Raw genomic sequence first — 230686 nt, 5'->3', positions numbered from 1 at the left:
GCACGAACAGGGCGTCGCACTGCTCCCAGTCCTCCAGGTCGGCGGTGCCCTTGCCGGTCGCGATCGAGGCCGTGAGCGCACGCCCGGACGCCTCATGGCACATGTTCGAGCAGTCCGGCAGGTTGTTCGTGCCGTACTCGCGCACCATGAGCTGGTAGAGGAAGGACGCCTCGTTGCTGAGCCGTCCTGAGGTGTAGAACGTCGCCTGGTCGGGGCTCTCGAGCGCCCGCAGCTCCGCGCCGATCAGAGCGAACGCCTCGTGCCACCGGATCGGCACGTAGCGGTCGGTCTCGGCGTCGTAGACCATGGGCTCGGTGAGACGGCCCTGGTCCTCGAGGGCGAAGTCGGTCCACTCCGCGAGCTCGGTCACCGTGTGCGCGGCGAAGAACTTGCGATCCACGCGCTTGCGCGTCATCTCCCATGTGACGTGCTTGATTCCGTTCTCGCAGATGTCCAGTCGTACGCCCTTGTCGTCCGGCCAGGCGCAGCCCGGGCAGTCGAAACCGCGGGTGGGGTGGTTCATGATGAACATCGCCCTCGTGCCCAGCACCGGCTGCTGCTGTCGCACCAGCACCTCGCCCACCGAGAGCGCGGCCCCCCAGCCCGCGGCCGGATGCCGATACGGCGAGCTCGACCAGGACCGGTCGGTGGCGGGGCCGAAGCCGCCCTGTCGCGGTCGATCGGGCATCAGTCCGAGCGCGGTGCCGCTGCTCTGCTCGCCGCCGCCAGGGGCTCCCGGTGCCGTGTCCGTCATCATCGCCGTCCTTCCGTCACGCTCGACCCTACGCCCGGTTCGGCGTCGCACCCAGGGCCGCACCGAGGTCGTGACGGAGTGGCACACTGTGGAGGGGACGAGGAGGCGCGATGACGGTGAAGGTGCAGGTGCGGCGGATCTACGACGACCCGGAACCCACGGACGGCAAGCGGGTGCTGGTCGATCGGCTCTGGCCCCGCGGGATCAGCAAGGAGCGCGCAGAGCTCGACGACTGGTGCAAGGACGTCGCGCCTTCGACCGAGCTGCGCAAATGGTACGCGCACGATCCTGCGAAGTTCGAGGAGTTCGCGAGGCGCTACCGCACCGAGCTCGACGACCCGGAGCACGCGGAGGCGCTGGCATCGCTGCGCGCGCTCGCCGCGGAGGGGACGCTCACACTGCTGACGGCCTCGAAGCGTGACGACATCAGTGAGGCGACCGTGCTGCAGCAGGTGCTCGACGGGGCCGAGGCATGAGCGGCGGACCTCAGCAGATCGATGCACCGCTGAGCAGGGCGACGGTGTTCCTCGTGCTCACCGTGACGGACGGCGACGGTGCGATGGACACCGTCCGCGACGCCGTCACGGGCATCGACGATCTGCTCAAGACCGTCGGTTTCCGCGATCCCTCGGCGCTGCTGTCCTGCACGGTCGGGATCGGCAGTGACATCTGGGCGCAGTTGACCGGTCGGCCGCATCCGGCGGAATTGCATCCGTTCCGCGAGATCAGGGGCGAGAAGCACACCGCCGTCGCCACGCCGGGCGATCTGCTGTTCCACATCCGCGCCGACCGCGCCGACCTGTGCGTCGAGTTCGAGCGCCTGCTGCTCGACCAGCTGGGCGACGCGGTCCGCGCCGTCGACGAGGTGTCCGGCTTCCGCTACTTCGACGCCCGCGATCTGCTCGGCTTCATCGACGGCACCGCCAATCCGGTCGGTCCCGGCCTGCCGGAGTCGACGCTGATCGGCGACGAGGATCCGGCGTACCGCGGTGGCAGTTATGTGGTCGTGCAGAAGTACACGCATCCGCTGTCGCTCTGGCAGGCGCTGAGCACCGAGCAGCAGGAGGCGATCATGGGTCGGCGCAAGGCCGACAACGTCGAGCTGCCGGATGCCGCGGCCGACGCCCAGAAGGCGCACAAGACCCTCGCCACGATCGAGGACGAGGACGGAGAGCACGACATCCTGCGGGACAACATGCCGTTCGCGCGCCCGGCGCACGGCGAGTACGGCACTTACTTCATCGGGTACACCCGCCGGCTGTGGGTGCTGGAGCGGATGCTGGAGCGCATGTTCATCGGCGATCCGCCCGGGCTGCACGACAGACTGCTCGATTTCTCGACCCCGCTCACCGGAACGACGTTCTTCGCGCCGTCGGCGGAGCTGCTCGCCGCTCTGGGCGACGATCCGGCGCAGGGGTAGCCTCGGACGATGGGACGGATCACCACGAGACGCTCGGTGCTGAGGGTCGCGCTGGACACGGGGACGCGGCGTCGTGCCGACACGCTCGCCGTCGAGGAGCCGCTCGAGATCCGCGTCGCCGGTGCACCACTCGCCGTCACCATGCGCACCCCTGGGCACGATGTGGAGCTCGCCGCGGGGTTCCTCGTGTCGGAGGGGATCATCGCCCAAGGCTCCGAGTTCCGCTCGGCGATCCACTGCGGCGGGCCGGGCACCGGCGGTGCGGAGAACACCTACAACGTGCTCGACGTCGCGCTGGCGCCCTGGATCACCCCGCCGTCGGGGGAACAGGCCCGCGCGTTCTACACGACGAGCTCCTGCGGGGTGTGCGGCAAGGCCAGCATCGATCAGATCGCGACGATGTCGCGCTACGACGTGGCATCCGACGACGCGGCCGTAGACGCCGAGACGCTCGCCGCCCTCCCCGATCTGCTGCGCGCGCAGCAGGAGGCATTCGACAAGACCGGCGGGCTGCACGCCGCCGCGCTCTTCGACGCCGCGACCGGTGAGATGCTGGTGCTCCGCGAGGACGTCGGGCGGCACAACGCCGTCGACAAGGTGATCGGCTGGGCGGTGCTGAACGACCGGCTGCCGCTGAGCGGCACGGTGCTGCAGGTCTCCGGCCGGGCGAGCTTCGAGCTCGCGCAGAAGGCCGTGATGGCCGGCATCCCGATCCTCGCCGCCGTGTCGGCACCGTCCTCGCTCGCCGCGGAGCTCGCCGAGGAGCGCGGTCTGACCCTGGTCGGGTTCCTGCGCGAGCGGACGATGAACGTGTACTCGCATCCGGCACGCGTGCGGGTGGACGAGCCTCACACCACCAGCACGACGACCGCCAGCACGAGGTAGATCCCCGCGGTCACGAACGCGAGCCGGTTCCGGATGCTGGCGGAGCCGCGCAGACGCACGGTCAGTCGTCCGGCGAGCACCGCATAGGTGCTGTAACACGTCACGGCGATGAGCATGTACAGCAGTCCCAGCACTCCCAGCTGCAGCGCGGAGGGCCCGCGCTCGGGGCGGACGAACTGCGGCAGGAAGGCGATGAAGAACAGCGCCGTCTTCGGGTTGAGGACATCGACCAGGAGCCCGTCCAGGAACAGGCGCCCGCGCTGCGGGACCGCGATCGTGCCGTCGTCATGCTGCTCGGCGCTTCGTGCCCGGAGCGTGTGCACGGCGAGCCAGGCAAGGTATCCGGCCCCGGCCCAGCCGACGATCTCCAGCCCCATGGGCACGAGCGCGATCAGCGCCGCGACCCCCGCCGCGGCCATCCCGGTGTGCACGACCACGCCCGTGCCCAGCCCCATCATCGAGAACAGTCCGGCCGCCGTACCGTGCTGCGCGCTGCGCGCGACGACATAGGCGACGGACGGTCCTGGGACCCCGGCGATCAGCAATGACGTGCCGGCGAACGCCAGCAGCATCTCCACACTCGGCATACGACCCATCCCCCCGGTACCGGTGGTGCATCCCCCGATGCCGACCTATGATGATGGCTTCCGGTTTCACGGCACTTTCCGTCCCCTTGCAGCGGGATGTGCCGGGAGACCTGCTTTCGGGGGGAAGCGTGAGATTCGAGACCCTCGGTCCATTGCGCGTCGACTGCGACGGGGCCGATGTCACACCACCGGGACGGGTACAGCGACTCGTGCTGGCGACGCTCCTGCTGCGCGTGAACAGGTCCGTTCCTGTCGATGCGCTCGCCGACGGCGTGTGGCCGGACAGTCCCGCGGGGCGGGCGCAGTCGCGCCTGCAGCTGGCCGTGCACCGCATTCGCGGACGTCTCGACGACCCGGCGCGGCTCACTCTGGAACCGGGCGGCTATCGGCTGCAGGTCGCGGAGGACGAGTCGGATGTCGCCGCGTTCGATCGGCTCACCGCGCGCCTGCGCGGCGAGCGGATGCCGCCGGACGAGGTCGTGCAGGTCACCTCACAGGCGCTCGGGCTGTGGCGGGGCGAACCGCTGGAGGATGTCGCTGAACTCGGCGACGCCGCGGAGGTGCTGCGCTGGAGCGACCGTCGGCGTTGGGTCATCCAGCTCTGGTGCGAGGCGCAACTGCTGTGCGGGCGGAACGCCGAGGTGATCGATCGCGCGGCGACGGATCTCGACCGTGAGCCGCTGCACGAGCCGTTCGCCGCCCTGCTCATGCGCGCGCTGTACGCGGCCGGCCGCCCTGCGGACGCGCTCGCCGTCTACGAGCGCACCCGCGTGGCACTGCGCGACGAGCTGGGTCTGGACCCGGGTCCCGCGCTCCGGAAGGCGCAGGCGCAGGCGCTCGGAGATGGGCCGGTGGACGTCGTACTGGCCGCACCCGCCGAACTGCCGCCACAGGTGCCGCTCGTCGGGCGACAGGAGCTGATCGGCCTGATCGGGGAGCCCGGCCCGTCGGCGCCACGCGTGGTCACGGGGATGGCGGGTGTCGGCAAGACCGCGCTGGCGATCGCGTGGGCCCACCGGCACTGCGCGGCGTTCCCTGACGGTCAGCTCTTCATCGACCTGCGCGGGTACAGCGACGACGCACCGGTGGCAGCGGAGGACGCGCTGGCATCCCTTCTGGCCTCCCTCGGCTACCTGCCGGAGCGGATACCCTCCGATCTCCACGCCCGCGCTGCACTCTGGCGCAGCCTCGCCGCCGCCCGACGGATGCTGGTGCTGCTCGACAACGCCCGCGAGACCGAGCAGGTGCGACCGCTGCTCGTCGGCAGCGGCGCGAGCACCGTCATCATCACCAGCAGGAACGCGCTGCCCGGTCTGGTGGCGCGCGACGGCGCGCGTGTGGTTCCCGTGCCGCCGCTGACACCGACGGACGCCGTCTCGCTGCTCCGAGAGCTGATCGGCCCGATCCCCGTCGAGGACGGCGATGCGGTGCGCGAGCTGGCACGGGTGTGCGGCGAGCTGCCACTGGCGCTGCGGATCGCCGCTCAGCGGATCGCCGAGCAGGACGGACGGGGCCCGGCGGAACTTCTCGCCGAGCTGTGCGACGAGCGCGACCGTCTCGACCTGCTCGACGCCGACGACGGCCCCACGACCGACATCCGTGCGGAGCTCTCCTGGTCGTACGCCGCGCTGAAGCCCGAGGCCGCCCAGGTCTTCCGGATGCTGGGACTGCTGCCCCGCACCGAGATCGACCTCTCTGCGCTCGCCGCGCTCTGCGATCTGCCGGAGCGCGTGGTGCGCCGCCACGCGGAGGCGCTCGTCAGGCTGCACCTCGCGCATCGCTCCGAGGCGGGGCTGTACTCGCAGGACGACCTGCTGCGGGCCTACGCGGCGGAGTGCGCGGCCGAGCACGACGGGCCGGGCGCATCCGCCGCTGCGCGGGCGCGCCTGCTGTCGTTCCACGCCCTCGGCCGGGCCGGGGCGAGGGCGGACATCGCGTGGGGAGCGCGCGGCGGGACCCTGCTCTGACGGGCCTGTGGCACGGACGCACGGAACCGCCGCCTCCGCGAAGGGGGCGGCGGTTCCGGTGATACGTTCAGGCCGGCTGCGGCAGGAGGGTGAAGGACACCGCTCCCTGCTCGTCGACCCCGGCATCGAGCACCTTGTCGGTGAGTGCCTCGGAGGCCTCGTGCTCGAGGAACACGCGGGTACCCTCCGAGTCGACGATGTCGTCGCCGGGTTCCGGCGCCGGCGCGACCGACACCATGAAACGGGGCTCCTCGGTCGTGCCGGATTCTGTGGGGTGGATGCGCAGACCGGCTCCGGGATCGGTGGTCTGGCGGGTGACGAGGGTCGTCACGATCGTGCTGGCGTTCTCGGTCAGGGTGAGCATGGCGCTCTCCTTCCGGTTGGCGTCACCGCACCGTCCGGCGCGGTGTCCCGGCCACGTTTCCGCACTCGGCCCGCATCCTCAACCGCACAGCGCGGACTCTGACGAGATTCACACCGGAGGGCGGAGGCAGCGCGTACGATGCCCGCGATCCGCCCGTTCCGCACCGACGTCTGTCGGCCGTCGGAACCGGATGGCAGGATGGGCCGCATGCCCGAATCCCCCGAGGTGCAGGCCCTGGCAGAACAGCTCGACGAGCGGATGGCCGGCCACGCGATCGCGTCGGTCGACGCCGTCGAACGACGGATCGTGAAGACCAGGGATCGGCCGCCTTCATCCGTCGTCGGTGCGCGCATCGACGGCGTGCGGCGCTTCGGCAAGTACCTCGGGTTCGACCTGGGCGGGCAGTGGCTGGTGCTGAGTTTCGGTCGGAACGGCTGGATCCGCTGGCGACCAGGTGGTACGCCGGATCCGGATGCCGCCGGTTACGCCGTCGCCGCGGTCAGGCTCGACGACGGCGCGCTGATGGAGATCGCGGAGACCGGGGACTTCCTCGCCGTCGCGGTCTGGGTGGTGGACGCACCGGAGGATGTCGCGGGGATCGCCGACCTCGGCCCCGACCCGATCTCCCCGGACTTCGCGCCGGCCGATCTCGAACGCGCGATGGGGACCAGGAGGAAGCAGATCAAGGCGCTGCTGCAGGAGCAGCGCTCTGTCGCCGGCATCGGCAACGCGTACTCGGACGAGATCCTGCACCGGGCTCGGCTGTCGCCGACGGTGCATGCCGTGGCGCTCACGGTGGAGGAGAGAGTGCGGCTGTACCAGGCGACCGTCGACATCATGCGCGGCGCGGTCGCCGACCGCCGGGGAGTGCCCGCCGACAGCCTCAAGCGCACCAAGGTCGCCGCGATGGCCGTGCATGGCAGAGCGGGGGAGTCCTGCCCGGTGTGCGGCGACACCATCGTCGATCACACGTTCGGCGGCGCCTCGGCACAGCTCTGCCCGACGTGTCAGCCGTCGCGGGCGTCCTGATTCGGAGGGTCGCCCTTCAGCTTCATCGGCAGCGCGACCCAGAGGACGAGCACGACGATCACGCCGATGATCGCCGCCACGACCGCGACGGTCCGGTTCAGCGTGACATCGAGGATCAGCGCCGTCACTCCGACGGTGACCGCGCCGATGACGACGAGGTCGGCCTTGACCAGGCGGTTGGCGACCCGCACGAGCTCCGGCTTCCGGTGCTTCTGGAAGAGCAGTCGGTGCAGGCCCACCGGCGCCAGGGCCAGCACGGTCGCCGTCGCCGCGCCCACGACGAGGGCGACGTACAGCGTGCGCTGCACCTCGTCGAGTTCGGAGAACCGCGGCTGGAAGGCGACGGCGAGCAGGAACCCGGTCAGGATCTGCGTACCGGTCTGCATAACGCGAAGCTCCTGCATGAGCTCGTCCCAGTTGCGATCGGCGCGATGCTCCGGGGTCTCGTCGCGGCCGGGAGCGGGGCCGCCCGCCGTCATCGCGCGGCTCGCAGCGCCGTTGCGATCGCCGGGTCGAGTCCCGGCACCTCGTCGGTCGGCACGGCCAGGGCGAGCAGGGCCCGGCTGAAGTAGTTCCGCGCTGCGGCCGCCAGAGTGATGTCGACGATCTGGCGATCGATGAAGCCGGCATCGCGCAGAGCCTGCGTGTCGGCATCCGTCATCGACGCGGGGTCGGTCGAAAGTCGTTCGGCGTACCGGATCACGGCCTGCTCCGCCTCGGAGAACCCGCTGTCGTCGCCGTGGGCGAAGTCGGTGAGGCCGGACTCGTCCACCACCCCGGCGCGCAGCGCCTTGCGACCGTGAGCGAGCAGGCAGTGCGGCGAGCCGATCGCCCGGGCTGCGCCGAGCGTCGCCGCCTCGTAGACGCCGATGCCGATCGAGGGCACGACGGCGCGGATCAGCGCCTCGAAGGCCGTGTACGCCTCGGGGTTCGTGGCCATCGCCGCGGTGTGCCCGAAGACGAAGCCGTCGGAGTCGATGTCGCCCGCATACATCTCGGCCACTTTGCCGGTTGCGCCCTCGGCGGCGGGAGGAGTGATGATCATGCCCGGCACGGTACTCGTGGTGGGCGGCGAACGGAAGGGTCTGGACGGGCGACTCACCAGCGGTTGTGGACGTCCTCCGCCCAGCCCGTGATCCCGGCGACCGGGATCCATTCGCCGGCGTCGGTGCGCACCCGCCCTTCGTAGTGCCCGAAGCACTGATGGGTCACCGAACCGACCAGCACCAGTTGCGTCCTGGCAGCACGTACGTGGAACGACGTGAACCTCAGCTCCATGCGGTCGCCTGTGACCCGCCACGGTGCGGACCAGTCCTCGGGATCGAAGTCCCACTCCAGCGCTCCCGCCACCTTGTGCACCCGGCCGTCGAGGGTGAACGCGTTCTGCGAGACGCCGTGCCGCACCGCGAGCGGACCGCCGCCGCCCAGCTGCAGGCCGATGCGCCGCCCGTCGGTCATCCCTGCGCCGGCGCCCCAGTTCCAGTGAGTGCGATAGGGCAGGCGGCCGCGCAGGTGGTCGAGCACCGCCCAGGACGCCCCGGCCGGGACCTCGTGCACGATCCCGTCCACGGTGATCGTGCCGTGGGCCGGCCGGTCGACGTCTTTGACGGTGAACTCCGCCAGGAAGGGACTGAACGGCGCGGCGGTGCCCATCGCCTCGTGCTCGGGTGGGCGGGTCGCGACGATGTCGACCTGCACGCGCGGGGAGCGGGCCACCAGGAGCGTGCCGTCGGCGTCGTCCGCGAACTCCAGCGATACCCGGCGCCCGTTCGATGTCGCCGAGCCGCGCCCGATCGTGCCCGGCAGCTGCACGCCGCGCGACAGCGCGCCGATCTCGAAGACGTCGATCTCCTCTTTCGTGGCCCTGTCGAGCAGCCACACCTGGCGCACGTTCGCATAGTCCAGCGCGCCGATCGTCATCGCGATGATGTGCGTCGGCGTCGTGACCGCCCAGTACTCCCAGCGCTTGGTGCGTCCCCATCCCCGCGGGCTCCTGCCCACGGCATCCGTGTCGATCAGCGGAGTGCGCGTCCAGCCGATCGCATCCGGGTTCTGCAGCCCCTGCGCAGTGAGCAGCGCGACCGGCGCGACGATCTCTCGGTCGACGGCGGTCATCGCACACTCCGGATGGGGATCACGGTGAGGGCGCCGAGCACGGCGAAGACCATGCCGGCGACGAACACTGCCGTGTACCCGCCGCTGAGCAGGATCAGCACGCCCACCAGCGCCGGCGTGAAAGCCTGCGGCAGCGCGGTCGCGATGTTCAGGATGCCGAGGTCCTTCGCCGCCTGGTCGGCCGCCGGGAGCACCTCGTTCATCAGCGCGGTGTCGACGCTCATGTAGATGCCGTAGCCGACGCCGAACACGGCGGCCAGGGCGAACATGCCGCCGACCGACGGCGCGAGCAGGGGGATCACGAGAGAGACGGCCATGATGACGGACGCCAGGAGGACGAATGCCTTCCGTCGCCCCGTGCGATCCGAGAGCCTGCCGACGAAGTAGGTCGTCAGCAGGGCTCCGACGAGCATCACCGCGGTGATCGGCGTGCTCATCGCCGTGGATTCGGAGTTCGAGAGCCCGACGTAGTCGCGCAGGATGTACAACAGGTATGACTGCACGCTCTGGTAGGCGAGGATCAGGAAGAACCGGCCGGCGAACGCCCACCAGAAGTCGGGGAACCGCTTCGGGTCGACCCAGAAACTCGCGAGGAACGATCGCCAGGAGAAGGGCTCGCGCTCCAGGTCGCGTGAGGAGAAGTCGCGGTTGAACACGACGAACAGCAGGCACACGATCATGAATCCCACGCCGAACGCGGCGTAGCCGATCCCGATGCTGTTCACCGCGATGCCGGCCAGCGCCACGCCTGCGCCCATCCCCACGAAGATGCCGAGCGCCACCACGGCGCTCGCGACGCCGAGGCGCTCCTTCACGAAGTGGTCGGGGACGACGGCCGAGCCGACGGTGGCCACCGAGTTCACGCACAGCATCATCAGCACCCAGTACAGGCAGAGCACCCAGATGCTGGTGGCCCCGGCGAGCAGCACGGTGAACAGCGCGCCCGTGGCGCCGCCCACGATGATCCACGGTGCGCGTCGTCCGAGTCTGCTACGGGTGCGATCGGAGAGTGCGCCGATCAGCGGATGGATGATGATGGTCGCGATCGACGACGCCGTCATCACGATCGCGAGATTCGCGACTTTGTTCTCCTCATCGATCGCCGCGACCTGGTCGGGCACCAGGATGACGATGAATCCGGCATAGACCGTCAGGATCGCGGCGTTCAGCAGGAACAGCCACGTCAGCAGCCGGGTCTGCCGGACGACGCGGATTCCGGGAGCAACGGTGCTCACGGGACTCCTTTCGAGGCGCGCCATCGCGCCGGGACGGATGCCGCGCAAGGGCGTTCCGCGGCGGGTTCGGGTCATCTCACTGTATTGCGTGACGTGCCGTTGCGGAACGGCTTTCGGAGCCCCTATCCGCGGGCAGGCGTACCATCGAGGGATGACCACGCACGGCAGCACCACGGAATCCGCGCACGAGCAGCAGTCGCCGCTCGCGCCGCTGACGCTCATCGGCGCCGCGGATCCCTCCGCGGGCCTGTGCGTCGACGGCTACTGCGTCCTCCCCGGCGCGAAGCGCGAAGAGGACGCAGAGTAGCCGTCAGCGTCTGATCAGTGCCCGCCGTGAGCGGGTGCGTCGGTGCCGTCGTCCTCCGGCTTGCGGATCAGGAACGCACCGATGATCGTGACCGTCGCGATGACCGCGGCGATCGTGAACGCCACCCGTGATCCGGCCGCGACGGCCGCAGGCTCGGCGGGACCGCCGTTCACCGCGGCGACGGCGGTGAAGATGGCCATCATCACCGCGATGCCCGCCGCTCCCGCGACCTGCTGCACGGTGCCGATCACCGCGCTGCCGTAGGAGTAGAACTTCGGCGACAGCGAGGCGAGCGACGCCGTGAACAGCGGAGTGAACGACAGCGCGAGGCCGATCGAGAGCAGCGTCTGCGCGATGGCCACCACCCACACCGAGGTGCCGGTGCCGAGGGTCGTGTAGAACCACAGCATTGCGGAGGCGAGGATCGACCCGGGGATCAGCAGGATGCGGGTGCCGTGCGCGTCGTAGATGCGCCCGATCACCGGACCGAGCAGACCCATCGCGAGAGCGCCGGGAAGCATCACCAGACCGGCATCCGTCGGTGCGATCTCGAGGCCGTCCTGCAGGAACAGCGGGATGACCGTGATCGCGCCGAAGAACGCGAGCGAGAGCAGGAACATCTGCGCCATCGACAGCGAGAAGCCGCGGGAGGTGAAGATGCGCAGGTCGAGCAGGGCGTCGTCCTCGCGCTGCAGCACGACCTGACGGCGCAGGAACAGCCCGAGTCCGACCACGCCGACAGCCAGCGAGATCGCCAACGGCGCCCAGCTGACGCCAGAGCCGAGTCCGCCGATCTGGCTGAGGCCGAACACGAGGCCGCCGAAGCCGAACGCCGAGAGCACGACGGAGAGGACGTCGATCGGCGCGTGGGTGGTCTCGCCGACGTTCGTCAGCCAGCGCCAACCGATGAAGAGGGCGACCAGTGCGATCGGCAGCACGACGACGAAGATCGAGCGCCACGAGAAGTGGTCCAGCAGGAAGCCGGACAGCGTCGGCCCGATCGCCGGAGCCAGCGACATCACGACGCTCACCCGACCCATCATCCGGCCGCGGGAGGCGGCCGGGACCAGGTTCATCAGGGTCGTCATCAGCAGCGGCATCATGATCGCGGTGCCGGACGCCTGCACGATGCGCGCGCCCAGCAGCATCGGGAAGCCGATGGCGAGTGCGGCCAGCAGCGTGCCGATCGAGAACAGCGTCAGCGCCCCGATGAACATCTGCCGCGTGGTGAAACGGCGCAGCAGGAAGCCCGTGGTCGGGATGATGACGGCCATCGTCAGCATGAACGCGCTGGTGACCCACTGCGCGGCCAGCGGTGAGATGCGCAGATCCGTGATGAGGTGCGGGATCGCCATGTTCATCGTGGTCTCGTTGAGGATCGCGACGAAGGCGGCGGTGAGCAGCACCCAGATGACCGCCATGTCCTTGCGCGGGATCACCTCGTTCGAGGCGGTGGGCACGGAGCCGGTGTCGACAGCAGACATGAGGTTCCTCCGTGAAGGCGCAAAGAGATGGATGCGGAAAGCTGAACACCTCCGCGAGAGTTGTTCAGCGTAACGGATGCCGGCGACATTCCATTCCCTTCACGGCGACATCCGCCTGAACCGGTTCCCCGTCGCGGCCGGCAGTACGCTGATCCGATGAGCATGCGCGGTGGTGGTGGAGGCGGTCGCGGTGGCGGATTCCGCGGTGTCGACGTCGAGGCGCAACGCCGGCTGAACGCCGAGGCGCCGAAGATCGAAGGCCTCGGCAGGCGCGTCGTCACGCTGTTCGCGCCCTATCGCTGGCGCATCCTGATCACCGGCATCCTCGTCGTGCTGCTCGCCGCGATCGGTGTGATCCCGCCGCTGCTCGTGCAGCGCATCTTCGACGACGCGCTGTTCCCCGCAGACGCCGGCGGACCGGTGATCCCGCTGCTCACCTGGCTGGTGGCGGCGATGATCGGCCTGTACCTGCTGTCTGCCGCGCTCGGCGTGGTGCAGACCTGGCTGACATCGACCGTGGGGAACGCCGTGACCGGCGACCTGCGCGTGCGCCTCTTCGACCACCTGCAGGCGATGGAACTCGGCTTCTTCACGCGCACCAAGACCGGCGTCATCCAGTCGCGACTGCAGAACGACGTCGGCGGCGTGGCCGGCGTGCTGACGAACACCGTCAGCAGCATCCTGGGCAACACCGTCACCGTGGTCGCCTCGCTGGTCGCGATGCTGATCATCGATGTGCGTCTGACGATCATCGCGATCATCGTGATGCCGATCCTCGTCATCATCCAGCGCCGGGTCGGGCAGGTGCGGGCGCGGATCGCCGGGCAGACCCAGGAGTCGCTGTCCGAGCTCACCAGCATCACGCAGGAGACGCTCAGCGTGTCCGGCATCCTGCTGTCGAAGTCGTTCAATCGGCAGCGCACCGAGTCGGAGCGCTACCAGGACGAGAACCGCAACCAGGTGCGGCTGCAGGTGCGCCAGGCGATGAGCGGCCAGCGGTTCTTCGCCGTCGTGCAGGTGCTGATGTCGTCGATCCCCGCGGTGATCTACCTCGTGGCGGGGCTCTTCGTCGCCGGCGGCAGCGGCGACATCACGGCCGGCGCGATCGTCGCGTTCACCACGGTGCAGGCCCGGCTGCTGATGCCGCTGATGGGCCTGATGCGCGTGGCGCTGGACGTGCAGACGTCGAAGGCGCTTTTCGCCCGCATCTTCGAGTACCTCGACATGGTGCCGCAGATCCAGGATGCTCCGGACGCGATCGACGCGGCGGACGCGCCCGGCCCGCGCGGACGGATCGTGTTCGACGACGTCGTGTTCCGCTACCCGGATGCCTCGGCCGAGGCGCGGCCCACGCTCGACGGCGTCTCGTTCACCGCCGAGCCCGGCACCCACGTCGCGTTCGTCGGGCCGAGCGGCGCGGGCAAGACGACGATCCTCTACCTCGCGCCGAGACTGTACGAGGTCTCCGGCGGAGCCGTGCGCTTCGCGGGGGAGGACGTACGCCGGCTGCGCCAGGAGTCGATCATCGACGACATCGGCATCGTGTCTCAGGAGACCTACCTGTTCCACGCGACGATCCGCGAGAACCTCAGCTACGCCAAGCCCGGCGCCACGGACGCCGAGATCGAGGCGGCCTGCCGCGCCGCGAACATCCACCACGTCATCAGTGGCTTCGAGCACGGCTACGACACGGTCGTGGGGGAGCGCGGCTACCGGCTCTCCGGTGGCGAGAAGCAGCGCATCGCGATCGCGCGCGTGCTGCTGAAGGACCCGCCCGTGCTGCTGCTCGACGAGGCGACCTCCGCGCTCGACACGGTGTCGGAGCGCGTCGTGCAGGAGGCACTGGACGCCGCGGCCCGGGGGCGCACCACTCTGACCATCGCGCATCGGCTCTCGACCGTGGTCGGCGCCGACGTCATCCACGTGGTCGAGGCGGGGCGGATCGTCGAGTCCGGCACGCACGCGGAACTGCTCGCCCGCGGCGGGCTCTACGCCTCCCTGGCGGCGGAGCAGCTCTCGACCGCGACCCGAGGGCTCGAAGAGGCCTGAGCGCCGCCGCGGGCATCGTCGGCGCCACGCACAGATCGACCCCCGGTATGCCCGGAGCGGATCGGACGGGGGAAGAGCGGGGGACGGACGCTGCGCCCTCGATCCGGTCAGTGCACCGAAAGTCCGCCGTCGACGAACAGGTGCTGTCCGGTGACGTAACCGGAGGACGACGATGCCAGGAACACGGCGGCACCGGCGAAGTCCTCCGGCAGGCCGTTGCGGCCGATCACCGTGCGGGCGGCGAGTTCGGCGACCTTCGCCGGATCCTGCTGCAGCCGCGCATTCAGCGGGGTGAGCACGAACCCGGGGACAAGCGCGTTGCTGGTCACTCCGGTGCCGCCCCAGGCCTCGGCTTCGGAGCGCACGAGCGACTCCACGGCCCCCTTCGAGACGCCGTACACGCCGCTCTGCACGAAAGCGCGATGCGCCTGCTGTGAGCTGATGTGGATGAGCCGGCCGAAGCCGCGCTCGGCCATGCCCGGGGCGAAGCGCTGGCCGAGCAGGAACGGCGCGAGCGCGTTCACGGTCATCGTGACGTCCCAGTCGTCCTGGGTGATCTCGGCGAAGGGCGGGCGGATGTTGATGCCCGCCGAGTGCACGACGATGTCGGGCTGGCCGAAAGGACCGGAGGCGGCGTCGGCGACGGCGCTGATTCCCTCGCGGGTGCTCAGATCGCCGGGAAGGCCTGCAGCGCGGCATCCGCTCTCGGTGAGCTCGCGAACAGTCTCAGCGACCCGCTCCTCGCCGCGCGCCACGATCACGACGGCTGCGCCGGCACGCGCGAGCGCGGTCGCGATGCCGCGGCCGATGCCGGACGAGCCGCCGGTGACGAGCGCGGTGCGTCCGGCGAGCGAGAAGAGGTCGGCGAGGTAGGAGTTCACCCGATCACGGTATCGGCTGTTCGCCCGTGCCCGGCTTCGGATGTCGCGGGCGACACTCTGCGCGATCCGTCAGCGTCGCCGGCGTGCCCTCCGCAGTGCGGGGTCACCAGTGCAGCGCCTCGGACAGCCCGGGGTCGGGGGAGGCCTGCGCGAACTCCGGCAGGGTGCGCAGCGTCGCGACGAACGCGTCGAGCTCGGCCCGGTAGCCCGGGTCGGGATGCGTGGCCGCTATGTGCGTCAGCGGAGGGACGTCCATGGCCAGGATGAGGTCGAGGCGGGCGACGACCGCGGCGGATGCCTCTGCGTCCTGCAGCACCCGGATGCCGCCGAGCAGAGCCGCGAGGTAGTCGCGCAGCACCGGCAGGCGATCCTTGCCCTGCGTGATCGAGGTGCCGTCCGCCCGCAGCCGCCAGTGCACGAGCACGTCGGGGACGACGTCGAAGGCGCGCGCCTCGACGTGCATCTGCTGGGCGACGATCTGGTCCTCGTAGGCGACCCCGACAGGGAAGCGGCGGTCGTCCCAGAAGCCGGTGCGGCTCACCTTCGACCAGGCGACGATGTTCGCGGATGCCGCGGGGTGGGCGTGGATCGTGGTGGACAGCCGCTCCGGATCGGTGGCGGCCGTTGTCCAGGGCTGCACGCGTCCGGGGCGGTAGTGGCCGTCTGCGAGGCGGAAGCGCACGTAGGCGCCGGCGGCGAAGTCGCTGCCCGTCTCGGTGAGCGTCGCGGTCATCCGCGCCAGTGCGCCGGGGGTGAGCTCGTCGTCGCCGTCGAGGAAGCCGAGGAAGGGCGTGTCGACGAGGTCGAGGCCGGCGTTGCGCGCGGCGCCGAGACCGCGGGTCGCGTCGTGCCGGACGAGCGTGAAGCGCGGATCGGATGCCGCGGCGGCGGCGAACACGTCGCCCGTGGCATCGACCGACCCGTCGTCGACGAGGATCGCGCGCCAGCGCGGCTCCGTCTGCGCACGGAGCGACTCGAGCGCCGCCGGCGCGTACGCCGCGATGTCTCGACCGGGCACGATCATGGTCACGAGCGCTTCGGGCACCCGCCGATTCTATCCGCGGGCCGCAGGTCCCCGGCGGGGTTCCGGATGTCGGCGGCGCGGCGTAGCCTGCCGCACATGTCTTCACTGACGAAGGAAAAGATCGATTGGCTGCTCGATTCCGACCCGTCGCTGCGATGGCAGGTCGAGCGTGATCTGCTCGGCGTCGGCGAGGACGTCTGGCAACGCACCAGGGCCAGGATCGCCACCGAGGGGTACGGCGCGACGATCCTCGCGCACCAGGATCCTGACGGGCAGTGGGCCGGCGGGGCGTACTTCCCGTCGAGGGAGCGCGACTACACAGGCCAGGGCATCGTCGAGCGCGACGAGGAGGGCCAGCCGTGGATCGCGACCACGTGGGCCCTGAAAGACCTGCGCGATCTGGGCCTGGACGCCGCCGTGCTCGAGGGCACCGCGCAGAAGCTCGCGGCGAACAGCACCTGGGAGTACGAGGACCTGCCCTACTGGCACGGCGAGGTCGATGTCTGCATCAACGGCTTCACGCTCGCCAGCGGTGCCTGGCTCGGAGCCGATGTCTCGCGCCTGGTCGCCTGGTTCCCCGAGCACCGGCTCGAGGACGGCGGCTGGAACTGCGAGGCGGAGGAGGGCGACTCGGTGCGTTCGTCATTCCATTCGACGCTCAATGCGCTCGTCGAGATGCTCAACTATCAGCGCATCACCGGCGATCTCGCGCTGCAGCAGACGCGTCGGGCGGGGGAGGAGTACCTGCTCGAACGCGGGCTGATGCGGCGATTGACCACCGGCGAAGTCGTCGGGCCGTGGGTCACGGACTTCATCGCACCGAGCCGATGGCAGTACAGCGCCCTCGCCGCGCTCGACCACTTCCGCGCGGCATCCGTGCTGGAGGGCACGGCTCCCGATCCGAGACTCGCCGAGGCCGTCGAGGTCGTGCGCGCCGCGCGGCAGCCCGACGGCACCTGGGTGCAGGGCGGGGTGCCGGGTGGAGCGATCTGGGTGGACGTCGACGTGCCGCAGGGCGAGCCCTCGAAATGGCTCACCCTGATCGGCTCCCGCGTGCTCGACTGGTGGGATGAGTCACGCCCCGGTCGCGGATCCTGAGCGAGGAGCGCAGCGACGAGACGAAGGGCGCTCAACGACCGGATGCAGCTGCGGCCGACTCCGCGACGAGGGCCGCGAGTGCGTCCGGCTGCTCCAGCGGCACCCTTCCGAACGTGAACCGCACTGACGTCTGAGCGACGACAGGGTCGATGCCGCAGGCAAGCAGCACGTGCGATGGCTCGTCGCTGCCGGCGGCGCAGGCGGATCCGCTCGACGAGACAACGCCCCGGCGCTCCAGCTCGAGCAGCACCGATTCGCCGCTGACGCCGGCGAAGGTGAAGCTCGCCACTCCGGGCAGACGGTGAATGGGATCCCCGGTGAGAGCCGCCTGCGGCACGAGCCGCAGCACCGCGGTGATGAACATCGCCGTCCGCTCGCGAACGACATCGGCGGCGTCCCCGCGCTCCGCCTCCGCGAGTTCCAGCGCCGTCGCGAGTCCGACTGCCGCGGCGACGTTCTCGGTGCCGGAGCGCCGTCCTCGCTCCTGGCCGCCGCCGTGCAGCAGCGGTTCCAACGGCACCCGCCCGCGCACGGCGAGCGCCCCGATGCCTTTCGGCGCTCCGAGCTTGTGCCCCGCGATCGAGATCGCGTCGGCGCCGAGACCGGCGAGCTCCAGCCATCCCGCGGACTGCACGGCATCAACGTGCAGAGGCACGCGCCTTTCAGATGGCGGACGATCCTGCACTCGGCGGTCGGTGTCGCCGCGGGGCGCCCGCCGTCCGCCATCCGCTCCGCCACCTGCAAGCAGCGCCGCGATCTCCGCGACATCCTGCACCGTCCCGATCTCGTTATTGGCGTGCCCGATCGACACCAGTGCGGTGTCCGGCCGCAGCGCCGCGGCTACAGCATCCGGCTCGACACGGCCGCTCGCCGAGACGGGCAGGAACGTGACCTCGACACCGTGGAAACGCTGCAGGTAGCCGGCGGACTCCAGGATCGACTCGTGCTCGATCGGTGTCGTGATCAGGTGGCGCCGGCCGGAGGCCAGCACGATCCCCTTCACCGCGAGGTTGTTCGCCTCGGTGCCGCCCGAGGTGAAGACGACGTCGCCGGGGCGCATGCCGAGTACGGCGGCCACCCGTCTCCTCGCGTCCTCCAGGGCGAGGGACGCGGCCTCACCGACGGTGTGGTGGCTGGACGGGTTGCCGAACACCCCGCCGAGATACGGCGCCATCGCCTCGAGCACTTCGCGGCGCACCGGCGAGGTCGCGGCATGATCGGCGTAGAACACGTCAGGAGATCCTGATGTCGAGTCCCAGATCCACCGCGCGCGCGGAGTGCGTGAGCGCGCCGACCGAGATCACCTGCACGCCCGATTCCGCGATCGCGCGGACCGTGTCGAGGTTCACCCCTCCGGATGCCTCTGCGACAGCACGTCCGCCGATCAGCGCGACGGCCTCGCGCAGCTGCGCCGGGGTTAAGTTGTCCAGCAGCACGGTGTCGGCGCCTCCGTCGAGCACGGCCTCGATCTGATCGATGCGGTCCACCTCGACCACGACGTGCGTGGTGTGCGGCAGTCGCTCACGCGCAGCCCGAAGGCCTGACACCAGATCACCGCCGTCGCGGGTGAGCAGGGCGAGGTGGTTGTCCTTGGCCATCACGGCGTCCGAGAGGGAGTGCCGGTGGTTGTGTCCGCCGCCGCTGACCACGGCGTGGCGCTCGAACGCGCGCAGGCCGGGGGTGGTCTTGCGGGTGTCTGCGATGCGCGCGCCGGTGCCGGCGACCTCGTCGACGTACGCGGCCGTGAGCGTGGCGACACCGCTCAACCGCTGCGTGAAGTTCAGCGCGACGCGCTCCGCGGTGAGGATTCCGCGGGCCGGGCCGGTCACCGTCGCCAGGACGTCCCCGGCCTCGAAGCGATCGCCGTCGGCGACGTGCAGATCCACCGTGATCGCCGGGTCGGTGAGGGCGAACGCCGTGGCGAACACCGCGCCGCCGGCGAGGACGCCGGGCTCGCGGGCGACGAGGTCGGCGACAGCTGCGGCATCCGCCGGGATCAGCGACGTGCTGGTGAGATCGCCCCACGGGGCGTCCTCCTCGAGGGCGGCGGAGACGACGCGCGTGAGGGTGGCGGGGGTGATCATCGGGCTCCGATCAGGGCGGGTTCGAGGAAGTGCGCGCCCACGGAGACGGGGCGTGCGAGCGCTGCGGCCGCCGTGGCCTCGGCGACGAGAAGCAGGTTCGCGTCCTCGTGCTCGGCGACGGTGATCGGCGGATGCTGCCGCTCCCGCCAGGCGCGGACGGTGCCGAGCGCGTGGGCGAGGCCCTCGGTCGTGCGCAGCAGCCCGACCTCGTCCCACATCAGCCGCTGCAGTGCGGCGCGGGTGAAGGGCTCCTCCGCGTCGCAGAACTCGTCGCTCTGCACGGTCGGGGACGACGGAATCTGCGTCCCGGAGGTCCATGGGCGACCCAGCGCCTCCACCGCCCGCGCGGCGAACACCGCGCCCTCGAGCAGCGAGTTGGACGCCAGGCGGTTCGCTCCGTGCACGCCGGTGCGCGCGACCTCGCCCACCGCGAACAGGCCGGGGACTGATGTGCGCCCGTCGACGTCGGTGGCGATGCCGCCCATCAGGTAGTGCTCCGCGGGCGTCACCGGGATCGGCTCGTGCGCCCAGTCCAGGCCGCGCTCGCGGACGACCCTGTCGATCGTCGGGAAGCGCTCCGCCAGCCGTGCGGCGCCCAGCGCGGTGGCGTCCAGTCGCACCGGTGCACCATCGGCGGCCTGCTGCCGCGCGATCGCCCTCGCGACGACGTCGCGCGGCGCGAGCTCGCCGTCGGGGTGCGCGTCGAACGCGAAGCGCCGGCCTGCCGCATCCCGCAGCACGGCCCCCTCGCCGCGCACGGCCTCCGAGATGAGGAACGGGGCGCCGACGGCGAGCATCGTCGGGTGGAACTGCACGAACTCCAGATCGGCGACCGCGGCACCGGCGCGCAGTGCCGCCGCGATCCCGTCGCCGGTCGCACCGGCCGGGTTGGTCGTGTGCGCGTACAGCTGCCCGGCTGCGCCGGTCGCCAGGATCACGGCATCCGCCCGCAGTACACGTGGCACCTGGCGGACCGTTCTGCGAGCGGCGGCGGATTGCGCGGCGTGTCGTCCGCCATCCGCGAGATCGTCCGCCACCTGCGGACCGACCAGGATTCGGATGCCGCGGCAGGCGCCGTCCTCGACCACGAGGTCCGTCAGGAACGCGTGCTCGACGATCTCGATCCCACGTTGCACTTGGCGGACCGTTCTGCGTGCGGCGGCGGATTGCGCGGCGTGTCGTCCGCCATCCGCAAGGTCGTCCGCCGTCCGCGAGGTCGCCTGACGCACCTGCGCGACCAGAGCAGCGGAGATCGCGGCGCCCGTGGCGTCGCCGCCGGCGTGCGCGATGCGCGGATGCGAGTGCACGGCCTCCTGCCCTCGTGCCAGCGCTCCGTCCGGTGTGCGGTCGAAGACGACGCCGCGCGCGGCGAGCTCGGCGATGCGCACGGCGGCATCGGCGACCAGCACGTCCACGGCGACCGGATCGGAGAGGCCGGCGCCCGCGGTGTGGGTGTCCGCCGCGTGCTCGGCCGCCGAGTCGCCCGGACCGTACACGCCGGCGATGCCGCCCTGCGCGAGCGGAGTGCTGCCGCCGCCGAGCGCGTCCTTCACGACCAGAGTCACCGCGTGCCCGGCTTCGTGCGCGTGCAGCGCCGCGGTCAGACCCGCGATGCCGCTGCCCACGACCACGACGTTCATGCGCTCGCCGCCTCCGGCTTCGCCGCGAGCATCCGCTCCAGGGCGACCCGTGCGGGCTCGGCGACATCGGCCGCCACCGAGATGCGGTTCACGGTGCGTCCGGCGACGAGCTCCTCGAGCACCCAGGCGAGGTAGCCGGGATGGATGCGGTACATCGTCGAGCACGGGCAGACGACGGGATCGAGGCAGAAGATCTCGTGCTGCGGATGCTGCGCGGCGAGGCGCCGCACCAGGTTGATCTCGGTGCCGATCGCGAAGGTCGTGGGCTCGGTCGCCTCCTCGATCGCCCGGCGGATGTACGCAGTGGAGCCGGCCTCGTCCGCGGCGTCGACGACCTCCATCGGGCACTCCGGGTGCACGATCACGCGCACGCCGGGGTGCTCGATCCGGGCCTGCTCGATCTGTGCGGTCGTGAAGCGGCGGTGCACGGAGCAGAACCCGTGCCACAGCAGCACCCGGGCGTCCTCCAGCTCCGCGGGCGTCGATCCGCCGAGTGCCTTCCGCGGGTTCCAGAGCGGCATCCGCTCCAGCGGCACGCCCATCGCCTTCGCGGTGTTGCGGCCCAGATGCTGATCGGGGAAGAACAGCACTCGGCGCCCGCGGGCGAACGCCCACTCCAGCACCGTCTTCGCGTTCGACGACGTGCATACGATGCCGCCGTGTCTGCCCACGAAGCCCTTGATCGCAGCGGAGGAGTTCATGTACGTCACGGGCACGACGGGGACGAGTCCGTCGGCGTCCTGCTCGTCGAGCGGACCGTAGATGTCGGCGAGCTGCTCCCAGCAGTCCTCGACCTGGTCGATGTCGGCCATGTCGGCCATCGAGCAGCCGGCGGCGAGGTTCGGCAGGATGACGGCCTGATCGGGGCTGGAGAGCAGATCGGCGGTCTCGGCCATGAAGTGCACGCCGCAGAACACGATCGCCTCGGCCTCGGGGCGGTCGAGCGCCGCCTGCGCGAGCTGGAACGAGTCGCCCACGTAGTCGGCGTGACGCACCACCTCCTCGCGCTGATAGAAGTGACCCAGCACGACCACGCGGTCGCCGAGTGTCTGCTTCGCGGCGCGGATGCGGTCCTCGAGCTCATCCTCTGACGCGTCGCGGTACGCCGCCGGCAGTGCGCCCTGGTGCGGAGCCCCTGTGGGGATGACGTCGCCCATCGACGAGCCGGGTCCGTACCCCGGGCGGGTGTCGAAGTCCCAGGGCCCTGCGGCGAGGTCGGTCGTGCAGGTCTCCTCGGTGGAGACGCCGGTGACGATCAGCTGCAGCGCGTGGTCGACGGAGGGGTCGAGAAGGGGGAGCGATGACATGAGAACCTTCTGGTCGCTGTGACACTTACTGTGCGAGAACAGATTATGTCGGTCTGACCAGAAGTGCAATCGGTGTGACGCCAGCGAACCGGCGACCGGGGCGTATCCGGTGTCAGGCGTCGGGGTTGCGGCGGAACAGGCGCGCGGGGCGGTGCTTGCCGGTGCGGAACGACTCCGTGGGCACGAGTTCGTCCGTTCCCTCCAGCAGGCGGCGGAAGTTGGAGGGGTCGAGGCGGCGCCCCAGCACCGCCTCGTAGACCTCTCGCAGCTCGGACAGCGTGAACTCGTCCGGCAGCAGGCCCGCAGCGATCCGGCTGTAGCCGACCTTGTTGCGCAGTCGCCACAGGGCGTATTCGGCGATGCGGTTGTGGTCGAACGCGAGGGTCGGCAGGTCGTCGACGTCGAACCACTCGACGTTCTCGGGGGCGTCGGCCGACGAGCGCTGGGCATCGACGAGGTCCGAGCGCAGCAGTGCCCAGTACACGATCGAGACGACACGGGACGGCGAGCGGTCGACCTCGCCGAACGTGTACAGCTGTTCGAGGTAGCTCGGCATCAGCGCGGTCGTCTCCGCCAGGGTCCGGGAGGCGGCGGTGTCGAGGTCCTCGGCGGGGTCGAGCCACCCTCCGGGGAGTGCCCACATGCCCAGATACGGGTCGCGCGTGCGGCGCACCAGCGGGAGCATCAGGCGATCGCCGTCCGGTGCCGAGCGCAGCGAGAAGATCACGGTGGAGACGGCGACGCGGATGGCGTCGTCCTCGGTGCTTCTGGGGCTCACGCCTCGAGCCTATGCGGTGCGCGCACGCGGCCCGTGAGCCTTCCGAATCCGAAACGTTATCTCTCACGGCCGATCTGCCTTTGACACGCCGTCGGAGTTTGTTAGGTTACTGTCCTAACAAAACCTCCACCCATCTCTGCAGTGCAGCACCGAGAGGAAACACAGGAATGATCCGAAACGGCAAGCGCAGCCTCGCGCTCACCGCGCTCGCGGGGGCCTCGGTCCTCGCGATCGCCCTGACCGGCTGCTCGACCAACGGCGACAGCAGCGCCGGAGCCGCGGCCAGCGGCTTCGACACGAAGGGCGCGAAGAACCAGGACATCACCTTCTGGGTCATGGGTGGAGACACCCCCCAGGAGGCCCGCGACTACCTGGTCAAGGAGTACAAGGCGGCCACCGGCGGCGAGCTGACCATCCAGCAGCAGGACTGGACCGACGCGCTCACCAAGCTGACCAACCAGCTGCCCGACGCGAAGAACACCCCCGACGTCACCGAGATCGGCAACACCTGGTCGCCGACCTTCACCACCGCCGGCGCCTTCGCCGACCTGAGCGGCATCTACCAGGACCTCGGCGGTGACGACCTGCTGAAGTCGTTCGTCGACGTCGGCACGGTCGACGGCAAGCAGTACGCGCTGCCCTACTACTTCGGCTCGCGGTACATCACCTACCGCAAGGACATCTGGGAGGCCGCGGGCCTCGAGGTCCCCTCCACCCTGGACGAGTTCAACGCCGACGTCGCCAAGCTGAAGACGGCCGGTCAGTCCGGCTTCTACATCGGCGGCCAGGACTGGCGCAACGGTGTCTCCTGGGTCTTCGCGAACGGCGGAGAGCTGGCGGAGAAGGACGGCGACAAGTGGGTCTCCACGCTGTCCAGCGAGAAGACGCAGGTCGGTCTGAAGCAGTTCCAGGAGCTGTTCAAGAACGCGTCGAACGCTCCGGCCACCGAGGACGACTCCACCCCGTGGGTGAACATCAACAACGACAAGGACGGCGCCGCCCCCACCGCGGCGACGATCATCGCGCCGGGCTGGGCGCACTGGTCGGTCGGCGATTACAAGGGTGACGACGACAAGGGCAACGAGAAGCGCGAGTGGAACGACGCCACCTTCGGCGTGTTCCCGCTTCCGGGCGTCGAGGCCGGCACCGTGGCGCCGGTCTTCGCGGGTGGCTCGAACATCGCCATCTCCGCGAAGAGCACCAAGCAAGCCGGTGCCAAGGAGCTGATGCGGATCATCTTCTCCGAGGACTACCAGACGCTGCTCGCCAAGAACGGCCTCGGCCCGGCGAACACCAAGTACGTCGCGCAGCTGGGCACCGACCAGTTCGCCAAGGCGCTGGTCGACTCGGCGCTGGGCTCCAAGCTGACCCCGGCCGCTCCGGGCTGGGCCGCGGTCGAGGGCCAGAAGATCCTCGAGGAGTTCTTCGGCAAGATCGCCGAGGGCGGCGACACCGCCTCCCTGGCAAAGGAATACGACAGCAAGATCAACGGCATCATCAACGGCTGATGCCTCTCGCGGGGGTCGGGCAGTGTCCGGCCCCCGCACCGTCGTCATCTCCCCTTCCAGAGACGGGTTTCGCGATTCCATGACATCCACTGCAGTCCCCACGCAGGCGCCCCCGAAGCAGGCGCCCCCGGCGCCTGAGCGCCGCAAGAACTGGGCGCCCTATGCACTCATCACCGGCGCAGTGCTCGTGCTCCTGCTCGGCATGGGGTATCCGGTCGGGTGGCAGATCGTCACCTCGTTCCAGAAGTACGGCGCCCTGCAGCAGCTCGGCGGCAAGGCTCCCGACTTCGTCTGGTTCGACAACTACATCGCCATCGCGCAGAACCCCACGTTCTGGGAGGTCACCTTCCGGTCGGTGCTGTTCTGCCTGGTCACCGCCTTCATCACCGTCGTGGTCGGCGTGCTGATGGCGCTGCTGATGACCAAGGTCCCCGCCGCGTTCCGGTTCATCCTGCAGATCGCCCTGCTGCTGGCGTGGGCCATGCCCGTCATCGCCGCCATGACCGTGTGGATCTGGCTCTTCGATCGACGCAAGGGCGTGATCAACTACCTGATCAACCTCATCCCCGGCGTCGACATCGGAAACTTCAACTGGATCGGCACGACGCCGCTGCTGTTCTTCATCGTCGCGTCGATCATCATCACCTGGATGTCGGTCCCCTTCGTGGCGTTCTCCGCCTACGCCGGCCTCACCCAGGTCTCCGGCGAGGTCCTCGAGGCCGCGCAGCTCGACGGCGCCGGAGCCTTCCAGCGGTTCCGGCACATCATGTACCCGGTGCTCAAACCCGTGATCGCGATCGTGCTGCTGCTGAACCTCATCTGGGATCTGCGCGTGTTCGCGCAGATCACCCTGCTGCAGGACGCCGGCCCCAAGTCGACCGACTACGACCTGCTCGGCACCTACATCTACAAGACCGGCGTGGCCGGCATGGACTTCGGCGGGGGAGCGGCCATGTCGATCTTCGTCCTCGCCATCACGATCGCGCTGAGCTGGTTCTACGTGCGCAGCCTCATCAAGGAGGAGACCCAGTGACCACCGCAGCAGACACCGCTGTCGTCGCCGAACGACTCGAGAGCGCCTACCCCGCCGAAGACGCCGCACCCGCGGACCGCATCCCGCGCAAGCGCCGTCGGTTCCGGGCATCCACCTGGCTGCTCAGCGCGCTCGCGCTGGTGCTCGCCGTCGCGTGGGCCTTCCCCGTGTACTGGATGATCAACTCGTCCATGCTCTCGGCGGCGACCCTGGAGTCGAGGACCCCGACGTTCCTCCCGATAGGAGGCACGTTCAACAATTTCCAGAACGTGCTGACCCCGGCGTTCTTCTCGGCCCTGGGGGTGAGCGTCTCGGTCACGCTGCTCTCCGTGGCGGTCTGCCTGGTCTTCGCGTTCCTGGCGGCCATCGCGATCAGCCGGTTCAAGTTCAAAGGTCGCGTCACGTTCATCGTGACGATCCTCCTCATCCAGATGCTGCCTGCCGAGGGCCTGTTCATCGCGCAGTACAAGATGATGTCCAGCCTCGGTCTGCTCAGCAATGTGCTGGGGCTCAGCATCCTGTATGTCGCGGCCGTCGTGCCGTTCACGATCTGGATGCTGCGCGGCTTCGTCGCCGGGGTGCCGGCAGAGCTCGAGGAAGCCGCGATGATCGACGGCCTGAGCCGCACACAGGCGTTCATCCGCATCACCTTCCCGCTGCTCGCTCCGGGGCTGGTGGCGACCGGCGTGTTCGCCTTCCTGCAGTGCTGGAACGAGTTCACCGTCGCGTTGGTGATCATGGAGAACAACCGCACCCTGCCGCTCTGGCTGCGTGGCTTCGTGCAACAGAGCCAGACCGAGGCGATCAACTGGGGGCAGGTGATGGCGGCGTCCGCCATCGTCGCGATCCCCGTGATCATCTTCTTCGTGATCGTCCAGGGCCGCATGACGAGCGGCCTCGTGGCGGGTGCCGTCAAGGGCTGACGCCCGTCTCAGAGTCCTCGTCGTGCCCTGGCGGGTTCCACCGGGGTTCTGGGGCCGAGTCCGAAACGTTATCGAACCCCCTCGGGGAGCCCTTGTTCCGACCCGGACGAGTTTGTTAGGTTGCTGTCCTAACAAACCCATTCGGGCTTGTCCTCCATGACGGAGGTCACCCCTCCTGCAAAGCAGCACCGAGAGGAAAAGAGAATGAGTCGTAATGTCGCGCGTCTTGCGCTGACCGGAATCGCGGGGGCCTCGGCGCTCGCACTTGCGCTGACCGGCTGCACGCCGGCCGGCGGCAACGATGGTTCGAGCGGGTCGAGCGACCGCGCTCTGCGGGTCTGGGCGGGCAGCACCACCCCGATCAAGCCCAACTACAACCCGTTCGCGCCGACCGTGCTCCACGGCGCGCTCGGTCCGATCTACGAGCCGCTGTTCTTCTACAACAAGACGGCCGACGAGAAGCCGGTCGGCCTGCTCGGCGACTCGTTCGAGTACAACGAGGACGGCACCCAGATCACCGTCAAGCTCAAGAGCGGACTGAAGTGGTCCGACGGCAAGCCGCTGACCGCCGAGGACGTCGCGTTCACGTTCAACTACTCGGCGAACAACCCCGAGGGCAACGGCCTGGTCTCGGCTGAGGCGACCGACGACACGACCGTCGTCCTCACCTACGGCGTCGCGCAGTACACCACCGAGTTCCAGCGCATGGGCTCGACGTACATCCTGCCGAAGCACATCTGGGAGTCGATCACCGACTTCGCGAACTTCGCGAACGAGGAGCCGGTCGGATCGGGCCCCTACGTCGTCTCCAAGACGACGAGCGAGTCGTACACGCTGGTCGCCAACAAGGAGTTCCGCGGCGCCGACGACCTCGCCGTGAGGAAGGTGCAGTACATCGCGGTCGACAACAACCAGACCGCACAGGACCTTCTCGCCGCAGGCAAGCTCGACTGGACCGGCATGTTCATCCCCAACCCGGGCGATGTCACCAAGAACGGCAAGATCGAGTGGCTGAACACGCCGCAGGACCCGACGGTGCTCTACACCTGCTCCAACGCCGACCTCGGCTGCACGGGTGCGCAGACCGACGTCGCCGTGCGTCAGGCTCTGAACGTCGCGGTCAACCGCGGCGTCATCAAGGAGAAGGCGTTCGTCGGCATGACCGGCGACATCTCGCCCACGTTCGCGCTGATGCCGCGTGACGAGAAGTGGGTGGCCGACCCGGCGAACAAGGTCAGCCCGCAGGAGGCGGCTCCGGAGGAGGCCGGCGAGATCCTCGAGGCGGCCGGTTACACCAAGGGCTCGGACGGCTTCTACACCAAGGACGGAAAGGTCCTCGAGATGAACCTCATCTCCGTGGACGGCTGGACCGACTACAACGACGCGGCGAAGCTGATCGCCGAGCAGGCCAAGACCGCGGGCATCAAGCTCAACGTCTCGACCGTGCAGTGGCAGGAGTTCTCGGACGCGCGTCAGAGCGGTTCGTACAACCTGATCGTCGGCGGCGTCGTCGGCACCTCCGTCGCCGACCCGTTCCAGATCTACCGTGACTGGTTCGGCGGCACCGCCGTCGGCTCGACCGCCAAGGTGGGCGAGGAAGTCCCGGCAGGCCGCTGGAACTTCAGCCGGTACAGCAACCCGAAGGTGGACGCCGCCATTCAGCAGGCCATCCCGACGAACGACGAGGCGACGCGCAAGCAGCTGTACGCCACGATCCAGACCGAGATCGTGCGCGACCTGCCGTACATCCCGCTGGTGATCAACGCGACGCAGACCTTCTACAACTCCAAGGAGTACACGGGCTGGGCGACCGAGGACGACCTCTACGCCTTCCCGCCGTCCTGGGGTGCCGTCGCCGCGGGCTACATCCTGCAGCACCTGAAGCCGGTCGAGTGATCCGGAGGACGTGAGGCAGTGAAGGGGAAGCAGGAAGTCAAGGTGTCCGTGAGATGAAGTTCTACGCACGAAGGATCGGGTTCTACGCATTCACACTGTGGGCCGCGATCTCCCTCAACTTCCTGCTTCCCCGGCTCATGCCGGGGAACCCGGCGGACATCATGATCGCCAAGATGCAGCGCGCCGGCGGTGACGTCTCCGCCACCACCATCCGCAACATCAAGATGCTGCTCGGTGGTGACGACGCACCGCTGTGGCAGCAGTACTTCCAGTACTGGGGCCAGATGCTCCGCGGCGATCTGGGCGTGTCCGTCACCAAGTTCCCGACTCCGGTCTCGGAGCTGATCGCCGAGGCGCTGCCCTGGACGCTGGTCCTCATCGGCACCGCCACGGTGATCTCATTCGTCCTCGGCATCGTCCTCGGCGCCTGGACGGGCTGGAAGCGCGGCACCTGGGTCGACCACCTGATCCCCGCCTCCACGGTCCTGCAGTCGATCCCGTATTTCTGGATGGCGCTGATCCTGGTGTTCGTCTTCGCGGTGACGCTGGGCTGGTTCCCGATCTTCGGCGGCTACGACGTCTTCGAGTTCCCCGACGGTCCCGAGGCGTCATGGGCGTTCTTCAGCGACGCCGTGGCCCACGCGATCCTCCCGGCGATCACGATCGTGATCAGCTCGGTGGGCGGGTGGATGTTCGGTATGCGCAACATGATGGTCTCCACCCTCGCCGAGGACTACGTCATCACGGCCGAGGCGAAGGGACTCCGGCCCCGGCGCATCATGACCACCTACGCCGCCCGGAACGCGGCGATCCCCTCGATCGCGGGGTTCTCGATCTCGCTCGGGTTCGTCGTCGCCGGCTCGATCGTCATGGAGCAGGTGTTCACCTACCCGGGCATCGGCAAGCTGATGTTCCAGGCCGTGACCAACAACGACTACGCGCTGATGCAGGGCCTGTTCCTCGTCATCACCATCGCCGTGCTCGGCGCCAACTTCTTCATGGACCTGTTGTACGGGTTCATCGACCCGAGGGCCCGTCAGAATGTCTGAGATCGAGACCGAACCGCTGACCCAGCCGCAGTCCGACCGCGTGCTCGGCAGCGACCTGCCGAAGCTGCCGCCGGAGGACACCGTCACGCTGGCCACCCAGACGAAGCGCAGGCGCCGCGGGCTGGGGTCGATGCGGTCGCCCAAGTTCATCGTCGGTGTCGTCATCGTCCTCGGCATCGTGCTCTTCGCGATCGTCGTGCCGTTCTTCACGCAGGACCCGACGAGCACGGACAACCCGTCACTCTCGCCGCCGTCGGCCGAGCATCTGCTGGGCACGACGAAGCTCGGCAACGACATGTTCGCGCAGCTCGCCATCGGCGCCAGGGGATCGCTGCTGGTCGGCGTCGTCGCGGGCGGCATCGCGATCGTGCTGTCCCTGTTCTTCGGCGTGCTCGCCGGGTATCTGGCCGGATGGAAGGAGGACGTGCTCGCGCTCCTGACCAACGTCATGATCGTCATCCCGGGTCTTCCGCTGGTCATGGTCATCGCCGCATTCGTGTCTCAGCGCAGCTGGCAGCTCGTCGCCGTGATCCTCGGCATCACGTCGTGGGCCGGCGCCGCGTACGTGCTGCGCCTGCAGGCCCGCTCATTGCGCAGCCGGGACTACGTCTATGCGGCGAGGGTCGCGGGCGAGAAGCCGTGGCGCACGATCCTCGTCGAGCTCATGCCCAACCTGCTGCCGCTGCTGACCGCGCAGTTCCTCTTCGCGATCATCTCGGCGATCCTCGCCGAAGCGGGGCTGTCCTACCTCGGCCTCGGCCCGAACTCGTCGATCACCTGGGGCACGATCCTCAACGACGCGCAGTCCGGCCAGGCCCTCGGCCGCGGCGCCTGGTGGTGGTTCGTCCCGCCGGGTCTCATGATCGCCGCGCTCGGCGCCGGCCTGGCCCTCATCAACTTCGCCATCGACGAGGTCATCAACCCCAAGCTGCGCAGTGCGCCGGATGCGGCTCGCCGCGTGCGCCTCGCCAAGAAGAAGGGAATCGGCGCGTGACCGAGAACAGCGCACCCAAGCCGGTGCTCACCGCGCGCAACGTCTCGATCGAGTACGAGGTCGACCCGCCGGTCAAGGCCGTGCGCGACGTCTCGCTGACGCTCAACCGCGGAGAGATCCTGGGACTGGCCGGCGAATCGGGGTGCGGGAAGACGACCCTGGCCTACGGGCTCAACCGCCTGCTCAAGCCGCCGGCGCTGATGACAGCCGGTGAGATCACGCTTCATGATCGTTCGGGTGAGGACATCGACATCGTCGCGCTCGGCACCGAGCAGCTGCGGGCCTTCCGCTGGGACAAGGTGTCGATGGTGTTCCAGGGCGCGATGAACTCGCTCAACCCCGTGATCAGCGTGAAGGCGCAGATCTTCGACATCTTCGACACGCATCGCCCTGGCATGAGCAGGGCGGCGAAGACCGAACGGGCGAAGGAGCTGCTCACCCTGGTGGGTGTCGACACGAACCGTCTCACCAGCTTCCCGCACGAGCTCTCGGGCGGCATGCGGCAGCGGATGATGATCGCGATGGCGCTCGCCCTGGACCCGCAGGTGATGATCATGGACGAGCCGACCACCGCCCTGGACGTGGTCGTGCAGCGCGGGATCATCCGCGAGATCATGCGCCTGCGCGAGAAGCTCGGCTTCGCCGTGATCTTCATCACGCACGACCTCCCGATGCTCCTCGAGATCTCCGACCGCATCGCGGTGATGCTGCAGGGCGAGATCGTCGAGCAGGGCACCGCCGAGGAGGTCTACCGCAACCCGCAGCACGACTACACCAAGCGACTGCTGTCGAGCTTCCCCAGCCTGACCGGTGAACGCGGAGACTTCGTCCGCACCGGTCTCCAGCAGAGTCAGGAGCAGGTCCGATGAACGGCACGACGACCACGCTCGAGGCCCGCGGCCTCGTCAAGGACTTCACCCTGCGCTCCGGTTTCAAGACGTCGACGCTGCACGCGGTCAAGGACGTCTCGTTCACGCTCGAGGCGGGGAAGACCATCGCCCTGGTGGGCGAGTCCGGCAGCGGCAAGTCGACGATCGCCCGGATGCTCATGAAGCTGGAGACCCCGACCTCGGGGCAGATCCTGCTGAACGGCGCGCCCACGACGATGGCGGGCAGGGAGATCGCCCGCTACCGCTCGCAGGTGCAGATGATCTTCCAGGACCCCTTCGCCTCGCTGAACCCGTATCACTCGATCGCGCACCACCTGGAGCGACCGCTGCGGCTGCACCACCCCGAGCTGAGGGGCCGCCAGGTCCGCGCTCGCGTGCTGGAGCTGCTCGATCGGGTGAAGCTCACGCCGTCAGAGAGCTTCGCGGACCGCCGCCCGCACGAGCTCTCCGGCGGGCAGCGCCAGCGCGTCGCGATCGCGCGGGCGCTCGCACCCGGCGCGCGCTTCATCGTCGCGGACGAGCCGGTGTCGATGCTCGACGTTTCGATCCGTCTCGGCGTACTGAACCTGCTCGCCGACCTGCAGCGCGAGGGCGATCTCGGCGTGCTGTACATCACGCACGATCTGGCCACCGCGCGGCACTTCAGCGACGAGATCATGGTGCTCTACCACGGCGATGTCGTCGAACGCGGCCCGAGCGACGAGGTGATCCTCAATCCGCAGCACGACTACACGAAGACCCTCCTCGGCGCGGCGCCGGACCCCGAGAACATGGGGCAGCTGCGCGACGAGGTGCGCAGGGAGCTCGCCGGCGCCTGAGGCGCGCTCCCGCCCGCAGACCCCCGCCCGCGCACCGGCCCCTTGATGTGCGCGGGCGGGCACTGTTTCACGCATCCGAGCCGGTATGCTTGACAGCAGTAGTGCCCAACAACAGAACACAGGCCGTACGACGCGTGCGGGAGAGCCCGGTGCACACAGCCGGGCACCGAAGGAGCAAGCCTCCCCGCCAATCTCTCAGGTACCCCCACCGCCCGCGTCCGGCCGCTCTGAAAAGCGATGCGCACGCATCCGCCGACGGTGAAAGCCCCGCGCTGCTGATACAGCGAAGGGGGCGAAGCTCTCAGGCCCATGACAGAGGGGGAGTTCGCAGGACACGGTGATCCGCCGTGCCGCCCGACAACGGGAGAACTCATGACCGACGCCCGCTACACCCCGCTCCGCTCGCGCCACGAGGCGCTCGGGGCGTCCTTCACCGACTTCGGCGGCTGGCAGATGCCGGTGCGCTACACGTCCGATCTCGCCGAACACCACGCCGTGCGCCAGGCCGCCGGTGTCTTCGACATCTCGCACATGGCCGAGTTCACGGTCGAGGGCGCTCAGGCGGGGGAGTACCTCGACTACGCGCTCGCCGGCCGGCTCTCCGCGCTCGCGGTCGGCAAGGCGAAGTACTCGCTGCTGCTCGCCGAGGACGGCGGCATCATCGACGACGTCATCGTCTACCGCCTGCAGGACGACGACTACCTGATCATCTCGAACGCGGGCAACCGCGAGTTCGTCAGCGAGGCGCTGTCCGCCCGCGTCGACGGATTCGACGTGAAGGTCGCCGACGTCTCAGACGACTACGCGCTGATCGCCGTGCAGGGCCCGCGGGCCGAGGCGATCGTCTCCGCGATCGCCGGTCTCGACGACGTCAGCGTCGCCTGGGAGGAGCAGAAGTACTACGCCTGGGCGAGCGCGACCTTCGCCGGCAAGCCCGTGCTGGTCGCCCGCACCGGCTACACCGGTGAGGACGGCTTCGAGCTGATGGTCGCCGCCGCCGACGCCGAGGCGCTGTGGGACGCCGTGCTCGTCGCCGGTGAGCCCCTCGGTCTCGTCCCCGCCGGCCTCGCCGCGCGCGACACGCTTCGCCTCGAGGCGGGCATGCCGCTGTACGGCCACGAGCTGAACCGCCAGACCAAGCCCGCGCAGGCCGGTCTCGGCCGCGTCGTCGTCACCTCGAAGGAGCGCTTCGTCGGCAAGGACGTCGTCGAGCCGGCGGCGGATGCCGCGGTGCTGATCGGCCTCGCCGCAGAGGGCCGTCGCGCCGGCCGCGCCGGCTATGCGATCGTGCTCGAGGACGGCACCGCCGTCGGCGAGATCACCAGCGGAGCCCTGAGCCCGACACTCGGGCATCCGATCGCCATGGCTTTCGTGGCGCCCACTTATGCAGCGGGCGAAACCCCGCTATTCCTGGATGTGCGCGGGACGAAGATCCCCGCGACCGTGACCGCACTGCCTTTCTACCGGAGGACGAAATGACCGATCTGACCACCCTCAAGTACAGCGAAGAGCACGAGTGGGTCGCCCTCGAGGGCGCCGTCGCGACCGTCGGCATCACCGACTTCGCCGCTGACGCCCTCGGCGACATCGTCTTCGTCGAGCTGCCCGCCGTGGGCACCGAGCTGAGCCGCGGCGACGTCTTCGGCGAGGCCGAATCGACCAAGTCGGTCTCCGAGCTCTACGCGCCGGTCGCAGGCACTGTCACCGAGATCAACGACGCCGTCGTCGATGACCCGGCTCTGCTGAACTCCGAGCCCTTCGAGGGCGCCTGGCTGATCAAGGTCGAGGTGGCGGACGGCGCCACCGAGGGCCTGCTCGACCGCGACGGCTACGTCGCGATCACGGGGGCCTGATGGTCTCGTTCGCCGATCGCCACATCGGGCCGGACGCCGGTGACCGGGGGCGCATGCTCGATGCCCTGGGTGTTACCGGGGACGACCCGATAGACGTCCTGATGCGCCAGGCAGTGCCGGGCACCATCTTCACGGATCCGGCCGCCGAGTCGGTCATCCCCGTCGCCGCGTCCGAGGCCGAGGCTCTCGCCGAGCTGCGCGCCCTCGCGAGCCGCAACACCGTCAACCGCGCCATGATCGGGCTCGGCTACTACGGCACCATCACCCCGAGCGTCATCCAGCGCAACGTGCTGGAGAACCCGTCCTGGTACACCGCCTACACGCCGTACCAGCCGGAGATCTCGCAGGGGCGCCTGGAGGTGCTGATCAACTTCCAGACCATGGTGTCCGACCTCACCGGGCTGTCGACCGCCAACGCGTCGATGCTCGACGAGTCCACCGCGGTCGCCGAGGGCATGCTGCTGGCCCGTCGCGCCTCCAAGTCGAAGTCCCCGGTCTTCGTCGTAGACGCCGACGCGCTGCCGCAGACCAAGTCGCTGCTGCACACGCGCGCCGACGCCGTCGGCATCGAGCTCGTCGAGCGCGACTTCGCTGCAGGCGAGGAGCTGCCCGAGGAGCTGTTCGGCGTCTTCGTGCAGTACCCCGGGGCATCCGGACGGGTCGCCGACCCGAGCGCCGTGATCGACGCCGCGCATGTCGCAGGCGGCCTCGCGGTCGTCGCCGCAGACCTGCTCGCGCTGACCCTGCTGCGCTCGCCCGGCTCGCTCGGCGCCGACGTGGCGGTGGGCACGACCCAGCGCTTCGGCGTGCCAATGGCCTTCGGCGGACCGCACGCCGGCTACATGGCCGTGCGCGCAGGACTCGAGCGTCAGCTGCCCGGTCGCCTCGTCGGCGTCTCGCAGGACGCCTCGGGCTACCCGGCGTACCGCCTGGCGCTGCAGACCCGCGAACAGCACATCCGCCGTGAGAAGGCGACCTCGAACATCTGCACCGCCCAGGTGCTGCTGGCCGTGATCGCCTCGATGTACGCCGTCTACCACGGCCCCGACGGGCTGAAGGCGATCGCCGGCGAGGTCGCGGCCAAGGCCGCGCTGCTGCGCGACCGCCTGGTCGCCGCGGGTGCCAAGATCGTGCACGACGCGTTCTTCGACACGGTGCTGGTGCGGACGACGGATGCCGCGGCAGTCGTCGCGCGCGGACACGAGGCCGGCATCCTGCTGCACCTCGCCGGCCCCGACGCCGTCGGCGTCTCGGTGGATGAGACCACGACCTCCGAGGATCTCGATCTCGTGATCCGGTCGTTCGCGGGCAAGAGCGCCGACGAGCCGAAGAGCATCGTCTTCACCGGAGCGAACGCCCTCCCGGGCGCTCTGCGTCGCACCGACGACTACCTCACGCACCCGGTCTTCCACGCGCACCGCTCCGAGACCGCCATGATGCGCTACCTCAAGCAGCTCGCCGATCGCGACTATGCGCTCGACCGCGGCATGATCCCGCTGGGATCGTGCACGATGAAGCTCAACGCGGCGACCGAGATGGCGGCCATCACCTGGCCCGAGTTCGCACAGCTGCACCCCTTCGCCCCGCGCGAGGACGTCGAGGGCTCGCTCGAGATGATCGACCAGCTCGAGGCATGGCTTGCCGAGGTCACCGGGTACGACGCGGTCTCGCTGCAGCCGAACGCCGGCTCGCAGGGCGAGCTCGCCGGCCTGCTGGCGATCCGCGGCTACCACCACGCGAACGGCGACGAGCACCGCACCGTATGCCTCATCCCGTCGTCCGCGCACGGCACGAACGCGGCATCCGCCGTGCTCGCGGGCATGAAGGTGGTCGTCGTCGCCACGGACGAGCTGGGCAACGTCGACCTGGACGACCTGCGCGCCAAGATCGAGGCGAACTCCGCCGAGCTCGCCGCGCTGATGATCACCTACCCGTCCACGCACGGCGTGTACGAGGAGCAGGTCACCGACATCACCGCTGCCGTGCACGCGGCCGGCGGTCAGGTGTACGTCGACGGCGCGAACCTCAACGCCCTGCTCGGCTACGCGCGCTTCGGCGACCTGGGCGGCGACGTCTCGCACCTCAACCTGCACAAGACGTTCGCGATTCCGCACGGCGGCGGCGGCCCGGGCATCGGCCCGGTGGCGGCCAAGGCGCACCTCGCACCGCACCTGCCGGGGCATCCGCAGGCGCAGAAGACCGAGCACGCGGGCGGATACGTCTTCGACGGCGGTCCCGTCTCAGGCGCTCCGTACGGCTCGGCCGGCGTGCTGCCGATCTCGTGGGCGTACGTGCGGATGATGGGCGCGGCCGGCCTGCGCGAGGCGACCGCTGCGGCGGTGCTCTCCGCGAACTACATCGCCGCACGACTGGCCGACCACTTCCCGGTGCTGTACACCGGCGAGAACGGCCGCGTCGCGCACGAGTGCATCCTGGATCTGCGTCCGCTCAAGGAGGCCACCGGCATCACGGTCGACGACGTCGCCAAGCGGCTCATCGACTACGGCTTCCACGCGCCCACCATGTCGTTCCCGGTTGCCGGCACGCTGATGGTCGAGCCGACCGAGTCGGAGGACCTGGGCGAGCTGGAGCGGTTCATCGAGGCCATGATCATGATCAAGGCCGAGGCGGATGCAGTGGCGGCGGGCACCTGGCCCCAAGGCGACAACCCGCTGGTGAATGCGCCGCACACCGCCGCCTCGCTGATCGCGGGGGAGTGGACGCACGCGTACACCCGTGAGCAGGCCGCCTACCCGGTGCACGCGCAGATCGCGACCAAGTACTGGCCGCCGGTGCGCCGCATCGACAACGCCTGGGGCGACCGCAACCTCGTGTGCGCGTGCCCGCCGATCGAGGCCTTCGCCTGATCAACGGCATCCGCCCCGGAATTCCGCCCCCTCGCCTCGCGTCGGGGCGGAATTCGGTTAAGGCTCGATAACAGTTGTCCTCCAAACGGCGGACAGGACCGTAGAATCGATCAATGCCGTGCTCGAGGCTGAGCACGGACCGCTCTACGTCCATAGGAGGACACAAGTGAAGCGCAAGAAGATCGCACTTGCGAGTGCGGCACTGCTGGCGACGAGTGTGATCGCACTCGCCGGATGCACCTCAGGTTCGAACCCGGAACCGAGCAAGGGCGGATCCGACGCCAACGTCGATGCGTCCGCCATCATCAAGGTCAACGGCGGCGAGCCCGAGAACCCGCTGATCCCGACCAACACCAACGAGGTCGGTGGCGGCAAGATCCTCGACTCGATCTTCGCCGGTCTCGCCTTCTACGACGGCGACGGCAAGCTGGTCAACGACATGGCCGACGAGATCAAGGTCGACGGCCCCGACTCGCTGACGATCACGCTCAAGAAGGGCCAGAAGTTCACCGACGGCACCGATGTGACGTCCGACAGCTTCATCAAGGCCTGGAACTGGGGTGCGCAGCTGTCCAACGCGCAGCTGAACCAGTCCTGGTTCGCCGACATCGAGGGCTATTCGGCAGACGCCGACTCCGAGCTCACCGGGCTGAAGAAGGTCGACGAACAGACCTTCACCATCAAGCTGACCTCGCCTGTGGCGAACGACTTCGCCACCCGCCTCGGCTACTCTGCCTACTACCCGCTGCCCGAGGTCGCCTTCGAGGACATGGCCGCCTTCGGTGAGAACCCGATCGGCAACGGCCCGTACAAGCTGGCCGGCGACGGTGCGTGGCAGCACGACGTCCAGATCGACCTGGTCAAGAACGACGACTACAAGGGCAAGCGCAAGGTCGAGAACGGCGGTCTGACGATCACGTTCTACGCCTCGTTCGATGCCGCGTACGCCGACCTGCAGGGCGGCAACCTCGACGTGATCGACCAGATCCCCGAGTCGGCGATCGCCACCTACCAGGACGAGCTCGGCGACCGCGCGGTCAACCAGCCCGCAGCGATCTTCCAGTCGTTCACGATCGGCGAGCAGGTCAAGCACTTCTCCGGTGACGAGGGCGCGCTGCGCCGTGCGGCGCTGTCGATGGCCATCGACCGCGATGAGATCACCGACAAGGTGTTCAACGGCACCCGCACTCCGGCTGTCGACTTCACCTCCCCGGTGATCGATGGCGGCGGCGAGAAGCTCGACGGCGGCGATGTGCTGAAGTACGACCCCGACGAGGCGAAGAAGCTGTGGGCCGAGGCCGACAAGATCTCGCCGTGGGACGGCAAGTTCGAGATCGCGTACAACTCCGATGGCCCCCACCAGGTGTGGGTCGACGCGGTGACCAACTCGATCAAGAACACCCTCGGCATCGAGGCCGGCGGCAAGGCGTACGTCGACTTCGCCACGCTGCGCGCGGCGGTCAACGCCCGTGACGCCGACGGCAAGCGCACCATCCAGACCGCGAACCGCTCCGGATGGCAGGCCGACTACCCGTCGCTGTACAACTTCCTCTACCCGCTGTACGCGACCGGCGCCTCGTCCAACGACGGCGACTACTCCAACGCCGACGTCGACAAGGACCTCGCCTCCGGTGCGGCCGCGACCGATGAGAAGGCGGCGCTGGCCGACTACACCAAGGCTCAGGACCAGCTCCTCAAGGACCTGCCGGCCATCCCGCTCTGGTACCAGAACGTGAACGGCGGCTTCGGCGAGGACGTGCAGAACGTCAAGTTCGGCTGGAACTCCGTGCCGCTCTACTACGAGATCACGAAGTCGAAGAAGTAAGCATTCGGTAAGGCACGTCATGAGGCGGCGACTCGCAACGGTCGTCGCCTCATGACGTGCCCCGAGTGACTTCACCTCCAAGAAAGGAGAGTGGATGTTTTCCTATATCCTTCGGCGCATCCTGCAGCTGATCCCGGTGTTCTTCGGGTCGACTCTGCTGATCTACGCGATGGTGTTCGCGATGCCGGGTGACCCGATCGCCGCACTGTTCGGAGACAAGCCGCCGAGCCCCGCACTTCTCGAGACGATCAGAGCCCAGTACCACCTGGACCAGCCGTTCTTCGTGCAGTACTTCTACTACATGAAGGGCCTGCTGACCGGTGACATGGGCACCACGTTCTCGGGTCAGTCCGTCAACGAGGTCCTCGCCCGCACCCTGCCTGTGACTGCTCGCCTGGCCGTCATGGCGATCGGGATCGAGTTCGTGCTCTCGATCATCATCGGCACGGTCTCCGCACTGCGGAAGGGCAAGATCACTGACAACGTGAACCTGGTCATCTCGCTGATCTTCCTGGCGATGCCCATCTTCGTGATGTGCTTCCTGGCACAGTACTTCCTGGCGATCAAGCTCGGCTGGTTCCGACCCACCGTCGGCGGTCAGAACGACTGGGGCGACCTGTGGCTGCCCGCCATCGTGCTGGGGCTCAGCCTGTACGCCACCAGCATGCGCCTCATGCGCGGTTCGGTGCTCGAGACGCTGAACCAGGATTGGGTCCGCACGGCCTACAGCAAGGGACTGCCCGGCTACCGCGTGCTGCCCGTGCATGTGCTGCGCAACTCTCTGATCCCGATGATCACCAACTCGGCGACGAACTTCGGCGTGCTCCTCGTGGGCGCCACCGTGACCGAGTACATCTTCAACATCCCAGGCGTCGGCAACGTCCTGTTCAAGGCGACTCTCCAGCACGAGGGACCGACGATCGTGTCGTTCGTCACGATCTTCGTCATCATCTACGTGCTCGTGAACCTCTTCGTGGACCTGTTGTACGGCCTGCTCGACCCGAGGATCCGCTATGTCTGACTCGAATTCCTCGCGCTACGTCGCTCCGGTCTCCGAGGCCCAGCCCGCCACCGACGCCGTCCGGGTGAAGGGGAAGCCCTCCAATCTGTGGCGCGACGCCTGGTTCGACCTGCGTCGTCGCCCGATGTTCTGGATCTCCATCACGATCGTCGCGGTCGTGCTGCTGATGGCGATCTGGCCCACCCTGTTCACGCAGACTCCGCCGAACGACCAGTGCCTTCTGGCGAATTCGAACGGCGGACCGGAGGCCGGTCACCCGCTCGGCTTCACGTTCCAGGGCTGCGACATCTTCGCCCGTATCGTCTGGGGCGCGCGAACCTCGTTGACCGTCGGACTGCTCTCGGCCCTCATCGGGGCGACCATCGGCCTGATCATGGGCGCGTTCGCCGGCTACTACGGCGGATGGCTCGACTCGCTGCTCTCGCGCATCGGCGACATCTTCTTCTCGATCCCCTACATCCTCGCGGCTGTCGTCGTGATGACCGTGCTCGCCGAGTACCGCAACGTCTTCACGCTGTCCCTCGCCATCGGCGGCTTCGCCTGGGCGGCCACGGCGCGTGTCGTGCGCGCGGAGGTGCTGAGGATCAGGCAGTCGGAGTTCATCACGGCGTCGCGGGCGCTGGGGCGCGGGAGGTTCTCCACGCTGCTGTACCACGTGCTCCCGAACTCGATCGCGCCGCTGCTGGTGCTGGCCACGCTGTCCATGGCGGCCGGTATCGTCGCCGAGGCGACGCTGACCTTCCTGGGCGTCGGCCTGCCGGACGACGTCATGTCGTGGGGTCGTGACATCAGCCTCGCCCAGCGTTCTCTGCGCATCGCGCCGGAGTCGCTGATCTACCCGTCGATCGCGCTCACCATCACGGTGCTCGCGTTCATCATGCTCGGCGAGCTCGTCCGAGACGCCATGGATCCGAGGGCGAGGGCCACCCGATGAGCTTCACCGCGAACACGGACGACGCTCCGCTGCTCAGCATCCGCGACCTCAAGGTCGCGTTCCGCGGCCAGGACGGTGAGCGCGAGGTGCTGCACGGCGTCAGCTTCGACATCTTCCCCGGTGAGACCGTGGCGATCGTGGGGGAGTCCGGCTCGGGCAAGTCCACGACCGCGGCCGCGATCGTCGATCTGCTCCCCGGCACCGGCAAGGTGACCGGCGGGTCTATCACGATGGACGGACGGGAGCTGACGAATCTCGGGCGCCGCGCCATGGAGGAGCTCCGCGGACGCGACATCGGCTTCGTTCCGCAGGACCCGATGTCGAACCTCAACCCGGTGTGGAGCATCGGCTTCCAGGTGAAGGAGGCGATCCGCGCCAACGGGCTGTCCCGCAACAGGGCGGACACCAAGGCGCGCACGATCGAGGTGCTCAAGCAGGCCGGTCTCGCCGACGCCGAGCGCCGTCTGCACCAGTACCCGCACCAGTTCTCCGGCGGCATGCGTCAGCGTGCACTGATCGGCATCGGCCTCGCGGCCGACCCGAAACTGCTCATCGCCGACGAGCCGACCTCTGCTCTGGATGTCACGGTGCAGCGCGTGATCCTCGATCACATGGCGTCGCTGACCCGCGACCGCGGCACTTCAGTGCTGCTCATCACGCATGACCTGGGGCTCGCCGCAGAGCGCGCCTCGAAGATCATCGTGATGAACCAGGGAGAGATCGTCGAGGCCGGTCCCAGCCGTGAGATCCTCGAGGATCCGCAGCATCCGTACACCAAGCGGCTGGTCGCCGCGGCGCCGAGCGTGGCGTCGCAGCGCATCCAGGCCGAGGTCGAGGACCGCGGGGTGGCACACGTCGACGAGCTGACCGGCGCGACCATGGTCAAGGTGGAAGGACTCACGAAGGACTTCAAGATCCGCCAGGGCAACTTCCGCAGTGAGCTGTTCCGTGCGGTCGACGACATCAGCTTCGAGATCCCGCGGGGCAAGACTCTCGCACTGGTCGGCGAGTCCGGCTCGGGCAAGACGACTGTCGCGCGCATGGTGCTCCAGCTGGAGTCTCCGACGTCGGGGCGGATCGAGGTCGGCGGCGAGGACGTCTCACACCTGTCCAACGCTCAGGCGTTCCGGCTGCGGCGGCGTATGCAGCCGGTCTTCCAGGATCCGTACGGATCGATGGATCCGCTGCGGAACATCGGCAACACGATCGCCGAGCCGCTGCACATCCACAGCGTCGGAGACCAGGCGTCGCGGCGTGATCGGGTGCTGGAGCTTCTCGACCAGGTGGCGCTGCCGCCCGAGCTGGCGACGCGCTATCCGAACGAGCTCTCCGGTGGACAGCGGCAGCGTGTGGCGATCGCCCGCGCGTTGGCGCTCAAACCCGAGGTCGTCGTGCTCGACGAGGCGGTCTCCGCTCTCGACGTGCTGGTGCAGGCTCAGATCCTGCGACTGCTCACCGAGCTGCAGACCGAGCTCGGCCTGACCTACCTTTTCATCACGCACGACCTCGCGGTGGTGCGCGTCTCCAGCGACCTGGTGTGCGTGATGGAGAAGGGCAAGCTGGTCGAGCAGGGCACGGTCGACGAGATCTTCGCCAACCCGCAGCAGGAGTACACCGATCGTCTGCTGCAGGCGATCCCCGGGGCCTCGATCCCGCTCGGCGGTGCCGGGGCGTGACGGATTCCGATTCGCCGGTCGGCGTGCGCACGTTCCGCACGCCGACCGGCATCGTCGCGTTCTGCATCGCGGCGGTGCTCGTGCTGTTCCTGCTCGGCGACGCCGTGATCCGCGGCAGCTGGACGCTCATGCTGTTGATCGCCCCGTGGCCGCTGCTCGGCCTGTGGGTGATCTACGAGGGATCCGCGTCGTCGTTCGTCCGCGTGGACGAGCGCGGCGTCCTGGTGCAGAACATGCTGCGTCGCACCACGTTCGGCTGGGAGCGGCTGCGTAAGGCCGACTTCCGCTGGCAGCTGGAGTTCTTCCTGGACGACGACTCCAAGCTCACCGCGATGGGCGGTCCCGCGCACGCCCGCGCCCGGCGTCAGACCGAGCGCGAGCGCGAGGTCGAGGGCGTCAAGGTTCCGGCCGGCGTGCGTGCGCTCGCCGAGATCCAGGACAGGCGGGCGCAGGCGGATGCCACGGCGGATGCTCCGATCCGGCGCTCCTGGGACTGGCCGGCGGTGATCGCGCTCGCCGTGATCGCCGTCTGGGCCGTGATCGCCGTCCTGTTCACCCGCTGACCTGGAGCGGGCTCATAGCTTCGGCTGGTCGACTGAGGACATGCAGTGTCCCACAGACGGTACGACCCTGGTGATGAGCGAGCGCAGCGGCATCGAGATCGACTACTGCCCGCAGTGCAGGGGTGTGTGGCTCGACCGCGGCGAGCTCGACAAGATCATCGAACGGTCGATGGCAGCGCCTCAGCCGGCGGCATATCAGCCGGAGCCGCCTCGGCACGAGGCGCCGCAGTACGGCCAGTCCTATGCTCAGCCGCGGTACGAGGACGAGCGTCGTCGTCCACGCAAACGCGAGAGCTGGCTGAGCGACCTGTTCGACTGAGCGCTCAGCTCGGCAGACCGAAAAGGGCGGGCCAGGTGGCGGCCGCCCACGGGTAGCCGACGAAGGCCGTCGCGTCGATGAGAAAGTGCGCGACGAGGAACGGCAGCAGCCGTCCGGAGCGCGAGAAGAGCCAGCCGAACAGCAGGCCCATCGCGAGATTGCCGACGAATGCGCCGGGGCCCTGATACAGGTGGTAGCTGGCACGCAAGATGCTCGTGGCGAGGATGATCGACCAGGTGCCCCAGCCCAGCTGCCGCAGCCGGGCGAAGAGATAGCCGAGCACGACGAACTCCTCCTGGATCGAGGCGCGTGCGGCGGAGAGCAGCAGGATCGGCACGGTCCACCAATGCGCGCCCAGTCCACCCGGATCGACGGCGACGAACAGTCCGAGTGCACGCCCGGCGAGGTAGAGACCGACGCCGGGGACGCCGATCGCCAGCACCAGCAGGATGCCGCGGCCGGCGTCCCGCGCCACGTGCGCTCCGTCCAGACCCAGCCTGCCGAGATGCGGACGGCGGTCCTGCCAGAGCAGGAAGCAGACCAGCAGCACCGGCACGATCGCGAAGCCGAGGCCCAGCACCTGGTAGATGAAGTCGAACACCTCGCGGTCGCTGCGCGAAGGATTCAGGGTCGCCGTCTGATCGGCCAGCGGTGTGGAATCGGTCAGACGATAGGCCAGCTGCACGATCGAGTAGACGGCCGACTGCCCGAGCCCGAGCGCCAGCACGATCGAGATCTCCCACCACAGCCGGGTGCGCCCTTCGTCTCGCTTCGCTCGCTCAGGGGCCGTGGGGGCGGTGATCACGCCCCGATGGTACGCGTTCGGGCTGTGCTCAGGGGGGTTTGCTATCCTGGAACGTCGGTTTCCCGGCGCTTCTCCCACCTGTTTAGGACACCTTCATGGCGCATGCCCTTCGCCCGGACCTCCGTAACGTCGCAATCGTCGCTCACGTCGACCACGGCAAGACCACGCTCGTCGACGCGATGCTCCGTCAGACCGGCTCGTTCGGCGAGCACGCGCACGTCGAAGAGCGCGCGATGGACTCGAACGATCTCGAGCGTGAGAAGGGCATCACGATCCTCGCCAAGAACACGGCGATCACCTACAACGGCGCGCACACCGATGTGCCCGTGACGATCAACGTCGTCGACACCCCCGGCCACGCCGACTTCGGCGGCGAGGTCGAGCGCGCGCTGTCGATGGTCGACGGCGTGGTGCTGCTGGTCGACGCCAGCGAGGGCCCGCTGCCCCAGACCCGCTTCGTGCTGCGCAAGGCGCTCGAGGCGAAGCTGCCCGTGATCCTGCTGGTGAACAAGACCGACCGCCCCGACGCCCGCATCGCGGAGGTCGAGGAGGAGGCCCACGACCTGCTGCTGGGCCTGGCGTCGGACCTCGTCGACGACGTGCCCGACCTCGACGTCGACGCACTGCTCGACGTGCCGGTGGTGTACGCGTCCGGCCGCGCCGGCGCCGCATCCGCCAACCGCCCCGCGAACGGCACGCTGCCCGACAACGACGACCTCGAGCCGCTGTTCGCCGCGATCCTCGAGCACGTCCCGGCGCCGACCTACGACGACGAAGCGCCGCTGCAGGCCTGGGTCACGAACCTCGACTCCAGCCCGTTCCTCGGCCGTCTGGCGCTGCTGCGCATCTTCAACGGCACCCTCAAGAAGGGTCAGACCGTCGCCTGGGTTCGCCACGACGGATCGCACGCGAACGCGCGCGTCACCGAGCTGCTGATGACGAAGGCACTCGACCGGTACCCGGCCGAGTCCGCCGGCCCCGGTGACATCGTCGCCATCGCCGGTTTCGACGACATCACGATCGGCGAGACGATCGCGGACCCGGAGGACGTGCGTCCGCTGCCCGCGATCCACGTCGACGACCCGGCGATCTCGATGACCATCGGCACCAACACCTCGCCCCTGGTCGGCAAGGTCAAGGGGCACAAGCTCACCGCGCGCATGGTGAAGGACCGCCTCGACCGCGAGCTGATCGGAAACGTGTCGCTCAAGGTCGTCGACGTGGGCCGCCCCGACGCTTGGGAGGTGCAGGGCCGCGGTGAGCTGGCGCTGGCCATCCTGGTCGAGAACATGCGTCGCGAGGGCTTCGAGCTCACCGTCGGCAAGCCCCAGGTGGTCACCCGTCGCAACGAGCACGGCAAGGTCACCGAGCCCTTCGAGCACCTCACGATCGACGCTCCTGAGGAGTACCTCGGCGCGATCACGCAGCTGCTGGCCGCACGCAAGGGCCGCATGGAGGGCATGAGCAACCACGGCACCGGCTGGGTGCGCATGGAGTTCGTCGTGCCCTCGCGCGGTCTGATCGGCTTCCGCACCGAGTTCATGTCCGTCACCCGCGGCACCGGCATCGCCAACGCGATCTCGCACGGCTACGACGAGTGGGCCGGTCAGATCGTGGCCCGGGCATCCGGTTCGATCGTCGCCGACCGTGCCGGCGTCGTGACGCCGTTCGCGATGATGGCGCTGCAGGAGCGCATGAGCTTCTTCGTCAACCCGACCGAAGAGGTCTACGAGGGCATGGTCGTCGGCGAGAACACCCGCGCCGACGACATGGATGTGAACATCACCAAGGAGAAGAAGCTCACCAACATGCGCTCCTCCACCGCCGATGAGCTGGAGCGGCTGACGCCGCCCCGTCAGCTGTCGCTCGAGGAGAGCCTGGAGTTCGCCCGTGACGACGAATGCGTCGAGGTGACGCCCGAGAAGGTGCGCATCCGCAAGGTGATCCTGGACCAGACGATCCGCGCTCGCGAGACCGCACGCCTGAAGCGTCAGGACTCCAACGCCTGACCCCGTTTCGCACAGACAGCCCCGGTCGGAAGGCCGGGGCTGTCTGTGTATCCGGGGAGAATCGGGCGCTGTCGAGGGCGTCTGAGGGTGATAAATCACGATCTCATAACACACTTTCCCGAGAGCTTGACGCGGTGATTCACCGGATTCAGCCAAGGAATGTCCAGGTGGGCATACCAAAGTCGATACCCGTGCCCGGGATACCGCTCCCGATGAGCAGCCCTGTGCGGGGTCCGGGCCGACGACGACCCGAAAGTCGAAACCCCTCATGCTTCATGCCCCTACCACCCGTGCGTCCCGACGCGCCGCTGCGATGGCGCGCGCACACGCCGATGTGACGACGCGGCAGCCGATCATCCTCGGCGTCGCCGCCGCGGCCGTCCTGACCGTCGCGATCACGGCCGGCACCGCCACGGCGGCCGCTGCCGCAGAGGCCGGCGACGCGCTCCCCACGACGATCGCGACGTTCGCGGCCGCCGCTCCGGATGCCACGGCGTCGGCCGGCACGTCGGTCTCCTCCGTCAAGACCGAGGCCATCGACACGCTCCGCGACGCACAGGCGGCACTGCAGGACGCGCAGGCCGCGACCCTGGAGGTCGCGACCGTCGGCCTGCCGCTGGACCCGGCCGGGACCACCGCCGTCGACACCAGCGAGCTCGCGGCCGGCATCACCACGCTGGCGACCACGCGCGGTGACTCGGGCATGCGCATCGTGCTCGGCACCAAGGGCGTCGCAGAGGAGACGGCGGAGACGGTGGCGCAGACCGCCGAACTGCGCACGTCGCTCGAGACCGCCAAGCAGAAGAAGGCGGAGGCGGATGCCGCTGCCAAGAAGGCCGCGGAGGAGAAGGCCGCCGCAGAGGCGGCTGCCGCGGCGCTGGCGCGCAACAACACGCCCGAGGGTGCGAAGGCGACCGCTCGCGCCATGATGTCCAGCCGCTACGGCTGGGGCGGTGACCAGTTCTCCTGCCTCTCGTCGCTGTGGACCAAGGAGTCCGGCTGGAACTACCAGGCGTACAACCGCAACGGCGGCGCGACCGGCATCCCGCAGGCGCTCCCGGGCAGCAAGATGGCGTCGGCCGGCGGCGACTGGCGCACCAACGCGGCCACGCAGATCTCGTGGGGCCTGGACTACATCAAGCGCGCCTACGGCACGCCATGCAGCGCCTGGGGGCACTCCCAGGCCGTGAACTGGTACTGAACCAGCTGTCCACTGCGGTCCTGCTCAGCGAAGCTCGCTGAGCAGGACCGCGCTGGTTCCGGGCTCGAGCGCCTCGAAGACGTGGGCGGCGTCACCCGGATAGGAGAGGTAGTCTCCCGGATGCAGCAGCTCAGCGGCATCCGCTGGTCCGAGCCGGGCCGACCCGCTCAGCAGCACGACGTGCTCTGTGGTCCCCTGGTGATGGGGGAGCGAGCGCCGGGGCTCGCCGGGCTCTGCCTGGATGATGTAGATGTCGCGGCGCGCGCCGGGCGGGCAGGCCGAGAGCAGGGTTGCGACGTAGGGCGCGGCGGCGGAGGGGACCCCGGCGTGCTCGTCGGCGCGCACCAGCCGGGGTGCGGTGGTCCGCTCCTCGACGAGCGTCGCGAACGGGATGCCCAGCGCGTCGCCGAGCGCCCACAGGGTCTCGACGCTCGGGTTGCCGGCGCCGCTCTCCAACTGCGACACGGTCGCCTTCGAGATTCCGGCGCGGCGCGCCAGTTCGGAGACCGAGATTCCGGATGCCTCGCGCTCGCGGCGCAGCGCCCGGGCGATGCGTTCGCGCAGATCGTCCATGTGTTCAGTATCGCAAACGATCGTTCGACTTGACGATCGATCCGCGGGTGTTCAGAATGTTGTTCATGCGTTCGACAGATCGAACACTCGCGCGTGAGGGGTCCGCCGTGGTGTGGCGGGAGGCCCTCGGCGTCGCCATCGCGACGAGTGCCTACGGCATCTCCTTCGGCGCGCTCGCCGTCGCCGCCGGCCTGGACGTGTGGCAGGCCTGCGTCCTGAGCCTGGTGATGTTCACCGGCGGATCGCAGTTCGCCTTCATCGGCGTCTTCGCCTCTGGGGGAGTGGCCGCGCTGCCGGCGGCGATCGCCTCGGCGGGTCTGCTGGGGGTGCGCAACGTGGCGTACGGCATGAGGATGTCGCCGATCATCGGGGCCGGACTCCGTCGCAGGGCCGCCGCCGCGCAGTTCACGATCGACGAGTCGACCGCGGTGGCGATCTCGCAGGACGACCCGCGGCTGGCGAGGCTCGGCTTCTGGGTGACAGGGCTGGGCATCTACCTCGGGTGGAACGTGACGACCCTCGTGGGCGCGCTGCTCGGTGACGTGCTCGGCGACCCCAGGGCGTGGGGACTCGATGCCGCGGCGGCTGCCGCGTTCCTCGCGCTGCTCTGGCCGCGTCTCAAGCAGCGCCAGGCCGTCGTCGTCGGTGTGGCCGCCGCCGTGGTCGCCGCTGCGCTCACGCCGGTGCTGATGCCCGGTCTGCCGGTGCTCGTGGCCGCGGTCGTGGCGATCGTCGTCGGCTGGTTCAACTGGCTGGGTCGAGACGCGAAGCCGGCCGGGGAGGTCGTCTCGTGAGCGTGTGGAGCGCGGTCCTGCTCGCGGCGTGCATCTGCGTGGCGCTGAAGGCGTTCGGCTACCTGATCCCTGCGAAGGTGATGGAGGCGCCGCGCCCCGCGCGGATCTCGGATCTGCTGACGGTCGCCCTGCTGGCCGCGCTGGTCGCGGTGCAGACGCTGGGCGCAGGTCAGGAGGTCGTCGTGGATGCGCGCGTGCCGGCGGTGCTCGTCGCCGCAGGGCTGCTGTGGCTGCGCCAATCCTTCCTCGTCGTCGTGGTCGCCGCCGCGCTCGTCGCCGCGGTGCTGCGGATGCTGGGCTGGGCCGCATAGGGCGACGGTCTAGGCTTCTCCCGTGCCCCACTGGATCTCCCGCGGCCTGTCCTGGCTCGCCGCCGCCGTCGTCGGCGCGGTGTACGGCGTCGCCGCGACCATCGCACACAGCTACACCTGGGGGCCGATCCCCGTCGGCATGATCCTCGGTGCGATCGCCTGTGCGGCGCTGCTGATCGCGCTGCGGGCACTCACCAACGACCGGTGGGCGGCTCTGGCCGGCGGTATCGGGATGCTCGCCCTGATCTTCGTGATCTCGCAGCGCGGCCCCGGCGGATCCGTGATCGTGCCGAACACCCCGCTGGGGCAGATCTGGACCTTCCTGGTCGGGGCGATCGTGCTGCTGGTGGTCGCCTTCCCCGATCTCTCGAAACTCAAGCCGGTGCCGGGGCGACCCGGGGCGGTCCCTGAGCGGCCTGAGGCGGAGCCGGATCGGTCGTAGACTGGGCGGGTGACGTATGTGATCGCCCTGCCCTGTGTCGACGTGAAGGATCGTGCCTGCGTCGACGAATGCCCCGTCGATTGCATCTACGAGGGTGAGCGCTCGCTGTACATCCATCCCGACGAGTGCGTGGACTGCGGTGCCTGCGAGCCGGTCTGCCCGGTCGAGGCGATCTACTACGAGGACGACCTCCCCGAGGAATGGGCCGACTACTACAAGGCCAACGTCGAGTTCTTCGACGAGATCGGCTCCCCGGGTGGCGCGGCGAAGGTCGGCGTCATCCATCACGACCACCCCGTCATCGCGGTGCTCCCGCCGCAGGGCGAGTAGTGAGCGTCCGCGACCTCGCCGACTACCCGTGGGATGCGGTGGTCCCGTACCGTGAGCGCGCAGCGCTGCATCCGGACGGCATCGTCGACCTGTCGATCGGCTCGCCCGTCGACCCCACGCCCGAGGTGGTGCGGCGCGCGCTCGCCGAGGCGACCGACGCGCACGCCTACCCGCAGACCGTCGGCACCCCTGCCCTCCGCGAGGCGATCGTGGACTGGTACGCGCGGCGCCGCGGGGTGCCGGGGCTCACGGTCGACAACGTGCTGCCCACGATCGGGTCCAAGGAGTTCGTGGCGCTGCTGCCGACGCTGCTCGGGCTCGGCGAGGGCGACATCGTCGTGCATCCGCGTGTCGCCTACCCGACCTACGACGTCGGGGCCCGTGTCGCCGGTGCGATGCCGTTGCCCTCGGACGACCCCGCCGAGTGGCCCGAGGGCACCAGGCTGATCTGGATCAACACGCCGGGCAACCCCGACGGCCGCACCTGGACGACCGACGAGCTCGCCGTGGCGGTCGCCCGCGCGCGCGAACTGGGCGCGGTCCTGGCGAGCGACGAGTGCTACGCCGAGCTCGGCTGGGACGGCCCCTGGGCATCCGAGCCGGTGCCCTCGGTGCTCGACCCGCGAGTCACCGGCGGCAACCGCTCCGGCCTGCTGAGCGTCTACTCGCTCAGCAAGCAGTCCAACCTCGCCGGGTACCGCGCCGCGTTCGTCGCCGGATGCCGCACGGTGATCGCCGATCTTCTCACCGCGCGCAAGCACCTGGGGCTGATGCCGCCTCAGCCGGTGCAGCACGCGATGGCCGTCGCCCTCCGCGACGACGAGCACGTCGCCGCACAGAAGGACCTCTACCGGGCACGGCGCAGCGAGCTGCTCCCCGCCCTGCAGCAGGCGGGGTTCCGCATCGACGGTTCGGAGGCGGGGCTCTACCTCTGGGCGACCGAGGGAAAGGATGCCTGGGAGTCGATGGGCCGTCTGGCCGATCTCGGCATCCTGGCAGGTCCCGGGCCGTTCTACGGCGGATTCTCGGGGGAGCACGTGCGGCTCTCGCTGACCGCGTCGCTGGAGCGGGTCCAGGCGGGCGCTGCGCGCCTGCGCGCGGCGGCACTGTAGGTTCTGTCAGTCATAATCCGCTGTACCTTGGTGGATGTCACAGTTGGCTCATCGCCGGACTAGGCTGTAAAAGCCATCCGGTCGCCCCCGGCCAGTGGCGCCGCGCCTGTCAGGCGCATCAAGACTTTTCGTCCGCACGCGACTTCGATTCAGCAGGAGGTTTGGCGTGAGCACAGCTCTGCCGGAGAAGGCGACACTCACCGTCGGCGACAGGATCGCCGAGTTCCCCGTCCTTCAGCCCACTTCGGGTGTGGGGAGCATCGACTTCTCGACCCTGACCCGTCAGACCGGCTACACCGGCCTGGACTACGGCTTCGTGAACACCGCATCCGCGAAGTCCTCGATCACGTACATCGACGGCGACAAGGGAATCCTGCGCTACCGCGGGTACCCGATCGAGCAGATCGCGAAGAACTGCAGTTACCTCGAGGTGGCGTGGCTGCTGATCTACGGAGAGCTGCCGACTGCCGACGAATTGGCGGGCTTCGACGAGCAGATCCGCAAGCACACGCTGCTGCATGAGGATCTCAAGCACTTCTTCTCGGCCCTGCCCGACAACGCGCACCCGATGGCCGTGCTGTCGTCGGCCGTGGCGGCGCTGTCGACCTACTACCAGGACGCGTCCGACCCCAGCAACCCCGAGCACGTGGAGCTGAACCAGATCCGCATGCTCGCCAAGCTGCCGGTCATCGCCGCCTACGCGCACAAGAAGAGCGTCGGGCAGGCGTTCCTCTACCCCGACAACTCGCTCAGCTTCGTGGACAACTTCCTGAAGCTGAACTTCGGCGTGATGAGCGAGGACTACGAGGTCAACCCCGTCATGTCCAAGGCGCTCGAACTGCTGCTGATCCTGCACGAGGACCACGAGCAGAACGCGTCCACCTCCACGGTGCGCCTCGTCGGCTCGACCGGTGCCAACCAGTTCGCCTCGGTCTCCGCCGGGATCCAGGCGCTGTCCGGCCCGCTGCACGGCGGCGCGAACGAGGCCGTGCTGACGATGCTCGGTCAGATCCGCGAGTCGGGCCAGAGCGTGCAGCGGTTCGTCGAGCGGGTCAAGAACAAGGAGCAGGGCGTGAAGCTGATGGGCTTCGGGCACCGCGTCTACAAGAACTACGACCCGCGCGCCAAGCTCGTGAAGTCGGCCGCCGACGAGGTGCTCGCCTCGCTCGGCGTCAGCGACCCGCTGCTCGATCTGGCGAAGGAGCTCGAGGAGATCGCCCTCGCCGACGAGTACTTCCAGGAGCGCCGTCTGTACCCGAACGTCGACTTCTACACCGGCGTGATCTACAAGGCCATGGGCTTCCCGACCCGGATGTTCACCGTGCTGTTCGCGATCGGCCGCCTGCCCGGCTGGCTCGCGCAGTGGCGCGAGCTGCAGCTCGACCCGCAGACCAAGATCGGCCGCCCGCAGCAGCTGTACGTCGGCGCCCCGGAGCGGTCGTACCCCGGCGTCTGAACCGCACGGCAACGGCCCCGGCATCCTCTCGGATGCCGGGGCCGTTGTGCGTTCGCGTCAGGCGGCGTCCGCCAGCACCGGCTGTGTACCGGTGGGGAGCTGCACCGGGGTGGTCGTGCGGCGGGTCGTCGGGACGATCGCGACGATCACTGCGGCTACGACGGCGACCACGGCGATGGCGATCCACGCGGTGTCGTAGCCGCGCTCGAGCGGCTGACCGGTGGCATCGAGCGAGCTGAACACGATCGCTGTCATCAGTGCGGAGCCGATCGCGGAGCCGATCGAGCGGAGGTTGGCGTTGACGCCGGTGGCGACGCCGACGCTCGTGGCGGGGACGCCCTCGACGATGATGCTGGCCATGGCGGCGTAGGCGGTGCCCACTCCGATGCCGAACAGGCCTCCGGCGATGGCGAGCTGCCACACGGCGGAGTGGAACAGCACCGCGCCGATCACGGTGGCGCCCATCATCAGTCCGCCGAGCACGAGCTGAGTGCGCAGCGACAGCACACGGGTGAGCGCACCGGTCGCGAAGCCGGCGACCGACATGCCGATCAGCAGCGGCACCAGCACGAGACCGGCGGTCTGCACGGTCAGTCCGAGCGCCCAGCCCGTGTCGGCGGGAACCTCGAGGAACAGCGGCAGGTAGCCCCAGAAGCCGAACACGGCCACACCGATGAGCAGGCCGGCGGCGTTCACCGGCCAGATCGCGCGGTGCGCGAGCATCCGGATGTCGACCAGCGGGTCGGCGGATCGCAGCTCGGAGACCACCCAGGCCGCCAGCAGCACGGCGGCCAGCGCGAACAGTCCGAGCGTCGGGAGGCTCGTCCAGCCCCAGCGCGCGCCGGAGGCGAGCGGCAGCAGCAGGGCCACCAGCCAGCCCGACAGCAGCACGCCGGACAGGGTGTTGAGGCGTCCCGTGGCGCGCAGGTCAGAACGGGGGATCCAAGCGACCGTGAGCAGGGCGCCGATCGCACCGGCCACGAGCGCGACTTCGAACAGCCCGCGCCAGCCGATCGCCGCGGACAGCGGGCCTGCGAGCACGCTGCCCGCGGCCCCGCCGATGCCGATCAGCGCGCTCACGGAGCCGATCGCCGCGGTGAGGCGCTCTGGCGGCATGAACTCGCGCAGCAGCGCGAAGGCGAGGGGGAAGACGGCCCCGCCCGCGCCCTGGAGGACGCGGCCGAGGATGAGGACTCCGAGGTTCGGGGCGAGGGCGGCGACGAGGTCGCCGAGCATCACGACGCCGAGCACGGCGAGAAGGGTGGCGCGACGGCCGCGCAGGTCGCCGACCCGGCCGAGCAGGGGAGTGGCGACGGCGGCGGCGATGAGCCAGGCCGTCATGGTCCAGGTGGCGGCGTCGGAGCCGACCCGGAGGTCGGATTCGAGCATCGGGATCACCGGGATCACGAGGTTCTGAAGGAGCGCGATCGAGGCGACGCTCACGGCGACGGCTGCGTAGGCGCGGGTGGTGGTCGAGCGGATGGTCATGGATCCTTCCGATCTTGCGATGAGGAGAGGTAGAATCGGAGAGTGGCTCCGAACGGAGGATGCCTCCGTTTAGAACGTAGCGGAGGGACCCTCCGGTTCGCAACCGCATTCGTGAACTTTTTCAGATCGCTTTTTCCGAGACCCAGGAGGTCAGCGTGACGACGGTGGCACCGGCATCCGCTCTTCTCGAGGAGCGCCGCCCGAAACGTGCCGACGCGGCCCGCAACTTCGACGCCCTGGTGGCGGCGGGGCGGGCGGCCTTCGCCGAGGACGGCTCGGACGCCTCACTCGAGGACATCGCCCGGCGTGCCGGGGTGGGCATCGGAACGCTGTACCGGAACTTCCCCACCCGCGACGACCTGATCGAGACGCTGTACCTCGGCGAGGTCGATGCGCTCGCCGCCTCCGCGCGCGAGGTCTCGTCGCTCGAGCCGTGGGAGGCGCTGCGCGCCTGGCTCGACAGGTTCATCACCTATGTCGGCACCAAGCACGCGCTGCTCGACGGCCTGAACCGAGAGTCGTCGGTGCTGACCCAGTGCCGTTACATCATGCTCGAGGCGGGGGAGCCGCTGCTCGCGCGCGCACAGCAGGCCGGCGAGGCCGACCCCGGCATCTCCATCAGCGACGTCGTGAAACTGGTCTCCGGCGTCGCCGCGGTCGCCTCGTTCGAGGACGAAGCGCAGCGCGAGCGGGTCATCAACCTCGCGATCAACGCGATCCGGCGCTGACCACGATCCAGCGCTCTGTCGCTCAGGTCGCAATCCGGCCCGGTATTCCACGACGTTGGCGTGACCAACTGCGACCTGAGGTGAAGAGGCGCGCGGATACCGTGACGACGTGTGACCTGGATGAGGCCTGCCGGAGTTGCCCACCGATCGTCGACGTGGCGACCGGTGGGTCGAGGCGGAACCTCAGCGCGTGCGCGGTGCGCCCGTGGGTCGCTGCGCACGGCGGTGCTGAGGAGCACGGCGTGCGCCCTCGGATGCCGGGGCGCTCGACTGGGTCGTGTAGCGGGTCTGACTGCCCTGTCCGCGCGAGTGCGACCGCCCGGCGGCATCCTGACGCTGGCCGCCCTGCCGCTGGCCACTCTGACGCTGTCCGCCCTCGCGGGGCTGGCGCTCACCTGCGCCCTGCGCGGATCCTGCGCCGCGACCGCCGGAACGACGGCGACCGCCGCCGTTGCCCTGCGGCTGGCCGCCCTGCCCGGCAGGCTTGGCCTTCTTCTGCCCGCCGCCCTGCGGCTGCTTCACGACCGGCGCGGGCTTGACCTTCGCGGCGCGCTCGCCGACCAGCTCGTCGACGATCGCCGCGGTGACCGGCTCGAAGTCGGCGGTGATCTGCGCCTTGCGCAGCAGATCCTTGGTGTCGCGCCGTTGCTCGGGCAGCACCACGGTCACGACGGTGCCCGCGGCACCCGCACGAGCGGTGCGGCCGGAGCGGTGCAGGTACGCCTTGTGCTCCATCGGCGGGTCGACGTGCACGACCAGCTCGACGTTGTCCACGTGCACGCCGCGTGCGGCGACGTCCGTTGCGACCAGCACGCGCACGCCGCCCTCGGCGGGATCGGCGGAAAAGGCGGCCAGGTTGCGCTCGCGCGCGTTCTGACCGAGGTTGCCGTGCAGATCGACCGAGGGGATGCCGGCCGCGGTGAGCACCTTTGCGAGCTTCTTGGCCTGGTGCTTGGTGCGGGTGAACAGGATGCGACGGCCGGTGCCGGACGCGAGGTCCTGGACGAGCTGCTTCTTGGCCTCGGCATCGGCCGAGAGAAGCACGCGGTGCGTCATCTCGCCGACGGGCACGCTGGCCTCGTCGACCTCGTGGCTGACGGCGTTGTGCAGGAAGCGCTTGGCGAGCACGTCGATGCCGCGATCCAGCGTCGCGCTGAAGAGCAGACGCTGGCCGTCGGCCGGGGTCGCCGCCAGGATGCGGGTGACGCCGGGCAGGAAGCCGAGGTCGGCCATGTGGTCGGCCTCGTCGAGCACGGCGACCTCGACGGCGTCGAGCTTGACGACGCCCTGCTTCATGAGGTCCTCGAGGCGGCCGGGGCAGGCCACGACGATGTCGGCGCCGGCGCGCAGCGCCTGCTCCTGCGGGCGCTGGCTGACGCCGCCGAAGATCGTGGTGACCTTCAGCCCGGCGGCCTTCGCCAGAGGGGTGACGGTCGCGGCGATCTGCGTCGCGAGCTCACGGGTCGGCGCGAGCACCAGGCCACGCGGGTGGCCGGGGCGGCTGCGCCGCGCAGCATCCGTCAGCCGGGCGACCAGCGGCAGCGCGAACGCGATGGTCTTGCCGCTGCCGGTGCGACCGCGGCCGAGCAGATCACGGCCGGCGAGGGAGTCGGGAAGCGTGTCGCGCTGGATGGCGAACGCCTCGGTCTTGCCGTCGGCGGCGAGCACGGCGGCGAGCGGCGCGGGCACGCCGAGGTCGAGGAAGGAAGGCATAGGGGTATCTCCGTGAAAAGGGCGCAATTCGTTGCGCAGGGTGGGCGACGGCGCGGGATCGCGCATCGGTTCGCCGTTCGAGATGCCGCCGCCGGTGAGGCGCGGAAGGATGTCGACGACGCAGACGACTCGCATCAGCGAGGGGCGTCAGGAAGATTCTAGCAGTGGCACGCTCGGCGCCTGCTGAGGAGCGTCAGGCGTGCAGCGCCTCGTTGAGCGTCACGCCGACACCGGCACGCTGCTTGGCCTCGATCGCACCGGTCACGGAGTTGCGCCAGAACAGGAGCCCGTCGCGTCCGGAGAGCTCGGCGGCCTTGACCGTGCGCTTTCCGCCGTCGGCGGTGTTCGGCCCGTCGGCGAGGACGACCTTCGAACCGGCGGTGACGTACAGGCCGGCCTCGACGATGCAGTCGTCGCCGAGCGCGATGCCGATGCCGGCGTTGGCACCGAGCAGCGAGCGCTCGCCGATCGAGACGCGCACGGTGCCGCCGCCGGAGAGCGTGCCCATGATCGAGGCGCCGGCGCCGATGTCGCTGTTCGCCCCGACGACGACGCCCTGCGAGATGCGTCCCTCGACCATCACAGGGCCGAGCGTGCCGGCGTTGAAGTTCACGAAGCCCTCGTGCATGACGGTGGTGCCGGGGGAGAGGTGCGCGCCGAGACGCACCCGGGAGGCGTCGGCGATGCGCACGCCTTCCGGCAGCACGTAGTCGGTCAGGCGGGGGAACTTGTCCAGACCCTGCACCTGCAGGCCGTGGCGCTGCAGCAGCGGGCGGAGGCGCTCGGCCTCGGCCGGCAGCATCGGCCCCGCCGTGGTCCAGGCGTTGTTCGGCAGATGGCCGAAGATCCCGTCGAGGTTCAGCTCGTTCGGGCGCACCAGCAGCCGCGACAGCGCCTGGAGGCGCAGGTAGGCGTCGGCGGTCGAGGCGACGGCGGCGTCCAGGTCGACAGAGGTCTGCACGAGCTCGGTCCGCACGGCGCGGCGCTCGTCGACGTCGGCGAGGGCACCCCAGGTCGCGGCGGCGGCCGCCGCGTCTCCGGCATCCGGCTCGCCGAAGCCGAGCTCGGGGTACCAGGCGTCCAGCACGGTGCCGTCCGCGGCGATGGTCGACAGGCCGATGCCCCAGACAGTGCGCTCAGTGCTCATCCCTCAACGGTAAAGCATCCGAACGCCCGAACTAAGCTGAGAGTCATGGCGCTCGATCCGTCCGTATCCTCCGTTGAACTCACTCGCGCGATCTGCGACTTCCACAGTGTCTCGGGCGACGAGGCCGCGCTCGCCGACGCGATCGAGGAGGTCGTGGGCAGGTGCGCGCACCTCGAGATGACCCGGCACGGGAACACGATCGTCGCCCGCACCGATCTGGGCCGCGCGCAGCGCGTGGTGATCGCCGGGCACATCGACACCGTCCCGATCAACGAGAACCTGCCCACGCGGGACATCGAGATCGACGGCGAGGCGTACCTGTGGGGGCGCGGCACCGTCGACATGAAGTCCGGCGTCGCCGTGCAGCTGAAACTCGCCGTGGAGCTCACCGAGCCCTCGGTCGACGTCACGTGGATGTGGTACGACAACGAAGAGGTCGAGGCCACCAAGAACGGCCTCGGGCTGCTCGCCGCAGTGCGGCCCGACCTGTTCCAGGCCGACTTCGCAATCCTCGGCGAGCCGTCGAACGGCGAGGTCGAGGGCGGATGCAACGGCACGCTGCGCGTCGTCGTGCGCACGCACGGTGTGCGCGCACACAGCGCCCGTTCCTGGATCGGCGAGAACGCCATCCACGGTGCGGCGCCGATCCTCGCCCGGCTCTCCGAGTACCGCGCTCGCGAGGTGCCGGTGGAGGGGCTCGTGTACCGCGAGGGACTGAACGCCGTGAAGATCAGCGGCGGCGTCGCGGGCAACGTCATCCCCGACCTGTGCGAGGTCGAGGTGAACTACCGCTTCGCCCCGAGCAAGGACGCCGCCGAGGCAGAAGCACACGTCCGCAGCGTCTTCGCCGGCTTCGAGGTCGAGGTGACGGACGCCTCGGATGGCGCCCGTCCCGGTCTGGACGCGCCGATCGCGAAGGACTTCCTCGCAGCCGTCGGCGGAGAGGCCAGGCCGAAGTACGGCTGGACCGACGTGGCGCGCTTCTCGGCGCTCGGCGTCCCCGCAGTGAACTACGGCCCCGGCGACCCGCATCTCGCTCATCATGACGAGGAGCGCGTTCCGGTCGCGCAGATCGATGCCGTCGAGCGCGGACTGCGCGCGTGGCTGACGGCGTCCTGACCCCGGCGATCCGCCGGTGGGTGAGCCTGCCGGTCGCGCTGCGCATCGCCGCCGTCTACGTCGCTGCACGCGTGGTCACCACGCTCTTCCTGATGGCGGCGGCGGGGGAGTCGACCTCGCTGTCGCGGTTCGGCGCCAGTCCGGGGCTCGACGACTTCGTGCTGGGCTGGGACGCGCAGTGGTACTGGTTCGTCGCGGAGAACGGCTATCCGACCGAACTGCCGGTGACCGAGTCCGGTGAGGTCGCCGAGAACGGCTGGGCGTTCATGCCGGTGTTCGCATATGCGGCGAAGGTGCTCGGACTCGCTTTCGGATCGTGGGGTGCAGGCGCCCTCGCGATCTCTCTGGTGGCGGGGTACCTCGCCTGCCTCGCCCTGCACCGGCTGCTGCGCGACCGCATCGGCGGATCCGCCGCGATGTGGGCGGTGGTCTTCTTCGCCGCAGGTCCCCTCTCGGCCATGTTCCAGGTCGGGTACGCCGAGTCCCTGTTCGTGCTGCTGCTGCTCGTGTCGCTCGACCTGGTCGCGAGGCGCCGCTACGGATGGCTGTACCTGCTCATCCCGGTGATGGGCTTCACCAGGCCGGGCGTCCTCGCGTTCGCCCTGTATCTCGGGCTGATCGGGATCATGCGCTGGCTGCACCGCCGGAAGGATCCGCTGCCGCCGCGGGAGATCGCGCACATCGTGGCGCTCGGAGCGCTGGCGACGGTGGTCGGCTTCTCCTGGCAGGTGCTGGCGGCGATCGCGACGGGCGAGCCCAACGCGTACCTCGCCACCGAGCTCGCCTGGCGGCGCAACTGGGGCGTGGGCACGTCCTCGTTCCTGCCCTTCGACGGCTTCGTGCAGGCGGCCCAGTTCTGGTTCATGAAGTGGGGGATGCCCGGCTGGGTGGGGCTGATCGCGCTCGTGCTGCTCGTGGTCGCCATCGCGTATGCGCTGCTGCACGCGCGCGCCGTGCGGGCCATCGGCACCGACCTGCGGCTGTGGAGCGCGAGCTACCTGCTCTACCTGCTCGCGGTGTTCTTCCCGCAGTCCAGCACCTTCCGGCTGCTGATGCCGCTCACGCCGCTGTGGGGCGCGGTCGCCGTGCCGCGCTCGCGCTGGTACCGGCTGACCGTGCTCGGCCTGTGCCTGCTGGCTCAGTGGGTCTGGATCCACTTCATGTACGGGCTCGGTCAGACCTATTGGCAGGTGCCGTGATGACGTCGTGTGCACAGTCGCGCGTCGCATCCTGAGAGTGCTCTATAGACTTGTCGTATACCACCGAGGAAAGGAAGCCACGATGGCAGCGATGAAGCCGAGGACAGGCGACGGGCCGATGGAGGCCGTGAAGGAGGGCCGCCTCATCATCGTGCGGGTTCCGCTCGAGGGCGGGGGGCGACTCGTCGTCTCCGTCAACGACGCTGAAGCGAAGGAGCTCCACGACGTGCTCGGCGCCGTCGTGAGCACCGCAGCCTGACCTGACACGTGAAGAGGGGCGACGGAATGATCCGTCGCCCCTCTTCTGCGTCTTCGCGCTAGCCGGAGACGCGGGACAGCTGCAGCAGCCCCTCGCCGGCGGAGTTGATCGCGGCGAGCACAGCCGCCGACTCCTGCGTCTCCTGCAGCAGCGAGCGGTAGGCGGTCGTCACGGCGTCGCGCTGCACGGGGTCGGCCGCCTTGCCGCCGGCGAGAACGCGGGGCACGAGGACGAGACCGCCTGGCCGCACCAGGCGCAGGCCGTGCTCGACGTACTCGATGACGTTCTCGGGGTCGGCGTCGATGAGCACGATGTCGTACGAGCCCTCGTTCATGCGGGGCAGCACGTCAGAAGCGCGACCCGTGATGAAACGGGCCCTGGCCGCGGGGATCTTCGCGTCGGCGAAGGACTGCCGCGCGGCGCCGAGGTGCTCTGGCTCGTTGTCGATGGTGGTCAGGACGGCCTGCGGTGCACCGCGCAGCAGCCAGAGGCCGGAGACACCGGCGCCGGTGCCGACCTCGATGATCGACTTGGCCGCGACGGATGCCGCGAGTACGGCGCACTGTGCGCCGATCACAGGGCTCAGCGGGGCGGCGCCGAGCTCGATCGCGTGGGCACGTGCCCGGGCGATGGGGGCGGGTTCGACGACGGTCTCGCGGACGAATCGGGCGTTCGCATCGTTGTCGCTCATGACAGTCTCCAGAGGGGGCGGGGGATTCCCCCAGAATATGCGTCGATTCCGGTTCGAAAGGTCAGGCGCGGCGGGTAGCCTGGGGAGATGGATTTCGGGCTCACCTTCGAGAAGCTGCTGCTGATCGGCGTGGTCGCTGTGCTGATCGTCGGACCGGAGCGCCTGCCCGCGCTCGCCGAGAAGTTCGCCAAGTTCGTGCGGCGGGCCGGTGAGTACGTCCGCGACACCAAGGGGCGGATGCGTGACGAGATGGGCCCCGAGATCGACGACATCGACTGGCGCAAGCTCGACCCGCGTCAGTACGACCCTCGACGCATCATCCGCGAGGCGCTGCTCGAGGAGCCGACGCCCTCCGCGCCAGCCGCAGCGGCGGCTGCTGCCGGCTCGACGGCCGCCGTCGCCGCGACCGCGGCGGCACCGGTGCTCACGCGCCCCAGCTTCGACAGCGCGACCCCGCCGCCCTTCGACGACGAGGCCACCTGACCTTCGGGGCGAGACTCATCGCGGCGCGAACGGCAGTGATCGGCCGGCCAGACCGCGGCCCTGACCGGCGACGACATCCGCGAGGGCGGAGATCGCCTGCGCGGACACGTCCTCGGGATCGCTGAGGACCACCGGCATCCCGGCGTCACCTCCGACGCGCAGCGCGGGACTGAGCGGGATCGATGCCAGCAGCGGCACGTCCAGCGCCTCCGCCACCTCCGTGCCGCCTCCCGAGCCGAACAGGTCGAGCGTCGTACCGTCCGGCAGAGCCAGCGCAGCCATGTTCTCGACAACGCCGATGACCTTCTGACCGGTGCGACGGGCTACCAGGCCGCTGCGGATCGCGACCTCGGCCGCGGCGGGCTGGGGGGTGGTCACGACGAGCACTTCGGCGTGCGGCAGGATCTGCCCGATCGAGATGGCGATGTCGCCGGTTCCGGGAGGCATGTCCACCAGCAGCACGTCCAGGTCGCCGAAGAACACGTCGGTGAGGAACTGCTGCACGGTTCGGTGCAGCATCGGTCCGCGCCAGGCGACCACCTGTTCTCCGTCGCGCAGGAACATGCCGATCGAGATCGTCTTCACGTCGTGCGCCACCGGCGGCAGCATCAGGTCGTCGATGCGGGTGGGCTGGGTGCCCGGCTCGATGCCGAGCAGCCCCGGGATCGAGAAGCCGTGCACATCGGCGTCGATCAATCCGACGCGCAGGCCGCGCGCGGCGAGGGCGACGGCGAGGTTCGCCGTGACCGTGGACTTGCCGACACCGCCCTTGCCGCTGGAGACGAGGATGACACGGGTCAGTGAATCCGGGCCGAACGGCATCTGCCGGGCGGGCCGTCCGTCGCGCAGCTTCTCGGTGAGGGCTCTGCGCTCCTCCGGCGTCATCACGCCGACGTCGACCTGCACCTCTTCGATGCCGGCAACGGACGCCGCGGCATCCCGGACGTCCTTCTCGATGCGCTGCGCGGCGGGGCATCCGACGATGGTGAGCACGATCGAGACCTGCGCGGTCGTGCCGTCGACGGAGATCTCGCGCACCATGTCGAGATCGCCGATCGGACGGCGCAGCTCGGGATCGGTGACCGCGGAGACCGCGCGGCGGACGCTGTCGGAAGAAGTCACCGTGTGCGCTCCTGATCACCGTCGTCGTGCGAGGACTCGAGCTCGGCGAGCAGCAGCTTCAGCTCCTGCCTGAGCACGTCCCGGGTGACGGTCTGCGCGCTGCGCTCCTCGAGGGCGATGCGCAGCGCCACGACCTCGCGGGCGAGGTACTCGGTGTCGGCCATGTTGCGCTCGGCCCGCTGGCGGTCCTGCTCGATCTGCACACGGTCGCGGTCGTCCTGCCGGTTCTGTGCGAGCAGGATGAGAGGCGCGGCGTAGGAGGCCTGCAGCGACAGCATGAGGGTCAGCGCCGTGAAGCCGAGAGCGGCGTCGTCGAAGCGCAGGTTCTCGGGCATCATCGTGTTCCAGGCGATCCATGCGGCGCAGAACAGCGTCAGGATCAGCAGGAAGGTCGGGGTGCCCATCGCCCGGGCCACCCACTCGGTGAATCGGCCGAACCGGTCGCGCGAGGACGCGGAGGGACGGGCGGCGACGCCGCGGTCCAGCGGCTTGTCGAGGCGTGGTGCCCTGGCCATCATCGTGCGCCTCCTGTCGCCGTCTCGTCGGCGTCATGAGTGCGCCAGTCGTCGGGCAGCAGGTAGTCGAGCACGTCGTCGACGCTCACCGCTCCCACGAGGCGGTGCGCGGTGTCGACGACAGGCAGCGAGACCAGGTCGTAGCTCGCGAGCATGCGCGCGACCTCGGCGGCGGAGGCCGTGGCGGGTACCGGCTCGAGGCTGTCGTCGACGATCGCGCCGAGGCGCTCGTGCGGCGGGTAGCGCAGCATCCGCTGGAAGTGCACCAGGCCGAGTAGACGTCCGGTCGGCGTCTCGTAGGGTGGCAGCGTGACGAACACCGCGGCCGCGAGGGCCGGATGCAGCTCGTGCCGCCGGATCAGCGCAAGCGCCTCGGCGACGGTCGCGTCGGCGGAGAGGATGATCGGCTCGGGAGTCATGAGGCCGCCGGCGGTGTCGGGGCCGTAGCGGAGCAGCATCCGCACGTCCTCGGCCTCTTCCGGCTCCATCAGCGCGAGCAGCTGCTCGAGGCGCTCCGGCGGGAGCTGGGCGAGCAGGTCCGCGGCGTCGTCCGGTTCCATCTCATCGAGCACGTCGGCTGCGCGCTCGTCGCCGAGACGATCGAGGATGCCCACCTGATCGTCCTCGGGCATCTCCTCCAGGGCATCCGCCAGCCGCTCGTCCGGCAGCTCCTCGGCGACCTCGATCAGGCGCTGCTCCGGCAGATCGAGGAGGGTGGTGGCGAGGTCGGCGGCGTGCAGTTCGGAGTAGCTGGCGACCAGCTGTTCGGCGGACTGCGCCTCACCGGGGGTGCGCTGCTCCCTCACCTCGTTCCACGAGGCGAAGGTGGTCGGGCCCTTGGCGAACGGGGAGGCGCTGGTCTTGGGCTTGCGCAGGAACAGCTGGGCGATGGCCCACTCGCCGTGCCGGTCCTGCTCGATCGCGACGTCCTCGACGACGGCGGTGCCGCTGCCGTCGGCGAACGCGACCTGCCGGCCGAGGTACTCGGCGAGCACGCGTACCTCGCCGGGGCGCGGCTGGAACCGGCGCACGTTGATCAGCCCCGTCGAGATGACCTGACCGGCGCGGATGGAGGTGACCCTTCCGATCGACAGGAACACCTGACGGCGCCCGGGGATCTCCACGACCAGGCCGATCACGCGGGGCGCGGCCGAACTTCGGTACACGATGACGACATCCCGGACCTTGCCGAGCCGGTCGCCCACGGGGTCGAAGACGGCGCAGCCGGCCAGGCGCGCGACGAATACCCGTTGTGTGCTCACGGATCCAGAGTAGTGCGCGGGCGGTTGCGCCCTCAGCGGAAGCATCGGCGGCGCTCGGGTGCCGCAGAACGCGACGTGGAACAATGGCCGCATGAGCATGCTGAACCGACCGTCGAACGGCGCAGACGTGGGCGAGTTGGTCTCGTCGGTGCCGGACTACGAGAACGCCCAGAAGACGGTCTCGAAGCTGATCGCAGGTGAGGTCCCCGCGCGCGACATCGCGATCGTCGGCATGGGCGTGCGCACCATCGAGCGTGTGACCGGTCGGCTCGGGTACGCCATGGCGGCGCGGTCGGGTGCCGTCAACGGCGTGCTCATCGGACTCTTCCTCTCGGCGATCATGCTGTTCGGCAACCCGGATGCGCCGATCACGCTGTTCCTCGGGTTCATCTTCATCGGTGTCGCGCTCGGCATGATCATGAGCCTGATCACGTTCACGATCGTGCGTCGTCGCCGTGACTTCGCGAGCGTGACGCAGCTCGCTGCTGACCACTACGAGGTGCGCGTCCAGCCCGCTTCGCTCGCGAAGGCCCGGCAGATCGTGGGGGCGGCGACACGCCCCGAGCCGGTCCGCCCCGTCGTGAACCTGGACGAGCCGCCGAAGTACGGCGAGCGGATCGATCCGGATGCCGCAGAGCAGGGCGCTCCGCCCGTTGCGGGCGGCCCGGAGATGGTGATTCCTCCACGGCCCGCTGCTCCGCCGCTGCCGCCCACGCCGGCGCCGCCCGCGTACGGCGAACGTGTGGATGCCTCTCCCGAATCCTCGCCGGCGGATGCTGCTCCTGAGCCTGCCTCCGCGGAGGCTCCGCAGGGGGAGCAGGGCGAAGAGGGTGCTCCCGAGCACGGCGAGTCGGGCTCGCCGGAGGATCCCCGCCAGGGCTCGTGATCGGCTCATGAAGATCCCCGTGGCGCTGCCGGCCGGATCCGTGTCCGCGATCTGGGAGCCGGTGGACGGAGGTGACGTCGTGCCGATCGCGCACGGCGCGGGCACCGGCATGGAGCATCCGTTCCTGGCGGGCTTCGCCGAGGCACTGCGCGCCGAGGGGTTCTCGACGCTGCGCTTCAACTTCCCGTACGTGGATGGCGGGCGCCGCATGCCAGGGCCGGCGGCGCAGTCGATCACGACCTGGCGCGGTGTCGTGGCGTGGGCGCGCGAGCAGGCGCCGGATGCCCGGATCTTCGCCTCCGGCAGATCGTACGGCGGGCGCATGGCGTCGATGGCGGTCGCCGAGGGGCTCGAGGTGGACGCGCTGGTGTACCTCGGATATCCGCTGCATCCGCCAGGGAAGCCGGAGAAGCCGCGCGTCGAACACCTGCCGGCAGTGGTGCCGCCGCAGCTGTTCCTGTCGGGCACGAACGACCCGTTCATCCAGCCCGTGTCGCAGCTGGAGGAGGCCGTGGCGTCCTGCCAGGACGCCCGGATCGAGTGGATCGACGGGGGAGGGCACTCCTTCGAGGTGAAGGGGCGCAAGCGCCCGGCATCCGAGGTCGGGGCGTCGGTGGCGCCGATCGTGGCGGAGTTCCTGACCTCCGTCGCGTGACACGATGGGCGGGTGGATCGCATCGCCCTCATCTCCGACGTGCACGGCAATCTCGGCGCCCTCGAGGCGGTGCTCGACGACATCCACGCCCGCGGGATCGCCCAGGTGATCAACCTCGGCGACACGGCGGGCAAGGGGCCGCGCGGCGAGGCGGCCGTGCAGCGCTGCCGCGAGGCGTGCGCGGTGAACGTGCGCGGCAACTGGGACGACTTCCTGCCCGGTATCGCCGACGACGATGCCTCGGAGGGACTGGTGTGGTGGCGCGATGAACTGTCCGCCGAGAGCCGCGCCTGGCTGAAGGAGCTGCCGCTCAGCCACGATCTGCTGATGAGCGGAAGGCGGATCCGGCTGTTCCACGCGTCGGCCGAGAGCCCGCACGTGCGCGTGCACTTCCACCACACCCCTGAGCAGTACGCGGCGATGTTCGAGAACACGGTGATGACCGGTGACGGGCCGGTGCCGGATGTGGTCGGGTACGCCGACATCCACGACGCCTACATCGAGTCGTTCGAGGGACGGACGCTGTTCAACGTCGGAAGCGTGGGCAATCCGCTGGATGAGCCGACACCGTCCTACGTGATCCTCGAGGGCGTCGTCGATGCGGAGGATGCCGCGCCCTTCGGCATCCAGTTCGTGCGGGTGCCGTATGACGTCGAGGCCGAGATCGCCGTCGCCGAGCAGGTGCGGATGCCCGAACGCGAGGCCTGGATCGTCGAGCTGCGCACGGCGCGGTACCGCGGGCTGCAGTGATGGCGGGGTTCCATCATGTCGAGCTGTGGGTGGCGGATGCCAGGGAATCCGGCGCCTGGGCGTGGCTGCTGGAGCGACTCGGGTTCGCTCTCGTCCAGGAGTGGCCGGAGGGCGCGTCCTGGTCTGCCGGCGACGCGTATCTCACGCTGACGACGTCGCCGAATCTGTCTGCGGCGCAACACGACCGGCGTCGCGCCGGAGTGAACCATCTGGCGTTCCACGGCGGTTCGCAGCACGCGGTGGACGTGCTGATGGCGGATGCGCCGGAGAACGGCTGGCGGCCGCTGTATGCGGATCGGTATCCGCACGCAGGCGGCGCGGACCACTACGCCGGATGGCTGGAGAACGCAGCGGGTTTCAAGGTCGAGGTCGTCGCGGGCGGCTGATCCGCTCAGCCCCAGCGCTCGGCGAGCCAGGACTCCGTCGCAGCGAGGGAACGCAGACGGCGGGGGTCAGCACCGCCGCTTCGCCCTTGTCCGTCATGTCGTGAGCGTAGCCCGTTCGGTGTCCCGGGACCGGTGAGGCAGGATGGACGGATGATCACGACCGTGCTCTTCGACCTGGACGGCGTGATCCGTCACTTCGATCCTGAGGTCACGGCGGAGATCGAGCGGCGGCATGGGATCGAGTCCGGCACGCTCATGGAGACGGCCTTCGCAGGGACCGCGGCCGAGGAGCTCACGATCGGACGGCTGCGTCGCGACGAGTGGATCGCCGGTATCGGCGCCTCGCTGGGCTGTCCTGCCGCGGCCGAGGAGTGGGGCGCGCAGCGCGCCCACCTCGACGAGGACGTGCTCGCGCTCGCCGCGGAGCTGCGCGGGCGGGGCATCCGTGCGGCGATCCTGACGAACGGAACCGACGGCATCCCGGCCGAGATCGACGCACTCGGCCTGGCGGACTCCTTCGACCCGATCTTCAACTCCGCTGAGATCGGTCATGCGAAGCCGGACGCGCGGGTGTTTGCACACGTCGTCCACGCACTCGGATGCACGCCGGAGGAGATCCTCTTCACCGACGACACCGCGACGAACGTCGCCGGTGCGATCGCGGCGGGCATGCGTGCGCATCACTTCACGGATGCTGCGGGGCTGCGTCGGGCGCTGCGCACGCACGCCATCGCTGTCGCATAACGCTCGTTCACAGAAAGCGCGCTCTTTCTCCGGTGGACGACAGGCGCTGTGACAGCTCGCCGTGGACTCACCGGAGCAACGCGACGGCCTCCGCTGCGACGAGCTCTGGTTCGCTGACCGGGATCAGATGGCCGGAACGCCTGGCGAGAACGTACCTCGCATCGACTGTGCGAGCCGTCTCCCTGTGTGCAGCGACGATCCGGGCGCGCATCCGCCGGTCGGCGAACGAGCTCCGCCCGCCGGAGAGAACCGTGACAGGCATGTCGCGAAGATCCGGTGGCGCGTCGCGCAACTGCTGGATGCCGCCCGCGACGTGACTCAGCTCGGCTGCTGCAGTGCGCGCGGCGGCAACGGTGGAGGAGGCGTCTGCAGCCGCGGTGCGCCACGGCTCCGGAAGCCCGGTGAGCGTGGAGCGCATCAGCGGCCGGAGAAGCCGCATCCGCGCGAGCGGCGGCATCAGCTTCGCCTGGGCGGTGGAAGACCAGCGCATCAGCGCGGAGATGTAGAGGTCGGCGGCATGCTCATCGCTCTGGTCCACGAGCACGACGCCCGCCGGCGGCGCCCCTGCGGCCGAGAGCCGCGCGGCCAGCATCCGCACGATCGGGCCGCCCCAGCTGTGCCCGACGAGCACGAGCCGCCGGCATGCCTGACTCTCGACGACCGCCTGCAGGTCATCCGTCAGGCCTGGGAGGTCGCGATACGGCGCAGGACTCGGCGTGCTGGCGCCATACCCCGCGCGCTCGTAGCCGACCACTCGAGCCGATCGTGCGACGTGCTGCTGCACTGCTCCCCAGTACTGTCCGCTGATGCCGAGGCCGGCCTCGAGCACGACCACGTCGTCGCCCGCACCGGCGCTCATCGTGCGCAGCAGACGCCCGCCCGCGGTCTCCACGAAGCGATCGGTTCCGGTGGGCGTCACGCTGCCGAGCCTATCCGGCCGGCGCGACGCCAGGCCGCGGTCAGCGCAGAGCGTCCCGCCACACCGCTTCGTGCGCGCGCACGTACTCGGACACCGCGCGCCAGTGTGCACCGTGACCCTCGACGTACATCGACGCCCACGGCTCCTCGCCGCGGCCGTGCGCCCGCTGCAGCATCCGGAGCATCGCCTGCGTGCGCTGAGCCATCGCCGCGGGGAGAAGAGCACGCATGCGCCCCTCCGCGCCATAACCCGCGACGAACGCGGTCAGCCGGGCAGCGGCCTCCTCGGGCTCCTGCGCCGGCTCGTTCAGCGTGAACGCCGACGCCGAGTAGGCCAGGTCCCACAGCCGCGTGCTCGGTCCGGCGCCGTCCCAGTCGATGAACACCCAGCGGTCGCCTACGACGAGGTTCCACGGAGTCAGGTCGCCGTGACAGATCAGCTCCGGTGCCTCCGGTGCCGGGAGCAGCACGTCCGAGGCATCCGTCGTGCGGAACGGGAACGTGGCCGCCGCGTCATGGATGCCGCGAACGATGCGCCCGACCCGGTGCAGGTCCTCGGAGGAGAGCACTTCCGGCTCGCTTCCCGGCACGAACTCCAGGATCTGCCTGCCCTGCTCGTCGCGTCCGAGCACAGCAGGCGCGTCCACACCGCCGCCGCGGACGTGCTGCACGAACGCATGCACGAGCGGCGTCTTCGGGGTCCAGGGCTTCCGCACCGTCGTGCCGATCCGCACGACGGTGTCCGTCGCGTTGCCGCCGGTCAGCGGGTGCTCGGTGTCCACGAGACACAGCGTAGGGGAGCTGAGGCGCGTGCCAGGATGAGGGTGATGCCTGAAGCACCCGAGACTCTGATCAACCGCTACGCGGCTCCCGCCGAGTGGCACGCCGTCGACGAGTACTTCGCCGGTGAACTCGTGCACGAGGACGACGCTCTCGTCGCTGCGCGGGAGTCCGGTGCCGAGACGACGATGCCGAACGCGGAGGTCGCCGCGAACCAGGGTGCGCTGCTCGGCATGCTCGTCCAGCTCGTCGGAGCCCGGCGCGTGCTCGAGTTCGGCACGCTCGCCGGCTACTCCACCATCTGGTTCGCGCGGGCCGTCGGCGCCGAAGGCCGAGTGGTCACCCTCGAACTCGAACAGCAGAATGCGGATGTCGCACGGCAGAACTTCGCGCGGGCCGGGGTGGCAGACCGGATCGAGACGCTTCTCGGCCCGGCGGGAGACTCCGCCGAACGCTTGATCGCGGACGGCACCGAGCCCTTCGACTTCGTCTTCATCGACGCCGACAAGCCCAGCAACCCGCGCTATCTCGCAGCCGCCCTGAGGCTGACACACCCCGGCGCGCTCATCGTGATCGACAACGTCGTGCGTGACGGCGCCGTCATCGATCCCGACAGCGACGACCCGCGCGTGGCCGGCGTGCGTCAGGTGGTGCGCGACATCGCCGAGAATCCCGAGCTGGATGCCACGGCGCTGCAGACCGTGGGAGTGAAGGGCTGGGACGGCATCATCGTCGCCCGCCGCCGCTGACCGCGCGGAACGAGATCGCCGCAAGCCCCCGGCTGCTGCGTGAGATCGGTGTTCCGCACAGGAATCTCGCGCGGAACTCGGGGTCTCGCCCGAATCTCGCCGACCTGCTGACAACCGACCGGCGGCAGCGGTCGGTCAGCCGCGCAGCTCCTCCGCCGCCAGCAGCCGCCCCATCGTGCGCAGACCGAGCCGCGCCATCGCCGGGTTCGTGCGCTCGTAGTACCAGCCGAGGCCCATCGCCTGCTGCAGCGCCCAGGCGGCGCCGCGCCGCCACTCCGCGTCATCCGAACCGACTCCGGACCTCAGCACAGCGCGATCTTCGGCATCGAGCAGATGCCACGCCGCGACGAGGTCGAGCGACGGGTCGACAGGACCGAACGAACCGGTGTCGAGCACGCCCGTCAGCCGTCCCTCGCGCGACACGATGAGATTCGGGGGCGTCAGGTCGCGATGCGACATCGTCTCGACCCCCGGATGCGGGATGCTGCGCAGCCGCGCCCACATCGCACGCCCCGCGTCGACGTCGAGCAAGTGCCCGCTGCGGTCGAAGCACTCTTCGACCCAGTCGTCGTGGTCGGTCAGTTCTCCGCCTCGGCCGGTCCCGTCGAATGCGCGGCCGCGCAGCGGCTCTGACCGCAGTGCGACGATGAGGCGCGCGAGGTCGCCGGCGAGCAGTGGATACCGGGCATCCGAGAGCCCCTCCGCCGTCTCGCCGTCGACCCATGAGGCGACCATCCACGCCGAGGGGTACTCCGCCGAGGCCTCGAGCACGCGCACCGGGCGGGGCGCGGGCACCGGGGAGATCTCGGCGAACTCGGTCATCCGCTCGGCCTCGGCACGCACCTCCGCGAGATCCGTCGAGACCAGCGGGAAGCGCGCGACCAGACCGTCGCCGATGCGGAACAGCGCGTTCACCGTCCCCGGCGAGGGGAGTCTGCGCACCGGCATCCCGTCCGCCTCCGGTACGGAGGCCGAGATCAACGCGACGGCCAGCCGGTCCTCCAGGACCAGCTGGCCGTCGTGCATGCGTGACTCGCCCGTCACGGCGCGTCTGGCGCCTGCGGCGGCGCCGCCGGGCCCTGCGCCGGGCCGGCCGGCGGATACGGAGCCGCCGTCGTGCCCGCCGGCTTGCCGGCATCCACCCAGCGCGTGTGCGCCTTCAGCGCGTGCAGCACGGCGAAGCGCACCGCGAAGTAGACGACCAGGCCGACGACCGCCGCGATGATCGCCCAGATGAACGGCATGATCAGCAGCATGTGCCAGCCGGTGAGGCCGGCCATCATGCCTGCGCCCGTGCCATCCAGGCCTCGACCTCGTCGGCCGTGCGCGGGATGTCGGCCGAGAGGTTCACGGGGCCGTCCTCGGTCATCAGGATGTCGTCCTCGATGCGCACGCCGATCCCGCGGAGCTCCTCCGGCACGGTCACGTCGTCGATCTGGAAGTACAGGCCAGGCTCGATCGTGAACACCATGCCGGCCTTGAGCTCGCCGTCGTAGTACATCTCGCGGCGGGCCTGCGCGCAGTCGTGCACGTCGATGCCCAGGTGATGCGACGTGCCGTGCACCATGTACCGGCGCTGCTGACCGCCCTTGTCGGCGTCCAGAGCCTCCTCGGCGCTCACCGGCAGCACGCCCCACTCGGCGGTGCGCTCGGCGATGACCTTCATGGCGGCCTCGTGCACGGCACGGAACTTCACACCGGGACGGGCGGCGGCGAATGCGGCATCCGCCGCCTCGCGCACCGTCTCGTAGACGCGGCGCTGCACCTCGGTGAACGTGCCGGACACCGGCAGGGTGCGGGTGATGTCGGCGGTGTAGAGGCTGTCGGCCTCGACGCCCGCGTCGATGAGGATCAGGTCGCCGGGGATGACGGCGCCGTCGTTGCGGGTCCAGTGCAGGTAGCAGGCGTGCGGGCCGGATGCCGCGATCGTGTCGTAGCCCTCCCAGTTGCCGTCGCTGCGGGCGCGCTGATGGAAGACGCCCTCGACGATGCGCTCGCCGCGGGGGTGCGCGATCGCCCGGGGCAGGTCGCGGATCACGTCGTCGAAGCCGGATGCCGTGACGGCGACCGCGTGCTTCATCTCGGCGATCTCGTATTCGTCCTTGATCAGCCGCAGCTCGGAGACGAACCGGGTGAGCTCGTCGTCGTCGTCGACCACCAGGTCGTCGGAGCCTGCGGCGAAGTCGTCCAGGTGCGCGGTGGCCACGCCGAGGTCGGCGGCCACACCGGCCAGCGACGGACGGGGGCCGATCCAGAACTCGCCGATCGTGGCATCCGAGTAGAACTCCGCGGTGGTGCGGTCGGCGCGCTCGCGGAAGTACAGCGTGACGTCGTGTCCGCCCGCCGTCGGCTCGAACACCAGCAGCGAGTCCGGCTCGGAGTCGGCCGCCCAGCCGGTCAGGTGGGTGAAGGCGGAGTGCGCGCGGAACGGGTAGTCGGTGTCGTTGCTGCGCTGCTTCAGCGAACCGGCCGGCACCACCAGGCGCTTGCCGGCGAACGCCTTCGAGACGGTGTCGCGGCGGGCAGCGGCATAAGGAGCCTGCGCGCGTGCTGCGGGCAGCGACTCGGTGCGCTCGGCCCAGCCGGTCGAGATCGTGTCCAGGAAGCCCTGGGGGAACGGCTGACGCCGGTTGGTCTTCTCCTCGACGACGGCGGCGTCGGAGGTCTCGGCGATCGTGTCGCCGTCTGCGGGGGTGCTCATGCCTCCATCCTCTCACTCCTCACATGACAGGACCCGGGCGGTTTTGATGTCCCACCCGGGTCCTGCGCTACGGCGATGTCAGATCACTGCACGGCCTTCAGCGCATTGACGATGCCGGTGCCGTAATAGCTGTTCAGCGCGTCCGTGCCCACGCAGGCCGGACCCTCGTCGTACTGCGGTGCCGAGCACGCCGTCGGCGTCGCATCCGCGCGCAGCTTCTCGACCATCTGCGCCGGCGTCAGATCGGGGTGCGCCGACTTCATCAGAGCGAGCACACCCGCGACGTGCGGCGAGGCCATCGACGTGCCGCTCATGTACGCCCAGCCGCCGCCGGGGACCGTCGACGCGATGCGCGAACCGGGGGCGGCGACATCGATCTGTCCGAGGCCTCGGTTCGAGAAGTACGACAACTGGCCGGACTCGGTGAGCGACGAGACCGTCACGACGCCCGGGAGCTGCGTGGGGATGTCCAGGCAGCCCTCGTTGATCGTGCGGGTCACCGGCTCGGGCGCATCGTTCGGGCTGCCCTCGTCGACCGTGTTGGTCGTGAGGTCGAGACCCGAGTTGCCTGCAGCGGCGGCGCTGACGACGCCCTTGTCCTCGGACCACTTGACGGCGCGCGTGACCGCTTCCTTCACAGCGGCCTGGTCGGGCTGGTCACCGCACCAGAACTCGAACGGGTCGATGTAGTAGCTGTTGTTCGTGACGTCCATCCCGCGCTGACCGGCCCACATGAAGCCGCAGATCGCATACTCCGGGTAGATGAACCCGTCGTCGTTGACGACCTTCACCGAAGCCACGCGCACGTTCGGCGCGACACCGACGATGCCGACGCCGTTGCGCGCCGCGGCGATCGTCCCCGCGACGTGCGTGCCGTGCGAGGAGGTCGTCGGGTACCAGCCGCCCTCGGACTGGTCGGGCCGGCCTCCCGCCGTGCAGTTGACGGAGTCTGCGACGTCGATGTTGGCGGCGAGGTCCGGATGCGTCGGATCGATGCCCGAGTCGAGCACGCCGACCAGCACGTTGCGGCTGCCGTCCGTGAACAGGTTGGCCTCATCGGAGTGGATTATCCTCATGTCCCACTGCAGCGACGTGTACTGCTCGGTGCCCGAACCGGGGATCGGTGCGGACGGCTCATCGCCGTTGACCGGCTTGTTCTTGCCCTGATTCCAGCCCGACGAGCCGGGACCCCACGGAACGCCCGGGCCGGTGACCTTGTCCTTGACCTCTGCGGTGCGGGTGGCGCCGACCGAGGTGATGACGTTCTTGCCGGTGACCTTGACGCTGTCGCGGAACGCGGCGCGGTCGGACTGTGCGACGATCACGCCGATCTCGGGCCAGCTCTGCACCACGACGCCTCCGGCATCGGTGACGGCCTTCTCGGCCTTGCGGGTCTGGCCGGGGTTCGCCTGGCCGGTGTTGACCACGTAGCTCATCACGGTGCCGTCCGGCGGATTCACCGGTACGGGCGTCGAGGTGTCGGACGTGCCGGCCGTGGCACTGAGCCCGCCCGTGAGGACGAGCCCGAGGGCGGCGGCGGTGCCGACGATGCTGCGCAGCGTTCGGCGTCGGGATTGGGAAGTCATGACGGCCTTTCATCTTTGGAAGACCGGCTTCTGCCGGAAGGGCGAGTGGCCCTCGCTAGCCTTTCTAGCGTGTGGGTTCGAGCTGCGCCACCAGCGCGCGGTGGTCGGAGCCGGCGGCGTCGTCGATCACAAGCGACCCGGTGGGAGTCCAGTTCGCGCTCGCCATGATGTGGTCGATCGGGGCGGAGAGCAGTGCGGGGATGCTGCTGGGCCAGGTGCCCCACATCCCGGTTCCGGTGCGGGTCGCGACGTCCTGGCAGCGGCCCATGTCGCCGCCGTCGACGCCCAGCCTGGCCATGTGGTCGACGGTGGCATTGAAGTCGCCGGCGAGGATGAAGTCGCCCTTCGGGCACTGGTCGGCGATCCACTGCAGGTCGGTGCGCCACTTGTCCATCGCGTCCTGACGCGGCGCGACGGCGTGCACCGCCACGACGGTCGGGCCATGTCCGTCGACGGGCATCGCGACGACGCTCGGCACCGATTTCGTGTTGCTCGATCCGTCGGCCGACGACTGGATCACGGAGTAGTCGCCGAGGGCGGGGGAGATCAGCACCGTGGTCTGCCACGCCTGCGGCCCGTTCTGCACGTCGGGCCGGATGTTCACGTTGTGCACCCACATCGGGCGTCCGCTCTCGCGCATCAGCACGGCGATGCGCTCGCCGACGCCGTCCGCCGTCTCGGGCAGGGTGACGATGTCGGCCTGCTGTTCGACGGCCGCACGCGCGATCGTGTCGGCGGACGCCGCCTCGCCGCGCGTGTTCCAGGTCATCACGCGCACGCTGTCGTCGGTCTTCTCCGGAAGGGCGCCCTCGGACAGTCCGCGGAAGCTCCCGATCACCCCGACCGCTCCGCAGGCGACGATCGACACGACCAGCAGGGATGCCGCGAAGCCGCGCAGGGGCCGCGCGATCATCAACAGCAGCGAGAGCACGCCGACCACTGCGAAGGCGATCAGCAGCACGCCACGGGACGCCACCAGCTGGGCGAACGGGAACGTCTGCTCCAGCCGGAAGAACTGCGGCCACACGAGGACGGCCGCGGTGATCGCGTAGAGCACGGTCAGCAGCAGACCCAGAAGTCGGAACATCCCCTCGAGCCTACGGGTTCGCGCTGTGACGCCCCTGATCGCGCCGGGTGAGTACGCTCGAAGGATGACCACCGGCGCCCCGCTGATCGCAGGTCCTGGCGACCTGCATCTGCACTCGAACCACTCCGACGGGACCCAGGCGCCGGCCGAGGTGGTGCGCCAGGCGCACGCGCATGGGTTGCGCACGGTCGCACTGACCGATCATGACCGGACCACGGGGTGGGACGAGGCCGGCGACGAGGCCGTCGCGCTGGGCATGACCTTCATCCCCGGCATGGAGATGTCCGCGAAGCACGAGTGGCGCAGCGTGCACGTGCTGGGCTATCTGTTCGATCCGACGGACGCCGCACTGCTCGCCGAGACGAACCGCATCCGGGATGACCGCATCGGTCGCGCGGAGCGCATCGTCCGCAACATCTCACGGGACTACGACCTCACCTGGGACGACGTGATCGGTCAGACCACAGGCGATGCGACGATCGGACGGCCGCACATCGCCGACGCGCTGATCGCGCGCGGCATCGTGGTCGACCGCGGGGAGGCGTTCGACGGCATCCTGCATCCGCGCACCGGCTACTACGAGCCGCACTACGCGCCGGATCCGCTCACCGCGGTGCGCCTGATCACGGATGCCGGGGGAGTGGCGATCATCGCCCACCCGGCCACGGCGGGCCGCGACCGCATGATGCCCGTTCCGTTCATCGAGCGGCTCATCGATGCGGGGCTGGCCGGCTTCGAGATCGAGCACCGTGAGAACACCGAGCAGGGCAAGCGGATGCTGCGCGAGATCGCTTCGCGGCACGACCTGATCATCACCGGCTCGAGCGACTACCACGGCGCCGGCAAGCCCAATGTGCCCGGGGAGAACAGCACCGGCGCGGACATGCTCGCACGCCTGGTCGCCCGCGGCACAGGCTCGGCGCCGCGGTACCCGGACTGATCCAGGATTCCTTCATCCGCCGTCAGTAGCCTCACTCCATGCAGCGGGGCACCTCTCTCGAACGCCGGATCGACGTCGTCGCGAGGCGCGTGCTGCAGGGCGCTCCGCGCCACGGCATCCGCGCCGGACTGATCGAGTTCGCGGTCTTCCTGCTCAAGCAGGCGTGGGCGTGTATCTTCGGCGCCTCCCTGCTCATCCTCATCATCGCGGCCCGGCTCTGGTACCCCGATGACGCGCTGCTCGCCCGCAACGACGCGCTGACGATCGCTGCGGTGCTGATCCAGGTCGTGATGATCGGGTTCCGGCTCGAGACCGGCCGCGAGCTGTGGGTGATCGTGATCTTCCACGTCACCGGCACCGTGATGGAGCTCTTCAAGACGGATGTCGGATCATGGGAGTACGCGGCGGGCGGCTTCCTGCACCTCGGCGCGGTGCCCCTGTTCAGCGGGTTCATGTACGGCGCGGTCGGTTCGTACATGGTGCGTGTGCACCGGCTGTTCGACCTCGGGTTCACCTGCTATCCGCGGCGCTGGCTCACCGTCGTGCTCGCCGCGGCGATCTACGCGAACTTCTTCGCGCACCATTTCTGGATCGACCTGCGCTGGGTGCTGATCGCCGCCGTGGTGGTGCTGTGGTTCCCGACGACGATGTACGCACGGTCGTGGCGGGTGACCCTGCGGCTGCCGCTGCTGGCAGTGTTCGGCGGGGTCGCGGTGTTCATCTACGCCGCCGAGAACATCGGCACCTGGGCGGGTGCCTGGTCGTATCCCAATCAGGCCGGCGGCTGGGAGCTCGTCTCACCGAGCAAGATCACCTCGTGGTTCCTGCTGATGATCATCTCGGTGGTGCTGGTCACCCTGGTGTATCCGCCGCGAGTGCCCGAGCGTCCGGTCGTGCGGCAGGCACGGCATGAGGAGACGCCCTCAGCGGTCTGAAGGCGTTCTCTCGCGCGGCACCTCTCGACCGTGCCGGATGTTCGCGCTGCACCTTCTCGCTCGTACGGCGCGTATTCGCGTAGCGCCTGCCGATTCTCACAGCGCGAACCCGAGCAACGGAAACGCCCTCGGCCATGAGCCGAGGGCGTTTCGTCGAGAACGATCAGGCGCCGCTGGGGGCTGCACCGCCGGAACGGCGGCGACGGCGGCGACGCTGCGGAGCGGGCTTGCCGTCGTGATGCTCCGTCGTGGTGTCGCCGTCGTGCGTACCGGCGCCCTCGGCGTCGCGTGCGGCGGCATCCGCGGGGGCGGGCGCCGCTTCCGCGGCATCCGTGCCCTCGGCGAACGTCGAGCCGACCGGCTCGGTGGCCCGGCGGCGACGGCGGCGGCGCTTCGTGGTGCCCTCGCTGGTGCCCTCCGCCGCAGCATCCGCAGCCTTCTGCGGCTGACGCTGGCGGCGCTCGCCGGCCGGCTTCTCGGCCTTCGGCGCGGTGACGAGGCGACCCTTCGTGCCCTCGGGGATGTCCAGGTCGGTATACAGGTGCGGGCTCGACGAGTAGGTCTCGACGGGCTCGGGCTGACCGAACTCGAGCGCGCGGTTGATGAGGGCCCACTTGTGCAGGTCCTCCCAGTCGACGAAGGTGACGGCGATACCGGTCTTGCCGGCGCGGCCGGTGCGGCCGGCGCGGTGCAGGTACGTCTTCTCCTCGTCGGGGATGGTGTGGTTGATGACGTGCGTGACGTCGTTCACGTCGATCCCTCGGGCGGCCACGTCGGTGGCGACCATGACGTCCTTCTTGCCGGCCTTGAAGGCGGCCATGGAGCGCTCGCGCTGGTCCTGCCCCATGTCGCCGTGCACGCCGCCGACGTTGAAGCCGCGGTCGCTCAGCTCGTCGACCAGCTTCTGAGCCGCGCGCTTGGTGCGGGTGAAGATCACGGTCTTGCCGCGGCCCTCGGCCTGCAGGATGCGGGCGATGACCTCGTCCTTGTCCAGCGCGTGCGCGCGGTAGACCAGGTGCTTGATGTTCGCCTGCGTGAGGCCCTCGTCGGGGTCGTTCGCGCGGATGTGGATCGGGTTGGTCATGAACCGGCGCGCGAGGGCGACGATCGGGCCGGGCATCGTGGCCGAGAACAGCTGCGTGTGCCGGGTCGCGGGAACCTTCTGGAAGATCTTCTCGATGTCGGCGAGGAAGCCGAGGTCGAGCATCTTGTCGGCCTCGTCGAGCACGACCTCGGTGGCGTTCGACAGGTCGAGCAGGCGCTGACCGGCCAGGTCGATCAGGCGACCCGGGGTACCGACGACGATCTGCGCGCCCGCCTTGAGCTGCTCGATCTGGCCCTCGTAGGCCTTGCCGCCGTAGATGGCGACGACGCTGGTGCCCCGCTTCGAGGTCAGCAGATCCATGTCCTCGTAGACCTGCACCGCCAGCTCACGGGTCGGCACGACGATGAGCGCCTTGACGCCGGGCCCGGGGTTCGCGCCGAGGCGCTGCACCACGGGGATGCCGAAGCCGAAGGTCTTGCCGGTGCCGGTCTTGGCCTGGCCGATGATGTCCTGGCCGGGGAGGCCGAGGGGGATGGTCTGCTCCTGGATCGGGAACGCGTCGACGATGCCCTTGGCGGCGAGTGCGTCGACGATGTCCTGGTCGATGCCGAGGTCGGCGAAAGAAGTCACAGTATGTTGCCTGTCCGGCGATCGCGCTGTGCGTCGTCGCACCACGGGAGTCGCCTCGTAAACGGATCCACGCCGTCTCTGATCTCAGGCGCGGGGCCCTGCTCCACCGGCAGGACGGGAACCAGCCTACCGGAGGGGGTCCCGCACGACGAGCCTGGCGCATCGCGTTGCTCCCCGCCCCGGTAATCTGGGCGGGTGGTCAACTGGTTCTGGAAGAAGCGCCGCCAGCCCCGCCGCACCCTCGCGGTGCGCAGCCGGGGCGACCTGGGCGATGCGACGCGCGTCGACTTCGCCGAGCTCGCGCCCGAGCTGAACCGCTTCCTCGGTCAGGCCGCGTACCTGCAGCTCGGATACTTCGAGACCCTGACCCGCGGCATCCGTGCCACGCCCGAGCTGGCGCGCAAGGAGGCGCTGTCGCGCGCCGCCGGTGCGGCCCTGGACAAGCACCGCGGGATCGTGCGCGTGATCACCGAGCGCGGTGAGGACCCGACAGAGCTGATGCTGCCGTTCCGTGAGAACCTCGACGCGTTCCGCCGCATGACCATCGGCGCACGCCAGGAGGAGACCCTGCTCGCGGTCTACCTGACCGCCGGCATGCTGGACGACTTCTACCTCGCGCTGGCCTCGAGTTACGGCGAGACGGGGGAGCGGGTCGCCGAGATCCTCCGTGAGGACGACGCCGGAGGCGAGATCGTCGCGATCATCCAGGAGACGATCGAGAGCGACGAGGAATGGCGCTCGCTGCTCTCGATGTGGGGGCGCCGCCTGGTCGGCGACACCCTGCTGGTGTGCCGCGGTGCGATGCGCCCGGAGCGACTCGCCCACGACGAGCAGCGCATCGAGCCGGTCTACACCGAGCTGATGGGCGCGCACGCCCGCCGCATGGACGCGATGGGACTCGCCTCCTAGCGGGCGTTCGCGTCAGACTCCGATCGCCTGCTGCGCCTTCTGGTCGGAGGCGTGCCGCGTGACGGCGATGAGGTACGTCGCGAGCGCGGAGATCAGCAGACCGCCGCCGATGCTCGCCAGCCACAGCCAGCCGTTGCCCTCGGAGACACCCGCCCACTGCATCGCCGTGTAGATCACGCCGGACGCCGCGGTGGCGATCGCCGGAGTGACCGCGACGCCGCGCAGGTGGCGGTACGGCAACAGGAAGTGCAGGCCGATTCCCAGCGCGCAGGACGCGATCAGGGCCAGCAGGATGTACATGTCAGGCGACGAAGCCGACGCGGCGGGACTCCTCGGTGCCCAGCTCGATGTAGGCGAGGTTCGCGGTCGGCACGATGTAGTCGTTGCCCTTCACATCGGTGAGGGTGAAGTGTGTCGTGCCCTGCTCGAGTGCGGCGGAGATGGTGCTGCGCACCTCGTCGGCCGCGGTGCTGGTCTCGAAGGTCAGTTCACGGCCGGTGTTGACGATGCCGATGCGGATTTCCACGCGTGCTCCTCTGACTTGCTTGGGTGCTGGCAACTCTACCGTGACGGCTCGGCCCCGGTCCCGGCGGGCGGCCCGGTTTCGCCCAGGGCGCACACGTACTGCCGTCCGCGGCCGCGGCATCGATGTCGCCGCCCGCCGATAGTGTCGAAGACATGACAGAGGATGCTGCGCAGCGGGCCGTCGTGACCGCCGACCCCACCGCATCCGGAGTCATCGTCGGTGCGCCGGGCACCGGCAAGACCACCGCGCTCATCGACCGCGTCGTGCATCTGCTCGACGGCGGGCTCGAGCCGGAGCAGGCGCTGGTGCTCACCCCCAGCCGCCAGGCGGCCACCGGGCTGCGTGACCGCATCGGCGTGCGCATCGGCCAGGCCACACCCGGCCCGCTGGCGCGCTCGGTCGGCTCCTTCGCGTTCCAGCTGGTGCGCGGCGCGATGGTGCGGGCCGGCGACGACCCGCCCGCACTGCTGACCGGCGCCGATCAGGACCGCATCATCGCCGAGCTCCTCGCCGGCGACCTCGAAGACGGCGGAGTGCGGTGGCCCGAGGCCCTCGGTCCGTCGGTGCGCGCGTCGAAGGGCTTCCGCTCCGAGCTGCGCGCGTTCCTCGCCGAGTGCACCGAGCTCGGAGTGCGACCCGGTGAACTGAGCGCTTCGGGCGACGAGGTCTGGGCTGCGGCCGGTGCCTTCCTCGACGACTACCACCGGGTGATGGCGCAGCTGCGCTCCGCCCACCGCGACGCCGCCGACCTGCTCAGCGAGGCCACCGGCATCCTGCACACGGCGGATGCCGCAACGCTGGGGCCGCTGGCTCCGCTGCGCATCGTGCTGATCGACGACGCGCAGGAGCTCACCCGCGGCGGCATCGAACTGGTGCGCGCGCTGCGCGCGCGCGGCATCGCGGTGCTGGCCTTCGGTGACCCGGACATCTCGTCCGGCGCGTTCCGCGGCGCGAGCCCCGAGCTGTTCGCCAGGCTCGCGGTGGAGCTCGGCGACGTGCAGGTGCTCGACGGCCCGCACCGGCAGGTGCCGGCTCTGACCGCGCTCACCCGCACGGTAACTCAGGCGATCGGCGCCGCGGGGCGCGTCGACCACCGCCGCGCACCCGTCGCAGTCGACGACGCGGATGCCGCAGTCACGACCTTCGTCGCTCCCTCGCCCTTCGAGGAGGTCGATCGCATCGCCGGTGTCATGCGGGACTGGCACCTCTCCGGCGGTGTCCGGTGGGACCGGATGGCGGTGATCGCGCACGACACCCGTCAGGTCGCGCAGCTGGAGACCGAGCTGGCGGCCCGCGAGATCCCGACCCGCGCGGCGGGCGTGCAGCGCCCGCTCGGCGACGAGTCGGTGGTGCGGGACATCGTCGGTCTGGTGCGACTGGCTCTGCTGCCCGTCGAGGAGCGCACCCCGCAGGAACTCGAAGAGGCGCTGCGCTCTCCGTTCGGCGGCATGGATGCGATCGGACTGCGACGCCTGCGCGCGCGCCTGCGACACCTCGAGCTGGAGCAGGAGGGCAACACCCCCGCTCGCGAACTGCTGCGCCAGGCGATGGCCACGCCGGCCCACCTCACCCTGATCGATGCGGCCGAGGCGCGGGCCGCAGCACGTTTCGCCGACACGCTGGCGGAGATGACCGCTGCTGCCGCGGCGGGAGAGACCATTCACGACCTGCTCTGGCGGGCCTGGGACGGTGCCCGCTCGGTCGACGGACGCAAGCTGCAGTACGCCTGGCGCGAGAGCGCGATGCAGGCCACCGGCGGCGAGACCGCCCGCGCACTGGACGCCCTGGTCGCGCTGTTCGACGCCGCCAAGCGATTCGTCGAGCGCACGCCGAACGAGAGGCCGGCGAAGTTCGTCGACGACATCCTCGGCAGCGAGGTGCCTGAGGACACGCTGTCGTCGCCCGAGCGCCCGGGGCGCGTCACGCTGCTGACCCCGGCCACGGCGCTGGGCGCCGAGTTCGACGCGGTCGTCATCGCCGGCGTGCAGGACGGCGTGTGGCCGAACGTGCGGCTGCGCGGCGGGATGCTGCAGACCTGGCGCCTTGCCGATGCGATCACCTCGGCCCGCACCGGCGTCGAGGCCGAGGTCCCCGGTGTCCTCGACAGGCGACGCAGCGCCCTGCACGACGAGCTGCGACTGTTCGTGCGGGCGGTCTCCCGCGCACGCAGCCGGCTGCTGATCACGGCGGTCGACGACGACGATGCGACGCCCAGCCCGTTCTTCGGCTTCCTGCCACAGCCAGATCCGCCGGAGCGGCATCCTTCGGCCGAGCATCCGCTCACGCTGCGCGGCCTGGTCGCCCGGCACCGCCGCACGCTCACGACGACCACCTCGCTCGCGGCACGCCGTGAGGCGGCCGGGCAGCTGGCCGTGCTCGCCCGCGAGGGCGTCCCCGGTGCGGAGCCGGCGGACTGGTACGGCGTGACGCCGTCGTCGACGGACGCGCCGCTGCACGACCTCGCGGTCGAGGCCGCACGCGTGTCGCCCTCGCGCATGGAGTCGTTCGAGGAGTGCGGCCTGAACTGGGCCGTGTCCGCACTCGGAGGAGACACCGTGATGCCGCCGTCGGCCGGCATCGGCACGATCGTGCACGCCGCCATGGAGACCGCCCCCGACGGCGATCTCGAGCGGATGCGGGAGGTCGTCGCCGCCCGATGGCCCGAGCTCGACTTCGAGACCGAGTGGATCGGGCGCAAGGAGCGCCGCCGCGCGGAGCAGTACGTCGACCGGCTGCACTCCTACCTCGACACCGTGACCAGGGACGGGGGTCGGGTGCTCGCCAGCGAGGTGGAGTTCCGGTTCGCGGTGGACGTGCCGGAGCGAGACGAAGGACGCCCCGCGGTGCACCCCGTGGGCGAGGACACCGCGCATCAGGCGATCATCCACGGGTACATCGACCGCGTCGAGGCGTATCCGATGGGGGCGGGGGAGCACTCCGCCGCACGCGGCCGGGGCTGGCAGGCGATGCCCGGCGCAGCCGAGAGAGTGGTCGTGGTCGATCTCAAGACCGGCAAGTACGAGCCGGAGAGCGACGAGAAGGTCATCGAGCACGCGCAGCTCTCCGCCTATCAGCTCGCCGTCCAGCAGGGGCTGATCGAGGGCGCCGAGGCGGATTCGCTCGCCGGCGCCCGTCTGGTGCTCGTCGCGAAGACGCTGTCGAAGTGCGACTACCGCGTCGCCCACCAGCACACGCTCGACGGCGAAGCGCGCGAAGAGTTCCTGCGCAGGGTCGCGGAGGCCGCTCGAGGGATGTCGGCGAGCAGCTTCACCGCACAGGTCGAGGCGCACTGCGCAGACACCCAGTGGCGCGTGCAGCCCTGCCGCATCCACACCGTCCCGGCGGTGAGCGCATGAGCACGTGGACCGGATCGCTGAGCATCTCTGCGACCGACGTCGCCGCCGCCCTCGGGCTGCCGTCGCCGACGGCGGCACAGCAGCGCGTGATCGAGGCGCCACCGACCCCGGCGCTGGTCGTCGCGGGCGCCGGCAGCGGGAAGACCGAGACCATGTCGGGCCGCGTCGTCTGGCTGGTCGCGAACGGGCACGTCCGCCGCGACGAGATCCTCGGGCTCACCTTCACCCGCAAGGCCGCCGGAGAGCTGTCCGAGCGCATCGCCGCGCGTCTCGCGATGATCGACGAGTACGGCCGCCGCGGCCTGCTGCCGTACGTTCCCGAGATCGTCGCCTCGGGCGCACTCCGCCGCGTCGACGAGGCCGCACCGGGCCGGCAGCGCGACCTCGTCCGATCGCACGTCCTCGATGAGCTCGCCGAGCGCTTCGGCACCGAAGCGGCCCCCGCTGCGGCCGAGGACCTGATGATCCGCCCCCGGGTGTCGACCTACAACGCCTTCGCGGACGGCATCGTCCGCGAGCACGCCGCTCGCATCGGGCGCGACCCCGACGTGGCGATGCTCAGCCAGGCGGCATCCTGGATCCTCGCCCGCGACGTGGTGCTGCGCTCCGACCTGCCCGGTCTGGAGCTGATCGACCGCTCGCTCACCGGGGTGGTCGACGCGGTGCAGAGCCTCGCCGGGGACGCACTCGACCACCGTGTCGACCTCGATCGCGCCGTGCGCATCGCCACGGATCAGGCTGCGGCCTTCGCTCCGTATCGCAGCAACGACGCCGTGGAGAAGGCCGCCGCCAACCTCGAGGCGATGCCGGTGCTCGCCGCTCTGGTGCGTGACTACATCTCCGAGAAGGAGCGCCGCGGCGTGCTCGACTTCGCCGACCAGGTCTCCGGGGCCTACGACATCATCGAGTCCGCACCCGATGTGCGCAGCGAGCTGCGCGAGCAGCACCGCGTCGTGCTGCTCGACGAGTATCAGGACACCTCGGTCATCCAGACCCGGTTCCTCGCCGAGCTGTTCCGCGACTCCGCCGTGATGGCCGTGGGCGATCCGCACCAGTCGATCTACGGGTGGCGCGGCGCCAGCGCCGACAACCTGTACGCGTTCTCCGGGTCGTTCGCGGCAGAGCAGCCGGCGCAGAACTACAGCCTGATGACCAGCTGGCGCAACGACGCGAGCATCCTCGACGTCGCGAACCGCGTGCTCGAGCCGCTTCAGCGCGACGGTCTCGACGTGCCGCCGCTGGAGCCCCGCCCAGGAGCCGGCACAGGCACCGTCGAGACCCGCTTCCCGTTCACCGTCGACGACGAGGCCCGTGAGATCGCGGAGTGGTTCGCCGACCGACGTGCGGAGCACCGGGGCAGCAGCCCGCACACCGGCGCGATCCTGTTCCGCTCCAAGCGGCACATGCAGACCTTCGCCGCGGCGCTCGCCGCGGCCGGCATCCCCCACCGGATCCTCGGCCTGGGCGGCCTGCTGAACACCCCCGAGGTGGTCGACGTGGTCTCCACGCTCCGCGTCATCCACGATCCCACCGCCGGGTCCGCGCTCATCCGGCTGCTCACCGGCCCCCGATTCGGCGTCGGGGTCGCCGATATGGCGGGTCTCTACGACCTGGCATCCGAGATCGCCAAGCGCGACAGCGCGCTCATGCCGCTGCCCGACGAGGTGAAGGCTCGCCTGCGTGCATCGAGCGGGGCCGACGAGGCGGTGTCGATCGTCGACGCCGTCGATGTGGTGCGCGGCATGCGCGACGACTACCGGCTGATCGAGGGGATCACGCCCGACGGGCGCGCGCGCATCCGCGCCGCGGGCGAGATGCTGGAGCGGCTGCGGCGGGCGGTCGCCCAGCCGCTTCCCGAGCTGATCCGACTGATCGAGTTCGAACTGCGGCTCGACATCGAGCTCGCCGTCAACGAGACCCGCGGCCCGGCACGCGTCGCCACGACGCAGCTGCGCGCCTTCGCCGACGAGGTGCGCGCGTTCCTCGCCGCCGACGAGCGCGGCACGATCGGCAGCCTGCTCGCCTGGCTCGACAAGGCCGAGATCACCGACGAGCTGATGCCGCGGCCTGAACCGCCGGAGCCCGGGGTCGTGCAACTGCTCACCATCCACGGTTCGAAGGGCCTGGAATGGGATGCCGTGGCCGTGGTGCGCCTGGTCGAGGACGAGCTTCCGTCGCGTGCGACAGACACCGCGGGCTGGTTCGGCTTCGGAGCGGTGCCCTTCCCCCTGCGCGGGGACGCCACAGCGCTGCCGCGGTTCGAGTGGGACCCGCAGTCGGCGATGGATGCCGTGGGTGACGACCCCGTGAAACGGCAGAAGGCCGGCCAGGCGTCGCTGTCAGGCGGGGTGACCAGGGCCAATCCGCAGGGCGGTGCGCTCACCCGGTTCAAGAAGTCCTACTCGGACTATCAGAAACAGGAGGAGCGCCGCCTCGCGTACGTCGCGGTGACCCGGGCCCGCAGCGACCTGATGCTGTCCGGCGCCCACTGGGCGGGCCAGAAGAGTCCGCGCAAACCCAGCCCGTATCTGCTCGAGGCGCTCGACGTGCTCGGGCTCGACGGGCCGGAAGCCGTCGACCCGGACGAGAACCCGTACGACGGACCAGGCATGACGGCGAGCTGGCCGCTCGATCCGCTGGGCGCCCGCCGCGCCGGGGTCGAGCGCGCGGCGGACGAGGTGCGCGCCGCGCAGGCGGAGACGCTCCCGGAGGCCACACCCGAGCTGGTCCGGCTGCTGGCGGAGCGCGAGGCGCGGCAGCGCGGCACCGATGCGGCGGTGCCGACCCGCGTACCGGCCTCTCGGTTCAAGGACTACGTCACCGACTTCGAGGGCACGCTCGGATCGATCGTGCGTCCGATGCCGGAGCGGCCGTACCGGCAGACCAGGCTCGGGACGCTGTTCCACGCCTGGGTCGAGCGACGCTCCGAACTCGTCGGCGTGGGCACCGGCATCGACGACGGACTCTGGGAGATCGACGACGACGGACCGGACGCGGAGAGCGTCTCCGACGCGGATGCCGCCGACCTCGGGCGCCTGCAGGAGACCTTCGAGCGCAGCGAGTGGGGCGGCCTGCAGCCGATCGCCGTCGAGATCGAGATCGACTTCGCCCTCGGCGGCTCGCCGGAGGACGACGGCGACGGCCACATCGTCATCTGCAAGTTGGACGCGGTCTACCGTCGCGCCGACCGCGGCGGACGCATCGAGATCGTGGACTGGAAGACGGGCAAGGCGCCGCGCACGGAGGCCGAGCGCGAGGACCGGATGCTGCAGCTCGCACTGTACCGCCTGGCCTACCACCGCCGGTTCGGCGTGGCGCTCGACGAGATCGATGTCGCGCTCTATTACGTGGCGGACGATCTCATCATCCGCGGCGACCGGGTCTACTCGGAGGCCGAGCTGGTCCAGCGCTGGAGCGCCGCCCGCGCTGCGCGCTGAGCCTCTTCGGCCGAGTCCAGAGCGTCGTCGTCGTGTGCGACCAGCGGGCGGCCCGTGGCGCTCGGGCCCTTGGCCGTGCCGTGATCGCCGGACGATCCGCGCACACCGGTGATCCCGGCCGCCTCGGCCCGCTCATCGAGGTCACCCAGATCCTGGGTCTCGTCCTCGGTGGCGCCGGCGGTCGTCGCGTCCGGCCCGCTCTGCTCCTCCTGCTCGGAGGGGGCGTCCGCGGAATCGTCCTCCGCCTGCCACAGGTCCTCGGGACGATAGGCGTCCGTCTGCATCGAGGTGTCCACGGCCACCGGCGGCGCCTGCGGAACACGTCCCGCGGCATCCAGAGCCGAGTCCACATCGGTCGCACCGGCCGACACGCGCAGATCGTCGTGCACGCCCTCCGCGAGCGATTCCAGCAGGGTGGCCGCGTCGTCGATGATGTCGCTGCGGCGCAGCGCCTCACCGTGCACCAGCCAGCGCGCGAACTCGAGTTCGGCGAGCAGCCGTGCCCGCACGCGGAGCGCGGAGTCGACCGCATGTGCGGAGGCACCGGCGTACGCGCCGTGCACGTCGTCGGCGGCGTCCTTCGCGCCCGAGAGCCAGGCCAGGTCCACGGCGGGGTCACCGAGCGACAGGCCGTGCCAGCCGACCAGACCGACGACCTTCGGGCCGAGATCCGGATCGTCCTCGAACAGGAACGAGTCGGCCTGCACACCGCCGAGGGTCACGGTCGCCTCGAAGCGCCACAGATCGTCGTCGTCGACCGCCAGGCGCCAGCGCGCGCTGAGGCGGGCGGGCACGCGTCCGGTGGCGGTGGCGCGCTCGATCAGCCGGCGCACCTCCTCGCGCACCTCCGCGGCGTCGCGTGCGGTCAGCCCTCCGCCGCGCACGACGGATGCCGGCAGCGCGTGGGTCGCAGCGATGGCCTCGCCGATCGACCAGGCCGCACCGCGACCAGCCGGCACCTGCGACGCCTCGATCTGGAACCCGGGCAGCAGCCCGGTGACGAGGCCACGACCGTCGCCGATGCGCGTCTCGCCGATGTACTCGGGGGCCAGGAACGGCAGCATCTCGCGGGCTCCGGCGGTCAGAGCGCGCAGCGCGATCGCCTCGGAGGCCAGTTCCCGCGCACCGTCCTCGTCATCCGCGACGCGGATGGTGAGCTCTCGGCCGTCAGCCAGGGTGGCAACGGCCGAGTCGAACCGGCCGTCTCCGCCGGCGGTGAGGGGACGGGCGCCGGTGACCTCCGCCCCGGGCAGTGCGGCTGTGACCGCCGCCACTAGAGTGAAAGGAGAGCGTGCCATGCCCTCCAGGGTAGGTCGGCATCCGGGGCCTGACGCCCACGCCACGCCCGATCGGGCACAGGCCGCTGCACCGGCCGGCCGTCGCCGCCGTGGACAATCCGTGGTTGAGAGGGAGCACATGATCGTCGAACCGGGCCTCCTCGACCGAGCCGGAGAACTGCGCGACGCGCCAGGCATCGTCGACGGTCTGCGGGCGGAGCCGTCCACCCGGGTTATCGTCGTGCACGACCGTCGTGCCCGTGTGGCAGATGCCGCGCTGCTGCGCGTCTCGCCGGCGGACGTCGTCGGCGCCCGGGACTGGGCACTGCTCGGCCGGGACCCGGACGGTACCCCGGTGCTGCTCGCCGTCGTCGAGGATGCTCCGGTGGACACGGTGGCGATCGACGCCGTGCCCGCTGACCCGGCCCCTGTCGACGCGGCGCGCTGGTCGGCTGTGCGCGACGCCGGCGGCGTGCTCGCGGGCGTCGAGGCGGAGCTGCTCATCGAGGCCGTCGCCGTCGCCGACTGGCTGACCGGATTCCGGTTCTGCCCTGCATGTGGCGCGGAGACCGAACTGCGGCAGGCCGGCTGGTCGCGGCACTGTCCGTCCTGCGGGCGCGAGCACTTTCCGCGCACCGACCCGGCGGTGATCGTCGCCATCGAGAGCGCCGACGGCGAACGTCTGCTGCTCGGCGCGAATGCGAACTGGCAGGGCCGGATGTACTCCACCTTCGCCGGCTTCCTCGAGGCGGGGGAATCGCTGGAGACCACCGTGCACCGCGAGATCTTCGAAGAGGCCGGCGTCCGTCTGCAGAATGTGCGCTATGTGTCGTCCCAGCCGTGGCCGTACCCCCGGTCGCTCATGCTGGGCTTCCGCGCCACCGCGGTCGAAGAGGACGCCGTCGCGGACGGTGCGGAGATCATCGACGTCCGCTGGCTCACTCGCGCCGAGATCGCCACGGCGCTGCAGGGGGAGGGCCCGGTCGGGCTTCCGGGGCCGTCCTCCATCGCGCGGGCACTCATCGTGGACTGGTACGAGGAGGGCGCGTGCGCCGTACTGAGCGAGCGCCGTCCTGAGCAAGCGCAGCGAGACGAAGGGACGAAGTGAGCGCACTCGACGCTCTCGACGAAAGGCAGCGGGAGGCGGCATCCGTGCTGCGCGGACCGGTGGCGGTGCTCGCCGGAGCCGGCACCGGCAAGACCCGCGTGATCACGCACCGCATCGCGCACGGCGTCGACACCGGTGCCTACTCGCCGTCGCGCGTGATGGCGGTGACCTTCACTGCGAAGGCCGCCGGCGAGCTGCGCGGACGTCTGCGCGCCCTCGGCATCGAGGGGGTCGCCGCGCGCACCTTCCACGCCGCTGCCCTCGCGCAGCTCAACTTCTTCTGGCCGACCCTCGCCGGTGACAACGCCCCGTCGATCGTGAACAACAAGGTGCGGATGCTCGGGCAGGCGGCCGACGAGCTGCGATTCCGTCCCAGCACCGCCACCCTGCGCGACATCGCCTCCGAGATCGAATGGCGCAAGGTCTCGATGATCTCGGTCGACCGCTATGCCGAGCTCGGACGCACGGTCACCGGCATCGACGCCGACAGGCTCGCCGCGCTGATGCACGCGTACGAGCGGATCAAGGACGAGCGTCGGCAGCTCGACTTCGAGGACGTGCTGCTGGCGTGCGCGGGCATGATCGAGGCCGAGCCGCGCGTCGCCGCGGCGGTGCACGAGCAGTACCGGCACTTCACCGTCGACGAGTACCAGGACGTCTCGCCGCTGCAGAACCGGCTCCTCGAGCTCTGGCTGGGGGACCGGCACGACATCTGCGTGGTCGGCGACGCCAGCCAGACGATCTACTCCTTCGCCGGCGCGCAGCAGCGGTACCTGCTCGAGTTCGAGCGCCGCCATCCGGATGCCACCGTCGTGCGGCTGGAGACCAACTACCGTTCGCAGGCGCCGATCCTCGACGTCGCCAACGCGCTCATGAAGGGGCGGCCCGGAGCACTCGCCCTCGTGCCGGCCAGGGAGACGTTCAACGCAGAGCCCCCGACGGTCACCGCGTTCGACACCGAGACCGACGAGGCCGAGGGCGTCGCCGCAGCGATCGCCGCCCGCATCCAGGGCGGCTCCTCACCCGCCGACATCGCTGTGCTGTACCGCGCGCACGCGCAGTCCGCACCGCTGCAGCAGGCGCTCGCCGCGCAGGGCATCCCCACCACGGTGCTCGGTGGCACCCGCTTCTTCGACATGCCGGAGGTGCGCCAGGCCGTGCTCGCGCTGCGCGCCGCAGCCGTCGCCCCGGCGCTCGCCGGATTCCTGCCCACGGTGCGCGACGTGCTGCGCAACCTCGGCCTCTCCGAGGAGCCGCCGCAGGCCGGCGGCGCGCAGCGCGACGCCTGGGAGGCCCGGCGTGCGATCCTGCGGCTCGCCGAGGAGGCGCCGGCGGATGCCACCATCCGCAGCTTCGCCGAGACCCTGACCGCGAGGGCGAAGGACCAGCACGAGCCGGAGCTGCGCACGGTCACGCTGTCGACCCTGCACGCCGCCAAGGGCCTGGAGTGGCCGCACGTGCACCTTGCCGGCTGGAACGAGGGAGCACTGCCGATCTCGTACGCCACGACCTTCGAGCAGGTCGACGAGGAGCGCCGCCTCGCCTACGTCGGCCTCACGCGGGCCGCGCGTACCCTGTCGCTGTCGTGGGCTCGGACCGCAGGACGAGGGGAACGGGCGCCGTCCCGGTTCCTGGCAGAGATCGGGACGACAGGTCGCGGCACAGGCATCCTCCGTGAAATCTCACCGAGCGCCATGCGATCCGTCCGTCGGGGCTGACCCGGGCGAGCAGTCCCGCACCCTCCACGGGTGTGCGCAGGATGCGCGCCGCCAGCACCGCGGCCTGCGCGAGCCGTGCCGACGCGATCGCGCCGGTCGGACGGCCGATCAGCTGCGTGTGCAGGCGCGGCCAGGCAGGGTCGCGCAGAGCCTCGTGCTCGTCGCGACAGGAGAGGCAGGGCGTTTCACCAGGGCGCACCAGAGGACCGATCGTCATCGCCGCGGCCTCGAACGCCACCGGCAGGTGCGCCACATCGTCGCGCAGGTACGAGGCGAACTGCAGCGCCGATGCCGCGCCCTCGACGACGATCACCCCGACATCGGCCGGATCGTCGCGGATGCCGCGGACCAGCCCCTCCTCGAGAAGGCAGGCCGCCATCCGCGGCAGCGCGCGGTCGTCCGTGACGTTCACACCCTCCACCCAGAACGCCGGTGCGGGCGGGGGATCGTCGCGGAGCACGGGGCGGAGCAGGGCGAGGAGGTCGCGCGCAGGCTGGCGAGGGGCGCCGACGCCGTGCGCGACGACGTCGAAGGTCGAGAGACGGATGCCGGAGGAGAGGCGCGCGAGCAGCGGCTCGACCCAGGGCGCGGTGGCGTCGACGCGGACGATGCCTTCGATGCCGAACTGAACGGTGTCGGAGTCGCGCCAGAGCAACGGGTAGCGGGGATCCAGGCGTGTCTTCGTGGTCGGACTGAGCGGGCTCATGGCTTGATCATGGCCGGGTCGGTCGACGTCTGGGTCAGCGAATGCCGGGGCTGTGGAGAAGTTCTCCGGTTCGAGGGTCGCGGGAGGAGATGTTCCCTGCACTCGCAGAGTGGAGCCTTCCCGCTGGGCGGAGCGGGCAAGCCCGCTCCGCCCAGCGGGCCCCTTCCAATGCTCGTTCCGGGAACATCTCCTCCCGCTCTGCTTCTGTGGAGGGTTCGCGTGCTCGGGGAGGGGAGGTAGGGGGATGAAGTTCCTGGAGGCGTGGGTTTCAGCCCCGGCGGTCGTTGAGCGAGCGACGGAGGAGCGAGACGAAACGCCTTCAGTGCGGTGGGTGTCTACACCGGGCGGGGGTCGTCGGGATGGTCCTCGTCGGGGGACTGGTCCTTGGCGTCGCCCTCGGAGGGGGAGCCGCCGAAGTCGTCGCCGTCGAGGAGGCGGGCGAGCGCCTCGTCGAACTCGTCCGCAGCGGGGGCCTCGCCGCGCTCGCCGGCCTGCAGACGCGCGATCAGCGCAGCCGGGTCGTCGATGTCCGAGGCTTGCGGCATCAGATCGGGGTAGTCCCACAGCGCGTCACGAGCCTTGACACCCACGGCGTCCGTCACCGCGCGCCACATGGCGGACGCCTCACGAAGGCGGCGCGGACGCAGTTTGAGGCCGACCAGAGCGCCGAGCGCGTCCTCGGCCGGGCCACCCACGGCGCGGCGGCGGCGAGCCGCCTCCGCCAGTCGCGCCCCGTCGGGGAGCCGCGAGATCGCCTCCGTCGTCACGACATCCACCCAGCCGTCGATCGTCGCGATGACGTTCTCCAGTCGGGTGAGCGCCTCGCGCTGGGCATCGGACTGCGCCGGGAGCAGCGCGCCGCCCTCGATCGCGGCCCGCAGCTCCTCCGGGTTAGACGGGTCGAGCCGCTCCGCGACATCCTGCAGCGCATCCACGTCGACCTCGACCCCGCGCGCGAACTCGGTGATCTGCGACATCAGGTGAAGGTGAAGCCACTTGGCGTGCCGGTACAGCCGTGCGTAGGCGAGCTCGCGCACAGCGAGGTACAGCGCGATCTGGTCCTCCGGGACCTCCAGCCCCTCGCCGAAGGCGGCGATGTTCTGCGGAATTACCGCGGCCGTGCCCGCGGGAAGCACCGGAATGCCGACGTCGCCGCCTGAGACCACTTCGAGGGAGAGGTCGCCGAGGACCTTGCCGAACTGCATGGCGAACACCGACGCGCCGAGCCCTCGCATCAACTGCCCCGCGCCCTGCACGACTCCGCGCATCTCGTCGGGCGCCTGCGAGCCGAGCGCCTGGGTGAGCGCGTCGGCGATGCTCGTCGACACCGGACCGGCGATCTCCTTCCACACCGGAAGGGTCTGCTCGACCCACTCACCGCGGGTCATCGCTCGCGGCGGCGCGGAGAGCTCCGACAGTGTGGTCGCCTCGCTCAGCCACAGGTCGGCCAGACCGAACGCATCTGTCAGCGAACTGCGCGAGCCGTCGGTGATGCCCTGCCCGTCCTGGTTGGCGATGTGCAGCGCCTGACGCTTCGTGCTCTCCCAGGGGTCGCCGCCGAAGGCACCCTGCATCTGCGAGAAGAAGGCCTGCATCTGCGCGGGGTCGATCTGGAAGCCGTCCATGCCGCTCATGGCATCGCGCAGCGCCTCCGGGTCGATCCCCTCGCCGGACATCATCCGGCGCAGGAACTCCTCGAAGTCGGACGGGTCGGGTCGGTCGTCGCTCATGTCGCCCTCTCAGCACGCGGAAAGCCTGTGACCTCTACGCTAGTCACAGGTTTCTGCGCAGGTCCCGGACGAACGCGGATCCCTGTACGCCGCTCGCGAACGTCGGAGGTCGCCCGTGTCCCCAACCCGGTCCCGACGAATCGGCGTAGGCGTGTGGGCGCTGGTCGTCGCGCTGGTCGCACTGGTGGCGCTCACCTTCATTCCGACGCCGTACGTGATCCAGCGACCCGGCCCGGTGTTCGACACACTCGGCACGGCGAAGGGGACCGACGGTGAGCAGGTGCCGCTGATCGAGGTCGACGGTGCCGACACCTACCCGACCGGCGGAACGCTGGACCTGACCACGGTGCAGGTGGTCGGCAACAGGCAGCGCACGCCGAGCTGGGCCGAGCTCGCGGTGGCCTGGGTCGACCCGGCCCGCGCGGTCGTTCCCATCGACGTCGTGTTCCCCGAAGGGGTCACGTCCGAGCAGCGCGACAAGCAGAACGCCGAGCTGATGGTCAACTCGCAGCACGAGGCGACGGCCGCCGCGCTCACCGAGCTGGGCTACGACGTCGGTGCGAAGGTCGAGGTCGTCGACGCCATCGAGGGCACGCCCGCCGACGGCGTGCTCGAGGCCGGCGACGTCATCGTCGCGATCGACGGGCAGGAGGTCTCCTCGGCCAAGGTGCTCCGTGAAGAGGTGCAGAAGTCCGAGGGCGAGCCCGTAGAACTGACCGTGGACCGCGACGGCACCGAGCAGCAGGTCTCGCTCACGCCGGAGAAGCAGGAGGCGGGTGGGAAGACCACCTGGCTGATCGGCATCTCGCTGACCACCGCATACGACTTCCCGATCGACGTCACGATCCAGCTCGACAACGTCGGCGGCCCGAGCGCCGGCATGATGTTCGCACTCGGCATCATCGACACTCTCACCCCCGGCAAGCTCAACGGCGGCGAGAACGTGGCGGGCACCGGCACGATCGAGGCGGACGGCACGGTCGGCCCGATCGGCGGCATCCGGCAGAAGCTGTACGGCGCGCGGGATGCGGGGGCGACGATCTTCCTCGCCCCGGAATCCAACTGCGACGAGGTCGTCGGGCACATCCCCGACGGACTCGACGTGTACAGCACCGCGACGCTCGAGGACTCGCTGCACATCCTCGAGGTGATCGCCGACGACGGCGACACCTCGAAGCTGCCCACCTGCAAGGCCTCCTGAGCCTGTCGGCGGGCCCGAGACCATTCCGTTACGAAGCCCGTGCACAGACGTCCTGCCTAGGATGGACGCGTGACCTCGAACCCTGCGCCGACTGCGGCCACGCCCCGGACTTCACGAAGAATCCTCACGATCTCGCTGATCATCATCGCAGCGCTGATCGCGGGCTTCTTCGTGTTCGCCTCGCTGTACACGGAGTTCCTCTGGTTCGATCAGCTCGGGTTCGAAACCGTGCTGACGACCCAGTGGCTGGCGACGGCGGTGATGTTCGTCGTCGGATTCCTCGGCATGGCGGTGCCGCTGTTCGTGTGCATCCAGCTCGCCTACCGGCTCCGCCCGGTGTACGTGCGCCTGAGCTCGCAGCTGGACCGCTATCAGGAGGTCGTCGAGCCGCTGCGTCGCCTCGCGATGTGGGGCATGCCGATCTTCTTCGGCGTCTTCGCCGGCTTCGCCTCCGCGGGCAACTGGCGGATCGTCTGGCTCTGGGCGAACGGCGTCACCACCAACGTCAAGGACCCGGAGTTCGGCGTCGACACCGGGTTCTACATGTTCGCGATGCCCTTCTACCACATGCTGCTCGCGTTCGTTTCGGCCGTGCTGCTGCTGTGCCTGGTGATCACCGCCCTGGTGTCCTACCTGTACGGCTCCGTGCGGATCGGCCAGCGCGAGCTGCGCATCTCCAAGCCGGCCCGCATCCAGCTCGCCGTGCTCGCCGGACTCTACCTCGTGGTGCAGGCGGTCAGCCTGTGGCTTGACCGCTACCTGACCCTGACCCAGGCCGAGGACCGCATCACCGGTCCGGCATACACCGGGGTGTACGCGACGATCCCGGGTCTTGCGATCCTGTCGATCATCGCCGCCGTCGTCGCGATCCTGTTCTTCGTCACCGCCGTGATCGGCCGCTGGCGCTTCCCCCTGGCGGCGACCGCGCTGCTGGTCGTGGCATCCCTGGTCGTCGGCGTCGGCTACCCCTGGGTCGTCACCACCTTCCAGGTGAAGCCGAACCAGAACCAGCTGCAGGCGGAGTTCTACGACCGCAACATCGACAGCACGAAGACGGCCTACGGCGTCGACGACATGACGGTCACGCCGATCAAGGCCAAGACGGACACCGAGAAGGGGCAGCTCCGCGAGGACGCTCAGACCACGGCATCCGTCCGCATCATGGATCCGAACATCATCAGCCCGACGGTCGCGCAGCTGCAGCAGTACCGCTCGTACTACCAGTTCGGCAAGGACCTCGACGTCGACCGCTACGAGATCGACGGCAAGATGCAGGACACCGTGGTCGCGGTCCGCGAGCTCGACATGACCAAGCTCGGTGGCGGTGACAGCTGGAACAACCGCGCCGCGGTCTACACCCACGGCTATGGTCTCGTCGCGATGGCGGGCAACCAGCGCACCGTCGACGGCGAGCCGGTGTTCCTCGAGCAGGGCATCCCGTCATCCGGATTCCTCACCGACACCGAGAAGTACGAGCCGCGCGTGTACTTCGGCGAGCACTCGCCGGAGTACTCGATCGTCGGCGCGCCGGAGGGAACGAAGCCGGTAGAGATCGACTACCCGCGCGGCGGTGAGGACGGCGCGTCCGACACCAAGACGACGTTCAAGGGCGACGGCGGCCCGCGCATCGGCAACACCTTCACGAAGCTGCTGTATGCGCTGAAGTTCCAGTCCGAGCAGATCCTGTTCTCGAACCTGGTCAACTCCGAGTCGCAGATCCTGTACGACAGGGACCCGCGAGTGCGTGTGCAGAAGGTCGCCCCGTACCTGACGCTGGACAGCGACCCGTATCCCAGCGTCGTCGACGGCCGCATCGTGTGGATCATCGACGGGTTCACCACCAGCGCGACCTACCCCTACTCCTCGAAGGTCAGCCTGCGCGACGCGATCGCCGATTCGACCAACCCGGCCTCGGCCGTGACGTTCGACGAGATCAACTACATCCGCAACTCGGTCAAGGCCACCGTGGACGCCTACGACGGCTCGGTCAAGCTGTACGCGTGGGACGACGAGGATCCGGTGCTGAAGACCTGGCAGAAGATCTTCCCGACCACGCTGGAGCCGATCAGCGAGATGTCGGGCGACCTGCTGAGCCACGTCCGGTACCCGACCGACCTGTTCAAGGTGCAGCGGAACATGCTCGGCGTCTACCACATCAAGGACGCGAGCTCCTTCGCGCAGGAGGACAACCGCTGGCAGACCCCCGACGACCCGCGGGTGAAGGACCAGTCGCAGCCGCCGTACTACCTGTCGATGCGGATGCCGGGGGAGGACGAGTCGCGGTTCTCGATGTACTCGACGTTCATCCCCGCGGCGCAGGGGCAGAGCACCCGAGAGGTGCTGATGGGCTACCTGTCCGTCGACTCGGATGCCGGGTCGACGAAGGGCAAGAAGGCCGAGAACTACGGCAAACTGCAGCTGCTCGAGGTGGACACGGACACGACTGTGCCGGGCCCCGGTCAGGTGCAGAACACGTTCAACTCGAACACCACCGTCACGCCGCAGATCAACCTGATGCAGCAGGGCGAGTCCCAGGTGCTCTACGGCAACCTGCTGACGCTCCCCGTCGGCGGCGGGCTGATGTACGTGCAGCCCGTGTACGTGCAGCAGTCGAAGGGCACCCAGCTGCCGAACCTGCGGAAGATCCTCGTGGTCTTCGGTGATCAGGTGGCGTTCGAGGACACCCTGACCGAGGCGCTCGACGCACTGTTCGGCGGCGACGCCGGTGCGGCCGGCGGTGATGAGGACGTGCCGCCGACGGAGGGCGAGACGCCGCCGACGGATGGCGAGGAGACGCCGGCCGAGCCGGGTGCGGCGGAGAAGCAGGCGCTGGCGGATGCCTCGGCGGCGATGCAGGCCCGCGACGCCGCGCTGAAGGCCGGCGACCTGGAGGCGTTCGCCGCCGCGGACAAGCAGCTGACGGAGGCCGTGCAGAAGCTGCTCGAGCTGTCGACGTCGTCGGAGACGGCGAAGTAGCAGTCGCGGCTCAGCCGCTCGGAGACCCCCTCCTGCCGATGCGCAGGAGGGGGTCTCCGCATCTTCCCCTGGCGAAGGCCGTGCCGCAGGCGGATGATGGGGGCATCGGCTCGGCGAGGAGGTGGAACGAATGGAACTCGTGGCGGGATCCCGCATCGTGATCCATGGCGCGAAGGTGGGTGACACCGAGCGCCACGGCGAGGTCATCGAGGTGCGCGGCGACAGCGGCGGACCACCGTATTTCGTCCGCTTCGACGACGGTCACGAGTCGCTCGTGTTCCCCGGTCCGGACTGCGAGATCGAGCACCGGGAATGAACGCAGAGGTCTGACTTCCTCATGCCGCAGCGCGACGTCTTCGCGACGGGACGCGTCTACATGACGAGAAGGCCCGGTCCTTGCGGACCGGGCCTTCATCTTTGTTGCGGGGACAGGATTTGAACCTGCGACCTCCGGGTTATGAGCCCGGCGAGCTACCGAACTGCTCCACCCCGCGGCACGTAGAACAGCCTACCGGGGGAGGGCCGCTCGCTCAAAAGCAGACGAACGGCGGGCGTGTTCGTCTGGCGCAGCGCGGAGAGAAAAAGGCCCCCGATCCGGATTTCTCCTGATCAGGGGCCTTTCTTTGTTGCGGGGGCAGGATTTGAACCTACGACCTCCGGGTTATGAGCCCGGCGAGCTACCGAACTGCTCCACCCCGCGGCACAAGAAGTCAGCCTAGCACGGATTCCACCACCCCGCGAATCGAACCGGCTCGGGTTCGCGTCGCGGACCCGAGCAGCGGGCCGCTTCCTGAGGCAGGATGGGGTCATGTCCGGATCCGCCCCGCTCGTCGCCGTCTGTCAGTTCGCACCGACGGCGGATCGCGCCGCGAATCGCGAGAGCGTCGCGGATTTCGTCGGGCGCGGGGCGGCCCACGGCGCACGGCTGATCGTCTTCCCGGAGTACTCGAGCTACTTCGTGAATCCGATGGATGCCTCGCTCGCCGCGAACGCAGAGCCGCTGGACGGGCCGTTCGTCCAGACGCTGCGCGAGGTTGCGGCCCAACACGGCGTCGTGATCGTCGCGGGGCTCGTGGAGACGGCGGACGCGGGTCGCGTGCACAACACCGTCGTGGCGGTCTCCGTCGACGGCGTGCGGGCCGTGTACCGCAAACAGCACCTGTACGACGCGTTCGGGCAGACCGAATCGGACTGGATCGCGCCGGGGGAGCTGAGCACCGCGGTGTTCGAGCTGGACGGCATCCGGTACGGCCTGATGACCTGTTACGACCTGCGCTTCCCCGAGGTCGCGCGCACGCTCGCGGATGCCGGTGCCGACGCGCTCGTCGTGCCGGCGGAGTGGGTGCGCGGCCCGCTCAAGGAGCACCACTGGACGACGCTTCTCGCCGCCCGCGCGATCGAGAGCACCGCCTACGTGATCTCGGCCGACCACCCCGCCCCGATCGGAGTCGGGCACTCGCAGATCGTCGATCCGCAGGGGGTCGTCGTCGCGGGCGTCGGCAGCGACGAGGGCATCGCGATCGCCGCGGTCGACCCGGCGCTGATCGCGCGCACGCGGGAGGTCAATCCGGTGCTGAGGCTGCGCCGCTATGCGGTGGTGCCGAACCCCGGTCGTTGAGCGACGAGCGCCGTGCTGAGCGAGCGCAGCGAGCCGAAGTGACGAAACGCTCTCAGATGATCGCAGCGCGTTTCGTCTCGCTCCGCGGATCCTGAGCGAGGAGCGCAGCGACGAGACGAAGGGCGCTCAACGACCGGAGAGAGTGAGCGCCGCGAGGCGGCGTGCCGCCTCCTCGAGCACCTCGATGCGCTTGCACGCGGCGAAACGCACCAGGCCGGCATAGGCCGGCTGCCTGCCCGCCGAGACGAAGGCGCTGAGCGGGATCGCGACGACGCCGGCGCGCTCCGGCAGGGCGCGGCAGAATGCTGCGGAATCCGCACCGCCCAGCGCCGTGGCGCCCGCCACCGTGAAGTACCCGCCCCGAGGACGGTGCACCTCGAAACCGGCGGCGCGCAGCGCCCCGCCGAGCAGCTCGTGCTTGCGCAGCAGCAGAGCTGCCGCGTCCGCGAAGTACGAGTCGGGAAGGCGCAGCCCGAGCGCGACCGCCGGCTGGAACGGCGCGCCGTTCACGTAGGTGAGGAACTGCTTCACGGTGAGCACGGCGGTGATCAGCGCCGCCGGTCCATGCGCCCAGCCGATCTTCCATCCGGTCGTGGAGAAGGTCTTGCCCGCTGACGAGATCGTCAGGGTCCGCTCCGCCGCGCCCGGAAGCGTCGCGATGGGCACGTGCCGCGCGTCGAAGGCGAGGTGCTCGTACACCTCGTCGGTGACGATCACCGCGTCATGCAGGTTCGCGAGGCGGACCACCTCGGCCAGCACTTCGGGGCCGAACACGGCACCGGTCGGGTTGTGCGGATCGTTCACGAGGATGATGCGGGTGCGATCGTTCACCGTGTCCGCGAGCTCGTCGAGGTCGGGCTGGAAGTCGGGGAGGCGCAGGGGAACGGTCCGGAGCCGCGCGCCGGCGAGGGCGACCGCCGCCGCATACGAGTCGTAATAGGGCTCGAAGACGACGACCTCGTCGTCGGGGGAGTCGATCAGGGCGAGAAGGGTGGCCGTCAGCGCCTCCGTGGCGCCGGCGGTGACGATGACCTCGGTGCCCGGATCCACGTCCAGGCCGTAGAAGCGCTTCTGGTGCTCGCTGATCGCCGCCAGCAGGTCGGGGGCGCCGCGCCCAGGCGGGTACTGATTGACGCCGGCGGCAATCGCCTCGCGTGCAGCCTCGAGCACTTCGGCTGGGCCGTCCTCGTCCGGGAAACCCTGACCGAGGTTGATCGACCCGGTGCGCACCGCGGCGGCGGACATCTCCGCGAAGATGGTGGGTGCGACCTGACCGTCGGACGAGAGAAGTCCGGCTCCGGCTGCGGTGCGGCGCCACGCGCCGGGAATGACATCCATGCAGAACAGGCTAAGACCATAGAAGAATTCCATCGTCGCCATACGAAACGCACAGCATCGCCCGTCACGCTGTAAGAGCGTTGTAAGGAGCAGATCATGAACGAGAACAACCAGGGCGAACCGATCGCCCCCCAGCCGTCCCAGAATTCGGATGCTGCAGCCGCGGGCGCACCCGCCGGCCACCAGCTTCCCGCGAACTTCTCCTCGGACTCGCAGACCCCGGCATCCGCGCCGGCCGCTGCGGCGCCGCAGGAGCCCGTGACCCCGCAGGTCCCCTCGGCCACGCAGGCGCCCGCCGCGCAGACCCCGGCGTTCCCGGCCCCGCACACGCCGGCACCGCAGGGCACGGTCCCGCAGCCGCAGGCACCCGCCGGCCAGGGCTACGCCGCCCCGGGAACGGCTTCGCAGCAGCCCGGTGCCGCCTACGCGACCGGCGCCGCCTTCGGCCTTCCCCCGCAGGGCGCTGACGCTCCCACCCAGCCGGTCCAGCCGCTGCAGGGCGCGCAGACCGCAGCCCCCGCGAAGCGTTCGGGCGGCAAGATCGCCGCGTTCGTTCTCGCGGCCGCCCTTGTCGGCGGTGTCGCCGGCTTCGGCGGCGGTGCCCTGTGGAGCTCCGCCGTTCCCGAGAGCCAGGGGTCCGCGGAATCCGGACCGCAGACCGTCACGGTCAACAACCCCGGTTCGGTCAACGAGACCACGGCCATCGCCACCAAGGTGCTGCCGTCGGTCGTCACCATCGACGTCTCCGGTGGGAACGAGGGCGGCAGCGGTTCCGGTGTCGTGCTCACCAAGGACGGCTACGTCCTGACCAACACGCACGTGGTCACACTGGGCGGAGCGGTCTCGGACCCGACGATCCGCGTCACCACCTCGGACGGCAAGATCTACGACGCCACCGTCGTGGGGACCGACCCGATCTACGACCTGGCCGTCATCAAGCTCAAGGACGCCTCGGGGCTGAAGCCGATCGACTTCGCCGACTCGTCCAAGCTGAACGTCGGCGACACGGCTGTGGCCGTCGGCGCGCCGCTCGGACTGTCGAACTCGGTCACCACCGGCATCGTGAGCGCGCTGAACCGCAGCATCCAGATCGCCTCCTCGGCCGCTCCTGAGACGGGAGACCAGAACCAGGGCCAGCAGGACCAGAACGGCGACGGTCAGGGCGGCAGCCCGTTCCAGTTCGACATCCCCGGTCAGGGACAGCAGCAGGCGAGCGAGTCGATCTCGATCGCGGTCATCCAGACCGACGCGGCGATCAACCCCGGCAACTCCGGTGGTGCGCTGGTCGACAGCAAGGGCGACCTGATCGGCATCAACGTGGCGATCGCCACCGCCGGCGGCTCGTCCTCGGGCGGGAGCGAGTCCGGTTCGATCGGCCTCGGCTTCTCGATCCCGTCCGATGTGGCGCAGCGCGTCGCGAAGCAGATCATGGATGAGGGCTCGGCCACGCACGGTCTGCTCGGTGCCTCTGTCCGCGACGCGGCATCCGTCGAAGGCTCGACCGTCGCCGGTGCGTACATCGTCGAGACCACGCCCGGCGGGGCGGCCGCGAAGGCCGGCCTGCAGAAGGGCGACGTCGTCACCGAGTTCAACGGCATTCCGATCACCAACTCCACCGACCTCACCGCGCAGGTCCGCGCGGTCGCCGGCGGCAGCGACGCGAAGCTGTCGTATGTCCGCGACGGCAAGTCGTACGACGCCGAGGTCACCCTGGGGACGCTGAAGCCGTAGTTCCCGGTCTTCTCCTGCTCCGCAGAAAGGGACGTCACCACCGCGATAGGCTCGCGGGGTGGCGTCCTTCTCTTTCGGTTCCGGGAATGCGGCCAAGCTGCTGCGGCTCCCGTTGTATGCCGCCGGGCGCATAGGCGCTCTGATCGTGCCCAGAGGACGCACCTGGGTGTTCGGTTGCGGCGCCGGGATCGGCGACGGTGCGCTGGCGATGTGGCGGGTCGCCACTGCAGAGGGTCATCGTGCCGTCTGGCTCACGCGCAACGCGCGCGAGAAGGCGGATGCCGCGGAACTCGGCATCCGGACGGTTCCTCGCGACGGCATCCGCGGCTGGTGGGCGACGGCGCGTGCGGGCGTGGTCGTCGTGACCCACGGCCTGGGCGATGTGAACCGGTACGCGTCCTCTGACGCTTTCGTCGTGCAGCTCTGGCACGGCATCCCGCTCAAACGCATCGGGCTGGACTCTCCGGCCACCACCCAGGTGCCGTCGGTGCCCGGGGCGTCGGTCCTGCGACGACTGGTCGGCCTCGCGTATCGCAGCGCAGCGCAGCGCATCCGTGTGCTGCCGGCCGCCTCCCATCGCTCCCGCGGGCGTCTGGAGTCGGCCTTCGGCCTCGGCGACGACCGCGTGGTCGTCACGGGCGAGCCGCGCGTCGATGTGCTCTCCGCCGGCACGATGGACGAGCGGCGCGCGGCGGCGACATCCGTGCTCACGCGGACCGGCCCCCTGCTGCGCAGGCAGCGCGCAATCCTCTACGCGCCCACGTGGCGCGACGGCGAAGCCGATCCTGCGGTGCCGGATGCCGCGCAGTGGGTGCGCATCGTCGCTCTGCTCGAGAAGCACGACGCGATCCTGTTCGTCCGCTCCCACCCGCTGGGCGAGGGGGCGTACGCACCGCCGTGGTCGAGCGGCCGGGTGCGGATGCTGGGCTCCGAGCTGCTTCCGGACGTGACGCCGGGGCTCCCGCGCATCGATGTGCTGATCACCGACTACTCGTCGCTCGCCTACGACGTGGGACTGCTCGCCATGCCGGTGCTGTTCCTGGCGCCGGATGCGGCCGAGTACGCCCGCGTCCGCGGGTTCTACGGCCGGTATGAGGACGTCGCGCCGGATGCCGCGACCGGCTGGGACGGGCTGCTGCACGATCTCGACCGGACACTCGGCGACCAGGGCACGTACGAGAAGCGGTCCCTCCGGTCGGCTACGCTCAGCGCAGAGATGCACGAGTTTCGCGACGGCGGGAACGCCGCACGCGTCTACCGGGCCATCCGCGCACGCGGGATCCCGGCACCGAAGGGAACACGATGACGACTGCCCGGATCGATGAGGATCGCGAGACCCTGGTGATCAGCGGCAGCGGCCCGCGCCCCTCGGCAGGGTCGCTCTCGGGTGCCCGTGCCGGCGTGACGGCGACGATCACCGGCGGCGGCAAGACCTGGAAGGCGACCCTCCCGCTGCGCACCTCGCGCTGGGGCGGTGCGGAACTGCCGCTGCCGGCGGGAGAGTACCGCCTCGAGATCGAGGGCGCCGACCTGAGCGGCGTCGCCCTCGCCGACACGATGCTGCCGATCCTCCGCGTCACCGTCGACGGCGGCGCCGTGACGATCGCGCCGCCGATCGACCCGGTCTACGAGACGGGCGAGGGGCAGTCGACGCTCGAGGAGCGCTACGCGGCTGAGGGTGGCGGCACCGAGAACGCCGTGTTCTTCGAGAGCTTCTACGGCCAGGTCGCCGGCTGCAACCCCCGCGCGATCGACCGCGTGCTGGCACAGAGGGCGCCGGCAGTGACCAGGTACTGGGCTGTCAGCGACCTGTCGGTCGAGGTGCCTGAGGGGGCAGTGCCCGTGGTCGAAGGCAGTCCGGAATGGTGGCGTGCCCGCGGGGCGTCTCGGATGCTGATCGTGAACGACTGGCTGCGCCGCCGCTTCTCCCGCAAACCGGGGCAGCGGGTGCTGCAGACCTGGCACGGCACGCCGCTGAAGCGACTCGCGCTGCACCGTCCCGGTTTCGATCCCCGGCGCATGGCCGCGGTCATCAAGGAGTCCCGTCGCTGGGACGTGCTGCTCGCACAGAACCTCTACGCCGAGCGGGTGCTCCGGAAGGCCTACGCCTTCTTCGGCAAGCCGATCTGGGTCGAGGGCTACCCGCGCAACGATGTGCTCGTCGGCGGCGACGAGGCCGCTGTACGCGCCGCGCTCGGCATCGGCGAGGACGAGCGCGTGCTGCTGTACGCGCCGACGTGGCGCGACGACCGCACAGAGATGGTCGACTTCGTGGACGCCGAGCTCCTGGCGCGGCAGACGGATTCCGTGGTGCTGGTGCGCGGGCACTCCCGCACACTCAAGCCCGGTCAGGACCGCACCGGCGCACGGGTGATCGACGTCACCGGGTATCCGGAGACCGCGCGTCTGCTGCTTGTCGCCGATGCCCTGATCACCGACTACTCCTCGGTGATGTTCGACTTCAGCGTCACCGGCAAGCCGATGTACTTCCTGGTGCCCGACCTCGAGCACTATCGCGGAGAGCTGCGCGGCTTCTACTTCGACCTCGCGGAGCGCGCACCGGGGCCGCTGCTGAGCACGCAGGATGAGCTGGTCGCCGCGCTCGCCGCGGACACCGTGGCGGAATACGCGGACCGCTACGAGGCCTGGCGCGCGCAGTTCAATCGGCGTGACGACGGCCACGCCGCAGAGCGTGTCGTCTCCCGCATCCTCGACCAGGGGTGGCTGACGCCGTAATCCGGCCCTCGGCTTCCCTCGAGCGGTCAGGGGAGCGGGGTGTTGCGGCCGCCGAGGCGTGAGGCGTCGACGGTGTCGTGCGCGCCGTGGAACAGCCCGGCCACGAAACCCAGCCCCCAAGCGATGTGCATCGTGGGGAGCACCGCCAGCGTCCAGAGCCGTTCGCGCAACCCGCGCCGGCCCGGTGCGAAGGCCACCGCGATCACCAGCAGCGCGTAGGCGATCAGAGGCAGGTACACGATCGACGCGAGCAGCGAACCGGTGCCGGACAGGACACCGGTGAGCTGCAGGATGCCGATCACGAGTGCGACGGCGATCAGGACAACCAGAGCCGGCGGCGCGAAGAAGCGCAGCCCGTTGCGGCGTCCGTACCGGCGCACGAGCTCACCGCGCCAGGCGCCCGTCGCCCGGAACTGCCGGGCCAGTCGCCACCAGCTCTCGCGCGGCCAGTAGGTCACTGCGAGCTGCGGATCGAACCACACGAGGTGACCCGCCTGCCGGATGCGCAGGTTGAGCTCCCAGTCCTCGCCCCGCCGGATGCTCTCGTCGAACCCGCCCACCTCATCGAGCACCGAACGGCGCATGACGCCGAGGTAGGCCGACTCGGCCTCGCCCTCGTGCGTGCTGCCGTGGTAGGCGCCACCGCCGAGGCCGACGGGGGAGTTGTAGAGGCGTGCGACCGCCTTCTGGAAGGGCGTGCGTCCCTCGGCGCGCATCACGCCGCCGACGTTGGCCGCGCCGGTGCGCTCCAGCGTCTGCATCGCTCGATGCGCGTAGCCGGGCGAGAGCTCGGAGTGCGCGTCGACGCGGATGATCGTGGGGTAGCGGCTCGCCCGGATGGCCAGATTGAGCCCGACGGGGATGTCGGCCGCGGGGTTGTCCACCACGCGGATGCGGTCATCGGATGCCGCGAGGCGATGCGCGAGCTCGGTCGTGCCGTCGCCGGAGGGGCCGAGCGCCAGCACGAGCTCAGTGGGGCCGTCCACGTCCTGCGACAGCACCGAGGCGACAGCGTGCTCGAGGTAGGCGCGCTCGTTGAGTACGGGCATCACGAAGGAGACCCCGGCCGTCGTGATCGCGTCATCCTGCACATCCCGATCCTTTCATGACAGATGCTCTTAGTACTCTGGATGCGTGAGTGTTGTGTCCGATGCGAAGAAGGCCTATTCCCTGCTGCGGAAGGCCCTCAACTCGCGCAGGGCCGTGCAGAGCGTGCGTCGCACGATCGCTGAGCAGCCGCCGCTGCCGGAGCATCACTTCCAGGTCGCCGTGTACTTCGCCGACGGCGCGGTGAACATGTATCAGATGCGGCAGTGGTACCGGCCGCTCGCGGGTCTCGCAGAGCGATGGCCCGTCGTCGTGCTGTCGCGCACCGCGACCGGCGCCGAGAAGCTGATCGCCGAGGACGCGCCGCCGGTGGCATTCGTGCCGACCGTGCGCGACCTGGAGCGGTTCATCGCCAAGCAGGACATCCGGGTGGTGCTGTACGTCAACCAGAACACCCGCAACTTCCAGATGTTCCGGTACGGGCGCCGCTGGCACGTGTTCATCAACCACGGCGAGTCCGACAAGATGTACATGACCACCAACCAGTACAAGGCGTACGACTACGCGCTGGTTGCGGGGCAGGCCGCGCGTGACCGGCTCAGCCGCACGCTGTGGGACTACGACATCGACCGCCGCACCATCGAGATCGGCCGCCCGCAGGCCGACCACTACTCCGGCACGCTGCCGTACACACCCGACGAGCGCACGGTGGTTCTCTACGCGCCGACCTGGGAGGGCGACCGTCCTTCGGCCCACTACGGCTCCATCGCCACGCATGGCGAGACGCTGGTGAAGGGACTGCTCGCGACGGGCAGGCACCGCGTGGTCTACCGTCCGCACCCGCGCAGCGGAGTGGTGGACGCCGAGTACGGGGCCGCGCATCGCCGGATCCTCGCCGCGATCGCCGAGGCGAACAGTGCAGATCCCGCCGCGAAGCACTTCTTCGACGACGGGCCCGAGCTGGGCTGGCAGCTGGCCGCGGCGGATGTCGCGATCGTCGACATCTCGGCCATGGTCTACGACCGGCTGGCCGCAGGCAAGCCTCTGCTGATCACGCGGCCCGCCGACGAACGGGCCTCCATCGACACCAAGGGCTACCTCTCGGACTGCGAGTGGCTCACGGTCGAGGGCGCGGCCGACATCGTCGGCGAGGTCGAGCGCGTCCGCGCGGACGATGACGCCATCAAGAAGCTGCGGATGTGGGTGCAGCACTACTTCGGCGACACCACCGAGGGCGTCGCCACCGAGAAGTTCCACGCCGCGATCGAGCAGCTCATGCAGAAGTGGGACGAGTGGCACGCCGCCGAGATCGGCACGGGCGGGTCCGAAGAGGACGACGACGACGAAGAGACGAAGGACGAGGAGGAGGACTGATGGGGCTGTTCCGCCGCGCAGAGAGGGTCTCGCAGCCGAATCCTGCGGCCACCGGCCCGTTCCGGTTCGAGATCGACGACGTCTTCGTGATCACGTTCCGCGGCCCGGTGTTCACCGGTCGCGTGGCATCGGGATCCATCGCGCAGGGCAGTGCCGTCGTGCTGGAGCGCGAGCAGGGAAGCCTCTCCGGCGTCGTCAAGGAGATCAACGTGCGCCGTCGGAAGCGCGACTCGACGACCGCGGGCGACGAGGCAGGGCTGATGATCGACGGGATCGGAGTCGATGACCTGCCGCTGCGCCCGACCGGTGACGGCCACGTGATCGATTCCGCCGCCCTGCGCGGCGCCGTCATCACGGCGGCGTGAACATGGACCTCCCTCGCACCGCCGCCGTCGCGGCCAGGCTCGACGTCGTCGACCAGTCGCCCTCGACGAACGCTCAGCTGCGGGCTTCCGCCGACGGTGCGCCGCATCTGACTGTGCTGCTGACGGATCACCAGACCGCCGGCCGAGGGCGCCTCGACCGCACCTGGGTGACGCCGCCGGGCAGCGCCCTCGCGATCTCGGTGCTGCTGCGGGAACTCCCCGCCGCCCCCGCGTCACGCGGCTGGATCCCGCTGGTGGCGGGGCTGGCGATGGCGGACGCCGTCGCCGCACAGCTGCCGGAGCACGAGGTGGGGGTCAAATGGCCGAACGACGTGCTGGTCGACGGCCGCAAGATCTGCGGCATCCTCGCCGAGGCGACGCCGGATGCCGTGATCGTGGGCTCGGGCGTGAACACCGCGATGACGACGGCGCAGCTGCCGGTGGAAACGGCGACGTCGTTCGCCGCGCTGGGCGCTGTCGCGGACGCCGACCGGCTGGTCGCGGACTACGTCACGGGCCTGGATGCCTGGATCGCGGCGCTCGCCGCGGAGCCGGCGTCCGCCCGCGTGCATGACGCGGTCGCCGCGCGCTGCCTGACGATCGGGCAGCAGGTGCGTGTCGAGCTGCCCGCAGGAGGCGAGCTGCGCGGCGTCGCGACCCGCCTCGATGCGGACGGACGCCTCGTGGTCGAGGCGGACGGTGCGGAGCATCCGGTCTCCGCCGGCGACGTGGTGCACGTCCGTCCGATCTGACACGCCGGGGCGCGCAGGAGGATGTCAGCATCCCCTGGGCACAATGGAGCCATGTCCCAGCCCGTCACGCTCGGCGGCCGGCCCACGATGCCGCCGCCCGGTGTCCCCGTCGAGGAGCTGCTGATCGCGCGATTCCACGGGCACGCGCGTCGACTGTTCTGGTCGGCGCTGGTGCTGATCGGGGTGTTCGGGGCGACGGCGTACTTCTACGGCAACCTGCCCGCGCCGTTCCAGGACTGGATGCTGCTGGCTGCGGCTGCGGCGCTGATCCTGATCGCGGTCGTCGTCCCGTATCTGACGTGGCGCTCGCGCAGCTACACGATCACCAACCGACGCGTGATCGTGCGCGAGGGAGTCGGGTCGCGCCGTCGCCGGGAGGTCTCCCACGCCCGGGGCTACACGATCGGCGTGCACCGTGGAATGATCCAGCGGATGTGGGGAGCGGGGACGATCACGCTCAGCAACGGCGTCGACGCGCCGCTGCGCCTGGTGAACGTGCCCAGCGTGAACCTCGTGCACGAGACGCTGGCCGACCAGATCGAGGTCAGCCAGATCCTCGCGCACCGCGACGCGCAGTCCGGTCTCGGGGCGCCGCCGCCCGCGGGGCCGCCACTGGCTCCCTGATACGGGAGAATGGACGCGACGTAAGGAGTCGCGGATGGCAGTGCGTGTTGGCGTGATCGGTGGAGGGCAGCTGGCCCGGATGATGATCGCGCCCGCGGTCGAGCTCGGACTCGATCTGCGGGTGCTGGCCGAGGACGAGGGGATGTCGGCGCAGCTGGCGGCCACCGGCGTCGGCGACTACCGCGACCTCGAGACCGTGCGGGCGTTCGCGAAGGACGTCGACGTGATCACCTTCGACCACGAGCACGTGCCGCAGGAGGTGCTGCGCGCGCTCGTCGCCGACGGTGTGGCGGTGCACCCTGGCCCCGACGCCCTGCAGTACGCGCAGGACAAGCTCGTGATGCGCGCGAAGCTCGCCGAGCTCGGCGTGCCGCAGCCGGACTGGGCCGCCGTGCACGACACCGCGGAGCTGCAGGCGTTCCTGGACGACCACGGCGGCCGCGCCGTCGTGAAGACCCCGCGCGGTGGATACGACGGCAAGGGCGTGATGGTCGTGTCGGATGCCGCCGACGCCGCGGGCTGGTTCGGCGACTTCGACGCGCTCCTGGTCGAGGAGCTGGTCTCATTCAGCCGCGAACTCGCGCAGCAGGTGGCCCGGCGCCCCAGTGGCGAGGTCGTGCCCTACCCCGTGGTGGAGACCGTGCAGCGCGACGGCGTGTGCGCCGAGGTGATCGCCCCGGCGCCGGAGGCATCAGACCGGCTGGTGCAGGTCGCGGAGGGCATCGGCCGGCAGATCGCCGACGGCCTCGGAGTCACCGGGATGCTGGCGGTCGAGCTGTTCCAGACGACGGACGAGCGGCTGCTGGTGAACGAGCTGGCGATGCGCCCGCACAACAGCGGGCACTGGAGCCAGGACGGCGCGGTGACCGGGCAGTTCGAGCAGCACCTGCGTGCGGTCGCGGACCTGCCGCTGGGTGATGCCGCCCCGCGTGCCCCGTGGTCGGTGATGGTGAACATCCTCGGCGGGCCCGCCGACGTCACGATCGACGAGCGCTTCCCCGCAGCGATGGCCGCCCACCCGGATGCGAAGATCCACACCTACGGGAAGGCATCCCGTCCTGGGCGCAAGGTGGGCCACGTCAACGTCGCAGGCGACGACCTGGACGACGTGGTCTACGACGCCCGCGCGGCGGCCGCGTACTTCGCCTGACACGGTTCCTGGGCGAGCGAAGCGAGACGAAGGGCGTAGGCGTGCCGTTGCGCCGTTCTCACAGGCGCGAACCGTAGCCTTGAACGGTGACTGAGCCACTGCACTCCTCGAGCCGCCCCGTCGTCGGCGTCGTCATGGGATCCGACTCCGACTGGCGCGTGATGAGCGACGCGTCCCAGGCGCTCAGCGACTTCGGCATCCCGCACGAGGTCGAGGTGGTCTCAGCGCACCGCACGGTGGACAAGCTGGTCTCCTACGGGCGGGACGCCCGTGGACGCGGCATCCGGGTGATCATCGCCGGGGCCGGGGGAGCGGCGCACCTGCCCGGCATGCTCGCCTCGGTCACCGCAGTGCCCGTGATCGGCGTTCCGGTGCCGCTGGCGTACCTCGACGGCATGGATTCGCTGCTCTCGATCGTGCAGATGCCCGCCGGCATCCCGGTCGCGACGGTCTCGATCGGCGGCGCGAAGAATGCGGGACTCCTCGCCGCGCGCATCCTCGGAACATCTGATGACTCGCTCGCCGACCAGGTGGAGAAGTACGCCCGCGACCTGGAATCGCAGGTCGAGGAGAAGAACCGGCGGCTGAAGGACTCCCTGTGACCCTCGCCCCGCCCCGTCAGCGCAGCGTGGCGGGACGTCCGCTCATCGAGACGCTGCCGCTGCGCAATCCCGAGTCCGCCGATCCGGCGTTCATGGGACGACGGGCGTGGTGGCTCGTGGCGATGAACGTGCTGGTGCCGGGCTCCGCGCAGGTCCTCGCGGGCAACCGGCGTCTGGGCCGGTTCGGCCTGGGCGCGACGCTGGTGGGCTGGGTGCTGGTCGTGCTCACGATCGGCCTCGCGCTGTTCTGGCACGATGCGGCGATCACGCTCGGGGGCAACTGGTTCGTGCTCACGATCGCGCAGGTGGTGGTGATCGGCTACGCCGTGCTCTGGGCGGTCCTGACGATCGACACGATCCGTCTGCTGCGAGTGGTCAAGCTGCCGCCGTTCACGCGCTTCGCCGCTCCGGTCGCGGCGCTGCTGGTGCTCTGCCTCGCGGCCTGGGGGGCTCTGTACGCCTCCTCCGCCGTGGCGTCCAGCCGCGGGGCGTTCACCGCGATCTTCGGCAACAGCGGACCGAGCCTGCCGCCGAGCGACGGCTACTACAACATCCTGCTGCTCGGCGCCGACAGCGGAACCGGACGCGACTCGATGCGGTACGACAGCATCTCGGTGGTCTCGATGAACGCCGAGACCGGGGCGGTCACGATCTTCGGCATCCCCCGCGACATGCCCAACGTGCCGTTCGCCGAGGACAGCCCGATGCGGGATCCGAAGCTCGTCGGGTACGACTATCGCAACTACTTCGAGGGTCACGACGATCCGGAGTGCGGCTGGGGACCCGGCATCAACCAGCTCACCAACGCGGTCCAGGTGTGCCGCAAGGACAAGGGCGAGAGCCTGTATCCGGACGCCGTGGCGCATGGCTCCGACCCGGGGATCGAAGCTACAAAGGACGCCGCCGAGGGCGTGCTCGGCATCAAGATCCCGTACTACGTCTTCGTCGACATGAACGGCTTCGCCGATCTCATCGACGCGCTCGGCGGCGTGCACATCAAGGTGGAGAAGCGGCTGCCGGAGGGCGGCGGGCCCGCGTATCGCAACCAACCCGCCGAGGACTGGGCGACAGGCTGGATCGAGCCGGGTGAGCAGACCATGGATGGTGACACCGCGCAGTGGTACGCGCGTTCCCGGTACACCACGAGCGACTTCGACCGCATGAAGCGCCAGAGGCAGCTGCAGGAGGCGATCCTGGCGCAGTTCACCCCGCAGAACGTGCTCACGAACTTCAGCTCGATCGTGGACGCCGGGGCCGCGCTCGCACACACCGATCTGCCGCAGGACAAGCTGCCGGAGTTCTTCGACCTGGTGATGAAGGCGAAGAAGCAGAAGGTGACGACGGTGGAGCTGACGCCGGACGGCGGGGTCAGTGAACGGGAGCCCGACTTCGACGCCATCCACGAGATGGTGCAGCGGACGCTGCATCCGCCGACGGAGACGCCGACGCCGTAGGTTTCTGGATCCCGTCCAACCGAGTTCCCAGGTGCACCCGATTAGCCTTGGCACATGAGTGTGCTGCTGCGTGTCGTCCTGGACCAGCTGGTGACGGTCGTGGACCCGGATCAGGCGGCGGCTTCGCTCGATCTCACGGCGGGGCTCGTGACGACCGCACCGCGCGGCTGCGCGGTGGCGGCGATCGCGCCGGCGGGCGCGGAGGTGCCCATCGCGGGCGTCGAGGAGGTGCGCACTCTGGCCGTCGGACGGCGCGAGCTCGCCGCATCCTGGCCGCTGGGCTTCGCCCCGGGGGTCGGCGGCGGCCTCGTGCATGCGCCGACGCTGATGGCGCCCCTGGTGCGCCATGACCGGGTGCACGACGGCGATCAGACCATCGTCACGTTGTGGGATCTGGGCGCGTGGGATGCTCCGGAGCAGTACTCGAAGACCTCGGTCGCGTGGCAGCGGGGGATGCTGCGCAGAGCTGTCAAGCACGCGGACGCCGTGGTCGTGCCCTCGCACGCGATGGCACGGCGGCTCGCCGAGCTCGGCTCGTTCGGCGATCGCATCCGGGTGATCGCAGGCGCCGCGCCGGAGGACTTCGCAGAGCCGGCGGATGCTGCCGCGCGGCGCACGGCGCTGCTGCTGCCAGAGCGCTACGCGGTCATCGTCGGAGGCGTCGATTCTCTGGCCGCAGGCTTCACCGCGGCGATCGCTGCGGGACTGGACGTGGTCGTCCTCGACGCCGCGGACGGGGCGGAGCCGGCGATCGTCGAGATCGCCTCCGCTGCGGGGCTGCCGGAACGCCGGGTGCACGTGCGCGGCGCGCTCGCGGTCGAAGACCGCGCGGCTGTGCTCGCGGGGGCATCTGTGGTGCTGGCGGTCAGCGCACTGGACGCCTGGCCGTGGCGCGTCATCGAGGCGATGCTGCTCGGCGTTCCCGTGGTCGCCGTCGACAGCGGGGTGCACCGTGACGTGATCGCCGACGGCGGTCTGGTGGTGTCACTGGAGGACTTTGCGGACGCGGCGGTGGCGGCTGCCGGAACCGAGGCGGCGAAGCTGCGGGTGCTCGGAGGAGACCGTGCGAAGGCGTTCTCCTGGGTGAGCTCAGCGGAGCGGGTCTGGGCGCTGCACGCGGAGTTGTGAGGGAATCCCCCCGAATCCTACTCCCGCGGAATCAGGAGGCAGTCGCGCCACACTGGTGACTTCTGTCACACTGTTCACATGTACCGACGTTCCCGGCGTCTGCAGAAATCGCCCCGCATCAGCCGAATCCTCACCGCAGTGCTCGCTGCGACCGCGTTGTCGTTGAGTGTGCTCGTGCCGGCGACGACCGCCTCCGCGACACCGGTGAACGGCCCTGCCAAAGCCTCGCTGGTCGGTTTCTCGGCCGGGAACATCATCAGCGACGCGGTCTTCACCTCCGAGAGCACGATGACGGAGGCGCAGATCCAGTCGTTCTTCAATTCCAAGGTCAAGACCTGTCAGAGCGGGTACACCTGTCTGAAGGATTTCCGCATCACTTCCGTCAGTCGTCCTGCTGACACGTACTGCAAGGGTTACACCGGCGCGGCGAACGAGAGCGCCGCACGCATCATCTACCGCGTCTCGCAGTCGTGCAACATCAACCCGCAGGTGCTGATCGTCATGCTTCAGAAGGAGCAGGGACTGGTCACGCACACCTGGCCGAGCCAGTGGCGTTATGACAAGGCACTGGGGCAGGCATGCCCGGACACGGCGCCGTGCGACCCGAAGTTCGTGGGCTTCTTCCACCAGGTCTATGGTGCGGCGCGCCAGATGCAGATCTACATGGAGGGGCGCTACTTCACGTGGTACGCACCGGGGAAGACCTGGAACATTCTCTACAACCCGAACACGGCGTGCGGCTCGTCGCCGGTCTACATCGCCAACAAGGCCACGGCGGCGCTGTACTACTACACGCCGTATCAGCCCAACGCCGCAGCGCTGCGCGCAGGCTACGGCACCGGAGACTCCTGCTCGGCATACGGGAACAGGAATTTCTACAACTACTTCACGGACTGGTTCGGGTCGACGCAGACGCCGGCAGGGGCGGCGAGAGGACTCGTCAAGGTGGGGGCCGACGTCTGGTTGCTCTCGGGAGCCAACCGCTACCACGTGACGGCCGCGGCCTACCCGGAGTACAAGCGGGTGTTCGGTACGCCGGTGACATCCGATTCGAGCACGCTGGCGCGATTCGCTGAGGGTGCTCTCGGCGGTCTCTACGTGAAGAACGCGGCGACCGGTGAAGTCGCCATGCTGCAGGATGGGCAGACGCACAGGTTCGTGTCGTGCGGTCTCGTTGGCGTCTGGGGCGGGGCGTGCGGTGCGGCCCTCGTGGTCCTGACCGGACAAGACTTCGACAAGTTCGCGACAGGCGCCGAGATGTCCTTGTTCGGGCGGCTGTCCGCAGGAGGGCGCGTCCATCAGATCGATGGCACTCGCATCATTCCGCTGTACGACGCAGAAGTCGCCAAGCAACGGAACGGCGGCGCTGCACCCTACGCCGCGGTGCTGCCCGCGGCAGCGATGGTCGGAAAATCCATCGACCCGAGTGTGCGCTTCCTCCCCGCGACCTTCGTGAAGTCGTCCACTGCTTCTGAGGTGTGGTTGCCCGACGAGGACGGCGCTCTGCATCATCTGCCGTCATGGCCGTTGGCCGCAGAGGTCGGCCTTCCCGGCCAGGTGGGCACGGTTGCTCCAGCCGCCGACCTGACGGGATACAAGAAGTCCACACCCCTCGCTGCCTTCGTGCGGTGCGGGGGCATCGACTACGCGGCAGCCGGCGGCAAACTGAGCAGGATGAGCAGTCCGGTTCCCACCGGATTCGTGGCGACGGCTCTCACTGACACGACCTGCGCCCATCTCGACCTCTCCGGGCCGGCCATCCAGGGCAAGGCGGTCTTCGTGCAGTTCGCGGGGACGCCGGAGATCTACGTTCTGAGCGGCGGCCAGTACCGGCCGGTTCCCTCTGCGGCGCAGCGCACGGAGCTGAACGGCGGAACGGCTCCGACCGTCCTCGTCGCGGGTACCGCGTACAAATCACGTGTCGTGATCGGCTCGCTGTACCCGGCCTCGGCGACTTTCATCCGGGTGAACGGGACGCCCGAAGTCTGGCTGGTGGACGGCAGTAGTCTCATCCATCTGCCCAGTTGGGCGATGGCCGCCGAGTACGGGCTTCCGACGAAGGAGGTGGTCGTCGACTCCTCGGCCGTCTCGGGTATGACCAAGAAGCCTTCACTGACGCAGTTCGCCGCCTGCAGCGGGTCGACTTACGTGGCTGCCGGAGGCAAGCTTCGCGCGGTCTCCGCCGGCCGGACGGGGGGCGCCCCCGTCACGTCGCTGAGCGCGGCTGTGTGCGCGGGGCGGACCACGGGAACCGCCGTCGATGCGCCGGTCTTCGTCGGCGACGGAGTGCGCACTTCTGTCGCTGTCGGGAAGGGGTGGGTCGCGCTTCCTGACGCGGCCGCCGTCAACCGAGCGGCTGCGGGGGCTCCCGTTGTCGTCCACCGGGTCTCCACCGCGTACCTCCCGACGCTTCCTGCGGGCAGTGTGCCGGGTGAAGGTGCATTGGTCCGTTCGTCCCGAGAGTCCGCGGTGACGATGATCAATGGCAGTGTCAGGATGCACCTTCCGAACTGGGGAGTTGCGGCGGACCTTGGCGTCCAGGCGAGGTACCAGGTGGTGGCACCGGAAGCCATCGCCTCCCGCCCGATCGGAGGACCGGCTGTGAGCATCTTCGTCACCTGCGGAGCGACGACGTATGTGGGCTCCGGGGGTCAGCTGGTGCCGATCTCGTCGACGGCACTCGGCGGATTCGCGCCGGTGAAGCTGACGGATGCCGCGTGCAAGACTCTCTCGTTTCGAGCCGGCGCGCCACTCGCTTCGGTGCGGTTCAGCGCTCCGACGGGTGAGGTGTACAGTCCCTCGGGAGGAAAGTTGGTGCGCGTCCAGCCGGATCCGGCGAAGCCGGCCCTCCCGCTCGACGCCCGCACGATCGCGAGCCTCCCGAAAGCCTGACCTCCCCAAGGCCTGACCTCCCGTCGTTCCCAGACTGCGCGGAGGGCATTGGATATACTTTCCGAGGCGCAATCGCGGGTCCCGAATACCGCGCGCCTGAACGGAAGGGCGAATGAGTTGACGTTTGGTACGCCCATCGACCTCACTGATTTCGAGGTCCCCGGCCGAGGCAGAGGCGTACTCGACGTCTTCACGCGCGGTTACCTGCTGCAGCTTCTGGTGCGCAAGGGCACCGCGACCCGCTACCGAAACTCTGTCCTGGGGTGGGTCTGGTCGTACGTCAAGCCGGCGGCGCAGTTCATCATCTACTACTTCGTGATGGGCGTCATCATGAACCAGAACAAGGGGATCGACAACTTCCCGATCTACCTGTTCGCAGGGGTGGTGGCCGTCAACCTGTTCAACGAAGCCTTCGGGAACGCCACGACATCGATCGTCGACAACCGCGCACTCGTCAAGAAGATCTATCTTCCGCGCGAGCTCTTCCCGATCGCGGCGATCATCATCGCGTTCATCCACTTCCTGCCCCAGATGGCGATTCTGATCCTCGTGTGTCTGCTCGTCGGATGGCAGCCCACGTTGATCGGTCTCGCCGGCGTGGTCCTGGGCCTCGTCATCATCATGATCTTCTCGCTCGGACTGGGCTTGTTCTTCGGGGCGATGAACGTCCGGTTCCGCGATGCGCAGAACTTCGTCGAGCTCATTCGGATGTTCTCGACCTGGACGTCGCCGGTGCTGTATCCGTGGATCCTCGTGCAGCACGCACTGCCCAACAATGAGGGGCTGTTCACGCTGTACACCTGGAACCCGCTGACGGTCGCCGTCGAGTTGTTCCACCAGGGTTTCTGGTCCACGACGGCCGGGCAGACAGCCGGCGACGCCAGCATCATGCCAGGATTCGGCACGGCACTGCTCGCCGCAGCGGTCATCTGTGCAGCAATGCTCGTGATCGGCCAGATAACCTTCCGTCGGTTCGAACGATCGTTTGCGCAGGACCTGTGATGTCGCGTTCCATTCCCCAAGAAGTCGCCCACCCGCGGATCGTCGTCGACCATGTGTCCAAGCGCTTCCTCAAGCGCAACACCCACTCCTTCAAGGAGGCCTTCGTCGGCTGGATCCGTGGCAAGAAGGTGCGCGCAGACAAGTTCAGCGCCCTCGATGATGTGAGCTTCCAGATCGGGCAGGGCGAGGCCGTCGCTGTCATGGGGCTGAACGGGTCGGGGAAGTCCACGACCCTCAAGCTCATCTCCGGCGTGCTCGAGCCCGATGACGGAAGCGTCTTCACCAGGGGGAGGGTCGCCGGGCTGATCGAGGTCGGCGCCGGCTTCCACCCGGATCTCTCCGGGCGCGAGAACGTCTATCTCAACGCAGCGATCCTCGGTATGTCCAAGGACGAGATCGACGCGCGCTTCGATGAGATCGTGGCCTTCTCCGAGATCGGCGAGTTCATCGATCAGGAAGTCAAGCACTACTCCTCCGGCATGTTCATGCGTCTAGCGTTCTCCGTGGCCATCCATGTCGAACTCGACATCCTGCTGGTGGACGAGGTCCTCTCGGTGGGAGACGCCCCGTTCCGCGCGAAGTGCACTGCGAAGATCAAGGAACTCTCGGCGAAGGGCGTGACGATGCTGGTGGTCAGCCACAGCACGAGTATGGTCAAGGAGATGTGCGAGCGCGGTATCGTCCTGAAGAGGGGCAAGAAGATCTTTGACGGCTCAATCGACGAGGCCGTGGAGCTGCTGGGCGTCTGATGCAGGTCGACAGGAAACGCATCGTTCTGGACCCGTTCACGATCGAGGACGCCGACGTCGTGGACATCCGCATGGACGGCCATCGGGTGTGGTCTGCGCGGGTTCCCTACGCAGAGAACGGCGCGATCGTCCTGGAATGGCCTGAAGCACTGCGTGTGCGGTTGTCCGGAGTCACCACGCTCACGCTCACGGATTCTGCTTCCGGCCGCGAACTCGATGCACTCGATGTGCGTTTCGGGCGGTCCACCGACCGTCTGGAACTCGTCGACGCGCGCGGTCACTGGCTGGCGATGACGAAGTGGGACCGCCTCGGCCCCGTGCTCGAAGGGCGCGAGGATGAGATCGGCAGGGTGCTGCTCGAGAACGCGCGACTCCTCGTCGACGACCTGCAGGCCGACGGTCACGACGTATACATCGTCGGGGGCACATTGCTCGGAATCGTCCGCGACGGCGCGCTCATGCCGCACGACGATGACGTCGACCTGGCCTTCCTCTGTCGCTCCGAGAGTCCGGTGGACGTGGGGCTGGCGTCGTACGAAATGGAACGAGCGCTGCTGAAGCGCGGTTACACCGTGGTGCGCCACAGCCTCGCCCACCTCGAGATCGAGTTCTTCAACGATGACGGTGAGCCCGACCACTACGTCGACATCTTCACCGGGTTCTTCCACAAGGGCCTCTACTGCCAGCCGTTCGCACTCCGCGGCCCCGAGGTCGTCCCGTCCGACCTGGTTCCAGTGCAGTCCTACGAGGTGGACGGCGTGGAACTTCCTGGTCCGCCGAACCCCGAGGCGTGGCTGAGCTATGCCTACGGCAGCGGCTGGCGCGTTCCTGATCCGACCTTCAAGTTCATCACTCCTCGAGAGACGCGGATGCGATTCGAGGGATGGTTCGGGGTGTTCAACCGCGGCAGGGTGTTCTGGGACAAGTCTTATCTTGAGCGCGAGGAGTCCAGCGGTTTCGCTGATGCCCGCGGCTCGATCGACGCGTTCCTGAAGGGGCTGCCGAAGGGCGCGCGGATACTCGACCTCGGCTGTGGTGACGGGCGCTGGTCGGCGGAGATCGCGCGGCGCGGTTACCGGGTCACTGCGGTCGACTACAGCCACGAGGCGCTTCGTCTCGCGCGTAAGAACGATACCGCCGGCCTCGTCGACTTCCACTATCTCAATGTGAACGACATGGCCTCATTGCTCGCGTTCGGAGCACGGATGCTGGGGACCGGAGATGAGTGGTTCATCTTCGCCCATCACAGCGTCCAAGCGCTGCCGAAGACCGGTCGTCGTAACCTCTACCGGTTCTTCGACCTGGTGCTGCGTGGCCAGGGGTATGCCGAGCTCGTCAACGACACGACGTTCTCGAAGCGGTATCAACATTCGATGCCGTCCACCTGGCACCTTCCGACCGAGTGGGTGGAAGAGGAAGCCGAGGAATACGGGTTCGACTTGTCCGTTACGCGGCGCCGGTGGCGCCTTGACTCCAGGCAGCTCCGACGCGTCGAGACCGTGCGTGTCCGACGTGGCGGCGACGATCCGCGGTCCGCATGACGCGGGAGAGGAAGACAGCATGAGGGAATACCTGCGCCGATTCGCCCAGAAGGTCGCTCCCGGCGCCTATTCGGCACTGGTGAAGGTCAACAGTCTCGACTTGGATGCGATCGAGGCCGGTTCTTCGGCCGATCTCGTCATCAAGATCGCTGAGCTGGAGAAACAGCTGCAGGAGATGCGCGAGGAGAACCGCAGGGTGGGCGAGCTCTACGACCTCGTGTTCGCGCGTCTGCAGGAGGACAACCCCCTTCGGGCCTGATCGGTTCAGCCGAGAATCCGATCCGCGATCCGCGAGGAGCGGCGCAGCCGGCTACCGCGCAGCACCAACTCGGAGTCGTTACCGGGCACGCGCTCGCCGATCCGGATCCCGAGGACCTGATCCGGCTCCGACCGGAACTCGAGGAACGCGCGTCCTGCTTCGACCACGATCGTTGCATCCAGCGGTCGCCAGGGGCGGGGCGTCCCGGCCTTCTGGCGCAGGACGCGCTGCGCCAGCCGGCGCGGAATCCGCGCGGCGCGGGTGAGCAGGCTCCGCGGGTCCACGTCGAGATGCGTGGAGATGGTCGCGTCATGACCGGTCGGCAGCCCGAACACTTCCACTCGGCACAGGTTTCCGGTGCGAGTCATCGTGGTCGCAGCGCGCACCAGGTGAGTAAGCGGCCGCGCCTTCTGGTCCTGATCCAGGACCACGACCCCGTCCGGCTTTGCGTACACGGCGCTCGGACGCCCGTTTGCGGCGATGTGGATCGCAGGCTCGAGGGACTGCGCACGAGTGAGGCGATGCTGGGTCGAGCCGGGCATCGTGCAACGAGCGCCGATCTCCCAGACCCCGCCAGACAAGGGGGCACCGAGTGCCGCGATAGACGGGTCGACGAGGGCTGTGCCGCGAACGCCCCACGATGTGGATCCCGGACGGATCCACGTCTCGCTCGTGGACGGCACAGTCCATGCGATCTTGGTGTCGACAGAGCGCACGAGCAGCTGGAGGCGCGCTGCGCGGATCTCGTCGGTCATGTCGAGGAGTTCTGCGTCGACAACCTCTAGGTAGCGCGGGTCCAGGTCCTTGAGCAGTCGGTCGCCCTGACGGATCAGCCGATGCTGCCGGCCGTCGTTGTCCGCCCAGTCACATCCTGCGGTCAGTGAGAGGACACCCGCATCCCAGCGTGCCTGGGTGATCACAGGGCGACCGGGAATGTTCGGATCGTCCTGAGTCATCCGCTCAAGAAGGTGCGGGAGCCCTTTGCGGAGCAGCTGTGCGCGAAGGCGAGCACTGTTGTTCAGCGATGCGTCGTACGACTCAGGGAAGCGCTCGGTCTGGAGCTTCCTGGCGCGCTCGAAGATCATGCGCTTCTCATCAGGCGGCCTGACTGCGTACCGGTTGTTGAAGGTGTCGATGAGACGCGAGCGGTACTGATGCGTCATGAGGTTCCGGTGCTGTGCCTCGAGGCCGTCTGCGCTCAACTCGTCGTCGATCGAGGTGACCATCTCGTCGAGCCAGTGCCACCACTCGGGGTTCGAGCGCAGGAACGACGTCGAGCCGCTGCCGGCAGTCGTGCACCAGTGGTAGTACGGGGTGCGCGCGAGGGTGGAGATGACCTTGGCGTGCTTTCCGGCGAGGACGTTGAAGAACACGTCCTCCCAGAGCACGCGGCCTCCCTCTCGGAAGCGGATGTCATGCTCGAGGAGGAACTCGCGCCGATAGAGCTTGTGCGGGTTGGTGGGGGACAGCGGGTATGCATCGGTGCGGTCCAGGACCTGCGGCAGGTCCTCCTGGTATACGTCGATCGCCCAGCCGATGTCGGAGGTGCGCGCCTCCTTGCCATTGAGCACATCGGCGCCGTTGGCCTTCGCGAAGGCGTAGGCATCGCGCAGCGCGTCGGGGTACAGCTCATCGTCATGGTCCATGAAAGCGATGTACTCGCCGGCCGCCAGATCGATTCCCACGTTCCTCGGCCGGCTGGGCCATCCCGAGTTCTCGATGCGTTCGAGGCGCACGTGGGGGCGGGTCGAACGGATGCTCTGGAGACGTTCCCAGGTGTCGTCCGGAGAACCGTCGTCCACGAAGATCACCTCCCATTCATCTGAAGGCAGTGATTGCGCGTCCAGGGAGGCGACGAGCCGTTCCAGGCCGTCGCCGGAACGGTAGGTCGCGACGACGACGCTGACCTTGAGAGCCGAGGACGCGCTCATGCGCGATCCGTCTCCTCGATGAGATGATCTGCGATCAGCCGTGCTGTGCCGAGATCCTGTGGGGTGGTGATCTTGATGTTGTTGACGTGGCCGGGCAGGATGCGGGCCGGGGTTCCGGTGTATTCGTGCACGAGGTCTGCATCGTCGCTCACACGCTGATAGACGTCACGCACGGCTGCCTCATATGCCGTCTGCAGCAGCTCGCGGCGGAAACCCTGCGGTGTCTGTCCCAACCAGGAGTGGGCTCGATCGAGAGAGCCCTCGATGAAGCCCTCGTCGCTGACGAGCTTGACCTGGACGGTGCTCGGCGTGCCGATCATTGCCGCCCCGTGATCGATCGCGGCGTCCAGAACGCTCATGATGAGGTCCTCCGTGACGAAGGGGCGTACCCCGTCGTGCACCAGGACGATGTCACCCTTGGTGGCATCCAAGCCGTTCATCGCGCTCAGATGACGTTCCTCGCCGCCGAGGACGAGACGCACGGGCAGGCCGGCGTCGTCGATGAGGATCCTGCGGTACGTCTCCTCGTTCTCGGCACTGATCGTCACGATCAGCTCGTCGATGGCGGGAACCAGCATGGCACGCACGGTGCGCTCGAGGATCGTCATGCCGTCGAGGTCGACGAGCAGCTTGTTGCTGCCGAACCTCGTGCCCTTGCCCGAGCAGGTGACGATGGCGGACACGATGTGATCGCGGTGCATCAGCGATTCCCTTCGTTCTGTCGCAGATCGCGCACGAAGGCGCGCAGCTGTTCGATCTCGGACCTCCTGGAGCACAGGTAGTCGCCCTCGGCGCCGAAGACAGCGGCGTGCTCAGTGGTCATGTTCCGTGTGTACAGCTGAGCGAAGGGTGACTCGGGCTCTCTGGGGATCTGCGCAGCGATGTCCCGGTCGAACACCTCCTGCGCCAGCTCCGTGTTCGATACCGGAGGAGTCGCGACGTTGAGCGCCGGTAACCCGGCCTCGAGCGCTGTGGAGATGTCCTGCCACAGGCGGCGCACGTCGTAGTGCTGGTAGCTCGTCTGCGGACGGATGTACTCGACGCGGTAGTCGTTCGCCAGGTCGTAGACGACGCCCTTCCGGAGCCGCGACCCGTAGAGCTGGGGGAGTCGGATGACCGTGGTGTCCACGGCATGCTGGAAGCGGCGCTCCTGATGGAGCCGGTTCGCGCCATACGGGGTCAGTCCGGCCTCGCTCAGGGCGGTGGACTCATCGGGGGCGCCACCCGCGGGATAGACGCAGACCGTGGAGATGAGCACGAGTCTGCGGATCTTCGCGGTCAGGACGGTGTCGACGAGCGCGTCGATCTCGGCGCGATCGTCCGCGCCGTGTGTGTTGATTCGGAAGGAGTCCGCCCTGTTCGCCGTGGTGACGACGAGGTCGTACTCCTTTCCTGCGATGTCCGCGATGTTCGAAGTGTTGTACAGGTCGTCGAATGCATGGGCGTCGAGTAGATTCGACCCGACGAACCCGGTGTAGCCGAGAAGCGCGGTGGTCATGTCAGCCTGCGTTCCGGAATTCGTAGACGTGCACGGTGACATCCTTCCAGGGGAGCGTTTCTATCTCCTCCAAGCAGGGCAGATCGAGCTGCTGCTTGGAGAGGAGAGTGGTCAATTCGGGGTAGGCCTCATGAAGGCTGCAGGGGTTCGCGTCGATGGTGACCACGTTGTAGCCGTTGCTCGTGATGTCGATCCCCGGCTCGGTGCGCCAGGTCGCCCGAATGCGGCTGCCGCCACGGTTCCATGCCTCCTCTGCCTTCCCGGAGGGGTCGAGACGCAGCCACTCCGACCGCACCGGACCGGACAGCTGCTGTCCGGTCAGTGAAGGCACGCCGTTCGCGAGCATCATGGCGTCCATCGCCCGGAAGTCGCTGGCCCAGACCTGGCCGTCCGCACGCACGCCGGGCGCCGCGGCTGCGATGTAGTCCGCGGGAGCGGATCCACGGTACGCCCCGACGCCGACTGAGATGACACCGGCTCCGGCCACCTGCACGAAAGCCAGGAGCGCGACCACCGCGATCGCCCAGACGCGCTGTGACCACCGTAGGACGATGTATGCGACGGCGGCGGTGCCCACGCCCGCAGCCCAGACCCACAGCGTGGACATGTCGGGAACGGCGAACCGCTGCAGCAGCGAGGCCGCGTACAGGGACACGGTTCCGGAGACAACGGCGGTCAACATCAGCTGCCGCTGCGGGAAACGGATCTCAGCGACCATCAGACAGACGGCCAGAACGCCGAGGATACCGACCACCTGTGCGGCTCGGAGCGAGGGGACCTGCGAGAACACCGGCAGATGAGCACTGAAGTCGCCGAACGACAGGGTCGCCCAGGCCAGCCAGATCGCGCCCCAGGCGATGAGGAGGCTGACCGGCAGCCACTTCCGCCATGCTGTGCGAGTGAGCTGGGGCCAGATACGCACGAGGATCAGCGCGAGCACGACGAAGGAGATCGTCCACGACATGGCGAGCTCGCTGTGGTTTCCGATGGCGGCGACGTCGGCCCATGGCTTCGCGATCGCGGCATTGGTCGCGGCGTGTGAGGCGGGAGCGCCGAACAGCGCTTCAAAGGGGGTCGGACTCGCTGCGGCTCGCCGGTCTCCAGGATAGACCGTGCCCGACATCGCGGTCAGGCCCGCCCGCACATCCGCGAGGGCGCCGAGCGCCAGTGCCAGAGTTCCCGCTCCCACTGTGAGCAGATACGCCCACCTTCTGCGCGGCGACGCATCCTGATCCAGGAGAATCCGCACCGCGCTCATGACAAGGAGCGGTAGGCCCAGAATGAGCGCCCAGATCAGGTAGGCCGAGGGCATGCTCGCCAGCAGGATCGCAGCGAACACACCGAAGGGAACCGCACTGAGGAAGCGGCCGTCGGCGACGCGCCGGAACCCGGCCAACAGGAGCGCGCAGCCCGCGACCGCGAACCCCAGGATGTTGACGGGCTGCTGGGACCACCATGCCACGGATGGGGACGCCGTGATCAGAAGTGCGGCGAGCCAGCCGGAGCGGCTGCTGAATCCGAGCTGACGGAACCAGATCGGCATCGACCACAGTAAGAGGAGCGTGGGAAGCCACCAGTGCAGGCTGAACAGGATCTGCTCGGGCACGACGCCGGCAAGACGCAGCAGAGTCCCGTCGAAGAACACGATCGAGCCGAAGATGCCGCCCTCGCTGTAGCGCATCGCCAGCCCGGCCTGCTCGGCCAGCGGCGAGAGCGACGGAAGCCCGTGGGTCGCCATGATCGAGAGATACAGAGGGCTTCCCGAGAGGTACTCGTCCCAGCGGATCTCCTGCGGGGTGCCGAAGAGGATCCCGTCTCGTCCGCCGACCGCGTGCTGGAGATAGTCCTGCGTGATGTTCGCCGTCGTCGTCCCTGTCAGGATCAGCGTCGCGAAGACGAGCACCAACAGCACATGGGCCCACCGATCATTCGTGCGGAGCCAGTGCAGTACGCGCGTCGTGCGAGCAGTCCCTGCAGAGCTCATGCGATGTCCCCCGCACGGCGGTGGAGAAGCGAAGTCATCATGCGATCCTAGGCGTTGAAGAGTGCGGGTCAGTGGAGCGGGAGGCCGAATCCCGGGAGACGAGCGCGACGAATCCGATTCCGGCCGCAATCGTGAGCAGCAGCCACGGCAACGCGCCCGCGGGCGGAGCCCACGCGGGAGCGAACAGAGACCGGGCGAGAGCAGCTTCGGCTCCGTCGCTGAATCGAGTCTGCGCGGTCAGGAACGCATAGGAGTGCGCGAACGTGACGAGCGAGCCCAGGATGACGGTCAGGCGCACGGTTCGCGGCAGTCGAACATCCCGGCGAGCAGCGTCGGCGCTGACCGCGGAGATCACCACGACCATCGCGTAGAGGATGAGCGAGTAGCGCCCCTGCCAGATCATTCCCGCGGCAGGGGCAACCGCGAGCTGGATCGCAGCGGGAGTGGCGAGCCAGATGATCACTGACAGGAGAGTGATGAGGATCATTCGGCCGCTGGCCAGCCAGAATGAGGCGATCATGCAGAAGATGCCCAGCCCGCCGATCAGCACCACGGAGATCAGCGGCGCTGGGGCGTCGGTCCATCCGAAGTGCCCGACGTAGGCGTGTTCGAACACGGTCCGGCGAAGCATGAAGTCGACGATCCGCATGGTCGACCAGGCCTTGCCCGTGTACTCCCCGTGGAGCGCGTAAGAGCCGACGACGACGGTCCAGAAGACGGCGAGCAGCATGCCGGCAGCGGCGAAGCCGATGGCGAGCCACATCCCCGGACGGCGCGTGAGACGGGTCAGCCGGGGACCCGCGATGCCGATCAGTGCGAGACCGCCCAGTAGCGCGACCCAGAGCGGCGACACGCTCCGCAGGTTCGAGACGAGGGCTCCTGTGACAGCGACGGTCAGCAGAGCAGGAGCAGCAGATCTCGACGGCTCGGGTCCGAAGCCCAGGGAGAGGGCGGCTGTGAGGAGGGCGATACCGCCGGTGATCTCCCAGGAGTTGGGATTCACCGCCGCATTCAGGAAGAAGACCATCGGCGTCGCGATCGCCGCCGTCACGAATGCGGCCCGCCTGACACCCATGATGATCGTGAGGAAGTGATAGGCGAGCGCCAGCAGAGCGCTGCTCACGAGTGCGGAGAGCAGCCGCATCGAATAGACGATCACGTGGGGATCATCTGTCAGCTGTGAGGGCCAGCCCACCACTGCGTAATAGAGGGGGTTGTAGTTCCAGGCTGTGGAGCTCGCCACTCCGGTTCCTGTCTTCGGCACGAGCCCGCTCTGGCACACCGCTGAGATCTCCGGCTCGTGTGCGAAGCAGTCATCCCAGCTCTGCGCGTCGGCGAGAGCCGACGGCACGGTGAAACGGCCGTTGCCGTCGGCGTCGTAGTCGTCGGGCATGATCTGCCCGTGAGCCACGGCGGCAGCGCGGATGATGTGCGAGGACTCGTCCGGAGAACCGGCCAGAGGCGTTGTCATCGCCCATGCGGCCGAAGCCGCGAAGAACAGGAGGAACGGGATCCAGAACGTTCGCAGGGCGGAGGCCCTCATGAACGATCCCCGGCCAGCGCTTCGGCCAGCACGGAGTCGGTGAGGGGCGGGGGAGCGAAGCCGGCTGCGCGGATCTTCGACAGATCGAGCACACTGTTGTGCGGTCGCGGCGAAACAGGAGCTGCGGCTGCGGCGAAGTACTCGGCTGTAGAGACCCCGGTCACCCGCCCCGGATCGTTGCCGGTGAGCCGGTACACCTCGCGTGCGATGTCGGCCCAGGTCATCGCCTCGCCGCCTCCGGTGAGGTTGTAGGTACCGTAGGGTGCCTCCGCATCGAGGAGGTGCCGGATGCCGCGGGCGATGTCCGACGTGAACGTGAGGCGCCCGACCTGATCGTCGACGACGTTCGGATCGATGCCGCGTTCCGCCAGTGACGCCATGGTGCGCACGAAGTTCCCGCCGTCACCGATCACCCAGCTGGTGCGCACGATATAATGCCGCGGTGCCGTCTGGACGGCGAGGTCTCCTGCTGCCTTGGACTGTCCGTAGACGCCGAGGGGGCTGAACGGATCGTCTTCACCGTACGGACGCTCCGAGGCGCCGTCGAAGACGTAGTCGCTCGAGACGTGTACGAGCACGATCCCGTGCTCGGTGGCGATGCGGGCGAGCGCAGCGGGTGCGGCAGCATTCGCGGCCCAGGCGGCCGGCCGGCCGTCGCCGGTCTCTGCCTGATCGACGGCGGTGTACGCAGCGGCGTTGATGATCACGCCGTAGTCCCGCCATCGTCGGGCCGTTCCCAGAGCCGGCGCGGTGAGGTCGAGTTCGGCGCGGCCGGCGTACTCGACATGTGCGGCGTCGCCGAACTCGGCCCGAAGCGCTCGCCCGAGCTGGCCGTTGGCGCCGAGCACGAGGACCTTCCGCGGCGGGATGGGTGCGACGGCAGCGAGTCGCGGGTGGTTGCGATCCTTCTCCGAGACCTCTACCCGGTCGAGCGGGATGGGCCACTCGATGCCGGCTGTCTCATCGGCGAGGTTGAGGAAGGCGTACTCGGTGTTCTCCGCCGACCAGTGATCGTTGACGAGGTACACGTACGCCGTGTCGGGCTCGAGCGTCTGGTAAGCGTTCCCCACACCGCGCGGCACGAAGATCGCGCGTGACGGATCGAGCTCGGTGGTGAAGACGGCGCCGAACGTCGGCCCCTCGCGCAGGTCGACCCAGGCGCCGAAGATGCGACCGGTCGCTACGGAGATGAACTTGTCCCAGGGTTCCGCGTGGATACCTCGAGTGGTGCCGACGGCGTCGTTGAACGAGATGTTGTTCTGTACGGGGCCGAAATCCGGTAAGCCGGCCGCGACCATCTTCTCGCGCTGCCAGTTCTCCTTGAACCAGCCGCGACTGTCGCCGTGCACCGGGAGGTCGAACACGACCAGACCGGGAATCGACGTCTCGGTCGCCGTCAGAGCCTTGCCGAATTCGATACTCACTGGCCCTTCTCCGCGTAGAAGGCTTCGGTCGCGTCCTTGGCGGGCGCCCACCACGCCTCGTTCTCGCGGTACCAGTCGATGGTCGCCGCCATTCCGGCGTCGAAGTCGCCGTACTGCGGCATCCAGCCGAGCTCGGTGCGCAGTTTGGTCGAGTCGATCGCGTACCGCAGATCGTGCCCGGCGCGGTCGGTGACGTGGTCGTACGCGTCGGCCGGCTGCCCCATCTGGGTCAAGATCAACTCGACGACGGTCTTGTTGTCCTTCTCGCCGTCTGCGCCGATCAGGTACGTTTCGCCGATTCGCCCCTTCTCGAGGATCGTGAGCACAGCGGAGGAGTGGTCATCGGCGTGGATCCAGTCGCGCACGTTCAACCCGGCCCCGTACAGCTTGGGGCGGATGCCGCGGATCACGTTCGTGATCTGGCGAGGGATGAACTTCTCCACGTGCTGATACGGGCCGTAGTTGTTGGAGCAGTTCGAGATGGTCGCCCGCACTCCGAAGGACCGCACCCACGCGCGCACGAGCAGGTCGGAGCCCGCCTTGGTGGACGAATACGGCGAGGACGGATTGTACGGGGTCTGCTCGGTGAACCGCTCCGGGTCGTCGAGCTCCAGGTCGCCGTAGACCTCGTCGGTGGAGATGTGATGGAATCGCACGTCGTGTCGGCGTACCGCCTCGAGCAGCGTGTAGGTGCCGATGATGTTCGTGTCCAGGAACGGCCGCGGATCGTGCAGGCTGTTGTCGTTGTGCGATTCTGCCGCGTAGTGCACGACCGCGTCGGCGTCCGCAACCAGGGAGTCGACGAGTGGGGCATCGGCGATGTCGCCCTGCACGAACATGACCCGCTCGGCCGGCAGGCCGACCAGGGACTCGCGGTTGCCCGCATAGGTGAGTTTGTCCAGCACTGTCACGTGGTGGTCGGTGTGCTCCACGACATGGTGCACGAAGTTCGAACCGATGAATCCGGCTCCTCCGGTGACCAGCAGCTTCATCGATCGCCCCTCTCCAGCAGCTCCAGCAGGTACGCGCCGTAGCCGGATTTCGCCAGTGCGCCCGCGCGCTCGCGCAGTTCGTCGTCGGAGAGGAAGCCCTGCCGCCAGGCGACCTCCTCCGGCGCTCCGATCTTCATACCGGTGCGACGCTCCATGGTGCGCACGTAATCGGCAGCATCCGTCATCTGGTCGAACGTGCCGGTGTCCAGCCAGGCGGTTCCGCGCGGCAGTACTTCGACCTGCAGCTTTCCGCGGTCCAGATACGCGCGGTTCACATCGGTGATCTCGTATTCGCCGCGCGCGCTCGGCTTCAGCCCGCGGGCGATCTCGACGACGTCATTGTCGTAGAAGTAGAGCCCGGGCACGGCGTAGTTGCTCTTCGGCTCTGCGGGCTTCTCTTCGAGCGACACCGCCGCACCGGACTCGTCGAACTCGACCACGCCGTAAGCGGAGGGCTCCGCGACCCAGTACGCGAACACCGCTCCGCCGTCGATGTCCTCGTAGCGCTTGAGTTGTGTACCGAGCCCCGGACCATAGAGCAGGTTGTCACCGAGCACCAGGGCGACACTGTCGTCGCCGATGAAGTCGGCGCCGATCGTGAACGCCTGCGCGAGTCCGTCCGGGGACGGCTGCTGCGCGAAGGTGAGAGAGATGCCGAACTGCGATCCGTCGCCCAGCAGCCGCTCGAAGTGAGCGGCATCATGAGGAGTCGTGATCACCAGGATGTCGCGGATCCCGGCCAGGATCAACGTCGACAGCGGATAGTAGATCATCGGCTTGTCGTACACGGGTACGAGCTGCTTCGAGACGCCCAGCGTGATCGGATGAAGACGAGTTCCGGAGCCGCCGGCGAGAATGATGCCCTTCACTCGTCTATCGTGGCACATCGTCCCGCTGGAAGCTGGGAGGGGACGTGCAGGATGCCGGCAGACTCTGCAAGTAGGATGCTGCAGTACTGACAGCACCCTCGAACGGAGTCCACGCCCGTGCTCGAACTTGTGCTGTGCTCCTTCGCTGCGGTCGCGGTGCTTGCCGTCGTCGGCATCCCTCTCGGCCTGGCTATGGGGCTGCGCGGTCTCCGGCTCTGGGCGGCATCGGCTCCGTTCGCCCTGACGATCGTCGGCGTCAGCGCCGTGCTCGCCTCCTGGCTGACCGTGACGTGGTCGATCCTCCCGGTCTTGGCTGTCGCCGCACTGGTCGGTCTCGCGATCCTGCTTCTGCGCCGGCGTCTCCTGGCACCTGCGACCCGGTCCTGGGGGCGCGGCGGATGGTGGGTCGTCGGCGCCCTGACCGCCGCAGCCATCGTGATGGCGGTGCGCGTGATGACGGTGCTCGGCGCCGCGGACGCGCTTTCGCAGACGTTCGACAACATCTTCCACTTGAACGGCATCCGTTACATCCTGACGACCGGATCCGCATCGTCGCTGACGCTGGGTGGGATGACGAGTGGCGATGGATCGCTTCCCTTCTATCCGGCCGTCTGGCATGCATGGGTGTCGCTGGTCGTGCAGCTGACCGGCACGTCGATCCCGCTCGCGGTCAACGCCGTGGTGCTGGCGACCTGCGCCATCATCTGGCCGGCCGGCCTCGTCCTGCTGGTTCGCACCCTGCTCGGCTCTTCGCCGGTCGTCGCCGCTGTCGGCGCCGCGATCTCGACGGCGGTGCCGGCGTTCCCCCTGCTGCTCATGCAGTACGGCGTGCTGTACCCGTACCAACTGGGGCTGGCACTGGTCCCCGTGGGCATCACAGCGGTCGCGCGCCTGTGCGGCATCACTGCAGATCGTGATGAGGGTGACGCCTTGACCTGGGTGCTGGTGCTGGTCGGCGTCATCCCCGGGGTGTCGCTGGCACACCCTGGGGCGTTTGTCGCCCTGCTCGCGCTCACCACCCCGTTCGTGGCGCTGTTCGTGATCCGGATGTGGCGGACGAAGACCGGGCTGAGGGCGCGGACAGCGCTCGTGGCAGGATGCGTCGGTTACCTCGTCGCGGGCGTGCTCGCGCTGAAGATCCTTCGGCCGCCGCTGGAGGCCCGGCTCTGGCCGCCGCAACTCGGTTTCCGCGAGGCCCTGACGCAGGTTATGACCGTGTCGATGTGGTACGGGGTGCCAGCAGTCCTTCTCGCTGTGGCGCTCGCTGCCGGGATCGTGTGGGCGCTGGTCGATCGTGACAGCGTCTCCTGGGCGCTGCTCGGCATGTTCGCGGTCGGCGCGGTGCTGTTCGTCGCGGTCGCGGCGCTGCCTGTGGGCGACCTGCGAGATGCGCTCACCGGATCCTGGTACAACAACTTCCCCCGCCTCGCGGCGATCCTCGCCATCGCCATGATGCCTCTGGCGGTCTACGGGGTGTGGCGCACGCTGCTGGCGGTGGGCCGACTGCCGATGTCGCGTCGTGTTGTCGCACGAGCCCCGCGCATGGCGGGCGCGCTCGCCATCGTCGCCGTCGTCGGGCTCTTCGGCGTGCTCGTCGCCGGCCCACAGATGGACCAGGCTGTGTCCAGTGCTGCGGGCACCTATGCGCTGACCGAGCGCTCCCGGCTGCTGAGTACCGATGAGGCGCGGCTGCTGTCGCGACTGGACGAGCACGTCCCCGCGGGCGTGACCGTGGCGGGCAGCGCCTGGACGGGGGCCTCGCTGGCCTCGGCGATCGCCGATCGCCCGGTGCTTCAGCCGCACACCCTGATGCACATCGATGAGGACACCGCACTCGTCGACGACTCGCTGGATGAGGCCGTCCCGGGGAGCCCGGTGTGCGCGGCGGTGCACCGGCTCGGCGTCGGATACGTCCTCGACTTCGGGGACCGCGAGGTGCACGGGGAGCACCATCCGATGCCCGGGTTCGACCATCTCGCAGAGAGCGACAGCGTCCGACTCGTGGACCAGGAAGGGGCGGCACGGCTCTACGAGGTGATCGGATGCCGATGAACACGGCGCGCTGTCGGCCGCGGCTAGAGTTGATGACATGACGAACGTGACCGACCCGGTGCTGGTCATCATGCCGGCGTGGAACGAATCGGCCAACGTCGGCAACACCGTTCGCGAGGTTCTGGCCGCGGACGGCGAGTACCACGTCGCCGTCGTGGACGACGGTTCCACCGACGACACTGCAGAGGTCGCGAGGGCTGCCGGAGCGATCGTTCTGACGCTGCCTTACAATCTCGGCGTCGGCGGCGCGATGCGCGCCGGTTTCACGTACGCACAGCGGAAGGGCTACCGACGCGCCATCCAGGTGGACGCCGACGGGCAGCATGATCCTGCCGACATCAGCCGTGTACTTGCGGGTCTCGAGCAGGCCGACATCTCGATCGGAGCGCGGTTCGCCGATGTCGGCGACTACTCCGTCCGCGGACCGCGGCGGTGGGCGATGATCGTGCTCGCCAAGGTGGTCGGAGGTATCGCCGGAACGCGGCTGACCGACGTGACGAGTGGTTTCCGCGCGGCAAATGAACGCGCGATCGCGCAGTACGTCTCCTACTATCCCGCCGAGTACCTCGGGGACACGCTCGATTCGCTTGTCGCCTCTGTCCACGCGGGGCTCACGGTGACTCAGGTGCCGGTCGCGATGAGGCCGAGAGCACACGGGCAGCCGAGTCAGGGCCCGATCGGATCCGCGGTCTATCTGGGCCGGTCGGTGTTCGCCCTCACGCTCGCACTGCTGCGCCGACCACGTGCGACACGCAAGGAGGAGACCGCATGATCACCTGGATCGGCCTCGGAGTGGCGATCCTCGGGCTCCTCATCGTGATGTGGATGCTCCTCACCCGTCGGCTGCGTGAGAAGTACGCCATCATCTGGATCCTCGTCGCCATCGTGATGATCCTGCTCGGCGCGTTTCCCGCGATCCTCACCTCACTCACGCACGCGCTGGGTGTCGAACTGCCAGCCAACCTGATCTTCGCCCTGGCGATCGGCCTGCTTCTCGTCGTGGCCCTGCATCTGTCCTGGGAACTCTCCCAGCTCGAGGAGGAGACCCGCCGCTCGGCGGAGGAGATCGCGATCCTCCGTGCAGACGTCGACGCCCTCGGGCGCCGGCTCGCCGTGCAGGAACACGAGGGGGAGGGCTCCGGCTTCCGCGGCGACGACGAAGCCGATGGCTGACGGGACGCGCCGTTCGGCGCTCTACGTCGGGGGTGGCGCAGGTGTGGCCGCGCTTTCCGGCGTTCTTGTGCTGGTGATCTCGGCCCGGACGCTCAGCACCGAGCAGAACTCCGGATTTCTCACCTACTGGGCGGCCCTGTTCGCCGTGTTCGCGGTGCTCTCCGGCCTGCAGAATGAAGTGACCAGGGCGGTGCGTGCGGACCTGACCACGACCGTGAGCTCTGCGCGACGCACCTCGCCACTGGGCATGGGGCTGCTCGTCGGCGTCGGCGCCGCCGTGATCGTGCTTCTGCTGTTCCCTATGTGGTGGAACGCGTTCGCCGCGCTGCCCGACATCACCCTGCCGGTACTCCTGATCGCCTGCGCAGCTCTGCTCTACTCGGGCCACGTCGCCTCCGTCGGGACGCTCGCCGGGCTCGCACGGTGGCGGGCCTTCGCCGGGCTGACCGCCGGCGAGTCGATCGCGAGGTTCGTGTTCACTGCTGGGGCAGCGCTGCTGGGCTGGGGGATCGCCGGTTTCGAGATCGCCGCAGCAGGAGGGACGCTGACCTGGCTCGCCGCCGGCGCATTCCTGCCCGGCTTCCGCGGGCTGTGGTCGGTGCGCATTGCACTCGGGCGTGGGGCGCTTATCCGCAGGATGATCAATGCGATGGCGGCATCCGGTGCGAACGCACTGCTCGTCACGGGTTTCCCGCTCTTGATGAGCCTGACCACTGATCCCGTCGCATACGCGGGAGCGGCACCGCTCGTCGTCGCCGTCTCGATGACCCGTGCCCCGCTGCTGATGCCGATCACCGCGTTCCAATCGATGGTGATCGCCGCCTTCGTCGAGCACCCGGAGCGCGCACGCTCCTCGCTGTTCCGGCTGATCGGCATGGTCCTGCTCGTCGCCGTCGTCGGTGGGCTCCTCGCGGCGCTGATCGGCCCGTGGGCGATGAGTCTCGTTTTCGGCCCGGATTATGGCAACTCACCGCTCGTGCTCGGCATGCTGGTCGTAGGTGCGTCCTTCCTCGCCCTTCTCGTGCTGGGTGGCTCGATCGCGCTGGCCCTCGACGCTCACACCGTCAACACCGTCGGCTGGTACACCGCACTTTTCGTCTCGACCGCGATCATGCTGACTCCGCTCGGGCTGGAGACCCGCACGATCCTCGCGCTTGTGCTGGGTCCCCTCGTCGGTTCGGCGATACATCTGGGCTACGTCCTGCGAGCGTTGAGCCGGACGGCAGCGGAGGGGGCATCATGACCAGGACGAGCGTGATCGTGCCGTGCTACAACGCGGAGTCGACCGCTGCAAGGGCGATCGGATCCGTGCTCGCGCAGACGGATCCCGACCTGGAGATCATCGCCGTCGACGACGGCTCCTCCGACGGGACCTCTGCGGTGCTCGAGGGCCTCAGCGATCCACGGCTTCGGGTGGTCGCCCACGAGCAGAACCGGGGCATCTCCGAGGCGCGCAACACCGGCCTGCGTGCGGCATCCGGCGATTTCATCGCCTTCCTGGACGCCGACGACGAGTGGGAGCCGCACTTCCTCGCGCGGATGCATGAGGTCCGCGGAGACGCGGGCGGCGCGATCTGCGGTCGCACGGTCCTCCTGCCGGACGGCACCGAGCGGACCGCGCATTCGCGGCGCCTGGGCGTGCTCAGCGGCAGCGAAGCGGCGACTGACATGATGACCGGCGCTGTGACGCCGTTCCCGTGGGACAAGATCATCATCCGGGCAGCGTTCGCCGGTGTCGCATACCCGGCAGACATCCACCGCTTCGAGGACCAGGCCGTCGGGATGGTCGTGCTGTCCCGTGTGGAGCAGGTCGTATCCGTGCCGGACGCGCTCGTGCGGTACCACGTGGCTGCCGGCTCACTCACCTGGGGTCGCGTCCCTGATGTGGCCGAGGCGGAGAAGGCACTCGCCTTCGCCGAGACCGAACTCGGGGACTGGCTCGACCGTGCGGACCGCCGGTCTGCGTTCGACACCTGTCGGACCCTGTTCCTGATGCTGACCGCGCAGTCGGCGATGCGCTCGACCGACTCGGCGGCTCGTGCGGCCGTGCTGCGGGAGTGCCGCGTGCGCATCACTGCGGGCATGCTCGCCGCATCGCTGCGCAGATCACCCGTGGTCGGCGCCGGGGCGCTGCTGCTGAAGCTGGCACCAGGCGTCTATCGCCGGCTTTTCACCGTCTACGTCAGGCGCCAGTACGCGCTGGGGTGACCTGCTTCTGCAGCGAGGTCAACGCGCTTCGGCGCGGATGTCGCCGAACGCGCGCGCCTTTCCCCGCGACCACCTGATCGTCGGACGCTCCACGAGGAACCACGAGATCGCCGCCATGATCGATGTGAGGATGACCAGGAGGGTGAGGATCACCGGCAATGGCGCACCGGCGAGTCCGAACAGGCAGAGCATCTGAGTGAGGGGGAAGCCCCAGACGTACACGCCGTACGAGAAGTCGTGCACCTGGAACACCTTCGGCGATGGCAGTACCGCGCCGATCCAGATCAGGATGTACGTGAGGAACGGAGCAGTCAACTGCGCGCCGAACCGAGGGAACAGCAGGACAAGTCCGACCGTCGCCACGGCGCTGACCACAAGACCCCAGGTGCTGAGCCTGAAACGATCGCCGAACCGCTCCTTGAGAATGAAGACCAGCGCGCCGCCGAAGAAGAACGGAAGCAGGCGCCCGAACTGCACGACGTCCGCAGCGAGGCCGCTGACGTACACGGCCACCGCTTCGTTCCAGATCTTGAGGGCACACGTCGCCAGGAAGGCGATCAGCATCGGCCAGATGCTCTTGCGCACGATCGGGAGCACGCAGAAGAAGCCGACCAGCAGATAGGCGCAGAACTCGTAGTAGAGGCTCCACAGTGAGCCGTTCCACACGCCGGGATAGGGCACGTTCGCCAGCGTCCCCGCGACGGTGTAGTTCTCCATCCGCAGCCAGGCGTTGGCCAGGATGTAGCTGAACGGGGTGTTCGGAGTGGAGAGGAAGCCGTCCAGCGTGCCGCGCTGCATCACATACGAGATCGGCGCCAGCACGAAGGCCGTGATGATGTTCACGAAGAAGAAGGCGGGGAACAGACGGGCGATCCTGTTGATGAGGTACCGTCCGCCGTCGCTGCGGAACCGGGCGCCGGTGATCAGATAGCCCGAGATCATGAAGAAGCCGAAGACTGCCCACCCGCCGACGGACTCGCCGGGTGTGAGCTCGATTCCCTCCCCGCGCCCTGTGACCGGGAAGACGTGGTGTACGAGCACCATCGCCGCCATGACGAGGCGCAGCAGATTCAGCGAATTGTTGCGCGGATCGAGCCAGGTGGGTGCGGCTGCCCTCACTTGAGCAGCTTCCGGTCCGCCATCTCCTTGAGGGAGCGCTCGTAGCCGTCGGCCTCGACAGGCTCGGTGAGGACCCACTCGGCGAAGCGGCGCACGCCCTCGTCGAACGGCACCGCGGGAGCGAAGCCGAGCACCTCGCGCAGTGCAGTCGTATCGGCGACGTTGTGCCGGATGTCGCCGAGGCGGTAGTTCCCGGAGATATGCGTGGGCACCTCGGTGCCGTAGGCGTCGAAGAGAGCCGACACGACGTCCTTCACGGTCGTGGCGACGCCTGAACCGACATTGAAGGTCTTCCCGGCTGCGGCCGGAGCGGTGGCGGCGAGGAACGTGGCCTCCACGACATCGTCGATGTAGACGAAGTCCCGGCTCTCCTCGCCGTCCTCGAAGATGTTGATGTCCTTGCCCTGTCGGATCAGCGTCGAGAAGATCGAGAGGATGCCGGTGTAGGGGTTCTTCAGGGACTGACCGGGACCGTACACGTTCTGGTAGCGCACGGACACACCCTCGATGCCGATCGTCGGAGCGACCGTCATGATCATCGATTCCTGCATCTGCTTGGTGATCCCGTAGACCGACGACGGGTGCAGCTTCGCGGTCTCGTCCGTCGGGATCAGTCGCAGCGGGCCTTCGCCGGGGATATGGACGTCGAAGTCCCCCGCGGCCATGTCGGCGTCGGCGCGGTGGCCGGGATAGACGCGACGGCCGTCCTCGGTCTCGTAGGCGCCCTCACCGTAGATCGACCGCGACGAGGCGATGACCACCCGGCTGACCGCATTGTCCTCGTTGGCGAGGATGTCGAGCAGCTTCGCCGTGCCGCCGACGTTTGCGTCCACATAACGGTCGATCTCGTACATCGACTGGCCGGTACCGGTCTCGGCCGCCAGATGGATGACCACGGTCGCCCCCTCGAGGGCGCGGCGGAGGTCGTCCTTCGAAGTCACGGTGCCGTGGATCACGTCGGCGACGCCGTCCAGCGAGCGCAGCAGCGGGGAGGTGGTCGCCGGGTCGTCGCCGTGCACCTGCGGGATGAGTGAGTCCAGAACGGTGACTCGGTGTCCGTCAGCGACGAAGCGGGCGGCGAGACGTGTTCCGATGAACCCGGCCCCTCCGGTGATCAGGACGTGTTCGGACATCGATGCTCTCCTCGGTGGTCGGGCGGTCCTCGGTGGTGTTCGACGCGTCTGGCTGCGCCTCAGTTCGCGACGATGTGCGCCAGCGTCGATTTTAGCGCAGTGCCGTTCCCATGCCTGATGACGCCCGGAAGTTCGGTGACCGCATGCAGGCGCGACATCAGGCGCACTGTCGCGACTCTGACCGTGCGCTTCCAGCCCTTGGAGTGTGCGAGCTCTCGGGCCAACCGGTAGTACGTCCGCTCGTCTCGAAAGCGACGCCCGTCCATGAGCGTCTTCTGGGAGGCGCTCGACCCGTGCCGTCGGTAGGAGAACGCGATCTCCGGGGTGAACGCGAGCGATCCGCCGTCGAAGGCGATGTCCATCAGCAGTGCGAGGTCCTGGATGATCGGCAGACCGTCCCGGAAGTCGATGCGCTTCATCGTCTCGGTTCGGAAGGTGAGCGACGGCCAGTACAGCCAGTCGCCGCGGATGAGGCTCGTCGCCATCTCCTCGCCGCGTAGGACCACGGTCTCGTCCTTCGAGCGCGGCGCGAGCAGTCGCTGCTTCACACGGTCCACGAGCGGACGCACGGTCGCGCCGTGCTCGTCGATCACGATCACGCCGGGCTGGATGACGTCGACCGAGGGCGCCGAGTCGATCACACGGCTCATCACCTCGAGGTAGTTCGGATGCATCAGGTCATCGCAGCCCAGGATGGTGATGTACGCGCTCTCCGCGCGCCGGATCGCCTCGCGGTAGTTCTCCGTGATCCCGAGGTTGGTCTCGTTTCTGGTGTAGATGATCCGCGGGTCGGACTCGTCGGCGAAACGCGCGGCCACGGACTCGTCGGGGTACTGGTCGTCGATGATCACCAGCTGCCAGTCGGTGAGGGTCTGGGCGCGGACGGAGTCGACGGTCTGGTAGAGCAATTCTGGATCGCCCCAGAACGGCACGAAGATCTGGTGTGTCATGTCGGATCCAGCCTAGAAGAATTCCGCTGGATGTGCCGGGCGGAGGCGTGGCGGTCTCGCAGATACGATTGATCCCATGGATCTTCTTGTCGTAGGGTCGGGTTTCTTCGGCCTCACCATCGCCGAGCGCGCTGCAGACGCCGGCCGCAAGGTGGTCGTCATCGACCGTCGCTCGCACATCGGCGGCAACGCGTACAGTGCACCAGAGCCCGAGACGGGGATCGAGGTGCACCAGTACGGTGCGCACCTGTTCCACACGTCCAACCCGACGGTCTGGGAGTACGTCAACCGGTTCACGACATTCACGAACTACGTGCATCGCGTGTACACCACTCACAAGGGCGTCGTCTTCCCGATGCCGGTGAACCTGGGGACGATCAACCAGTTCTTCCAGTCGGCCTACACGCCGGACCAGGCCCGCGCGCTCGTGCGCGAGCAGGCCGGTGAGTTCGACGTCAAGACGGCGGCCAACTTCGAGGAGAAGGGCATCGCCCTGGTCGGGCGCCCGCTGTTCGAGGCGTTCTTCCGGGACTACACCGCCAAGCAGTGGCAGACCGACCCGCACAAGCTCTCCGGCGACATCGTCAGCCGACTGCCCGTGCGGTACACCTATGACAACCGCTACTTCAACGACACCTGGGAAGGTCTGCCGACCGACGGCTACACGGCCTGGATCGAGCGGATGGCCGACCACCCGAACATCGAGGTGAAGCTGGGCGTCGACTTCTTCGACGAGTCGCAGCCGCTGAACAAGAAGGCCGTCGTCGGTCAGATGCCGGTGGTCTACACCGGACCAGTGGACCGCTACTTCGAGTACACCGAGGGCGCACTGTCGTGGCGCACGCTGGACTTCGAGCAGGAGGTGCTGGGAACCTCCGACTTCCAGGGCACTCCGGTGATGAACTACCCGGATCTGGACGTTCCGTACACCCGCATCCACGAGTTCAAGCACTTCCACCCGGAGCGCAAGGAGCTCTTCGAGCAGGACAAGACCGTCATCATGCGGGAGTTCTCGCGGTTTGCGAACCGGGACGACGAGCCGTACTACCCGGTGAACACGCCGGCCGACCGCACCGGCCTGCTGGCGTACCGTGAACTCGCCAAGGGCGAGCAGGACGTGCATTTCGGCGGCCGCCTCGGCACCTATCAGTATCTCGACATGCACATGGCCATCGGATCGGCGCTGTCGATGTGGCGCAACGACCTGACCGACCTGCACGGCTGACATGTCGACGACGGTGGGGGCGCCGGGCACGCCCCGGCGCTACTTCCACTCGCTGTGGCTGCTCTCGGCCCGCGACCTGAAGGTGCGCTACTCGACCAGTGCGCTCGGCTACCTGTGGTCGGTCCTCGACCCGCTGGTGATGAGCGCGATCTACTGGTTCGTGTTCACGCAGGTCTTCCATCGCAGCGCCGGTGAGCAGCCTTACATCATCTTCCTGATCAGCGCGCTGCTGCCGTGGGTCTGGTTCAACACCTCGGTCGGCGACTTCACCCGGGCGTTCAAGAAGGACTCGCGTCTGGTGCGGTCGACGGCCATTCCGCGATCCATCTGGGTCAACCGCATCGTGCTCAGCAAGGGAATCGAGTTCCTGTTCTCGCTTCCTGTGCTGGTGATCTTCGTAGTCGTGAACCTCCTGGTGGAGAAGGATCCCCAGTACATCGCGGACATCGGGTGGGGCATTCTCTGGTTCCCGGTGGCAGTCGTCTGGCAGACGGTACTGCTGGTCGGTCTGGGACTGCTCGTCGCGCCGCTGTGCGCGCTGTACACCGATCTCGAGCGCACCACGGCGCTCATCCTCCGTGCGCTGTTCTACGCGACGCCGATCATCTACAGCGTCCGCGACCTGCCGGGCGCGTTCGAGACGATCGGTGCCTTCAACCCGCTCGCGGGGATCATGACGCTGTACCGGATGGCGTTCTTCCCCGATCAGTGGGACCTCAAGGTGATCCTGATCGGCGCTGCCGTCACGCTGGTGATCCTCGTCCTGGGCGTCTGGACGTTCCGCACGCTCGAGCGCCCCGTCCTGAAGGAGCTGTGATGACCGCCGCCATCGAGGTCGACGGGCTCGGCGTCCGGTTCCGACGTAACCGGCGGGGACGCCGCTCGCTGAAGGATCTGTTCGCCGGCGCCAGCCGGCGCTCCCGGCCTGGGGAGTTCTGGGCCTTGCGCGACGTGTCATTCACCGTCGCGCCCGGTGAGGCGATCGGCGTCGTGGGCCGCAACGGCCAGGGCAAGTCGACACTGCTGCGCCTGGTCGCAGGGGTGCTGCTGCCCGACGAGGGCACCGTGACGGTCAACGGGGGAGTGGCGCCGCTGATCGAGCTGACCGGCGGATTCGTCGGCGACCTCACCGTTCGCGAGAACGTGCGACTCACGGCGGGACTGCACGGCATGGCCAAGGACGAGATCGCACGCCGCTACGACGAGATGATCGCCTTCGCCGAGCTGGAGGACTTCCAGGAGACGCCATACAAGCACCTGTCCAACGGGATGAAGGTGCGCCTCGCGTTCTCGGTCGTGTCACAGCTCGAGGAGCCGATCCTGCTCGTCGATGAGGTGCTGGCCGTGGGCGACAAGGCCTTCCGCGACAAGTGCTACACCCGCATCGACGAACTGCTCGCCGAGGGCCGCACGCTGTTCTTCGTCAGCCACAACGAGCGCGACCTGCGCCGGTTCTGCCGGCGCGGCCTGTACCTGAACAAGGGCGTCCTGGTGCTGGACGGGCCGATCGGTGACGTGCTGGACCGCTACAACGCCGACAGTACCGCGCGCTGAGGGTTCAGAGACCGACGATCTGCTTGAGCGACTGCTCGGCCGAGGTGGCCGACTTCATCGCCTCCGACGTCGACGAGCCGTTCGCGTATGCGGTCTGCAGGCCTGAGAGCGCTTTCAGATAGGCGTCGGTTCGCGTCCGCCACTCGTCCGCGATCGACGAGGGCGCGACGCTGTCGGACAGCCTCTCCGCATCCTGTCGCAGCTGGTCGACGACTTGTACGGCATCCTGCCCGGTCATGCCGGAGAGCATGCCGAGGCCGGTGTCGGCGTCGGTCAACACGGGGCGGACCTTGTCGCGGAACACCGCAAGGCTGGGATCGGCCGGCGGCGGGGGAGTGACCGGCGCCGAGGTCTGCGTGGGTGCGGCGGTGGGGGTGCTCGTCGGCGTAGATGTCGGTGTCGGTGTCGGTGTCGGTGTCGGTGTCGTGCTCGCCGTTGCTGTCGGCGACTCCGTCGGCCCGGCATCCGGCGTCGTCTTCGGCAGAAAGAGCAGAAACAGCACGACCGCGATCACCACCGCGGCGACGGACAGCCCGACGATCAGCCAGACGCGGCCGGGATGCCGCTTCTTCTCCGGCGGGAACGACCAGACGTACTCAGGCTGCTGCTGCGACATCTCAGCCCTCCAGCGGTGCCATCGGGCGCCAGCTGCGGTCGCGGCCGATCTTCCCGCCGTCGCGTAGTCCGCGGAACAGGTTGCTCGTGCCGCGCACGGTGCGCTCGACGAACACGAGCCGGATCAGCTCCTTGAAGAACGTCAGCGTCGTGCCGGCGCCGAACAGCACCGGGTTGTAGACCCCGTTCGCGCGGTAGTAGTGCTTGATGAACGCACGGTTGCGCATGATGTAGTACCGGTACGCGTTGCTCGACGCGTTCAGATGGCGGATGCCGAGGTCCCACTGCACGATCTCGCGGGTGCGTCGCAGCACGAACTCGTCCACGATGACGGCCGTGGTCTTCCGCGACGCCAGCCAGCCGTACAGCTGATCGTCCCAATAGATGAAGAAGCGGGGATCGGGAAGGCCGATCTCCTTGACGATCGACCGGTGGATGAACATGCCCTCGAAGCATCCGCTGTTCATCTCCTTGAACCCGGTGCCGTCGAAGCCGGACGGGGCGAACGGGATCGGGATGCCCATGCGCTCCGCGATGCGGTACTGCCAGTAGAACTCGCTGCCGTCGTAGTCGTATCGGCGGCCCTGGATGCTCTTGAACCGCTCGGACCAGTGGCCCATGCGGGCCAACCCGTCAGGGAGCACCTCGACGTCGTCGTCCATCATCCAGATCCACTCGGATCCGAGCTCGTACGCGGTGCGCATGCCCTCGCTGAACCCGCCGGAGCCGCCGGTGTTGGTCTCCAGCCTGCGGTACACGATCTCGGTGCCGAGGTCGGCACGGAACGACTCCACGACCTCGGTGGTGTCGTCGGACGAGGCATTGTCGATGATCACCACGCGACCCGGCTTCGGATCCATCGTGCGGATGCTCGTGAGCAGCCCCTGCAGCAGGTGCGAACGGTTGTAGGTGACGATGACGATGGCCGCGGAGGCGGGGTCGAACAGGTCGGCGGTCAAGACTGCTCCTCAAAGGTGTGCTGCCAGGCGGCGTCGGCGACGAGATCGGGGAGCGCCTCGCGGTACTCCTTCTGCAGCTGCGGCCAGCGGCGCTTCAGTTGCCGATGCAGGCGCACGCTGTCCACCAGCATCCGCCGGTACTTGGCGCGATCGCGGGTGTAGATGTTCTTTCCCGAGCCGTCGGCTGAGCTGACCAGGGCGCTGTCGAAGGCGGGCAGACGCCACCACTGCGCGTCGTCCTTGCCGAACTCAGCCTCGGGCTGTGCGACGTTCTCCGGTGCGGGCTGCCGGATCCAGTGCGAGATCAGCGTGCTCAGCGTGAACCAGCGCAAGCGGAACCCTGTGGGGTTGTCGAGGTCGTTCTGCTTGCGCGGCGTGTAGACCTGGCGGCCCCGTCGGGAGTGCAGCACCACCGAAGGGTCGCGGTGCACCACGGTCTCGGGGAAATCGGCGGCGAGAGCCCGCGCGGCCGGCATCGCCGTGGCCAGGTTCCGGCGCATGTGCGCAGGGCCGGAGAGTACGTCGCGCAGCGCCTTCGCCCGCAGTGCCGTGGGATAGTACTGCATCATCATCAGGTGCTTCAGGTCGACCCGGCGGCTATGCACCAGTAGGCGTCCGCCACGCGGAGCGTTCGAATGCAACAGGCCCGCCACGATGCGGTTGCGTGCATGGAAGTACGCCTGCCAGTCGATCGTGTCGTCTTTGTTCACCCAGGACACATGCCACAGCGCGACGCCCGGAAGCGAGACCGTCGGGAATCCGGCTTTTCCCGCCCGCAGGCAGAACTCAGCATCATCCCACTTGATGAATGCCGGGAGCGAGAGTCCCACTTCGCGGATAGCCGCGAGGGGGATCAGGCACATCCACCAGCCGTTGTAGTCCGCGTCCATGCGCATGTGCAGCAGCGGAGACTGTCGTAGGTTCGCGACGCCGAAGTCGTGTGGCATGCGCTCCTGATAGAGGTTGCGCCACATGAAGGGCGACTCATCGACGACCTCGGCCCAGCCGTGCAGCTTGGGCCGGTCCAGCAGATCGAACATGTGGCCGCCGACGAGCACGGGCGTGGTCGCGTACCGACCGAACACGATCGAACGGCGCAGCGACTCGGGCTCGAGACGTACGTCGTCGTCGAGCAGTTGCACGAAGTCGCTCTCCGGCCGCTGCAGCGTCTCGTGCATCGATCGGGCGAAGCCGCCGGATCCGCCGAGGTTCGGCTGCCGGATCACCGACAGCGTCTCGCCGAGCCGGCCGGCGACGTCGTCGAAGCCCTCCTGTTCGGCGACCAGCTGGGTGCCCTGGTCGATGAGGAAGATACGGTCGACGACTTCCAGCGCATCCGGGGCATCAGCCAGAGCGCGCAGCGTCTCGACGCAATAATCGGGCTTGTTGTATGTCGTGATGCCGAGCGACGCCTTGCCGGCGCGCGCCGGCTCTTGCTCGGTCGTCCACTCCGCGCCCTCCAGTACGGCATGCTTCTCGTCGGCCACGACGTCGAACCAGAGCCATCCGCCGTCGGAGTACTCGGTCAGTGGCAGGTCGAAGTGCGAGACCGCGCTGCCGGTGACTTCACGATCGTCGACGCGCTGTCGGACACCCGATCCATTGGATCGATAGACGAGGATGGTCGCAGGCCCCGTGGTGCGCACCGTGAGCCGCACCTCGCGGACGCCCGTCCAGTGCTGCCAGTACGAGGCGGGGAAGGCATTGAAGTAAGTGCCCAGCGACACGCGTCGGCCGGCGACGATGCGCGCCCTCGTGCGGCCCAGGATGTTGCCCAGGTGTGCGCGGTTGGAGACGCGTACAGGCTCGTCATCGATGACGGACCACGTCTCGGGGTCGGCGTAGAGCGGCAGCAGGTCGGGATCGCGGTCAAGGGGGAACACGACGTTCTGCAGCACATGGGTCACGGGGGACAAGCCTACCGGGCGTGCCCTGTGAACGCCGGGCGACAGGACGTCAGACCCGCTCACCGCACCGGCAGCGTCGGCATCGTCCCGGTGTGCGCGGCGTCGATGTTCTCGCGCCACGACCGCGACTGCCCGGCGCGCAGGGCGCACAGTACGAGCATGAACCATCCGGCGCCGACCAGCGTGAAGCTCTCGAACATCGAGTCGATCGCGAGCGTCACCAGCACCAGCGGCGTCCACGCGTACACGACGGACCGCCGCACGCTGGCCACCAGCCAGGAGCGGACGATCGCGACGCCGCCGAGCACGACGAACAGCAGCAGGCCCACCCAGCCCAGCTGCAGCAGCACGTCGAAGTACGCGTTCAGGGCGCTCTGGTGGTGCTGGTCGAGCAGGATGTTGATGTAGATGTACGGGAACTCAGTCTCGCGCCATGCGCCGACCCAGCCGTAACCGAGGATCGAGCTGTCCGGCACGAAGTCCAGGATGGTGTTCCACAGGTCCGCGCGCATCGAGAAGTCCGACCCGGCGTCCAGGAGCTGGATGATCTGATGCCGGCGCAGGAAGGCGGCGACCAGCCCGACGATCACGACTCCGCCCAGCGCCCACTGCGCCATGTTCCGCCGTGCAGCCGGGGTATGCCGGACGATCATCAGCGCGAGGCTGGCGACGCCGACGCCCGCGGCGAGGACGACGACGGTCGGCGAGGCCGAGAGCAGCGCGAGGAACGCGCCCAGCGCCACGGACCCCACGGCGACGGGCGTCGAGACCGACCTCGTGCGCCACTCGATCACGAAGGTGATGAGCGCGATCACCGCGACGAACCCGAGCATGTTGCGCGTGCCGAAGATGCCCTGGATCGGCCCGCCGGAGGCGAGGGCGCCCTCGATGCCCAGACGCTCGAACGGCACGTCGAGCAGGATGCCGGAGAGCACCTCGAGCGACAGCGAGACGACGAGCAGCCAGCGCAGCGTGTCGCCGATGGCGCGAACGGTCTGCAGGGTGTCCCGCACGTGCCCCACGGCGATGGCGAGGACCGCGTAGCCCAGCAGCGACGCCCAGCCGGCCAGTGTGTCGGAGCGGTCGGTGCTCCACACCACGCTGAGGAGGGCCAGCGCCAGGAAGCCCAGCAGAGACGTCGGCGCCAGGCGCAGCAGGCTCAGCTCGTCTCGGCGGGCGAACAGCACGGCGACGCCGACCACCGCCAGCGAGACGATGACCGTGGCGAGCGTCAGCGGGGACGAGAGCCGTTCGATCGCGAACGAGCCGAACACGGCGATGAGCACCGCGATCGTGTACGCCCTCGCGAACTCGGCCGAGGCGAGCAGGCGCAACGGATGCCGGAGATCTGTCATGGCACCTGTCGTGCCTGCTCACCGTGCGCGAGCACGGAGGACCGTTCGTCGAGCCCGACGCCGACGAGGGGCACGGACTTGATCTTGAACGAGAACATCACGAGCAGCATCCAGCCCCACAGCATGATCGGCGCGGATTCCGCCAGCCCCTCCACCAGCAGCGCGGCGACGACCATCGTGGGCAGCAGCGACAACGGCGAGTACGGGCGCCTCGCGTCGAGGTCCCAACGCGGACGATCCACCGCGAAGAACCAGGCGCGCCAGGCGAGCGCCGCCCAGGCGGTGGCCATCAGCAGCACCCCGACGATGCCGAGCTGGAAGAACACGTCCAGCCACATGTTATGCGCGTGGAAGACGGTGAGCTTGTGGTCGACGATCCAGCCCGAGAAACCCGGATCCCAGGGGACCCAGGGGGAGGAGTAGCCGTTCCCGATCACCGGATGCGTGATCGCGCGCTCCCACACCTTCGCCCAGATCTCGAACCGCCCGGTCATGTCGGAGTCCTTGCCGAACGCGGCCAGCACCTGGTCGCGCAGCACGAGGCCGCCGGCGACGCCGACCACGACGACGAGAGCCGAGCCCGCGTAGATCGCCGTGCGCTGCGAGGGGCGCCGTGCGCTGCGCATCAACAGGGCGATCACCAGCACCACGCCCGCCGCGACGCCGCAGAGCACGCTCGTCGCCGACGCGGCCTTGTAGAGCAGGATCAGGGCCACGACCGCCCACCCGATGAGTGCACCGCGTCGTCGCACCCCGGCCGCGTACAGCACGCCGAAGACCATCAGCGCGAGCAGACACATGATCGAGAGCGTGTGCGCATTGCCGACGATGCCCTGGATGCGTCCGTCGTTGAAGAGGTTGCCGCGCACCCAGTAGATGTGCGGGTCGATCTTCCCCTCGGGGACGTCCGCGAAGTTCGGCAGGATCGGATGCCGCAGCACGAGAGCCACCCACAGCTCGATCGCCAGCGAGAGTCCGAGGATCCACTTCAGCGCACTGGACAGCGCGCGCACCAGTTCCTGCCAGGTGAGCATCGTCGCGGTGAACAGGGCGTTCACGGTGACAGCGGCCCACAGCGCCCAGGTCATCAGCGTGGCGCTCGGCCACTCCGACCAGATGACGGAGAGCAGCGCGAACCCGCCGTACCCCAGCGCGACCCAGGGGAGCCGCCGCCACGGAAACCTCGTCGGGCGCTGGTGCACGATCGCCGGGATCCAGATGCCCAGGATCCCGGCGGTGAGCACCGCCATCGCCACGACGGCGCCTGTCGACCCGAGCAGATTGAACACCGCGGTGTGCGCGAGGGTCGCGAAGAGCGTGAGGACGATGTACCCGCGCAGCATGAGGTGACCGGTGGTCTCCCGCTCGGGAGCCGTCGGCGCGGGGGAGGCGGGGTGCTTGCTCAACTGGGCCATCGCGTTTCAGGCTACCGCGCAGAGGCCCGGGAACCCCTGTGGAAGCGGTTCGGCGCGGCATCCGCCCGACATCGTCCTACCCTGGTGATCATGCTGATGCGACTGACGAACGTGCCGCGTGACTACGCCTGGGGATCCACCTCGCTGCTGGCCGAGCTCGAAGGGCAGGCGCCCGCGGCCGGCCCCGAGGCCGAGGTGTGGTTCGGAGACCACCCCGGAGACCCCGCGGACCTCGCGGACGGACGCACGCTGGACGCCGTGACCGGAGGATCGCTGCCCTATCTGCTCAAGCTCCTCGCCGCCGCCGACCCGCTGTCCATCCAGGTGCACCCCACCAAGGAGCAGGCGAGGGCCGGCTTCGCCCTCGAAGCGGGGCTGTCCGCCGACGACCCGCAGCGCAACTACCGAGACGACAACCACAAGCCGGAACTCATCGCCGTGCTGAGCGAGCGGTTCGAGGCGCTCGCGGGCCTGCGGCCGGCGGATGCCACGCTGCGCCTGCTCGCGGCGCTCGACGACGCGGCGGGCGTGCAGACGCTCCGCGCGCGGCTGTCGGGTGACGGCGACGTGCTGCGCGACACGATCGGCTGGCTGCTGTCCGGCGATGCGCAGACCGAGGTCGACGACGTGATCGCCGCGCTCGCCGCTGCCGAGTCCGAGGAGTTCGCCACCGAGCTGCGCGTCGTGCGCTCCGTCGCTGAGCGCTATCCGGGAGATCCCGGCGTGGTCGTCGCCCTGCTCATGAACGTGGTGGTGCTCTCGCGCGGCGAGGGCGTGTTCCTCCGCGCGGGCCTGCTGCACGCGTACGTCTCGGGGCTCGGCGTGGAGATCATGGCCGCGAGCGACAACGTGCTGCGCGGCGGCCTCACGCCCAAGCACATCGACGTGGCGGAGCTGCTCTCGATCCTGGACACCACTCCCGGTGATGTCCCCGTGCTCCGCCCCGAGGAGGGCCCTGTCACGACCTATGAGGTCCCGGTCCCGGACTTCGCGCTGCGCCGGGTGGAACTGGAGGGCGTCGAGGTCCCCGTCGAGGTGCGGGGATCGGCGATGGTGCTCGCGACCGCCGGCGATATCCTCGTGCGCGGCGCCGACGGCGAGGCGGTCACGGTGCCGGTGGGCACCGCGGTCTTCGCCTCGGCGGAGGAGCGCCGGCTGGTGCTCAGCGGCAGCGGCGAGGCGTTCGTGGCCGAGCCCGGCGCGACGGACTGAGACCGCGAACGGCGACGCGACACGCCCGTGCGACACGCCGAACGATCGTCAATGAACCTTAAAGAGCGAGTTGAGGGTTTACGATCCGCGACTTGACCCGACCGAATGACACGGGTGTAATTACTAGTGCACGGCCCGAGGGGGGCAAAGCAAAGGGTTGGGAGATCGAGATGACGGGTTACCGTTCGGACGTTCCCGACAACTGGTACGTCGATCCGGTCGATCTCGGCGTTCCGGGGGTCAGGCAACCGGAAGAGCATGACAACGCACTCGCATGGCAGGCCGACGCGCTCTGCGCGCAGGTCGATCCCGAGGCGTTCTTCCCCGAGAAGGGCGGCTCCACTCGCGACGCCAAGCGCATCTGCAGTTCCTGCGATGTGCGCGGCGAATGCCTGGAGTACGCGCTGAACAATGACGAGCGCTTCGGTATCTGGGGCGGTCTGTCCGAGCGCGAACGGCGCAAGCTCAAGCGTCGCGCCGGCTGAGCCCGCTCCCTGCGACCCCGCTTCTCGGGGCGCGCCGGGTGGGCTCACCGCGCACGGACTCCGGTCTGCCTAGGCTGGCCAGGTCATGCCAGCCCGAGTTCACGCCCTTGTCGTCACGCGCTCCGGTGAGTCCGCGCGCACCCAGCTGACCCGCACCCTCGACGCGGTGCGCACCCAGACCCTCGTGCCCGAGGCGGTCACGATCGTCGTGACGGGTAGCATCGCCGCCATCCGCGGCGACGGTTTCCCCTCGATCGTCGAGGGCGTCGTCGAGACCCGCGCAGGGCTCTCCTACGCCGACGCGCTGCAGGCCGCGTACCCGCGCGTCCCGGAGGGACGGGCGGTGTGGCTTCTCGCGCAGGACACCGTCCCCGAGCCCGATGCGCTCGAACTCCTCGCAGGGGCGCTGGAGCGCTCGCCTTCTGCGGCGATCGCCGCTCCCAAGCTCACCGACGAGGGCCGTCGCGAGATCGTCTCGCTCGGCGTGAGCATGACCTCGCTCGGCCGGACCGTCGAACTCGCCGCCGGCGAGCTGGACCAGGGACAGCACGACGGTGCCGACGACGCTCTCAGCGCGGACATCCGCGGAATGCTCATCCGGGCGGAGGTCGCCCCGTCGCTGCGTCCCGATCCTGCACTGGCCGGTGCCGACGAGGGACTCGACCTGGGCGTCCGTGCCCGCCTCGCCGGCGGCAGGGTCGTGCTCGTGCCGCCCGCACAGGTGTCGGTCCGCCAGGACGGACCGGCCGCCCTCCCGCAGCGCGAGTCGCAGCGTGCGTGGGCCACGCGCCTCGCCCAGCTGCACCGCCGTCTCAGCTATGCGCCGCTGGCGGTCGTGCCACTGCACTGGCTCACGCTCCTCCCGCTCGCACTGTGGCGCTCCGCGGGGCACCTGATCGGCAAGCGGCCCTCGTCGGTGGCTCCGGAGTGGGCAGCCGCGTTCACCGAGATGCTCCGCTTCGGTGCCGTCGCGCGATCACGCGCGGCGATCGCCGCGACGCGCAGTGCGAGCTGGGCGGCCATCGCTCCGCTGCGCATCACGCGGGCAGAACTGCATCGGAGTCTCGACGACGGCTACGGCAGTGAGGGCGGGGCAGTCAGCGAGCTGCGCTTCTTCTCAGGAGGCGGCGCCTGGGCGGTGCTCGCCGCGCTGGTCGTGAGTATCGCGAGCTTCACGACTCTGCTGGCATGGCCGGGCATGGGCGGCGGCGCGCTGCTGCCGCTGCACGAGACCGTGTCGGCTCTCTGGGCGGATGCCGCGTGGGGCCTGCGCGGTCTTGGGCCGCACACGGTCGGCCCCGCAGATCCCTTCGCGGGCGTGATCGCCGTGCTCGGATCGCTCTGGCCCGGGTGGCCGTCGCGTGCGATGGTGCTGCTCTGGCTGCTCGCACTGCCGCTGGCCGTGCTGGGCGGATGGTTCGCTGCCACGCGCGTCACGGACCGGTCCGGCCTCCGGATCCTGGGCGGCGTCGCCTGGGCACTCGCGCCGACCTTCCTGACGGCGCTCGTGCAGGGACGCCCTGCCGCCGTCATCCTGCATCTGCTCCTGCCCTGGGCCGTGCATGCGGCTGTCGTCGCGCATCGCTCCTGGGGCGCGGCGGGTGCGGCCTCGCTGCTGATCGCCGCATCCCTGGCCTGCGCGCCGTCGATCGCCCCCGCCGTCGTGGCGCTGTGGGCCGTCGCCCTGATCCTCATCCTCGTCCGCGGCCGGATCCACGGCGCTGCGCGCCTGATCTGGACGATGATCCCCGCGGTCGCGATGTTCGCACCCCTCGTCTGGGCTCAGTTGCGGCACGGCTCCGCCGTCGCCCTGCTCGCCGACCCCGGCTCGATCTGGCCGGAAGGGCCGCAGGCCACGGCGGATGCTGCCGGACGAGCCGTGCTGGCGACGGGATTCCCGTCGCTGGATCTCGCCGGCTGGGCGTCCGTGACGGGTGCGCCTCTGGCGCTGGTGCCGCTGCTGCTCGCGCCGCTCGCGGTGCTGGCGCTGATCGCATCCGTCGCCCCGCGCTGGCGTGCCGGGATCGTCCTACTCGCGGTCACCGTGACCGGAATCGGCACGTCGTTCCTCGCGGCCGGTGTCGTGGTGAGCTTCTTCCACGGCGACAGCGCGGCGATCTGGCCCGGGTCGGGCCTGAGCCTCGCCTGGATCGGTCTCGTCGGCGCGGCGCTGGTCGCTCTCGACACCGCCCTGACGCTGACCTGGGTGCGCTCGGTCGCGGCGACGCTGGCGGGCCTCGCACTCGCGGTGTGCGCGCTGCCCGCGCTGACGGCGGAGCATCAGGAGCGCGCCGTGATGAGTGCCGCTGCCGCGCAGACACTGCCGGCGCTGGTGGCAGCCGAAGCCGACCTCGAGGCCGGAACCCTCGTGCTGACGCCGCGCGACGACGGCGCCCTGGCGACCGACGTGGTCTGGGGCCCGGGGCGCACGCTGGGCGCGCAGACCACGCTGCTCTCGACGGCGACGGAACCACGCGATGACGGTCTCAGCTTGCTCGCGGTCGACCTGCTCTCGGCCCGCGACTACGACGCGGCGAAGTCGCTCGCCGACCGGGGCATCTCCTTCGTGCTTCTGGCGCCCGGCGGCTCGGACAAGGGCGAGGCCCTGCACAACGCCGCCCAGACGTCGATCGAGCAGCGCACCGGTTTCGTCAAGGCCGGCAGCACGGCACGCGGGGTGCTCTGGCGCATCGAGGGTTCCATCGCTGCCCGTCCGGGACTCGACGACGGGCAGCAGGCCGCGTCGCGCCTGGTGGTGCTGCTGCAGCTGATCGCTGTGATCGCCGCGCTTCTGCTGTCCATCCCGACCCGTGCCTCCCGCCGCGCCGCTCGCGCGCAGTCCCGGATCGTGGGGCGGGCTCCCGAGGAGCCGGCGGTGATCTCACGCCGTCGCGACGCCCTCGCCCAGGCCGATGCCGAGGCGCGGGAGCTGGCGAGCATCGCCGGCGAGGGGACCGGGGTGGTCGTGCCCGCTTCGGCCGCCGCCGAGACACCGGCCGAAGAGACTGCATCGGCGGAGGAGCACGGAGCGACGGCATCGCCGGCATCCGATGACGAGGAGGACCGTTCATGACCGCGAACCGTGCGCTGCGCGTGGCGGCGACGAGCGCCCGCGTCCTCACCGGGACGATCGTCGCGGCCGGGTGCGTCCTGGGCGTGATCGCCGGCATCGCGGCTCCCTGGCCCGGCGTCGAGCATCAGCCGGCGAAGGTCAGCATCACGCCTGTGCCCGGCGACAGTGTGCTGGTGTGCAACGGATCCTTCCGCGCACTCGGGCGCGACACGACACAGGCCGAGCTCATGATCTCCGCAGGCGAGCCGCGCACGGTCATCGGCGGCTCCGAGGGCGACCCGGCATCGGCCGCGCTGGCGATGCCGGATCTCGCGGGCGGCTCCGGCGCGCGCAGCCTGACCGGCGCGGTGCAGGATCGAGAGGCGCCGCTCATCGCCGGCGCCGAGTCGCTCACGCTGAGGACGGACGATCTCGTCGGGCTGTCGGCCTCGGCCTGCAGAGCCCCGCAGATGCGGACCTGGCTGGTCGGTGGGGACGCGTCCACCGGCGCCGCCGACGTGATCGTGCTGTCGAACGCCTCCGAGGTCCCCTCGACGGTGACGCTCACCGTGTACGGCGTGCAGACGGCGACCAGCAGTCAGGTCGTGCCGGCGATGACCCAGGTCGCCGTGCCGCTCTCGTCCATCGCGCCCGGGGAGGCGACCCCGGTCGTGCAGGCCGCTGCGGAGGGGGCGCCGGTGCGCGCCAGCCTGCAGTCATCGTTCACGCAGGTGCTGCAGCCCATCGGCAGCGACGTGCAGGACGGCATGGCGGATGCGCAGCGCTCCCTCGTCCTCACCGGCGTGCAGGTGACCGCGCTCGCAGGCGACGGCGACGCGGGAACCGTGCTGCGGATGCTGTCACCGTCCGCTGACGGCGAGGCGGTGATCACCGTCCGCCGCGAGAACACCGACGAGTCCACCGAGTACCGCATGAACCTGCTCGGGGGTGTGCCGAGCGAACTCTCGCTCGGTGAGATGCCGGTGGGCACGTACGACGTCGAGATCACGGCGGATCAGCCCCTGGTCGCCGCGGTGCGTCAGTCGATCGCCGCGGGCCGCAGCGCCGACTTCGCGTGGATGACCCCGGCGCCGGAGATCTCCTCCGACCTGATGTTCGCTGTGCCTCGAGGCCCCTCGCCGCTGCTGCACCTCGTCAACCCCGGCGACGCCCAGGTCTCGGTGATGATCCGTGACGGTGACGATGAGAGCACCGTCGCGGTGCCGCCGGGGGAGTCCGTCTCGGTGCGGCTGTGGGGCGGCTCGACGCCGGTCCTCTCGCCGGATGGCCCGGTGCACGCGTCGATCACGATGCTCGAGGAAGCCGCCGGGGGAACCGCTCCAGACACCACTCCGGATGTCGGGGCTGGACCGGATGCGCCGCCGACCGCACCCCCGAGCGAGGGCGAGTCCGTCGGCATCGCGGGGTGGCCGCTCTCGCCGGATGCCCAGCGGCAGCCTGCGATCACCGTCTACCCCTGACGCGTCTGCTCAGCTCTCGGGGCCGAGTTCCCAGGGCTCGCGGCCGATGTACTCCGCCGCGGCGTGGAACACAGCGCTCTCGATGGCGTAGCGCCGGTGGTAGGCGTCGTCGTGGCCCTTGGGAAGCAGCCGCTCGATGGGCACGCGATACAGCGAGATCCTCTGCTGCTGGTGGTCGATGCGCCAGCGGGGAACGCGGTCGGGACGATCGTGCAGCGGCATTGCGGCGATCTCGAACCTGACATCGCGCAGTTCCGGCCAGGTGCCGCGGAGGAACTCCACCGCGGTGCCGACGGTGAGGTCGAAACGGTCGATGCGGCCGTCCAGAGGCGGCAGCGGCGGGCGCACGACTTCGCTGCGTCCGAGCCGCCCGTGCCTGCCGTGCCTGGCGCCACGAGCGGCAGGGGCGTGCGATGAGCGACGGCGGGGCATGGGGAGAGTCTATCCGGGCGGCATCCGGGGCTCTCCGCGCGGCATCCGCGGGTGCGCGCCGTGCGCGCGTAGCCTGTGGGGGATGGACGGACGACTGTGCTCGAAGGTGGGCTGCGCGCGTGAAGCGGTCGCTACCCTGACGTACGACTACGGCGACCAGATGGCCGCGCTCGGACCGCTGGGTCCCGCAGGGCACCCGCATGCACACGACCTGTGCGTGCAGCACGCGGACCGGCTGTCCGTGCCCTCCGGATGGCTGGTCGTGCGACACGAGGCGCTGCGCGCTTGACGACACCTCGGGAAGAATCAGGGGAAACCCTTACATACCCGGAAAACACTATTCGCTAGGCTGATGCCGGATGCGCCAGGGCGGCGCCTCCGGAAAGGGCAGCCGTGCTCGTCTGGCGTCGTGTGGTTCTCCCCGTCATCCTGGTGATCGTGCTCGGCGCAGCCGCAGCAGCACTGGTGAAGCTGGCCTTCTTCCCGGACGGCCAGCCGGTCGCTGCGGCCGAGCCGCAGGCGAGCATCGCCGACCCGGTCGTCGCCGTCGAACGCGGTTCGCTGACGAACGCGCTCACCCTGGACGGGAACATCGCGAGGGACGACTCCTATCCGGTGCGCAGCGAGGTGGACGGTGTCGTCACCGACGTGCGCGTGGCCGACGGCGCAACGGTGCAGAAGGGCCAGGTCCTGTTCACCGTGAAGCAGACCGAACCGGCGAAGAAGGTCGACATCGTCGCCCCCGAGGCCGGCGAGGTCTCCGAGATCGGCGTCGTGAAGGGACAGGCGACGAGCGTCGGTGGGGAGATCCTCACCCTCACGCCCAGCCGGTACCACGTGCTCGCGACCGTCCAGCCCGCGCAGCTGTACCGGCTGGTGAACGCTCCCGCAGAGGGGCAGGTGACGATCACCGACGGACCGGCGCCGTTCGTGTGCACGGGGGTCGGCGTGCAGGTGGCGGAGGACGGCACGGCGAGCGTGCGCTGCGCGGTGCCATCAGGGCAGACCGTGTTCGCCGGACTCCCCGCGAAGCTCGACCTCGCCCTCGGCAAGGTGGACGACGCCCTCGTGATCCCGGTGACGGCGGTCAAGGGCGGCGCCGGCGACGGCGTGGTCTGGCTCGACGCCGGCGACGGCACCGAGCCTGAGGAGCGCACCGTGAAGCTCGGCGTGAACGACGGCGAGCAGGTCGAGGTCGTCGAGGGGCTGGCCGAGGGCGATCAGGTCCGGCAGTACGTGCCCGGATTCGCCGCACCGGTCGAGGAGAACTGCTGGGACGACGGCACGGGCGTGCAGTACTGCGAGTCGGGGACGAGCTGGTGAGCCTGGTCGCACTGCACGACGTCGCCAAGAGTGTGCGGCTTCCCGACGACTCCCTGCTGCAGATCCTGCGCAGCGTGAGCCTCGAGGTCGGCGCGGGCGATCACGTCTCGATCGTGGGGCGCTCCGGCTCGGGCAAGTCCACACTGCTGAACATCCTCGGGATGCTGGACATGCCCACCTCCGGCTCGGTCTCCTTCGAGGGGCGCGAGGTGCGCAGGATGCGGCCAGGAAGACTCGACCGGCTGCGCGGCGCGAACGTGGGCTTCGTGTTCCAGCAGTTCAATCTGCTGCCGGGGCGCACCGCGCTCGACAACGTCATGATGCCGCTGGGCCACGCCCGCGGACGGATGTTCTGGAACCGTCGCCGCATCGCCGCCGACATGCTGGAGCGCGTCGGGCTCGGGCACCGCGTCGACCAGGTGGCCGACCGCCTCTCCGGCGGCGAGCAGCAGCGTGTCGCGATCGCCAGGGCGCTGGTGCGCCGCCCCCTGCTGATCCTGGCCGACGAGCCCACCGGCGCCCTCGACATCGACACCGGCGCGACGGTGATGGCGCTGCTCGACGAGGTCGCCACCGAGACGGATGCCGCGCTGGTGACGATCACGCACGACCTGCACGTCGCCGCGCGGGCGCGGCGGCACTACCGGCTGGATGCCGGTGTGCTGGCCGAGGCCGACCTGCAGCGCGCGTTCGAGGCGTCGACGCTGCAGGCCGCGGTGGCCGAGGAGCCTGTGGACGAAGCGCCGTTGGATGAAGGGCCCGTGCTTGTCGAGGAGTCGGGCGAGGCATCCGTCGACGCGGCATCCGTCGACGCGGCATCCGTCGAAGCGGCGGAGGCCGCCCGATGACGGGCGTGCTCGGCGCCCTGGCCGACGCCTGGGCCGAGATCCGCGTGCACAAGATGCGCGTGCTGCTCAGCCTGATCGGCATCGCCGTCTCCGTGGCAGCGCTGACCGCCGTGATCGCCTTCTCGGAATACTCGATGCAGAGCCAGATCGAGCAGTCCGATCGCTATGGCGGCCGGGCGGCGACCATCGCGGTCACGCCGATGGACGAGAGCGGCGCTCCGGTCGACGCAGCGGCGTTCCAGGCCCGGTTCGACCGCGTGGCCGAACGCTACGACTTCTCGCACGTGGCGCGCGCCGTCGAAGGGGTCCAGGTGCAGGTGCAGTCTCCGGACGGCGTCCGCGCGACGCCGGTGCGGCTCATCGATCCCGCCTTCACCGTCATCCACCGCGAGCAGCTGATGGAGGGGCGGGAGTTCCGCGCCGACGACGCGGAGGCGCTGTCGCCCCCGGTGATCATCAGCGAGCCGATGTGGGACCGACTGGGCAGGGTGCCGCTGGACCAGCATCCGACGATCTCGCTGGTCGGAGATGCCGCCGGCACGTACCAGGTGGTCGGCGTGCGTCCAGGACAGTATCCGAACGACACCGAGGTGCGGATGGATCTGCTCTACGAGGCCTACACGGCGCGGGTCGATCGTCTGCCGGAGGGTGCGCAGCCCCGCTGGGACGTCTGGGTCGGCGACGAGCAGGCCGGCGCCATCGGGCCGGTGCTCGCGATGGATCTGCGCGCGGGGCTGCCGAAAGGCCAGGTCGTGATGGTCGACCGCACCGACTACGCCGCCCAGAACGGCTATGCCGAGAACATGCGGCTGCAGGAGCTCATCATGGGCGGTATCGCGGGGCTCATCCTCGCTCTCGGCGCCCTCGGACTGATCAACATCCAGCTCGTCGCCATGCGTCAGCGGGTGCGCGAGATCGGCGTGCGGCGTGCCTTCGGCGCGACGGCGGGCCGGGTGTTCAGCACCGTCTTCCTGGAGAGCCTCGTGGCGACCACCGTCGCAGGGGTCATCGGCATCGCACTCACCGTGGCCGTGCTGCGCTGGATCATGGCGGCGGATGTCATGCAGATGAATCTCCAGGACGTGCCGCCGTTCCCGATGCGCGCTGCCCTGACCGGGCTCGTCGCCGCAGTGGTGGTGGGCGCGCTGTCCGGCTTCATCCCGGCGCTGGTCGCGCTGCGAGTCAAGGTGATCGACGCGATCCGGTTCTGACGGCGCCGGCCGGAGTGTGCGGTCAGACCCGCACGCGCCGGCCGGTCAATCGCTCGGCACGGTCATCGGCCAGCGCCAGAGCGCGGGTCTCCCGCGAGCGGCGCAGCACGGTGACCGCGACCAGCAGGGTCTCCGCCGGGACAGGCGGTATCGGCGACACGAACGGGGCCGCCTCCGCGACCAGCTCATCGGCCAGGCGGGCGCGAGCTGCGTGGCTGAGCATCGCCGCGCTCGCCAGGAACTGCGAGATGCGCCGCGCCAGTCGATCCGGCAGCTTCGCGACATCCGCGATGCGGGCCCAATCGGACATGCCGGGCGGCAGCATCGGCGGTGCGGACACCAGCGCGGGCACGCGCACCCGCTGGCTGTACGTGCCGGCGACCAGGTCGCCGAGCCGCTGCGACCGGGGCGAGAGGGCGCCGGCGATGATCGCGACGCTGCCGAGGGTCATGTAGACCTCGAGCACGCCCAGCAGCCCTCGGATGAACGAGTGCCGGAATCCGATCGCTCCGCCGTCGACCCGCACGATGCGTCCGCCGACGGCGAGCTTGCCCAGGCTCCGCCCGCGCAGGGCGACCTCGACGGTCACCGGCAGCACCAGGAAGCTCACCACGATGGCGGTGACCTGGAAGATGCGCATCGTGGCCTCGTCGAGCAGACCGAGCTCCAGCAGCCAGATGCTGAGGAAGACGAAGGCCAGGTACACCGCGAAACCGAGCACCATGTCGATCATCGCGCCGGCGGCCCGCAGCAGGAAGCCGATCGGCTGCGCGTCGATGGCGACCGCCTCGCCCGAGAGGATCTCCTCGGAGGCGTCGATCGGCAGGGACATGAGTACAGTAAATCAGGTGGATGCCGATGCCCTCGCCGATGCGCGCCGCCAGGAGTGGGAGTCCCTCGACAGGCTGAGTCGCACCCGTCATCTCGACGGCGCGGAAGTCGACGAGCTGATCGTGCGCTACCGCGCGGCCTCGGCCGATCTCGCCGAGCTGAAGACCTCGGTGGGGGAGTCCCCGCAGAGCATCCACCTCTCCACGATCCTCGGTGCCGCACGACTGCGGCTGACCGGGGCATCCGACGGTGTGCTCGCGCAGGTCGGCCGCTTCTTCGGATCGCAGCTGCCCGCCGCGCTGTATCGGGTGCGCTGGACCACCCTGGTCATCGCGGTCGGGTTCGTGCTCGTGGCAGCCGGGGTGGCCGCATGGGTGGCATCCGATCCGGCGCTCGTGGCGACGCTGGGCCCGCCCGACCTGCTGAAGCAGTATGCGGAAGAGGACTTCACCGGCTACTACACCGAGAATCCGGCGGCGGAGTTCGCCGGCATGGTGTGGACCAACAACGCCTGGATCGCACTGCAGTGCGTGCTGTTCGGCATCACCGGCATCTGGCCGCTGTACATGATGGTGCAGAACGCGATGGGCATCGGCGTGGCGGCGGCCGTCATGGCCGCGCACGACCGGCTCGACGTGATGGTGCTGTACATCCTTCCGCACGGGATGCTGGAGATGACCTGCATCTTCGTGGCGGGCGCGGCCGGGCTGCACATCTTCTGGGCCTGGGTCGCACCTGGCCGGCGCACGAGGTCCGAAGCGCTCGCGACCGAGGGCCGGGCGCTCGCCACGGTGGCCATCGGACTGATCTTCGCCCTGTTCCTCTCCGGACTCGTCGAGGGGTTCGTCACCGGCTGGGGGCTCCCGTGGCCGGTCAAGCTCGGCATCGGCGCTGCGGCGCTGGCGGTCTTCCTCATCTACATGCTGGTGGTGGGCGGACGCGCCGCACGGCGCGGCGAGACGGGCGACCTGTTGGAGTACGAGGCAGGGACGCCCCGTCTCGTCGCCGGCTGACCGCGCCCGAAACGCGAAAGAGGGCCGGCGCGCGCTGCGCCGGCCCTCTTCACGATCCGTGCGGATCAGATCTTCTGCGTGCTGTCGAACAGCGCCTTGTAGGCGAAGCCTGCGAGCAGCGCACCGACGATCGGGAACACCAGGAACACCCAGAGCTGCGAGAGCGGGCCGACTCCGCCGTAGATCGCCGCGGCGATCGAGCGGGCCGGGTTGACCGAGGTGTTGTCGACCGGGATCGAGATCAGGTGGATCAGCGTGAGCGTGAGTCCGATCGCGAGCCCGGCGAACTTCGTGCCGCGCTCCGGATGAGTCGTGCCGAGGATCACCAGCAGGAAGAAACCGGTCAGGATGACCTCGATGATGATCGCGGCCAGCATGCCGAAGCCGCCGGGGGAGTGCTCGCCCCAGCCGTTGCTGGCGAAGCCGGCATCCTGGGCTCCGGCGAGCCAGCCGTCCGGACCGAACATGCCGATCAGTACCAGCAGCGTCGAGGCGATCGCACCGCCGACGACCTGAGCGACGATGTACGGCACGACGTCGCGCCACGGGATGCGGCCCGCCGCGGCGACGCCGAGCGTGACGGCGGGGTTGAAGTGGCCGCCGGAGAGCGGTCCGAAGGCGTAGGCGCCGACGACGACCGTGAGACCGAACGCCAGCGCGACCGGGAAGTACACCCCGGCGTTGGGTGAGGGGTCGACGTACAGGTTCGAGGCGAAGAGCGCGGTGCCGACGCCGCCGAAGACCAGGAGGAACGTGCCGAAGCCCTCTGCGGCGAGTTTCGCGCCGAGCGTGGGAGTCGCCGGGGACGGGGAATCAGTCATTTTCTCTGTCCTTACCTTGTGGAAGCCACGGCGGTTGCCGGACTTTCACATGATTCCGCACTCTCAGCAGATGCACAGCCGGGACACGCCGCCCCGCGACACGCCCGCGGATGACGCCCTTTCTTGAATCAATCAAAACAGCTAGGCTGGGCGCATGCCCGTCACCCACGCCACCGCTGCCGACATCGCCATTCGCGGCGCCGGTCTGCGGATCACCGACTCGCGGCGTGCGGTGTACGACGCACTCCGCGATCACCCGCATGCCAGCGCCGACGAGGTGCATGAGAGCGTGCGTCTGCGCGTCGACTCCACCAGCATGCAGTCCGTGTACAACGCCCTCGGCGACTTCGCCGCGGCGGGCCTGGTCCGCCGCATCGAACCGGCCGGGCACCCGATGCTGTTCGAGCTGCGCGTGGACGACAACCACCACCACCTGGTGTGCACGGGCTGTGGTGCCGTCGAGGACGTCGACTGCGCTGTCGGCCACGCCCCCTGCCTCACTCCATCGGATGATCGCGGATTCTCCATCTCCGCGGCGGAAGTGACGTACTGGGGGCTGTGCTCCCAGTGCGCCACGGACCGCGCCTGAACCACCCACGACCGCACACGAAGAAGGAAAGCAATGACTGACGTGACTCAGACCGAGGCCGCCACCGGCGGCTGCCCGGTGATCCACCAGCCGCAGGGAGCCGCGAGCAGCGCAGGCAACCGCCAGTGGTGGCCGAACCAGCTGAACATCAAGGTGCTGGCGAAGAACAACGAGAAGCGCAACCCGCTCGGCGACGACTTCGACTACAAGGCCGCCTTCGAGGCCCTGGACCTCGCCGCGGTGAAGGCCGACATCGCCACGACGCTCACCACCTCGCAGGACTGGTGGCCGGCGGACTTCGGCAACTACGGCCCGCTCATCATCCGCATGGCGTGGCACAGCGCGGGCACCTACCGTGTGACCGACGGCCGCGGCGGTGGCGGAACCGGCCAGCAGCGCTTCGCCCCGCTGAACAGCTGGCCCGACAACGTCAACCTCGACAAGGCCCGTCGTCTGCTCTGGCCTGTCAAGAAGAAGTACGGCCAGTCGATCTCGTGGGGCGACCTGATGATCCTCGCCGGCAACGTCGCGCTCGAGGAGATGGGCTTCACCACCTTCGGCTTCGCCGGCGGCCGCGCCGACGTGTGGGAGCCCGACGAGGAGATCTTCTGGGGCCCGGAGGCCGAGTGGCTCGCCAACAAGCGCTACACCGGTGAGCGCGAGCTGGACAAGCCGCTCGCCGCCACGCAGATGGGTCTCATCTACGTCAACCCCGAGGGCCCGGACGGCAATGCCGACCCGCTGCTCGCCGCCATCGACATCCGCGAGACGTTCGCTCGCATGGCGATGAACGACGAGGAGACCGTCGCTCTGATCGCTGGTGGCCACACCTTCGGCAAGACGCACGGCGCGGCCCCCGACACCCACGTCGGCGCCGACCCCGAGGACTCGCCGATCGAGCAGCAGGGCCTGGGCTGGAAGGGCTCCTTCGGCACGGGCAAGGGCGACGACCAGATCGGTTCCGGCCTCGAGGTCACCTGGACCTACCACCCCACCCGCTGGGACAACGAGTTCTTCCACATCCTCTACGCCTACGAGTGGGAGAAGTTCGAGAGCCCGGCCGGTGCGCAGCAGTGGCGTCCGAAGAACGGCGCCGGCGCCGACATGGTGCCGCTCGCGCACTCCGAGGGACGTCGCGAGCCTCGCATGCTGACGACCGACCTGTCGCTGCGCTACGACCCGATCTACGGTCCGATCTCGCAGAGGTTCCGTGACGACCCCGACGCGTTCGCCGACGCGTTCGCCCGGGCCTGGTTCAAGCTCACGCACCGCGATATGGGCCCGGTGGCCCGCTACCTCGGCGCCGAGGTGCCCGAGGAGAAGCTGATCTGGCAGGACGTCGTCCCGGCGGTCGACCACGAGCTGATCGACGACGCGGATGCCGCGGCGCTGAAGCAGCAGGTGCTCGACAGCGAGCTGACCGTCTCCGAGCTGGTCGCGACCACCTGGGCCGCGGCATCGACCTTCCGCGGCAGCGACAAGCGCGGTGGTGTCAACGGCGCCCGCATCCGCCTCGCCCCGCAGAAGGACTGGGAGGCCAACAACCCGGCCCGCCTGCAGAAGGTTCTCGGCGTGCTCGAGGGCATCCAGGCATCCTTCAACGCGGCGCAGACCGGCGGCAAGAAGGTCTCGCTGGCCGACCTGATCGTTCTCGCCGGAAACGCGGCCGTCGAGCAGGCCGCGCGCCAGGGCGGCGTCGAGGTCACCGTGCCGTTCCACCCCGGACGCACGGACGCCACCCAGGAGCAGACCGACGTCGAGTCGTTCAGCTACCTGGAGCCGGTCGCCGACGGTTTCCGCAACTACCAGGGTCCGCTCGCCGAGCAGCCCGCCGAGTTCCACCTGCTGGACAGGGCCAGCCTGCTCACGCTGACCGCGCCTGAGACGACCGTGCTCGTCGGAGGCCTGCGCGCCCTCGGTGCGAACTGGGACGGTTCGGAGTACGGCGTGTTCACCTCGCGTCCCGGCGTGCTGTCGAACGACGTGTTCGTGAACCTGCTCGACCTCGGCACCACCTGGACGCCGCTGGACCCGGGCTCGCACGCCTTCGAGGGCCGCAAGGACGGCTCGGGCGAGTTGGTCGGGCGCGGCACCCGCGTCGACCTGCTGTTCGGCTCGAACTCCGAGCTGCGCGCGCTGGCCGAGGTGTACGCCTCGGATGACGCGAACGCGAAGTTCGTCCGCGACTTCGCCGCAGCCTGGGGCAAGGTCACCGAGCTGGACCGCTTCGACCTGGTCTGAGTCTCTGTCGCGAACGGCCCCGCACCCTCCGGTGCGGGGCCGTTCTGCGCGTTCGCACCTGCGGATGGCGGATGGATCTGCGGTCGGCGGATGGAATGGCGGTGTGTCGTCCGCCATCCGTTGTTTCGTTCGCCATCTGCAAGGCGGGCCGGGTGCGGGGATCCGGATGCCGGGGGTCGGGGGCGATGTGCGGGTTTGCGGATGGCGGATGGATCTGCGGTCGGCGGATGGAATGGCGGTGTGTCGTCCGTCATCCGTTGTTTCGTCCGCCATCTGCAAGGCATGGCGGATGCCGGGGGCCGGATGCCGGTGGTCAGAGCCGGCCGGCCGCCTTGAGCTCGAGGTACCGGTCCGCGATCCGCGGCGGCAGCGACTCGGGGTCGGCCGCGATCGCCTCGCCGCCGGCGCGGCGGACGGCGTCCGCGACGTTCTCCGCATCGCGCATGGTGCGCTCTGCGGCCGCCGCGAGATACACGTCCGCGCGGGAGTCGCGCTTCCGCGCGAGCAGCGGGATGCCGTCGTCCGTGGTCGAGCCGACCAGGACCGTCGTCGCACGGGACGCCTGCGGGAATGCGCCGAGGAACCCGCGGGCCGACTCAGCGGCATCCTGTGCCGTGAGCACGACGATCAGCGAGGGGCGCGTGGTCATCGAGCGGATTGCGGCGAACGCGCTCGGCCAGTCGGTGTCGATCAGCTGCGCGTGCACCGGGGCCATCGCGTCGCTGAGGGCGGGCAGCAGCGGGGCCCCGTCGACGCCGGTGACCCGCGCCCTGGCGATCCGGTCGTACATCAGCAGGTGCACGTGGTCGCCGGCGCGGTTCGCGAGCGCGGCGAGCAGCAGTGCGGCCTCGAGCGAGGCGTCCAGGCGGGTGCCGTCGCCGACGCGGGCGGCCGCGGTGCGACCGGTGTCGATCAGGATGACCACGTGACGGTCTCGCTCCGGACGCCACGTGCGCAGCATCGTCGTCCCGGCGCGTGCGGTGGCGCGCCAGTCGATCGAGCGCACGTCGTCGCCGCGCACGTACTCGCGCAGCGAGTCGAACTCGGTACCCTGACCGCGCACCTGGATCGACGTGTTGCCGTCCAGTTCGCGCAGCCGGGCGAGTCGCGAGGGAAGGTGCTTGCGGGAGGCGAACGCCGGGAGCACACGGATGGCACCGCGCACGACGTGCCGCACCTGACGTCCCCCGAGGCCGAACGGCCCGCGCGAGCGGACCACGACGAATTCGCTGACCAGCTCGCCGCGACGTCGCGGCAGCAGCGGCACCTCCGCGCGCCGACGCTCGCCCGGCGGCACGACGAGGCGTGCGCGTGCGGACGGCGCCCCGGCCGTCGGCTGCCAGGCATCACGCACCAGGGCGTGCAGGGTGCGCCGGCCGGTGTTCTGCAGGGCTACGCTCGCCATGACAGGCTCGCCCATCCGTGCGCGCTCCGGCACGCGCCGGGTGACGACGACGCGCCGGGCACTCGCCGCCAGCAGCACGTCCAGTGCGAGCAGCACCGCGCACAGCGCGATCCAGGCGCCGAACACCAGCCAGGCCGAGGCGCCCGCCGCGCTCAGCAGCGCGATCGGGATGACGCCGACCCCGACCAGCAGGGCGAACCGTCCGGTGACGAACACGAACTCTCCTCAGCCGATCAGATCGGGACGCGGGTCTGCTGCACCACGGAGCCGAGCACCGCGTCCGCGGTGACGCCCTCCATCTGCGCGTCAGGACGCAGCTGCAGGCGGTGCCGCCAGACCGGCATGAGCATGGTCTGCACGTGGTCGGGGGTGACCGCGGTGGAGGCGTTCAGCCAGGCCCAGGCCTTCGCCGCCGCGAGCAGGGCGGTCGCGGCACGCGGGCTGGCGCCGAGCTCGACCGAGGGGGACTGGCGGGTGGCGCGGGCGAGGTCGACGACGTAGCCGAGCACCTCGTCGGTGACCTGAACCCTGGCGGCGGCCTCCTGCGCGGCGCGGATCTCCTCGGCGGTGATCACGGCCTCGACCCCGCTCAGCAGCCGGGGTGAGAAGCCCTCGGCGTGAAGGCGCAGCACCGAGACCTCGGCGTCGCGCTCGGGCATCCCGACGACCAGCTTCATCAGGAACCGGTCCAGTTGCGCCTCGGGAAGCGTGTAGGTGCCCTCGTGCTCGACCGGGTTCTGCGTCGCGGCGACCAGGAACGGATCCGGGAGCGGTCGGCTGACGCCGTCCGCCGACACCTGGCGCTCCTCCATCGCCTCCAGCAGGGCGGCTTGCGTCTTCGGGGGCGTGCGGTTGATCTCGTCCGCAAGCAGGATGCTGGTGAACACCGGGCCGGCTCGGAACTCGAACTCCCCGGTGCGGGCGTCGTAGACGAGCGAGCCGGTGACGTCGCCGGGCATCAGGTCGGGGGTGAACTGCACTCGTTTGGTGTCCAGCCCCAGCGCGCGGGCGAACGAGCGCACCACGAGCGTCTTCGCCACGCCGGGCACGCCCTCCAGCAGCACATGGCCGCGGGCGAGCAGCGCGACCAGCAGGCCCGTCACGGTGCCGGCCTGGCCGATCACGGCCTTGTCGACCTCGAGTCGCACACGGTGCATGGCCTGACGAAGGGCGGCGTCGTCCGGCGTCACGGTGTTCTGGACAGACGCGGTGTTCTGCTCAGACGCGGTGTTCTGGTCGGGCACGGTGTTCTCCTCGGTCACAGGGTCGTCCTTCCGGATCGCGATGGGTCGTCGGGGTTCGGGGTACGGAGGTCGGGATGCAGCGCGGCATCCACCGCGTCCTCCAGCTCTGCGAGGCGACGGGCCAGGTCGACGAGCTGCTGATCGTCGGCGGGCGGAGGACCGGCCAGCAGCTCCTGCAGCGTGCCGCGCGGGATGCGCAGCCGGTCGGATGCTGCATCCGCGACCTCGTGGGCAGCGGTGCGATCGCCCAGGGCGAGCCGCTGGGCCAGTCGCCTGACGGTGCCCTCTCTGATGGCCTCGGCGGCGTGCGGGGCGTCCGCCGCCTTCGCCGTGAGCCGGGCACGGCCGTGCATGGTCTCGGAGGCGCGCACGGTCACCGGCAGCGTCTCGGCGACGAGTGGCCCGAAGCGTCGTCCGCGCCAGAACGCCGCGGCCAGTCCCGCGAGCAGCAGGGTGAGGATGGCGGGCGTGACCCAGCCGGGCGTCAGCGAGCCGAGCGTGTCCGGCGTCTCGCCGCTGATGTCGCTGTCCGCGGCGGAGGGCACGTACCAGACCACGCGCCCGGTCTGACCGAGCAGCGCGAGGCCGAGGGCGGCGTTGCCGTTCTCCGCGAGGTGGCCATTCGTGAACAACACGGTGCCGTCCACGAGCGAGATCCGCTGAGACGAGAAGTCGTCCGACAGCACCGCCGCACCGCCGTCCTCGCCGGTGAAGCAGCCGTCGACGCTGTCGGCCGGGGCGAACATGCCGCCGGGGAGGATCGTTCCCACGCGGGCGAACTCGGGGACGTCGCAGTCCGCACCGACCTCCGAGGACAGGCCGGGCGCGTACTCGCCCAGATGGAACAGCCGCAGCATCCGCGCGCTGCCGGAGAGCAGCACCGTGCGCGGGGCGTCGGCGACCATCGCCTGCACGGCCTCGTCGGTGAGATACACCGGATCCGCCATCGCGAGCGTCGCGCCGTCGTCGAGCTCATCGCGCACATCGGCGTGCGAGCGCACCACGGTGACCTCCACGCCCTGCTGCCGCAGGATCTCGGCCAGCGCCCGCGCCCCGTTCTCACCCGGTCCCTCCGGGTCGAGCATGCCGCCGGACACGGGGGGCGAGGTGACCAGACGCGCGGCGATCGCGGTGCCGCCGATCAGCATCAGCAGCACGATGAGCCAGGCGACCAGCCGCCGCCACCGTCGACGAGGGCGCTCGGCGGCGGTGGATGCGCCGGGCTCGGCGGCCGCCGCCAGAGGGCGGTCCTCGATGAGGGTCATGCCGGCACCGCCTCCGGACGAAGGGCGGCCAGACGGTCGTCGGTCGCGGCGATCGCGCGGTACCCGCCCTCGTCGGCGGGGATGCGCAGGTAGCGCACCCGGTCGAACGACGACGCCGCGTCATGCAGCGCAGCATGCTCGACGGGGAGCACGGCACCGGCATCCCGCGAGATCGCCTGGGCGGTGGCGCCGGGCGCCGGATCGATCAGGTCGCGCTCGATGAGGCCGCGGGCGAGGCCGCGGAAGCGCAGCGTCACCGCGGCATCCCAGTCGCCCTCGCGCGCGGCGCGCTCGGCGTCGGCGCGCAGCTGAGCGGCTGTGCGGTCGTCGGCCTCCCCGAGCAGGCGTGCGCCGCGGCGCACGGTGCGGGACGCCCGGGGGCGGCCCCACACGACCAGCGCGACGATCAGCGCCGCGACGATCACCGCGGCGACCAGCACGCCGGCGAACGGCGCGATCGCGCCGGAGCCGTCGACGCTGAACAGGCCGGTGAGGAACTCCATGATCGCGCGCGACATCCGGTCGAACCACGTCGGCTTCGCCGCCTCGTAGATCTGTTTGGACAGCTCCTCCTGCGCCCAGCGTCGAGCTTCGTCCCCGTCGGGGACGAAGACGTCGGCGTACGCGAGCGGAAAGGTCATGCGCCGCCGCTCGGGGGCGCCCAGGGGCTGTCGGTCGGCGGGGGCGGCGGCACGGCCGCAGGCGGCACGGGCTGCTGGCTCGGTGCGGATGCCGGGGGGTGCCGGTGCGGATGCCGGGGGAGCCGGTGCCGAAGGAGCGGGTGCCGGTGGTGCCGGCCGGTAGTACGGCGGATGCGCCGGTGCGGGTGCCGGAGAACCGGGGGCGCCGGGCGCCGGCTGGTGGTGGGGCGGCTGCGCGGGTGCGGCAGCCTGGGGCGGCTGACCGTAACCATAGGGAGCCGGCTGTGCGTACCCGGGCTGTGCGTACCCCGGCGCGGCGCCGTACCCAGGCACGGTCGCGGCGGCCTGCGGCTTCTCCTTGGTGACCGCCCTGGCGGGATCGACGGCGTAGGGATCGCCGAGCTGCTCCTCCGACCAGCCGGCCGCGCTGCGCTCCTGATAGGCGATCAGCGTCTGATCCAGCCCCTCGTACCGCATCCGCGAGTCGACGTACACCAGCGTGGCGCCCGTGCACTGCACGACCTGGCCGATCGCCTGCACCGCGAACACCAGCAGCTGCGGCAGCAGGAAGGCGAGCACCATCGACACGATCTGACCGACGCTCGGGTCACCCGTCGGAGCCACGATGCCGACGACGATCGACGTGATGAGCACACCGGGCACCGACACGACGTTGGCGGCGACTCCCATGATCAGCGAGATCAGGAACATCACGCCGAACGCCACCCAGAAGCGGCCGCGGGTGAGCCGCCAGGAGCGCACCAGCGCGGTGCGCAGAGGGGCCCGCTCCAGCACCAGCACGCTGGGCACGAGGAGCAGCTTCGTGTACAGCCAGACGAACAGCGGGATGCTGCCCATGCCGAGCACGACGGTCAGCGCGACCGCGAGACCTGTGGCATCTGTGCCGGCGAGTCCCGCGCCGGCGGCGATGGCGAACACGGCGAACCCGATCAGTGCGAACGCACCGCCGACGACCAGACCCTGCAGCAGGGCGTACAGCATCAGGCGCCAGAACGACGGGGCCATCCGTGCCCAGAGCGCGCGCAGGGTGCCCTTGCGGGAGAGCGCGGCGAGCGCGACGTCTGCGGCGACGATCCCCTGCAGGACGACGGCCACCGCGGCCGACAGGAGCGCGGCGCCGATCGCGAACACGACAGTGAGGCCGGCCGTGCCGGCCTGGATCGTGGCGAAGTCCTCCGAACCGGGCTGCACGGTCTGCAGCCGCAGGACGCTCGCGGCGATGATCGCGCCGAGCACGATCATCACGACCAGCATGGTCAGCAGCTGGATGACGACGGCGAAGCCGAACAGCACCTTCGGGTTGTGCCGGAGCGCCGCGAAGGACCGCCCGAGCAGCATCCCGAAGGTCATCGGATGCAGCGGGATCGCCCCGCGCCTCGGTGCCGGTGTCCAGCCCTGACCGCTCACTCGCTTCCCCTCCCGCGCAGCATGACAGCGTGCCGTCCCATCGTGTCATACGCGGGTCGTGGCGCCCGCAGGGCGAAACGACGCGTCGCGGAAGCGCTTCCAGGACGTGCAGGGCCGGATTCAGTAAGCTGTGCGGAGGTGCGGTCGCGCCGGGGCAGGGGATCCCGGCACGCGCATGTAGCGGACAAAGATTGTTGAGGCTGGGCGGATATGACGTCACGCATCCTCGTGGTCGACGATGACACGGCGCTCGCCGAGATGATCGGCATCGTCCTGCGCACGGAGGGCTTCGAGCCGCTGTTCTGCGCAGACGGCGCCAAGGCTGTCGAGCAGTGGCGCACGCAGCGCCCGGATCTCGTGCTTCTCGACCTCATGCTGCCGGGCATGGACGGCATCGAGATCTGCAGTCGCATCCGCGCCGAATCCGGTGTCCCGATCATCATGCTGACCGCCCGCAGTGACACCGCCGACGTGGTGCGGGGACTCGAGGTCGGCGCGGACGACTACATGGTGAAGCCGTTCAATCCGAAGGAGCTGGTGGCGCGTATCCGCACCCGGCTCCGGCCGACTCCTCAGGCGACGACCGAGGTGCTCCGCGTCGGCGACCTCGTGGTCGACGTCGACGGGCACGAGGTGCGCCGCGGCGCGACTCCGATCTCGCTCACTCCGCTCGAGTTCCAGCTCCTCGTCGCGCTGGCCTCGAAGCCGCAGCAGGTGTTCTCCCGCGAGATGCTGCTCGAGCAGGTCTGGGGCTACCACTACAAGGCCGACACCAGGCTGGTGAACGTGCACGTGCAGCGGCTGCGCGCAAAGGTCGAGCTCGACCCCGACAATCCGAAGATCGTGATGACGGTGCGGGGCGTCGGCTACCGGGCCGGGAGCGCCGGCTGAGGTCTCTGCGATGACGGCGACGAGCGTGACGCCCGCTCCGGTCGCGTCGTGGCGCGACTGGAGGGGCTGGCCGCGCTCCATCGCGGGGCTCTGGCATCATTCGATGCGGTTCCGCACGATCGCCGTCACCCTGCTGCTCACGTCGCTCGCGATCTTCATCACCTGCGTCGCGATGGCGCTGGTGATCCAGAACGACCTGTTCGAGTCGCGCAAGGGAGATGCTCTCGAGAAGGCGCAGCGCGCGGTCGCCGAGGCGCAGACCACGCTGGACAACAGCAACGTCGCCGACGACCGCGCCGCGCTGCAGGCGCTGTGGCGCTCGGTCCAGACGGACCTGGCCAGGGCCGCGGCATCCGACCTCATCACGGCGTCGCCGATCGAGAGCCTCGGCGGCGGGGTGTTCATCCCGCCGGAGTTCCGCGCCGGCGGGCTGTCGGTCGACATGATCAGCGAGCAGCTGCGCGCCAGGGTCGCCGAGAAGGGCGACCGTCAGCAGTCGTGGCAGTCGATCGCCGTGCCGGCCGACGAGGGCAGTTCCCCTCCGGGCATCGTCGTCGGGCAGCAGCTGCTCGTGCCGGGCAAGGCGGTCTACGAGCTGTACATCGCCTACGACCTGAGCGACTCCGACGAGACCCTGCTCTTCGTGCAGCGCACCCTGTGGCTGGCGGGGATCTCGCTGGTGGCGATCGTCGCCGCGATCTCGTGGCTGGTGCTGCGAGCGGTGTCCGCGCCGATCGTCGAGGCCTCAGAGACCAGTGCGCGGCTGGCCGCGGGTGATCTCGGCGTGCGCCTGCCCGTGCGCGGCGAGGACGAGCTGGCGGTGCTGGCGCGCTCGTTCAACGCGATGGCCGACAGCATCGAGGCGCAGATCAAGGAGCTCGGCGAGCTCTCCCTGGTGCAGCAGCGGTTCGTGTCGGACGTCTCGCACGAGCTCAGGACACCGCTGACCACCATCCGGCTGGCCGCCGACATGATCAACGACCAGAAGGACGGCTTCGAGCCGACCACCGCCCGCACCGCCGAACTGCTGCACACCCAGGTGCAGCGGTTCGACACGCTGCTCGCCGACCTGCTCGAGATCAGCAGGTACGACGCCGGTTCGGTGCAGCTCGAGGTGGAGGCGACGGGCCTCGCGCAGGTCGCCGAGGAGATCGTGGACCAGATGCGTCCGCTCGCCGAGCAGCACGGCGTCGAGCTCCGGCTGGTGGCACCGGGCGGATACTCGCCGGTCGACATGGATCCGCGCCGGGTGCGCAGGGTGCTGCGCAACCTGGTGGGCAATGCGATCGAGCATGGCGAGGGCAGGCCGATCGTGGTGACGGTGGACAGCAATCAGCACGCCGTCGCCGCCGGCGTGCGCGACTTCGGGCTCGGGATGCGTCCGGAGGACGCGCAGCGCGTGTTCGACCGCTTCTGGCGGGCCGATCCCTCGCGCAAGCGCACGATCGGCGGCACAGGGCTCGGGCTGTCGATCGCGCTGGGCGATGCGCGTCTGCACGGCGGGACCCTCGAGGTGTGGTCCGAGCTCGGCGTCGGGACGAACTTCGTGCTCACGATTCCCCGGCATGCCGGCGATCCGGCCGGTCCCAGTCCCGTGCAGCTGGAGCCGCAGGACAGCATCGCCGACCTCGGCGCGCTCACTCAGCCGATTCCGACAGCGGATGCCGAAGGGGGAGACCGATGAAGCGCACGCGCGGACTGGTCGGCGGAGCCCTCGCCGCGGCGATGCTGTTCCTCGCCGGCTGCACCGGCCTGCCGACCAGCGGTCCGGTGTCGGTCGGTCTCGCGGTCGGCGAGAAGCCCGACGGCGCGAACTTCACGGAGTACGCCGCAGGACCGGCTGAGGGCGCAGGTCCCCAGGAGATCGTCGAGGGATTCCTGGACGCCGGTATCACCCCGATCGACAACTGGAGCATCGCCAGGGAATTCCTCACTCCCGAGATGAGCGACACCTGGGCCCCGTCCGCCGCAGTCACCATCGACACCTCGAGCGTTTCGCGGTCGATCACCTCCGTGGGCGACAGCGACGACGAGGATGCGACCACCGCCGACGTCACAGTGCAGCTCTCGCAGGTCGCCAGCGTGGACAGCACCGGCGCGTATGCCGCGGGGACCGGAGACGCCGAGCCGCTGAGGTTCCACCTGGAGCGCGAGAAGGGCGAGGAGTGGCGCATCTCCGAGGCTCCGAACGGCATCGTGCTCGACGCCGTGAACTTCCCGCTGGTCTTCCGCTCGTACGCGCTGCAGTACTTCGACCCGACGTGGTCGCGCCTCGTCCCGGATCTGCGCTGGTTCCCGCGCCGGCCGTCGACGGCGACGACGCTGACGCAGCAACTGGTGTCCGGCGATCCGGTGCCGTGGCTCGCCCCGGGGGTGCGCAGCGCGTTCACCGACGAGGTCGGACTCGCCCGCGGAGCGGTCGTCGTCGACCAGTCGCAGGTCGCTGAGGTGCCGCTCACGCGCTCGGCGCTGACGACGGATGCCACGACGCTGGCCAGGATGCGCACGCAGCTGGAGGCCACGCTCGCGCCGCTGGGCGTCGTGGAGGTGCGGTTCACCGTGGATCAGCAGCCGTTGGATGTCAGCGAGGTGCAGGTGCAGCAGCCGGCGCCCGACGCGGGCACCCTCGTGCTCACGAAGGACGGCTTCGGCATCGCTGTGGGCGATGAGATCGCTCCGCTCGGCGAGCTGAGCGCGCAGGTGGACAAGAACGCCGCACGCGTGCGCTCGATCGACGTCGCCGCCGACGACGCCGCGGCGGCGATGCTGCTCGACGACGGACACGTCTATCTCGCCACGTCCGACAACGTCGTGGAACTGGACAGCCGGGCAGGGCTGCTCGCGCCGAGTCTGGACAACCGTGGGTACACCTGGTCGGTCCCGCGCGGCTCACCGGGCGAGCTGCTGGCCACCGGCGCCGACGCCACGCAGAACAAGGTCGCTCGCGCCTGGCCGGGGGCCTCCGAGATCAGCGCGCTGCGCGTCGCCGCCGACGGCGTCAGAGTCGCCGCGCTCGTGACCGTGGGAGGGCAGCGCCGATCGGTCGTGGCCGCGGTGGTCAGGGACGACAAGGGCACGCCGATCGGCCTGGGGGAGATGCACGAGATCGGCCGGTTCACCGGGACGCCGCAGGGTCTGGCGTGGATCGGGGCGGATGCGGTCGGCATCCTGACCTCGTCCGATGACGATCGCATGCTCACCCAGCCCATCGGGGGTCCGGTCGCCGCGTCGGCCGCACCGGCCGAACCGCGGGGGATCGCAGGCGCTCGCACCGCCGCAGGGGTGCGGATCCTCTCCGCGGAGGGCGTGGTGTTCGCGCAGCGCGGTTCGACCTGGCAGGCGTCTCTCAGCGACGTGCTGGTGCTCGGTACGCGCTCCGGCGAGTGACCCTCCCCAGTGCGCAGATCGCTGCGGATCCTGCACAGACGTGCGGATCGCCGGCCGCCGCTGTCTCGTCGTGCGGCACCATCGACCCATGGCCGCCACCTGGACCGCACATGCCCGTGCTCTCGGCTCCGAGGTGCTCGCGTTCCTTCTCGCGGCGGACTGCCCCGGCTGCGGGCGCCCCGGTGCAGTGCTGTGCCCCGACTGCTCCCGGATGCTGATCGCGCGGCCCGTGCTGCGCGTGACTCCCGGGGGTGTGGCGGTGCATGCGGCGCACGAGTTCGATGGTGTGGTCGCACGGTGCATCCGACGGGTCAAGGAAGATGGCCAGACGCTCCTCGTGCCCCCGTTGGGGGCCGCGCTGCGCACCGCCGTCCCGCAGGACTGGAACGGAGCGCTCTTCGTGCCCGTCCCCACGAGCAGAGCCGCCTTCCGCCGACGCGGCTATCGGGTGCCCGAGCTGCTGCTGCGTGCCGCGGGTCGCGCGCCACGACGGATGCTGGTGAGCACGGGCTCGCGCACCGACCAGCGGGGCCTCGGGCGGGCCGCGCGGGCGCAGAACGTGCGAGGGAGCATGCGGGTGCGGCCTCCGCTCCTCGCGCCCGTGGAACGCGGAGCGGACGTCGTCATCATGGACGACGTGATCACCACCGGAGCGACGATCGACGAGGCGGCACGGGTGCTCCGTCGCGCCAGGTACCGGGTCGTCGGAGCGGTCGCACTCGCCGCCACGCCCGAGCGGCTGAGACACGGGGTGAACGGGTAGTGACATCCGTCGATCTCGGCACTACGGTAGGGCACACAAGGCGACCACGGTCCGCCCTTGGCCGGGAGGACCGGGACAAGGAGGCAGGAATGGAAACGAGCATCGTCGGCGTCGGAGTGAGCATCTCCGACCGGTTCCGTACGGTTGTCGAGGAGAAGGTGGGTCGCCTCCAACAATTCGCTGCCAAGGCCCAGCGCATCGACGTCAAGGTCACGCACCGCGCCTACCGCAACGGTCGCGTTCCGGACGAGACCGTGGAGCTCACGCTGGTGAGCAAGGGTCCCGTGGTCAGGGCCGAAGCCGTCGACGGCGACAAGTTCGTCGCCCTCGATCTCGCGATCGACAAGCTCGCAGAGCAGCTGCGCCGCGCGAAGGAGAAGCGCATCGATGGGCGTCAGCACCCCCGCGGCGCGCACTTCGAGAAGGGGAGCGGCTCGCTCACCGGCATCGACGTGCAGCCGGCGTCCGCGGACGTGCTCAAGGCCGTCGCGACCGGGGCGGTTCCGATCCAGGCGGAGGAGGACGAGGTCTACTCGCCGGTCGTCATCCGCACCAAGAACTTCGATGCGGAATGGATGACGGTCGAGGAGGCCGTCGACCGCATGGAACTGGTCGGACACGACTTCTTCCTGTTCGTCGACGCGAGCACCGATCACCCGAGCGTCGTGTACCGCCGCAAGGGCTGGGACTACGGTGTGATCTCGCTGACCACGCAGGCGGCTCCCGAGGAGGAACTCGCGTCCTGAACTGAAGAGAGGCGGCCCTCCCGAACGGGAGGGCCGCCTCTTCCGTGCGTGCGTGCCTGATCAGTCGAAGATGCCGTCCAGGATGCTGCCGATCACGAGGCCGCCGAGGACACCGCTGACGATGTCGCCGCCGCCTCCGCCGCGTCGACCCCCGCCCCAGCCGCCCTGCTGGTTCGGCCCACCCCATCCGGCGTAGTCCTGCGGTCGCGCGGACTCGATGTCGCGCTGCGCGAGCTGCAGGGCCTCGGCGGCGAGCTGCCCCACGCGGCGCGCCGTCGAGAGCGCCTGCTCACGGGTCTCCTCGGCGGGCAGCAGCCCGGCCACGTCGATGCGCAGCCGCTCGGCCTCGGCGAAGCGGGTGCGGGCATCCGCCCCGATCCATCCGCGGTGGCCCGAGATCAGCGGGCGGGCGATGCCGAGCTGACGATCGGCGTCGTCGAGCGCGTGCTGCACCTGCTCGAGCGAGGGGAGCGGATGCTCCGCGCGGTACTGCGCGGTGGCGACGGCCTGGTCCAGGCCGGTGTTCGCCTCGCGCAGCGCGGTGAGCTCGGTGAACGGGTCGTTGCGCGTGCCGGACGGCGGCAGGGCTGCGAGCGCCGCCTCGAGAGCGGAAGCCGCGGTCTGCACCTCCGGCGTCTGCGGTGCCGAGCGGTAGGCGATCAGGTCGCCGCGGGAGTCGTCGATCACGGCGGCGAGGGTGGATTCGGCGCGCAGCGCCTGGATCTCGAAGTCCTCGACGCCGTCGAGCACCGCGGATGCGCGCCGGATGGCCTCGGTGGCCGTCTCGAGGGCGAGGTTCGCCTCCTCGTTCTGCTTCGCCGCACGGCGGCGCTCCGAGACCTCGGCACCGTGGGTCGCGAAGGTCACGAGCTGCTCGGCCTCGGCGGGCGAGGAGGACACGCGGCGCATCGCCGCATCCGAGTAGCGCAGCGACAGACGCTCCACGGTCTGGCGGGCCTGCGGGATGCGCGCGGCGAGCGACTCGGCATCCTTGCGCAGCTGAGCGACGATCTCGGGGGAGCGACGCACCAGCGCGACCTGCTCCGCGATGGCGGACGTCTTCTCGTCGAGCAGGTCCTCTGCCCACTCGCACAGCTGCACGATCCGTGCGTTGCGGGTGCGCAGCTCCTCTGCGGTGTCCGGGATCTCGTCGTGATTGAGCTGGTGCAGCTGGAAGGCCTCGCGCATGTGAGTACGCACCGCGTCGAGCGCCGCCTTGAGGTCGGCGGTCATCGACTCGCCGAGCTCAGCCTGCGCGAACACGAGCTCATCGGCCGTGGTGCGGATCCGCTCATCTGCGGCTACCAGCGACTGCTCGGCGTGCCGAGCCAGGTCGGCGTCCTGCGCCGTCAGTTCTTCCTGCTCACGTCTACGTCTGCCCCAGAATCCGGCCATTCCCCGATCCTATGATCTCCAGCCTTGCATGGGCTGTGGATCCGCTTCGCCCTGCGAGAACGGATGGGCGGCGGGCGAGGCATCTGCGGTGTCGCGCGGTGGCCGGCCGCGGCGGGGTTTCTCGGCGCTGATCTCCAGCCTCAGCGCCTGCGGCGTGTGCTCTTGCAGCCGGGATTCGACGTGGTCGAGCCAGCGCACCTCCGCCTCCGCCTGGAAGATCATGGCGTCGGCGACCAGTCGCCAGGCGAGTTCCTCGCCGTCGGCCACGGATGTCGCTCCGGAGTACTGGACGTGGCGGAGCTCCTGCAGCGCGGCCAGGGAGGCCGTGCGCTGTCTCTGCACGACGGCCTCCACGTCCACGCCGGGCAGAGTGGCGGCGAGGGCGAGTTTGATCGGCAGCTCGTCCCGGGTGCCGGACTGCCTGGGCACGGGGGAGCTCAGCCACTCCTGCACGGCGGCGTGCCCGGCATCCGTGATGGCGTAGTAGACGTGCCCCTGCTCGTCGACGTCGTCCTTGGCGACGAGCCCGTCCCGCTCCAGTCGCTCCAGCGTGTTGTAGATCTGGCCGACGTTCAGCGGCCAGGTCGAACCGGTGCGCCGGTCGAACTCCGCCCGCAGCTGATAGCCGTAGCACGGCCCCTGGTCGAGGATCGCGAGAAGGCTCTGGCGGACCGACATGGTGCTCCGATCGTTTCCCGGTATTGCATTTCTGAGTATATGCATACGTGGAAACCTCGGCCAGTGCATCCGACGCATCGGTGATGCCGTTCGCCGTCAGCGTTCCCATGCACAGGTAGCGCAAGTCACAGGCCGGTAACATGACACGGTATGCCCGGCGCTGAACATCGTCGGCACCCGAGACCCAAGGGAGAAATCCGTGGCGAATCCTCTGGAGAAGCTGCTCCGCGCCGGTGAAGGCCGCATCCTTCGCCGCCTCAAGCAGGTCGCCAAGGCCGTGAACGAGCTCGAAGAGGACTTCGAGAAGCTCAGTGATGACGATCTGCGCAACGAGACCACCGTGCTGCGCGAGCGCTACGACAAGGGCGAGACCCTCGACCAGCTGATGCCCGAGGCGTTCGCAGCGGTCCGCGAGGCAGCGCGCCGCACGCTCGGCATGCGCGCCTACGACGTGCAGCTCATGGGCGGCGCCGCCCTGCACCTGGGCAACATCGCCGAGATGAAGACCGGTGAGGGCAAGACGCTCACCGCCGTGTTCGCGATGTACCTGAACGCGATCGCCGGCAAGGGCACGCACCTCGTCACCGTGAACGACTTCCTCGCCAGCTACCAGGCCGAGCTGATGGGCCGTGTCTACCGCGCCCTCGGCATGACCACCGGTGTCATCGTGGCCGGGCAGACCCCCGAGGTGCGCCGTCAGCAGTACGCGGCGGACATCACCTACGGCACGAACAACGAGTTCGGCTTCGACTACCTGCGCGACAACATGGCGTGGCGCAAGGAGGACCTCGTCCAGCGCGAGCACTTCTTCGTGATCGTCGACGAGGTCGACTCGATCCTCATCGACGAGGCGCGCACCCCGCTGATCATCTCCGGCCCGTCGTCGGGCGAGGCGAACCGCTGGTTCACCGAGTTCGCGAAGATCGCACGCACCCTCGAGGTCGGCGTCGACTACGAGGTCGATGAGAAGAAGCGCACCGTCGGCGTGCTCGAGCCGGGCATCGAGAAGGTCGAGGACTACCTCGGCATCGACAACCTCTACGAGTCCGCGAACACGCCGCTGATCTCGTTCCTGAACAACTCGATCAAGGCGATCGCGCTGTTCAAGCGCGACACGGACTACGTCGTGATGAACGACGAGGTCATGATCGTCGACGAGCACACCGGCCGCATCCTGGTCGGACGCCGTTACAACGAGGGCATCCACCAGGCCATCGAGGCCAAGGAGAACGTGCCGGTCAAGGCCGAGAACCAGACGCTCGCGACCGTCACGCTGCAGAACTACTTCCGCATGTACGACAAGCTCGCCGGCATGACCGGTACCGCCGAGACCGAGGCGGCCGAGTTCATGTCGACCTACAAGCTCGGCGTCGTGCCCATCCCGACCAACCGGCCGCTGATCCGCAAGGATCAGCCCGATCTGGTCTACAAGAACGAGCAGGCGAAGTTCGCTCAGGTCGTCGAGGACATCGCCGAGCGGCATGCCGCCGGCCAGCCCGTCCTGGTTGGAACTGTCAGCGTCGAGAAGAGCGAGTACCTCTCGCGCCTGCTCGCCAAGAAGGGCATCAAGCATGAGGTCCTGAACGCGAAGAACCACGCTCGCGAGGCGGAGATCGTCGCCCTCGCCGGACGCCTCGGCGCGGTGACCGTCGCCACGAACATGGCCGGACGAGGCACCGACATCATGCTCGGCGGCAACGCCGAGTTCCTCGCCGTGCAGGAGCTCAAGGCCAAGGGCCTCGACCCGGAGGAGACTCCGGAGGAGTATGAGGCCGCGTGGGACGAGACCTACGAGGCGATGAAGGCCAAGGTCGCCGAGGACGGCAAGAAGGTCACCGAGGCCGGCGGTCTGTACGTGCTCGGCACGGAGCGGCACGAGTCGCGCCGCATCGACAACCAGCTGCGCGGTCGTTCCGGTCGTCAGGGCGACCCCGGTGAGAGCCGGTTCTACCTGAGCCTCACCGATGATCTGATGCGTCTGTTCCAGTCGGGCGCCGCGGAGGCGATCCTGTCGCGCACCAACTTCCCGGACGACGTGCCGATCGAGTCCGGCATGGTCTCGCGCGCGATCCGCAGCGCCCAGTCGCAGGTCGAGGCGCGCAACGCCGAGATGCGCAAGAACGTGCTGAAGTACGACGACGTCCTGAACCGTCAGCGCGAGGCGATCTACGCCGACCGCCGTCACATCCTGCAGGGCGACGACATCGCCGACCGCGTCGGACACTTCATCGAGGACGCCATCAGCGGCGTGGTCGACGACCACACCGGCGAGGGGCACAACGAGAGCTGGGACTTCGACGCCCTCTGGACCGAGCTGAAGACGCTGTACCCGGTGGGCGTGACGATCGACGAGGTCGTCGCCGAGGCGGCGGAGCGCAAGGGCGGCATCACCGCTGAGGGCCTCAAGCGCGAGCTGCTCTCGGACGCGATGATCGCCTACGAGAAGCGCGAGGAGGCCCTCGGCTCGCCCGCCACGCGCGAGCTGGAGCGCCGCGTGGTGCTGCAGGTGCTCGACCGCCGCTGGCGCGACCACCTCTACGAGATGGACTACCTCAAGGACGGCATCGGCCTGCGTGCCATGGCGCAGCGTGACCCGCTCGTCGAGTACCAGCGTGAGGGCTACGCGATGTTCCAGTCGATGATGGGCCAGATCAAGGAGGAGTCGGTCGGCTACCTCTACAACCTCGAGGTCGAGGTGCGCCGGGCCGGCGAGGACGGCACCGCCGAGGTCGCCGAGGTCGAGGCGAAGGGCCTCACCAGCGGCCAGCCGGAGCAGCGTCTGGAGTACTCCGCGTCCAACGACGCCGGCGAGGTCGAGGTGCGCAACGAGCGCGGGCAGGTGCAGCAGGCCCAGACGGCGCGGATGCGGCAGGCCGCAGCCGCCCGGGAATCGGCGCAGCAGCCTGAGCAGCCCGCCGAGCGCGGTGCCTTCGGCCAGGCCGTGGACGCGCAGGCTCAGCAGCCGGCGAACCGCGCGCAGCGCCGGGCTCAGAAGAAGAAGTAGTCGCAGACGACGGAAGGCCGGTTCCCCTCGGGGAACCGGCCTTCCGTCGTCTGCGGAGCTCAGGCGTTCAGCGCCCGGAACTCCGTCCAGATCGACGCGCAGTCCTCGCGTCCGGAGTCCAGGTGGATCATCTCGAGCGTCGAGGTGTCGCTGCCGTCCAGGTACCTGCGCAGGTGCACGTCGCTGAAGCCGTTCTCGCCGGCGTCCACGTGCGTCGACGCGTAGTAGCAGGTCGTGATGCCCGCCCACATCATGACCGCCACGCACATCGGGCAGGGCTCGCAGGTCGCGTACATGACGTGACCGGAGAGGTCGAGCGTGTCCAGCTTCCTGCACGCCTCGCGCACGGCGACCATCTCGGCGTGACCCGAGATGTCGGTGTCCTTGATCACGGTGTTGCCCACCGCGACCACGATCTCGCCGTCGCCGTTCACCAGCGTCGCGCCGAACGGGCCGCCGTTACCGGCGCGCATTCCCTCGAGGGTGACCTCGACGGCCGGGGCGAAGTACGAGTCCAAGACCTCGGGGGAGGGAGTGGGGTGAGTCATCGTCTGTCTCCTTCGTGGTGGGGTTGTCAGTTGCGCCGGCGGGCGCCGAGAGTCAGCAGGGTGTATCCCGCGAACCCGATGACCAGGCCGGAGAAGAACGCGAGGTTGTTGACCTCGGTCAGGAACGGCACGTTCGCGATGCCCGGGATGCGGCCGATCATCGTGATCGCGAAGCTCGCGATCAGCACGCCGATCGCGCGCCAGTTGTACGCGGGCAGCGAGCCCTTCTGGCCGCCCTTGTAGTCGGCGTAGATGCCTTCGACGTCGAGTGTCCGCTTGCGCTCCACGAAGTAGGAGGCGAGCATGATGCCGACGATCGGGCCGAACATCGAGCCGATCAGCGAGTAGAACAGGAACAGTGCGTCGGTGTTCTCCACGAACTGCCACGGCAGGATCAGCGTGCCGATGACCGCCGCGAGGATCGCGCCGCGCTTGAGCGTGAACAGCTTGGGCAGCTGAGCGGTCAGCTGCAGGCCGGCGGGGAGCATGTTGCCGAACACCACGAACGCGACCGCGCCGACGTTCATCGCGAGGATCAGCAGCACCACGACGAACGGATTGCCGACGCCCTCGCCCACCGCCTGGATGAAGACGAACGGCTGGTTGATGTCGAACTTGCCGCCCGAGACGACCTGCAGTGCGCCGATGAATGAGACCGTCACGATGGCGAACAGGATGTACGAGCCGATGACGCCGATCGGGAAGCCGACGGCCGGCGCCCTCATGCTGGTGGCGTTGCGGGTGTAGTCGCCGGTGTTGACGATCGGTCCGGCCCAGTTCGAGACCAGCATGGACACGCAGGTGATGAAGATCAGCGGGGTGACGGGGGAGTCGACGACCCGAGTGGACATGACCACGTCCATGCCGCCGGCGTTGATGACGGCCAGCACCACGGCGATCACCACGAGGATGAACACGGCGGGGTTGGCCCAGTTGCTGAACTTCCCGAGGAACGCCTGACCGCCGAGGAACAGGCCGACGGTGATGACCCAGGTGATCAGGTACGAGATCGCGGTCGGTACGGGCAGGCCGAGGATCTCGGCGCCGTTCCCGAGGTTCGCGAAGCCCGGCCAGATCGTCTCGAAGACGACGTCGAAGGCCTGAGCGGACGAGACGCTGGTGATGCCGAAGAACATGAAGCCGGCGATGATGCCGCGCACCCACGTCGGGACCAGGGCGCCCTTGTGACCGAACGCCTCACGCAGCTGCATTGCGAACGGGATGCCGTACTTCGCCGCGGCCTGCCCGTTGAGGATGTAGCCGATCGAGACGATCACGGCCGAGGTCATGATGGCGGCCACGACCTGCCAGGCGTTCAGGCCGAGGGCGAAGAAGGTCATGACCGTGAAGTACGACAGGATGTTGTGGATCGGCCCCATCCACACGGTGATGAACTGGGGCGTCCTCCAGGTGCGATCCTTCGGGCGGATCGGCAGGACTTCTTGCGCGTAGCCGCGAGCCGCGTACTCCGCGACCTTCTCGGCGCCGGGGTCGACCAGGGTGGGGTCGATAGCGGGGGTGGACATGGCCATCCGTTCTCTTCTGCACCGGATTCCGGGTCTTGCAGCGGGTCCGGGAGCGGTGCACTCCCGGCCCCGCTGTTCGGGATCAGTCCCTGGTGGACTGGATCAGGCTCGGCGCGACGGCGCTGCTCAGGGTGAGCTCGTCCGTCGCCGTGAACGTCACCGTCTCCTTCGTGACGCGATCCTGGATCCACTTGGCCAGGAACAGCGCGGCGACCATGAGATACGCCACCAGGAACATCACGTGGGTGTCCGACAGGGCGAACTCGGCCGGCAGGCTGGGGACCGGGGAATGGATGATGCCGAAGAACGACAGGATCGCGGCGAGCACGGCCACGACCGCTCCGAGCGCCGGCTTGTTCCGGATGGCGAAGATCGCGATCATCCCCCACAGCAGCGACGACAGCGGTGCGCCGTTGCCGAGCGTCGAGATGCCGGCGAAATAGGTGCCGGCGCCGTTCAGGGCGTCCGCTCCCACCTCGGCGACGTTCGTGCCGGCCGCCTTCAGCGTGTTGCCGATCAGACTGTTCGCCCAGTTCGCGATCCAGGGGAACAGCGCGATGAAGATCACCGGCAGCTCCACCTTCGGCGTCTCGCGCACCGACTGCGCGGCGGTGACGATGCCGATGTAGATCAGGATCGGGGCGATCGCCGCCATCGGGACCACCGACAGCAGCAGGGCGCTCATGCCGAACAGGCCCACCGCGAACATGGTGATGCCGTTGAGCATCGTGTAGCCGATGCCGGCGCCCATCTCCTTGTAGGCGGTGTGGCCGATGTACACGGTGACCGGGTAGGGGTTGCCCATCAGCGCGCCGATCATCGTCGCGCCGCCGTTGACCAGCATGACGGGGCGGGCGCTGTAGTGGTCGCCCGCCGCCTCCGCGGCCTCGATGTTCTCCAGGTCGAACACGTAGTTCGCCAGGGCGAGCGGCACGGCCGATGCGAGGAACGGACCGGCGTGCTGCAGCCCCTCGAAGAAGTTGCCGATCGACACCTGAGGCGGGTGCCATCCGGCGTGCACCAGCGCGGCCTGGACAGCCTCCGGCGTCTGCAGCCCGAACGCCCAGGCGGCGGCGGTTCCCGCGATCAGCAGCAGCAGACCGGTGGGGACCTTGCCCAGGAACGGCGAGCGGCCGAACCAGTTGATGAACACGATCACCAGCACGATGAACGCGACCACCGGGAACTGGAAGGTCTGCAGCATCGGGTTCATGGCCAGCAGCAGCAGACCGAGGCCCGCGAGGCAGGCGAGCAGCACCGAGCGGGGCACCGCGCGGCGGAGCAGGTCGCCGAAGAACGATCCGACGAACAGGATCAGACCTTCCAGGAAGCCCCACACAAGGCCGATGCCGACGGCGAGCTCCGCGTCCTGGGTGCTCGAGTAGACCGGCAGGATGACCAGGAAGGTGACCGTGAAGATCGACGGAGCGCTCGGCCCGGAGGGCAGGGCCACGACGTCGTCGCGACCCTCCTTCCGTGCCAGCCGACGGGCGAACCACACGTACATCGATGAGGTGATCAGGATCGCGAGGCCGAAGGCCGGCGCGATCCGTCCCACGACCATCCCCACCGGCAGGCCCGCCATGGTGAGCAGAGCCGTGAAGGTGATGATGTTCGTGAGGTTGTTGGTGAACAGTGCGAAGAACGCCGCGATGTCACCCTTCTTCCACCACTTCAGGCGGACAGCGACCGGGGCGGGAGCGAGCGACGTCATGGCTTGACCGTGTCCGCGAGGGCGCGGAGCGCCTTCTGGAAGGCCTCCACCGGCGGGTGGGTGATGCCGGCGCCGATCATGCCGATGCCCGGCTCCTTGTGCGCGATGGCGGTGTTGATGATCGGCAGGATGCCGGTCTCCATGACCTTGCGCACATCGATGCCCGAGGGCACGCCCATGAAGTCGAGAGCGGGGATCGTGACGTTCGGGTTGTTGCCGGTGGTGATCGCGTTCATCGTGCGCGAATAGCCCATCGCCTCGTCGACGGTGCCGCCGACGAGGGCGACGATCGCGGGGGCGGCCGCCATCGCGAAGCCGCCGATGCCGAAGGTCTCGGTGATCGCGGAGTCGCCCATGTCCAGACCGGAGTCCGCCGGGGTGTAGCCGGCGAACATCGGACCGATGACCTCCTGGGCGGGACCGGTGAACCACTGGCCGCCGGTGCCGGACACGCGGATGCCGAAGTCGACGCCGTTGCGGGCCATGGTGGTGACGATGGTCGAGTTCTCGATGCCGTTCGCGGCATCCATCGAGGCCTTGGCGGCGACCATCCAGGTCGGGCCGGAGAAGTAGTCCGACGAGGCGACGAAGTCGAAGACCTCGCGCTTCTCCTTCGTGGTGAAGTCGGTCTCCAGGATGTACGGCGCGAGCGCCTGGATCAGCAGCGTGGTGCCGGCGACGTTGCGGTTGTGCGCCTCGTCACCCATGTGCAGCGCCTGCGAGAGCATCAGACGCAGGTCGATGCCCTCGGAGTTCAGCTCCATGGCACCGGCGAGCACCGGGCCGAACACGTCGCGCATCCAGTTCAGGCGGTCGATGACCGACTGGTCGTTCGCGCCGAAGCGCAGGATCTTCGACAGCTGCTCCGACAGGTTGGTGTAGGCGGTGTTGCCGTAGGTGCGGTTGGTGACCTTGTGCACCCACATGCTGGCGCTCGTGACGCCGGCCATCGAGCCGACCGACTGGTGCTCGTGGCACGGCGAGAAGGTGATCTCACCGGACGCGGCGAGCTCGAACGCCTCGTCGACGTCCTTCGCCAGGCCCTCGAACACCAGAGCGCCGGTCACGGCGCCCTTCATCGGGCCGGACATCCGGGTGAACTCGATCGGCGGCCCCGCGTGCAGGATCGTCTTCTTCGTCATGCCGGGGACGGTGTCGATCGCCTGTCCGAAGCCCTCCAGGAAGGGCTGCGAGCCGAGGATGCGCTCGAGCGCGACCTGGTTGGCGGCATCGATCTTCTCGGCCACGGCCGGGTCCTCGAGCCTGCTCAGCGCGGCGATGACCTCGGGGTCGCCGCCACCAGGCGGGGTCCAGTCCATCAGGACCGGCTCGACGCCCTGGGCCTTCAGGTCGTCGGCGAACATGTCGAGGCCGAGGTTGACCGGCTTCAGGTCAGTGGAGAACAGGTCGTTGACGCTCATCAGTTGTCACCCTTCGCGACGAATTCACGGGCCAGCAGGCCGAGGTTGGTGGAGGAGGAGGCGATGGTCACGCCGGCGGCCTCGAGCTTGGCCACCTGCTCGGCGATCGCCGGGGTGTCCAGGTCGGTGCCGAGGACGTAGCCGAGGATCTCGAGGTGCTGGCCGCGTGCGGCGGCCTTCTCCTTGGCCTCGGTGATCGCGGGGATCGTCACGCCCACCGGATCCTCGTGCGAGCCGAAGCCGAGCACGAAGTCCATCGCGATGACGCCGACCTCGGGGTCGTCCGCCTCCTGGACGATGCGCTGCAGACGCAGCGAGGGGTCGATCATCGGGTGCGGACGGCCGTTGGTGAAGTCGTCGTCGCCCATGTCGAGGAAGGTGTGCTCCTTGGAGGCATCCATCGCGCCGATCCTGTATGCGGGGTTCTTCTGGATGTTGGAGTACACGTTGTCGTACTTGCCGAGAGCCGCGAACATCGACTCGTCGCAGAGCGTGCCGCCGCAGAACAGCCCGCGGACGTACTTCTGCTCGGGGGCGAGCTTCGCGCGCACCTCCTCGATGAGCGGGATGTTCAAGGGGTGCTTGTCGAGCGTCGATTCGTCGATGCCGGAGGCCACGACGGCGGCGATCGCGAGGGGCTTGGTGCCCTCGGTGACCATGGTCACGTTGTCGTGACCCGACTCGGCGCGGTCCGAGCCCAGGAAGGTCACGAAGACCGGCTTGGAGGCGGCGCCGGCGACGGCGAGCACCTTCTCGGCGACCTCCTCTGCCGGCGGCTTGGAGATGAGCACGATGACCTTGGTCTCGGGATCGGCGTCGAGCGCCTTGATGCCGTCGATCATCGAGATGCCGCCGATGTCGGTGGACAGGTCGCGTCCGCCGGTGCCGATCAGCTGCGAGATGCCGCCACCGAAGTCGTGCACGCGCACGGAGACCTCCTGGCTGCCGGTGCCGGAGGCGCCCACGACGCCGATGGACCCTCGGCGGACGGCGTTCGCGAACGCGAGGCCGGTTCCGTTGATGATCGCGGTGCCGCAGTCCGGGCCCATCACGATGAGACCCTTCTCGTGCGCGAGGTTCTTCAGCGAGAGCTCGTCCTCGACCGACACGTTGTCCGAGAAGATCATGACGCTCTTGCCCGCGTTCAGCGCCTTGCGCGCCTCACGGGCGGCGAACGCGCCGTTGACCGAGATCAGCACGAGGTTGGATTCCGGGGCCTCCTCGAACGCGCCGTCGAGGGTGCGGTAGCGCACCTCGTGAGCCTCGCCGGCCTTCTTGTCCTTGCGGGCGAGGATGTCGTTGACGGCCGCGATCGCCGCCTCGATGGTGTCCTCGGACGCGTCGATCACGATCATCAGATCGCTGGGCTTCGCCGCGTCGACCGCGGCGTCCTCGACGCCGACGTTCGCGAGCACCTCCTTGTTCATCGGGGTCGCCATGCCCAGCAGGGCCTGGGTGACGCCCTCGACGGCGTTCGCCTTGGTGCTCATCGACATGAGCGAGACCGAGTCGAGGTAGGTGTTCTTCCTGATTTCGATGTGCCTGGTCATCGTTGTCCTTTCGGGGGAGTCTTAGGCGGCGGCGCGCTCGAGGATCGCGACGATCTCGCCGAATCCGCGCTCACGGGCCAGTTCTGCGGGCGAGGTGCCCCACGGGTCGGGCATGCCGGGTTTCGCGCCGTGCGCGAGCAGCAGTTCGACGATCTGCTGACGCACCGGGCCGCCGTCGCCGAGGATGATGGTCTCGATAAGCGCCGTCCAGCCCAGGTTGTTGGTGAGGTTGACGTTGATGCGGGTGTTCTCGAGGAGGTACCGGACGACCTCGAGGTGGCCCTTCTCAGCGGCCGGGGTGAGCCCGTTGCCGCCCATGCGCGTGAGTCGCTTCAGGTCGGCACCCGCCTCGGCCATGACCTTCACGAGCTCGAGCTGGTCGTTGATGCAGCCGAACAGGAAAGGGTTCGAGCAGGTCTGATCCTGCGCGTCGATGTCGACGCCCTCCGAGATGAGCGCGCGCACGACTTCGAGGTGCCCGCCGCGAGCGGCGTGCAGGATCGCACTCGCCTCCTCGCGGTCCAGGGCGTCCTTGTCGGCGCCGGCGGCGAGGGCGGCGCGCACGCGGTCCAGATCGCCGGATGCGGCTGCCGCGAGGTACTGCTCGTCGGCCGTCTGAGTGCTGGTCATCAGTGGATCTCCTTCTTTGCTGAGAACTGTTCGAGGGCGAGATAGGCGACGCATCCGACCACGAGGCCGACGACGGCGTCCGAGAGCGCGGGCACGAAGAGGTGCGAGACGAGCGCGGCGGCGGCGCCGACGGCCCAGGCCAGCAGCGCGGTCCCGCGGAACCTCTTCTCCGGACGGCCGGCGTTGCGCTTCGCGAGGATGATCTGGTCGGCGATGAGCACGGCGCCCAGAGGCGGCACCAGGACGCCGAGCAGGGCGAGCCAGTTGGCGAAGTACTGCCAGGCGCCGGCCACGGCGACGATGACGCCGATGACGCCGAGGATGAGCGTCAGCAGGCGCATCGTGGAGTGCGTCAGGTGCGACCAGCCGAGGGCGCCGTTGTAGAGGCAGTGCGTGCACACCGAGCCCAGGTTGATCACCACGAACAGCACGAGGAACACGTTCAGCCATGGATTGCCGGTGCCGGTGAGGATCGGGGCGAAGTTGCCCCCGTTCACGGCGGGCAGCGCGATCGCGCCGGCGGCGACGAAAACGGCGCCGCTGAGCTGGGCGACCAGGCTCGCGATCGGGAAGGCGGTGACGGTGGCGAGCACGGCCTGCCTGCCGTTCTTGGCCCAGCGGGTGAAGTCCGCCGTCATCGTGCCCGAGTCCGCGAAGGTCGCCATGATCGCGGTGACCGCGACGCCGAAGGTCATCGGGTCGGGCACATCCTCTCCCGCGTAGCTGAACACGGCCGAGAAGTCGTTGGTCTGCGCGGCGATGACCATGGCGATGACCACTGCGATGATGAACAGCGGTGCGGCGACGGTGCCGAGGACGGAGAGCGCGCGGATGCCGAGGTAGGTGACGGCGATGAAGACGATGCCGGCGATCGCGGCCACGAGCATCTCGTTCCACCCGAAGGCCTCGCTCAGGGTGGCGCCGGTCGCACCCGTGTTGAAGGCGAACCAGCCGACCACCACGGTGGAGAGGAACCCGGACGCGATGGCGTAGCCCGCGGTGCCGAAGGTCTCGATGGCCTGCAGCGAGAAGCTCTTGCCGGTGCGTCCGGCGCGCCAGCTGAGCAAGCTCACGTAGACGAACATGATGGCGTTGGCTGTCAGGATCGCGCCGACGCCGGGCCAGAACCCGAGCATGGCGACCACCAGCCCGCCGGGCACGGCGTTGGTCAGGATCATCGGGAATCCGAACCACACCGCGGAGACCGTGTAGAGCGACTTGCGGTGGCTCAGTGGCACCGGCTCGTGCTCGAACTCGGCGGAAGCCGTCGCCTCGACGGTCGTGGTGCTGTCGTTCATGACTGCTCCTTCTTCTTCTTCTTGTTGTCGTCCCGTAGACACGCCGGTCCGCCGCGGCGCGCCGCGCGCTCGACATCGAGCGCGAGACGGATGCCGGAGAGGATGTCGGCCCCCGAGGTGTGGCCGATCTGGAGAATGCGGTCCGCAGCGCGACGCAGGGCGTCGCCGTCTCGGTCGCGAATGGCGGCGATGAGATCGTGCAGGCTCTGCCGGCCGCGGCCGGCGACGGCATGCGCCATGGTCGTCGCGCTGAGCAGCCCGGTGCGCACGCCGCCGCCGCGGATGGCGTCGGTCAGGGCGGGGAGCGAGCTGCTCAGCAGCATCCCGTCCTGGGCGGCGAGGAGGCCGAGCCCGGTGAGCACGTCGTCCCCGGAGGGGGTGAGTCCCTCACCGAGGCCGATGAGAGCGGACGCCGCAGTGCGGGTGCCTTCGTCGTCGCCGGTGCGCAGTGCGGCGCGCAGCATCCTGATCCTGCTGCGCAGCAGCTCGGCGGCGGCGCGTCCGAACGGTGTGACGGGCGCGGGGGAGGGAAGGGCGTCGAGCAGGGCGAGCGCCCTGGCGAGGTCGCCGGAGGTGAGTTCCGAGAGATCGGTGCGGGGCGCGTCCCAGGGCGGCGCTCCGGACAGTGAGACGACCAGCATCCGGTCGGTGCCGGGGAGTTCGATCCGATCGCGGCCGCCGACGACGGGCGCTCCCTGACGGATGCCGCGGGCATCCCAGCCGCTCAACGGAACGCGGATCGTGGCGGGTGCGTCGTCGATCCCGTCGTCCGCGATGGCCACCAGCGCGTCGCAGAACAGCACGTTGACGACGCGGTGGTGCACCGAGTGCACGGTGCCGTGCGTGCCATCGGCGAACGCGCGCTCGGCGGCTCCTGAGAGCGTCTCCGCAAGCGCAGCATCCCAGCTGGTCGCGCTCACCGCGACCGGGATTGCGACGGGGGTCATCGTCTTCTCTCCGGGATGCCCCGCTCCGTGGATGTGCGGCGCAGAGCATCTTTACGTTGTATTCCTTCAGGTATACCATTTACTCAAATGGAATACCATCTCGAGTTTCGGGATACCAGAAGACCTCGACAAGGGAGAACAGCATGCGCGTCGTAGTGGCACTCGGAGGCAACGCCCTCGCCCGCCGCGGAGAGCCGATGACCGCGGAGTACCTGCGGGCCAACGTCAAGTCCACGATGGAGGCGCTGGCGAACCTCGCGCGTGACAACGAGATGGTCATCACGCACGGCAACGGCCCCCAGGTCGGTCTGCTCGCCCTGCAGAACCTCGCCTACCAGGACGTCGCCGCCTACCCGCTCGACATCCTCGGCGCCGAGACCCAGGGCATGATCGGCTACGTGGTGCAGCAGGAGCTCTCGAACGCGCTGAACGGTGAGCGCGAGGTGGCCGGCATCATCACGACCACCGTCGTCGACGAGAGCGACCCGGCCTTCGCTCGCCCCACCAAGCTGATCGGCCCGACCTACTCCGCGCACGACGCCGCCGAGGCGGCCGCCGAGTACCGCTGGACCATCGCGAAGGACGGCAGCGCGTTCCGCCGCGTCGTGCCCTCGCCGAACCCGCTCTCGATCGTGCAGGCTCCGCTGATCCGCCGGCTGCTCGAGGCCGGCAGCCTCGCCGTCTGCGTCGGCGGTGGCGGCGTGCCGGTCCGCGAGGACTCCAAGGGGCGCCACATCGGCGTGCAGGCCGTCGTCGACAAGGATCTCGCCAGCGCTGCGCTCGCCGCCGACATCGGCGCGGACACCCTGATCATGCTCACGGACGGCGACTACGTCAGCGAGAACTGGGGCACTCCGGAGCAGCGCGACATCCTCACCGCGTCGGCCGACGCCGTCGCGGCGATGAAGTTCGCCGAGGGGTCGATGCAGCCCAAGATCGACGCGGCCATCCGCGTCGCGCGCGCCGGTGGCCGTACCCTCATCGGACCGCTGGACCGCCTGGACGACCTCCTGGCCCGCCGCATCGGCACCGAGATCGTCCCCTCCCTGGACGAGGGCATCGTGTGGGTCGAGAAGAAGGCGGCGAAGAAGGCCTGAATCCTCTGCTCCGGTCGGTCCCCGCGTCGGCCGTTCTGCCCGAGTGACGGGGAAAAGGCCGGACACGATGGAAGAATGAGGCTGTGAGCAGCAGAGCAGACGAACGCGTGCTGGAGTCGACCAGGGTCGCATCGTGGTTGCGCGACGCGATCCTGGACGGCGTCCGGGAGCCGGGGAGCCGGCTGATCGAGCGCGACCTCGCGGCCGAGTTCGGCGTGAGCCGGGTTCCGGTGCGCGACGCCCTGAAGGTGCTCGAGGGGGAGGGGCTCGTGGAGCTCCGTCCCCGAACCTGGGCGGTCGTCCGGGCGTTCACCGATCATGACCTCGCCGACCTCGACGAGGTGCGCGAGGTGGTCGAGCCACTCGCGTTCCGTCTCGCCGCGCAGCGGCATCGGCGGGAGGGGCTGGAGCGCCTGCGCCGTGCGCTCGAGGCCGAGCAGGCCAGTGCCGAGGTCGAGGACCGCGTCGTCTCACGGCGCGCGGCCGCGGACTTCCACGAGATCGTCACCGACCTCGCGGACAACATGCTGCTCTCCGACCTCATGCAGAGCATCCGCAGCCGGCTCCGCTGGGCGCTATCCCAGCACGACGATCTGCAGCACATCGCCGAGGAGCACGTCGCGCTCTACGAGGCGATCCGCGATCGTGACGGAGACCGCGCGGCGACCCTCGCGGCGGCGCACATCGAGAGCAGCCGGGTGCAGCGCACCGCGCACGTGCAGGCGCTGCAGCCGGGGAGCCCCGCGGCGGAGGCAGCCTCCTCATAGCGCTAGGATTCTGCGATGACCCCTCCTCGCCATTTCGACCAGTCGTCCAAGCTCAAGAACGTTCTCTACGAGATCCGCGGCAAGGCATTGGTGGAGGCGGCAAGGCTTGAGGCCGAGGGACATCAGATCCTGAAGCTGAACACCGGGAACCCGGCGATCTTCGGCTTCGAGGCACCGCACCAGATCGTGCACGACATGCTCGCGGCCGTGCCCACTGCACACGGTTACAGCGACAGCAAGGGCATCATCTCCGCCCGTCGTGCCGTCGTCAGCCGCTACGAGCAGATCCCCGGCTTCCCGCGTTTCGACCCCGATGACGTCTACCTCGGCAACGGCGTCTCCGAGCTGATCACCATGGTGATGCAGGCGCTGCTCGACGAAGGGGACGAGGTGCTGATCCCGGCGCCCGACTACCCCCTGTGGACCGCCATGACCTCGCTCGCCGGCGGCACGCCGGTGCACTACCTCTGCGACGAGGACAACGGCTGGAACCCCGATCTGGAGGACATCCGCTCGCGGATCACCCCGCAGACCAAGGCCATCGTCATCATCAACCCGAACAACCCGACCGGAGCCGTGTACTCCCGCGAGGTGCTCGAGGGGCTGGTGCAGATCGCCCGCGAGAACCAGCTGCTGCTGCTCTCCGACGAGATCTACGACCGCATCCTGTTCGACGATGCGGTGCACATCCCGACGGCGACCCTCGCGCCCGACCTGCTCTGCCTGACGTTCAACGGTCTGTCCAAGACCTACCGCGTGGCCGGATACCGCTCCGGCTGGCTCGTCGTCACCGGGCCGAAGGACCACGCGCGGGGCTTCCTGGAGGGCATCACGCTGCTCGCCTCCACCCGGCTGTGCCCGAACGTGCCGGCGCAGCACGCGATGCAGGCAGCGCTGTCCGGCGTGCAGTCCATCGACGCGCTCATCGCCCCCACCGGCCGCCTGCACGAGCAGCGTGACATCGCCTGGCAGGGGTTGGAGGCGATCCCCGGCGTCAGCTGCGTGAAGCCGCAGGGTGCGCTCTACGCGTTCCCGCGGCTCGATCCGAACGTGCACGAGATCCGCGATGACGCACGCCTGGTCTACGACCTGCTCGTCTCCGAGCACATCCTGCTGGTGCAGGGCACCGGATTCAACTGGGCGACGCCGGACCACCTCCGGATCGTGACGCTGCCGGAGCCCCGGGTCCTCACCGAGGCCGTAGAGCGCCTCGGGAACTTCCTCGCGAGCTACCGGCAGTAGCGGGTTCGCGGACGCCGGTCTCGCGCGGGCTCAGACCCGCGGCGAGCCGGCGGACCGCGGCGACCAGCGGGGAGCGCGGCAGCACGTCCGCAATCGGGCGCGCGTGCAGAAGCGCGGCATCCGCGGCACGCTGGTCGTGCGGGAGGAACTGCACGTCGTCGATGCCTGCGAACCGGTCGAGTGTCCGGCGGATCTGCCCGCGGGCGTCGATGCCGAGCGGGCCGGGGCGCACGGAGTTCGCCACCACCGTGATCGGTGTCGGCCCGACCAGGTGCCGCAGCTCGGCGTACCCCCGCACGAATCGGCTGACCCCGACCGGGTCGGCGGACGTCAGCGCGATCACGGCATCCGCCTCGCGCAGCGCTGTCGCGGTCGCGGCATGTCGCGACGGGGCAGCGAGGTCGTAGTCGTCGTCCTCCTCCTCGAAGGAGGCGGACACGTCGACCACGATCTCCTCTGCCCAGGCGCGGCAGGCGGTCAGTGCGCCGCGCATGCGGGCCGCACCCAGCTCCGGCCAGCGCGAGGGGCGGTTGAGACCGCCGAGGACGTCGACGGGCCCCGCAGAGGTCTCCAGCGACACCGCGAGCCGGGACAGCTCGGCCGAGTCCAGGCTGCCCAGCTCCGCGCGGCGGCACGCGGCGGCCAGGCCGGGCGCCTCGTCGCCCAGCCCGAGCAGCAGCGCGATCGACGGGGCCGTGGTGTCGGCGTCGAGCAGGGCGGTGCGGCGCCCCGTCCGCGCGAGCTCGACGGCGAGCTGGATCGCCAGCGTCGTCCGCCCCGGCGCGCCGTGCGGACCCCAGACGGCGATCAGACGGGACGGGGCGGCGTCTGCGGCCTCCGTTCCCGCTGTCGGGCGGTCGGCGGCGAGGGCGTCCGCGATGCGCCAGCCCGGGGTGTCGTCCGGTAGTGAGGGCGCGAGCCCGAGCTTGGCCAGCAGGCGCTCCTCGCCGTCGCCGAACGGGACGATCCGCACAGCGGCGCGGTCGCACGCCGTCACGAGTTCGCGGGTGATCCAGCGACGCGACGGCGTGATGACGAGCGCGTCGGCCGCCTGCAGATCTGCGGGATCGATCGCATCAGGGGCGCAGACGGCGAGGACCGTGACCTCCTCGAGGTCGAGTTCGGCCGCCAGCGCCCCGCCGCGCTCCTCGTCGGCGAGGGCGACGACGACGGCGGTCATTCGGCCGGTCCTGCCGGGATGACGGACACGGCAGCGCCGCCGGTGATCGCGGACAGCACGTCCGCGACATCCGTCCGGTCGATGACGACCTCGACGTCGGTGCGTGCGTCGTTGAGCATGCCCTCCGGCTCTGCCACCGAGGACACGACGGCGTCGGCCACGAGGATCCGCGGGGCGCCGAAGGAGCGACCGTCCTCGCTGGGAGGTGCCTGCCAGAGTTCCACGGTGCTCCCGGCCCGCACGTCGTCGGGCACGGCGCCGGTGCTCGTGATCACGATCGTCGTGGTGCGGCCGGCGTCGGCATCCATCGTGCCGGAGCGGGGCACGAGCTCGCCCTCCGCTATCGTGCGCGCGGCGATCGTGCCCGACTCGAGGTCCTGCGGCGCGAGGTAGTCGTCGGTGAGGGCCCCGAGGCCGACCTCGACCACCTGGAAGTCCGCGGATCCGAGTGGCTCGCCGAGGACGATGGTCCGCGATGCCTGCAGGACCGGCGTGGTCTGCCTCGCCGCGCCGACCAGCAGCCACACGCCGGCGATCGAGGCGATCACCAGGGCGATGCCGATGAGGAACCGCATGTCGCCGAAGAACGGGCGACGGGTGCGGGAGTGCGTCGTCATGAGGACATCGTCACAGATCCCGGGAGAAGGCTCCGAAAGTTATCCACAGGCGCGTAGGGACTGTCCTCCCGGGTGCCGTTCGCGCCACAATGGAGCAATGCCCGAACTCCCCCCGTCCGCCCCGCGCTACCTGACGCCCGGTCAGGTCGCCGAACTCCTCGCCGTCCCGGTCGAGGAGGTCGTCGCGCTCGTCCACGAGGGGCGGCTGCGCGGTGCGCAGCTCGGATCCCCGGCGCGCTGGAGGGTCGAAGAGGCCAGCGTGAACGACTACCTCGAGGACCAGACCGAGATCGCGCGACGCGCGGCGCTCTGGCACCAGTCCGAGAACGCCAGCTTCCCCGAGGTCTGGGGGCCGGCACCGCGCATCCAGCGCTGATCCGCGGCGTCCCTGCGCCGCGTGCGGTGCTGCGCACGCTCCGTGTGCCGCTCAGGGCAGCCGGGCACCCGGCTGCTCGACGCGCACCCAGCGCAGCGACGAGAACGGCACGACGCGGAAGCCCTGGACGGTCGACGTCCGGCGCGGCTCTCCGGCGTCGTGCAGGGCGATGTCGAGGTGATCCGCACCTGCCCTGTCGAGCGTTCCACGCCGCAGGCGCCCGTCATGCAGCGAGAGCGTGACCGGGGCGCGTCGGCGCGCGAGATCCCGCAGCACGAAGCCCAGGTCCATCCGCGCACGCAGCGGAGTGAGTCCGGCTGTCTCGTCCAGGCTGCCGAGAAGGCTGCCGTGGTCGGTGCCGACCTCGGCGACCGCCGGCACCGGCACGATGAGCGGTCGCGGGTCGTCCTGGGCCGTCACCGCGATCCAGTCCGCGCCCATCGTGCGCATCGTGGCGTGCAGCCGGTGGTCGTCACCGAGATCGAGGACGACGACGGATGCCTGGGCGCAGAGCGCGCGCAGCCGGTCGTGCAGGGTGAGCTTCGAGATGCGGAGCCGCTCAGACTCGGCGTCCAGTGCGGCGCGCTCGGCCTCCCACTCCGAGGCGAGCTGTCCTTCGAGGTCGTCGAAGAGGTGATCCCATTCCACACTCCGAGAGTAGGCGAGCGGGGTAGGGGGACTACGGGTTATCCACAGAAGTCGTGTCAGGTGCTTCCCGATCCGCGGCATCCGTGTTCTACTTTCCTGGGGTTCAGCGCTGGGGCGGAGGACACCACGCATCATGGATCGAGGACGATAGATGACCGCGCAGGAGTATTTCGCGCCCCAGCCCACACCGGCCGAGGCCCTGCCCGATCCGGTCCCGCTGCTGCGCGGCCTCGCTCAGGGCGTGCTCGAGGTGCTCGCAGGCGTCAGAGAGGCCGAGCAACTGGCACGGTGGCTCAGCGAGGACGCGTTCCGCAAGCTGCTGGTCCGCTCGAACCTCGCCGCCCGTGCGCGCAGCGCGCGGGGAACGCCTGCGACGCGACCGGTCTTCCGCATCCTCTCCCTGCGGCACTCCTCGCCGGCCGAGTGCGTGCTCGAGGCGACGCTCGTCGTAGAGGGCCCCGGCAGGGCCAGGGCGGTGGCGGTGCGCCTGGAGGGGCTGGACGGGCGCTGGCGCGCGACATCCCTCGCCGTGCTCTGAATCGCGAGGCGCTCCCCCCTATTCTTGGGAGGGTGTCCACGCTCAGTGATCTCGTCCACGCCCAGGGGCTCCTCAGCGACGCCGACGTCGAATGGCTGCACCGGCTCGCCGGCGACGGCCAGCTGCTCGCCGACCTCTCCTCGGCAGACATCGTCATCTGGGTGCAGACCGCCGACGGCTCGTTCATCGCGATAGCGCACTCGCGCCCCAGCGGCGCCGCGACCCTGTTCTACCGCGACATCGTCAGCGAGCGGGTGCGGCCGCAGTGGCGCACCCAGGTGCAGTCGGCGTTCGACACCGGCGAGATCATCGACTCGTCCTCGCCGGACTGGTTCGAGGAGATCCCGACCCGCGTGCGCGCGGTGCCGATCGAACGACGCGGGCAGCAGGGCGTCGTGCTCGGTGTGATCACGCGGCACACGAACCTCGGCGAGGCGCGGATGCCCTCTCGCCAGCAGATCAGCTTCGACGAGTGCGCGAACGACCTGTTCCGCATGATCGCCACGGGGGAGTTCCCCGACCTCGCCGCTCCGACCTCCCCGCGCCGTGGTGCGCCACGCGCCTCGGACGGCCTGATCCGGATCGACGTCGACGGCGTCACGACCTTCGCCAGCCCGAACGCGCTGTCGGCCTTCAACAGGATGGGCTTCGACGACGAGCTCGAGGGGGAGTCCCTCGCCGAGGTCACCACGCGCCTGGTGCCGCCGTCGCGGCAGGTCGACGAGTCCCTGCCCGTCGTGGTCACAGGTCGCGCGCCGTGGCGCACCGACATCGAGGCGCGCGGAGTGACGGTCTCGCTGCGGGCGATCCCGCTCAAGGACCACGGCACGCGGATCGGCGCGATAGTGCTGTGCCGCGACGTCACGGAGCTGCGTCACCAGGAGCAGGAGCTCATCACCAAGGATGCGACGATCCGTGAGATCCACCACCGCGTGAAGAACAACCTGCAGACCGTTGCATCGCTGCTGCGCATCCAGGCGCGCCGGACGCACTCCGAGGACGCCAGGGACGCGCTGACCCAGGCCATGCGCCGGGTGGAGTCGATCGCGGTCGTGCACGACACGCTCGCCAGCGGCCTGTCCCAGACCGTGGACTTCGACGAGGTGTTCGCGCGCGTGCTGAAGCTGGTCGCCGAGGTCGCGGCGGCACCGAACACCCGGGCACGCACGCAGCACACCGGGCGGTTCGGCGTGCTGCCCAGCGAGTACGCGACGCCGCTGGCGCTCGCACTCACCGAGGTGGTCACCAACGCCGTCGAGCACGGTCTCGCCGGTCAGGAGGGCGTGGTGACGATCGAGGCGCACCGCACCACCGAGAACCTGCGCGTCATCGTGCGCGACACCGGACACGGACTGCCGGAGGGCCGGGTCGGTCAGGGACTCGGCACCCAGATCGTGCGCACGCTCATCCAGGGCGAACTGGGTGGCACGATCGAGTGGAAGGGCGTGGACGGCGAAGGCACCGAGGTGACCATCGACGTCCCGCTGCGCTGGATCAAGGCCTGATCGGCAGGACGCACACGAAGACGCCGCCGCCCGGGATCCGGGCCGGCGGCGTCGTGCTTCTGGGGGCCGGACTCAGCCGGCGCGGCGCGCGCGGGCGGCGCGGCGCTTCAGAGCGCGGCGCTCGTCCTCGGAGAGGCCACCCCACACGCCCGAGTCCTGTCCGGTCTCGAGGGCGTACTGCAGGCAGATCTCGGTGACGGTGCAGGTGGCGCAGACGGCCTTCGCCTTCTCGATCTGGTCGACGGCGGGACCGGTGTTCCCGACGGGGAAGAACAGCTCGGGGTCGACGGTCAGGCAGGCGGCTTTGTCGCGCCAATCCATGGGGGCTCCTCGGTATGGGATCTGGTTCGAGCACGCGGTTTGCGACACTCGATGCGGGCGGCGGTTCGGGGGTCCGCTACCCTGGTGAGATGCGAGCGAATGCTCGCCCCACGCCGCTGTGGGAGCACATGGCTTTGTCTATTCTGTTACATGGAAACCGTGAAATCAAGGGTTTTCTGACATCCGATTCCTCAGGAGTGCTCGTGCGCGCATCCCGTCCCGCCGTCCTCGCCGCGATCCTGCTGGTCGCGGAGGGGCTCGCCCTCGGCATCGTCTCGATCATCGAGCTCGTCCAGCTCGGTGCGGGAAACGTCGCCTCGACCCCCGCCGGCATCGGCCTGATCGTACTCACGCTGCTGGTCGCGGCGGGTCTGGTGCTGTTCGCGGTCGGCGTGGTGCGCGGCGTCTCGTGGGCCCGTTCCGGCGCGGTCGTGTTCCAGGTGCTGGCGATCGCGCTGGCGCTGTCCTCGCTCACGCTGAGGCCCATCCCGTGGCCCTTCACCGTCGCCGTGGGCATCCCGGGGGCGGTGTGCCTCGTCCTGCTGATCCTCGCGTCGCGCAACGGCGGACCGGGGGACCCGCGGCTGCAGGGCCGGGGCTGATCAGGCGTCGATGCCGAGCGTCTTGCGAAGCCGAGCGACGTGGCCGGTGGCCTTCACGTTGTACTGTGCGAGCGAGATGACGCCGTCCTCGTCCAGGACGAAGGTCGAGCGGATGACGCCCTCGACGACCTTGCCGTAGTTCATCTTCTCGCCCCAGGTGCCGTAGGCGGCATGCACGGTGTGGTCCGGGTCGCTGAGCAGCTCGAAGGTGAGCCCGTCGCGCTCCTGGAACTTCTTCAGTTTCGCCGGCTCGTCGCGGGAGACGCCGACGACGGTGTAGCCGGCGCCCTGCAGCGACGAGATGCTGTCTCGGAAGTCGCATGCCTGCGTGGTGCAGCCCGGGGTCATCGCGGCGGGGTAGAAGTACAGCACGACCTTCCGGCCGCGCAGATCCGCCAGGGAGACGGTCTTCCCGTCCTGGTCGAGCAGGGAGAAGTCGGGGGCCAGGGTGCCCGGCTCGAGGCGCGTCGCAGTCATGTTCCCAGCCTATCGGCGGCGGCCGCGGGAGGGCCGGCCGGTCAGCCGAAGGTCAGCAGCAGCCTCTGCAGCGAGTCCAGGCGCGCCCGTCCCGCCTCGCCCAGTTGCCCAGATGCCGCGGCCTCGTTCAGCGCGCAGTCCGGTGCATCCGGCAGGTGGGTGCACCCGCGGGGGCAGTCCTCGGCGATGGCCGCGAGCTCGGTGAAGGCGGCGAGGATGTTGACCGGATCGACGTGGCCAAGGCCGAAGGAGCGCACGCCGGGGGTGTCGATGACCCAGCCGCGTCCGCCTTCGCCCTGATAGCGCAGCGACACGGTGGACGACGAGGTGTGCCGGCCGCGGCCGGTGACCTCGTTGACGTGGCCGGTGGCCCGCCCGGCTGTGGGGACCAGCGCGTTGACGAGCGTGGACTTGCCGACTCCTGAGTGCCCGACGAAGACCGTGGAGTGCCCCACGAGGGCCGCCCCGATCTCCTCGACCGGCATCTGCCCGCGTGCGCTGGTGAACACGCGCAGGTCGTCCAGCCCGTCGAAGTGCGCCAGGAACGGCGCCGGATCCGCGAGGTCGGTCTTCGTCACGACCAGGAGGGGGCGAATGCCGGCATCCAGTGCTGCCACGAGATAGCGATCGACCAGGCGCTCGCGGGGCTCGGGATCGGCGGACGCGACCACGACCAGCATCTGGTCGGCGTTCGCGACGATGACGCGCTCGACCTGGTCGGTGTCGTCCGCACTGCGGCGCAGCAGCGAGGTGCGCTCCTCGATACCGACGATGCGGCCGAGCGTGCCCTCCTCGCCCGAACGGTCGCCCACGACGCGGGCGCGGTCGCCGGTGACGATCGGCTTCTTCCGCAGCTCTCTGGCGCGCGCGGCGGTGATCAGGTGCTCGTCATCGGTGTCCTCGTCGACCAGCACGCTGTACCGGCCGCGGTCGACGCCGAGCACGCGGCCGATCGAGGCGTCCTCGTGAGCGGGGCGGCGCTTGGTGCGAGGCCGGTTCGCCTTCGGATTCGGGCGCACCCGGACGTCGGACTCGTCGAATTCGTCAAACTCGTCCTCGTCGTCGTCAGCGCCCAGCCAGCTCACGCGTCTGCGCCCTCCCGCGCGCCGGTGCCCTCGTGCATCCGCTCCCAGAGCTGCGTGAACTCGGGCAGGGTCTTGGCGGTGGTGCCGATCTCGTCGATCTCGACCCCGGGGACCCGCAGCCCGATCAGCGCGCCGGTGGTCGCCATACGGTGATCGTGGTGGGCGGGCCACTCGCCGCCGTGCAGTGGTACCGGCGTGATGCGCATGCCGTCCGGCAGCTCCTCGATGTCGCCGCCGAGGGCGCGCAGGTTGCCGACGAGCGCCGCGATGCGATCGGTCTCGTGGCCGCGGATGTGGGCGACGCCGCGGATCGTGGTGGGACCGTCGGCGAAGGCTGCGATCCCCACGATCGTCGGTGTCAGCTCACTGGCCGCCGACAGATCGAGATCGAGACCGCGGATGCCCTCTCCGGCGCGGACGCTGAGCACGCCGGAGTGACGCACCACGTGGGCGCCCATCGCGCGCAGGATGTCGGGCAGCAGTGCGCCCGGTTGGGTGGAGTGCAGCGGCCAGCCGGTGACGGACACCTCGCCGCCGGTCACGAGCGCCGCGGCGAGGAACGGCGCCGCGTTGGACAGATCGGGCTCGATCGCGATCTGCTTCGCGCGTGGCACGCCCGCCTCGACAAGCCACTCGCCGGCGGCGGGCCGTTCGATGCGGATGCCGCGGGTGCTGAGCGCCTCGATGGTCATGTCGATGTGCGGCAGGCTCGGCAGGTGCTCCCCGATGTGCACCAGGTGCAGCCCGACGTCGAATCTCGGAGCGGCCAGGAGCAGCCCGGAGACGAACTGACTGGACTCCGAGGCGTCGATCTCGACCCTGCCACCGCGGATGTGCCCGTGGCCGCGGACGGTGAACGGCAGCGACCAGGTGCCCTCGTCGTCGACGTCCACGCCCAGGTCGCGGAGCGCGTGGATCATGGCGCCCATCGGGCGGTGCAGGGCGTTCTCGTCCGCGGTGAGCGGCACGTCAGCCGTGGCGAGGCCGGCCAGCGGAGCGATGAAGCGCATCACCGTGCCGGCCTGCCCGCAGTCGATCTCGTTCCCCCCGGACAGTGGCGCGGGGGTCACCTCGAGGTCGGGGCCGAACTCGCCGTCGCCCTCGACCTCCTCGATGCCGACGCCGAGTGCGCGCAGAGCCTCGACCATGCGGCGGGAGTCGTCGGAGTGCAGCGGACGCAGCAGCCGGCCGGGGCCGTCGGCGATCGCGGCGATGATCAGCTCGCGGTTCGTCAGCGACTTGGAGCCGGGGATCGTCAGGGTCGCGACGACCGGCCCGTCGGCCACGGGCGCGGAATACCGGCCCTTCGCGGGAGAGGTGGAATACCTTGCAGCGCTCATCGGTTCCAACCTTAGTGAACGGCCCGTACGTGAACCGAGAGGAGGGGCGGCATGCTCGCCACTCTGGAGCGCGATGACATCGCCATCGTGGACCCTTGGGCCACCGGCCTAGACTGGCCGGTGATGGATGACACCTCTTCTGACGACGCTGCCGCGCGCGACCCTCGACGCGATTTCGAGGAGCAGGCGATCCCGTACATGGATCAGCTGTATGCCGCTGCCATGCGCATGACGCGCAACCCGGCGGACGCCGCCGATCTCGTGCAGGAGACCTTCGTGAAGGCGTACGGCTCGTGGGCGACGTTCTCGCAGGGCACCAACCTGAAGGCGTGGCTGTACCGGATCCTGACGAACACGTACATCAACATCTACCGCAAGAAGCAGCGCGAGCCTTTCCAGGGCACGATCGACGAGCTCGAGGACTGGCAGCTCGGCGGCGCGGAGTCCACGACGGCGTCCCGCAGTCGCTCGGCCGAGGCCGAGGCGATCGACCGGATGCCGGCATCCGTTGTCAAGGATGCGCTGCAGCAGGTGCCGGAGGACTTCCGCCTCGCCGTGTACCTGGCCGATGTCGAGGGATTCTCCTACCAGGAGATCGCCGACATCATGAAGACGCCCATCGGCACCGTGATGAGTCGCCTGCACCGTGGCAGGCGCATGCTGCGGGAGCTGCTGGCTGACTATGCCGCCGAGCGAGGAATCGCGGCGGCCGGAACAAGGAGCACGAAATGACGGACTGCGGCTGTGAGAAGGCGCGTCGCGACCTGGAGGAGTACCTGCGCTCGGAGGTCTGCAAGACGTCCGAGGGCGAGATCCGCGAGCACCTGGACAACTGCCCGTCCTGCCAGGACGAGGCACTCGTGGCCAAGACCCTGACCGAGGTCGTCGCGCGCGCCTGCAAGGAGGCGGCTCCCGAGGAGCTGCGCGACCAGGTCCTCGCACGGCTGCGCACCGCCGCGGCGCACTGACTTCCGTCGGCGCCCCTGGATAGGGTGGGCGGGTGAACCTCATCGACGCCCGCTCCGTGGCCACTGATCCCCAGTCCACCGCACGTCTGCGTGACGACGGTCTCGAGTACCGCGTCGTCGACATGGCGGATGCCGTCCCGGCAGGCGCGTTCGCACGGGCCGACGCCCGCGGCTTCCTCGACGCCGATCCGGGCGAGGAGCAGATCGGGCGGATGCGGGAGGGGTGGGAGGACCGCCGGAACATCGGCGTCTACGAGCCCGGCGCCGCACCGGAGGAGTTCCCCGTCGCCACGGTGAACTCCTGGGTGACACCGCTGAGCGTTCCCGGCGGTGAGGTCCCGATGTGGGCGATCAGCTCCGTCACCGTCGCCGCCACGCACCGCCGTCGCGGCATCGCCAGGAACCTGCTGGAGGGCGAACTCCGCTCCGCGGCATCCGCCGGCGTACCGATCGCCGGGCTGACGGTGTCGGAGGCGACGATCTACTCGCGGTACGGGTTCGCGCCGGCGATCCCGGTCGCGCGCGTGGCGATCGACACCCGCAGGGCCGGATGGATCGGGGGTGCGACGGAGGGCCGGCTGGAGTACATCGACCGGGAGACCACCGCCGCCGAGCTGGGGAGCGTGTTCGAGCGGTCCCGCATCCGGCGGACGGGGCAGATCCCGGGCTGGAAGCTGCGCTGGCTGCGCAAGGCCGGACTCGCCGCCGACGACGCGAAGGGCTCCGGCGTGCGCGGAGTGCGCTACCTCGACGCCGACGGCGAAACCAGGGGAGTGCTCGCGTACTCGCTGAAGGAGCAATCAGGGACCTTCCGATTCACGCTGGCCATCAACCATCTCGTGACCGAGACCGACGAGGCGCTGCGCGCGCTGTGGAGCTTCGCCGTCCATCATGACCTCGTGACCGGGATCGAGGGCGATCTGCGTCCTGTCGACGACCCGATCCTGCACCTGGTGGCCGACCAGCGGGCCGTCGAGTTCACCGTGCACGACCACGGCTGGCTGCGCGTCCTCGACGTCCCCGCCGCACTCACGGCGCGCACCTATCGTGCGCCGCTCGACATCGTGCTGCGCGTGGACGACGCGCTGGGCTTCGCCGACGGTACGTGGCGGCTTCGCATCGGCGCGTCCGGCGAGGTGACGGCCGATGCGACGGATGCTGCCGCTGACGTCACGATGACCGTGGTGGAGCTCTCCGCGATCTACGCCGGGGGAGTGCGCGCGACCCAGCTCGCCGCTGCGGGCCGCATCCGCGGAGACCTCGACGAGGTCGCCTCCCTCGACGACGCGTTCCGCACGGCCGAGGCGCCGACTCTGGGCATCTGGTACTGATCCGAGGGCCGACCGACGGAGTGATCCGGCCGCTCTGCGGAGCAATCCGGACAATCCTCGTCCGCGGGCTGCCGAGCGAGTCCCGAGGTCGGATCCCGGCGCTAGCGTGAGCGGGTGAGCATCCGGGAACCCGCGCCGATCGCGACGCATCCTGCAGAACTCGTCGGCGGTCGTCTCGGCCTGCTGCCGGGGATCGCGCTGTACCTCGCCTCCGTGCTCGGCACCGGCCTGCTCGTGCTGCCCGGCCTTGCCGCGCAGACAGCGGGGCCGGCGAGCATCCTGTCGGTCGCGGCGGTGACGCTGCTCGCGATCCCGCTCGCGGGAGCCTTCGCCGCGCTGGCCGCACGTCATCCCGACCCCGGCGGTGTCGCGGCCTACGCCCGCCGCACGCTCGGTCCCACCGCGGCCAGAGCGGCCGGCTACTGGTTCATGTTCGGCGTCGCCGCCGGCGGATGCGTCGTCGCACTGCTCGGGGCCCGGTACGTCGCCGCCGTCCTCGGCATCGACGAGACGGCCGTCCCCGTGATCGCCCTCGCGTTCCTCGCCGTCCCGTTCATCGCGAACCTCTTCGGCGTGCGGATCGCGGGTTGGGCGCAGCTCGCCCTGACGGCGCTGCTCATGGCGGTCGTGATCACCGTGATCGCCGTGGCTGCGCCGGCGGTGGAGCCGGGGAACTTCCGGCCGTTCCTGCCGCACGGCTGGGGCGGGGTGGGCACGGCGATCGTGATGTACGTGTGGGCGTTCGCCGGCTGGGAGGTCGGCACCCACATCTCCGGTGAGTTCCGCCGGCCGCGCAGCACCATCCCGATCGCCACTGCCGTGACTCTGGTGCTCTCCGGGGCCGGTTACCTGGTGCTTCAGATCGTCACAGTGGGAACGCTCGGCGGCCGAGCCGGGGAGGGCGACGTGGTGCTCCTCGACCTCGCCCGTGTCGGCGACCTGCCGGGTGCGCCGATGCTGATCGGAGCGGCGGCGGGCATCGTCGCCCTGGGCGTGATGAACGTGTATCTCGCCGCGTTCGCGAAGCTCGGCGCCTCTCTGGCATCCGCCGGCGACCTGCCCGGCTGGTTCGCGAAGGGAGTCGAGAACGGGCAGGTCCCGCGCCGCGCTCTGCTGCTCACCGGCGGCGTCGTCATGCTGTACTTCTGCGCCGCGCTGGTCGCAGGGGGAGAGCTGCAGCCGTTCATCCTGATCCACACTGCGAGCATGGTCGCGATCTACGTGATCGGGATGATCTCGGCCGTCCGGCTGCTCCCGCGGGGCACAGCGGGGCATCGATTCGCCGTGGTCGCTGTGGTGCTCACGATCCTGCTGCTGCCGCTGGCGGGCATCGCGCTGGTGATGCCGCTGCTGCTCGCGGCCGCCGCCCTCGTCGTCACGCTCGTGCGCAGACGACGCAGCGCCTGAGACGACGGATGCCGCCCCTCCCGAGGAGGGGCGGCATCCGTCGTCTCGACAGGCGGATCAGCTCACGGTGAGCGCCGCCTTCAGCAGTTCGGCCTGCTCGACGGCGTGCACCTTCGAGGAGCCGGTCGCCGGCGACGCGGAAGCCGGACGGCTCACCGCACGGAACTGACGCGGACCGGGGACCTCGGCGAACGCGAGGGCCAGGAACGGCCAGGCGCCCTGGTTCTCCGGCTCCTCCTGTACCCACACCAGCTCGGCGTTCGGATAGCTGTCGGTGATCGCCTTGAGCTCGTCGATCGGGGTCGGGTACAGCTGCTCGAGCCGGACCAGTGCGACCTCGGGGTTCGGGTTCTTGTCGAGCTCGGTGCGCAGATCCCAGTGCACCTTGCCCGAGTGCACCAGCACGCGCTTGACCGCGGCACGATCGAGCTGACGCGCGTCGTCGATCACCGGCTCGAAGCGGCCCTGGGTGAAGTCCTCCACCGCGCTGGTCGCGCCGCGCAGGCGCAGCATGGCCTTCGGCGTGAAGACGATCAGCGGCTTGCGGGGACGGGCGTAGGCCTGACGGCGCAGCAGGTGGAAGTACGACGCGGGTGTCGAGGGGCGCGCCACGATCATGTTCTCCTGTGCGCACAGCTGCAGGAAGCGCTCCATGCGTGCCGAGGAGTGGTCGGGTCCCTGACCCTCGTAGCCGTGCGGCAGCAGCAGGGTCACGCTCGACTGCTGACCCCACTTCTGCTCCGCCGCCGAGATGTACTCGTCGATGACGGACTGCGCGCCGTTGACGAAGTCGCCGAACTGCGCCTCCCAGAGCACGAGCGCCTGGGTGTCCTCGACCGAGTAGCCGTATTCGAAGCCGAGCGCGGCGTACTCGCTGAGCAGCGAGTCGTACACGAAGAAGCGGCCCTGGCTGTCGGACAGGTTCGTCAGCGGCAGCCACTCCTGGCCGTTCTTGCGGTCGTGCAGCACGGCGTGGCGCTGCACGAACGTGCCGCGACGCGAGTCCTGACCGGCCAGGCGCACCGGGGTGCCCTCGAGCAGCAGCGAGCCGAACGCGAGCAGCTCGCCGAAGCCCCAGTCGATGGAGCCGGAGCGGCTCATCTCGACGCGCTTGTCGAGCGCCTGCTGCAGCTTCGGGTGCACGGTGAAGCCCTCGGGCTTGTTCGCGTGCGCGTCGCCGATCAGGCGGATGATCTCGTCGGAGACTCCGGTGACCTCGGGGGCGCCGACCCGGTCGTCGACCGGAGTGAGCTCCGGTGCGATCGGCGTGGCGCCGGTCTCGGCGGCGTGCGTCTCGGCGAACGCGATCTCCAGGCGGTTCTGGAAGTCGGCCTTCGCCTCGTCGTACTCCTCCTCGGTGATGTCGCCTCGTCCGACCAGGGCCTCGGTGTACAGCTTGCGCACAGAGCGCTTGGCCTGGATGAGGTCGGTCATCAGCGGCTGGGTCATCGACGGGTCGTCGCCCTCGTTGTGACCGCGACGGCGGTAGCAGACCAGGTCGACCACGACGTCTCGGTGGAACCGCTCGCGGTACTCGAACGCCAGCTGCGCGACGTGGATGACGGCCTCGGGGTCGTCGCCGTTCACGTGGAAGATCGGCGCCTGGATGGTCTTGGCGACGTCCGTCGCGTAGACCGAGGTGCGCGAGTCGTTCGGCAGGGTGGTGAACCCGACCTGGTTGTTGACCACGACGTGCACGGTGCCGCCGGTGCGGTAGCCGCGCAGCTGCGACATCTGCAGGGTCTCCACGACCACGCCCTGGCCGGCGAACGCGGCATCGCCGTGCACGAGGATCGGCAGCCAGGCGAAGGTGCCGATCGGCTTGCGGTCCTGCTTGGCGCGCACGATGCCCTCGAGCACGCCGTCGACGGTCTCCAGGTGCGACGGGTTGGCGGCCAGGTAGACCGGCAGCTCCTCGCCGTCCTCGGAGACGAAGGTGCCCTCGGTGCCGAGGTGGTACTTCACGTCGCCGGAGCCTCGCTGGTTGCCCGGGGTGAGCGACCCCTCGAACTCGCGGAACACCTGGCCGTAGGTCTTGCCGGCGATGTTGGTGAGCACGTTCAGTCGACCACGGTGGGCCATGCCGATCGCGGCGCCGTCGAGACCGGCGGCTGCCGCGCCCTGCAGGATCTCGTCCAGCAGCGGGATGAGCGACTCGGCACCCTCCAGCGAGAACCGCTTCTGACCGACGAACTTCGTCTGCAGGAAGGTCTCGAACGCCTCACCCTCGTTCAGCTTGCGGAGCACCCGGAGCTGCTCGTCGTGGCCGGGCTTGACGTACTTGACCTCGAGCTTCTCCTGGAACCAGCGGCGCTGCTCCGGATCCTGGATGTGCATGTACTCGATGCCGACCGTGCGGCAGTACGAGTCGCGCAGCACGCCGAGGATGTCGCGCAGCTTCATCTGCCGCTTGCCGCCGAAGCCGCCTGTGATGAACTCGCGGTCCAGATCCCAGAACGTCAGACCGTGGTTCTCGATCTCGAGATCGGGGTGCGTGCGCTGCACGTACTCCAGCGGGTCGATGTCGGCCATGAGGTGGCCGCGCACGCGGAACGAGTTGATGAGCTCCTGCACGCGGGACTGCTTGTCGACGCGCTCGGCGAGGTCGATCGCGATGTCGGAGTTCCAGCGGATCGGTGCGTACGGGATGCGCAGCGCGGCGAAGATGTCGTCGTAGAAGCCGCGCTGGCCGATGAGCAGCTCGTGCACCTTCTTCAGGAACTCGCCGGAGCCCGCACCCTGGATGACGCGGTGGTCGTAGGTGCTGGTCAGCGTGATGGTCTTGCCGATGCCGAGCTCGGCCAGTGTCTTCTCGCTGGACCCCTGGAACTCGGCCGGGTACTCGAGGGCGCCGGCGCCGATGATGCAGCCCTGGCCCTTCATCAGACGCGGCACCGAGTGCACGGTGCCGATGCCGCCGGGGTTGGTCAGCGAGACGGTCGTGCCGGCGAAGTCGGCCGCGGTGAGCTTGTTGCCTCGGGCACGTGAGATGAGGTCCTCGTAGGCGGAGAGGTACTCGTGGAAGCTCATCGTGTCCGCGCGCTTGATGCTCGGCACGAGCAGAGCGCGGGTGCCGTCCGGCTTCGGGACGTCGATCGCGATGCCGAGGTTGACGTGCGCAGGCGCCACGACAGACGGCTTGCCGTCGACCTCGGCGTAGAACACGTTCTGGCTGGGGAACTCCTTGAGCGTCTGGATGAGCGCCCAGCCGATCAGGTGAGTGAAGCTGATCTTGCCGCCGCGGGTGCGGGCCATGTGGTTGTTGACGACGATGCGGTTGTCGATCATCAGCTTGGCCGGGACGGTGCGCACGCTGGTCGCGGTCGGGACCGTGAGCGACTGGTCCATGTTCGCGGCGAGGGTCTTCGGCATGCCGCGCAGCGGTGTGACCTTGTCCTCGTCGACGGCCGGCGCGTCCTCCGCGGCCTTCGCCTGCGGCTTGGGCGCCTGTGCGGGCACCGGAGCCTGCCTGGCCGGCTTCGCCGTGGTGCGCGCCACGGGCTGCGAGCCGATGACGGGGATGGGCGCTGTCACCGGAGCCGTCGTGGTCGGCACGGGCGCCGCGGCCGCGGCATCCGGCTGGTAGTTCTCCAGGATCGGCCACCACTCCTTGTCGACGGAGTTGCGATCCTTCTTGAACTGCTCATAGAGCTCGTCCACGAGCCAGGAATTGGCTCCGAACCCCCCGTCGCCGCCGACGCCGGTCACCTGGTTCGCCACGCTTGATCGCCCTCTTTCATCGCTGAATGTCTGATGCGCGGATCAGGGCAGACCCGCACACGTTACGGGGTTCAAGCCTAATGCCATTCCCTGCATGAGCGCATGATGCCGGACCTCCGCCACGCCGCCTCAGCCGGTACCGTGGAACCCATGGAGTTTGCAGGCGAACGGCCCATGGTCGACCTCACGTATTCGGACGTGTTCCTGGTGCCGCGGCGATCGGACATCACCAGCCGGCTGCAGGTCGATCTGGCACCTGCGGACGGCACCCCGGCGACCATCCCGCTGGTGGCCTCGAACATGAACTCGGTGACCGGTCCGCGGCTGGCTGCGGCTCTCGCCAGGCGCGGCGGCCTGGGCGTGCTGCCTCAGGACCTGCCGCTGCAGGAGCTCGACGCTGCGATTCGCTGGGTCAAGCGCCAGCCGGTGCGCTGGGACACCCCGCTGGTGCTGCCGCCGTCGGCGACCGTCGCCGATGCGCTGCGACTGCTTCCGCCGACCGAGGGGCACGGCATCGTCGTCGCCCCGCCGTCGGGGGATGATCGTCTGCAGATCGAGCAGATCTCCGGCATCCTTCCGGCGACGCGGCTCGCGACTGCGCTGCCTGATGCCGCGCTCGGCGACCTGGTGCATGCGCACGCTCCGGCGATCGACGCCGAGACCGTGGGCGAGGGGCGCGCGGCCTTCGACGCCGTGGACGCGCTGGACGCCGAGATGGCGCTCGTGATCGACCACGGACACCTGGTGGGCACGCTCAGCCGCCGCACCGCGCTGCGCTCGAACCTGTACCGCCCGGCCGTCGACGGCTCGGGCCGCCTCGCCGTCGCCGCCGCTGTCGGCATCAACGGCGACGTCGCCGAGAAGGCCAGGGCGCTCGCCGCCGCCGGCGTCGACGTGCTGGTGGTCGACACCGCGCACGGGCACCAGGAGGGGATGCTGCGCGCGCTCTCCGTGGTGGCTGGTCTGGGCCTCGACATCCCGATCGTCGCGGGCAACATCGTGACCGCGGACGGGGTCTCGGATCTCGTGTCGGCCGGTGCCTCGATCCTCAAGGTGGGCGTCGGGCCCGGTGCGATGTGCACCACCCGCATGATGACCGCGGTCGGTCGCCCGCAGTTCTCCGCTGTGCTCGAGACCGCAGAGGCGGCCCGCCAGGTCGGTGCGCACGTCTGGGCCGACGGGGGAGTGCGCTACCCGCGTGACGTCGCGCTCGCGCTCGCCGCCGGTGCGGCATCCGTCATGGTCGGCTCCTGGTTCGCCGGCACGATCGAGGCGCCGGGCGAGCTGCAGCACGACGCCGAGGGGCGCGTGTTCAAGGAGTCCTGGGGCATGGCCTCGACGAAGGCAGTGCAGGCCAGGTTCGGCCGCCTCGACTCCTATGAACGGGCGCGCAAGGAGCTGTTCGCCGAGGGCATCTCCTCGTCGAGGATCTACCTCGACCCGCTGCGCCCCGGCATCGAGGACCTGCTCGACATGATCACCTCCGGCATCCGCTCGTCGTTCACCTACGCCGGCGCCGCCACCGTGCCCGAGTTCCACGAGCGCGCGCTGGTCGGTCTGCAGTCGGCCGCCGGCTACGAGGAGGGCAAGGCGCTTCCGGTCAGCTGGTGAGCGGCGGGGGCGTTCCGCGTTCGCGCTGCTGGTCTGCGCTCACGCTACTGATCCCTGCGTCCGAATCGGTTCGCGCTGCTGTTCCGCGCTCGCGCGGCGCGTATTCGCGTAGCGCGAGCAGAAGAGTGCCGCGCGGACGCGGTCGGGCGCCGGGTTCGTTCATTCGCGCCGCTGCTTCCCGTTCGCGCTGCTGGTCTGCGCTCGCGCTACTGATCCTTACGTCCGAATCGGTTCGCGCTGCTGTTCCGCGCTCGCGCGGCGCGTATTCGCGTAGCGCGAGCCGAAGAGTGCCGCGCGGACGAACACGGATTCTGCGCCGATGGCGGGGTCGCCTCTGCGGAAGACCGCTCCTCCCCAAGCGCGGATGTCCGACGAGTTCTCCGCAGCGAGGGGCATGTGGCGGAGAGAACGGATGCTGCTCATGACAGCCTTCCGGAATGACTCAGCAGACCGCGCCCGAGATCGACATCCGCCGACGCCGTGACCGTGGCGGCGTCGGCGTGACGGACCGCAGACTACGGACGCTCGTCAGACGGGGTGACGTGCACAGGGTGGTCGCCGGCAGCTTCGTGCCCGGCGGCGCGTGGAAGAAGCTCACCCCGCTGCAGCGACATCTCGTGACGGTCGCCGAGGTCGCGGAGCATGCGCGCTCGCCTCAGGTGTACATGGGTTCGGCGGCCGCCGCCGTGTGGGGCATAGATCGAGTCGAGGCATGGCCGAGAGGCGTCGCCGTCCGCGTCGCTCGCGCCACCGGCGGTCGGTCGACCGGGAACGTCATTCGTCGGGCGCTCGGCTTCGACGGAGTGGAACTCGTCGAATGGCGCGGTCATCTGGTGACCTCGCCCGCGCAGACGGCGATCGACCTCGCGGCCGATGCCGGCTTCATGGCCGGCGTCGTCGCGATGGATCAGGCTCTGTGGGCTCGTCGCGAGAACGGACCGCTCACGACCGCCGATGAGATCCTGACGCTCGTCGACCAGCAGACGAGGCGAGGGCTCGGACGGGCACGCGCGGCGCTCGAGTTCAGCACGCCTCTCGCCGACTCCGTGCGCGAATCCGAGGCCCGCGTGCTGATCGACCGGCTCGGTTTCCCCGCGCCCGTCCTCCAGAAGGAGTTCCGCCTCGACAAGGGCGGGTGCGCGCGGTCGGACTTCTACTGGGAGGACTTCGACCACGTCGGCGAGTTCGACGGGACGGGCAAGTACTTCGACCCCGACCTCCTCCAGGGACGGACACCGGAGCAGGCACTGCTGGACGAGAAGGACCGCGGCGACCAGCTGCGTCGGCGTGTGAAGGGCATGTCACGCTGGCGCACGGATGCCCATCGAGACCCTCAGCAGCTCTACGACATCCTGACCGGCGACGGACTGCCCTCACGGCTCCCGCGCCCGCTGGGGCGGGCGGCGCCGCAACCGCGGAACAGCCGGTAGCGGCATCCGTCTGCGGGTGCGTGGGGGCTTGCGCGGTCTTTCTCGGCACGCGCGGCGTGAAAACGCGCAGCGCGTGCAAGAGGGAGCCGCGGGAACAGGAACGGAAGCAGGGAACTGCCGCGCAAGCAGGGAACTGCCGCGCAGGCAGGGAACTGCCGCGCAAGCAGGGAACTGCCGCGCAGCGAAGGAAGCGCAGCGCGGACAGAACGCGGACAGCAGCGAATGCGAAGAACTGCCGCGTGCACGAGGATCTGCAGCGCGCACCGAAGAACACGGACGCAGCAGGCGGGAGCACAGCGCGATTATGTAGAATCGAGCGCACAATGGACGACCCTCCTTCTTGCAGTCCCTCGCCCCACCGCCCGCTCCTCCTTCTCTCGGAGGGGATCAGCTGATGGATTACATCCTGTTGGGCGTGGGGCTCCTCCTCACCGTCGGAACCGGCCTGTTCGTGGCCAGCGAGTTCGCCCTGGTCAACCTCGACCGCGCGGATCTCGAAGCACGTCAGGCCCGCGGCGAAACACGACTCGGACTCACCATCCGGGCGCTGAAGATCACCTCTACGCACCTGTCGTCGGCGCAGCTCGGCATCACGCTGACCACGCTGCTGACCGGATACACGATGGAGCCGGCGATCTCCAACCTCCTCGCTCCTGTGCTCATCTCCTGGGGCGTGCCCGAGGGTGCGGTGGCTCCGATCGCTGTCGTGGTGGCGATGGTCGTCGCCACGCTGCTGTCGATGATCCTCGGCGAGCTGGTGCCGAAGAACTTCGCGCTGGCGCTGCCGATCGCGACCGCGAAGCTCGTGATCCCGTTCCAGACCGCCTTCACGGCGGTGTTCAAGCCCGCCATCGTGGTGCTCAACGGCAGCGCGAACGCGGTGCTGCGCTCGATGGGCGTCGAGCCCAAGGAGGAGCTCTCCGGCGCGCGCAGCGCGGAGGAGCTGTCCTCCCTGGTGCGTCGCTCCGCGAGCGCCGGCGTCCTCGAGAAGGACACCGCGACCCTGCTCGACCGCAGCCTGACGTTCGCCCGCCTCACCGCGGCCGACATCATGACCGCGCGGCCGAGCATGCACGCCCTCGCGGCATCGGACAGCGCCGACGACGTGATCCAGCTCGCCCGCCGCACCGGGCACAGCCGCTTCCCGGTGCACGGCGACGACCTCGACGACATCACCGGCGTCGTGCACCTGAAGGCCGCCGTGGCGGTGCCGCGCGAGCGGCGAGCCGAGGTGCCCGTCGGCGCCCTCTGCACCGAGCCGCTGCGCGTGCCCGAGACCGTGCACCTGGACGCCCTGATCGCCGAGCTGCGCGCCAAGGGCTACCAACTGGCGATCGTCGTCGACGAGTACGGCGGCACGGCGGGCCTCGTGACCCTGGAGGACCTCGTGGAGGAGATCGTCGGCGAGGTGTCGGACGAGCACGACCGCACCCGTGCCGGCGTGGTCCGCCGCCAGGACACCGTGACCTTCCCCGGCGAGCTGCGTCCGGACGAGCTGCTCGCTCAGACCGGGATCGCCGTCCCCGAGGGCGATGTGTACGACACGGTCGCCGGCTACGTGATGAGCCTGCTCGAGCGCGTGCCCGCTGTCGGCGACGAGGTGCGCACCGAGGACGGCGTGCTGCACGTGGTGCGCATGGACGGCCGCCGCATCGATCGCCTCCGTTTCACGCCCGACCCTGCGTCCGATGAGCAGGAGGACGACCGATGAGCGATTGGGCTGGACTGGTCTGGCTGGTCGTACTGCTGCTCGGCAACGCCTTCTTCGTCGGCGCCGAGTTCGCCGTGATCTCCGCGCGCCGTTCGCAGATCGAGCCGCTCGCCGAGAAGGGCTCGCGGCCGGCGAAGACGGCCCTGTTTGCGATGGAGCACGCGACGCTCATGCTCGCGACCTCCCAGCTGGGCATCACGATCTGCTCGCTGCTGATCCTGAACGTCTCGGAGCCGGCGATCCACCACCTGCTCGCCGTGCCGATGGAGGCGCTGGGCTGGACGACCACGGTCGTCGACGTCACGGCGTTCGTCATCACGCTGGTGCTGGTGTCGTTCCTGCACGTCGTGTTCGGCGAGATGGTGCCGAAGAACCTCGCGTTCTCGCTGCCGGACCGCGCCGTCCTGCTGCTCGCGACGCCGCTGGTGTGGGTGTCGAAGATCTTCATGCCGGTGATCTGGTTCCTCAACGCCGCGGCCAACGCCGTGCTGCGGGTGTTCCGCGTGGAGCCGAAGAACGAGGCGGCCTCGACGTTCACCCTCGACGAGGTGGCCACGATCGTGGACCAGTCGCGTCGTGAGGGCGTTCTGTCCGACACCGCGGGCACAGTGGCCGCAGTCGTCGAGTTCACCGACAAGAAGGCGCGCGACGTCGCGGTGGCGCTGGGCGACCTCGTCACGCTGCCGCAGGACACGACGCCCGACGAGATCGAGCGCGCGGTGGCCCGTTACGGCTTCTCGCGCTACGTGATCGTCGACGACGAGGGCCTGCCGGCCGGCTACGTGCACCTGAAGGACATCCTGCGTGCCGCGGAGGGGCCGGATGCCGCGGAGCGCGCCACCGTGGCGGTGCCGGCGAAGCGGATCCACCACATGGTGCCCGTGCAGGAGGACACCGACCTCGAGGACGCACTGACGGCGATGCGCCGCGCAGGGCGGCACCTCGCTCGGGTGCGCGACCGCAACGGCGACACGACGGCGGTGCTGTTCCTGGAGGACATCATCGAGGAGCTGGTCGGCGAGGTGCAGGACGCCACGCGTCGCGGCTACGGCCGCTGAGGCCGCGGTGCCCGCCTGCGTCTCGCTGGTGGGCGCCGCGTCTCCCGCGATCAGCGCAAGCGGCGCGATCAGCGCAAGCGGCGCGATCAGCGCCAGCGGGCGCGCTGATACTGCGGCGGCCAGGTGATCTCGGCGCCCAGTTCGTGTGCGGCCCGCAGGCCGAAGTGCGGATCGCGCAGCCACTCACGGCCGGCGAACACGGCGTCGGCCGCGCCCGTGGCGAGGACCTGCTCGGCCTGATAGGCCACAGTGATGAGCCCGACCGCAGTGGTGGCGACGCGTCCGCCCTGTCGCACTGTCTCAGCCAGCGGCACCTGATACCCCGGGTGCAGGTCGATCTGCTGATGCAGCACCAGTCCGCCGCTGGACACATCGATGAGGTCGGCGCCGTGCTCGATCGCCCAGCCGCCGACGACCGCGGCCTCCTCGGGGACGAATCCGCCCTCGGCGTGATCGGTGGCCGAGATGCGCACCAGCAGCGGGATGTCCTCACCTGCGACGGCGCGCACCCCGTCGATGACGCGCAGCAGCAGCCGGGACCGGTTCTCCAGGCTGCCGCCGTACTCGTCGTCACGGTGATTGGACAGGGGCGAGAGGAACTGATGCAGCAGGTAGCCGTGCGCACTGTGCACCTCGAGCACCTCGAACCCGGCGTCCAGTGCGCGGCGCGCCGCGTCGGCGAACCCGGTGACGACGGCGTCGATGCCCGCCGAGTCGAGCGCCACGGGCTCGGCGAACCCTTCGAAGGCGATCGCGGAGGGGGCGACGGTCGGCCAGCCGCCCTCGGAAGCCGGCACCGAGCCGCGTTCCTCGGCCCACGGCCACCAGGTCGACGCCTTGCGGCCCGCGTGTGCGAGCTGGATGCCGGCGTGCGCGCCGCGATCCCGGATGCTGCGCACGATCGGCGCCCAGGCGTCGCGCTGCGCGTCGTTCCATAGGCCGGTGTCGTGCGGCGAGATCCTGCCTTCAGGCACGACCGCTGTCGCCTCGGCGACGATGAGTCCGGCACCGCCGTCCGCGAACTGCGGCAGATGCACGTGATGCCAGTCGCCCGGCACGCCGTCCACGGCGGAGTACATGCACATCGGCGACACCCACAGCCGATTGCGCAGGGTGACGGAACGGAGGGTCAGAGGGGAGAACAGGAGGCTCACCTTCTGAACCTATCGCTGACGGGACCGCGCGCTAACGTGGAGTCATGCGTGAGTGGATCGGTGCGGATGCGGCGCGCTTCGTGCGCGCCCCCGGCGCCGACGACGACAAGCGCTCACGGGGCGTCGTCGCCCTGCGCACCGGGTCGGCCAGATATCCCGGCGCCGCGGTGCTCGGCGTGGAAGGCGCCTGGCGGATCGGGTGCGGGTTCGTGCGCTACGCAGGACCGGCGACCGACATCGTGCTGGCGCGCCGTCCCGAGACGGTGATCGGCGCGGATGCCGGTGCGCATGTGGACGCCTGGGTGATCGGCTCCGGCACTGACGGCGGCGCTCGTGTCGGAGGCTCAGGGCGTGGCGTCCCGACCGTCACCGCCGCCGTGCCGCTGCCGGGTGCACCGCGCGCGGATGCCGGCCCGTCCGCGGTGTCGGCGCGCGGGTACGACGAGGAGCGGGCGCTGCGCGGCATCCTTGAAGGGGAAGAGCCCGTCGTGGTGGATGCCGGGGCGCTCGACCTCGTCGGTGGCGGAACCGCGCCGATGGTCATCACGCCGCATGCGGGTGAGTTCGCCCGGCTGCGTGATCGACTCGGGCTTCAGAGCGATGTCCCGGCCGATGACACGGACCGCGCCGCCCAGGCGGCGGAGGTCGCCGAACTGCTGTCCTGCACGGTGCTCCTGAAGGGGGCGCGCACCCTGATCTGCTCGCCGGACGGCGAGACGATCGTGGTCGCGAACGCGCCCGGCTGGCTGGCGACGGCCGGTGCGGGAGACGTGCTGGGCGGCGCGCTGGGCGCACTGCTCGCGGCCAACCCCGCTGCGACGCCCGCCGAGGTCGCGGCGTCGGCGGTGTGGCTGCACGGCCGCGCGGCGACGATCGCCGCGGGCGCCGAGGGCGGCGAGGTCGGGCATCCGATCGTCGCGCTGGAGGTCGCCGAAGCGCTGCCGTTCGCGGTGGCGGAGCTGCTCGCATGACGCGGGCGCGCATCCGGCCCGGCACCATCGCGCTCTGGTCGGTCTTCGTCCTCGTGCATGTGGTCGTCGCGTGGTTCGGCTGGGTGCTGCCCAGCCAGCCGATGGGCGACGTCGTGCTGGTCTACCAGCCCTGGTCGCACTCGGCGCTCACCGGCGGTGCGATCGTGGGCATCACCGAACCGTGGGTGTATCCGCAGCTCGCGCTCGTCCCGATGATCATCGCGCACCTGCTGGCGACGCCCCTGGTGGGGACGATGGGCGCGCTCGGCGCCTATCTCATCGCCTGGGCGGTGCTGGTCACCGTGCTCGACCTCATCGGCTTCGCCGTGCTCGTGGGACGAGGACGCACGCATCGGCGTCGTGCCGCCGGATGGTTCTGGTGCGGCGCGCTGCTGCTGCTCGGACCGATCGCGATGTACCGGCTGGACGCCGTGACCGTGCCGCTCGCCGTGATCGGCGGGCTGTGGCTGGCCACGCGCCCTGCGGTCGGAGCCGCCCTGCTGACCGTGGGGGCCTGGATCAAGATCTGGCCGGCCGCTCTCGTCCTTGCGGCCGTCATCGCCGTGAAGCAGCGCGTCCGGATCCTCCTCACGGCCGCCGCAGTGACCGCCGGGATCATCGTCGTCCTGCTGCTGCTCGGCGCCGACCGCGAGCTGTTCGGCTTCCTCGGCCAGCAGACCGGTCGCGGGCTGCAGATCGAGGCTGTCGCTGCGACGCCGTTCCTGTGGCTGGCGCTCGCGGGTGAGGCCACGATCGCGTACAGCTACGACATCCTGACGTTCCAGATCGAGGCACCGGGCGCCGCCGTGGTCTCGGCCGTGCTCACTCCGCTGATGGTGCTCGTCGTGGCCGCAGTGGCCGTGCTCGGCGCGGTGAAGGCGGCGCGCGGAGCGACCTGGCAGCGCCTGTTCCCGGCGCTCACGCTGACACTGGTGACCGTGCTGATCGTCACGAACAAGGTCGGGTCGCCGCAGTTCCAGACCTGGCTGATCGCCCCGATCATCCTCTGGCTGGTCCTGGACCGCACCCGCGCGGCCACCCCGGCACTGCTGGTGCTCGGCCTGTGCGCCCTCACCTTCCTTGTCTACCCGCTCACCTACGACGCGCTGCTGCGCGCGGAGGCGCTGCCCGTGCTGCTGCTCAGCATCCGCAACGTCCTGCTCGTCGTCCTGGCCGTGGTCGGCGTCGCCGCGCTGCTGCGCGTGCCGGCCGAGGGCCGTCCCCGCTGAACCCAGACCGTCCCCGCTGAAATCACCCGGAGGTATTCCATGCTCATCGCCTTCTCCGTCGCACCGAGCGGCGCACCCCGTGACGGGGCCGAGAACCCGGACGCATCCGTCCACGACGCCGTCGCCGCCGCCGTGCAGGTGGTCCGCGACTCCGGTCTGGCCCATCGCACGACGTCGATGTTCACCGAGATCGAGGGCCCGGACTGGGACACCGTGATGGACGTCGTCAAGCGCGCGACGGAGGCCGTCATGCCGTTCGGGTCGCGGGTGTCTCTGGTGCTGAAGGCCGACATCCGGCCCGGCCACAGCGGCGAGATCGACGGCAAGATCGAGCGTCTCGAGGCGGCGATCGAGGATGCCCGGCAGCGCTGAGATCGAGGGCTCCGAGTTCGAGGGCGACCTCCCGGTCGCGGGCACCGCGGTCGTCCTGAGGGATGCGCCGGAGGGCCTGCAGGTGCTGCTGCTGCTCCGGCCGGACCGGGGATCCTTCGCCGGCTCCTGGGTGTTCCCGGGCGGCAGGGTCGAGGCCGGGGACCTCGGCGACGACGAGGTCGAGCAGGCCAGGGCAGCAGCCATGCGCGAGACCGCAGAGGAGGCCGGCATCCGGATCCGCGATCTCGTCACGATCTCGTGCTGGGAGCCGCCGCGCGAGGTGCCGAAGCGCATCCGCACGTGGTTCTTCCTCGCCGAGGAGGACGGCGACGAGGTCCGCGTGAACCCCGGTGAGATCGAGCGGGCGCTGTGGATCGCGCCCGCCGACGCCCTCCGCCTGCAGGCCGAGGACCGGCTGCTGCTCTGGCCGCCGACCTGGGTGACGCTGCACGGACTGCTGCCTCATCGCACGGTCGCCGACGCCCGAGCCGCCGTGCGCGCCCCTGAGGTGCGGCGCACGAGGATCCTCGAGACCGCCGACGGCCGGGTGTTCCTCTGGGAGGGCGACGAGCATCATCCCGAGCGTCCGGGCGCCCCGGGCGCGCGCAACCGCATCGCGACAGAGCGCCTGCCCTGGACCTACCAGCGCGACTGACCGAAGGCGTTCAGATCAGCTCCAGCACCGGCCCCTCGTGCACCGCGCGATAGATCGTGTTGCGGATCGTGTTCGCCTCCTCGGCGGTGAGCGTGCGATCGATGGGGCGCAGGATGATCCGCAGCAGCAGGTTCACCTGGCCGTCCTCGGTGCCGAGGCGAGAGCGCGCCCCATCGGGCAGCTGATCGTGCGCGGTGCGGCTGAGCACCTCGACGGACTCGACGACGTCCGCATCGTCTCCGAGCGCCGTCCGGACACGGTCTCCGAGCGTCTCCTCATCGTGACCCGCACCCACGACCACCGAGATGTCTCGTCGGGCGGCCGGCAGAGGCGACACGTGCTGCCACGGCTCGAGATCCAGCATCTGGGTGGCGATCCGCGGGTCAGAGGCACGGAGGTAGCGGATGTCGGGGATGCCCTTCCGCAGCATCAGTGCGCGCTCCAGCCCCATCCCGAGGGCGAGCCCGGACCACCGCTCCGGGTCCAGCCCCGAACCCCGCAGCACGTCGGGATGGATGCGCCCGCACTCCGCGAGTTCCAGCCACTCGCCGTCGTGGAGCACGTCGATCTGGCGTCCGCCCTCCGTGTACGGGTGCACCACGTCGGTCGTCTTCCACTCCGCGCCGGGGAGCACGGCGTCGACCAGGCGGCCGATCATCGTGAGCATGTCGTGGTCGTCGATGTCCGCAGCGCTGCGGATGCGCCAGAGGTCGACCTGGTGCGGCTCTCCCACGTGGGTGCGGTCCACGGCGTCTCGACGGTAGACGAGGCCCGGTGCGACGATCAGCTCGTCGACTTCGTCTCGACCGGCGTAGTCCTCCAGGGCCGTCGGGAGCTCGGCGCTCATGTGGCTGCGGAGCATCACGGTGGGACTGACGTAGCGGGTGTAGCGGCGGGCGCGGGTGACGTCGCCGCGGCCGTAGCCGAGGCGGTCGTAGTTCTCGCGGACGGGTACGACGGGGGAGCTGCGCACGTAGCGCACGGCGCTTCCCCATTCGGACGTCAACGTGGTGACGACGGAGTCGAGAAGCTCCTGCAGCGCGTGAGCGCCCTGAGCAGGATCGGTGAGGTCGCGCAGGTCCAGGGCGCGGCAGAGCTGGGCAGGGGTGAGATGGTCGGCGTGCGACATGAGAGGGTCTCCAAGAACGAAGCGGGCTGGCGAAGGATGGGAGCTTCCCCCCGGCCTACCCACGGAGACCCGGTGCGCTACGAGCGCGCGTCGACGGCCCCGCGGCCATGAGGCCGGGGGCGCGGAAATCGCTGCTGCTGTTCGAGCACGGGACCAGCCTAGTCCTCGAGCAGGCGGCGCAGGTGGCGACCCACGTCGTCGGTCTCGATGAGGAAGCCGTCGTGGCCGAAGTCGCTGGTCAGCACCACGGCACCGTCGTCGATCGTGTTCGGGATGCTGCGCGCGATGCGCTGCTGCCCGTCGACGGGGAACAGCCGGTCGCTGTCGATGCCGAGCACCAGCGTCTTCGCGGTGACGCGATGCAGAGCCTCCTCGACGCCGCCGCGATCACGGCCGATGTCGTGCGAGTTCATCGCCTCGACCAGCGTCAGGTAGCTGTTCGCGTCGAAGCGGCGGGTGAACTTGTTGCCGTGGAAGTCGAGGTACGACTCCACGGCGAACCGTCCGCCGCGGCCGAGCGGCGACAGGTCGGACTGCCACGAGCGCTGGAAGCGCTGGTTCAGCTCGATCGGACTGCGATAGTTCAGCAGCGCCATCCGGCGGGCGAGTGCCAGACCGCGGTGCGGGCCGTCGCCGAGCACGGCGTCGTAGTACTCGCCGCCGTCGAAGCGCGGATCCATCCGCACCGTCTCGAGCTGCACGAAGTTCAGCGCGAGCTGATCGGCGGTCGTCACGGGGGGAGAAGACAGCACGGCCAGTCGCTCGACGCGGGACGGATGCGTCACCGCCCACTCCAGGGCGTGCATGCCGCCCATCGAGCCGCCGATGACGGCCGCCCAGCTCTCGATGCCGAGCGCGTCGGCGAGCATGACCTGCGCGGCGACCTGGTCGCGGATCGTCAGATAGGGGAATCGCGACGCCCACTCGCGTCCGCTCGGTGCGATGCTCGCGGGGCCGGTCGATCCCTGGCATCCGCCCAGGATGTTCGGGGCGATGACGAACCACTCGTCGGTGTCCACCGGTCCGCCGGCATCGACGATGTCACCCCACCAGCCGCCGGTGGGATGCCCCGGACCCGCGTCGCCGCGCACGTGGCTGTCGCCGGTGAGCGCATGCAGGACGAGGATCGCGTTGTCCCGAGCCGCGTTCAGCTCGCCCCACGACTCCCACGCGAGCCGGATACCGGGCAGCTCCGCGCCGTTCTCCGTGCGGAAGGCGCCCAGGTCGGTGAACCGCCGGCCTCCGGCCGGGTCGCCGTCGCGCCAGGCACCGGTGGCGGGCGGGCGCGCGCGCATCATGCTGGACTGCGCTTCGGTCACGCGCCGCGAGGGCACCGTGTCTGCCGAGATCGTCTGCCAGTCCATGCATCCATTCTCCCGTGCCCTGGAGTGCGCCGGTGGCACGTTACGCACCGCCTGCGTGTGGCGCGGTGTCCCGGGACGCGCGGACGCCCCGGACCTGACGGTCCGGGGCGTCCGCGGCCTTCGGAGGAAGGAATCAGGCGCGTGCGGCCTCGGTCACGCGACGCGCGGCGGCGAGAGCCTGATCGAGATCGGCCCTGAGGTCCTCGAGGTTCTCCAGGCCCACCGAGAGGCGCACCAGACCGGGCGTGACGCCGGCGGTGAGCTGCTGCTCGGGGGTGAGCTGCGCGTGGGTCGTCGATGCCGGGTGGATGACGAGCGAGCGCACGTCACCGATGTTGGCGAGGTGGCTGAAGAGCGTGAGGCTGTTCACGAACTCCCGGCCGGCCTCCACGCCCCCCTTGAGCTCGAACGAGAGCACGGCGCCGACGCCCTTGGGCGCGTACTGGTTCGCCTTGGCGTACCACGGCGAGGACGGCAGACCCGAGTAGTTCACGCTGGCGACGTCGTCGTGGTTCTCGAGCCACTCGGCGATCTCCTGCGCGTTCTGCACGTGGCGCTCGACGCGCAGTGACAGGGTCTCGACGCCCTGGATGAGGTTCCAGGCGCTCTGCGGGGCGATCGCCGAGCCGAGGTCGCGCAGCAGCTGCACGCGGGCCTTGATGATGTACGCGAGCGGGTCTCCGACCGCGGCGGTGTAGGACGCGCCGTGGTAGGACGGGTCCGGCACCGTGAGCCCCGGGAACTTGTCCACGTTCTTCGACCACTCGAACTTGCCGCCGTCGATGACGACGCCGCCGATCGTGGTGCCGTGACCGCCGAGGAACTTGGTCACCGAGTGCACGACGATGTCGGCGCCGTGCTCGAACGGCCGGATCAGGTACGGCGTGGCGATCGTGTTGTCGACGATCAGGGGCACGCCGTTGTCGTGGGCGACATCGGCGACGGCGCGGATGTCGAGCACGTTGATCTGCGGGTTGCCGATGGTCTCGGCGAACAGCAGCTTGGTGTTCGGGCGCACCGCGCGACGCCACTCCTCGATGTCGTCCTGATTCTCGACGAACGTGACCTCGATGCCGAGCTTGGCGAGGGTGTACTTGAACAGGTTGTACGTGCCGCCGTAGATCGAGCTCGACGCGACGAAGTGGTCGCCGGCCTGCGCGATGTTCAGGATGGCGAACGTGGACGCTGCCTGGCCGCTGGAGAGCACCAGCGCGCCGGTGCCGCCCTCGAGCGCGGCGAGGCGCTGCTCGAGCACATCCTGGGTGGGGTTCTGGATGCGGGTGTAGATGTTGCCGAACTCGGCCAGGGCGAACAGGTTCGCGGCGTGGTCGGCGTTGTCGAAGACGTACGACGTGGTCTGGTAGATCGGCGTCGCCCGGGCCTTGGTGACGGGGTCGGGCGCGGCGCCGGAGTGGATCTGCTTGGTCTCGAAACGCCAGTTGTCTGCTGCGGACATGAGTTCCCCCAGGGATGGAAGCGGGTGGCTGCGGCGGATGCCTTCCAGCGACAGTACGGAAGAACGGGCGCTGTCAACAAGGGACGGGAAATGTGACGTAACAACCGAACTGCCGGAACCACGTACGGTGGAGTCATGGTGAACAGACGTGCGGTGGTGACCGGTGCGAGCACCGGTATCGGTGAGGCGACGGTGCGGGCGCTCCGCGACTCCGGTTGGGATGTCGTCGGCGTCGCCCGGCGGGCGGAGCGGCTGGAGGCGCTCGCCGCGGAGACCGGCTCGACGGCGTTCGCCGCCGACCTGACGGATGCTGCGCAGATCGATGCCCTCAGGGCGCATCTCGCCGAGACCGGCCCCGTGCACGCCCTCGTGCATGTCGCAGGCGGAGCCCGCGGCACCGACCGCGTCGAGGACGGATCCGCCGAGCAGTGGCGCTGGATGTACGAGTCGAACGTGGTCGCCGCCCAGCAGCTCACCGCTGCGCTGCTGCCACAGCTGCGGGAGGCCGCGGTGGACGGGCACGCGGACGTGCTGTTCGTCACCTCGGTGGCGGCCCGCGGCGCCTACCCCGGTGGCGGCGGATACAACGCCGCCAAGGCTGCGGAGTCGATGATCCCGCAGGTGCTGCGTCTCGAGTTGAACGGCGAGCCGATCCGCATCACCGAGATCGCGCCTGGCATGGTGCACACCGAGGAGTTCACGCTGCGTCGCCTCGGCGGAGACGCCGTCGCCGCCGAGGCCGTGTACTCCGGCGTCGAGGCGCCCCTGGTCGCGGAGGACGTCGCCGACGTCGCCGCCTACGCGCTGAACGCCCCCGCGCACGTGAACCTCGACCTGATCGTGATCCGCCCCGTGGCCCAGGCCGCGTCGCACCTGCTCGCGCGCGGTCCGCTGCGCCCGCGCGTCGAGGACTGACGGTGAGCGTGCACCTTGTCGGCGGCGGCTTCGGCCGCGCCGCCTTCGCACCGTTCACCGCGGAGGCGGTCGCCGCTGCACCGGAGGGGCAGCCTCCGGTCGTCGCGGTCGTCACCGTCCGCGAGGGCGGCGGCACCGGGCACGCCCACGACCTCATCGACGCGATCAGTGCCGACGGAGCCGCAGCTCTGGACATCCGCCTCGTGGCGCTGGCCGAGACCGACGTGGTCGATCCCGCCGTGTTCGACGGTGTGCACGCCATCGTGATCGGCGGCGGCCTGACCCCGGCCTACCACTCCGCTCTCGAGCCGAGCTACGAGCGCATCCGCAAAGCTGTCGGGAGCGGCACCCCCTATCTGGGCTTCTCCGCCGGTGCCATGATCGCCGCCGAGCGGGCTATCCTCGGCGGCTGGCTGATCGGCGGCGTCCCGGTCGTTCCGGACGAGACAGCGGAGGATCTCGACGAGATCACCGTGGTGCCCGGCATCGGCCTGGTGGACGTCTCGGTCGACGTGCACGTGGCACAGTGGGGCACCCTGGCGCGTCTGATCGCGGCCACCGAGTCCGGAGCGACGGACGGCGGCGTCGGCCTGGACGAGAGCACGACCCTGATCGCCGGTGCCGACGGGCTGCGTATCGCCGGTGAGGGCAGCGTCTGGCGGGTCTCTCCCGCCGAGGGCGGCGTGATCGTGTCCAGCGGCAGGGGTGCGCTCTGATGCCCAAGACGCTCGCCGAGCTCGCCGCCGACGGGCAACTCGATCCGGGGTGGGCGGAGGTGCTCGCGCCGGTGCAGCCCGTGATCACGCAGCTCGGTGACAGGTTGCGCGCCGAGCAGGCCGAGGGGCGCGGCTACCTGCCCGCAGGTGCTAACGTGCTCCGGGCCTTCCAGCGACCGCTCGACGACGTCAAGGTGCTCATCACCGGTCAGGATCCGTACCCGACGCCGGGACATCCGATCGGCCTGTCCTTCGCCGTCGATCCCGACGTGCGGCCGCTGCCGCGCAGCCTCGGGAACATCTACAAGGAGCGCCAGGAGGACCTCGGCCTCCCTCCCGCTCCGCACGGCGACCTCACCGCCTGGAGCGACCAGGGCGTGCTGCTGCTGAACAGGGTGCTGACCGTGCGGCCGGGCGCACCGGCATCCCACCGCGGCTGGGGCTGGGAGCAGGTCACCGAACTGGCGATCCGCGCGCTGGTCGCCCGGGACCGGCCGCTGGTCGCGATCCTGTGGGGCGCGGATGCCCGGAACCTCAAGCCTCTGCTCGGCGAGACGCCCATCATCGAGTCCGCGCACCCCTCGCCGCTGTCGGCGAGCCGAGGCTTCTTCGGTTCCCGTCCGTTCTCCCGCGCGAACGAGCTGCTCGCGCAGCAGGGCGCGGATCCGGTCGACTGGCGGGTCGGGGGAGAGGCGTGAGGGTCCGGCCGGTCGAGGAGCGCGACCTCCCCGGCATCCGCGCGATCTACAACCACTACGTGCGTGAATCGGTGGTCACCTTCGACGAGACCGAGTCGACGGACGAGGACTGGGTGGCGAAGGCGGCACGGATTCGCGGCGCCGGGCTGCCGTTCCTCGTCGCCGAAAGCGACGACGGAGAGCTGATCGGCTACGCGCTCGCGCAGCCGTGGTCGCCGAAGTCGGCGTACCGGTACACGGTCGAGAACTCGATCTACCTCGCACCGGGCACCGGCGGCCAGGGGTACGGCTGGGCGCTGATGGCGCAGTTCCTCGACGCCTGCCGTGCCGCCGGCCTTCGCGAGGTGATCGCAGTGATCGTGGAGGGCGCGGAGGCTTCGCTCGCCCTGCACCGCAAGGCCGGATTCGCGGATGCCGGTGCGCTGCGCAACGTCGGCGAGAAGTTCGGGCGCGACCTCGGCGTGCAGTTCCTGCAGCTCTCGCTCAGGAGCCCGGGTTCTCCGGGATGACGGGGATCGCGGCGAGCAGCGTCTTCGTGTAGTCCTGCTGCGGATGCCGCAGCACGGCATCGACAGGTCCGTGCTCGACGATGCGGCCGTCCTTCATGACCGCCACGGTGTCGCTGAGGTTCTGCACCACGCCGATGTCGTGCGACACCAGGACGAGCGTGAGGTTCTCGGTCTTCTGCAGCTCCTCGAGCAGCTCGAGGATCTGGGCGCGCACCGTCACGTCGAGCGCGGAGAGCGGCTCGTCGCCGACGAGGATGCGCGGACGGTGCGCGATCGCCCGCGCCAGCGCGATGCGCTGCCGCTGGCCGCCGGAGAACTCGTGCGGATGCCGGTCGGCCATCTCCGCGTCCAGGCCGACCTGCTCGAGCACCTCCCGGACCCGTGCGCGGTGGTCGCCGTCGATGTCGAGAGCGCGCAGCGGCTCGGAGATGATCCGCCCCGCAGACATGCGCGGATCCAGCGAGGCGTACGGATCCTGGAAGACCAGACCGGTCTGCCGTCGCAGCCAGTGCAGCGAGCGTGCACTCGCCGTGGCGTCCACCTCGCGTCCGTCGACCGTCACGCGGCCGCTCGTGGGCCGGTCGAGACCCAGCAGCAGGCGCACCAGGGTCGACTTGCCGGAGCCGGATTCCCCGATCACACCGAGCGACTCGCCCTCGGCGATCGACAGATCGGTCGGATGCAGCGCGGTGTTCATCCGGGTGCGTTCGAACATCGACTTCTTCGGCAGCCGGAACTCGCGGCTCAGGCCATGCGCCTCGATCAGGCGTCGTCCTGAGCTTGACGAAGGGCTCATGACGCACCGCCTTCCGGGCGCCACAGCGTGGCGGTGGCGTCGCGCAGCAGCCCCTGCGTGACAGGGGACTGGGGAGCGCTGAGCAGCGTGCCGACCGCGGCGCGCTCGACGACGCGGCCGTCCTCGAGCACGACGCCGCAGCTCGCCACCTGGGCGAGCACCGCGAGGTCGTGCGTGATGAACACCAATGACATCCCGCGCTCGGAGACCAGGGAGAGCAGCAGGTTCAGGATCTCGGCCTGGATCGTCACGTCGAGCGCCGTGGTCGGCTCATCGGCGATGAGCAGGCGGGGGTTCGCGGCCAGCGCCATCGCGATCGCGACGCGCTGCCGCTGCCCGCCCGAGAGCTGGTGCGGATACCTGTCCACGATGGTCTCCGGATCGGGGAGGCGCACCTGCGCAGCCGCCTGGACCGCGCGCTCGTGCGCGGCGGCCTTCGAGAGGCGCTCGTGGATGCGCACGGTCTCGGCGATCTGCCGGCCCACCGTGCGGATCGGGTTCAGCGCTGTGCGCGGTTCCTGGAAGACCATGCCGATCTGATCACCGCGCAGCTCGGCCATCCTCCGGTCCGGCAGGCCGATCAGCTCGGTGTCGTCCCAGCGGATGCTGCCGCTCGCCGACGCGGCCTCGGGCAGCAGACCCATCACCGCGAGCGCCGTCAGCGACTTGCCGGAGCCGGATTCCCCGATGAGACCGAGGCGCTCGCCGTCGGTCACCTCGAACGAGACGCCGTCGACGACCCGGCGGCCGTCGATCTCGATGACCAGATCCTGCACGACCAGACTCATGACACCACCCCGGGAACATGCGCCTCGGCGGCGCGTCGCTTCGACCCGCGGGCCGAGAGCGTCGGATCGGTGGCCTCGCGCAGCGCGTCGCCGAGAAGGTTGAGCGCGAGCACGGTCAGCGTGATGGCGAGGCCGGGCCAGAGCACCGAGAGCGGATGCACGCCGATGTAGCGCTGCAGGTCGGCCAGCAGCAGCCCCCAGGACGGCTGCGAGACGGAGGCGCCGAAGCCCAGGTACGACAGACCGGCCTCGGCGAGCACGGCGACCGCCATCGACCAGGACAGCTGCACGATGAACACCGGCGCGACGTTGGGCAGCAGGTGCTGCACGAGGTTCTCCGCCGGAGTGAGCCCGTTCGCCCGTCCCGCGAGCACGAAGTCGCTCTGCTGCACGCGGCGCAGCTCCGGCCTCGTGACGCGCGCGATGTTCACGCCGAATCCGATGCCGACCGAGAAGACCACGACCCACAGCGAGCCGCCCCAGACCGCCGAGATCATCATCGCGATCAGCAGCACCGGGAAGGCGATGAGGATGTCGACCAGGACGGCGACGGTCTCCCGCATCCAGCGGGCGGTGAGCGCGCCGAGAGCGGCGAGCGCGATGCCGACGAGCGTCGCCACGAATCCGGCGCCGACGCTGACGAACACCGTCGTCCTCGCGCCCGCCATGATCAGGCTGAGGATGTCGCGGCCGGTCCCGTCGGTTCCGAGCAGGTGCGGCCAGCTCGGCGCCGCCCACCGGTTCCGGACGTCGCCGATCAGCGGATCGAACGGTGTCCAGAACAGCGAGACGAGGGCGGTCAGGGCGACGACGGCGACGACGATCACGGCGAACCGGCCGGTGCGGGAGGCCCAGAGGCGGGAGCGCCAGTTCATTCCGCCTCCCGCTGCCGAGGGTCGATCGCGTGGTGCACGAGGTCCACCAGGAATCCGATGACGAGCACGAAGCCGGTCAGCACGAGCAGTTCGCTCTGCACCTTGACCAGATCTCGCGTGCCGACGTCCGTGACCAGCATCCGTCCGATGCCCGGCAGGGTGAACAGCTGCTCGATGACGACGGAGCCGACGATGATGCCGGCGACCTGCAGGCCGAGGGCGGTGACGATGGACAGGCCCACCGCAGGGATGCCGTGCTGCACGAGCGCTCGGCGCCGAGTGAGTCCCTTGGCCGCCGCGGTGCGCACGAAGTCCTGCCCGGCGGCCTGCAGGGTGGCGCTGCGAACGAAGCGCATGAGCATCGCACCCTCGACGACGCCGATGGTGAGAGCGGGCAGGATGAGCGACTCGAACGCCTTGTCCGGCCTCGCCCACCCGGCCACGGGGAAGCCCTGGGCGGGCAGCCAGTGCAGCCCGTGAGCGAAGACCAGCACCAGCAGCATCCCGGCCCAGATCACCGGCACGGCGGCGACGGCCTGCGCGCTGAAGTTCATCGCGGTGCCGCCGGCCCTGCCGCGCAGCATGGCCGACACGATGCCGAACGGCACGGCGATGAGCAGGGCGATCGTCAGCGACATCAGCCCGAGTGGCACGGTCACCTGCGCCTTCTGCGCCAGTTCCGCGCCCACCGACGCCCCGCTCAACTGCGAGGTGCCGAGATCCCCGCGCAGGATGCCGCCGATCCACTCCGCGTATTGGACGGGCAGCGGGCGGTCGAGGCCGAGCGACTCGCGAATGGCGGCGACCTGCGCCGGGCTCGCCTGCGTGCCCGCGATCAGCTGTGCGACATCGCCGGGGAACACCCGAAGGGTGAGGAAGATCAGCACGCTCGACACGAGGAGCCCTGCGATCAGCAGGGCTCCTCGTGTGAGCGTGTAGCGGAGCACGGGTGTCGTCAGTCCTTGGCGCGGGTGACGCCGAGCAGGTCGATCCGGGAGTTGATCGAGTCCTTCGGGAAGCCCTTCACGACAGGAAGCAGCGCGGTGAGGGTGGCGCCGTTGTACAGCCAGTCGGCCGCGTTGTCCTCGGACACGATCTTCGCCGCCTGCGCGAGCAGGTCGGCCGACTTGTCGGGGTCGAGCTCGGCCATGGCCTCGGCGTACAGCTGCTGGACCTCGGCGTTGTCGTAGTCGAAGTAGTAGTCCGGGTTCGCCCAGTTGCCGAAGTCGCGCGGCTCGACGTGCAGCACGAAGCTCAGCTCGTAGTCGTGGTTCGTGTAGACGTCCTCGAGCCAGGTCGGGAACTCGACCCGGTTCACCTTGAGGGTGACGCCGACCTTCGCGAAGTCGGAGATCAGCACCTGCGGCACGGTGGTGCCGTAGAAGCTCGGGATCGTCAGCGTCAGGGTGAGGTCCTTCTGGCCGGCCTCCTCGAGCAGCTTCTTCGCCTTCGCGGGGTCGTAGGGGACCAGCTCGGAGAGATCCTGGTAGCCCGGGTCGAGCTCGGGGATCGGGCCGAACATCGTCTGCCCGGCGCCGACGGCCTCGACGAGCGCCTCGTGGTCGATCGCCAGGCGCAGAGCCTCCCGCACCTTCTCGTCGTCCAGCGGAGCCTTCGCATTGTTGAACGCCAGCGTGCCCTTGTCCGTCGTGCGGCCCGTGGTGACGGTGAAGTCACCGGTCTCCTCGAGCTGGTCGACGAGGTTGGGATCCACGGCGGTGAGCACGTCGAGCGTGCCGTCCATGGCGGCGTTGACGCCGGCGGTGAAGTCGGGGATGTAGTGGAACACGACCTGCTTCACACCGGCCTTGTCGCCCCAGTACGCGTCGGAGCGCTCGAAGGTGATACTGGCGCCCTTGGACCAGCTGCCCAGGGTGAACGGGCCGGTGCCGTTCTCGGCGGTCTTCAGGTCGGTGGTGTCACCGGTCTTGAACACGAGGCCGGCACGCCCGGTGAGCGCGAACAGGAAGTTCTGGTTCGGCTCGGTGAGCACGATCTGCACGGTCTGCGGGTCGGTCGCCGTGATCGAGGCGACACCGGCGAAGTCGGCGTGCCCCTGCACGCTCTC

207 protein-coding genes, 2 tRNA genes and 2 riboswitches (2 of these 211 running past the window's edge) are annotated in these 230686 nt (G+C 69.5%); of the genes, 119 read left to right on the top strand and 90 right to left on the bottom strand.

Features of this window, described 5'->3' with window-relative positions; translation table 11 throughout:
* Positions 1 to 754: the 5' portion of an FdhF/YdeP family oxidoreductase gene (locus tag GON06_RS07185; protein WP_198346638.1), read on the bottom strand. Its footprint begins 1610 nt before the window's first position; the window shows 754 of its 2364 coding nt (coding positions 1–754); its start codon is at positions 752 to 754; its stop codon lies beyond the left edge, outside the window.
* Positions 755 to 864: 110 nt separating this feature from the next.
* Here GON06_RS07185 and GON06_RS07180 point away from each other — a divergent pair, with 110 nt between their 5' ends.
* Genes GON06_RS07180 through fdhD form a run of 3 tightly spaced genes read left to right on the top strand, consistent with a single transcriptional unit; the run spans position 865 to position 3059 of the window.
* Positions 865 to 1230 (top strand): DUF488 domain-containing protein, encoded by a 366-nt coding sequence (locus GON06_RS07180; RefSeq protein ID WP_157311601.1) that lies wholly within the window; start codon positions 865 to 867, stop codon positions 1228 to 1230.
* Complete coding sequence (locus tag GON06_RS07175; RefSeq protein WP_157311600.1) at positions 1227 to 2174, top strand: Dyp-type peroxidase; 948 nt, start codon at positions 1227 to 1229, stop codon at positions 2172 to 2174. Before GON06_RS07180 ends, GON06_RS07175 begins: the two co-directional genes overlap by 4 nt.
* Positions 2175 to 2183: 9 nt before the next feature.
* Complete coding sequence (gene fdhD / locus GON06_RS07170; protein WP_157311599.1) at positions 2184 to 3059, top strand: formate dehydrogenase accessory sulfurtransferase FdhD; 876 nt, start codon at positions 2184 to 2186, stop codon at positions 3057 to 3059.
* Here the strand turns inward: fdhD and GON06_RS07165 are convergent.
* The gene (locus GON06_RS07165; RefSeq protein WP_157311598.1) at positions 3023 to 3646 is read right to left on the bottom strand and encodes a LysE family translocator; all 624 of its coding nucleotides are present in this window, start codon (positions 3644 to 3646) and stop codon (positions 3023 to 3025) included. The genes fdhD and GON06_RS07165 overlap by 37 nt on opposite strands.
* Positions 3647 to 3774: 128 nt before the next feature.
* On the opposite strand from GON06_RS07165, the gene GON06_RS07160 reads away from it, so the two are divergent.
* Positions 3775 to 5613, top strand: coding sequence for an AfsR/SARP family transcriptional regulator (locus GON06_RS07160; RefSeq protein WP_198346637.1), 1839 nt, complete (start codon positions 3775 to 3777; stop codon positions 5611 to 5613).
* 67 nt (positions 5614 to 5680) lie between these two features.
* Here the strand turns inward: GON06_RS07160 and GON06_RS07155 are convergent, their stop codons facing one another.
* A complete protein-coding gene (locus GON06_RS07155) occupies positions 5681 to 5977 on the bottom strand; it encodes a Fe-S cluster assembly protein HesB (protein ID WP_116240918.1) in 297 nt (98 codons plus the stop codon).
* A 207-nt stretch (positions 5978 to 6184) separates the two neighbouring features.
* Here GON06_RS07155 and GON06_RS07150 point away from each other — a divergent pair, with 207 nt between their 5' ends.
* Positions 6185 to 7006 carry an Fpg/Nei family DNA glycosylase gene (locus tag GON06_RS07150; protein WP_157311596.1) on the top strand — a complete coding sequence of 274 codons (822 nt, stop codon included), beginning with the start codon at positions 6185 to 6187 and terminating at the stop codon, positions 7004 to 7006.
* On the opposite strand, the gene GON06_RS07145 is transcribed toward GON06_RS07150, so the two are convergent.
* Genes GON06_RS07145 through GON06_RS07130 form a run of 4 tightly spaced genes read right to left on the bottom strand, consistent with a single transcriptional unit; the run spans position 6985 to position 10356 of the window.
* On the bottom strand, positions 6985 to 7485 hold the full coding sequence (locus GON06_RS07145; protein ID WP_157311595.1) for a DUF6328 family protein: 501 nt from the start codon (positions 7483 to 7485) through the stop codon (positions 6985 to 6987). The two genes, GON06_RS07150 and GON06_RS07145, sit on opposite strands and share 22 nt — an antisense overlap.
* Complete coding sequence (locus GON06_RS07140; protein WP_157311594.1) at positions 7482 to 8051, bottom strand: carboxymuconolactone decarboxylase family protein; 570 nt, start codon at positions 8049 to 8051, stop codon at positions 7482 to 7484. The genes GON06_RS07145 and GON06_RS07140 overlap by 4 nt, the downstream gene beginning before the upstream one ends.
* Positions 8052 to 8104: 53 nt before the next feature.
* Positions 8105 to 9121 (bottom strand): DUF2804 domain-containing protein, encoded by a 1017-nt coding sequence (locus GON06_RS07135; protein WP_157311593.1) that lies wholly within the window; start codon positions 9119 to 9121, stop codon positions 8105 to 8107.
* Entirely contained in the window at positions 9118 to 10356 is a 1239-nt protein-coding gene (locus GON06_RS07130) for an MFS transporter (protein ID WP_157311592.1), read from the bottom strand. The genes GON06_RS07135 and GON06_RS07130 overlap by 4 nt, the downstream gene beginning before the upstream one ends.
* Positions 10357 to 10507: 151 nt before the next feature.
* Here GON06_RS07130 and GON06_RS07125 point away from each other — a divergent pair, with 151 nt between their 5' ends.
* On the top strand, positions 10508 to 10663 hold the full coding sequence (locus GON06_RS07125; RefSeq protein WP_157311591.1) for a hypothetical protein: 156 nt from the start codon (positions 10508 to 10510) through the stop codon (positions 10661 to 10663).
* A 14-nt stretch (positions 10664 to 10677) separates the two neighbouring features.
* Here GON06_RS07125 and GON06_RS07120 read toward each other — a convergent pair whose 3' ends face one another.
* Positions 10678 to 12147 (bottom strand): MDR family MFS transporter, encoded by a 1470-nt coding sequence (locus GON06_RS07120; RefSeq protein ID WP_157311590.1) that lies wholly within the window; start codon positions 12145 to 12147, stop codon positions 10678 to 10680.
* A gap of 162 nt (positions 12148 to 12309) precedes the next feature.
* Between GON06_RS07120 and GON06_RS07115 the strand changes: the two genes are divergently transcribed.
* Complete coding sequence (locus tag GON06_RS07115) at positions 12310 to 14196, top strand: ABC transporter ATP-binding protein (protein ID WP_157311804.1); 1887 nt, start codon at positions 12310 to 12312, stop codon at positions 14194 to 14196.
* A 107-nt stretch (positions 14197 to 14303) separates the two neighbouring features.
* Here GON06_RS07115 and GON06_RS07110 read toward each other — a convergent pair whose 3' ends face one another.
* Both GON06_RS07110 and GON06_RS07105 read right to left on the bottom strand, forming a co-directional pair.
* Positions 14304 to 15077, bottom strand: a complete 774-nt coding sequence (locus GON06_RS07110) for an SDR family NAD(P)-dependent oxidoreductase (RefSeq protein WP_332837249.1) — start codon at positions 15075 to 15077, stop codon at positions 14304 to 14306.
* A gap of 103 nt (positions 15078 to 15180) precedes the next feature.
* Entirely contained in the window at positions 15181 to 16122 is a 942-nt protein-coding gene (locus GON06_RS07105) for a glycosyltransferase family 2 protein (protein WP_332837248.1), read from the bottom strand.
* 75 nt (positions 16123 to 16197) lie between these two features.
* On the opposite strand from GON06_RS07105, the gene GON06_RS07100 reads away from it, so the two are divergent.
* Complete coding sequence (locus GON06_RS07100) at positions 16198 to 17199, top strand: squalene cyclase (protein WP_157311589.1); 1002 nt, start codon at positions 16198 to 16200, stop codon at positions 17197 to 17199.
* Between the two features lie 31 nt (positions 17200 to 17230).
* Here GON06_RS07100 and GON06_RS07095 read toward each other — a convergent pair whose 3' ends face one another.
* The 5 genes from GON06_RS07095 to GON06_RS07075 all read right to left on the bottom strand — a co-directional run bounded on the left by GON06_RS07095 (position 17231) and on the right by GON06_RS07075 (position 22915).
* Positions 17231 to 18430: a cysteine desulfurase family protein gene (locus GON06_RS07095; RefSeq protein WP_332837247.1), complete on the bottom strand. Its 1200-nt coding sequence runs from the start codon at positions 18428 to 18430 to the stop codon at positions 17231 to 17233.
* A gap of 1 nt (position 18431) precedes the next feature.
* Positions 18432 to 19283, bottom strand: coding sequence for a carboxylating nicotinate-nucleotide diphosphorylase (gene nadC / locus GON06_RS07090; protein ID WP_157311588.1), 852 nt, complete (start codon positions 19281 to 19283; stop codon positions 18432 to 18434).
* Positions 19280 to 20923: an L-aspartate oxidase gene (locus GON06_RS07085; RefSeq protein ID WP_157311587.1), complete on the bottom strand. Its 1644-nt coding sequence runs from the start codon at positions 20921 to 20923 to the stop codon at positions 19280 to 19282. Before GON06_RS07085 ends, nadC begins: the two co-directional genes overlap by 4 nt.
* Entirely contained in the window at positions 20920 to 22230 is a 1311-nt protein-coding gene (nadA, locus tag GON06_RS07080) for a quinolinate synthase NadA (RefSeq protein ID WP_157311586.1), read from the bottom strand. Before nadA ends, GON06_RS07085 begins: the two co-directional genes overlap by 4 nt.
* Positions 22231 to 22342: 112 nt before the next feature.
* Entirely contained in the window at positions 22343 to 22915 is a 573-nt protein-coding gene (locus GON06_RS07075; RefSeq protein ID WP_157311802.1) for an NUDIX hydrolase, read from the bottom strand.
* Positions 22916 to 23175: 260 nt separating this feature from the next.
* Here GON06_RS07075 and GON06_RS07070 point away from each other — a divergent pair, with 260 nt between their 5' ends.
* The 17 genes from GON06_RS07070 to GON06_RS06990 all read left to right on the top strand — a co-directional run bounded on the left by GON06_RS07070 (position 23176) and on the right by GON06_RS06990 (position 43177).
* Positions 23176 to 24516, top strand: coding sequence for an extracellular solute-binding protein (locus GON06_RS07070; protein ID WP_157311585.1), 1341 nt, complete (start codon positions 23176 to 23178; stop codon positions 24514 to 24516).
* 79 nt (positions 24517 to 24595) lie between these two features.
* Positions 24596 to 25549, top strand: a complete 954-nt coding sequence (locus GON06_RS07065) for a carbohydrate ABC transporter permease (RefSeq protein ID WP_157311584.1) — start codon at positions 24596 to 24598, stop codon at positions 25547 to 25549.
* Complete coding sequence (locus GON06_RS07060) at positions 25546 to 26472, top strand: carbohydrate ABC transporter permease (protein ID WP_378736932.1); 927 nt, start codon at positions 25546 to 25548, stop codon at positions 26470 to 26472. Before GON06_RS07065 ends, GON06_RS07060 begins: the two co-directional genes overlap by 4 nt.
* A 204-nt stretch (positions 26473 to 26676) precedes the next feature.
* Complete coding sequence (locus GON06_RS07055) at positions 26677 to 28368, top strand: ABC transporter substrate-binding protein (RefSeq protein WP_157311583.1); 1692 nt, start codon at positions 26677 to 26679, stop codon at positions 28366 to 28368.
* A 53-nt stretch (positions 28369 to 28421) separates the two neighbouring features.
* On the top strand, positions 28422 to 29417 hold the full coding sequence (locus GON06_RS07050; protein ID WP_157311582.1) for an ABC transporter permease: 996 nt from the start codon (positions 28422 to 28424) through the stop codon (positions 29415 to 29417).
* Positions 29410 to 30411: an ABC transporter permease gene (locus GON06_RS07045; RefSeq protein ID WP_198346636.1), complete on the top strand. Its 1002-nt coding sequence runs from the start codon at positions 29410 to 29412 to the stop codon at positions 30409 to 30411. The genes GON06_RS07050 and GON06_RS07045 overlap by 8 nt, the downstream gene beginning before the upstream one ends.
* The gene (locus GON06_RS07040) at positions 30408 to 31280 is read left to right on the top strand and encodes an ABC transporter ATP-binding protein (protein ID WP_198346655.1); all 873 of its coding nucleotides are present in this window, start codon (positions 30408 to 30410) and stop codon (positions 31278 to 31280) included. Before GON06_RS07045 ends, GON06_RS07040 begins: the two co-directional genes overlap by 4 nt.
* The gene (locus GON06_RS07035) at positions 31277 to 32119 is read left to right on the top strand and encodes an ABC transporter ATP-binding protein (RefSeq protein WP_157311581.1); all 843 of its coding nucleotides are present in this window, start codon (positions 31277 to 31279) and stop codon (positions 32117 to 32119) included. The genes GON06_RS07040 and GON06_RS07035 overlap by 4 nt, the downstream gene beginning before the upstream one ends.
* Before the next feature lie 127 nt (positions 32120 to 32246).
* A riboswitch (glycine riboswitch) is annotated at positions 32247 to 32340 on the top strand.
* 1 nt (position 32341) lies between these two features.
* Positions 32342 to 32442, top strand: a riboswitch (glycine riboswitch).
* A 49-nt stretch (positions 32443 to 32491) separates the two neighbouring features.
* Positions 32492 to 33598: a glycine cleavage system aminomethyltransferase GcvT gene (gcvT, locus tag GON06_RS07030; RefSeq protein WP_157311580.1), complete on the top strand. Its 1107-nt coding sequence runs from the start codon at positions 32492 to 32494 to the stop codon at positions 33596 to 33598.
* Positions 33595 to 33972: a glycine cleavage system protein GcvH gene (gene gcvH / locus GON06_RS07025; protein WP_157311579.1), complete on the top strand. Its 378-nt coding sequence runs from the start codon at positions 33595 to 33597 to the stop codon at positions 33970 to 33972. Before gcvT ends, gcvH begins: the two co-directional genes overlap by 4 nt.
* Positions 33972 to 36839 (top strand): aminomethyl-transferring glycine dehydrogenase, encoded by a 2868-nt coding sequence (gene gcvP, locus GON06_RS07020; protein WP_157311578.1) that lies wholly within the window; start codon positions 33972 to 33974, stop codon positions 36837 to 36839. The genes gcvH and gcvP overlap by 1 nt, the downstream gene beginning before the upstream one ends.
* Before the next feature lie 166 nt (positions 36840 to 37005).
* Entirely contained in the window at positions 37006 to 38664 is a 1659-nt protein-coding gene (locus GON06_RS07015) for a peptide ABC transporter substrate-binding protein (RefSeq protein WP_332837246.1), read from the top strand.
* A 94-nt stretch (positions 38665 to 38758) separates the two neighbouring features.
* A complete protein-coding gene (locus GON06_RS07010; RefSeq protein ID WP_157311577.1) occupies positions 38759 to 39685 on the top strand; it encodes an ABC transporter permease in 927 nt (308 codons plus the stop codon).
* On the top strand, positions 39678 to 40619 hold the full coding sequence (locus GON06_RS07005) for an ABC transporter permease (protein ID WP_157311576.1): 942 nt from the start codon (positions 39678 to 39680) through the stop codon (positions 40617 to 40619). Before GON06_RS07010 ends, GON06_RS07005 begins: the two co-directional genes overlap by 8 nt.
* Positions 40616 to 42295 carry a dipeptide ABC transporter ATP-binding protein gene (locus GON06_RS07000; protein ID WP_157311575.1) on the top strand — a complete coding sequence of 560 codons (1680 nt, stop codon included), beginning with the start codon at positions 40616 to 40618 and terminating at the stop codon, positions 42293 to 42295. The genes GON06_RS07005 and GON06_RS07000 overlap by 4 nt, the downstream gene beginning before the upstream one ends.
* Positions 42292 to 42858, top strand: coding sequence for a PH domain-containing protein (locus GON06_RS06995; RefSeq protein ID WP_332837245.1), 567 nt, complete (start codon positions 42292 to 42294; stop codon positions 42856 to 42858). The genes GON06_RS07000 and GON06_RS06995 overlap by 4 nt, the downstream gene beginning before the upstream one ends.
* Before the next feature lie 40 nt (positions 42859 to 42898).
* Positions 42899 to 43177 (top strand): TFIIB-type zinc ribbon-containing protein, encoded by a 279-nt coding sequence (locus GON06_RS06990; protein WP_157311574.1) that lies wholly within the window; start codon positions 42899 to 42901, stop codon positions 43175 to 43177.
* Positions 43178 to 43181: 4 nt separating this feature from the next.
* Here the strand turns inward: GON06_RS06990 and GON06_RS06985 are convergent, their stop codons facing one another.
* Positions 43182 to 43979, bottom strand: a complete 798-nt coding sequence (locus tag GON06_RS06985) for a CPBP family intramembrane glutamic endopeptidase (RefSeq protein ID WP_378737079.1) — start codon at positions 43977 to 43979, stop codon at positions 43182 to 43184.
* Positions 43980 to 44077: 98 nt separating this feature from the next.
* On the opposite strand from GON06_RS06985, the gene typA reads away from it, so the two are divergent.
* Together typA and GON06_RS06975 are read left to right on the top strand one after the other, a co-directional pair.
* Positions 44078 to 45991 carry a translational GTPase TypA gene (gene typA / locus GON06_RS06980; protein ID WP_157311573.1) on the top strand — a complete coding sequence of 638 codons (1914 nt, stop codon included), beginning with the start codon at positions 44078 to 44080 and terminating at the stop codon, positions 45989 to 45991.
* Positions 45992 to 46259: 268 nt separating this feature from the next.
* Positions 46260 to 47192 (top strand): phospholipase, encoded by a 933-nt coding sequence (locus tag GON06_RS06975; RefSeq protein ID WP_157311572.1) that lies wholly within the window; start codon positions 46260 to 46262, stop codon positions 47190 to 47192.
* A 24-nt stretch (positions 47193 to 47216) separates the two neighbouring features.
* Here the strand turns inward: GON06_RS06975 and GON06_RS06970 are convergent, their stop codons facing one another.
* A complete protein-coding gene (locus GON06_RS06970) occupies positions 47217 to 47765 on the bottom strand; it encodes a helix-turn-helix domain-containing protein (RefSeq protein ID WP_157311571.1) in 549 nt (182 codons plus the stop codon).
* Positions 47766 to 47830: 65 nt separating this feature from the next.
* Between GON06_RS06970 and GON06_RS06965 the strand changes: the two genes are divergently transcribed.
* The 6 genes from GON06_RS06965 (at position 47831) to GON06_RS06940 (ending at position 52210) form a co-directional block, all read left to right on the top strand.
* The gene (locus GON06_RS06965) at positions 47831 to 48559 is read left to right on the top strand and encodes an AzlC family ABC transporter permease (protein WP_157311570.1); all 729 of its coding nucleotides are present in this window, start codon (positions 47831 to 47833) and stop codon (positions 48557 to 48559) included.
* Complete coding sequence (locus GON06_RS06960; protein ID WP_332837243.1) at positions 48556 to 48870, top strand: AzlD domain-containing protein; 315 nt, start codon at positions 48556 to 48558, stop codon at positions 48868 to 48870. Before GON06_RS06965 ends, GON06_RS06960 begins: the two co-directional genes overlap by 4 nt.
* Positions 48871 to 48892: 22 nt before the next feature.
* A complete protein-coding gene (locus GON06_RS06955; RefSeq protein WP_198346635.1) occupies positions 48893 to 49312 on the top strand; it encodes a histidinol dehydrogenase in 420 nt (139 codons plus the stop codon).
* Between the two features lie 9 nt (positions 49313 to 49321).
* Entirely contained in the window at positions 49322 to 49642 is a 321-nt protein-coding gene (fdxA, locus tag GON06_RS06950) for a ferredoxin (RefSeq protein WP_045272231.1), read from the top strand.
* Entirely contained in the window at positions 49642 to 50754 is a 1113-nt protein-coding gene (gene dapC, locus GON06_RS06945; protein WP_332837242.1) for a succinyldiaminopimelate transaminase, read from the top strand. Before fdxA ends, dapC begins: the two co-directional genes overlap by 1 nt.
* 166 nt (positions 50755 to 50920) lie before the next feature.
* Positions 50921 to 52210 (top strand): citrate synthase, encoded by a 1290-nt coding sequence (locus GON06_RS06940; RefSeq protein ID WP_332837241.1) that lies wholly within the window; start codon positions 50921 to 50923, stop codon positions 52208 to 52210.
* 57 nt (positions 52211 to 52267) lie between these two features.
* Here GON06_RS06940 and GON06_RS06935 read toward each other — a convergent pair whose 3' ends face one another.
* Entirely contained in the window at positions 52268 to 53698 is a 1431-nt protein-coding gene (locus GON06_RS06935) for an MFS transporter (RefSeq protein WP_157311568.1), read from the bottom strand.
* A 155-nt stretch (positions 53699 to 53853) separates the two neighbouring features.
* Here GON06_RS06935 and GON06_RS06930 point away from each other — a divergent pair, with 155 nt between their 5' ends.
* Positions 53854 to 54426: a TetR/AcrR family transcriptional regulator gene (locus tag GON06_RS06930; protein WP_332837240.1), complete on the top strand. Its 573-nt coding sequence runs from the start codon at positions 53854 to 53856 to the stop codon at positions 54424 to 54426.
* A 183-nt stretch (positions 54427 to 54609) separates the two neighbouring features.
* Here GON06_RS06930 and GON06_RS06925 read toward each other — a convergent pair whose 3' ends face one another.
* Together GON06_RS06925 and dapD are read right to left on the bottom strand one after the other, a co-directional pair.
* Entirely contained in the window at positions 54610 to 56139 is a 1530-nt protein-coding gene (locus GON06_RS06925) for a DEAD/DEAH box helicase (RefSeq protein WP_157311567.1), read from the bottom strand.
* Positions 56140 to 56332: 193 nt separating this feature from the next.
* Entirely contained in the window at positions 56333 to 57286 is a 954-nt protein-coding gene (gene dapD / locus GON06_RS06920) for a 2,3,4,5-tetrahydropyridine-2,6-dicarboxylate N-succinyltransferase (RefSeq protein ID WP_157311566.1), read from the bottom strand.
* A 45-nt stretch (positions 57287 to 57331) separates the two neighbouring features.
* On the opposite strand from dapD, the gene dapE reads away from it, so the two are divergent.
* The 3 genes from dapE to GON06_RS06905 all read left to right on the top strand — a co-directional run bounded on the left by dapE (position 57332) and on the right by GON06_RS06905 (position 59863).
* Positions 57332 to 58405 carry a succinyl-diaminopimelate desuccinylase gene (gene dapE, locus GON06_RS06915; protein ID WP_157311565.1) on the top strand — a complete coding sequence of 358 codons (1074 nt, stop codon included), beginning with the start codon at positions 57332 to 57334 and terminating at the stop codon, positions 58403 to 58405.
* Entirely contained in the window at positions 58387 to 59604 is a 1218-nt protein-coding gene (locus GON06_RS06910; RefSeq protein ID WP_332837239.1) for a hypothetical protein, read from the top strand. Before dapE ends, GON06_RS06910 begins: the two co-directional genes overlap by 19 nt.
* A gap of 82 nt (positions 59605 to 59686) precedes the next feature.
* Complete coding sequence (locus tag GON06_RS06905) at positions 59687 to 59863, top strand: DUF3117 domain-containing protein (protein ID WP_157311564.1); 177 nt, start codon at positions 59687 to 59689, stop codon at positions 59861 to 59863.
* A gap of 58 nt (positions 59864 to 59921) precedes the next feature.
* Here GON06_RS06905 and GON06_RS06900 read toward each other — a convergent pair whose 3' ends face one another.
* On the bottom strand, positions 59922 to 60554 hold the full coding sequence (locus GON06_RS06900) for an O-methyltransferase (protein WP_157311563.1): 633 nt from the start codon (positions 60552 to 60554) through the stop codon (positions 59922 to 59924).
* 87 nt (positions 60555 to 60641) lie between these two features.
* On the opposite strand from GON06_RS06900, the gene GON06_RS06895 reads away from it, so the two are divergent.
* Positions 60642 to 61037 (top strand): twin-arginine translocase TatA/TatE family subunit, encoded by a 396-nt coding sequence (locus GON06_RS06895; protein WP_157311562.1) that lies wholly within the window; start codon positions 60642 to 60644, stop codon positions 61035 to 61037.
* 15 nt (positions 61038 to 61052) lie between these two features.
* On the opposite strand, the gene GON06_RS06890 is transcribed toward GON06_RS06895, so the two are convergent.
* From GON06_RS06890 to GON06_RS06880, 3 genes are read right to left on the bottom strand one after another with little or no spacing between them, the layout of a single operon-like run.
* Positions 61053 to 62159: an Mrp/NBP35 family ATP-binding protein gene (locus GON06_RS06890; protein WP_332837238.1), complete on the bottom strand. Its 1107-nt coding sequence runs from the start codon at positions 62157 to 62159 to the stop codon at positions 61053 to 61055.
* Positions 62156 to 62674: a DUF1003 domain-containing protein gene (locus tag GON06_RS06885; protein WP_157311561.1), complete on the bottom strand. Its 519-nt coding sequence runs from the start codon at positions 62672 to 62674 to the stop codon at positions 62156 to 62158. Before GON06_RS06885 ends, GON06_RS06890 begins: the two co-directional genes overlap by 4 nt.
* Positions 62674 to 63936, bottom strand: coding sequence for a magnesium transporter MgtE N-terminal domain-containing protein (locus GON06_RS06880; RefSeq protein ID WP_332837237.1), 1263 nt, complete (start codon positions 63934 to 63936; stop codon positions 62674 to 62676). The genes GON06_RS06885 and GON06_RS06880 overlap by 1 nt, the downstream gene beginning before the upstream one ends.
* Positions 63937 to 64027: 91 nt before the next feature.
* Between GON06_RS06880 and GON06_RS06875 the strand changes: the two genes are divergently transcribed.
* The 5 genes from GON06_RS06875 to GON06_RS06855 all read left to right on the top strand — a co-directional run bounded on the left by GON06_RS06875 (position 64028) and on the right by GON06_RS06855 (position 67357).
* Positions 64028 to 64822, top strand: a complete 795-nt coding sequence (locus GON06_RS06875) for a general stress protein (RefSeq protein ID WP_232528281.1) — start codon at positions 64028 to 64030, stop codon at positions 64820 to 64822.
* Between the two features lie 7 nt (positions 64823 to 64829).
* On the top strand, positions 64830 to 65477 hold the full coding sequence (locus tag GON06_RS06870) for an alpha/beta hydrolase family protein (RefSeq protein ID WP_157311560.1): 648 nt from the start codon (positions 64830 to 64832) through the stop codon (positions 65475 to 65477).
* A gap of 12 nt (positions 65478 to 65489) precedes the next feature.
* A complete protein-coding gene (locus tag GON06_RS06865; protein WP_332837236.1) occupies positions 65490 to 66227 on the top strand; it encodes a metallophosphoesterase family protein in 738 nt (245 codons plus the stop codon).
* The gene (locus tag GON06_RS06860; RefSeq protein ID WP_157311559.1) at positions 66227 to 66613 is read left to right on the top strand and encodes a glyoxalase; all 387 of its coding nucleotides are present in this window, start codon (positions 66227 to 66229) and stop codon (positions 66611 to 66613) included. The genes GON06_RS06865 and GON06_RS06860 overlap by 1 nt, the downstream gene beginning before the upstream one ends.
* A 150-nt stretch (positions 66614 to 66763) precedes the next feature.
* Complete coding sequence (locus GON06_RS06855) at positions 66764 to 67357, top strand: HAD family hydrolase (protein ID WP_157311558.1); 594 nt, start codon at positions 66764 to 66766, stop codon at positions 67355 to 67357.
* 67 nt (positions 67358 to 67424) lie between these two features.
* Here the strand turns inward: GON06_RS06855 and GON06_RS06850 are convergent, their stop codons facing one another.
* Together GON06_RS06850 and GON06_RS06845 are read right to left on the bottom strand one after the other, a co-directional pair.
* The gene (locus tag GON06_RS06850) at positions 67425 to 68276 is read right to left on the bottom strand and encodes an alpha/beta fold hydrolase (protein ID WP_332837235.1); all 852 of its coding nucleotides are present in this window, start codon (positions 68274 to 68276) and stop codon (positions 67425 to 67427) included.
* A 40-nt stretch (positions 68277 to 68316) separates the two neighbouring features.
* On the bottom strand, positions 68317 to 69057 hold the full coding sequence (locus GON06_RS06845) for a phosphotransferase enzyme family protein (RefSeq protein ID WP_332837234.1): 741 nt from the start codon (positions 69055 to 69057) through the stop codon (positions 68317 to 68319).
* 45 nt (positions 69058 to 69102) lie between these two features.
* On the opposite strand from GON06_RS06845, the gene GON06_RS06840 reads away from it, so the two are divergent.
* Complete coding sequence (locus tag GON06_RS06840; protein WP_157311557.1) at positions 69103 to 69804, top strand: O-methyltransferase; 702 nt, start codon at positions 69103 to 69105, stop codon at positions 69802 to 69804.
* Between the two features lie 135 nt (positions 69805 to 69939).
* Here GON06_RS06840 and GON06_RS06835 read toward each other — a convergent pair whose 3' ends face one another.
* The 5 genes from GON06_RS06835 to GON06_RS06815 form a co-directional block, all read right to left on the bottom strand.
* Positions 69940 to 70830 (bottom strand): phosphotransferase, encoded by an 891-nt coding sequence (locus GON06_RS06835; RefSeq protein WP_157311556.1) that lies wholly within the window; start codon positions 70828 to 70830, stop codon positions 69940 to 69942.
* 14 nt (positions 70831 to 70844) lie between these two features.
* Positions 70845 to 71087 carry a hypothetical protein gene (locus tag GON06_RS06830; protein WP_157311555.1) on the bottom strand — a complete coding sequence of 81 codons (243 nt, stop codon included), beginning with the start codon at positions 71085 to 71087 and terminating at the stop codon, positions 70845 to 70847.
* Positions 71084 to 72505 (bottom strand): aminopeptidase P family protein, encoded by a 1422-nt coding sequence (locus GON06_RS06825; RefSeq protein WP_157311554.1) that lies wholly within the window; start codon positions 72503 to 72505, stop codon positions 71084 to 71086. Before GON06_RS06825 ends, GON06_RS06830 begins: the two co-directional genes overlap by 4 nt.
* 83 nt (positions 72506 to 72588) lie before the next feature.
* On the bottom strand, positions 72589 to 74091 hold the full coding sequence (locus tag GON06_RS06820; RefSeq protein ID WP_157311553.1) for a S8 family peptidase: 1503 nt from the start codon (positions 74089 to 74091) through the stop codon (positions 72589 to 72591).
* A gap of 64 nt (positions 74092 to 74155) precedes the next feature.
* On the bottom strand, positions 74156 to 75178 hold the full coding sequence (locus GON06_RS06815) for an endonuclease/exonuclease/phosphatase family protein (RefSeq protein WP_157311552.1): 1023 nt from the start codon (positions 75176 to 75178) through the stop codon (positions 74156 to 74158).
* A 64-nt stretch (positions 75179 to 75242) separates the two neighbouring features.
* On the opposite strand from GON06_RS06815, the gene GON06_RS06810 reads away from it, so the two are divergent.
* Both GON06_RS06810 and GON06_RS06805 read left to right on the top strand, forming a co-directional pair.
* Positions 75243 to 76118 (top strand): PHP domain-containing protein, encoded by an 876-nt coding sequence (locus tag GON06_RS06810; RefSeq protein WP_157311551.1) that lies wholly within the window; start codon positions 75243 to 75245, stop codon positions 76116 to 76118.
* Positions 76119 to 76156: 38 nt separating this feature from the next.
* Entirely contained in the window at positions 76157 to 77053 is an 897-nt protein-coding gene (locus GON06_RS06805) for a DUF817 domain-containing protein (protein WP_157311550.1), read from the top strand.
* Between the two features lie 163 nt (positions 77054 to 77216).
* On the opposite strand, the gene GON06_RS06800 is transcribed toward GON06_RS06805, so the two are convergent.
* Positions 77217 to 78728 (bottom strand): DEAD/DEAH box helicase, encoded by a 1512-nt coding sequence (locus GON06_RS06800; protein WP_332837233.1) that lies wholly within the window; start codon positions 78726 to 78728, stop codon positions 77217 to 77219.
* Between the two features lie 195 nt (positions 78729 to 78923).
* Between GON06_RS06800 and GON06_RS06795 the strand changes: the two genes are divergently transcribed.
* Positions 78924 to 79637 (top strand): ferritin-like fold-containing protein, encoded by a 714-nt coding sequence (locus GON06_RS06795; protein ID WP_332837232.1) that lies wholly within the window; start codon positions 78924 to 78926, stop codon positions 79635 to 79637.
* A gap of 12 nt (positions 79638 to 79649) precedes the next feature.
* Here the strand turns inward: GON06_RS06795 and GON06_RS06790 are convergent, their stop codons facing one another.
* Both GON06_RS06790 and GON06_RS06785 read right to left on the bottom strand, forming a co-directional pair.
* A complete protein-coding gene (locus tag GON06_RS06790) occupies positions 79650 to 79937 on the bottom strand; it encodes a hypothetical protein (protein WP_157311549.1) in 288 nt (95 codons plus the stop codon).
* 1 nt (position 79938) lies between these two features.
* Positions 79939 to 80163 carry a DUF3107 domain-containing protein gene (locus tag GON06_RS06785; RefSeq protein WP_116240863.1) on the bottom strand — a complete coding sequence of 75 codons (225 nt, stop codon included), beginning with the start codon at positions 80161 to 80163 and terminating at the stop codon, positions 79939 to 79941.
* A gap of 152 nt (positions 80164 to 80315) precedes the next feature.
* On the opposite strand from GON06_RS06785, the gene GON06_RS06780 reads away from it, so the two are divergent.
* Both GON06_RS06780 and GON06_RS06775 read left to right on the top strand, forming a co-directional pair.
* A complete protein-coding gene (locus tag GON06_RS06780) occupies positions 80316 to 83519 on the top strand; it encodes an ATP-dependent helicase (RefSeq protein WP_157311547.1) in 3204 nt (1067 codons plus the stop codon).
* A complete protein-coding gene (locus tag GON06_RS06775) occupies positions 83516 to 86956 on the top strand; it encodes an ATP-dependent DNA helicase (RefSeq protein WP_157311546.1) in 3441 nt (1146 codons plus the stop codon). Before GON06_RS06780 ends, GON06_RS06775 begins: the two co-directional genes overlap by 4 nt.
* Here GON06_RS06775 and GON06_RS06770 read toward each other — a convergent pair.
* Positions 86902 to 88254 carry a phosphotransferase gene (locus GON06_RS06770; RefSeq protein WP_157311545.1) on the bottom strand — a complete coding sequence of 451 codons (1353 nt, stop codon included), beginning with the start codon at positions 88252 to 88254 and terminating at the stop codon, positions 86902 to 86904. The two genes, GON06_RS06775 and GON06_RS06770, sit on opposite strands and share 55 nt — an antisense overlap.
* Positions 88255 to 88372: 118 nt before the next feature.
* Between GON06_RS06770 and nudC the strand changes: the two genes are divergently transcribed.
* Positions 88373 to 89341, top strand: coding sequence for an NAD(+) diphosphatase (nudC, locus tag GON06_RS06765; protein WP_157311544.1), 969 nt, complete (start codon positions 88373 to 88375; stop codon positions 89339 to 89341).
* Positions 89338 to 91059 (top strand): ATP-dependent helicase, encoded by a 1722-nt coding sequence (locus GON06_RS06760; protein ID WP_332837231.1) that lies wholly within the window; start codon positions 89338 to 89340, stop codon positions 91057 to 91059. The genes nudC and GON06_RS06760 overlap by 4 nt, the downstream gene beginning before the upstream one ends.
* 1041 nt (positions 91060 to 92100) lie before the next feature.
* Here the strand turns inward: GON06_RS06760 and GON06_RS06755 are convergent.
* Positions 92101 to 93495 carry a zinc-dependent metalloprotease gene (locus tag GON06_RS06755; protein WP_157311543.1) on the bottom strand — a complete coding sequence of 465 codons (1395 nt, stop codon included), beginning with the start codon at positions 93493 to 93495 and terminating at the stop codon, positions 92101 to 92103.
* Positions 93496 to 93610: 115 nt separating this feature from the next.
* Here GON06_RS06755 and GON06_RS06750 point away from each other — a divergent pair, with 115 nt between their 5' ends.
* From GON06_RS06750 to GON06_RS06740, 3 genes are all read left to right on the top strand, one after another.
* The gene (locus GON06_RS06750; RefSeq protein WP_332837230.1) at positions 93611 to 94696 is read left to right on the top strand and encodes a YlbL family protein; all 1086 of its coding nucleotides are present in this window, start codon (positions 93611 to 93613) and stop codon (positions 94694 to 94696) included.
* Positions 94697 to 94765: 69 nt separating this feature from the next.
* Entirely contained in the window at positions 94766 to 97672 is a 2907-nt protein-coding gene (locus GON06_RS06745) for a UPF0182 family membrane protein (RefSeq protein ID WP_332837229.1), read from the top strand.
* Positions 97673 to 97802: 130 nt separating this feature from the next.
* On the top strand, positions 97803 to 97988 hold the full coding sequence (locus GON06_RS06740) for a DUF1918 domain-containing protein (protein WP_157311542.1): 186 nt from the start codon (positions 97803 to 97805) through the stop codon (positions 97986 to 97988).
* A 104-nt stretch (positions 97989 to 98092) separates the two neighbouring features.
* Here the strand turns inward: GON06_RS06740 and GON06_RS06735 are convergent.
* A tRNA-Met gene (locus tag GON06_RS06735) sits at positions 98093 to 98166 on the bottom strand.
* Between the two features lie 132 nt (positions 98167 to 98298).
* Positions 98299 to 98372: transfer RNA gene (locus GON06_RS06730), tRNA-Met, on the bottom strand.
* A gap of 108 nt (positions 98373 to 98480) precedes the next feature.
* Between GON06_RS06730 and GON06_RS06725 the strand changes: the two genes are divergently transcribed.
* Positions 98481 to 99290: a carbon-nitrogen hydrolase family protein gene (locus GON06_RS06725; RefSeq protein ID WP_157311541.1), complete on the top strand. Its 810-nt coding sequence runs from the start codon at positions 98481 to 98483 to the stop codon at positions 99288 to 99290.
* A 126-nt stretch (positions 99291 to 99416) separates the two neighbouring features.
* On the opposite strand, the gene GON06_RS06720 is transcribed toward GON06_RS06725, so the two are convergent.
* Positions 99417 to 100628: an aminotransferase class I/II-fold pyridoxal phosphate-dependent enzyme gene (locus GON06_RS06720; RefSeq protein WP_157311540.1), complete on the bottom strand. Its 1212-nt coding sequence runs from the start codon at positions 100626 to 100628 to the stop codon at positions 99417 to 99419.
* A 96-nt stretch (positions 100629 to 100724) separates the two neighbouring features.
* Here GON06_RS06720 and GON06_RS06715 point away from each other — a divergent pair, with 96 nt between their 5' ends.
* Genes GON06_RS06715 through GON06_RS06705 form a run of 3 tightly spaced genes read left to right on the top strand, consistent with a single transcriptional unit; the run spans position 100725 to position 105095 of the window.
* Complete coding sequence (locus GON06_RS06715; protein ID WP_157311539.1) at positions 100725 to 102359, top strand: trypsin-like peptidase domain-containing protein; 1635 nt, start codon at positions 100725 to 100727, stop codon at positions 102357 to 102359.
* A 58-nt stretch (positions 102360 to 102417) separates the two neighbouring features.
* Entirely contained in the window at positions 102418 to 103665 is a 1248-nt protein-coding gene (locus GON06_RS06710) for a CDP-glycerol glycerophosphotransferase family protein (protein WP_332837228.1), read from the top strand.
* Positions 103662 to 105095, top strand: a complete 1434-nt coding sequence (locus tag GON06_RS06705) for a CDP-glycerol glycerophosphotransferase family protein (RefSeq protein WP_157311538.1) — start codon at positions 103662 to 103664, stop codon at positions 105093 to 105095. The genes GON06_RS06710 and GON06_RS06705 overlap by 4 nt, the downstream gene beginning before the upstream one ends.
* A gap of 26 nt (positions 105096 to 105121) precedes the next feature.
* Here the strand turns inward: GON06_RS06705 and GON06_RS06700 are convergent, their stop codons facing one another.
* Entirely contained in the window at positions 105122 to 106144 is a 1023-nt protein-coding gene (locus GON06_RS06700) for a glycosyltransferase family 2 protein (protein ID WP_157311784.1), read from the bottom strand.
* An 85-nt stretch (positions 106145 to 106229) separates the two neighbouring features.
* Here GON06_RS06700 and GON06_RS06695 point away from each other — a divergent pair, with 85 nt between their 5' ends.
* The 13 genes from GON06_RS06695 to GON06_RS06635 all read left to right on the top strand — a co-directional run bounded on the left by GON06_RS06695 (position 106230) and on the right by GON06_RS06635 (position 120034).
* The gene (locus tag GON06_RS06695) at positions 106230 to 107516 is read left to right on the top strand and encodes a CDP-glycerol glycerophosphotransferase family protein (RefSeq protein ID WP_332837227.1); all 1287 of its coding nucleotides are present in this window, start codon (positions 106230 to 106232) and stop codon (positions 107514 to 107516) included.
* Positions 107516 to 107881 (top strand): elongation factor Tu, encoded by a 366-nt coding sequence (locus tag GON06_RS06690; RefSeq protein WP_157311537.1) that lies wholly within the window; start codon positions 107516 to 107518, stop codon positions 107879 to 107881. Before GON06_RS06695 ends, GON06_RS06690 begins: the two co-directional genes overlap by 1 nt.
* Positions 107882 to 107883: 2 nt before the next feature.
* Positions 107884 to 108633, top strand: a complete 750-nt coding sequence (locus GON06_RS06685; RefSeq protein ID WP_157311536.1) for a biotin--[acetyl-CoA-carboxylase] ligase — start codon at positions 107884 to 107886, stop codon at positions 108631 to 108633.
* Positions 108634 to 108684: 51 nt separating this feature from the next.
* Positions 108685 to 109257 (top strand): PH domain-containing protein, encoded by a 573-nt coding sequence (locus GON06_RS06680; RefSeq protein WP_157311535.1) that lies wholly within the window; start codon positions 108685 to 108687, stop codon positions 109255 to 109257.
* Positions 109258 to 109291: 34 nt separating this feature from the next.
* Positions 109292 to 110407: a 5-(carboxyamino)imidazole ribonucleotide synthase gene (locus GON06_RS06675; protein ID WP_157311534.1), complete on the top strand. Its 1116-nt coding sequence runs from the start codon at positions 109292 to 109294 to the stop codon at positions 110405 to 110407.
* A gap of 134 nt (positions 110408 to 110541) precedes the next feature.
* Entirely contained in the window at positions 110542 to 111009 is a 468-nt protein-coding gene (gene purE, locus GON06_RS06670; protein ID WP_157311782.1) for a 5-(carboxyamino)imidazole ribonucleotide mutase, read from the top strand.
* The gene (locus tag GON06_RS06665; RefSeq protein ID WP_332837226.1) at positions 111006 to 112463 is read left to right on the top strand and encodes an LCP family protein; all 1458 of its coding nucleotides are present in this window, start codon (positions 111006 to 111008) and stop codon (positions 112461 to 112463) included. The genes purE and GON06_RS06665 overlap by 4 nt, the downstream gene beginning before the upstream one ends.
* A gap of 54 nt (positions 112464 to 112517) precedes the next feature.
* On the top strand, positions 112518 to 113591 hold the full coding sequence (locus tag GON06_RS06660; RefSeq protein ID WP_157311533.1) for a glycosyltransferase: 1074 nt from the start codon (positions 112518 to 112520) through the stop codon (positions 113589 to 113591).
* Between the two features lie 78 nt (positions 113592 to 113669).
* Positions 113670 to 116483 (top strand): hypothetical protein, encoded by a 2814-nt coding sequence (locus GON06_RS18500; protein WP_198346634.1) that lies wholly within the window; start codon positions 113670 to 113672, stop codon positions 116481 to 116483.
* Between the two features lie 117 nt (positions 116484 to 116600).
* Positions 116601 to 117485, top strand: coding sequence for an ABC transporter permease (locus GON06_RS06650; RefSeq protein ID WP_157311532.1), 885 nt, complete (start codon positions 116601 to 116603; stop codon positions 117483 to 117485).
* A complete protein-coding gene (locus GON06_RS06645; RefSeq protein ID WP_157311531.1) occupies positions 117485 to 118234 on the top strand; it encodes an ABC transporter ATP-binding protein in 750 nt (249 codons plus the stop codon). The genes GON06_RS06650 and GON06_RS06645 overlap by 1 nt, the downstream gene beginning before the upstream one ends.
* Positions 118234 to 119775 carry a class I SAM-dependent methyltransferase gene (locus GON06_RS06640; RefSeq protein WP_157311530.1) on the top strand — a complete coding sequence of 514 codons (1542 nt, stop codon included), beginning with the start codon at positions 118234 to 118236 and terminating at the stop codon, positions 119773 to 119775. Before GON06_RS06645 ends, GON06_RS06640 begins: the two co-directional genes overlap by 1 nt.
* Before the next feature lie 19 nt (positions 119776 to 119794).
* A complete protein-coding gene (locus tag GON06_RS06635; RefSeq protein WP_157311529.1) occupies positions 119795 to 120034 on the top strand; it encodes a DUF6752 domain-containing protein in 240 nt (79 codons plus the stop codon).
* 5 nt (positions 120035 to 120039) lie between these two features.
* On the opposite strand, the gene GON06_RS06630 is transcribed toward GON06_RS06635, so the two are convergent.
* From GON06_RS06630 to rfbA, 8 genes are read right to left on the bottom strand one after another with little or no spacing between them, the layout of a single operon-like run.
* Entirely contained in the window at positions 120040 to 121965 is a 1926-nt protein-coding gene (locus GON06_RS06630) for a glycosyltransferase family 2 protein (protein WP_157311528.1), read from the bottom strand.
* A complete protein-coding gene (locus GON06_RS06625) occupies positions 121962 to 122666 on the bottom strand; it encodes an IspD/TarI family cytidylyltransferase (RefSeq protein WP_157311527.1) in 705 nt (234 codons plus the stop codon). The genes GON06_RS06630 and GON06_RS06625 overlap by 4 nt, the downstream gene beginning before the upstream one ends.
* On the bottom strand, positions 122666 to 123463 hold the full coding sequence (locus GON06_RS06620) for an NAD-dependent epimerase/dehydratase family protein (protein WP_157311526.1): 798 nt from the start codon (positions 123461 to 123463) through the stop codon (positions 122666 to 122668). Before GON06_RS06620 ends, GON06_RS06625 begins: the two co-directional genes overlap by 1 nt.
* Before the next feature lies 1 nt (position 123464).
* Positions 123465 to 125447, bottom strand: a complete 1983-nt coding sequence (locus GON06_RS06615; protein WP_157311525.1) for a DUF7657 domain-containing protein — start codon at positions 125445 to 125447, stop codon at positions 123465 to 123467.
* A gap of 37 nt (positions 125448 to 125484) precedes the next feature.
* The gene (locus GON06_RS06610) at positions 125485 to 126990 is read right to left on the bottom strand and encodes a DUF2142 domain-containing protein (protein WP_157311524.1); all 1506 of its coding nucleotides are present in this window, start codon (positions 126988 to 126990) and stop codon (positions 125485 to 125487) included.
* The gene (locus GON06_RS06605; RefSeq protein ID WP_332837225.1) at positions 126987 to 128414 is read right to left on the bottom strand and encodes a bifunctional dTDP-4-dehydrorhamnose 3,5-epimerase family protein/NAD(P)-dependent oxidoreductase; all 1428 of its coding nucleotides are present in this window, start codon (positions 128412 to 128414) and stop codon (positions 126987 to 126989) included. The genes GON06_RS06610 and GON06_RS06605 overlap by 4 nt, the downstream gene beginning before the upstream one ends.
* Positions 128411 to 129406: a dTDP-glucose 4,6-dehydratase gene (gene rfbB, locus GON06_RS06600; protein WP_157311523.1), complete on the bottom strand. Its 996-nt coding sequence runs from the start codon at positions 129404 to 129406 to the stop codon at positions 128411 to 128413. Before rfbB ends, GON06_RS06605 begins: the two co-directional genes overlap by 4 nt.
* Positions 129403 to 130275: a glucose-1-phosphate thymidylyltransferase RfbA gene (gene rfbA, locus GON06_RS06595; RefSeq protein ID WP_332837224.1), complete on the bottom strand. Its 873-nt coding sequence runs from the start codon at positions 130273 to 130275 to the stop codon at positions 129403 to 129405. The genes rfbB and rfbA overlap by 4 nt, the downstream gene beginning before the upstream one ends.
* A 117-nt stretch (positions 130276 to 130392) precedes the next feature.
* Between rfbA and GON06_RS06590 the strand changes: the two genes are divergently transcribed.
* The 5 genes from GON06_RS06590 to GON06_RS06570 are packed head-to-tail and all read left to right on the top strand — an operon-like array spanning position 130393 to position 135708.
* Positions 130393 to 132327: a DUF6541 family protein gene (locus GON06_RS06590; RefSeq protein WP_157311521.1), complete on the top strand. Its 1935-nt coding sequence runs from the start codon at positions 130393 to 130395 to the stop codon at positions 132325 to 132327.
* Positions 132328 to 132364: 37 nt separating this feature from the next.
* Complete coding sequence (locus tag GON06_RS06585; protein WP_157311519.1) at positions 132365 to 133099, top strand: glycosyltransferase family 2 protein; 735 nt, start codon at positions 132365 to 132367, stop codon at positions 133097 to 133099.
* Positions 133096 to 133500: a DUF2304 domain-containing protein gene (locus tag GON06_RS06580; protein WP_157311517.1), complete on the top strand. Its 405-nt coding sequence runs from the start codon at positions 133096 to 133098 to the stop codon at positions 133498 to 133500. Before GON06_RS06585 ends, GON06_RS06580 begins: the two co-directional genes overlap by 4 nt.
* Positions 133493 to 134743: a hypothetical protein gene (locus tag GON06_RS06575; protein WP_157311515.1), complete on the top strand. Its 1251-nt coding sequence runs from the start codon at positions 133493 to 133495 to the stop codon at positions 134741 to 134743. Before GON06_RS06580 ends, GON06_RS06575 begins: the two co-directional genes overlap by 8 nt.
* Entirely contained in the window at positions 134740 to 135708 is a 969-nt protein-coding gene (locus GON06_RS06570; RefSeq protein WP_157311514.1) for a glycosyltransferase family 2 protein, read from the top strand. The genes GON06_RS06575 and GON06_RS06570 overlap by 4 nt, the downstream gene beginning before the upstream one ends.
* Before the next feature lie 18 nt (positions 135709 to 135726).
* On the opposite strand, the gene GON06_RS06565 is transcribed toward GON06_RS06570, so the two are convergent.
* The 3 genes from GON06_RS06565 to GON06_RS06555 are packed head-to-tail and all read right to left on the bottom strand — an operon-like array spanning position 135727 to position 138910.
* Entirely contained in the window at positions 135727 to 136827 is a 1101-nt protein-coding gene (locus GON06_RS06565; RefSeq protein WP_157311511.1) for an acyltransferase family protein, read from the bottom strand.
* Positions 136824 to 137960 carry an NAD-dependent epimerase/dehydratase family protein gene (locus GON06_RS06560; protein WP_157311509.1) on the bottom strand — a complete coding sequence of 379 codons (1137 nt, stop codon included), beginning with the start codon at positions 137958 to 137960 and terminating at the stop codon, positions 136824 to 136826. Before GON06_RS06560 ends, GON06_RS06565 begins: the two co-directional genes overlap by 4 nt.
* A gap of 59 nt (positions 137961 to 138019) precedes the next feature.
* Entirely contained in the window at positions 138020 to 138910 is an 891-nt protein-coding gene (locus tag GON06_RS06555) for a glycosyltransferase family 2 protein (RefSeq protein WP_157311508.1), read from the bottom strand.
* A gap of 76 nt (positions 138911 to 138986) precedes the next feature.
* Here GON06_RS06555 and glf point away from each other — a divergent pair, with 76 nt between their 5' ends.
* The 3 genes from glf to GON06_RS06540 are packed head-to-tail and all read left to right on the top strand — an operon-like array spanning position 138987 to position 141689.
* Positions 138987 to 140135: a UDP-galactopyranose mutase gene (gene glf / locus GON06_RS06550; RefSeq protein WP_157311507.1), complete on the top strand. Its 1149-nt coding sequence runs from the start codon at positions 138987 to 138989 to the stop codon at positions 140133 to 140135.
* A 1-nt stretch (position 140136) separates the two neighbouring features.
* Positions 140137 to 140952, top strand: a complete 816-nt coding sequence (locus tag GON06_RS06545; RefSeq protein ID WP_157311506.1) for an ABC transporter permease — start codon at positions 140137 to 140139, stop codon at positions 140950 to 140952.
* Positions 140952 to 141689: an ABC transporter ATP-binding protein gene (locus GON06_RS06540; protein WP_157311505.1), complete on the top strand. Its 738-nt coding sequence runs from the start codon at positions 140952 to 140954 to the stop codon at positions 141687 to 141689. The genes GON06_RS06545 and GON06_RS06540 overlap by 1 nt, the downstream gene beginning before the upstream one ends.
* Positions 141690 to 141693: 4 nt before the next feature.
* Here the strand turns inward: GON06_RS06540 and GON06_RS06535 are convergent, their stop codons facing one another.
* Genes GON06_RS06535 through GON06_RS06515 form a run of 5 tightly spaced genes read right to left on the bottom strand, consistent with a single transcriptional unit; the run spans position 141694 to position 147940 of the window.
* The gene (locus GON06_RS06535; RefSeq protein WP_157311504.1) at positions 141694 to 142305 is read right to left on the bottom strand and encodes a hypothetical protein; all 612 of its coding nucleotides are present in this window, start codon (positions 142303 to 142305) and stop codon (positions 141694 to 141696) included.
* A 1-nt stretch (position 142306) separates the two neighbouring features.
* Positions 142307 to 143263: a glycosyltransferase family 2 protein gene (locus tag GON06_RS06530; protein ID WP_157311503.1), complete on the bottom strand. Its 957-nt coding sequence runs from the start codon at positions 143261 to 143263 to the stop codon at positions 142307 to 142309.
* Positions 143260 to 145170, bottom strand: a complete 1911-nt coding sequence (locus GON06_RS06525; protein WP_332837223.1) for a glycosyltransferase — start codon at positions 145168 to 145170, stop codon at positions 143260 to 143262. The genes GON06_RS06530 and GON06_RS06525 overlap by 4 nt, the downstream gene beginning before the upstream one ends.
* Positions 145171 to 145229: 59 nt before the next feature.
* Positions 145230 to 146525 carry an O-antigen ligase family protein gene (locus tag GON06_RS06520; protein ID WP_157311501.1) on the bottom strand — a complete coding sequence of 432 codons (1296 nt, stop codon included), beginning with the start codon at positions 146523 to 146525 and terminating at the stop codon, positions 145230 to 145232.
* Positions 146522 to 147940, bottom strand: coding sequence for an O-antigen ligase family protein (locus tag GON06_RS06515; protein WP_157311500.1), 1419 nt, complete (start codon positions 147938 to 147940; stop codon positions 146522 to 146524). Before GON06_RS06515 ends, GON06_RS06520 begins: the two co-directional genes overlap by 4 nt.
* Before the next feature lie 90 nt (positions 147941 to 148030).
* Between GON06_RS06515 and manA the strand changes: the two genes are divergently transcribed.
* The 4 genes from manA (at position 148031) to GON06_RS06495 (ending at position 154170) form a co-directional block, all read left to right on the top strand.
* Positions 148031 to 149152: a mannose-6-phosphate isomerase, class I gene (gene manA / locus GON06_RS06510; RefSeq protein WP_157311499.1), complete on the top strand. Its 1122-nt coding sequence runs from the start codon at positions 148031 to 148033 to the stop codon at positions 149150 to 149152.
* A 170-nt stretch (positions 149153 to 149322) separates the two neighbouring features.
* Positions 149323 to 149637 (top strand): WhiB family transcriptional regulator, encoded by a 315-nt coding sequence (locus GON06_RS06505; RefSeq protein WP_157311498.1) that lies wholly within the window; start codon positions 149323 to 149325, stop codon positions 149635 to 149637.
* 85 nt (positions 149638 to 149722) lie between these two features.
* Positions 149723 to 152710, top strand: coding sequence for a glycosyltransferase (locus GON06_RS06500; RefSeq protein WP_157311497.1), 2988 nt, complete (start codon positions 149723 to 149725; stop codon positions 152708 to 152710).
* On the top strand, positions 152707 to 154170 hold the full coding sequence (locus GON06_RS06495; protein WP_157311496.1) for a DUF5719 family protein: 1464 nt from the start codon (positions 152707 to 152709) through the stop codon (positions 154168 to 154170). The genes GON06_RS06500 and GON06_RS06495 overlap by 4 nt, the downstream gene beginning before the upstream one ends.
* 9 nt (positions 154171 to 154179) lie before the next feature.
* Here GON06_RS06495 and GON06_RS06490 read toward each other — a convergent pair whose 3' ends face one another.
* A complete protein-coding gene (locus GON06_RS06490) occupies positions 154180 to 154602 on the bottom strand; it encodes a hypothetical protein (RefSeq protein WP_232528274.1) in 423 nt (140 codons plus the stop codon).
* 82 nt (positions 154603 to 154684) lie between these two features.
* On the opposite strand from GON06_RS06490, the gene GON06_RS06485 reads away from it, so the two are divergent.
* The 4 genes from GON06_RS06485 (at position 154685) to GON06_RS06470 (ending at position 157984) form a co-directional block, all read left to right on the top strand.
* Positions 154685 to 154891 (top strand): DUF3499 family protein, encoded by a 207-nt coding sequence (locus GON06_RS06485; RefSeq protein WP_157311495.1) that lies wholly within the window; start codon positions 154685 to 154687, stop codon positions 154889 to 154891.
* Positions 154892 to 155013: 122 nt separating this feature from the next.
* The gene (locus GON06_RS06480) at positions 155014 to 155925 is read left to right on the top strand and encodes an efflux RND transporter periplasmic adaptor subunit (RefSeq protein WP_332837222.1); all 912 of its coding nucleotides are present in this window, start codon (positions 155014 to 155016) and stop codon (positions 155923 to 155925) included.
* Positions 155922 to 156773, top strand: coding sequence for an ABC transporter ATP-binding protein (locus GON06_RS06475; protein WP_332837221.1), 852 nt, complete (start codon positions 155922 to 155924; stop codon positions 156771 to 156773). Before GON06_RS06480 ends, GON06_RS06475 begins: the two co-directional genes overlap by 4 nt.
* Complete coding sequence (locus GON06_RS06470) at positions 156770 to 157984, top strand: ABC transporter permease (RefSeq protein WP_157311494.1); 1215 nt, start codon at positions 156770 to 156772, stop codon at positions 157982 to 157984. Before GON06_RS06475 ends, GON06_RS06470 begins: the two co-directional genes overlap by 4 nt.
* Before the next feature lie 22 nt (positions 157985 to 158006).
* Here the strand turns inward: GON06_RS06470 and GON06_RS06465 are convergent, their stop codons facing one another.
* On the bottom strand, positions 158007 to 158816 hold the full coding sequence (locus tag GON06_RS06465) for an RDD family protein (RefSeq protein ID WP_157311493.1): 810 nt from the start codon (positions 158814 to 158816) through the stop codon (positions 158007 to 158009).
* 16 nt (positions 158817 to 158832) lie between these two features.
* On the opposite strand from GON06_RS06465, the gene GON06_RS06460 reads away from it, so the two are divergent.
* Entirely contained in the window at positions 158833 to 159828 is a 996-nt protein-coding gene (locus GON06_RS06460; RefSeq protein WP_332837220.1) for a stage II sporulation protein M, read from the top strand.
* A 65-nt stretch (positions 159829 to 159893) separates the two neighbouring features.
* Here the strand turns inward: GON06_RS06460 and aqpZ are convergent, their stop codons facing one another.
* The gene (aqpZ, locus tag GON06_RS06455) at positions 159894 to 160649 is read right to left on the bottom strand and encodes an aquaporin Z (protein WP_157311491.1); all 756 of its coding nucleotides are present in this window, start codon (positions 160647 to 160649) and stop codon (positions 159894 to 159896) included.
* Between the two features lie 154 nt (positions 160650 to 160803).
* Between aqpZ and GON06_RS06450 the strand changes: the two genes are divergently transcribed.
* Positions 160804 to 161238, top strand: coding sequence for a Fur family transcriptional regulator (locus GON06_RS06450; RefSeq protein WP_157311490.1), 435 nt, complete (start codon positions 160804 to 160806; stop codon positions 161236 to 161238).
* 33 nt (positions 161239 to 161271) lie between these two features.
* Positions 161272 to 163479 carry a catalase/peroxidase HPI gene (gene katG / locus GON06_RS06445; protein ID WP_157311489.1) on the top strand — a complete coding sequence of 736 codons (2208 nt, stop codon included), beginning with the start codon at positions 161272 to 161274 and terminating at the stop codon, positions 163477 to 163479.
* 313 nt (positions 163480 to 163792) lie between these two features.
* Here katG and GON06_RS06440 read toward each other — a convergent pair whose 3' ends face one another.
* The 4 genes from GON06_RS06440 to GON06_RS19060 all read right to left on the bottom strand — a co-directional run bounded on the left by GON06_RS06440 (position 163793) and on the right by GON06_RS19060 (position 169462).
* Entirely contained in the window at positions 163793 to 165100 is a 1308-nt protein-coding gene (locus GON06_RS06440) for a DUF58 domain-containing protein (protein ID WP_332837219.1), read from the bottom strand.
* Positions 165101 to 165117: 17 nt separating this feature from the next.
* Positions 165118 to 166041, bottom strand: a complete 924-nt coding sequence (locus tag GON06_RS06435) for an AAA family ATPase (RefSeq protein WP_157311772.1) — start codon at positions 166039 to 166041, stop codon at positions 165118 to 165120.
* A gap of 101 nt (positions 166042 to 166142) precedes the next feature.
* Positions 166143 to 167393 (bottom strand): DUF4350 domain-containing protein, encoded by a 1251-nt coding sequence (locus GON06_RS06430; RefSeq protein ID WP_157311488.1) that lies wholly within the window; start codon positions 167391 to 167393, stop codon positions 166143 to 166145.
* The gene (locus GON06_RS19060; protein WP_157311487.1) at positions 167390 to 169462 is read right to left on the bottom strand and encodes a DUF4129 domain-containing protein; all 2073 of its coding nucleotides are present in this window, start codon (positions 169460 to 169462) and stop codon (positions 167390 to 167392) included. The genes GON06_RS06430 and GON06_RS19060 overlap by 4 nt, the downstream gene beginning before the upstream one ends.
* 210 nt (positions 169463 to 169672) lie before the next feature.
* On the opposite strand from GON06_RS19060, the gene mtrA reads away from it, so the two are divergent.
* The 5 genes from mtrA to hpf all read left to right on the top strand — a co-directional run bounded on the left by mtrA (position 169673) and on the right by hpf (position 175249).
* Positions 169673 to 170353, top strand: coding sequence for an MtrAB system response regulator MtrA (gene mtrA / locus GON06_RS06420; RefSeq protein ID WP_157311486.1), 681 nt, complete (start codon positions 169673 to 169675; stop codon positions 170351 to 170353).
* 10 nt (positions 170354 to 170363) lie between these two features.
* Complete coding sequence (mtrB, locus tag GON06_RS06415; protein ID WP_157311485.1) at positions 170364 to 172037, top strand: MtrAB system histidine kinase MtrB; 1674 nt, start codon at positions 170364 to 170366, stop codon at positions 172035 to 172037.
* Positions 172034 to 173740 carry an LpqB family beta-propeller domain-containing protein gene (locus GON06_RS06410; RefSeq protein WP_157311484.1) on the top strand — a complete coding sequence of 569 codons (1707 nt, stop codon included), beginning with the start codon at positions 172034 to 172036 and terminating at the stop codon, positions 173738 to 173740. Before mtrB ends, GON06_RS06410 begins: the two co-directional genes overlap by 4 nt.
* 88 nt (positions 173741 to 173828) lie before the next feature.
* Complete coding sequence (locus tag GON06_RS06405; protein ID WP_157311483.1) at positions 173829 to 174503, top strand: ComF family protein; 675 nt, start codon at positions 173829 to 173831, stop codon at positions 174501 to 174503.
* 89 nt (positions 174504 to 174592) lie between these two features.
* Positions 174593 to 175249, top strand: coding sequence for a ribosome hibernation-promoting factor, HPF/YfiA family (hpf, locus tag GON06_RS06400; protein WP_157311482.1), 657 nt, complete (start codon positions 174593 to 174595; stop codon positions 175247 to 175249).
* 60 nt (positions 175250 to 175309) lie between these two features.
* Here hpf and GON06_RS06395 read toward each other — a convergent pair whose 3' ends face one another.
* Both GON06_RS06395 and GON06_RS06390 read right to left on the bottom strand, forming a co-directional pair.
* The gene (locus GON06_RS06395) at positions 175310 to 176644 is read right to left on the bottom strand and encodes a hypothetical protein (RefSeq protein WP_157311481.1); all 1335 of its coding nucleotides are present in this window, start codon (positions 176642 to 176644) and stop codon (positions 175310 to 175312) included.
* A 9-nt stretch (positions 176645 to 176653) separates the two neighbouring features.
* Entirely contained in the window at positions 176654 to 177322 is a 669-nt protein-coding gene (locus GON06_RS06390; RefSeq protein WP_157311480.1) for a PadR family transcriptional regulator, read from the bottom strand.
* A 199-nt stretch (positions 177323 to 177521) separates the two neighbouring features.
* Here GON06_RS06390 and secA point away from each other — a divergent pair, with 199 nt between their 5' ends.
* The gene (gene secA / locus GON06_RS06385; RefSeq protein ID WP_332837218.1) at positions 177522 to 180326 is read left to right on the top strand and encodes a preprotein translocase subunit SecA; all 2805 of its coding nucleotides are present in this window, start codon (positions 177522 to 177524) and stop codon (positions 180324 to 180326) included.
* A gap of 59 nt (positions 180327 to 180385) precedes the next feature.
* On the opposite strand, the gene GON06_RS06380 is transcribed toward secA, so the two are convergent.
* From GON06_RS06380 to GON06_RS06345, 8 genes are all read right to left on the bottom strand, one after another.
* A complete protein-coding gene (locus tag GON06_RS06380; protein WP_157311479.1) occupies positions 180386 to 180874 on the bottom strand; it encodes a nucleoside deaminase in 489 nt (162 codons plus the stop codon).
* A 26-nt stretch (positions 180875 to 180900) separates the two neighbouring features.
* On the bottom strand, positions 180901 to 182400 hold the full coding sequence (locus tag GON06_RS06375; protein WP_157311478.1) for a cytosine permease: 1500 nt from the start codon (positions 182398 to 182400) through the stop codon (positions 180901 to 180903).
* Between the two features lie 82 nt (positions 182401 to 182482).
* Entirely contained in the window at positions 182483 to 184114 is a 1632-nt protein-coding gene (locus tag GON06_RS06370) for a xanthine permease (RefSeq protein ID WP_157311477.1), read from the bottom strand.
* Positions 184111 to 185535 carry a DUF1116 domain-containing protein gene (locus GON06_RS06365; protein WP_157311476.1) on the bottom strand — a complete coding sequence of 475 codons (1425 nt, stop codon included), beginning with the start codon at positions 185533 to 185535 and terminating at the stop codon, positions 184111 to 184113. The genes GON06_RS06370 and GON06_RS06365 overlap by 4 nt, the downstream gene beginning before the upstream one ends.
* On the bottom strand, positions 185535 to 187085 hold the full coding sequence (fdrA, locus tag GON06_RS06360) for an acyl-CoA synthetase FdrA (protein ID WP_157311475.1): 1551 nt from the start codon (positions 187083 to 187085) through the stop codon (positions 185535 to 185537). Before fdrA ends, GON06_RS06365 begins: the two co-directional genes overlap by 1 nt.
* Positions 187086 to 187106: 21 nt before the next feature.
* Positions 187107 to 187715 carry an ankyrin repeat domain-containing protein gene (locus tag GON06_RS06355; RefSeq protein ID WP_157311474.1) on the bottom strand — a complete coding sequence of 203 codons (609 nt, stop codon included), beginning with the start codon at positions 187713 to 187715 and terminating at the stop codon, positions 187107 to 187109.
* On the bottom strand, positions 187715 to 189013 hold the full coding sequence (locus GON06_RS06350) for a purine-cytosine permease family protein (protein ID WP_157311473.1): 1299 nt from the start codon (positions 189011 to 189013) through the stop codon (positions 187715 to 187717). Before GON06_RS06350 ends, GON06_RS06355 begins: the two co-directional genes overlap by 1 nt.
* Positions 189010 to 189960, bottom strand: a complete 951-nt coding sequence (locus GON06_RS06345; protein ID WP_157311472.1) for a DUF2877 domain-containing protein — start codon at positions 189958 to 189960, stop codon at positions 189010 to 189012. Before GON06_RS06345 ends, GON06_RS06350 begins: the two co-directional genes overlap by 4 nt.
* Positions 189961 to 190103: 143 nt before the next feature.
* On the opposite strand from GON06_RS06345, the gene GON06_RS06340 reads away from it, so the two are divergent.
* From GON06_RS06340 to GON06_RS06330, 3 genes are all read left to right on the top strand, one after another.
* Positions 190104 to 191057: a carbamate kinase gene (locus GON06_RS06340; protein ID WP_157311471.1), complete on the top strand. Its 954-nt coding sequence runs from the start codon at positions 190104 to 190106 to the stop codon at positions 191055 to 191057.
* An 83-nt stretch (positions 191058 to 191140) separates the two neighbouring features.
* Positions 191141 to 191824, top strand: a complete 684-nt coding sequence (locus tag GON06_RS06335) for a GntR family transcriptional regulator (protein WP_332837217.1) — start codon at positions 191141 to 191143, stop codon at positions 191822 to 191824.
* Positions 191825 to 191839: 15 nt separating this feature from the next.
* On the top strand, positions 191840 to 193066 hold the full coding sequence (locus GON06_RS06330) for a pyridoxal phosphate-dependent aminotransferase (RefSeq protein WP_157311470.1): 1227 nt from the start codon (positions 191840 to 191842) through the stop codon (positions 193064 to 193066).
* On the opposite strand, the gene GON06_RS06325 is transcribed toward GON06_RS06330, so the two are convergent.
* Positions 193014 to 194246 carry an AAA family ATPase gene (locus tag GON06_RS06325; RefSeq protein WP_157311469.1) on the bottom strand — a complete coding sequence of 411 codons (1233 nt, stop codon included), beginning with the start codon at positions 194244 to 194246 and terminating at the stop codon, positions 193014 to 193016. The genes GON06_RS06330 and GON06_RS06325 overlap by 53 nt on opposite strands.
* Positions 194243 to 194863, bottom strand: a complete 621-nt coding sequence (locus GON06_RS06320) for an SAF domain-containing protein (RefSeq protein ID WP_157311468.1) — start codon at positions 194861 to 194863, stop codon at positions 194243 to 194245. The genes GON06_RS06325 and GON06_RS06320 overlap by 4 nt, the downstream gene beginning before the upstream one ends.
* Before the next feature lie 97 nt (positions 194864 to 194960).
* Here GON06_RS06320 and GON06_RS06315 point away from each other — a divergent pair, with 97 nt between their 5' ends.
* Positions 194961 to 195239 carry a helix-turn-helix domain-containing protein gene (locus tag GON06_RS06315; protein WP_157311467.1) on the top strand — a complete coding sequence of 93 codons (279 nt, stop codon included), beginning with the start codon at positions 194961 to 194963 and terminating at the stop codon, positions 195237 to 195239.
* A 51-nt stretch (positions 195240 to 195290) separates the two neighbouring features.
* Here GON06_RS06315 and GON06_RS06310 read toward each other — a convergent pair whose 3' ends face one another.
* The gene (locus tag GON06_RS06310; RefSeq protein WP_332837216.1) at positions 195291 to 195887 is read right to left on the bottom strand and encodes a hypothetical protein; all 597 of its coding nucleotides are present in this window, start codon (positions 195885 to 195887) and stop codon (positions 195291 to 195293) included.
* 151 nt (positions 195888 to 196038) lie between these two features.
* On the opposite strand from GON06_RS06310, the gene GON06_RS06305 reads away from it, so the two are divergent.
* Positions 196039 to 196425, top strand: a complete 387-nt coding sequence (locus GON06_RS06305; RefSeq protein WP_157311466.1) for an Rv3235 family protein — start codon at positions 196039 to 196041, stop codon at positions 196423 to 196425.
* A 32-nt stretch (positions 196426 to 196457) separates the two neighbouring features.
* Positions 196458 to 197930, top strand: a complete 1473-nt coding sequence (locus GON06_RS06300; protein WP_116241333.1) for a sensor histidine kinase — start codon at positions 196458 to 196460, stop codon at positions 197928 to 197930.
* Between the two features lie 72 nt (positions 197931 to 198002).
* On the opposite strand, the gene GON06_RS06295 is transcribed toward GON06_RS06300, so the two are convergent.
* Entirely contained in the window at positions 198003 to 198251 is a 249-nt protein-coding gene (locus GON06_RS06295; RefSeq protein WP_116241334.1) for a WhiB family transcriptional regulator, read from the bottom strand.
* 203 nt (positions 198252 to 198454) lie between these two features.
* On the opposite strand from GON06_RS06295, the gene GON06_RS06290 reads away from it, so the two are divergent.
* Positions 198455 to 198853, top strand: a complete 399-nt coding sequence (locus GON06_RS06290; protein ID WP_157311465.1) for a hypothetical protein — start codon at positions 198455 to 198457, stop codon at positions 198851 to 198853.
* Here the strand turns inward: GON06_RS06290 and bcp are convergent, their stop codons facing one another.
* The 3 genes from bcp to aroA are packed head-to-tail and all read right to left on the bottom strand — an operon-like array spanning position 198854 to position 201755.
* Positions 198854 to 199330 (bottom strand): thioredoxin-dependent thiol peroxidase, encoded by a 477-nt coding sequence (gene bcp, locus GON06_RS06285; RefSeq protein ID WP_157311464.1) that lies wholly within the window; start codon positions 199328 to 199330, stop codon positions 198854 to 198856.
* 41 nt (positions 199331 to 199371) lie between these two features.
* Positions 199372 to 200415: a ribosome small subunit-dependent GTPase A gene (gene rsgA, locus GON06_RS06280; RefSeq protein ID WP_332837215.1), complete on the bottom strand. Its 1044-nt coding sequence runs from the start codon at positions 200413 to 200415 to the stop codon at positions 199372 to 199374.
* The gene (aroA, locus tag GON06_RS06275) at positions 200412 to 201755 is read right to left on the bottom strand and encodes a 3-phosphoshikimate 1-carboxyvinyltransferase (protein ID WP_157311463.1); all 1344 of its coding nucleotides are present in this window, start codon (positions 201753 to 201755) and stop codon (positions 200412 to 200414) included. Before aroA ends, rsgA begins: the two co-directional genes overlap by 4 nt.
* A gap of 51 nt (positions 201756 to 201806) precedes the next feature.
* On the opposite strand from aroA, the gene GON06_RS06270 reads away from it, so the two are divergent.
* The 4 genes from GON06_RS06270 to GON06_RS06255 all read left to right on the top strand — a co-directional run bounded on the left by GON06_RS06270 (position 201807) and on the right by GON06_RS06255 (position 205461).
* Positions 201807 to 202487 carry a sigma-70 family RNA polymerase sigma factor gene (locus GON06_RS06270; protein ID WP_157311462.1) on the top strand — a complete coding sequence of 227 codons (681 nt, stop codon included), beginning with the start codon at positions 201807 to 201809 and terminating at the stop codon, positions 202485 to 202487.
* A complete protein-coding gene (locus tag GON06_RS06265) occupies positions 202484 to 202723 on the top strand; it encodes a zf-HC2 domain-containing protein (RefSeq protein WP_157311461.1) in 240 nt (79 codons plus the stop codon). Before GON06_RS06270 ends, GON06_RS06265 begins: the two co-directional genes overlap by 4 nt.
* A 32-nt stretch (positions 202724 to 202755) precedes the next feature.
* Positions 202756 to 204054, top strand: coding sequence for a GNAT family N-acetyltransferase (locus tag GON06_RS06260; RefSeq protein ID WP_332837214.1), 1299 nt, complete (start codon positions 202756 to 202758; stop codon positions 204052 to 204054).
* Between the two features lie 114 nt (positions 204055 to 204168).
* On the top strand, positions 204169 to 205461 hold the full coding sequence (locus tag GON06_RS06255; protein ID WP_332837213.1) for an APC family permease: 1293 nt from the start codon (positions 204169 to 204171) through the stop codon (positions 205459 to 205461).
* Positions 205462 to 205518: 57 nt separating this feature from the next.
* Here GON06_RS06255 and GON06_RS06250 read toward each other — a convergent pair whose 3' ends face one another.
* Positions 205519 to 209181: a multifunctional oxoglutarate decarboxylase/oxoglutarate dehydrogenase thiamine pyrophosphate-binding subunit/dihydrolipoyllysine-residue succinyltransferase subunit gene (locus GON06_RS06250; RefSeq protein ID WP_332837212.1), complete on the bottom strand. Its 3663-nt coding sequence runs from the start codon at positions 209179 to 209181 to the stop codon at positions 205519 to 205521.
* Positions 209182 to 209331: 150 nt separating this feature from the next.
* On the opposite strand from GON06_RS06250, the gene GON06_RS06245 reads away from it, so the two are divergent.
* The 4 genes from GON06_RS06245 to GON06_RS06230 all read left to right on the top strand — a co-directional run bounded on the left by GON06_RS06245 (position 209332) and on the right by GON06_RS06230 (position 214991).
* Positions 209332 to 210792, top strand: a complete 1461-nt coding sequence (locus GON06_RS06245) for a GuaB1 family IMP dehydrogenase-related protein (protein ID WP_157311460.1) — start codon at positions 209332 to 209334, stop codon at positions 210790 to 210792.
* A gap of 437 nt (positions 210793 to 211229) precedes the next feature.
* A complete protein-coding gene (locus tag GON06_RS06240; protein ID WP_157311459.1) occupies positions 211230 to 212222 on the top strand; it encodes a hypothetical protein in 993 nt (330 codons plus the stop codon).
* Positions 212223 to 212616: 394 nt separating this feature from the next.
* Positions 212617 to 213933, top strand: coding sequence for a hemolysin family protein (locus GON06_RS06235; RefSeq protein ID WP_157311458.1), 1317 nt, complete (start codon positions 212617 to 212619; stop codon positions 213931 to 213933).
* Positions 213930 to 214991, top strand: coding sequence for a hemolysin family protein (locus GON06_RS06230; RefSeq protein WP_157311457.1), 1062 nt, complete (start codon positions 213930 to 213932; stop codon positions 214989 to 214991). Before GON06_RS06235 ends, GON06_RS06230 begins: the two co-directional genes overlap by 4 nt.
* A gap of 86 nt (positions 214992 to 215077) precedes the next feature.
* Here the strand turns inward: GON06_RS06230 and GON06_RS06225 are convergent, their stop codons facing one another.
* A complete protein-coding gene (locus GON06_RS06225; RefSeq protein ID WP_332837211.1) occupies positions 215078 to 216145 on the bottom strand; it encodes an NADH:flavin oxidoreductase/NADH oxidase in 1068 nt (355 codons plus the stop codon).
* Between the two features lie 44 nt (positions 216146 to 216189).
* On the opposite strand from GON06_RS06225, the gene GON06_RS06220 reads away from it, so the two are divergent.
* From GON06_RS06220 to GON06_RS06205, 4 genes are read left to right on the top strand one after another with little or no spacing between them, the layout of a single operon-like run.
* Positions 216190 to 217116 carry an ADP-dependent NAD(P)H-hydrate dehydratase gene (locus tag GON06_RS06220; RefSeq protein WP_157311456.1) on the top strand — a complete coding sequence of 309 codons (927 nt, stop codon included), beginning with the start codon at positions 216190 to 216192 and terminating at the stop codon, positions 217114 to 217116.
* Positions 217113 to 218345: a hypothetical protein gene (locus tag GON06_RS06215; RefSeq protein ID WP_157311455.1), complete on the top strand. Its 1233-nt coding sequence runs from the start codon at positions 217113 to 217115 to the stop codon at positions 218343 to 218345. Before GON06_RS06220 ends, GON06_RS06215 begins: the two co-directional genes overlap by 4 nt.
* Before the next feature lie 39 nt (positions 218346 to 218384).
* Positions 218385 to 218717: a thiamine-binding protein gene (locus tag GON06_RS06210; RefSeq protein ID WP_157311454.1), complete on the top strand. Its 333-nt coding sequence runs from the start codon at positions 218385 to 218387 to the stop codon at positions 218715 to 218717.
* On the top strand, positions 218701 to 219372 hold the full coding sequence (locus GON06_RS06205) for an NUDIX domain-containing protein (protein WP_157311453.1): 672 nt from the start codon (positions 218701 to 218703) through the stop codon (positions 219370 to 219372). Before GON06_RS06210 ends, GON06_RS06205 begins: the two co-directional genes overlap by 17 nt.
* A 10-nt stretch (positions 219373 to 219382) precedes the next feature.
* Here GON06_RS06205 and srmL read toward each other — a convergent pair whose 3' ends face one another.
* The 3 genes from srmL to GON06_RS06190 all read right to left on the bottom strand — a co-directional run bounded on the left by srmL (position 219383) and on the right by GON06_RS06190 (position 223321).
* Positions 219383 to 220501, bottom strand: a complete 1119-nt coding sequence (gene srmL / locus GON06_RS06200) for a PheS-related mystery ligase SrmL (protein WP_157311452.1) — start codon at positions 220499 to 220501, stop codon at positions 219383 to 219385.
* 158 nt (positions 220502 to 220659) lie between these two features.
* Positions 220660 to 221865: a homoserine O-acetyltransferase MetX gene (gene metX / locus GON06_RS06195; protein WP_157311451.1), complete on the bottom strand. Its 1206-nt coding sequence runs from the start codon at positions 221863 to 221865 to the stop codon at positions 220660 to 220662.
* Positions 221866 to 221998: 133 nt separating this feature from the next.
* Entirely contained in the window at positions 221999 to 223321 is a 1323-nt protein-coding gene (locus tag GON06_RS06190; protein WP_157311450.1) for a bifunctional o-acetylhomoserine/o-acetylserine sulfhydrylase, read from the bottom strand.
* A 135-nt stretch (positions 223322 to 223456) separates the two neighbouring features.
* On the opposite strand from GON06_RS06190, the gene GON06_RS06185 reads away from it, so the two are divergent.
* Genes GON06_RS06185 through GON06_RS06170 form a run of 4 tightly spaced genes read left to right on the top strand, consistent with a single transcriptional unit; the run spans position 223457 to position 226159 of the window.
* Complete coding sequence (locus GON06_RS06185; protein WP_157311449.1) at positions 223457 to 224236, top strand: SDR family oxidoreductase; 780 nt, start codon at positions 223457 to 223459, stop codon at positions 224234 to 224236.
* Between the two features lie 2 nt (positions 224237 to 224238).
* Positions 224239 to 224952, top strand: coding sequence for a Type 1 glutamine amidotransferase-like domain-containing protein (locus GON06_RS06180; protein WP_332837210.1), 714 nt, complete (start codon positions 224239 to 224241; stop codon positions 224950 to 224952).
* Entirely contained in the window at positions 224952 to 225650 is a 699-nt protein-coding gene (locus tag GON06_RS06175; protein WP_157311448.1) for a uracil-DNA glycosylase, read from the top strand. Before GON06_RS06180 ends, GON06_RS06175 begins: the two co-directional genes overlap by 1 nt.
* Entirely contained in the window at positions 225647 to 226159 is a 513-nt protein-coding gene (locus tag GON06_RS06170; RefSeq protein WP_198346633.1) for a GNAT family N-acetyltransferase, read from the top strand. Before GON06_RS06175 ends, GON06_RS06170 begins: the two co-directional genes overlap by 4 nt.
* On the opposite strand, the gene GON06_RS06165 is transcribed toward GON06_RS06170, so the two are convergent.
* The 5 genes in view from GON06_RS06165 to GON06_RS06145 are tightly spaced (at most 8 nt apart) and all read right to left on the bottom strand, a layout consistent with a single transcriptional unit that may run on beyond the window.
* The gene (locus GON06_RS06165; protein WP_198346632.1) at positions 226134 to 226955 is read right to left on the bottom strand and encodes an ABC transporter ATP-binding protein; all 822 of its coding nucleotides are present in this window, start codon (positions 226953 to 226955) and stop codon (positions 226134 to 226136) included. The genes GON06_RS06170 and GON06_RS06165 overlap by 26 nt on opposite strands.
* The gene (locus GON06_RS06160; RefSeq protein ID WP_157311447.1) at positions 226952 to 227743 is read right to left on the bottom strand and encodes an ABC transporter ATP-binding protein; all 792 of its coding nucleotides are present in this window, start codon (positions 227741 to 227743) and stop codon (positions 226952 to 226954) included. The genes GON06_RS06165 and GON06_RS06160 overlap by 4 nt, the downstream gene beginning before the upstream one ends.
* On the bottom strand, positions 227740 to 228618 hold the full coding sequence (locus GON06_RS06155; RefSeq protein ID WP_157311446.1) for an ABC transporter permease: 879 nt from the start codon (positions 228616 to 228618) through the stop codon (positions 227740 to 227742). Before GON06_RS06155 ends, GON06_RS06160 begins: the two co-directional genes overlap by 4 nt.
* On the bottom strand, positions 228615 to 229565 hold the full coding sequence (locus GON06_RS06150) for an ABC transporter permease (protein ID WP_332837209.1): 951 nt from the start codon (positions 229563 to 229565) through the stop codon (positions 228615 to 228617). Before GON06_RS06150 ends, GON06_RS06155 begins: the two co-directional genes overlap by 4 nt.
* Before the next feature lie 8 nt (positions 229566 to 229573).
* Positions 229574 to 230686, bottom strand: the 3' portion of a protein-coding gene (locus GON06_RS06145) for an ABC transporter substrate-binding protein (protein WP_157311445.1). It continues 402 nt past the right edge of the window; 1113 of the gene's 1515 nt are visible here — the last part of the coding sequence; its start codon lies beyond the right edge, outside the window; its stop codon occupies positions 229574 to 229576.

This window comes from Microbacterium sp. MAH-37 (genome assembly GCF_009758255.1).
Taxonomy (GTDB): Bacteria; Actinomycetota; Actinomycetes; order Actinomycetales; family Microbacteriaceae; genus Microbacterium.
This window is presented reverse-complemented; position numbering and strand designations above follow the sequence as displayed.

Coding starts and splice junctions, on each gene's coding strand:
- GON06_RS06340 (WP_157311471.1), top strand. CDS start 190,104: ATGCGCGTCGTAGTGGCACTCGGAGGCAACGCCCTCGCCCGCCGCGGA.
- GON06_RS06705 (WP_157311538.1), top strand. CDS start 103,662: ATGACGACTGCCCGGATCGATGAGGATCGCGAGACCCTGGTGATCAGC.
- GON06_RS07150 (WP_157311596.1), top strand. CDS start 6,185: ATGCCCGAATCCCCCGAGGTGCAGGCCCTGGCAGAACAGCTCGACGAG.
- GON06_RS06620 (WP_157311526.1), bottom strand. CDS start 123,463: ATGACCACCGCGCTTCTCGGCTACACCGGGTTCGTCGGGTCGAATCTA.
- GON06_RS06430 (WP_157311488.1), bottom strand. CDS start 167,393: ATGACCCTCATCGAGGACCGCCCTCTGGCGGCGGCCGCCGAGCCCGGC.
- GON06_RS07045 (WP_198346636.1), top strand. CDS start 29,410: ATGTCTGAGATCGAGACCGAACCGCTGACCCAGCCGCAGTCCGACCGC.
- GON06_RS07135 (WP_157311593.1), bottom strand. CDS start 9,121: ATGACCGCCGTCGACCGAGAGATCGTCGCGCCGGTCGCGCTGCTCACT.
- GON06_RS06855 (WP_157311558.1), top strand. CDS start 66,764: ATGATCACGACCGTGCTCTTCGACCTGGACGGCGTGATCCGTCACTTC.
- typA (WP_157311573.1), top strand. CDS start 44,078: ATGGCGCATGCCCTTCGCCCGGACCTCCGTAACGTCGCAATCGTCGCT.
- GON06_RS06860 (WP_157311559.1), top strand. CDS start 66,227: ATGGCGGGGTTCCATCATGTCGAGCTGTGGGTGGCGGATGCCAGGGAA.
- GON06_RS06635 (WP_157311529.1), top strand. CDS start 119,795: ATGAGGGAATACCTGCGCCGATTCGCCCAGAAGGTCGCTCCCGGCGCC.
- GON06_RS06580 (WP_157311517.1), top strand. CDS start 133,096: ATGATCACCTGGATCGGCCTCGGAGTGGCGATCCTCGGGCTCCTCATC.
- GON06_RS06840 (WP_157311557.1), top strand. CDS start 69,103: ATGCCTGAAGCACCCGAGACTCTGATCAACCGCTACGCGGCTCCCGCC.
- metX (WP_157311451.1), bottom strand. CDS start 221,865: ATGGACTGGCAGACGATCTCGGCAGACACGGTGCCCTCGCGGCGCGTG.
- manA (WP_157311499.1), top strand. CDS start 148,031: ATGCTGATGCGACTGACGAACGTGCCGCGTGACTACGCCTGGGGATCC.
- GON06_RS06265 (WP_157311461.1), top strand. CDS start 202,484: ATGACGGACTGCGGCTGTGAGAAGGCGCGTCGCGACCTGGAGGAGTAC.
- gcvT (WP_157311580.1), top strand. CDS start 32,492: ATGACCGACGCCCGCTACACCCCGCTCCGCTCGCGCCACGAGGCGCTC.
- GON06_RS06470 (WP_157311494.1), top strand. CDS start 156,770: ATGACGGGCGTGCTCGGCGCCCTGGCCGACGCCTGGGCCGAGATCCGC.
- GON06_RS07050 (WP_157311582.1), top strand. CDS start 28,422: ATGAAGTTCTACGCACGAAGGATCGGGTTCTACGCATTCACACTGTGG.
- GON06_RS06625 (WP_157311527.1), bottom strand. CDS start 122,666: ATGCACCGCGATCACATCGTGTCCGCCATCGTCACCTGCTCGGGCAAG.
- fdrA (WP_157311475.1), bottom strand. CDS start 187,085: ATGACCAGGCACATCGAAATCAGGAAGAACACCTACCTCGACTCGGTC.
- GON06_RS06520 (WP_157311501.1), bottom strand. CDS start 146,525: ATGACAGATCTCCGGCATCCGTTGCGCCTGCTCGCCTCGGCCGAGTTC.
- gcvP (WP_157311578.1), top strand. CDS start 33,972: ATGGTCTCGTTCGCCGATCGCCACATCGGGCCGGACGCCGGTGACCGG.
- GON06_RS06770 (WP_157311545.1), bottom strand. CDS start 88,254: ATGGCACGCTCTCCTTTCACTCTAGTGGCGGCGGTCACAGCCGCACTG.
- GON06_RS06755 (WP_157311543.1), bottom strand. CDS start 93,495: ATGAGCGACGACCGACCCGACCCGTCCGACTTCGAGGAGTTCCTGCGC.
- GON06_RS06630 (WP_157311528.1), bottom strand. CDS start 121,965: ATGAGCGCGTCCTCGGCTCTCAAGGTCAGCGTCGTCGTCGCGACCTAC.
- GON06_RS06390 (WP_157311480.1), bottom strand. CDS start 177,322: ATGTCGGTCCGCCAGAGCCTTCTCGCGATCCTCGACCAGGGGCCGTGC.
- GON06_RS06555 (WP_157311508.1), bottom strand. CDS start 138,910: ATGACACACCAGATCTTCGTGCCGTTCTGGGGCGATCCAGAATTGCTC.
- GON06_RS06610 (WP_157311524.1), bottom strand. CDS start 126,990: ATGAGGGCCTCCGCCCTGCGAACGTTCTGGATCCCGTTCCTCCTGTTC.
- GON06_RS06320 (WP_157311468.1), bottom strand. CDS start 194,863: ATGACGACGCACTCCCGCACCCGTCGCCCGTTCTTCGGCGACATGCGG.
- mtrA (WP_157311486.1), top strand. CDS start 169,673: ATGACGTCACGCATCCTCGTGGTCGACGATGACACGGCGCTCGCCGAG.
- GON06_RS06690 (WP_157311537.1), top strand. CDS start 107,516: ATGGGGCTGTTCCGCCGCGCAGAGAGGGTCTCGCAGCCGAATCCTGCG.
- bcp (WP_157311464.1), bottom strand. CDS start 199,330: ATGACTGCGACGCGCCTCGAGCCGGGCACCCTGGCCCCCGACTTCTCC.
- GON06_RS06815 (WP_157311552.1), bottom strand. CDS start 75,178: ATGTTCCGACTTCTGGGTCTGCTGCTGACCGTGCTCTACGCGATCACC.
- GON06_RS07120 (WP_157311590.1), bottom strand. CDS start 12,147: ATGTCTGCTGTCGACACCGGCTCCGTGCCCACCGCCTCGAACGAGGTG.
- GON06_RS07100 (WP_157311589.1), top strand. CDS start 16,198: ATGTCTTCACTGACGAAGGAAAAGATCGATTGGCTGCTCGATTCCGAC.
- GON06_RS06775 (WP_157311546.1), top strand. CDS start 83,516: ATGAGCACGTGGACCGGATCGCTGAGCATCTCTGCGACCGACGTCGCC.
- GON06_RS06685 (WP_157311536.1), top strand. CDS start 107,884: ATGGACCTCCCTCGCACCGCCGCCGTCGCGGCCAGGCTCGACGTCGTC.
- GON06_RS06780 (WP_157311547.1), top strand. CDS start 80,316: ATGACAGAGGATGCTGCGCAGCGGGCCGTCGTGACCGCCGACCCCACC.
- GON06_RS06490 (WP_232528274.1), bottom strand. CDS start 154,602: ATGCCCCGCCGTCGCTCATCGCACGCCCCTGCCGCTCGTGGCGCCAGG.
- GON06_RS06805 (WP_157311550.1), top strand. CDS start 76,157: ATGCAGCGGGGCACCTCTCTCGAACGCCGGATCGACGTCGTCGCGAGG.
- GON06_RS06210 (WP_157311454.1), top strand. CDS start 218,385: ATGCTCATCGCCTTCTCCGTCGCACCGAGCGGCGCACCCCGTGACGGG.
- katG (WP_157311489.1), top strand. CDS start 161,272: ATGACTGACGTGACTCAGACCGAGGCCGCCACCGGCGGCTGCCCGGTG.
- GON06_RS06405 (WP_157311483.1), top strand. CDS start 173,829: ATGGCCGCCACCTGGACCGCACATGCCCGTGCTCTCGGCTCCGAGGTG.
- GON06_RS07055 (WP_157311583.1), top strand. CDS start 26,677: ATGAGTCGTAATGTCGCGCGTCTTGCGCTGACCGGAATCGCGGGGGCC.
- fdhD (WP_157311599.1), top strand. CDS start 2,184: ATGGGACGGATCACCACGAGACGCTCGGTGCTGAGGGTCGCGCTGGAC.
- nadA (WP_157311586.1), bottom strand. CDS start 22,230: ATGTCATCGCTCCCCCTTCTCGACCCCTCCGTCGACCACGCGCTGCAG.
- GON06_RS06820 (WP_157311553.1), bottom strand. CDS start 74,091: ATGACTTCCCAATCCCGACGCCGAACGCTGCGCAGCATCGTCGGCACC.
- GON06_RS06660 (WP_157311533.1), top strand. CDS start 112,518: ATGAGTGTGCTGCTGCGTGTCGTCCTGGACCAGCTGGTGACGGTCGTG.
- GON06_RS07140 (WP_157311594.1), bottom strand. CDS start 8,051: ATGATCATCACTCCTCCCGCCGCCGAGGGCGCAACCGGCAAAGTGGCC.
- GON06_RS06535 (WP_157311504.1), bottom strand. CDS start 142,305: ATGTCGCAGCAGCAGCCTGAGTACGTCTGGTCGTTCCCGCCGGAGAAG.
- GON06_RS06885 (WP_157311561.1), bottom strand. CDS start 62,674: ATGGCCAGGGCACCACGCCTCGACAAGCCGCTGGACCGCGGCGTCGCC.
- GON06_RS06925 (WP_157311567.1), bottom strand. CDS start 56,139: ATGCCTTCCTTCCTCGACCTCGGCGTGCCCGCGCCGCTCGCCGCCGTG.
- GON06_RS06560 (WP_157311509.1), bottom strand. CDS start 137,960: ATGTCCGAACACGTCCTGATCACCGGAGGGGCCGGGTTCATCGGAACA.
- GON06_RS07175 (WP_157311600.1), top strand. CDS start 1,227: ATGAGCGGCGGACCTCAGCAGATCGATGCACCGCTGAGCAGGGCGACG.
- GON06_RS18500 (WP_198346634.1), top strand. CDS start 113,670: ATGTACCGACGTTCCCGGCGTCTGCAGAAATCGCCCCGCATCAGCCGA.
- aroA (WP_157311463.1), bottom strand. CDS start 201,755: ATGAGCGCTGCAAGGTATTCCACCTCTCCCGCGAAGGGCCGGTATTCC.
- GON06_RS07180 (WP_157311601.1), top strand. CDS start 865: ATGACGGTGAAGGTGCAGGTGCGGCGGATCTACGACGACCCGGAACCC.
- GON06_RS07065 (WP_157311584.1), top strand. CDS start 24,596: ATGACATCCACTGCAGTCCCCACGCAGGCGCCCCCGAAGCAGGCGCCC.
- GON06_RS06790 (WP_157311549.1), bottom strand. CDS start 79,937: ATGTACATCCTGCTGGCCCTGATCGCGTCCTGCGCGCTGGGAATCGGC.
- GON06_RS06450 (WP_157311490.1), top strand. CDS start 160,804: ATGCCCGTCACCCACGCCACCGCTGCCGACATCGCCATTCGCGGCGCC.
- GON06_RS07075 (WP_157311802.1), bottom strand. CDS start 22,915: ATGCTCCCGCTGGTGCGCCGCACGCGCGACCCGTATCTGGGCATGTGG.
- GON06_RS06175 (WP_157311448.1), top strand. CDS start 224,952: ATGCCCAAGACGCTCGCCGAGCTCGCCGCCGACGGGCAACTCGATCCG.
- GON06_RS06965 (WP_157311570.1), top strand. CDS start 47,831: ATGCGTTCGACAGATCGAACACTCGCGCGTGAGGGGTCCGCCGTGGTG.
- GON06_RS06715 (WP_157311539.1), top strand. CDS start 100,725: ATGAACGAGAACAACCAGGGCGAACCGATCGCCCCCCAGCCGTCCCAG.
- GON06_RS06835 (WP_157311556.1), bottom strand. CDS start 70,830: ATGCACGACGGCCAGCTGGTCCTGGAGGACCGGCTGGCCGTCGCGTTG.
- GON06_RS06720 (WP_157311540.1), bottom strand. CDS start 100,628: ATGGATGTCATTCCCGGCGCGTGGCGCCGCACCGCAGCCGGAGCCGGA.
- GON06_RS06825 (WP_157311554.1), bottom strand. CDS start 72,505: ATGAGCACCCCCGCAGACGGCGACACGATCGCCGAGACCTCCGACGCC.
- GON06_RS06380 (WP_157311479.1), bottom strand. CDS start 180,874: ATGACTCACCCCACTCCCTCCCCCGAGGTCTTGGACTCGTACTTCGCC.
- GON06_RS06155 (WP_157311446.1), bottom strand. CDS start 228,618: ATGAACTGGCGCTCCCGCCTCTGGGCCTCCCGCACCGGCCGGTTCGCC.
- GON06_RS06895 (WP_157311562.1), top strand. CDS start 60,642: ATGGATTTCGGGCTCACCTTCGAGAAGCTGCTGCTGATCGGCGTGGTC.
- GON06_RS06435 (WP_157311772.1), bottom strand. CDS start 166,041: ATGCACCGTGTGCGACTCGAGGTCGACAAGGCCGTGATCGGCCAGGCC.
- GON06_RS06315 (WP_157311467.1), top strand. CDS start 194,961: ATGCCCGAACTCCCCCCGTCCGCCCCGCGCTACCTGACGCCCGGTCAG.
- nadC (WP_157311588.1), bottom strand. CDS start 19,283: ATGATCACCCCCGCCACCCTCACGCGCGTCGTCTCCGCCGCCCTCGAG.
- purE (WP_157311782.1), top strand. CDS start 110,542: ATGGGATCCGACTCCGACTGGCGCGTGATGAGCGACGCGTCCCAGGCG.
- GON06_RS06680 (WP_157311535.1), top strand. CDS start 108,685: ATGTCCCAGCCCGTCACGCTCGGCGGCCGGCCCACGATGCCGCCGCCC.
- GON06_RS06215 (WP_157311455.1), top strand. CDS start 217,113: ATGACGCGGGCGCGCATCCGGCCCGGCACCATCGCGCTCTGGTCGGTC.
- GON06_RS06235 (WP_157311458.1), top strand. CDS start 212,617: ATGGATTACATCCTGTTGGGCGTGGGGCTCCTCCTCACCGTCGGAACC.
- GON06_RS06330 (WP_157311470.1), top strand. CDS start 191,840: ATGACCCCTCCTCGCCATTTCGACCAGTCGTCCAAGCTCAAGAACGTT.
- GON06_RS06905 (WP_157311564.1), top strand. CDS start 59,687: ATGGCAGCGATGAAGCCGAGGACAGGCGACGGGCCGATGGAGGCCGTG.
- GON06_RS06545 (WP_157311506.1), top strand. CDS start 140,137: ATGTCGACGACGGTGGGGGCGCCGGGCACGCCCCGGCGCTACTTCCAC.
- GON06_RS06990 (WP_157311574.1), top strand. CDS start 42,899: ATGCAGTGTCCCACAGACGGTACGACCCTGGTGATGAGCGAGCGCAGC.
- hpf (WP_157311482.1), top strand. CDS start 174,593: ATGGAAACGAGCATCGTCGGCGTCGGAGTGAGCATCTCCGACCGGTTC.
- GON06_RS06410 (WP_157311484.1), top strand. CDS start 172,034: ATGAAGCGCACGCGCGGACTGGTCGGCGGAGCCCTCGCCGCGGCGATG.
- gcvH (WP_157311579.1), top strand. CDS start 33,595: ATGACCGATCTGACCACCCTCAAGTACAGCGAAGAGCACGAGTGGGTC.
- GON06_RS06505 (WP_157311498.1), top strand. CDS start 149,323: ATGACGGGTTACCGTTCGGACGTTCCCGACAACTGGTACGTCGATCCG.
- GON06_RS06570 (WP_157311514.1), top strand. CDS start 134,740: ATGACCAGGACGAGCGTGATCGTGCCGTGCTACAACGCGGAGTCGACC.
- GON06_RS06500 (WP_157311497.1), top strand. CDS start 149,723: ATGCCAGCCCGAGTTCACGCCCTTGTCGTCACGCGCTCCGGTGAGTCC.
- GON06_RS07035 (WP_157311581.1), top strand. CDS start 31,277: ATGAACGGCACGACGACCACGCTCGAGGCCCGCGGCCTCGTCAAGGAC.
- GON06_RS06185 (WP_157311449.1), top strand. CDS start 223,457: ATGGTGAACAGACGTGCGGTGGTGACCGGTGCGAGCACCGGTATCGGT.
- GON06_RS06270 (WP_157311462.1), top strand. CDS start 201,807: ATGCTCGCCACTCTGGAGCGCGATGACATCGCCATCGTGGACCCTTGG.
- GON06_RS07000 (WP_157311575.1), top strand. CDS start 40,616: ATGAGCTTCACCGCGAACACGGACGACGCTCCGCTGCTCAGCATCCGC.
- GON06_RS06375 (WP_157311478.1), bottom strand. CDS start 182,400: ATGTCCACCCCCGCTATCGACCCCACCCTGGTCGACCCCGGCGCCGAG.
- GON06_RS06725 (WP_157311541.1), top strand. CDS start 98,481: ATGTCCGGATCCGCCCCGCTCGTCGCCGTCTGTCAGTTCGCACCGACG.
- GON06_RS07165 (WP_157311598.1), bottom strand. CDS start 3,646: ATGCCGAGTGTGGAGATGCTGCTGGCGTTCGCCGGCACGTCATTGCTG.
- GON06_RS06675 (WP_157311534.1), top strand. CDS start 109,292: ATGGCAGTGCGTGTTGGCGTGATCGGTGGAGGGCAGCTGGCCCGGATG.
- GON06_RS07085 (WP_157311587.1), bottom strand. CDS start 20,923: ATGAACGTCGTGGTCGTGGGCAGCGGCATCGCGGGTCTGACCGCGGCG.
- GON06_RS06205 (WP_157311453.1), top strand. CDS start 218,701: ATGCCCGGCAGCGCTGAGATCGAGGGCTCCGAGTTCGAGGGCGACCTC.
- GON06_RS06355 (WP_157311474.1), bottom strand. CDS start 187,715: ATGACCAGCACTCAGACGGCCGACGAGCAGTACCTCGCGGCAGCCGCA.
- GON06_RS06640 (WP_157311530.1), top strand. CDS start 118,234: ATGCAGGTCGACAGGAAACGCATCGTTCTGGACCCGTTCACGATCGAG.
- GON06_RS06165 (WP_198346632.1), bottom strand. CDS start 226,955: ATGAGCCCTTCGTCAAGCTCAGGACGACGCCTGATCGAGGCGCATGGC.
- GON06_RS06350 (WP_157311473.1), bottom strand. CDS start 189,013: ATGAACGACAGCACCACGACCGTCGAGGCGACGGCTTCCGCCGAGTTC.
- GON06_RS06245 (WP_157311460.1), top strand. CDS start 209,332: ATGGAGTTTGCAGGCGAACGGCCCATGGTCGACCTCACGTATTCGGAC.
- GON06_RS06295 (WP_116241334.1), bottom strand. CDS start 198,251: ATGGATTGGCGCGACAAAGCCGCCTGCCTGACCGTCGACCCCGAGCTG.
- aqpZ (WP_157311491.1), bottom strand. CDS start 160,649: ATGACTGATTCCCCGTCCCCGGCGACTCCCACGCTCGGCGCGAAACTC.
- GON06_RS06585 (WP_157311519.1), top strand. CDS start 132,365: ATGACGAACGTGACCGACCCGGTGCTGGTCATCATGCCGGCGTGGAAC.
- GON06_RS06240 (WP_157311459.1), top strand. CDS start 211,230: ATGACTCAGCAGACCGCGCCCGAGATCGACATCCGCCGACGCCGTGAC.
- GON06_RS06975 (WP_157311572.1), top strand. CDS start 46,260: ATGCTTCATGCCCCTACCACCCGTGCGTCCCGACGCGCCGCTGCGATG.
- mtrB (WP_157311485.1), top strand. CDS start 170,364: ATGACGGCGACGAGCGTGACGCCCGCTCCGGTCGCGTCGTGGCGCGAC.
- GON06_RS06575 (WP_157311515.1), top strand. CDS start 133,493: ATGGCTGACGGGACGCGCCGTTCGGCGCTCTACGTCGGGGGTGGCGCA.
- GON06_RS06645 (WP_157311531.1), top strand. CDS start 117,485: ATGTCGCGTTCCATTCCCCAAGAAGTCGCCCACCCGCGGATCGTCGTC.
- dapD (WP_157311566.1), bottom strand. CDS start 57,286: ATGAGCACTGAGCGCACTGTCTGGGGCATCGGCCTGTCGACCATCGCC.
- GON06_RS06220 (WP_157311456.1), top strand. CDS start 216,190: ATGCGTGAGTGGATCGGTGCGGATGCGGCGCGCTTCGTGCGCGCCCCC.
- GON06_RS06900 (WP_157311563.1), bottom strand. CDS start 60,554: ATGAGCGACAACGATGCGAACGCCCGATTCGTCCGCGAGACCGTCGTC.
- GON06_RS06305 (WP_157311466.1), top strand. CDS start 196,039: ATGACCGCGCAGGAGTATTTCGCGCCCCAGCCCACACCGGCCGAGGCC.
- dapE (WP_157311565.1), top strand. CDS start 57,332: ATGGCGCTCGATCCGTCCGTATCCTCCGTTGAACTCACTCGCGCGATC.
- GON06_RS06830 (WP_157311555.1), bottom strand. CDS start 71,087: ATGATGGCCGGCCTCACCGGCTGGCACATGCTGCTGATCATGCCGTTC.
- GON06_RS07125 (WP_157311591.1), top strand. CDS start 10,508: ATGACCACGCACGGCAGCACCACGGAATCCGCGCACGAGCAGCAGTCG.
- rfbB (WP_157311523.1), bottom strand. CDS start 129,406: ATGAAGCTGCTGGTCACCGGAGGAGCCGGATTCATCGGTTCGAACTTC.
- GON06_RS07070 (WP_157311585.1), top strand. CDS start 23,176: ATGATCCGAAACGGCAAGCGCAGCCTCGCGCTCACCGCGCTCGCGGGG.
- GON06_RS06395 (WP_157311481.1), bottom strand. CDS start 176,644: ATGGCCGGATTCTGGGGCAGACGTAGACGTGAGCAGGAAGAACTGACG.
- GON06_RS06515 (WP_157311500.1), bottom strand. CDS start 147,940: ATGGCCCAGTTGAGCAAGCACCCCGCCTCCCCCGCGCCGACGGCTCCC.
- GON06_RS06465 (WP_157311493.1), bottom strand. CDS start 158,816: ATGTCCCTGCCGATCGACGCCTCCGAGGAGATCCTCTCGGGCGAGGCG.
- GON06_RS06160 (WP_157311447.1), bottom strand. CDS start 227,743: ATGAGTCTGGTCGTGCAGGATCTGGTCATCGAGATCGACGGCCGCCGG.
- GON06_RS06485 (WP_157311495.1), top strand. CDS start 154,685: ATGGACGGACGACTGTGCTCGAAGGTGGGCTGCGCGCGTGAAGCGGTC.
- GON06_RS06370 (WP_157311477.1), bottom strand. CDS start 184,114: ATGACGTCGCTCGCTCCCGCCCCGGTCGCTGTCCGCCTGAAGTGGTGG.
- GON06_RS06970 (WP_157311571.1), bottom strand. CDS start 47,765: ATGGACGATCTGCGCGAACGCATCGCCCGGGCGCTGCGCCGCGAGCGC.
- GON06_RS06615 (WP_157311525.1), bottom strand. CDS start 125,447: ATGAGCTCTGCAGGGACTGCTCGCACGACGCGCGTACTGCACTGGCTC.
- GON06_RS07005 (WP_157311576.1), top strand. CDS start 39,678: ATGTCTGACTCGAATTCCTCGCGCTACGTCGCTCCGGTCTCCGAGGCC.
- GON06_RS07010 (WP_157311577.1), top strand. CDS start 38,759: ATGTTTTCCTATATCCTTCGGCGCATCCTGCAGCTGATCCCGGTGTTC.
- GON06_RS07155 (WP_116240918.1), bottom strand. CDS start 5,977: ATGCTCACCCTGACCGAGAACGCCAGCACGATCGTGACGACCCTCGTC.
- nudC (WP_157311544.1), top strand. CDS start 88,373: ATGATCGTCGAACCGGGCCTCCTCGACCGAGCCGGAGAACTGCGCGAC.
- GON06_RS06230 (WP_157311457.1), top strand. CDS start 213,930: ATGAGCGATTGGGCTGGACTGGTCTGGCTGGTCGTACTGCTGCTCGGC.
- GON06_RS06875 (WP_232528281.1), top strand. CDS start 64,028: ATGAGCATGCTGAACCGACCGTCGAACGGCGCAGACGTGGGCGAGTTG.
- GON06_RS06325 (WP_157311469.1), bottom strand. CDS start 194,246: ATGACCGCCGTCGTCGTCGCCCTCGCCGACGAGGAGCGCGGCGGGGCG.
- GON06_RS06810 (WP_157311551.1), top strand. CDS start 75,243: ATGACCACCGGCGCCCCGCTGATCGCAGGTCCTGGCGACCTGCATCTG.
- GON06_RS07115 (WP_157311804.1), top strand. CDS start 12,310: ATGCGCGGTGGTGGTGGAGGCGGTCGCGGTGGCGGATTCCGCGGTGTC.
- GON06_RS06740 (WP_157311542.1), top strand. CDS start 97,803: ATGGAACTCGTGGCGGGATCCCGCATCGTGATCCATGGCGCGAAGGTG.
- GON06_RS06540 (WP_157311505.1), top strand. CDS start 140,952: ATGACCGCCGCCATCGAGGTCGACGGGCTCGGCGTCCGGTTCCGACGT.
- GON06_RS06345 (WP_157311472.1), bottom strand. CDS start 189,960: ATGACCCCCGTCGCAATCCCGGTCGCGGTGAGCGCGACCAGCTGGGAT.
- GON06_RS06190 (WP_157311450.1), bottom strand. CDS start 223,321: ATGTCCGCAGCAGACAACTGGCGTTTCGAGACCAAGCAGATCCACTCC.
- GON06_RS07145 (WP_157311595.1), bottom strand. CDS start 7,485: ATGACGGCGGGCGGCCCCGCTCCCGGCCGCGACGAGACCCCGGAGCAT.
- GON06_RS06870 (WP_157311560.1), top strand. CDS start 64,830: ATGAAGATCCCCGTGGCGCTGCCGGCCGGATCCGTGTCCGCGATCTGG.
- srmL (WP_157311452.1), bottom strand. CDS start 220,501: ATGTCGCACGCCGACCATCTCACCCCTGCCCAGCTCTGCCGCGCCCTG.
- glf (WP_157311507.1), top strand. CDS start 138,987: ATGGATCTTCTTGTCGTAGGGTCGGGTTTCTTCGGCCTCACCATCGCC.
- GON06_RS06365 (WP_157311476.1), bottom strand. CDS start 185,535: ATGAGCGTCAACGACCTGTTCTCCACTGACCTGAAGCCGGTCAACCTC.
- GON06_RS06935 (WP_157311568.1), bottom strand. CDS start 53,698: ATGACCATCCGCTCGACCACCACCCGCGCCTACGCAGCCGTCGCCGTG.
- GON06_RS06700 (WP_157311784.1), bottom strand. CDS start 106,144: ATGCCCGTACTCAACGAGCGCGCCTACCTCGAGCACGCTGTCGCCTCG.
- GON06_RS06495 (WP_157311496.1), top strand. CDS start 152,707: ATGACCGCGAACCGTGCGCTGCGCGTGGCGGCGACGAGCGCCCGCGTC.